This window comes from Paenibacillus sp. FSL R10-2788, from assembly GCF_038003885.1.
GTDB lineage: Bacteria > Bacillota > Bacilli > Paenibacillales > Paenibacillaceae > Paenibacillus_AQ > Paenibacillus_AQ odorifer.
The window spans coordinates 2,363,963-2,594,648 of record NZ_JBBOQA010000001.1 but is presented as its reverse complement, the minus strand read 5'-3'; the positions used below and the strand labels follow the sequence as shown (position 1 = coordinate 2,594,648).

Below are 230,686 nucleotides of genomic sequence, written 5' to 3'. Positions count from 1 at the left end.
CCATCCCACTCTACGCACCAATCCCAGAATGTACGGACTTTAACTCGCCGTTGACTCCCTCAACATTATTGCTGAATTCTTCTGTAGCCTGTTGAATATATTCCGCCGACCAAAAGTTCCTCCTATACCATTTGTAAATATCTCAGCACGATCTCAACACGATCTCCAACCGATAAATCTTCCTCTATTCGTAAAATAGGACATTCCAGTGCGGACATCCATTCCTCATGCAGCACTTTGCTCCTGACTTCAACTCCAGCTACATCATATAATGCCGCCCACTCCATAAAGCTCTGATACGCTTCATATTTACTTCCTCCAGGCAAAATATGATCACCATATCTCTCGTACTCTCTGGCTCTTAATCTATCTAAACGAATTTCCGGTGGAAGTCCTAGAAAAATAACCAAATCGAATAATGGTCGAAGGCCGTCTCCCCAGCCACATACCGCACCGCTCAGAATCCAAGGTTCCTTATGAGTCAAATCTCTTGTAAGTCTTGCTAATCGCTCATTGACCTCACGTTGCTTAGTGAATTTATGCTCCCAAAAATAGTCGTCACTGTCTAACTGGACATGTGGCAACACTTTAGCTAATTCGTAACCTAATGTACTCGTTCCTACGCCTGAGGCTCCCATAATATGAATTTTTCTCATACATTCCCTCACCTTTAAGTGGATTTAAAGTTGCAATTCGGGCAATTTCCCTCCAAATATAAAAACAAATAGACTGCTCTCTAAGTAAGCAAAGCAGTCCATTTATCGTATAGCTCTTATTCCGTTATAGCTGCTACGTCTTTAGGAATCCGGCGTGCTGCATCCGTGGATATAGCCGCTTGGATTACTGCCAGGCGGACCTGTTCAACTACTTTTTCGTTAAAAATACTTGGGATGATATATTGCTCATTGAGTTCATCGGGATGAACGACCGATGCAATGGCTTTTGCCGCAGCCAGCTTCATTTCCAGATTCACAGTTCTAGCCCGGCAATCAAGTGCGCCACGGAAAATACCCGGAAAACATAACACATTGTTGATCTGGTTCGGATAATCACTTCTGCCTGTCGCTAGAACGCGAACAAAAGGTTCTGCCAAATCCGGTTCAATCTCCGGTGTAGGATTAGCCATCGCAAAAACGATGTTATCACTGGCCATGCTTTTAAGATGCTCCACGGTCAGAATCCCCCCACGGGACACCCCAATAAAGACATCTGCCCCTCGTATAACCTCCGTTATTCCACCCTCAATTCCCTCAGGATTGGTTGCGGCAGCAAGCTTCTGCCATTCCGGATTATCATACTGGAGATCTTTTCTGAGAACGCCTTCACGATCAACCGCATAAATATAACGCGCGCCCGCTGCCAGCAGCAGATTACATATGGACACCCCAGCCGCCCCTATACCCACAACAACAATCCGCGCATTTTCAATAGATTTATTAACAACTTTAAGCGCATTCAAAAGTCCTGCAAAAGCCACCACGGATGTTCCATGCTGATCATCATGAAATACCGGAATGTCCAGCTCTTCCGCAAGCCGGCGTTCGATTTCAAAGCAGCGTGGTGAACTTATATCCTCTAAGTTTATCCCTCCAAAGCCAGGAGAAACTGCTTTTACGATATTGATAATTTCATCCGGATCTTTGGTATTTAAGCACAGCGGAAAAGCATCAATGTTCGCCAATTGCTTAAACAGCATCGCCTTACCTTCCATGACAGGCATCGCTGCTTCCGGACCGATATCCCCTAGTCCAAGTACAGCAGTGCCGTCCGAAACGACTGCAACTGTATTTCTTTTCATCGTCAGAGAATAAGCTTTTCTGGGATCTTCGGCAATCGCCGTACACACTCGGGCTACCCCCGGCGTATACACTAAGGATAAATCCTCCCGATTTTTAATCGGCATTTTAGGTGTGATTTCGATTTTTCCGCCAAGATGAGCCAGAAACGTCCGATCCGACACGTTGATTATTTTAATTCCCGGCATCTTCGATAATATTGAGATAATTTCTCCATTAGCTGCGTCTTGCACATTCACTGTTATATCTCGGGTAGTGACATCCTTCCCTGCACGTATCACGTCAATAGCAACAATATCTCCGCCAGCTGCGGCAATTCCTGAAGCAACATCGCCAAAAGATGCAACCGATTTCCGAATTTCGAGCCTGATAATCATTGTAGTCGCAATCGACATGAATTAGCCTCTCTTTCTTCAATCCTATTATTTAAAAAATACTATACTTTCCCATTTAAACATATCTTCCGCCTATTAACTAGATCAACGAAAAATTTTTCTTCATACAGTATTCCCATCCGCACCCGGTCCAAATACATCAGGTATGGCAGCTACGGACACAGAGCCATTTTTCCCGTGAAAATAAATTTCATCATAATCTTAAGTGTATGTAAGCATAAACAAACAGTAAGCTCTTCTACTCTTCATTACCTTCTCTGCATGCTGTAGAGCATCCCGCCGATTCTTTTCTCCGCTGGCACTTTCAGTTGCTCTCCCTCACTAAGGTCTGTACTGCTCTTCTAGCAAAACAGCCTTACCTTCTACAAATGTCAGATGGAATAATCTGTCCACAAGCTCTTCGCTAATAAAATTCGTATAGTCAACTTGCTGAGGTCTCGCCCCATTTAGTTCAGCTATAGTTACATCAGTCTCAAGCTTAAGTCGTTCGATTTCATCGCTTGCATTTCGGATATAGAATCCATTAGGCAATGATTCGGGTTCTTGTATACCATCTTCTTTAGCCGCAATTTCTGCCGCCTCTCCACCGAACCATTCCACCTCATCCAGATCCAGATAAACCGAGTTCCCTTCTGTGATTACTCCCTTTATAAAAGCTAATTTTTTCTCCACTTGAGGTAAGTTATAAATAATTTTTTTCAGTTCCTCCACGCTTTCACCCTGCACTCCACTCTCAGAGTTAGATTGGATTGAAATCTCGCCTATAGTTTGAACAAGCTCCTTGGTAGTTTGGTTAGTCTCTTTTGGTGGCTTGTTATAAAAAGAATATCCATTAAAGCCAAGTGAGACTAATGTGATACCCGCTAAGACTGTACCCATTAAATTTTTCCATTTCATAAGCTTCACCCTCTATCACAAGATTTAACGGAACCTTAATAAACAATTGCGCTATATCATAGACAATCACAAGTTGACCGGGCAGAATAAATATTATATACATGTCTTACCTATAACGTAGTTGAAGGAGCTCACACTTATGACAGAATCATTTCAAGCGTTAGTTGTCGACAAAACAGAATCTTCCTTCTCCGTAGCTGTTAAACCGGTTACCCTAGAGGATCTGCCAGCTGGAGAGGTTGTAATTAAGGTTGCTTACTCCAGTGTAAACTATAAAGACGGTTTAGCCAGTATTCCAAACGGTAAAATTCTAAGAACATATCCCTTTATTCCAGGGATAGATTTATCCGGTGTTGTGGTATCTTCCACAGATGAGCGGTTTCATAAAGGGCAGCAAGTCATTGCGACAGGATATGGTGTTGGCGTATCACACTTTGGCGGCTTTAGCAAATACGCTCGGATTCCAGCAGGTTGGATCACTCCCCTTCCCGAAGGCCTGACGCTTAAAGAAGCTATGATCTACGGTACTGCAGGACTGACAGCTGCCTTGTCCATACTAGCCCTGGAAGATCATGACGTTTCCCCGGACAAAGGCAAAGTACTTGTAACAGGCGCTACCGGCGGTGTAGGTGGATCTGCTATTGCCATGCTTGGCGCAAAAGGGTATAGCGTAGTGGCAAGCACAGGTAACGCCAAAGCTACCGATTACCTTAGAGGTATAGGAGCCGAAGACGTGATCTCACGTGAAGAGGTCATTGGCGGCGCCAGCAAACCCTTGGACAAACAATTATGGCAAGGCGCAGTAGATTCGGTGGGTGGTGACACCCTTGCCGCAGTTTTGAGTAAAATCACCTACAGAGGTTCTGTAGCTGCAAGTGGCTTAACCGGAGGCACTTCAGTTCCAACTACAGTACTTCCGTTTATTCTTCGGGGTGTTAACCTTCTCGGCATAGATTCCGTTGAATGTCCTGCAGACCTTCGCCAGAAGGCTTGGAAACGGATGGCGAGCGATCTGAAGCCAAGTCAGCTGGAGAACCTCGTGGATCGTGAAGTCACGTTAAACGAACTACCGCAAGCATTGGAAGATATTCTACAAGGAAACCTTAGAGGAAGAGTACTTGTCCGTTTATCCTAGGTTTAACAACGAAACCTCCCGGAATCTAGAGTTCCGGGAGGTTTTTTTAGTTTACTCTTGGTTATTTGGATACTGGTAATGCGGCTGCTGCTGTACATAGGGTTGTTGGCGATAATGCTGATCATAACCCTGCGTATAGTACCCTTGCATCGGGTATGGCTGATAATTAAAGGCTTGTGTAGCTGGAGGCATTTGTGAAGATATCGGGATGGGTTGTGCCTGCATATGAGCGTATGGATTCATATTTGGCTGCATATTAGGATGCATATTTGGTTTAACATTGGCTTGCATATTTGGGACCATGTTAGGGGCCATGTTAGGGGCCATATTAGGAGCCATATTGCTGCTGCCCATTACTTTATCTTCTTCGCAGCAGTCAGCAGGAGGGCCGATGAAGGTTCCCGGCTTGATTGGAGCAAGAGCTTCTTTTACCTTAGCTTCATTTAAGCAGTAAGTATGGGCTAATACATTTGCTGGGGTTTTGCTAAGAATATCCGAACCTAAAATGACCTCAGGAATAGGTGCGTCAAAAATCGCGAGCAGATGTGTATTATCCGCAGTAGCTACCTCATAATGCCACCAGCCTTGCGGCACGTTTGCCACTTGACCCGGACAAATCGGAAAATGCAGAAGTTCATTTGTGAACGGATTGATTAAAGACACTACCGCTGAACCGCAGATACAATATACAAGCTCTGCAGCATTTTGATGATAATGAGGTTCCACAACATTTGATTTGCTAAGAAAAATATCCAGCAGCGATATGTTCTCAAGCGTGTTCAATTGTTTAATCGACAGCAAGTTAATGAAGTTGTTGGCATCTTTTTTAAAAAGTGTATTGGTGTTCACATCAAAAGTAAACTCTGTATTGGGGGACGTATAGTCCATGTATGAAGTCACTTTTTTTCCTGCCTTTCTGTTGCTATAAATTTTTGCTTTCCCTAAACACAAGATATGCGTTTGCCTATGCCTAGGTGCGGAGATTCACTACTCCTGATAAAAATTCATCTTTCTTTTCTAAACGGGGCATCCTCTAAGTATTACACTCTCACCCCACATAGGAGGCATAGTATGAAATCCATTCACACAAAAATAGTGTTAGCGTTATGTATCACTCTCTTTACAATTATGGGTTTCCAGCCTATGAATCTCAGCTCCACGGTTGAGGCCGCCAATAACAAAACATCATCGAAACAGGCGCCTCTTACATTTGTTCTAGTTCATGGGTCTTGGGCTACTGCTGGTTTTTGGGATCAAACGGCCGCCGCACTTCGCAGCTTAGGACACACCGTCTATACTCCGGAATATGCCGGTCATGGCGGGGACAAAAACAATAATGTAACGCATGCGCAAATTACACAATCTGTTGTCGACTTTATCAAGCAAAAAGACTTAAAGGATATCATTCTGCTCGGACATAGCTTTGGTGGATCGGTGATCCAAACCGTCTCTCAGCAAGTACCGGATCGGATCAAACGTCTGGTATTCTTCGATGCCTTCGTACCGCTGGATGGGCAAAGTCTGGCGGACCAATTTCCAGCTGATTCGCTTAAGTACTTTGAACAGCTAAGAGATACTTCCGGCAATAACACCATAACGCTCCCCTTTCCTCTCTTCCGGGATACATTCGTCAACACCGCCAGTCTTGCGGAAGCGCAAGCTTTTTATAAAAAAGCTCCTCCTGAGCCAGCAAGTCCACTTTTCGAAAAGCTTGATCTCAAGAAATTCTACAGTCTCCAGATCCCCAAAAGTTATCTTTATCTAACGGAGGACACCGCGATACCGCAAGGTCCATACGGATTCCATCCTACACAATCCAGTCATTTAGGCGTCTTCCGCTTCATCGAGGGCAAAGGAGATCACATGACCACCGTTCGAACCGAACCCAAAATGCTGGCGGAATTGATGGTGAAGGCGGGAAGAGATTAGTCGCTAACAACTGGATAGTCTAGGTAGCTGTTGTGGCTTGAGCTGGGGTTCGCGAGCTGGGCTGGTGACGTGAGCTGGGCTGGTGGCTCGAGCTGAGCTATGCGATGTGAGTTGGGCTGGTGGCTCGAGCTGCGCTTTGTGATGTGAGCTGAGCTATGCGATGTGAGTTGGGCTGTGTAATGCGAGCTGGGCTATGCGATGTGAGTTGCGCTTTGTAATGCGAGCTGGGCTATGCGACGTCAGTTGCGCTGTATGATATGAGCTGGGCTGGTGACGTATGCTACACTCTATAATGCAAGCTGGGCTTTGTGATGCTGAGTTGGCCTTCCACTCTGAGCTGAACAATGCGACTCTAAATACACTAGAGCTTAGCGGGGATCGGACCGAGGAGCTCTTATTTTCACAATTTCGGCGATTTAGCCATGCTATCGGACTCAGATGCAGCTATTCACCCAAAAGTACTCCTATAATGCGTGATTTCAGGGGAATAAGAGCCATACAGTCCGAAACTCTCGCCAGAACGATCATAATGCCAAAATAGCTGCAATACGGTCCGTAACGATGTCTGACGCGAGGTCTCTTAATTAATCACCAACGTAGGCTGATGATTTGTGACGCTGAGCAGGTATTGTCACTCTGAGCTGAACATTGCGACTCCAAATCCACTAGAGCTTGGCGGTGATCGGACCGAGGAGCTCTTATTTTCACAATTTCGGCGATTTAGCCATGCTATCGGACTCAGATGCAGCTATTCACCCAAAAGTACTCCTATAATGCGTGATTTCAGGGGAATAAGAGCCATACAGTCCGAAACTCTCGCCAGAACGATCATAATGCCAAAATAGCTGCAATACGGTCCGTAACGATGTCTGACGCGAGGTCTCTTAATTAATCACCAACGTAGGCTGATGATTTGTGACGCTGAGCAGGTATTGTCACTCTGAGCTGAACATTGCGACTCCAAATCCACTAGAGCTTGGCGGGGATCGGACCGAGGAGCTCTTATTTTCACAATTTCGGCGATTTAGCCATGCTATCGGACTCAGATGCAGCTATTCACCCAAAAGTACTCCTATAATGCGTGATTTCAGGGGAATAAGAGCCATACAGTCCGAAACTCTCGCCAGAACGATCATAATGCCAAAATAGCTGCAATACGGTCCGTATCGATGTGTGAAGCGAGGTTTCTTAATTAATCACCAACGTAGGCTGATGATTTGTGACGCTGAGCAGGTATTGTCACTCTGAGCTGAACATTGCGACTCCAAATCCACTAGAGTTTGGCGGTGATCGGACCGAGGAGCTCTTATTTTCACAATTTCGGCGATTTAGCCATGCTATCGGACTCAGATGCAGCTATTCACCCAAAAGTACTCCTATAATGCGTGATTTCAGGGGAATAAGAGCCATACAGTCCGAAACTCTCGCCAGAACGATCATAATGCCAAAATAGCTGCAATACGGTCCGTAACGATGTCTGACGCGAGGTCTCTTAATTAATCACCAACGTAGGCTGATGATTTGTGGAGAAACAGACCACGTGGACTGATCGATGTGCTTTCGAATCAAAAAAAGAGCAAGCGTATGGGAACCCCCTACTACGCTTGCTCTTTTTCCTATCCATAACCAACCTACTTCCTAGGCAATCCGCCACGCGGCAGCTCGGGGTCCGATGTCACTCCGGTAATCACCCAGCTATTCTTCTCTTGCACAAGTGAGATTGTCAAAAGTATAGAAGGTGCTGGTCCACTTGAAGTCGCAGTATCCAGACGCATTTCAATGACCTCTGAATTCTTGTTAATTATCGTTTCTTTAGTGACCTCGTAGTTCGTGATCCAAGGGCTGGAGACACCCGTCACCCAGTTTAGTTCAACAAACCGCGGATACATAATCTTTTTGAAATCTTTGGAGAAGATCGAATATTGAATCGAGGCATTCCGATGTTGTAATCCGAACCCGTATAGCTCTGATGCTTGAATTGCAGAAGGTAATATAATGCGCCTAGACTCCGGAGCTGGCTTGGGCATAGCCGATAGCAGTTCTCCATTAACGTGAGTCATAGTAACGGGGGCTGATGCACCCATAGCCATTCCCGGCAGAAGCAACAATCCCGCAATTAAGGCAGTCGCCATTTTCATTTTGCTAATTAGAATCACCTCATTCGTAGCCTGTTCACTACATGTGAATTGAATCTAATTATTCCCCCACTTCACTTATAAATATGTACACGGTTTCCAAATCCACCAATAATGTATACCTCAATGAATTAAACTGGTAATATAAAATACAACGATACTACACAATCATTAATTCCATTAGATTTTTATAGGAGTGTTCCCATGAAAAAAATCTTAAACATCTGTCTAGTAGCAGGCCTGCTACTCACTCTATCCGTCGCTACCTTGAATACAGCTAGCGCAGAATCCAAGGCCAAAACCTACAAAAACTGCACGGAGCTAAACAAAGATTACAAAGGTGGAGTAGCCATTTCCAGCTCAACCAAGAACAAAGGCGGCAAAACGAAATACAAACCCTACGTATCGAAAGAACTCTATACTGCCAATAAAAAAAGCGACCGTGACAAAGACGGAATTGCTTGTGAGAAATAGGCTTAGCCTTGCTCCACTATTTGCTTGAGCCTTAGATCCGGCGTGAAAAAGAGTCTGTAGCTCAGTACACTGAGCAGCATACTCGTTACGGCAGCAGAGGCAGTGAACGAGAACACAATTAATATCTGATAACGAACAGCTACTACAGGATCAGCACCCGCGATGATCATTCCGGTCATCATTCCAGGGAGTTGAACAAGCCCAACCGTCTTCATACCGTCGATGGTAGGAATCATGCTGAATTTTACAGATCTTTTTCTAACTTCCTGGATCGCCTGTGGGACCGTTGCGCCAAGAGACAACAACGTTTCAATCTCCCCTTTGCTCTGCTGAATTTCATGCTTGATATGGTTAATGAACAACCCTGAAACCACCATAGCACTGCCAATGGTCATGCCGCTAATCGGAATGATATATTGTGGCGTAGCCTCAATGATATGTAAGCTGAGCAGAATGCCCATCATGAGCAGTTCCATAGTAGCAATCGCCAGTCCAATTCTCCAGACTAATCCGCGCAAGCCTTTGCCTCTTTTGGCTGCATTCCATGCGGCTACACTGATCATAAAGAGTATTATCACAATTACATAAATGACCTGCTCCGATTTAAAAATAAATTGCAGCACATACCCCACCGCAAGCAATTGAATGGCCGACCGCACTGTGCCTACAATGATATCTTTTTCCAGTCCGAGCTTTTGCCACACGGAGACCAACATTGTCCCTAATACAAACAGAAGCGTGAAACTTAGTGCTGTATAACTCATAACAACGACGCTCCTTCCGAAGGCCGAACGAACCTTTTAGCCAATTCTTCCGCAGATTCAGCAAAAAAAGACTCGCTCACATGCTGTTCCAACCTGCCTTTTCCCATAAACCATGTAGTTGTGCTTATTCTGCTCGCCTGCTTAAGATCATGAGTGACCCAAATCATCGAAGTGCCTTCTTCCTTATGCCAATCCTCTAGTAGCTTCTCAACCATTTGAGTGCTGTTGACATCGAGCGAAGCGGTGATTTCATCGAGCAATAATACCGTAGGTCGGAGCAGCAAGGATCGAATTAAAGAAATCCGCTGCTTTTCACCACCCGAACAATCTGCCGCTTTTTTGCTTAAATCCAAATGCTCCAGCCCCAATTGCCCAATTAGTCGCTGCACTAGTTTAAGATCATAAGGTTTGTCATGCAGTCTGCTGACAGTTCTTAGATTATCCTCCACACTGCCAGACAGCATGACCGCTTGTTGTGCTACAAATCCTATTTTCATCCTCCATAATCTCGCATTCATAATTTTATATGAAGTCCCCTTTACCAACATATCTCCCTCATCCGGAGCATCCAAGAGAGCCAGGATTCTAAGGAGTGTACTTTTCCCTTGGCCAGAGGCACCAATCAATGCGATGCGGTCCGATTCAGCTATGTCTGCGGAGATCTCCGAGAAAAGATATTTTGAAGTTTGGTCGTTACTTTTCCAGTTAAGTTTTGCAAGTCTCTGAATCTCAAAAATACTACTCAATCCCCTACCTCCTAATACCATCCGCTAAAATAGCATACCGTCTAGTATTATAGCATTTCAACTATAAAAAAGAGAAAGACATCCAGATCCAGGACGCCTTTCCCTATTCGAACTATTGCTTTTTATTGATTAAACCGGGCCACAACAAACACCGCAGGTGAATTCCAATAGATCGTCACTTCATTCGTAGAATAGCTAAGCTCATGATCGACAAAGCACTGCGCAGCTGGTTTTCCCTGTAAATGCTCAACTACATATTCATCATGCAGCCCACGATCTGGCCCCCCTGACACCAATCCTGGCACCGGATCAGCCACTTGGTCACCTACAGAAGGGCGATGATGCGGATTCATCACGGCATGATCCCCAAATCCGGTAACATAGCTGATATCCAATACGTTACGCCCCATCAGATAATGTAGATGATCTAAGGCACAGTCCGCAAAACCGGAGTCTCCACTAAAATATTCAGCCGCCAGCAGCAGCATTGCATTGTTCATTACAAGCATATTACTGCCCCAGATATAGTCCTCCTCTTTTAAAGAGATCCTATAGCCCTCCTCACGACTCTGTTCCACTAATCGTTGCGCCTCAGCAACAAGCCCTTCTTTTAACGAGACATATAAAGCACGTTCTGCTTGCTCCTCACCATTTAACAGATAAGCAATAGTGCCATAGCCCCCCATATCACCCCAGCCTAAACTGTATTTTGGAAAAGCCAGCTGCACTAGCTGGAGAACAGCTTGATGATACTCCTCTTTCCCTGTCGTACGATACAGCTCCGCCGCTGCCCAATACCGCTCGTCCTTATCGACTCCATCCCCGTATTCTCCAGTGCTAATCTCAGGCGGATTCGTAAAACCGTGTACATCTGGATGCTGAACAAGCCATTCCCATGCTGCCCCTGCAGCATCCAGACATTTCCGCGCATAAGCAGCATCAAAAGACTCGTACACTCTTGCAGCCATAGCCATAACCCCAGCAAAATCTCCAGTAGCAGTAGCAGATATTGGTGAGAAGTACAGATCCGCTGTATCGTCCTCAGGCATAACATCCAGTCCAGGAAAGCTTAGCGTAGTCAGTTTATGGTATACACCACCTGTTGCGGAGTCTTGCATTTTAAACAACCAATCGAGCTCCACCTTGCATTCCAGCAGCACATCTGGCGTAGATCCATCACTTTCAGGCAATGGGATAGCGCTTACAAAAGCCGAGGGATATAATTCATATGCAAGCAGCATATCCGCGATAGCTTTCGCTCCGGGACCGCTATATTTTCCATAATCACCTGCATCATGCCAGCCACCCGAACAGTCTAGTTGAAGATCCGGTTGCCCATATACAATCCCTTTTGCGGTATGACACGCCTTGTGCTTCCAATCTTCAGCATATTCTTCAGTCAATTCAACGCCACAGCGATAATAATAGAAAGCTTTCAGCAAGCCCTGTTGAAGCTCATGATAAGGCTGATCTGAGATTGTAAAGGATGCCGAAGCTACACCCTCGCCCTGCTCAATCCGATATCTTCCCTCAGCCTTGACCTCCGAGAAATCACCTGTGTGCAAAGTTACTCCACTGGCTTTATCAAATCTTCCAGCATCTGAACTACCTTTGAACACAATAGTCCCGCTATCAACATCAACTACCTGAAAATCATGCTCAGCACCTGTAAATACTGCGATTTTTTCTCCATCCAGCGGATATCCGATTTGATTCACAGTAATGGCGCGAAGTGTACGCTCGCTCATCTTCATTCTCCTTTTATGTAAAAATGATGAAGCTGAAGTAACCTTTCTCTTCTAGTTGAGAATACTCTATTCTAGTTATCTATGGCAATGATGTATACAAGAAAAAACCTAGAGTCACCCGAAACGAAACGGATAACTCTAGGCGGACAAAACAGCTTATTTATCGTCAAGCAGTTTAATAAAGTTAGCTGGAAGTGTGAACTGCTTATTATGAACCACTATACGGCGAAGCTCCTCCTCGAAAGAGCTAAGATCATCTTCATCATCGTCTTTAATTTCTTTTATATCTCGGTGCAGACGCTCCATTTGCAGATCAAGAGCATGGGCGGCATCCGCCGCATTTTTCAGCTCACGAGTCATGCTCTCAGGTACTGATTTATTATATTTATAAAAGATTTTATGTTCGAGGCTTGCCCAGAAATCCATAGCAATGGTACGAATTTGAACTTCTACACAGACAAGCTCCTGGCGATCGGACATAAAAACAGGGACTTGAATCAGCAAATGAAGACTCTGATATCCGTTAGGTTTAGGATTCTTAATATAATCCTTCACCTCAAGAACCGTTAGATCATCCTGCTTCTGAAGCATCTCACTAACATGATAGATATCAGAGATAAAAGAACAGGTGATCCGCAGACCAGCGATGTCTTTAATACAATTTTTCACTGAATTCAGCGATAATTCACCATTTTTGCGCAGCATTTTGTTCATGATACTCTCTGGTGACTTAATACGCGATTTGGTATGTTCAATTGGGCTGTAATCATGCAGAGACTGAAACTCCTGTTTTAGGATCTCAATCTTTGTTTCCATCTCATCCAATGCAAATTTATAAATCAACATGAAACGAGTGATATCGTGCTTAAGCTTCTTAAATTGTTCAATTTGATTCTCGGGGGTCATTATCTCATTTCTCCTCTTGTAGCGTTTCTCTATATTTATCATAGCCAATCCACTAGTGAAATTCAAATTCAGCGGTATTCACTTTTCAATTTAGAGAAGACAGCAAGATCCACATACCGACCTTTTTCGAACTCATGTTGCCTTAAGACCCCTTCTTTGTAGAAGCCGAGCTTATTCATCAATATAAGTGACGCCTCATTTTTCGGTTCCACTCTCGCTTCAATTTTATTTAGTCTTATGTTCAAAAAGCCAAACTGCATAACACGGTTCACTACCTCTGTCATAATCCCCTTTCCCCAAAAAGCAGGCATTAAGTCATACCCAATTTCCACACGATGATGATCTTGCTCATAATTCAGAAATCCGCAGGTTCCAATCACTTTTTGAGTCTCACGATCTTCAATCATCCACCGTAAACCGGATTGTTCCTTAAAAATTTTGTCATACCATTTCATTTCATCTATCGCATCCTCGACCGAAATGAAGGGTGTAAATGGCATATATTTTACAACGGCTTCTTGGGAATAAAGTTCAAATATATCATAGCGATCATTTTCTGTTGCTTTACGTAGTGTGCATCGTTCAGTTTGTAACACAGGGAAATCAGTAAATGCAAATTCTGAATTCATGTAAGTTCTCCTTTTTCTAGTTGAGCTGTTTCCACTTTTGCTCTAGCGTTTGCGGAACATACTCCTTCAATAGAGTTAAGAGTTCCAACGGCTCGTTGGATACGTTTAGCAGACTGAGATGCGAAGAATTAGAGAAGCCTTCTTGGATACTGTTATGAATCAGATTCAGCAGAGGATCAAAATAATTCCTGATATTTAGAACCCCTACCGGCTTCTTGTGTATGCCAATTTGTGACCAGCACAAAACCTCAAAAAGCTCCTCATACGTTCCAAACCCTCCAGGTAAAGCAATGAAGCCATCTGCCAATTCTCCCATTTTTGCTTTACGGCCATGCATATCTTCTACTTCTATCAACTCCGTTAATTCTCTATGTACCATTTCCCCATTAAATAATCCTCTAGGCATTACCCCGATTACCTCGCCTCCACCATTCAAAACAGCATTAGCGACTTCACCCATTAATCCGATTTTTGAGCCACCGTAAATTAAACGATAATTATTCATAGCCATGTAGTTACCAAGTTCAACAGCTTTAGCTTTATAATCCTCATGTCCCCCTAAATTCGATCCTGCGAAAACACATATTGATTTCAAAATCCCATCTCCAAACTATATATTGATAATGTCCGCTATCTAATATACTATATGTTGGAGTATAAATCATGTGAAAGATTAAGGAGTGCTACATAATATGGAAATTAATGATGTGCAGAAATGGATTAATCATTTTTATGGAGAACGAGGCTGGACTACTTATGGTCCTTTTATAAGAGTGGGATTCTTAATGGAAGAGACAGGTGAAGTAGCACGAGCTGTACGCTCCTATGAAATCGGCAGAGATCGACCGGATGAATCGACTCGCACTCCAGAGCAACTGAAAAACGACTTGATTGAGGAAATCGGGGATGTTCTCGGAAATATCGCATTGTTAGCCGACTTATATGGCATCACTTTAGAAGAGGCTTTTACTGCACATAAAGACAAATTAGTGAAGCGGTTTAATTCCTAGGGACAAAGTAATCCTGAAAAAAATAGGACTACAATCGGCAACACCGAATTGTAGCCCTTCTTTAATTTACTCTTTAAGCCCTGTTAAGCTTTACCGCCTAATGTATGATTCGAAATCGCTTTGATTATGGTTTCCCAATCATCCGGGTGGACTTCGTGGCCCGTTCCTTCCAGGGTTAGAAGCGACGCATTAGGAATTTCCGCAGCAAGTGCCAAGCCATGCTCTATAGGAAGCACCGTGTCTTCTGTGCCGTGGATAACCAAGGTAGGAACCATGATATTTTTTGCCTTGCCCTCGTAGTCGTCATCCCCTGTAAGGAGAGAATGATTAAACATGCTAAGCAAGTTGTTGGCACGTTTTATTTCCATCCTTACTTGTTTATACACTCTTTTCTCATCGAATTTATGTTTTGAACCACAGAGTATGCCGGAACCTGAAACCAAATAATTGGCTACCGCTTCCTCATTAGACCAATCCAGTGTTGCTCCATCTGCATGGAATGCGAGGATCCGCTCATCCATAGGAGGCAAGTTCCGATCATTATCATCAGATTCGAAAAAACTTGATGCGATCAAGGTTAAGGTTAGAACTTTTTGCGGATGACGTGTAGCAAGGACTTGTGCAATCATTCCGCCTAAGGACATCCCAACGATATTTGCCTGTTCAATATTATAGGCGTCTAGTAACCCAGCGGCATCATTAGCCATATCTATCACGGTATAATTGGAACTCCCAGACTCATAAACAACGGAACGTCCGACATCCCGGTTATCATAACGAATAACGTAACGTCCGGTATCTGCTAATCGCTGACAGAACTCTTCATCCCAATAAACCATAGAACATGTGGCACCCATAATCAGCAATATCGCAGGATTGCTAGGATCTCCAAAACTTTCCGAGCATATATCAATTCCGTTTACTTTTACTATTTTTTCGCTCATTGTTCATTCCTCATTTCATTCGAATTTTATCAATGAATGCACAGTTAAATAAGACTCAATACATTTTCAAAAAAATGGATGATGTCATCATTGAATTGCACCTCAAATTAACGTAAACGAATGAATTTGATAATCACGATAAGCACTCTCCTATTCCATATTAAAGGGTTTTTAACCCAATTCCGATTATAACACAAAAAAGCTATCCCCTGATTTTACGGATCAAGGAGATAGCCTTACTATTTTTCGCCACAAAAATATTCGTTAAATAAATACTTCTTCAACAGTCAAATTACGCTCTTTAGATAAGTCTCTGAACGTAGTCTCATTTATTTTTACCAGAGGTTTGAAAATATCCAACGGATTATTCATAATAATCGTACCTTGCTCACCATTGCTAAGCTGAACGCTCTTACCCACAAAATTCGGCAATAAATGTCCGATCAGAGCTTGTACCGCATTTCCATTCAGCTTGCCAAATCCAAGTTCATGTACCTTGCGAAGAACGTTAATCAGGCCTTGTTTCGGTTGATTCGCTCTTCCTAAGGTCATGCCTACATAAGTATTTGCGACAGCAACAATCTGCGTATACGGGTGCAAGTCCTGTTTACGGAGATTGTTAGGATAACCTGTACCATCCTCGAATTCATGATGCTGAAGCGCCACTAGTGCGGTCTTTTCGTCATTCATCGATTTAAGGATAATGTCGTATCCATACGTAGTATGACGTTTTAGTTCTTCTGATTCTTCAGGAGTTAAGTTATCCGTCTTATTTAAGATATGTGGAGCAATCTGGCTTTTTCCGATATCGTGCAAATAACCGGCTCTACTAATCTCAAATCTTTCGGCTTTTGTATGACCTAACCAAGTCGCTATGTAAAAGGATAACAGTCCGACCTGCAATGAATGATTGTATGTACTGATATCATCACGTTCAAGCAGCAATAATAAAGAAACGACATCCTTTTGTTCATCCAATTTCTCCAGCAATGGCTGCAGCGTATTATCAACATCCGACTGCGTAAAGCTACCCTTGCTGAGTGCTTCCAGAAATATAGATTCATAGTTTTGGATGGCTTGATCAAAATTACCATCTATCCCTTGTGCCACATTCATTTCTTCATTATCCAGCGCCATCATGCGTGGTTCAATATCGACATAATCAATCTGATGCCTCATCAGGATGGTGATTTCTTCTCCGTAGACCACTGTCCCCTTCGGAAGCACGTGTAGGCCAACACTATTGAATGTATCTGCTATTAGACAATCGCCATGTTTGAGATCTGTGACATGAGCTTTCAAAATTCAGCACCCCTTACTATATGTAGGTATATTTTACCTTAAGGATAGCTAAATTCTTCCAAAGTAACAATATGGTTAAAGTCTCATTAAACCACTCGGTTAGTTCAAAAGACCCCCGCGACTTCAGCACCCCTAAATCTATTTTTAGAGATTAAGCCTTACATTTATCCGTCTTACACACTACCTAAAAGGGATTGCTAAATTCAGCGATCACTTTCCCAATCAGCTTATCCTTCGACACAAATGGAGTATCCCACAGATGAGCATCATAGCTTATATTCCGGTTATCTCCAAGAAAAAAATAATGATCGGCGGGTACCGTAACCGGTCCAAAAGTGTAATCCATCTGTTCATTGAGGTAAGGTTCGTTAACCATCGCTCCGTTTCGGTAAAGTTCGCCATCTTTAATTTCCAAGGTATCTCCAGGCAGCCCCATTAGCCTTTTTACATATCTTTTATTCTCATCACCAGCTACAGGTGGCGTAAATACAACAATATCTCCATGCTCCAGTGTGGTCATCCATAACATTTTCTCAACAATTAAGCGATCATTGATTTGAATCGTTGGGATCATAGAGCCCGTTGGAACTCGCATGGCTTCAGCAACATAGGTTCTAACAAACAAAGAAATAACCACTGCGATCATAATACTCGGCAACCATTGCTTCATAAATTTCAACATTATTGCTCACCTCGCATTCATTTTAATGAGTCAAACTTTTTCAGCTGGTTCATATTCAGTTCATATTGTCGTCATGTATAGTTCATCTTCATCGGGTAAGCTTCCTTTAGCGACTCGTTAAGGTAGCTAGAATAAAGCGATTAGAACAGGAGAAGATGCGAGTGAAACCAGAAGAAGAGGTTATAAAAAAAAGGATGAATAAACCGCTGAAAATTATACTTATTTCCTTAGGGGCTTTAGCTACTGCAATAGTACTTTTTCTAGTGACTGTTTTTGTCGCTAATATTTTCCTTAATAAATCGGACCAAGCTAAAATAAAACCCTATGGTCAGTCTGTAAGCGTCGATGGTAAAAATATGAATGTTTTGATTCAAGGAAATGGCGAAGAGACGGTCGTACTCTTACCTGGTTATGGAACGGTGGCACCGGGACTTGATTTTAAACTGCTGATAGATGAACTATCTCCATTTTACAAAGTTGTCGCGATTGAGCCTTTCGGTTATGGATTAAGTGATAGAACTGAAAAAGAACGAACCACGGAAAATATTGTAAGTGAAATTCATGAAGCTGTAAAGCAGCTTAATATTGACCGTTATATTCTAATGGCACACTCTATTTCCGGTATGTACAGTTTGAATTATGTGAACAAATATCCAAACGAAGTGAGTGCATTTGTCGGGATTGATAACAGTATTGCAACAGAAGACAGAACAAATGTTAAAATACCAACAGGAAAATTAAAACTACTTAGAAAATCAGGCTTGGGCAGATTGTTATTTAAAACAAGTGGAAACCCCTATGTTGGATTGCCGTTTGATGATGAAACTAAAGAACAATTGAGATTATTTACACTTAGAAACACTTATAATTACACTCACTTAAATGAAGTGGAACATATGTCTTCTAATTATAAAGGGGCTCTAAATTCAACTTTTCCAAAGGATCTTCCCCTTTTGCTCTTTGTACAAGGGGATGATACTCTCTTAAAAGATTGGATATCATTGCATGAAGAGCAAGTCAAAAATTCTAAACAAGGAAAATTGGTAAAACTTGATGCAGGACATTATCTGCACCATACTAAATCAAAAGAAATCACTGAAAATTTCAAGACATTTATGGAAGAAATAAAATAAAAAGCGTTTCTTCTATTCTCCATGCTGCAGTCATCGTGTGCAAGTTTCCTTGCATTTCATGACGCAGCATTTTTCTTAGTATTCAAATCTCGAACCGCTCAATAATTCGATTCATTTCCCCATCAACATCAATCGAAGTATTCTTAGGAATATGAATGACGAACAAACCGCCAAAGATCAACTCACATTTGCCTTCATTCTCTATAATTCTATGTTTAAAATCTGCAATGGCCGTTGAATCAACAGCCTCTTTACTAAGCAGCCAAGCGTATCTTTTGAAAGGAGATTTCTGGACGGTCTCTTGGTAATAATAGACTCCATTTTCTTCCTTCACCTGTATAATATCTCCCATTGTAACAGCCGGATTAAAAATCGGTGTCTCTTCAATTCGAAATTTATCTTTGCCAAATGGAGTAACATCGAGGATTTCTATTTCACGGCCATCTGCGTTGAAGCAGATATGGATTCCGGACGATTCTAGCATCGGCACACCTCTATCCTTGTTCAATATCTAATCTTGTTCATTCTAAATAACACAAAACAAAGTAAATACATTAGGCTCGTAATCCCGAACAACCTAAAGATTCCGGGCGTTAATAACATATATAAACTGTAGGGAAAACTCCAGATAAATGCAAGCAGCATTAGCCGACTTCTGTTTAAAAAGACACCTATTGCTAATAACCCCGCCGGTAATAACAACATAATTATACTAATTACAAGAGTGGAGCGATTCGTAATCTCAGCATAAGGATTGATGAATATAAAAATTAGCCATAAAAAAACGGTCATCAAACTGGACATATAACCTATTAGTTTAATGATTGTTAAATTTATGGATGACTCCATCCTATCCCCTCAATTCTTTCGCAATAATTCTCTCCAGCCATTTCCATGGAAGCAGCGTTTTGCCTAAGATTAAGATTCGCGTGCCTTTGCCGATAGGATAACGTAGCCGTGGTGCTTTCATTTCGGTAATACGACCGATAAGATTAGCCACTTGACTAGGGTCAGGCGCTGTCTCAGCAGTATGTTTGGAATATCGTAGCACAGCGTCAAGACGTTCTTTATACGGAGAATCCTCCTTACGTCGAATTTGCTCCATGCCTTTTCCCCATATCGGTGTACGGAAGGAGCCCGGTTCAATTAATACCACCCGTATTCCATAAGGGGACATTTCATGACGCAGGCTTTCGCTGAAACCTTCAACAGCAAATTTAGAAGCTGCATAAGGCGCATAACCTGGAAATCCGGATAATCCGCTTACACTTCCCACATTAATAATCGTGCCGCTCTGCTGTTCTCGCATAATGGGCAGCACAGCTGTTGTCACAGCCACTAATCCAAAAAAGTTCGTCTCCATTTGCCGCCGCCATTCCTCCATAGATATTTCTTCTATGAAACCGCCAATGGCAAAACCTGCATTATTGACTAGAACATCAATTCTTCCAAATGTTTCGTGTACTGAAGATATTGCTGTCTCTATAGAATCGCTGTCGGTGACATCCATCGTCATTAAATGAAGCTGCTTTAAAATTCCTGCCTGCTCTGCCTGCTGCACCAGCTCGGCTTTACGGCTTAAATCACGCATGGTTGCTATCACCTTAAACCCCTTTCCAGCCAATTTGAGCGCTGTCAGCAATCCAAATCCACTGGAGGTTCCGGTAATCAGGGCCACTCGATCGTGCCCATACTCTAGATGTGAACTCATATTTACTCCCCTTTGTATTTCACAATTATAAAAACAAGCAAACAAACGTTCTATTGTCCATTGACTATCCATTAATTTCAAGTTATAGTAAGAGCATCTTTTATATTTCTGTGCGGGAGAAGCACCTCGCAAGACAGGCGTCAATGCCTATCTTGGAGGTGCTTTTTTGCGTATATTAACTAATTCATTAAGGAGCTGAGATGAATGTTTAAACCAAAAGGTGCCGTCAGATGTAGAAAGAACATTTTCAGAATTAGGGATTTAAAATGGGTGGCTCAATTAGTGCTGGTAGCAGCTTTCCTAACCTGTAACCTTACACTTGTGTCTGCTGCTACTGGCTGGGATGCCGCGCTGGATGACATTAACAGTCTTCATGGTAATTATACCGCGCTTCAAGCCACCCTCAAGACAGATAACTCAGAAATTCAGAAGTTACGCAAGCAGAATAATGACACTCTGAAATCTATTCGTTCCGTCATACAGTCAACAGATCAAGCACTGTTAAGCCGCTTATCTTCAGAAGCAACCTCAGTTCAGAAGAAACACGCTCCCCTTCTGGAACAATACAGCACACTCGGTAAACAGTTTACCGCAGCCAAGAAAGCTAAAGACTTGAAAAAAGTCACATTGCTGGAACTGAAGCGTAATAAACTAAAGGCTGCTGTAACCCTGGCCCGAGCCGAAATTAAGACAAAGACAACCGCTTTGGCAGCCGCTCGCAAGCAAACCGCTGCTAAGCTTAAACCCGTCAAAGATGCGTTAGCACCCATCACTGCTTTAAAGAAACAAATAACTGCCGAAAGTAAGAATCTCACTGTCACGCAGAAAGTACGCGCGGATGCTGACAAACAATATAAAGCAGCTGTTAAGCAAGGTGATGCAGTTAGAGCCGCTACAGAATTGAAATCATCCTATGAGCAAATGAAACGAATTCATTCCATGCAGCAGAATATTTACAGCTGGGAGCAGAAGATCTCGCTAGCTCTAAGAGCAGCAGAATCTAAACTTCGCTAATGATTAGCCCCACTGGCTCAAATCAGCTTCACTAACATACTAATTAGCTGGGCTGCGGGCACAATCAGGAGCTGAGCAAATATAGTGCCTACAAATCGAGAACCCATCAATACCACATATATTTTTCCTAGCTGATCACGGTATTCTACATTTTCAGTAGCCTTATGGGTAATTAGACCAAGCTGTGGGTCGATAAATATGGTCAGCAGAATAGTCGCCATACCGTTAATCAGTCCGGAAGCTTGAGAAGCAGTCGTGCTATATTGAGGCATTAGATGAGCAGCATACAATGATGATATGACACCTACGGTGTAAAAGGCTGTAACAAAAACATTCATCACAATAAATCGATTAGGAATCCCCAGGTATCTGAAGTTATATAGATTCACTTTTGGTTTTCTTATGTATTTTCTTGTGTTCTTTAGTTGCCCGATCGTTACACTGGTAAGCAGTTTTGGGATAGAACCCTCAATTTCAAGCTTAGAGATGATTCTCCCAAACAAGCCGACAAAGGTAGGAAAAACAGCAATGGCAATTAATGTTCCTAAGGAAGAAGCCAATAATATAATTCTCAAGTAATTTAGAAGCGGAAAATCAGAATGTATTTTGGCATAATCTACGAATTTAGCCGTCAGTGGAGCTTGGATCATATTTGCAGTTCTTGAGACGAGAACAATAATGCCTGTGAGAGATAAAGCAATGGCTATCTTGTTCAGCTTCACTCCGGCATATCGTACCGAATACGATAAGGTTTCTGCCGTGTGAATAATCATCGTAAGCAAGCATACCACAATCAAACTATTTACCATTTAAAGGTTCCTCTCCAATAAACACTATTTATCATTTCGGTGCACCTTTTGGTGAAAGTATTGATCCAATCCATAACAAAGGGTAATGCCAACCAAATATCTAACGAGGTCGATCCATAGGAATCCTTTTCCGAGAATTAGACCACCCAATACTGTAGATCGGATGCTGTTGATCCACTCCGCTTGATACAGCTGGCTAAATTCTATGCCGAAGCTAAACACCAAACTCCATACAAAGGCGAGCCTTAGCTTTTGATTTACCAGTAGGACCCGAAACATAAAATAAACCATACTGCCCCAAAGCGCATCTCCGAAATGTCTAGATACAAACAAAGGCAGCTGATTCGTGAATACTCTAGAGCTTAACCCCAATACAATAACAACGAGGCAGATACAAGTATAAAAAAGTCTTTCTTTCAAATCATTGATCCTCATTTCCAACCTCTATCCAGCGTCTGACTTAAAAGTGATGCTTGCGATAATACTAATCATTGCGATATAAAACGGATAAATAATCATGGCTCCTATTATGATCAGTCCTGTTACCGGTGCAGGTTTATCTGCAGGTTCTGTGATTGGGAACCACCAAGTCTGAAATTCTGCTGATTCGATAAATTTTCAATGGCAGCTCTATTACAACAAATAACATAAAGGCATAAAGTACGCTTAGTGCATTCAGCTTTATAAAATATTTCATCTGTTCAGCACTTCGGAGTCCCACAGCCGCTCCACATGGGTAAGCTCCAATCCTTCAAATTCCAGCTTATAAATGTCTGGTTTGGAAGTTTGTTCAAAGAACTCATATCCATACTCCTTATCGAAGTAATTCAGGATAATGGTCATGATATTCCCGTGCGTACCTAAAGCGATTTTGCCGCCTTTATGCTGTTTAATTAATTGCTTGATAACAGGAATTGCACGCTCTTGTGCTTCCTGAGTACTCTCTCCATCCGGCATTTTATAATATTTGTCGCTGAATGATGTCCGAATGCCCTGCAGAAAGTCATCTTCACTAATTTCAATCTCGACACTTCCGATTGCTCGTTCTCTGAGTTCTTCATACAGTTCAATCTCTTGGTTCGAAGCTTCTGCCAAATACTTGATCGTCTCTACGGCTCGTCTATATGGACTGGAGACAAAATGTGTAATTTTCTCCTCCGCCAAAAGCTCTTTGATTCTATAAGCGTCTGCGTGCCCTTTTTCGGATAATCCCCGTTCCCGCTCATTCCCTAATACAAAAGGTGACACTGCATGTCTAACCATATAAATGTAGGTCTTCATGAGGCACTCCTCTCAGTCACTCAAATATCGTTGCAGTCTTCTCTCGGTCTTTTATAAAAATCTCTCTAGGATATAGAATTGCAATCTCTGGCAGCTCGTTCTCTTTGAAAAATTTAAATTCTTCGATCTCCCCATCTATAGCTCTAAGCGTTCCTCTGATGATAGAGCACTCAAATACAATAACCGTATATTCTACCTGATCGCCATTACTATATTCGTATCTATATTTCGCTCCACCAAAAACACCTAAAATAGACGTAGGATGAACCATCAACCCTGTCTCTTCATATACCTCTCTGCGTAAGGTTCTTCCAGGACGCTCCCCTGGCTCAATCGCTCCCGCAGGCAATCCCCACAAAGATTCTCCTGGCTTGCGGATGAACAGAATCTCATCCTCTTTATTTCTTATTACTGCAGCTACGGAAGGCATCATTAATAATTCTGAGCCCACTTTCCCACGAATTCCTTGATAGTACTCAGACATCGGCATATTGTTCATCCATCCTCTCCGTAAATGGGTTTATAATCTTTCTTTTAAAAAGCTGATCACATTTATTTTCTCACCGTCTGGCTGAACATTACATTGGGATAACTCGACATTAAACCGCTCACCTGTCTCTATTAGTTCAATCGCCTTGCATACATATTCGATCTTCCCAGGACTATTACTCCATGCATCTCTTGTATCATCCTTTACCCAATGAAGCTCTTTACCATTAGAATAGAAATCATGAATTAACCGTCCACTATCCGTGGTTGGCTCAATCAACATCAGGTTATCCCCTTTACCTTCACTAAACCTTTGAACCGTTTCTTTTATCCTGTTTAAATCTTTTTGATCAAAATGTATTAAAATATCATCATGTTTAGACTCATCTGAGCCTGGCTTACCTAGATCGGCCGCCAAAACGCCTACAAGCACAGCAATCATAAACAACTGAACAATGATTATCCATGTTCTAAATTTCATAGTTCCCTCTAATTTCTTTCCTTAGACTTCCCAAAAACCCACTATATGTATATTAGACATCACTATGAAGGAATCCTTTAGATTTCACAATATGCATAGCCAGGGACAAAAAAAGCTTCCGAACTCAAAAAATCCTGAGCTCCGGAAGCAGTTACAATGAGGTGAGACTTAGTGTTTACCTTTTGTGCCAGCAAGCTGTACGATCATAATGACAAGAACGAGCAAAGCAATGAGCTGATCAATACTCATCTGCGTCCGCCTCCTATCCCAAATGAAGGATGGCTCATCGGACGGCATTTCCTCTCCCAAGGACACTGCTTCGTTCCCCTTATACACACTATGTATCCTGCAACCTATTTATTACTTAAAGAATAACCTGCCCGTCCATACGTGCGAGTTCCTGCTCGACTTCGTCCAGCTGATCTTCGCCAAATACTTTAAACCCATTTTTCCTCAACAGCTCCGTAGTGGTGCCCTCTCCCGGTGCTTTCGTATCTTTAAAGGTTCCATCATAAATATACAGGCTTCCGCATGAAGGACTGTCTTGTTTTAAAATAGCTAATGCAACCTGATGCTCCCTAGCCAGCTTTAGTGTGGCTTGAGCCCCCTTCATAAATGGCTCGGTAACATCCGTGCCTGCCCCCGTCACTACCCGATCTCCTTGCCGCTGTGCGTCAGGACGAGGGGTTGGCAAACCGCCCACTACCTCTGGACAAATATGGACAAAACGCCCTTCCTCATACCACTTTAGGAATCGGGCATCGAGACACGGAACATCGCCATTATCATAACGTACTTTATGCCCTAACAGACATGCGCTCACTAGAATCTTCCCTGTCATCGTTATCGCCACCAGTCCGTCTAGTATTTAATATATTGCTATATTATTTATGACTAGAAACGGATATGCAATACCGAAATGCCTGTCCACGAAATGTTTGTGCTTGATACACAAAAGAAGACTCGTAGTATACATATAGGAAACCATTATTTCTGATATTGAGGGGTTTTCTCCATCCGATATCGGCTCCAGCAGGTCCATAATAAATCCGCCATAAAGTAGAACCCCACGATCGGAAGCACGAATTTCCAAATAGGCTGAACACCCGAATATAAAAGCTCCATAAGCGGCTGAATTACATACACACTAGCTACTGAAAGCCCCCACCAATATAGAGAAAAACGCAGGCAAATATGCCCTTGCAGTTGATAAGACATTCCTGAGTAATCCCACCATTGCTTATGGAATACCGTTTTTAACAGCCAACCGCTTATAAATTCAACAGCAGAAGGAATGATTAGCGCAAGAAATAGGAAAAGCGGAAGTGGCAGCGTCAAATCTCTAGCAATCAATAGCAATAGTGGAGCAAAGCCATACATCGGCTTAAATGGACCTTTTAGAAATCCTTCTTTGCGAAAGCTTCCATTACTGTATAGATTATAGGTCCCTTCCAATACCCAGCCTAAAAAGGAATAGACCATAAAATAAAAAAAGTATTGGCCCACCACAGTAACTGCTATATCTCCACTTAACGAAAATATAGGAATAATCATGACCTAATCCCGCCTCTCGTTGTCATTATTTTCTTAGTTGCCCATCCGGCCCTATTATGTCTTGATCGTTCAGGAAATATGCGCACAAAAAAGACATAACCCATAAGGTTATGCCTTCATTCCAGAATTTCAGGAGTAAAAGTCTCCCACTCGTTACTTTCTAATTATTTATGCTCTTCTTCATGAGGTGTCGTCAGCAACTGATCGTCGTTTTGTTTCTTCAGTGCATCCATCTTAAGCTCACTGCGTACGCCAAAGTTTGAACCGTACTTTTTCTCAAAGTTTCCTGCGAGAGCCTCACCACGTTTTTGCCGGTAACGGCTGTTCTCATTTCGACTACGCATTCCATTTCCTCCCCATTGGCAAAGATCTGTGAAATTTGCGAAAAGCTAAGACGAACTTGGAGAAAACACTCTGATGAGGTTGTACTTTTATTTATTATACAATACTTACTACAATCATCAACAAAAACAGACTGTCCCCTAAAGGACAGCCTGTCTTCCGAATCATTTACTCCAAATTATCGGGAAGCGGATCTGGGTGTGAGGATTCAGCAGGTTTGGCTACCCACTCATCTGCCTCTGGCTCGATGTCTACACCGTTCTCCATCTTCTTAATTTCAGCTAATGAATCGCCTTCTTTATTTTCCTTGTTGCGGATTTCCGCTTCATCTTGTGTGTGATCGGACATGTGAAATCCTCCTCAGGTGCTTTGCTTTTTTTGTTCCTTAGTTATAGTTACCCGATGGAGTGTTTTGCAAACATAGTCCAATTAAAAGAATAATTTAAGGGTACATCATCCACGCTACAAGTGGGCCGATACAAGAACCAACTATCGCGCATACAGTCATCGCAACCGAGCTCATCGAAACGGATTGTTCACCATATTCCAAGGCCTTTGCTGTTCCTAGAGCATGAGAAGCGGTTCCTAGACCAATTCCGATTCCAACCTCACTACGAATTCTAAACAGCTTGATGATAAAAGGTCCGCCAATCGCACCAGTAAATCCAGCAATCATAACAAATACGGAGGTTAAAGAAGAGTCCCCACCTAAGCTGTTCGAGATCTGTATCGCTACAGGTGTAGTGATCGATTTAGGTAATAAAGATAAAACATATAATTTAGAGAAGCCTAGACCTGCCGCCAAAAGCAGTCCACTAAACATCCCTATAAGCAGTCCCACAATCGCTCCGCCCAGAATCGCCGGGAGATTCTCAATCAACACATTACGTTGTTTATATAATGGGTAGGCTAACGAGACTACAGCAGGACCGAGCAGCTGATTAATCCATTGGCCGCCTATCATATATGTATCATACGGAATATGAAAATATAGCAGTAAAGTTACAACAATCACTGTTGCTGTAAGCGCGGGAATAAGTACAGGAATACGAAATCGTCTATATACTACTGACATCATCAAATAAATAGCTACGTTAAGCAGTACAATACCTGTTGCGATAAAAAACATTATATTTCCTTCCCCTTTTCGCTTAGTCTCTTGCCGCTCCAACCCGCTTTCAGCTTGTTGTTTACACTAGTAAGCCATTGGCTAGAATGTGCAGCTGCGGCAATCGTGAGAACACTGCTAACGATAAGGATTAGGATTAATAGTAAACCTCTACCACTAAAGATATCCATATGATTCACGATCCCAGCTGTCGCTGGAATAAAAAATAACGGAAGATAAGCTAATATCGTTGTTGCACCCTCTTCAATCCACTTCACAGGCACGACCCTGAATAGCAATAGAACAAAAAGTAACAGTAATCCTACGATACTCCCGGACACGGGGAGATGCAGTTGCTTTTGCAGATAGTCCCCAGCCAAGTAGAACAAATATAGCAGGAACACTTGGATAATAATGCGAATGATTTTCATGATGCAGGATCCCTTCATTATTAAGTTAAAGCGATAGCGCTAATATTGAGTCACCTTCATAAGGGTATCAGAGTTTTCATGAAACTTTCAATTACTTTTTGAATCTTATAAGAAATATCGCAAAAAAACCTGCAAAATCCCCAGAATACAGAGACTTTACAGGCTCAAAGATTAAAATTCAATTTCGTTAAACCCACTGAATTACTTGCTCTGCACCTTGACGCGTCTTACCACGTGGTTCATTCAGGCGATATCCGAAAGCTGCCATACAAGAGATTCCAAAATGCTCAGCGTCCATAATACCTTCTTCTGCCAATATCTGCTCAACCTTTGCTTTATCGAAACCTTCTATTGGGCAGGAGTCGATCCCAATTAACGCAGCTGATGTCAGCATATTCCCAAGTGCCAGATAAGTCTGCCGGCAGCTCCATTCGAACATCGCCCGCTCATTCGCCATCAGTCCGAAATCAACCTTCAAGAACTTATCAAAAACTTTACGTTTTCCTTCCATTACTTGCGGAGGCAACTCCTGCACATTCTCCATGATCCCTTTAATATAATCGGAGTCAGCAGCCATATCTTTAGGAAGACGTGAGAGAATAAGCACAAAATGGCTTGCGGTTGCCAATTGCTTTTGTGCTCCCCAGGCATTAGGACGTAATTTCTCACGTACTTCCGGACTTTGCACTACCACAAAACGCCAAGGCTCGAATCCGAATGAACTTGGTGACAATCGTCCAGTTTCCAATATAAATTGAAAGTCCGATTCACTAATTTTTTTATGGCTATCGAATTCTTTAGTTGCATGTCTGAACTGATATGCAGACAGGATTTCATTCTTGTTTAATGATAAAGTATCCATGAGTAACACTCCCTTTACTTGATTAGAATCGACGGGCATTTGACTGTTTGCCGATCACATGCTTAATATTAGTGTATATATCACTTCTTTAAAAGTACGCACAATAATGTTATGTAGTATACAAAATGATACCATGGGAGTTGAACAGCTATGCGTGACCGAAAAGGTGGCTTCGGAAATTTCCCGGAAAGCAATAAAGAAGCTTGCCCTGTAGAATTCACACTGGACGTTATAGGAGGCAAATGGAAAGGAATTCTCATCTATCACTTGATTGATGGCACGAAACGTTTTAACGAATTCCGCCGGATCTGCCCGGGAATTACCCAACGTATGCTGACCCTGCAACTAAGAGAGTTGGAAGAGGATGGGGTTGTACACCGTGAGGTCTACCATCAGGTTCCCCCAAAAGTCGAATACTCTTTAACTGAATTCGGCAAGACACTGATTCCTATTATTAAACTCATGAAAGATTGGGGCGAGGTGTACAAAACAAAACAGCTTTCCGCAGAAAGCTGTCCTGAAAGTACAGATATAACGGTGTAGCTTAATGCTGCACCTTTTATTTTTCCCCATTAAAAAACGCTTCCGCCTTTTCCTTATGTTCATTGGTTACCTGACCGGATATCGCTTTAATGCCTGCTGCGATAATCGCTGCATCATCTGTAAATCCAAGGCCTAGAATCGCATCGGGTATAGCATCTATAGGAGAAATAAAATAAGCCAATGCACCGAAAGCAATTCCTTTCGCCCATAAAGGTGTCTTAGCGTCGACGGCACAATAATACATCGCGATAGCATCTTTAGTAAATGGAATTTTGCCTGCAAACTTTTTAGTTTTCGTCCAAAAATTTTGCGTTACCATTTCCTCATTTTCTTTGCTATATGGAAATTCCTCTGCAGTGAGCTCCATGCTATTCTTGACCTTATCTTTCTTCATTGCCGGTTCCCTCCGAAAGGTTCATATGACGTACATACCTAAAGTATTCCCTCAATTGAGGTTTATATCTTTAAGATAAACTAAAGTCCGTATCCTGAACCTACTTACGATTAATCGATCGCTTTGATTTTCGTTAAATCGCTGCTGCATAACACTTCAAGATTCTTAAAGATTCGCTCTGCATCCCAATCCCACCACTTCAGCGCTTCAAGATATTCGATCATTTCATCATCAAAACGTTGTCTAATCACTTTGCAGGGATTTCCTCCAGCTACACTATACGCCGGGATATCCTTTACAACTGTAGAATTGGCTGCGATAACTGCTCCGTTTCCAATATGCACACCTGGCATAATCGTAACATTTTGTCCAATCCAAACATCGTTTCCGATGACTGTATCACCTTTTAGCGGCAGATCTTTTAAATCCGGGACCGCCTGTTCCCAGCCATGTGCCATGATATTAAACGGATAGGTCGAAACCGAATTCATCCGGTGGTTGGCACCATTCATAACAAATTCAATGCCTTTGGCAATCGCGCAGAATTTTCCAATAATAAGCTTGTCGCCAATAAAATCATAATGATGAGTCACACGTTCCTCAAACTTCTCTGCACCGTTTATATCATCATAATAGGTATAATCGCCAACAATGATATTGTCTCTTGTAATCGCATTTTTTATATAGCAGATACTTTTAATTTGTTCATTGGGATAGAGCGTATTCGGGTTCGGTCCATATTGTTTCATAGTTTACGCCTCGCTCTCTTTTGGATAAAACATAGCAGAGATCAGAGCTGAATTCAAATAATGTACGATTTATAAACAAAAAAAGCGGCCACCTGCTGGTAACCGCCTATCTATTATCTACTTATATTGTCAAAGCTCGTTCTGCTTCTACTTCTACCTCTATCTTTTCGATAAAACCTCTGCCTCATACTGTTTTACTTCATTTAGCCAGCTTTCCCGGACCGGTACGCCATTCTTCGCACAATAATAATCCCAAATGGCTCCAAACGGATACGATTTAAATTCCTCGACCAAGGCAAGTCTTGAAGTGTAATCTCCATCCAGCTCAATTTGCTTCAATTGCTCGATTGGCTCCAGCATGGCACGAAGCAAAGCTTTTAATGTATTTCGTGTTCCGATCACCCAAGCAGCAAGATGATTGATGCTTCCGTCAAAAAAATCTAACCCAATATGCGTTCTGTCCAGAAACTGGCCACGAACCAGTTCACGGGCAATCTCGAGCAGCTCATCGTCCATAGTTACCACATGATCACTATCCCAGCGTACTGGACGGCTAACATGCAGCAGCAATTGATCCCCAAACAGCAGCCAGGAAGACAGCTTATTCGAAATCGTCTCGGTTGGATGGAAATGCCCAGCATCGAAGCACACCGCCTTGCCCCGGCTTAGCGCATAACCCATATAGAATTCATGTGAGCCAACCACGTAACTTTCCGAACCAATACCAAACAGCTTACTTTCTACAGCATCAATGTTATATTGCTGATCGATTTCCTCGCTGAAGATTTCATCGAGTGACTGCTGAAGCCGTACCCTTGGTGACAAACGGTCGATCGGCGTATCTTTATAACCATCTGGAACCCAAAAATTAGTCACACAAGGCTGACCTAATGCCTGGCCAAAGGACTCGGCGATTCGACGTGAGGCCTTGCAATGAGCGATCCAGAAGTTGCGGATTTCAGGATCTGGGTGGCTCAGTGTGAAGCCATCGTTTGCTTTTTCATGAGAAAAACAGGTAGGATTGAAATCCAATCCGAGTCCCCGCTCTTTGGCCCAGCTCACCCATCGCTCAAAATGCTTAGGCTCTAAAGCATCGAGATCTACAGTCTCTTCTGTATCCGCATAAATAGCATGTAAATTTATTTTATGTTGGCCTGGGATGAGTGCAAGGGCCTGTTCCAAATCACGGCGCAGCTCCTCCGGATTCCCGGCCCTCCCCGGGTAACTTCCAGTGACTGCGATCCCGCCGCTCAGTTCTTTTTCCTTATTCAAAAATCCCTTCACATCATCACCTTGCCAACAATGCAAAGAAATCTTAATTTCCGCTAGCTGCTGCAACACCTTATCTACGTCGATCCCATGCTGTGCGTAAAGCTTTTTCGCTTCATTGTAGCTGTTCTGAATGCTCTGTAAGCTCTCTTTACTCTGCTCCATGATTGAGCCTCCTGATTTTTAGCTTAGTGTGTTTTAGGTGAGGCACTTTTGCCTCTCTTTGGCTCGCGTGCCTCTTAACTTAGCTACTAATTAACGGCCTGCAGCCGGGCGAACTGTGCCAAAGCCGCCTTTTTGGTCGTGGGGTCCATCCCCTTCGGTATATAAGATGTAACTTGGAATGAACGACTTATAATTTCTCTCGCCTCTTGAAGATCATTTACAGCACCCGTGCTGATCATCTGCACCACTAGATTGCCTAAAGCCGTAGATTCCGTTGGTCCGGCGTGAATTTCCATCTCCAGCAGATCTGCCGTAATCTGGCACAACAGACCGTTATTCGCACCTCCGCCAACGATATGCAGCCTCTCTAAGTTGTCACCCGTCAATTGCTGGAGATCCTGAATGTAGAAATAATAAGATAAAGCAAGACTATCAAATACACATCGAGCCATTTCCCCAGGCGTTTGAGGAACCAACTGTCCTGCTTCCACACAATAGCTGCGGATCTCGTCAATCATGCTCTGTGGATTCATGAATCGTTCATCATTGCAATAAATGATTGATCTAAAAGGGATTTCTTGTGCTGCCAGCTCTACCAGCTCGCCGAAGCTGTATTGTCCGCCGTACTCCTCACGAACCTTTTGAATCAACCACATGCCCATAATATTCTTAAGAAACCGGAATGAGCCGTAGGCTCCCCATTCATTCGTATAGTTGCGTAACATTGCCTCTGGACTTGTGATGGCTGAACCCCGTTCCACCCCGATGAGTGACCAAGTACCACTACTGAGAAATCCCCAGTTCTCGCTGTTTGCCGGAACCCCTAATACAGCTGATGCTGTATCATGAGAGGCTACTGCTATGAACTCGCAATCTGGAAGATCACAGCGAGCCGCCAAGTCCTCCGTCAACCTCCCAACGGGTTCCCCAGGTTCTGTTAAGGGAGGGAATTGCTCTTTTGAAAGACCAAGCACCGACAGAAGATCCTCATCGTAATCACGAGTGTGAAGATTCAGCATCCCAGAGGTGGAACCTATCGTCACTTCACTAATCTTGCGACCCGTAAGCCGATAATAAAGATAATCAGGGACCAGCAGGATGGAATGTGCTGCTTCCAGCTCCGCCTGATCATGCACAAACAGCTGATACAACGTATTAATCGGGAGATATTGTATCCCCACTTTTTCGTAAACGCTTTCAGTTGAGATGTTACGATGCAGCCTCTCTATCGCTCCATCCGTTCGGGAGTCACGATAAGAAAAAACCTCATGGATCCGCGCTCCCTCCTGATCGAGAAGTACATAATCGACACCCCAAGTATCGATGCCCACGGTGCAGCGCTCGATCCCTCTAGCCTTGGCCTGCTGTAAGCCCTTGACGATTTCAGCAACTAAATAATCTATATTCCAATATAGATTACCATTTTGTTCAGCGAATCCATTACTGAAGCGATGAATTTCTTCTATAGACAGGGTTCCTCCCGGCTGCTGCAAGGTTCCACAGACCACTCTCCCACTAGAGGCTCCGATATCAACAGCAATATGATTCTGAATTTGATTATGAGCTTGTGTATTCATCCCTATACAACACTCCTTATCTCCTATCAGCCTACTAGCAAAGCGAATACGATTCCTGGACCATGCACGCCTATCGTCAGATCATTCTCAATATCCGCTGAACGGCTAGGTCCGGAGATAAAATGAATGCCCGCCGGCAGCCCCGATGGCCCAGCTTCATCAAAATCAATAAGCACCTCACCGAGACGAGTCTTCAGCCGCTCCAATGGAACGATGGCAATTAATGCGGTAGGCAATAAGCTGACTGAACGGCCTTTATTCTCAGAGGACAGCACAGAAATGGAGCCTGTATAAGCAACTGCATAATCCGCAATCACAATTCCAATATCAGCCTCTGCCGCCCTAGCTTTCCATGTCTCCTGATCATCTGTATTCCAGACAGAGACCCGTGTATCTGTGAGTTCCTCCTCTAGTCGAAGTACTGCTAGCTCGGTGACATTTTGCCGGAGAATATACCGTGCGAGCATCTCATTGACTTTGCTGACGATGAAAGCCTTGGCTTCATCCATATCCTTCATACGAAATACATGACCACCTGCGCTTTGAAAATTCGCCGTAAATTGTTCAATCCTTTCCTCCGGACTCCACTGGAATTGCTGCCAGTACTGCGGTGCGCCGCGAAAAGGATGTGCAGGAGCTTCAGTAATTCTCGGCCGCTTCAGGCGGCGAGCGATATCATTCATGAATGCCTGCTGCTGTTCACGTGAATCCTGCTCCATACGTTCCAACCAGTTACTGTGCGTCTCTTCAGTCATGCCCGGCCCCTCCTTCCAGCTCTTCCCGCTTCCGCTTCGCTAGTAAATCTTCCATTCGCTTCTGTATCACAGGGTCCATTTCGCGACTGTTCTTATCTAGCTCCTGTTGCAGCCCCTTCCAGCTCTCACGGAAGGATTGATCTGCCAGCTTCGGGGCGATCCGATAATTGTTCCAACCTTTCAGCGGGCCCAGTTTCGACGGAATTCCTCCGTCTCGTACGAGCAGCTTTTGCCCGATTCTACCTACCTTCATCACATTACTAAATCGCTGTGACTTCGCCATGATCGCCCCAAAACCCTTCATGCCGAGACCTTCTGCCTTATCCCCATAACCACGTTCTACCTTACGCCGCCGTAAATAGATGAGCATATCATGCAGAGGGATTTTGACCGGACAGGCTTCATAACATGCTCCGCACAGGCTAGAGGCTGAGGCGATGTCATCCCATTGATCTACATTTTTATTCAACGCCGGAGTCAACACCGCTCCTATAGGTCCGCTATACGTTCCTCCATATGCATGACCGCCAATATGACGGTAGACAGGACAAGCATTCAGACAAGCTCCACAGCGGATGCAGTTCAGCAGCTCCTGAAACTCAGGATCGCCTAGCTGCTCAGATCGACCATTATCAAGAATAATAATATGTTGCTCTTCCGGCCCATCACCGTCATTATCCCTGCGGGGACCAGAAATACCCGACATATATACCGTTAACTTCTGCCCTGTTGCCGAACGAGGCAATAATGTAGCCATCACTTCAAGATCACTCCACGAAGGAATAATCCGCTCCATCCCCATCAGGGTAATTTGCGTTTTCGGTAAAGTGGTGACCATACGAGCGTTACCTTCATTCTCGAACAGCACCATCGAACCCGTCTCTGCAATAGCAAAGTTACAGCCAGTCATTCCGATATCCGCATCAAGGAACTTCTCTCTCAGCTTACGCCTTACAAATCCAGCAAGGATAGTAGTTTCGGGCAAAAGCTCCTCTCCTGCCTCTTTGGACAACAGCTCGGCAATCTGGTAGCGGTTCTTATGAATCGCCGGAATAATGATATGTGACGGGGTTTCCCCGGCAAGCTGGATAATATACTCCCCCAGATCCGTCTCTATGGTCTCCACACCAATGGATTCCAGCGCCTTATTTAAATGCAGCTCCTCTGTAACCATTGATTTGGATTTGACCACAGAAGCTGCCTGTTTTCGCTGCGCGATTTCAAGGGCAATCTTCACAGCCTCTTCACCCGTTGCTGCAAAATGAATATGTGTGCCGTTTACTCTTGCCTTGTCTGCAAAAAGGTTCAGATAGTAATCAAGATGGGCGATCGTGTGTAGACGGATTTGCCGCCCACGTTCACGCCACTCTTCCCAGTGGCCATGATCGTTAGCCGCTTTTTGTTTTCCATCACGCAGTCTCTCCGTGGTAAAACGAACAGCCTTGCGTAAAAAGTCATTATTCAGCGCCAAGTCTGCACGTTCTTTTACTGTAGCTGGCTTTCTATTCTCTGAACCCGCCTTGGGATTGGTGGTAGCTTGGCTCATTTATCAGTCACCCCCTCATACAGCAGTTCTGCTAAATGCATAACTCGAACGGGTTCGCGGCGGTAACGCAGATTCCCGGCAATATTCATCAGACAACCCATATCCAGACCCGTTAGGATTTCTGCTTCCGTCTCCAGCACATGATCTGATTTCTCAGTGACCATTGCCCCGGAGATATCAGACATTTTCACGGCAAAGGTTCCACCAAACCCACAGCAGTCCTCAGCAAAAGGCAGTGGCACCAGCTCCATCGCCTTCACATTTTGCATAAGCTGCATAGGTTCGTCGCGAATCCCTAGAATCCTTGTGCCATGACAGGAAGGATGATAGGTAACCTTATGCGGAAAGACTGCTCCTAGATCAGTTACGCCAAGTACCTGCACCATAAACTGGCTAAATTCATAGGATTTGCGTTGCAAATTCTGCGCCTTGACCAGATTAACCGGATCATCCTGAAACAGCTTAGGGTAATGATGAAGCATCCCCGTACAGGATCCGGAAGGTGCAATGACAAAATCACTGTCATCAAAAGCCTGTAGAATCGTAAGTGCAGCTTGCCGCGCTTCATTCCAATATCCACTGTTGTACGCAGGCTGTCCGCAGCAAGTCTGCACCTCCGGGAACTCCAGCTGTACGCCATACCTGGCTAGCAGACGAGCCATGGCTTCCCCGACCTTCGGGAACACGGCATCGCTGACGCAAGTTATAAACATCGATACCTTCATGCCTTCACCTCCTGCACAACTATTTACTACACCGTCGTTATTGCGATGTTCAGATTCTGCAACTGCTTCATTTGTTCTCCAACAGGGTTGTAATCCGTTATTAGGACATCCACATCACTAGGAGCCGCAAAATGTGTGAACGCTTGTATTCCAAATTTACTGGAATCACATAATAAGATCACTTGTTCCGCTATAGAAATCATCTTTCGTTTCACCATAGCTTGCAGCTCATTTGATTCACTAGCGCCACGTTCGAGATGAAATCCTTTGCAGGAAAAAAACATCTTATCCACGTGATACAATTCAAGCGAACGTTCTGCTAAATGACCAACATAGGACATTGATCTGCGGCTCAGCTGTCCGCCTGTAGAAAAGACCTCGATCCGCTCCTTCCCGCTTAACTCTGCTGCCACTCTAGTAGAATTGGTCAACACAGTAAGCGGCATATCCGGCAAATGCGAAGCCATATACCAAGCCGTTGTACTGGCATCCAGCAGAATTCGATCGCCCGGCTTAATCATCATTACCGCCTCACGGGCAATCCGCTGTTTCTCCGCTGCATTCATGATTTCTCGTTCGGCATAAGGGGTCTCCGGTTGCCGGTCACGCAGGCTAACTGCTCCGCCATGCGAACGCAGCAACCGCCCCGCTTTTTCCAATCGATCCAGATCGCGGCGAATGGTTTCTTCCGTCACTTGGCATAATGTACTCAATTCTGAGACACGGATGCTGCCGCGTTCATTCACTAGTTCTACGATTCGTTCATATCTGTCTGCAATCAGCATGATTTCCCTCCGTTATCCCTATCTATATTCAAGCTACCTCTTATCTAGTAAAAGCTGCTGGCACTCCACCGTCGATTGTCAGCATACAACCCGTAGTTTTCTCTGACTTGGAAGAAGCAAAAAAAGCAACGCCTTCGGCAATATCACGCGGATAAATATTAACTAGCAGCGTCGTGCGTTTACGGTAATGCTCCTCTAATTGATCCGGCTCAATCCCGTAAGCAGCCGCCCGTTCATTACGCCAGTTCGAATTCCAGATGGCTGATCCCTGTAAAATTGCATCGGGCAGAATCGTATTGGCACGGATGCCAAACTCTCCGCCTTCAGCTGCTATACAGCGGGCCAGATGGGCTTCGAGCGCCTTGGCAGAACTGTAAGCCGAAACGCTTTTTCCTGCAAAAATAGAATTTTTGGAGCCGATGAACACCATGCTGCCACCGATTTTTTGCTCCTTCATCACTTTAAAAGCTTCGCGTGCAACGAGAAAATATCCTGTGCCCAGTACAGAAATATTCAAATTCCACTCTTTTAATGAAGTCTCATCAAACGGACTGGAGGTTGCAAGCCCAGCATTATTAACGATAATGTCGACCCCGCCATAAAAAAGTGCTGTCTCCGCATATGCTGCGGTTACCTGCTCTTCCTGAGTTACGTCCATTTTAACGGCGAATGCACGATTTTCACCATACTTAGCGTTAATCTCTTCCGCTACTTTTTGTGCACCTTCCAGATTGAGGTCTGCCAATACAACATGCGCCCCTTCTGATACTAAACGACGAGCCGTCTCACTCCCAATTCCCCCGGCACCACCTGTAATAAAGGCAACTTTACGGGAGAACTCCGCTTCAGCCGGAGCCAGTGATAATTTATATAATTCCAAGGGCCAATATTCCACATTGTACGATTCATTCTCACTAAGAGAGACGAAATCTCCCAGTGCAGTAGCTCCGCGCATAACAGCAATCGCCCGGTGATACAAGGCTCCGCTGATCTTAGAATTGCTCCAGCTTTTACCTGTGTTGATCATGCCCACGCCAGGAATCAGGATCACACGTGGCGCAGCCTCGAACATTACATCGCCCTCATGTTTATTACGGTCGAAGTATGCTTTGTACTGCTCCTTATAAGCGCTAATCGCTTCGCTCAACTTCGCCTTCAAGCCATTGATATCATTGGTGTTTGGCTCCCACGCAACAAAAAGCGGCTTCATTTTGGTATGTACCAAATGATCCGGACAAGCTGCGCCTACATCAGATAACTTCTCCGAGTCAGCCCCTCCTACGAAACGCAGCACATCCTCCGCATCGTCGAAGGTCAAAATCATTTTACGCTCATCGCTAACTGCGCCTCTGATCAGTGGCATCACTGCGGCCGCTACAGCCCGTCGCTCTGCTTCTGGAAGTGCTTCTGATTTGCGGCCGCCAAATAGGTTCTGATCTTCAATTCTTTCTTCAATATAACTTTCCGCTTCGTTAATTATGGAGATTGTTTTGGCATAACAAGATTCAGGTGTATCCCCCCAAGTCACAAGACCGTGTTTCTCCATCAGCACTAATTCAGCTTTCGGGTTTGCGAGCACACCTTCGGCAATCATTTTGGATAAAGTAAAGCCTGGACGGATGTAAGGCACCCATACGAAACGATCCCCATAAATCTCACGGGCAATTTCCTTACCGTTATGCGCACAGCATAAGCTGATAATGGCATCTGGATGCGTATGATCCACATGTTTGAAAGGTAAAAACGCATGCAGCAACGTCTCGATGGAAGCACGAGGATGTTTAGGGTCAATCATACAATTTGCGAGATAAGCTACCATCTCTTCATCTGGCATTTCATCACGTTCAAATAACGGGGCAATATCCTGAAGCCTTAGTCCGGTAAAATTGCCTGCTTTCATTGTAGCAAGGTCAGAACCACTGCCTTTCACCCACATTACTTCTACCTCACGCCCGCGAAAATCCAATTCTATCGTTTTGCTGGAGGTATTCCCTCCGCCAAAGTTACAGACTCGGCGATCTTCTCCAAGCAGATTAGAGCGGAACACTAAAGCATCCAATCCCCCGTTTAATTTCGTTTCCCGAGATGAATCCCATAAGTTTTGTACCATTTGTGAATACCTCCGTTTTTGAATGTTTGTTTTTTTGTTTATTTTTGTTTGTTTTGATTTTAAACTATTTGTTTGTGTTTGAATAGAGCGCTTTCAACAAAATTTTAAATTATTTTCACATTTTAGACGAATCTACATTGGATGAACTACAATAACCTCGTGAATAACAAAAAAGAGCTGCCTCTTGGCAACTCCTCCACTATTTTTCAAACCAGCTTAAAGGGTGATCCAGTAGTTACATTTTTCATCCTTAATGCCATGTAGTTTTCCTTTGTTCGCTTCAATAACCTTTCTCGAAGATATATTGTCCGGCTCACAAGTCAGCATGACCTTATCAATCCCCATGTCCGCAGCTTTTTTTAACAGCTCTGCCAAAAAAATCGTACCATAACCTCTTCCTCTCTCACTGGGTCTGATACTATAGCCAATGTGTCCACCTGACTTCCTCAATTGATCATTTAAGGAATGTCTTAATTTTCCGACACCAACGGGATAGGAGTCAATCAGTAGCCAGTAGTTGGTCTGTGCTACATACTGTGGTGGAAGATTATCACCTTGTGAAAGTGCTATCCTCTCCCGGATGAAATCAGGAAATTGACTGAAAGCCAGATCAAATCCATTGTTGACGAATCCATTTTCCCCCGGACCTATCTCCACAATCATCTCAAAAATATCGCGTCCATCTGAAATGCTAGCTTCCTTTAGCTCAACAAGCATAATAATCCCCCCCTAGAACGTTATTAATAACTTCCCTATCAAAAATTTACCGCAAACAAGACCGGCATGCATTATTTAATTGCACAATCTACAACTAAAATGTACTTCAATGCTCACGCCTAATGTATTAAGTGTACTTTGTGCAATTAAATTCGCCCAATTTAGCTAAATCAGCTAATTACGAGAGATATAGTTGTACAAAGTACATCTATATCACCGAAGTGAGAGTAAAGTAGCAATTTAGTTGTACCAAATACACTTATCTGGCTCCTTGTGACTACTAGGTGATCAAGCAACAGGTATCTAAACTAATCTATCTAATCTATCTAATCTAATCTAATCTAATCTAATCACCATCTACTCGCCCTCTAATCACCTTCTGCTCCCCCTCTTTTCACAGGAATGTTTCTATTTCTCGCCCCTCCTTCCGCACTCTCGTAGTATACTTATTGGAATAAGATACAGATGTTGTATTTTTCACTAAGGAGGTTTGTGATGGTAAATAGCTTTAAGAATGCCAAGGCGAAAGAACAAGTGTGGCAGTCCTACCAACAGCTAGTTGATCAGTGGCCTATTCCTCTTGAAGAACTCGATCTCCCAACCACATATGGGCTGACGCATTGTATCCTTACCGGGCAAAAGAGTAATCCCCCCTTATTTCTATTTCATGGCGTTGGTGATAACTCGGCGGTCATGTGGCTCCTTAACATCGAGGAATTATCGCGGCATTTTTACTGCATCGCTATTGATACTCTGGGCGGACCCGGAAAAAGCATTCCTAATGCGTACTTTAATAAACAAAAGTTTGAGCAGGTGGAATGGATTAATGAAATAGCCAAACATCTGAGCATAGACGTCTTTAATATTGCAGGGGTGTCAAATGGCGCCTATATTGCTTTTAATTATGCGACCAAGCAACCGGACAAAGTGAACCGTGTGATTTGTTTGGAAGGCGGAATGGTCACCACACCAATCAAAGCCATGCTGCAAACGCTAATGATGATGTTCCCAGAGATTCTGGTTCCCACGGATCGCAATTTACTGAAAGTGCTGAAGAAGTTAAGTGCGCCTGACTCCCCTTTATTTGACAATCACCCAGAAGTAGCTGCTCATCTAATCCTTTTAATGCGCACTCATAATCAACAAGCTATGTTTGTTCATAAGCTTCAAAAATACGATAGAAACGCCGCAGTTGCCGTCAGAGATAAGCTCTATTTTTTAGTAGGAGAACACGCATTAAAACAATCAAAGGATTTCATAGATATTTTAGAGGACGGAAAGTTTCATTACCAAGTCATCCCCCGTGCGGGACACGGCATTAATCATGAGCAACCGGATAGAGTCAACACTGAAATCATCAATTTCCTGACCGGCGATAATGATAAATCACTTGCATCCTTATGAAAGCGTTACTATTATGAAGGTTATTACTCATACTTACTCTATTAAAGGAGAGGTTACCCATCAGATACGGAACTCTAGCCCACACATTTGGCTGCCTGCCGCTCAAGTCGTTAACTGCAACCCTTCAGAATTATGATATCGATTTTGTTCAGCTTGCATTATCCAAAGCCATTCAGGACATCGACACTTCTACCGGTAAACTAAGTCCAGGTCTTGCCAGCTATATTGGCGAACAATTTGATAAAGCAGGAATACGTATCGGTGTTTTGGGCTGTTACATCAACCCTGTTCATCCGGATCCTGTCATCCGGAGAGCTGAGATCAATCGTTTTAAAGAGCATCTTCGTTATGCCCGCCAATTCGGCGCACCTATGGTGGCAACAGAGACCGGTGCGCTGACTACTTTTCAAGCACAAGATCCGGTCCATTACGAAGCTATCGGCTGGGATACGTTAAGGGCAACTATAGAAGAACTTGCAGAGGAAGCTGAAAAATGGGGCGTTTTTCTAGGACTAGAGGGGGTCTGCACACATACACTTTCTACACCAGACAAGATGCGCCGCATCTTAGATGAAGTCCCATCAAGCTGTATAGGTGTTGTATTGGACCCTTGTAATTTTATTGGCACGGCTGCGCATTTGCAGGATCAAATTGTCGATGATTCCTTCAGATTATTCGGCGACCGTATCATTCTGGCGCATTTAAAAGATATCTATCAAGATGGTGAAAAAGCATACCACGGAAAAGCAGGCAGCGGATTATTCCATACCGAAGCTTTCCTGCGCAAACTCCAAGAATATAAGCCAATGATCGATGTGTCATTAGAAGATATCAAGGATCTGGAGGTTAATGATACCGTTGCTTTACTGAAGAAGCTTGCTCCTATAACACAATAAAAACCCACTTCTGAGGATAGGTGTTAGCAGCAGCTGCGCATCTATCCCAGCTTTATCTATGCTCAAAAATAGTGTTTCCAGTTATTGAGCAGATGATCATCCTCTGCCTGCAGCAATTTGGAGGCATATACGATTTGACCTGTATGATAGGAATAATGTTCTACCGCTCCGATCATAATCTTTTGAATACTCCAAGTATAATTCTCCATTCCAGCCCCCTCAGGGAAACTAATGGTGACCTCCCGTTCTAGATCAGCCTTCGTCAAATTGCCCACCACCGCACGGCTTTCTTCCCTGACCTTCAGCATATACTGCAATAATTCCTGTGATGAATAACCGCCTCTGGTCAAAAATTTGCTCCACATACCCCAAGGATTGATCGAGCCTTCTCATACATTCGATAATGATTTCACTCATACTAATCCCTCTTCCTTCTGCTTTTGTTTGTAAACTTGTTAAATGGTACTTTTCTATAGGAGCTGAATAAAATAAGAAACATAACGATTGAATCATATTGTTTCACTATTACAGCTCTAACTTGGAAGGGACGGGATTATCAATGAGATTCACATTCCCTATTCTGACCTTATCTCATGGCGGAGCACAACGTATGCTGGTAGAGCTCACCAATGGGCTGACAGATTTGGGCCATCAGGTCAACCTCCTCTTGCCTGTGGATGGCGCTATTTCTTATGATGTGCGCGCAAACGTAATCCGCTCCTCACATATGAATATTCACGAGCATGACTTTCCTCCCGGAGACGTCATAGTTTCTAATTATTATACAACTGTCCCCATCGCCCAAGCAGCAAGCAAACAAGGAAAAGGGGTTCATGTACGTTTATCTTTATGTTATGAGCCTCCTTTTTTACCGGATAACGGACGCTCCTTCCCCTCCTATCACATCACTGAGCATCTAATCGTTTTATCACGTTGGCAGCAGGAGCTGATCTTTTTAAATCATGGCATCACCGGCAGTATCGTGCCCATTGGCATTAGCTCCTCTTTTAAAAATATGAATATCCGTCACAGTCTTCAAGAGCCTTTAAACATAACAGCTATATTAAGAAAAACAGAACGCGGTTTCTCCTGGCACCGCGAGCAAGATTACCTTATAGAACAGCTGGATTACGTAAAAAGCCAATATCCCGATGTAAATATTAACTTCATCAGTCCGCCTGACGAGTTCAACACCTCAGAAATTCTCCAAAGAATGAAAGCTACTGGCAAATATCGGTTCTTTACGCCAGCAAATGATGAGGAGCTCTGCTATCACTATAACGGTGCGGATATTTTTGTTAGCTCAAGTATTTTTGATACAGGTTCTTTACCGGGACTTGAGGCCATGCGTTGTGGAGCAGCGTTAGTCTGTGTATATTCGGGTGGGAATATGGAATACGCCCATCACAAGAAAAACTGTTTGCTCTCTTATCGATATGAGAACCGGCTCGGTGAAGATGTCATCCGCTTAATACGTGATCCCAACTTAAGAACTAAATTAGCGGAGCAGGGGGAAAGATATTCGCGCAAATGGACTTGGGAAAATAGTGTCAGATTATTTGAACAAGCGATCACAGATTTATTATAAAAATATAAAAAAGCAAGTCTCCAATGGCTGAGATTTGCTTTTTTATTGATCCAAAAGAATCATTGACTAGAGAAATAATACAAGATATTATGTAAGCGTTATCAATTGCAAAATAATGAAACACTTTAGGGAAATCTAAACTAAAAGGAGAAGGAATATGGCGAAAAAAGGTAGGCAAGGTTATCGGTTGTTATTGTTGTCTTTTTTAATGCTTTTTACAACTGTTTTCTCAGGAGGATCGCAAGCTTATGCAGCAACCTGGAATCTGACTGGAGATACCAACGTACACGACCCTTCATATATCAAAGAGGGGAACACACATTGGGTATTCAGCACGGGATCAGGTCTCCAAGTGATGTTCTCAAACGATGGAACTAACTATATTCGCTCCCTCCCGATTTATACCTCGAAACCCTCCTGGTGGAGCTCTTACGTTCCCAATCAAGAAGGGCTAGATGTATGGGCCCCAGAAATTTTCTACTATAACGGTACCTATTACCTCTATTATTCTATCTCCACATTCGGCTCAAGAGTGTCTGCTATTGGTTTAGTAACTACTAAATCGATCTCCGGGGGAAAATGGACGGACCAAGGTGTCGTTATCTCGTCTAATGACGCCTCCAATTATAACGCCATTGATCCTAACATTACGGCAGATGCTAACGGAAACCTATGGATGACCTTCGGTTCCTGGAGCAACGGGATTTACATTACCTCCATCAACAAAACAACCATGAAGCCAACGGGCAACTCGTATCGCATTGCGACTAAATCCGGGGGGATCGAAGGCTCCAGCATGGTTTACAATCCAAACACCGGATATTATTATCTATTCGTATCCATTGGCCAATGCTGCTCAGGCGTAAACAGCACCTATAAAATTGCAGTGGGACGCTCAACCAGCGTACTGGGGCCTTTCTATGCGAAGGACGGTACCGATATGAAAAATGGCGGGGCTACGGTCATCGATAGCGGCAACAGTTTTTGGGCGGGTCCTGGTGGACAGGATATATACGGAACCAACGTTATCGTCCGCCATGCTTACAGTGTCGCTGAGAATGGCGCACCCAAATTGTTAATCAGTGATCTCGAATGGGATTCTGCTGGCTGGCCTTACTATAATTAACGTCTAATCGAGAGTTGCCCCGAAGTCCTACTCTGTGATTTATGGGGCAGCTTCTTTTTACTGATAAACCTTCTACTCTCTCTTTCGATAGATACCTGGCGAGACACCATAACGCTCCCGAAACACCCTGTGAAAATAGGTGTAACTTCCAAACCCCGTCTCCTCTGCTATACGCTCTAAGGTGTAATTGGTATTGTCCATTAATCTCAGTGCCATCGCAAGCCGGATTTGCCCCGCATATTGCATAATAGAATAACCGAATTGGATCTTGAATAAATGTACGGCCCTTGTCACACTAATTCCAGCATGAGCAGCTACGTCCTTTAGTCTGATCTCTGAAGTAGCATGCTCCTCCACATAACTCTTCATTTTAAGTCCGTGTAGAAGCGAAGCCGAAGATGATGCAGGTGCCTCTTCCATAGCCCGATCTAACAACAAACATAAAGCTTTAAATAGTGCTTCAAGTATTTCAGGGCTACCCCCGTCTAGTCTTCTATTCTCCAGATCAAGCTGTTGCCATATACTTTGCAGCTTACCATCATCCGCAATTCTACCCTTTTTGGGTCGCTCACGCAGGTTCCACCAGTGGTCCACCCATTCCCCTGTACACATTACAAAATAGTCCACACTATGTCCCAAAGGACTTTTCTTTTCACCGATTCTCAGATCATATATATCGTAGGGCTTAAATAACAATAGATCCCCCGGCACTACGGCAGTCATTTCTCCATCGATAAGGACTTCACATTCCCCTTCTGCTTGCAGCCTGATGATATAGGTATCCAACCCACTGCGATATAGTTGCCGAAAAGGCTGAGTATGGCGGATAAATCCACACAGACTAATTTGAACGCTGTTTGTTTCCATCGCATATGCTCCTCATTCTATAGTAGTCGATGACCAGATTGTTGAGGTTCTTAGCCATATAGTTTCTTCAAAGTGCAGTGAATCTCCTTCTATAATAAAGACAGAATTCATATGTAGGAGGTTATCAACCATTATGAGTAAAACTATTCGCGTCATTCAAACCGCTAAAGAAACCACGGATCGTTTAACAGAAAAGGACCCTCTGATTTTCCTTCCCGATACGTCAGGAGTCGAATCAGAGCTAATCAATATCTATGATGATCTGGAGTATCAAGAAATTGAAGGCTTTGGTGGAGCTCTTACGGAGTCCTCTGCCGTTACTATCTCTAAACTTAGTGCAGCTAAACAAAAAGAAATCATCGACGCTTATTTTCATCCTGAGCACGGCATTGGATATACCCTTTGCCGCTCACATATCCAAAGCTGCGACTTCTCACTGGGCAACTATGCTTATGTAGAGGAAGGCGATGCGGAGCTACGTTCGTTCGATATTTCCAGAGATCACGAGTCGGTTATCCCCCTCATAAAAAATGCTGCCGCAGCAGTAGGTGAAGATTTCCGTCTGTTCTCTTCCCCATGGAGTCCTCCAGCGTTCATGAAGACTAACGGGCAAATGAACGGAGGCGGAGCTCTTAAGCCTGAATATCGTGAGGCTTGGGCTAACATGTTCGTTAAATATATTGAGGCGTACGCTGCAGAAGGGATTGATATCTGGGCTGTCAGTGTTCAGAATGAAGCCAAAGCTGTACAAAGATGGGATTCCTGCCTGTATACCGCCGAAGAAGAAAAGGATTTTGTGCGTGACTACTTGGGACCTGCTCTGGAACAAGCGGGCTTGGGCCATGTAAAGGTTATGATCTGGGATCATAATAAAGAACGGGTGTATGACCGTGCTAAGGTTGCTTTTGAAGATCAAGTTGCATCCAAATACATATGGGGAATCTGCTTCCACTGGTATTCCGGTGATCACTTCGAAGCCCTCTCTGCCGTTCATGATCGTTTCCCAGATAAAAAGCTGTTCTTCAGCGAAGGCTGCCAAGAAGGTGGCGTTCATCTCGGCTCATGGAACACCGGTGAACGTTACGGACATGATATCATCGGCAATCTGAACAACTGGATGTCGAGCTGGACAGACTGGAACATTGTCTTGGATGAGCAAGGTGGACCTAACCATGTAGGAAATTACTGCGACGCTCCAATTATCGGAGATACCAAAAACGATGAAATTACTTTTGAGAGCTCTTTCTATTACATCGGGCACTTCAGTAAATATATTCGTCCGGGTGCTAAACGTATTGGTTTCTCTAAATATACAGATAAGCTTGAAACAACAGCTTTCCGCAACCCTGATGGCACTATTGCTGTTATCGTTATGAACCGCACAGAGCAAGAGCTTCCATTCACCTTGCGCTTCCATGACGAACTGGCTGAGAACATGATTCCGGCTCATGCCATTCAAACCCTGCTAATTAAGTAGCAGCTGTTCATTTCTAATAAAAAGAGGTTCTCTTTATGCCAGCGCACAGAGAGAACCTCCTTTTTTATTAAATTAAAAGAAATAGTGCTTAAAGCCTTGCTGATAGTATTTCGCATAACGCTCCATACAGTGTATGTTCAAGATCCAACGAGGCAAGAGAAGCCAGGGCCGCCATCGGCGTTACTGCTGCTTTGACTACATGGTAAATTTGTTCTTTCAATTGGAAAAGAATTTGCGCACGGTTCAGAAGGCTGAACACCTCATCATCTACAGAATTCACCGCAATCCGGGCATCTGTGAACGTTACCTCCAAGGAATGCTCTACCGCTTGATCCGAGATCATGATCGTAAGCGTATGTGTTGCCTCATCATAGTCTATGTTTGCTTCGATTTCTGTGCCGCCAGCGAATACCTGTACCTTCGTATCAGCAAAACCGACAAAGGACAACTTCCATGATCGCCGCTCAGGCACAACCTTTGTATTTCCCTGAGCAGAGAGAATCTTGAAGCTGGCTTTATCCCCCATTTCCAGGATCATTTCTGTATCGCACCATTGATCATCCTGATCCTCCGCAGTATCCCCCTCATCCTCCCAGAGATGAAAATGACCCCTTCCTCCCGCAAACACACGGACCTCCATATGCCTCGGATTATCCACTGAAGACGTATATTGCGTCAGATCTGCCATGGGAACAATAGCACCTGCTTTAGCTAATACAGGGATATTTTCTAGATTGCGATAGAGAGAAAGCTTTCTGCCACCGTCGTACACTCTTCCGTTAAAAAAATCTATCCAAACCCCTTCTGGTAACCAAGCCTTAAATTCGGCAACGCCTACCTTTGGGTTGACCGGCTGTGTAATCGGACAGGCAATAAGTTCCGTTCCGAAATAATATTCATTGGGCACTTCATAGGCTTCATTCGACAACGCATGATGATAATACATCGGTCGGATTAGCGGAAGACTATCGCGGCTGGCGTAGCGATTCATGGTGTACAGATAGGGAAGTAAACTATGCCGCAAGCGCAGGCAATCTTTCATCACATCTTCCGCAATCTTATTGAATCGCCATGGCTCCTTGCTGTTAAAGGCACTAGCAGAACTATGTAACCGCAGAATAGGCGAAAACACACCGAATTGCACCCAGCGCATTGCCAACTCATCGTCTAAATAACCATTCATATGGCCCCCGATATCATGGCTCCACCAACCATATCCCACGTTAGCGGCGTTGGCTGTGAAGTATGGCTGGAAATCCAGCGACTCCCAAGTGACAATGGTATCTCCAGAGAAGCCCACAGGATAACGATGGCTGCCAAGACCTGCATAACGGGAAAAAGTAATCTGCCGGTTGCCTCGCCGGCCGCTATCCAGATAGTGATAATGGTTCAGCATCCAAAGCGGATCTAGTCCCGGTACTTTAGTCACTCCACCCTGCTGCCAATCAATCCACCAGAAGTCCACACCTTCATTTTCTAGCGGATGATGCAGAAACTTAAAGTATGCTCGCAAAAAATTCGGATCCGTGATATCAAATTCCACAGCATCCCCTTTTTCCGGGTCCATACCCATCTCCGCAGCAATGGCAAGATAAGGATCTTCAAACGCCCGTACACCGTCTGCTGGATGTACGTTGAGCGTTACTCGAAGTCCTTTTTCATGCAGCCATGCCAAAAATCTTTGAGGCTCCGGGAACAATTCCCGGTTCCAGGTATAACCCGTCCAACCACTGCCGTACTGCGGATCAATATCGACGAGATGCCAATCCATATCTATAACAGCGACGGAAAACGGAATTCGCTCGAGCTCAAACCGCTCCATTAACGCTTTGTATTCTTCTTCTGAATATCGGTAATAACGGCTCCACCAGTTGCCAAGTGCATAACGTGGCAATAGGGGCGTACGACCGCAAAGGTGATAGAAATCCTTCAAGCAGTGCAAATAATCATGACCGTATCCAAAAAAATAAACATCGAGGCCAGCCAACGCCCGTAGCTCTACCCGTCCATCCTCTTCCAGTACTAGGGAGGTGCTATCATCAACTAACGTATACCCGGCACGTGAGAGTAGTCCGTGCTCCAGCGGAATGGCACCATCTGCATTATCCAGTGTACGTGCTGTCCCTCCCAAATCTTGGACTGTATCTCCATAATTCCAGACACTCATTAAATGACCCGCTTCGTTTCTCACCCGAATACTGAGACCATGCCGGGAGAAAGGCTGTTTGTCATAAGTTAAATGCAGGCGCTTCGTAATCAACTCAAGTTTATTCCCCAGATCAATTACGCGGAACTCTGGAACCGGAAAATTGCGATTCACAACGGTCTGTGACGCCCGATCTTCGAAATAACCTTCCTCACTATATTCCATCCGGATAAGCTCCGGAGTTAAGACAGTGAACCGATAGCACTCCCCCTGAATAATCGCATCAGCATTACTGCCTGGTTCAGAACGCAGCTTTAATTGGGTCGCCAAAGGGGGTGGCTCTTTCATCGTATTTCCCATCAAGTAAAAACCTCATTTCTTTTTATTCAACACCCATATAACGGCTGAAAGCATCTGTCCGAATTTTCACCATCTTTTCGAGGCCCATCCCCCGCAGCTGCTTCACATAATCATCCCACTGCTCGTCAATATCACCTGAGATTATAAATTGAGCACGCATTGTATTGACGTAACTGTCAATATCGGTGGTCAAGGTCGGCAGCTCCTGAAACTCTTCTGCAGTGTACATTACGTTAGGGAAAGGTGGTGTTGTGTAGTCACTTCCCAGCTTATCGAGTTGTAGCTTCAGTCCATCTCCGGTTTTAGGATTTAGAAAGATGGTCTTTTCAAAAGCTGGGCTCACATATTTCGGCCCGAAATCCCGGAGTGACTGTTCCCAATACCAAGCATCCGCACTGGTGCCGGTTGGAGGGTCCATCAATGTATACGTACCGTTGTCATTTTTCTTAATCACCGTTCCAATGGCACCCCAGAAATTCTGAATGCTGGCTTCATTGGTATAGAACTGATCCGCCCAGCGTGCAGCAATTTCTGGATACTTGCAGGATGTGGTGATCAACAGCTCGTTGCGTTCCAGATTCATCCCATACGGGTTCCCAACGGTGTAGCGCTTCCCGTCTGGTCCAGCAATTGGCGGAATGGTCACATATTGATCACTCCATTTGCCAAACATAGCGTCTGGCGTCCACTGATAAGAGAAGCCTACGATTGGGGCATCCGGATTTAGAAACTTTGCCGATCTCATCGTTTCGTCTTGAGTGAATACCTCTTTATCAAGTAATCCGTCTTTAAACAATTTGCTCTCCCATTTGAGCCCTTCTTTGTACTCCTCTGAAATCGGGTAATAAACCGCATTTCCGTCCTTGACCACCATGAAGTTATTATTCAAATCTGCGATTCCGAAGGGACTGATTAGATCATTACTTAATTCGATAAAAGGAATCTCATCCTGTTTTCCGTTTCCATTCGGATCTTGTTCTTTGAATGCTTTTAGCACGTTATAAAGATCGTCTATCGTATCCGGTACCTTCAAACCCAATTTGTTCAGCCAGGTTTTGTTAATCACAGGCTGACGTGAGCTTTTAGGACGTGAGGGTAATCTTGCAGGCAGCGAGTAGATTTTCCCGTCAGGAAAGGTGCTGATTTTTTTCATTTCCGGTGTTTCTTCCATAGCTGCTTTGAGATTAGGCATGTTGTGCTCAATATAGTCATCTAACGGCCGAAATAAGCTTAAATTATTGACGATATCCGCATCTCCGAAGGTCTGACTCCCTAAAATGATATCTGGAAGTGTGCCGCTGGCCAGCATAATAGACTTCCGTTCACTCCAATCATTGGAGGACATCACCTGCCACTCGATTTTGACATTCGTGTTCTTCTCCAAATCCTTGAGCCATTGATTCTCGGTAAAAGAATCTCCCATGCTGACCCACCGGACAGTGAGTACTTTCAGCGTCACAGGCTTATCCACTATCGGCAATCCTTCTTTGTTAAATTCACCCGGTTCAGTTTCAACAGAATTAATCCCACTGTTCCCTTTACAAGCTGTAAGGCTAGCAAGCAACGTTGTCACTAAAAGAATGACGGTGATTGTTCTATATATCCTGTTTTTTTGTTGCTTTTTCATAACGTTCTTGCTCCCTTACGAATGTTAGTAGAATAGCTGAATGTACTATTCCTTCACTGCGCCGATCATTACCCCTTGGTTAAAGTATTTTTGTACAAAAGGGTACACGCACATGATCGGAACCGTTGCCACGATAATAACAGAATACCGCATCATATTGGCGAGTCGTAGTGCGATTTGCGCAGCTTCCCCGGTTCCCATCCCCGACTGCATCTGATTGGTGATCAAAATATTTCGCAGGATCAGCTGCAAAGGATACATATTAGGATTTTTCAGATAGATCAAAGCATTAAAATATGAATTCCAGTAACCAACGGCGATCCATAGACCCAGCACGGCAATAATCGCCTTCGACAGTGGTAAAACGATCTGTAGAAAATAACGAAGATTTCCACAACCATCGATCTGTGCAGCTTCCCATAAATCTCCCGGAATACTCGACTGAAAAAAGGTGCGGGCAACGATTATGTTAAACACCCCAACGGAGAAAGGCAGTACCATCACCAGAAATGTATCGTACAGATGGAAATCACGGATCGTTAGAAAAGTCGGAATTAACCCCCCATTAAAAAACATCGTAAAGATGAAAAACAGGGAAAGATATTTTCGTCCCACAAGATCCTTTCTGGACAACGCATAGGCCGCAGAAATATTTACAATTAAACCGATTGCCGTCCCTACCACCGTATACATGACGGTATTCCAGTAACCGATCCAAATATTTTCATGACGCAGCAGCTCTTTGTAACCATCGAAGGTGAACCCTTTAGGAAATAACCAAACCTGCCCCCCCGCCACCGCGGAAGGATCACTGAACGAAGCAATGACGATAAAATACAGCGGATAGATTAAGATAACTAGAAAAATTGCTGATATAACATACATCACTATTTCCATTATAGTATCCGAAGAACGATTCTTCTTTATTTTCCCCACATTCCCTTTAGTAACTGTCTCTAAACCTCCCATTTCAATTCTCCTCCCTTCTACCACAAGCTATTTTCGCTTAGTTTTTTAGATATCTGATTGACCATGATCAATAAAATAAAATTAATAACGGTGTTGAATAGGTTGATCGCCGAGGAAAAGCTGTATTGACTGCTGAGCAAGCCAATTTTGTAGACATAAGTAGAAAGAATTTCACTTGAAGTGATGTTCAAGTCATTTTGCATTAGGTACACTTTTTCAAAGCCAACCCCAAGCAGTCCTCCGACCCGCAAAATAAGCAGGGTTATCGCTGTTGGCATCAGCATCGGAATATCGATATAACGAATTTTATGCATCCGGCTTGCTCCGTCTACGGTTGCCGCCTCGTACAAGCTAGGATCAACTGCGGAGAGCGCAGCGATAAAGATAATGCTGTCCCAGCCGACATGCTGCCACACATCCGACCAAACATATACACTGCTGAATAATCCAGCGGAGCCAATCAGATCAGGAGCCTCTTTACCAAAAAGACTATATATATTGCCCAGCAGTCCGGTGCTAGGTGAGAACAAAATCATCATTAAACCCACCATTACTACCGTGGAGATAAAGTGCGGCATATAGGACACCGTCTGGAAAAAACGTCTAAACCGGTTAGGTCTCATCTGGTTAACCATCAACGCCAGTATAATTGGAATCGGAAAGGTAATCAGACTGTACACACTGATGATCAATGTGTTTTTAATCGTTGATGAAAATTGATAGGAATGAAAGAATTTCTCGAAGTATTTGAATCCAGCCCATGGGCTGCCCCCAATTCCCAACGCCGGGCTATAATCCTTGAAGGCAATCAGCACCCCGTACATTGGCTTGTACGCGAATAATAACGTCAGAACTACAGCAGGAAAAAGCAATAGATAGAGACCCCAATTTTGTTTGATTTGTCCGAATTTCCGCCCGAAATGAAGTGGACCAGATTTCATGACATCCCCTCCTTATTTAAAATAGAGAATGCTACCCCACAGCTATCCTGTAGGGCAGCACCTTTTTCGAAAGACGAATAGGTTATTTCACGTTCATATAACGGGTGTAAGCATCCGTGCGAATCTTAACTAACTTTTCAAGTCCCATTTTATTAAGCTTGCTCACATAAGCATCCCAGCCCTCGTCAATTCCGCCTTTGCTAATAAATTGCGCCCGCATAGTATTCACATAGCTGTCGATATCCGTAGTCAAGGTTGGCAGCTCCTCGAACTCCTCAGAAGTGTACATTACGTTAGGGAAAGGTGTTGTTACATATTCACTGCCCAGCTTATCCAGTTGCAGCTTCAGTCCATCTCCACTTTCAGGGTTCAGGACGATTTTCGATTCAAAGGATGGGCTCACATATTTCGGTCCAAAATCACGTAGAGATTGATCCCAATACCAAGCATCTGCGCTGGTTCCAGCTGGTGGATCCATCAATGTATAAGTGCTATCATCGTTTTTCTTAATAACCGTTCCAATCGCACCCCAGAAATTCTGAATGCTCGCTTCGTCAGTGTAGAACTGATCTGCCCAACGTGCAGCAACCTCAGGATATTTGCAGGATGTGGTGATCAGCAGCTCATTACGGTTAAGATTCATCCCAATCGGATTCCCGATCGTATAACGTTTACCATCTGGTCCGGCAATCGGTGGAATCGTCACATATTGATCGCTCCATTTTCCAAACACGGCGTCTGGAGTCCACTGGTACGTAAAGCCTACAATTGGAGCATCCGGATTCTGGAACTTAGCCGATCTCATCGTATCGTCCTGAGTGAATACCTCTTTATCTAGCAAGCCTTCCGCATACAATTTATTTTCCCATTTGAGACCTTCTTTGAACTCCTCTGAAACAGGGAAATATATCGCTTTTCCGTCCTTGATGATCATATTATTGTTATTCAAATCGGCAATTCCGAAAGGACTGATCAAGTCATTACCAATTTCAATAAAAGGAATCTCATCTGGTTTTCCATTCCCATTCGGATCTTGTTCTTTAAAAGCTTTGAGCACGTTATAAAGCTCATCAAGCGTTTCAGGCACCTTCAAGCCCAATTTGTCCAGCCAGGTCTTGTTAATCACAGGCTGACGTGAGCTTTTTGGACGTGCAGGAAGTCTTGTTGGCAGGGAGTAGATTTTCCCGTCAGGAAATGTGCTGATTTTTTTCATTTCTGGGGTTTCTTCCATAGCTGCTTTGAGATTAGGCATATTTTGCTCGATATAATCATCAAGCGGCCGGAAAAAGCTCAGATTATTTACGATATCGGCATCCCCAAAGGTTTGATCTCCCAAAACGATATCCGGAAGCGTGCCACTTGCCAGCATAATCGACTTCTGCTCACCCCAGTCATTGGAGGACATTACTTGCCAATCGATTTTGACATTCGTATTTTTCTCCAGATCCTTCAGCCATTGGTTTTGCGTAAAGGTGTCCCCCATACTCCCCCAACGGACAGTCAGCACTTTAAGTGTCACAGGCTCATTCACAATCGGCAGACCTTCTTTGTTATAGCTGCTCGTTTCATTTGTCGCTGCATTATTCCCGTTGTTACCGCCGCAGCCAGCAATTCCAAATACCATCGCAGCCGCCAGCAGACCCACAGTCCATTTCTTTGCAGTTTTTTTCTTACTGTGTTGACTCATCTCTTAATCCCCCATTTCAATTTATCAAAATGCATCTGAATAGCTTTATAATAACTTCTTATTTTTTCGTATTCCGGACACATTAAGACGGTTATCCAGACCTTTGAATTCGCTTACAAAAAATGCAAAAGCTAAATGCTCTACTTGGGGAGATTTAATAACAGTATCCCGACTTCTGTATGTGCTATCCGGACTTTGAGGGAAATCGCTAGCGAGTTCTTATGTTTTTTTCACGCAGAGGTTTTATAATGACTTTATGATCAAAAAAACAGCGAACCACAAAACCTACCCCATTCGCCATTATATAAAAGTCATGATGTTGGTTTCATTCACAGTCCTTATTCTGGATTTAGGAATCAGCATCGCTTCCATTTCCATCGTTAAGCAGCAGTCCACTCGAAATTTGCAGGATACTGCGGCGCTTTACATCAATCGTATTAATCATGATTTTGCCTACATTAATCACTATATGGGCTGGACGCTTGGGAACGATGAGAGCTTACTAACGATGAATACTTACGGGGTCAACAGTATCGAGTTCTTAAAGGCAAATGATAATCTGTTCAAACGCTTTACCGAGCTGCAAAAAAACTACGGGCATGAGTATAACTTCTTCTACTATTTGAAAAATGAGACCTATTTTTTGAATTGCGCACCGATCAGCGTAACCTATACGGATTACAGGGAGCTGAAAAAAAAGATTATTTCTTATATTGATGATAAGGAGATGTACGAGAAGTTTTATTCCAAATGGACGCCTATTCTAGTAAACAACCATTATTATGTGATTAATATCGTGCCCTATTACAATCGCTATTTAATTGGACTGATCTCCGCAGATAATCTGATCCGGCCGCTACGCCAAATTAATCTTGGCGCCAATGGTTATGTTTCTCTAGTAGATGAGAATGAACAGCCTTTAACTAGTCCGATCTCCAATAGCGGAAAGCTAATAACGGAAAATGGGGGATTCTCTAATCTTTTGCAATCGCGTACAACAATCAACAGTGCATTCTCAGACACCACCTTCAGCACCAAAATGGTCATTAAATATGGCATATTCGAAAAAATCATGATTGCCCAGCTGCTTATTATGTTATTGTTCTTCATTGTGACCTCCACGTTATGCATTGTTCTGCTCTTTTTCAAAAAAAGAGTGTTAGGTCCGATTCAAAGCTTCTCCGATAACCTTGCTTTCATTAATGAGTCTGGGCAACCCGCAGATTTCAGAAGCAGTGAGATTATAGAGCTGGAACAGGCAAACACTCAGTTTAAAGGCTTGGTTGAACAAATCAAAACCTTTAAAATCGCTATGTACGAGCAGGAACTGGAGAAACAAAGAATACAGCTGGACTATATGAAGCTACAGATTAAACCACACTTTTTCTTAAACTGTCTGACTAGCATCTATAGCATGGCGCAAATTCATATGTATAAAGAAATTGAAAATATGACGTTGTCTACCTCTAAGTATTTCCGTTACATTTTTCAGAATGGCGAGAATTTTGTCCGGTTGGAGGATGAAATCGAGCATGTCCGAACCTACTTGGAGATTCAAAAGCAACGTTATCAGGACGCATTTATTTATTACATCGAACAAGAGGATCAGGCAGGCAGTGTGGAAATTCCACCGTTAGTGCTGCAAACCTTTATCGAAAATTCAATTAAATATGCGATTTCACGCGAACATGAAGCCGAGATCAGGCTTACAGTACAACGATTACAGATGGATCAGGAAGAAGAAATGCTCGTTATCCAGCTCACCGACACCGGTCCCGGTTTTCCATCTCAGGTGTTAGAGAAACTTAATCTTGGAGAGCCTTTGGATCAAAGTAAAGGTACACAAATCGGCATTATGAATACGCTTAAAAGACTAGAGTACCTATATTTAAAAAGAGCAACCGTTACCTTCTCCAATTTGGAGGGCGGCGGCGCTAGTGTAATCTTATATCTTCCGAAGCTTCCTAATAAATCTAAATGAATGGAGAGCAAACTATGAATGTACTGCTTGTTGATGATGACTTTTATGTTATTGCCGCATTGCAAAAGAAAATTGATTGGGAATCACTACACATTGATACTGTTTATACGGCTAATAATGTCGCTCAAGCACGTGAAATAATAGAAAAGCATTCTGTTCAAATTCTGATTTCAGATATTGAAATGCCACAGGGCAGCGGACTGGAATTACTAGCATGGATTCGCGAGGGAAATTATAGTATTCAGGCTATTCTTCTTACCAATTATGCAGATTTTAACTATGCGCAGAAAGCAATCGAATTGCAGAGCTTTGAATATTTCCTTAAGCCCATTGAATTTGACAAGCTGATGTTGATCATCCATAAGGCGGTTACCCAAGCAAAAGAGCAGCAAAAAAACGAAAAAGCCATTCAGGGCGGTTACTTTTGGCAAAAAAATCAGGCGAAGATTCTTGAGCATTTTTGGCGGAAGCTAGTTAGTGGCAGTACATCATTTCCCATTAAATTGTCAGACATCACACATGCCATTGAAGAACAAAACCTCTCCTATCAAATGAGTGATACCCTACAGCCTTTGATATTTAACTTATTCCCTTACAATGGCAGTATGGGAAAAGAAGAAAAGGATCTGTTTGATTTTGCCCTGCTAAATGTATTGTACGAATTGTTTCAGCACCCTAGTTTTACCATCGAAAGCATTCTGGAATACAAAGATTATAACTGGATCGCCATATTAAAATGGAACCAGGCTCCAGATACGCAACTGCTTGAAGCATTATGTGCTTCTTTTATTCAAAAGGCGAATCCTTATTTAAAATGTGATGTCTGCTGCAATATTGGTTTAAACGATAAACTGAGTAATGTGGGGAATGTTCTAAAACAATCCCTGACTATGGATGAAGAAATTACGAGATGCAGAAATCAGACCTTTTTGGTGGAGGCTTATCTGCATCAAAATAAACCGGGCTATACACCACCGGATCTTGCCTATTTGGAAGAACTGCTGAATCAGAATAAATTCACTGCTTTTCTTGAAGAAGTTACACAATATTTAAAGGTCATGCTTAACAATAGAACACTTGAGACCTCTGTCCTTAGCTTGTTCCGTTTAGATGTAGTACAGCTAGTCTATTCATTTCTCAACCTGAAAGGGATAAGATCACACAAATTATACTCTGGCAAAACTAATGATAAATTATCTATGCACTCTTTGGATTCAATCGAGGATATGGAAGAATATCTTAAATACCTTGTCACTACAGCCATGAAATATCGTGACTTTGCTGCCCAGCCTAAGTCCGTCGCAGAAGAAATCAAACAATACATTCATTCACATTACGGCGATGACCTGACCCGAAATGATTTGGCTGAAATTGTCTATCTCAATCCTGATTACCTGGCAAGGATATTCAAACGAGAAACTGGGGTTTCATTAGGCAGTTATGTCATCCACGTCCGAATCGCGGCTGCGAAACATTTATTGGAAACCACAAATATGTCTGTATATACCGTCGCGAACAAAGTTGGCTATAGCAACTACTCCTATTTCTCCAAGCTTTTCAAACAAGAGGTAGGTCTCCCTCCAAACGATTATAAAAAGGAACAACAATACAATCCAGCTTACTAAAAGAGGGTAACCCAGCATCTAGTTCATGGATGCTGGGTTACCCTCTTTGGGATATCTTCTGCATATTAATTACTGCCTACCTTTACTCCTACGCTGCTGATAATGATCCACCTACGAGCTTACTCTTGCGCCCAGTAATCATACGCCACGCCTATACTCCTACGCTGCCGGGAATCTTACACCCCTGACTTTACTCTTACACCCAGCAATCATCCACCATGTCCCCCTGCTTCCGGACCCAGATGACGCTATTTGCCCATTTATCGCCTTTTGATCACAGTTTCGGACTCCAGTGCAGCTATTCCTGAGATATTGCTCCAAATGGAGTGTGTTTCTGGTCAATAGCGACTATGCGGTCCGTTAGAATTCCAAATGTGGCATAAAGCAGCGTTTAAGGTCAGCTGGGTCCGATAGCTGCTTTGTACGCGGAAATCTGGAGCTAATTAGCGAAACATGCCGGGGGATCAAGGGAACAGCTCAACATCGCCAATAACTATGCGCCTCACTCTTACACACAGTAATCATCCGCCTCGCCTATACTCCTACGCTACCGGGAATCTTACACCTCATACCTTACTTTTACACCCGGTAATCATCCGCCACGCCTTTTCTCCTACACTACCGGAGTCATTTACGCCGAGCTTACTCTTACATCCAGTAACCCCCGACCCACCCTCTCCCCTCTGATGCTTCCGGACTCAGATGACGCTATTTGCCCATTTATCGCCTTTTGAGCACAGTTTCGGACTCCAGTGCAACTATTCCTGAGATATTGCTCCAAATCGAGTGTGTTTCAGGTCAATAGCGACTATGCAGTCCGTTAGAATTCCAGATGTGCCATATAGCAGCGTTTAAGGTCAGCTGGGTCCGATAGCTACTTCCTACGCGGAAATCTGGACCCAATCAGCGAAGCTTGACGGGGATCAAGGGGACAGCGCAACTCCGCCAGTAACTATCCGCTTCACTCTTACACCCGGTAATCATCCGCCACGCCTTTTCTCCTACACTACCGGAGTCATTTCCCCGAGCTTACTCTTACAACCAGTAACCACCCGGCCCACTCTCGCCTCAGGTGCTTTCGGACCCAGATGACGCTATTTGCTCATTTATCGCCTTTTGAGCACAGTTTCGGACTCCAGTGCAACTATTCCTGAGATATTGCTCCAAATCGAGTGTGTTTCAGGTCAATAGCGACTATGCAGTCCGTTAGAATTCCAAATGTGCCATATAGCAGCGTTTAAGGTCAGCTGGGTCCGATAGCTACTTCGTACGCGGAAATCTGGAGCCAATCAGCGAAGATTGCCGGGGATCAAGAGGACAGCGCAACTCCGCCAGTAACTATCCGCTTCACTCTCTCCCCTCTGATGCTTCCGGACCCAGATGACGCTATTTACTCATTTATCGCCTAATGAGCACAGTTTCGGACTCCAGTGCAGCTATTCCTGAGATATTGCTCCAAATCGAGTGTGTTTCAGGTCAATAGCGACTATGCGGTCCGTTAGAATTCCAAATGTGCCATAAAGCAACGTTTAAGGTCAACTGAGTCCGATAGCTACTTCCTACGCGGAAATCTGGAGCTAATTAGCGAAGCTTGCCGGGGATCACGGGAAGGTTCCCCACTGCCAGTAATCTTGCAAGCTCCAAAAAACGCATTAATGCCCCAGCAGTTATAATCAGAACGGCTGGGGCATCTCTTTTACTAAATTAAACCTGGAGCGCTACATATTTATCGCCAAGCAGATTTTTGAAATAGGTGCGATTGTATAACATACTAGGATGGGATGGATAAAAACTCAACGCCGTTTCATTGTGATGATTCGCCTTCTCGTGTTGGCCGAGACGATCATAACAAAGTGCCAATTGAAGATGCGGCAGCCAGGTATAAAAGATTCCATTCTTCATCCCCATCGAATCGTTATCCCGCGGTAGCTGAATCGCTAGCTCATACCAGTATGCGGCTGGATGCAACTGGCCTTTTTCCAGCAGAAGTGCCCCCAGTCGGCAACAGAACTCTGAACGTGGTTTATCATACTGCAAGGTTTTACATAACGCTTCAAATGCACCGTCTTTATCCCCCAACCGTTCCCGGCATTCGGCAAGCTTTAGGCAAGCCTGGAAATTATCTTCAATCCAGCCCTGCCCACCCGCTAAGAAAATCTCATAGTATTTGCAAGCCTCTTCATTTATAGCATGATCCCTTAATTCATTCGCATAATAATACTGGTCTCTCGGCGAAAATACTTCACCCTGTGCAACACGTTTTTGATAAATCCGCAAATTACGATCTGTGTATTCCTTATCTTTCTCATGTGTGATGCAGACATCACTACTAAAAGAAGGACCACTTACCTCTAAATACTCATGAACAGGCCCAATCCATTGAAAGTTGCAGCTGCGTCGAACCAGCCTGTTGCGGCGTAAACTAGCTGTGACATTTCCCGCTTCGTCAAAAGCCAGATTATATTGCATGTTCACACTGTGAATATGTCCCGGCAGGATTTCTTTTAGTTTTTTTAAAAGAATCTGATCCTCTTCCTTTATATAATCATCCGCATCAAGCCACAAAATGTACTCCTGAGTAGCTTTGCTAAAGGCAAAATTACGTGCGGCACTAAAATTATCAATCCATTCAAAATCATAAATTACAGCTCCGAAGGACAACGCAATCTCTTTTGTTTTATCCGTCGAGCCTGTATCCACGATAACAATTTCATCTACGAGACTTGCAATGGTAGATAAACATCGGTGCAAGCTTTTTTCTTCATTTCGTACTATCATACATAAACTAATCGTAACCATACTCGCCCTCCTACACGCTTTGTTTGAAATTCTTTCTATATTGATATGCAGGGTTTAAGAAACGGACTCCCTCTCTATCCCGCCCGATCATGAAGAACTTCAGAAATATAAAGGTTATGTAAGAAACTTTCCACTCCATTCTTAGGTCTATATAAGTAAGATCAAAGGAGGTACAAAATATATGAAATCCAAACGAAGAGGTGTTAGAAACGGCTGGATCTTAACTTCAATATTGTGCGTCGTAATTGTACTAGTGCTGCTGATTGGATATAAAGGGCTCGACTGGGGAACGCCCACCACACCACCCACGTCCACCAACGCACAAACTAATAAGGAAGCAGATAACGAACCCAGCCCCACTCAAAAAATGCTCGAATTTCCTAGCAGTAATCCCGATAATGGGCAGGTCATCATTCCACTGCATACCACGCTCGCGCAGCTAAATATTGATAGTGGCAGCGAATATATAAATACAGAAATCCCCCCCATACCTGAAATGACCTTTGCTTTATCTCAAGACATGAAAAACCAAGTAGAAGCAACGCTGGTCTACCGCCCTGATATCGGTGGAGGTTATCTTCTACTTGCTCCTGCCGGATGGCAGGCTACGGCGGTTGTCGGCGCTAACGGTTCTTATGGAGTTACCTTTCAGGATCCGAACCATCCGGAACAAAACATGAACTATTCAGATACGGCTTGGACTTGCACAGGCTGTGCCATCACTGCAATCGGAGCCTATTTCCCGGAAAAAGCCGAATGGGCTGACGCGCTGGGATTTACGATTAATAATCCGCTTAAGTTTAGCGAACAGCATATTTTAGGTACTGCAGGAGCTGAAGCAAGAACGGTCAGATATACGCTTCAAGCAGACGCGAATGGCTATCAGAATGAGGGTGCTGCCTATTACGATAAGAGAGAATGGGGTTATTTATTCCGCAGTATCGGAATACATCAAGCTCAAACATCCCCACAGCAGGAAGTAGTGGAGACCCTCATGAAGTTCTTTACAGATAATCACGGACCGCTCTTCATTGCTGACCCAAACGCAGAGAAGCTGGACTAAGGGTGGGAATTTTTAGAGGAATGTATTTTCAACCTTGCTCTTGCTTTTAGAAAGACGTAGGTGTTATTTTTTGTTATAATCAATGCAATGCGTTGTTTATGAATTCAGACATATATAAAGGGGACGTAACCATGACTCAAATTATTAAAACTCTAACTATTGCAGGCAGCGACTCCAGTGGTGGCGCAGGCATCCAAGCGGATCTAAAAACATTTGAAGAGTATGGTACCTACGGCTTTAGTGCCTTGACCACTATCGTTACTATGGACCCGGACAACGGCTGGCACCATAATGTTTATCCAATTGATGCCTCCATTGTTGCTGAGCAGTTAAAAACTATTTTCGCTGGTGGCCCGGTTAATGCCATGAAGACAGGTATGCTTGGAAGTGTTGAAATTGTGCGCGTTGCTGAGCAAGCGATCAAAGAAAATCTTCAGACTAATGTAGTTATTGATCCAGTTATGGTGTGCAAGGGTGAAGATGAAGTCTTGAACCCTGACAGCGCTGAGGCTATTCGTGACTTATTGCTACCACTAGCAACTGTGGTCACCCCAAACTTGTTTGAAGCAGGTGTTCTTTCAGGTCTTGGCAAACTTACTACCCTTGAGGAAATGAAAGAAGCTGCCCGTCTGATTCATAAGCTCGGTGCACGTAATGTCGTGGTTAAAGGCGGCAAAGCACTCGGCGGCGATCAAGCGATTGATATCTTCTACGACGGTTCTGAGTACACTGTATTCCAAACAGCCAAAATCGAACCCGCTCACAATCACGGGGCTGGATGTACTTTTGCCGCAGCAATTACAGGCGGTCTAGCTAATGGCTTAACGGTTCATGAGGCTGTTGCAAAAGCTAAAGATTTTGTCTCCGCAGCCATTCGTAATGGATTTGCGTTTAATGAATATGTGGGTCCTGTATTTCACGGTGGTTACCGTTTAGAACGTTAGAACTCGCAATCCAATTACACAAAAAAATAAATGGCAGTCCAGATGCTGAACATCAGCTCTGGACTGCCATTTTTATTTACTATTATTGAAAATCCGTAAATTCAAAACTTTGCTTACCGAACATTGATTTTTTATACGATTATTTTCATGAAAAAAGCACCCGAATCAAGATTCGAATGCTTCTGAGCTACGTCCAGCAATTATTTAATCAAAATAGATAATGCACTTTTTGAAGCCAAACGGAAAGATAATTCATCCGCTCCCGGCAAGTTCAAAGCCACATTCTCAGCCTTTTCACTATCGTTGAACAGAACAACTGCAATAGAGTTATCTGTATTCTTAAAAGCTACGGAACGAATCACTTCTTGATTGGTGGAGGCGTCAATGCGCACAGCCTTCGGACGAATAAATTTACTGAAATGGGCCAGCGCATAATAGTCGAGCGTATACGTAAGCTCCTTGGTCTCTTGGTTGACTGTCACAACACCACGACAAGTACTTTTGCCAAAACCCGGTACGGTTGGGCCGTTCTTTTCATCTAAGGCCATATTCCATAACACAAAGGATTTACTATGATTTCTAAGAATATCAATCCCTGTCCTCATTACATTGGAGAAGGCTTGTTCAAACGGAGGAATCCATTCTCCACCAGAACCTTCTGTAAAATGCACTTCTTTATCAGCAAAAGCTTTCAGAACCTCTGATTGCGCTGACGCATTGCCACCATACCAGTGCCAAGCTACACCATCCACTTCATCTTTTGCATAATCGAGCACGGTTAACGGATAATCTGGACGATCCCAGTTGTGGTCGTAGCAGAGAATTTTTGTAGCGATGTTATGCTTAACAAAGCTCGGCTTCAGGTAGTTTTTAATGAAATCTTTTTGCGCCTCAGGCAACATTAACATACTAGGGTAGTGTTTTGGTTCAAATAAAGGCTCGTTCTGTGGTGTTACAGCATAAGTTGGCAATCCGTGCCCTTCAAAAGCTTGAATATATCGAACAAAATAATCGGCATAAGCCTGATAATATTCTTGTTTAAGTTCTCCAGCAATCATCGATCCGCTAGTCTTCATCCAACCTGGTGCACTCCATGGAGAAGCCATCAGTTTGATCTCAGGGTTAATTTCCAGAGCTTGTTGCAACAAAGGGATAATGTCTGCTTCATCATGTGCGATAGAGAAGTGGGTTAATTCCGTATCCGTTTCCTGTGCAGGTCTATCATCATAGCTATAAATATCTCTAGCATAATCCGATGCCCCCATTGGATTTCTTAATACGGACAAACCAATTCCATCTTGTGCGTCAAAAAGCTTGCTCATGACTTCCTTTTTCTGTTCGTTGTCCAGGACTTGATTAATCAAATAAGCGGATGAATCCGTAAAAGATGCTCCAAAGCCATCCATTTCCTGAAAGGTTTGATTCTCGTCAATAGTTACAGTAGTGGTCGCCTCTGCGTCAGCAATTGGAGTTAATTGTTGCAGACTTTGCTCTACAAACAATGTATTCTCCCCGGTGGATTGATAAATTTTAAGCTCTGGCATGTTGTTTCCCTCCATCTTTCTATGAAGAGGCCCCAGTGAAGGGGCCACATTCTATTTTCTAACTTATTTAAGGCCTAATTTTTCTTTGTTGTTTTTCATTTTTTCAGAACGAACTTCTACAATCTTATCCCAGTTGTTATCATTTAAAAATGTTTTGTAAGCAGCTAAGGTGCTGTCGAATGTAGCATCGTCTTTAGCGCGGATCATACTTACAAGCGTAGTGTTCCAAGTAGTATCAATTGCAGTAAGACTGCGAGCTTCAGGCGTTCCTTGAGCCGGGTTAATGTTTTCAAGAATAAAGTGTGGTTTCAGCTTTCCTTTGCCCCACTCTTGCATTTGTTTAATGGAATCTGCGAATGCGTCATTACTCAGCGCTTTATCACGGTCATGTCCAAAGAACATAAATTCGCCCATCCGGTAATCTTTTTTGAATTTATCGGCATTATTTAATTGCAGGTCTTTGATTTCAGGCAAGAATTCAATTTTACCGCTGTCGTTAACTTTATAGGTTTCTCCTTCAATACCGTAGTTCATGAGCTTTTGTCCTTCGTCGCTGAGCAAATAAGTGTAAATTTGAATCGCTTTTGCAGGATCCTTAGCCTTTTTAGTAACATAGCTAATCATCCAACCTGTAATTCCGGATTGATTCAACGTTGGTTCATGTCCAACAGTACTTTGTGGGCCATCAATAGCGATATATTCCTTGCCTGGATTTTCTGTCATGAAGATTTGCAGGTTACCACTTTGTTGAGGGGTTCCATCCAAAAGTATTGTTGCATATTTACCGGATTTCACTTTTTCTTCAAAGGCAGTACCGTCATCAGCAAAGCTGTCATCACTGATGTCACCATTTCTGTAGACTTCATTTAACGTTTTCAACCAAGTCAAGTAATCCTCATCTAGGTTACGGTTGTAGAACTCGCCATTTTCAGTTTCCATCGGCACTCCGATGAAATCCTCCAATACATCTCCCAAAGAACCAGTGCCTGAACCAATGGAGTTAAAACCAAAAGGAATCATGTCCGGGAATTGTTTTTTGATTTGTTGCATAACGCTCTTGAATTCCTCAGGAGTTCCAAAGCTTGGTTTTCCAATGGCTTCGTAAACATCCTTGCGGATGACAAAGGCTGTTTTAGCAGGGATGTTACCGCTATCATAATCGTTTTGCGTATTGGAATAGTTAGGGTATCCATAGGTCTTGCCATCAGCTAACTGGAACCAGTTCATCGTATCTTTTTCTGCAACTTTATTGAAATAAGGATCATATTTATCTGCCAGATCATTCAAAGGCAATGCCCATGTAGCAGCTTTTTGTACGACTGGAGAGTTGGAATCAAAAATAGTCAACAGGTCTGGCATTTCACCGCCGGCAAAAATCGTATTTAGCTTAGTGTCATCGCCTGTAATGAATTTAATGTTGATGTTTAAATCCTCTTTAATTTTCTTAGTGACAAGGTCTTTTCCGAAATCAGTATTCCACCAGTCTGCATTCACGTACCAAGTCAGATCTGTTGTCTCTTTTTTTGTATCCAGCTTCCATGCCGGTGTTTCCGGATCTATAGTATAACGGCCTTCAATGGAGCTTAACTCTTTACTGGAGCTGTCAGAATTACCTTTCGATCCGCAACCTGTAAATACTAATACAACAGCCATAAGTGCCGTACAAAGTTTGAGTCCTTTTTTCCCAAATGCTTTGTTCATCTTTTGTTTCCCCCTAAAAAGTTTTGTAAGCATTCACTACTTGGAGATTTACTTACTATTCCTTCACCGCCCCCATCATCATGCCTGAGATAAAGTACCTCTGTAATATTGGATACATCACAACAATCGGCAAAGTTGTAATGACAATTGTTGCTAGTTGAACCCCTTTAGTCGTAGTTTCGATAATCGCAGATCCACCCACATTTTGCATGGATTGTGTTTGCGACTGAACAATGATTTCATAGAGCTTCATCTGCAGCGGGTAGAGCGATTGATCGGTAATATATAACTTGGTGGTCATAAAGTCGTTCCACTGCCCAACCCCGTTAAATAACGCAATGGTGGCCATAGCCGGCATGGAAAGAGGGATAAAGATTTTTAGGAAAATGCGCCAGTCACCTGCACCATCAATTTTGGCTGACTCTTCAAGTGAATCCGGTACATTTCTGAAGAAGTTCATTAGAATAACTACATCATAATAACTGAACAAGGCCGGGATAATATAAACCCAGAAGCTGTTTAAGAGGCCTAATGATTTAATCAATAAATACGTAGGGATCATTCCACCTGAGAAAAACATGGTGATTACACCCATGGCAACATACAACTTACGTCCACGTATGTATTTCTTACTCAAGCCATAACCGATCATGGCACAAAAGAATACGTGGGTAATGACACCAATAAATGTTTTGGCAAGCGATACTACGAACGCTAAACCAATGGTCTCATCTTGAAATACAGCACGATAATTTTCCAAGGAGAACTCTGGAGACCAAAATATGAATCCGCCTTCCGCAAGCGCCTTGCCCGAGCTTAAAGAGGATATGACTACATTCCATAAAGGAACGACAATAATGATTGTACAAATACAGAGCAGGATAATATTTAAGGTATTAAAGATTCGACTATCGAGATCTTCTTTAGCCACCGTACGATTCACAGAAATGCCTCCTTCTACAGAACTGATTGATTATCATTTAATTTACTGGATACTTTGTTAGCGCTAATCAGTAGGATGACTGAAACGATGGAGACACCTAAACCAACAGCAGTAGCATAAGAGAAGTCACCTTGCGTCATACCCATACGATACACATAAGAATTAATGACCTCCGCCTTAACGCGGTTCTGAGAATTCATCAATACCAGGGTTTGATCCAGATTTGATCCTAATAAACCGCTTACAGTGAGAATCAGATTTAAACTGATAATCGGCTTCATATTAGGAAGCGTAATATTCCAAATTTGTCTCATACGACTTGCGCCATCTATTTTGGCAGCCTCATAATAAGTAGGATCTATTTTCGACATAATGGCTAAGTAGAGAATCGTTCCCCAACCAGCCTCTTTCCAAATATCGGATAACGTTGCAATCCACCAGTATTTATTCGCATCAAGCAAAATATTTACCGGTTTCGAAATCAGTCCCAAACTGAGCATAATCTCATTAAACATACCCGATGAGGAAAACCAGGCAATCAGCATCCCGCCGAGAACGATCCAGGACAAAAAGTGTGGTAAATAAGAGATGGTTTGCACTATCTTTTTAAAGCGTCCGCCACTTAATTCGTAAATCATAACGGATAAAATAATAGGAATAACAAACCCTATGGCTAATTTCAGAAAGCTGATCCCTAATGTATTGACTACAGCGTCCCAAAAATATTTATCAGATAAAATAATTCTGAAATTATCGAGCCCTACCCAAGGTGCAGAATCGAGCGTATCAATTACGGTGTAGCTTTTAAAAGCAATCGTCAATCCGTAAATCGGAATAAAACAAAAGATAATCATAAAAATAATTCCCGGGATGACCATGGATTGAATTTCCCATTGTCTCTTGTAATCAATTACAAATTCTTTGACCCTCTGCCCCATAGGCTTTTTCCCGCTCATTGGATTCTTTCCGTTTGCTGGCACTACGGCTAATTTATCCACTTTTTCTTCTCCCCTCCAAATCATGATCCCCACACAATAAAAACGTTTTTATTTTTTTGAAAAAAAAACCCTCCCAAAACAACAAAATTATAAAAAATGATCGGGTAAAATCTTGAACCTATTACATATATGTGTTCTTACCGACCAATCTTTACTTGACTAGAACCTCTTACGACTAATTCACCCGCCAATTTCATCATCTCGCCCTGTTCCTTCTTCTGGATCATGCGAACTAGGTGATTAATAGCCAAAATACCTTGTCTAGCAATTTGATTTCTTACCGTAGTTAAAGGTGGTGAGAAATACTGCGCAATATCAATATCATCAAACCCCATAACGCTAACATCTAGCGGAACTTCGTATCCATGCGATTTCAAAGCTTGAATACATCCAATCGCACTCAAGTCGTTCCCTGCCAAGAAGGCATCAGGTATTTTATCAGGACTATAATGAAGAAAAGATTTTATAGCGTTGTAAGTGCTTTCTTCCTCAAAATACCCTTGTATAATATACTCTTCATGCGTGGGTAGCTGATACTGACGCAAAGCAGCTAAGTATCCTTCTCTCCGCTGAACACTGTCGTACATCTCATCCACACCAGATATGTAAGCAATCTTTTTATGCCCTAGACTGATTAAATATTTGGTCGCTTCAAACCCCGCTTCAAAGGAATCAAAAATCACGCTTCCCATCGTGTCGTTCTTAAGCGGTCGATCCAAAAATACAGCCTTGATCTTGTCTTTCACCATTGCAGCAATTTCTTCTTCGTCTATTCTCAGCTCCTCGTAGATAATGACACCATCCACTCGCCGGCCTAGAATATTGCTCATAATCACTTGTTTATCCTTGGTAACAAATACATTCAGCCCGTAACCTAGCCGATCACATTCACGCGACATGGACTCAACCAGCTTATAGAAGTATGGACCCGACACACTTGTTGTGAAAAAACCCAGCATTTTGGTTTTCCCGTTCCTAAGGAGCTTACCGTTCAGGTTAGGAACATAGTTTAATCGCTTCGCAACCTTAAGAACATGTGATTTCGTCTCCGGGTTCAATACATCTACGTCATTTAACGCGTTGGAAACCGTAGAAATGGAGACTCCAGCCTCTCTGGCAACATCTTTGATCGTTACCTTTTCCATAATGATTCAATCTTCCTTTACGAATAAAAACGTTTTTATAGATTTAAATTAACATAAAAACGTTTTCATTACAATATATTTTTTATTTTTATTTTATCAGAGGTAATAATTGGTACACAAGCTTAAATTTTCTACAGAATCTTATAAACACTTTACCTGTAAACTCGAAATCATTCGTAATACACTCTAAACATAATGTCTTGCTCGTAGTTCCCAAATCCACGGCCATATATGGTTAGTCCACCTCTTCTCCGTCCGCTATTCTCTGCCGTTAAACGAAAGGTCCACTGATCCTGCTCTACTCGTACATCCTCTAAGGTAATATCTGAGATTTGCTGCCCATCCACAAAGGTTCCACCTGCATTAATCCGCAGAACCTTCAGCAAACCATATTGGTTAACATCCGAACGCCACCAAATGGGATTTAATCGTCCTCTAGTGAGGCCAAAGTCGCCCGGACTGGTCCATTTTCCTAAATCCTGTCCATTCATCATAAAGCCGATATCCGACGGCCACTTCTCATTTACATGTGGAGCTTCGGAACCTATTTCCAGTGAAATCTCAATCTCTTGCACCACTTGATCTTGAAATAGATAATTTGGAATCTTGTACTCGATAGAACCTTTCGCAAACCATACAATGCCGGCATTCACCCGTTCCGGGTCCAGAAAATAACGTGGATCATCATAATAGCCGATCAGTTTCTCAGTAGTAGCAATCCCGCAGGTAGGTAAAGCCTGAATATCGGTATATTGCCCTACAGGGATAGACACCTCAACCACCTTTCTGGCAACTCCACGGGAGCCCGATAATTTAATCTGCAGGTAATTCGCAGACAAAGAACAATATTTATAGGTCCCTCCATTTACTCGTCTCATTTTAGAACTGATCAGGCCTGCTTTTTGCAGCTTTGCTACATGAGTACTAACAATTGCACTACTAAGATAGAGCTCCGCTGCCAGCTCTTTGATGTGCATCTCTCTGCGGTCCAGAAGTTCAATAATTCGCAGCCTAACTTCACTTGCCAGTGCTTCATACACCTGCAAGGATTCAGAATCTGTGGTTAAGTACATTTCAACGTCTCCTATGCTTATTGAATTAGTATTTTAACGAATCCTAAATTAATTCATTGCTTATTATAAGCTAAAATCAGTATCATGTAATCATAAAACAATTACTTAATTAGTGAAATCATTAATTCAACTAGAGGGAGCTGTACACTCATGCCGATTAAATCGACAATGATTATTGACAAAGATTTCAGACTAGCTGAAGTAGACCCGCGGATCTACGGCTCATTTATCGAACATTTAGGAAGAGCAGTTTACGGTGGGATTTATGACCCGGGTCACCCTACTGCGGATCAGAATGGTTTTCGGAACGATGCCATCGAAGCTATTCGTGCCCTAAACGTTCCTATCATCCGTTATCCTGGAGGAAACTTTGTATCCGGTTACAATTGGGAAGATGGGGTTGGACCCAAGCATGAACGCAAGCAATCTCTTGAATTAGCTTGGTGGACCACAGAAACCAATCAAGTGGGTACCAACGAATTTGCAGATTGGGCTAAGCTCGTAGGCAGCGAAGTCATGATGGCAGTTAACCTTGGAACACGCGGTATCGATGCAGCTAGAAATCTAGTAGAGTACTGCAATCATCCTTCCGGCTCCTACTACAGTGACCTGCGGATCTCTCATGGGTATAAAGAGCCTCACGCTTTTAAGACCTGGTGTCTCGGAAATGAAATGGATGGTCCGTGGCAGATTGGAGCTAAAACCGCGGTCGAATATGGCCGGTTAGCGAACGAAACTGCAAAAGCTATGCGCTGGGTCGATCCAACGCTTGAGCTTGTGGCTTGTGGCAGCTCCGGCAGCGGTATGGACACTTTTGCCGAGTGGGAAGCTACCGTGCTTGATCTTTCTTATGATAATGTGGATTATTTATCACTGCATACGTACTACAATAACAACAATGACGACACGCCTAACTTCCTAGCCCGCTCCATGGATTTGGATCATTTCATCAGCAGTGTGGCTGCCACCTGTGATTATGTTCAAGCGAAGAAAAAGAGCAAAAAGAAAATAAATCTGTCGCTCGATGAATGGAATGTATGGAAATCACAAGGCAGCAGCCGTGCCGAACAACATTGGCAGATCGCACCGCCAGAATTCGAAGATGTGTACACACTTGAAGATGCACTTGTTGTGGGCTGCTGTCTTATTTCATTATTGAAGCATGCTGATCGTGTGAAAATGGCCTGCTTAGCGCAGCTGATCAATGTAATCGCCCCAATTATGACTGAAAATGGCGGACCGCTTTGGCTGCAGACTACTTATTATCCGTACCTGCATGCTTCCCTTTATGGTCGTGGAACCGTACTTCACCCGCTGATTTCCAGCCCTAAATACGATTCCAAAGATTTCACTGATGTGCCTTACTTGGAAGCCATTAGTGTATACAACGAAGAGCTGAATGAAGTAACCGTCTTCGCTGTAAACCGCCATTTATCCGAAGGACTAGAGCTCGACGTGGATCTGCGCAGCTTCAGTTCCGTAAACATTATTGAACATATTGTACTGGAACATGAAGATATAAAAGCTGTAAATACCAAATCCAATCCTCATAACGTGATGCCTAGCCAAGGCAAAGCCGTTGTTGAGAGTGGACATGTAAAAGCCCTACTCGCAAAAGCTTCCTGGAATGTGATTCGTCTGCGGGTGAACGGCTAAGTTAACTTGTAATAGTCATAGAAATGCCCCCATGAATCTTTAATAAGCCATCGATTCATGGGGGCGTCTTCGTTATTTTATTCTGAAAATTGTCACGGATTGCTTCGGAAACTCATAACTAAAGCTGCTTCCATCTGTCTTAAAGCTGGTTTGTTTGGGAGAGACCTGCTGCTTATTCTCGAAGTTATTTTCGTCCTCAAGCTGATATCCCGACATTTCATAGACTTCGATGGTCAGTGCTTCTTTTGCCAAAGATTCCAGTGCAACCTCAGCAGAAACACTATTCTCTTGTACGTTTACTGTCTTGAGGATAATATCCCCCGTTAAATCTTCCACACTTGCCGTGTAATACAGCGGTTCGATGACCGGAAGTTTATCTTCTGTCTCATTCACCAGTTCTCCGTTAATAAAAGTACGGATCTGTCTGCCCACTACTTCTAACTTAAGATCGTATTCTACATCTGTTTCAACCGTAAACATAGCATGCGTCAGAACAGAATTTCTTCCGTTGATAATTGAGGCCACAATCGAATCCTGATTCTGCCAGCCACCCAGCTCCCAGTACAAATGATTCTGATCATCCGCTTTACCAAAATAGAAGATAAACCCTTTATTTCCTGCGGTTCGTCTAGCCTTAAAACGCAAAGTATAGTTTTCCCACTCTGTCTCACCAAGCTCTAGTGTCCGATTAGCCGTTTTGTTCTGAGCAGGGTCAGGCAGATTTGAAACCTCCTCTGATAAGTCAGAATACGTCTTCACTTCTCCCGTAAGATTGTTGACTAATGTGATCTCGGAGAAACGAGCAGCAGAGGCATCCACACCGAAACTGACGGCTCCAGTGATCGCTTCCTTTCTGCTTTCCTTCGGTGCCGTGAAGCCATCTGCTTCCATCTTCAGCAAATGATCTCCCTGATGGTTCATGAATAGCTTTTGCACATAATAGTTTGCCGTTCCGTACACTTCATGATTATTGAACCAGATCAGGTCCGGCTTCCAGTTGATATAATCCACATTGCAGAGCATTGGAGCATAACAAGCTAAGCCAACGGCATGGGCATTATTTTGCAGACCTGTCATAAATGCTGCTTCCACCACTGCGTTGTAATAGGTATTGCCCCATGAAGCATATTCACCGAGGAATACCTTTGGCTCATCCGCTTTGAAGTCATCATAACGATGATGATTAGCCAGGAACCATTCAGGTGTACAGTAATAATGCTCGTCTACGAGGTCAGACTTATTCTCTTTTGCCGACGTCCAGCCCCGTTCATATTCCTGACCGGCAGAGAACGGGCCGCTAGAATTAATGACCTTGATTTCCGGATATTTTGCTTTGATGGCTTGATGAAAGTAAGGATATCTCTCGAAAAAGGGTGCGCCTACCTCTTCATTCCCAATGCCGACATACTCCAGCCCAAAAGGCTCGGGGTGACCCAGTTCTGCACGAATGCCTCCCCACTTCGTGGAAGAATCCCCCTTGGCGAATTCAATTAAATCCAAAGCATCCTCAATCCAAGGCGTTAATTCATCCAGCGGGACCATCCGTTTATGATGCGGGTCATAGCCGCCCGGAAGAACGGGGATCGGCTTAGCTCCAATATCCTCACAGAACTGAAAATATTCATAATAACCTAACCCAAGCGTCTGATTATATGACCAGTTATTGCGTCTTGCAGGTCTTTGTGCAACATCCCCAATCGTATTCTTCCATCTGTACATGGAGTCTCTGTCATCTGGATCCAAGGAACCGTCATGCACCAGACATCCTCCTGGGAACCGCATAAATTTAGGTTTTAAATCAGCGAGCAGCAGCGAAATATCTTCACGCATGCCTCCGGGTCTATTCTTAAAGGTCTTCTCAGGAAACAGGGAAACCATATCCAGATATACCTTCCCGCTACCTTTGGTAACGATTACAAGACGACTGCTTGTGTCAGTGCTATTAGCTGTGATAACGGCTTCATATCGGTTCCATTCCGAGCTGCTAACGGCTATTTCCACTTCACCAAGAATGGTGCCGTCTGTGCTTTCGATGTTTACGGTAAGCGGCACATCAAAGCTTGTCTCCCGGCGGGCATACACCGAGAAGTTATAATTCTCGCCTTCTTTTACCGGAATACCACTGTTAAAGCCTAGATTCATCAGGCCAACGCCGTCACCTTCAGCCACAATATCGATGGCAACATAATGTTGGTTACGATCATTTAAGGGCTTGCTGTCTTCTACAGAGATATTTACCTTTCCATCTCCACGTTCTACAGGCTCCCAAGCCATCAGCGCATGATAATCTGCCCGGTCAATCGGGTCGAATTCAAAAGATCGGTTCTGAACTAGCTCAGCGTAAAGCCCACCATCGGCCGCATGATTCAAATCCTCGAAGAAAATACCGAATAGATCGCCTAACTCCGCCCCCCGCTGCTGCGTATGTATCGTCAATTTTCCTTCTGTCTTCATTCTTTTGTCTTCCTCCTTGTGAATTCCAATTTGATTTATATTTATATTACTTAGTTCATATCAATATAAATCATTATAATAACTCCTCTCTACATTCGTCAATTCGAAAACGAAAAACTGACACCGAATACCCCTCGATGTCAGTTGTGGGTAACACTTAATGTTGTCACTAAAAGGATCGGAAAAACACCTGATTTCTATCATGAAACGGCACTTTGAGTACAATGGTTTAGCACTTTCCCGTAAAGTAAGATGTTAAAATAGCACTTTCTTATATTCTAAGCGAAAACCCTTACTTTAGTGATTTAACCCAATTCATGGCGTCATCCGATGAACTGATAGCCTTAATTACGAAATTACAAACAGAATATTGTCCTAGCTTTAGTAGTGCCACATTATATGAATTGAATATTAATTCTTTAGAATTTTTAGACGGAAGCTTATTTAATCTACAAGCTTCAATAACTTCAAGTTTTTTATTACAGTACTGGTATTCACCAAAATATGGAATTTTAGGAACGCGGACATAATTCCATGAACTAGATGTATAACCTTTTGCTTTCATCACAGAACAGAATGCGTTAGAACTAGTTGTTGCATTAGATTTAATCAGATCTTCAGCAATAATAGCCTCCTCTGCCCACATTGTAATTGGCGGATTGCTCTCAAACGGATGTTCTCCACGCGATATTCCACAATCAAACTTCACTGCAAGAGTAAGTTTTTTATAGCAATATTGTATAACTAATTCTTGAATCATCTTAGGTAATGGAAGATTCTCATTCACTTTTAAAACATCAAATTTATCAAAAAGCTCCTTTAGAATCTCCACTCTGTTTTCTCTCACAAGTCTTAACGTCCGTAAATTATCATTGAATTTAACTCTATCATGTCTTTGAAGTAAAAAGGTTTCTACAAAAGTCGAATGCTCTTCAACAGGCGTTGCTACATTGTAGGTACTTAATGTTGTTTTGATAAACTCAATTATTTCTTCTTGAGAATATTCAGGATTATTTAGTACCTCCGCAATATCTTTTTCAGCTAAAGTATGGGGATTTTCATGTAGCACTTTTTTTAATGTTACTGATAATTGTTCATTAAATTTCTGTTCTGCATAATTGACTCTTCTGTCATGGAAACTGCCCATAGGAATTACAGTTGCAGCTGGATTAAGCACCTCAATTGAGGTACTTATAATTGATCCGCTACTCAATTTTGCCAAATCTTTCGAAAAATCGTGCATGGCTATTTGAGCGTGTTGCGTCATATCATCATAATCTGTTTCATCTTCTACACTAGTTCCCATATTGTAGATAAACATTGTTTTTGAGCCAGCAAGAACAGGAAACATTTTATTTATTGAGTCAGTAAATTCACTCCCATTGTCCGATCTCATTACAAATATGTAAACATCTGCATCACTTACATCTTGTAATCCTTCAACATCTCCTGATACTCCGGGAGTATCTGTTACAATCAGTCCTTCATCGGTACTGCTCATTATGCTGATTGCGAGGTCACTTGCTTCTGTAGTAATTTCAATAAAATCTTCCTTCGGATCTAGTTCCTTCTTTTCTCCAGCTTTTTCATGATTTCTTGAATAATTGTTATGATTCTTAATGTTATCAAGAAATCTAATTACCCCATCTTCATCAAAATTTTCTTGTATTCCGTTAATTGTAGAATTAGGACTAATAAATCTGATGTGATTGCCTTGATCAGAGCAGTTTTTTTTCACAACAAGTCGTACATTAACTTTTGTGAAGTCACGTCCTTGCCCTACAAAATACTTGAAGAACAGTTGCTGATAACGAATGAACCGTGCGGTAATCCTGCTTTTCCCTAGTCTAGCCCTTCCGATAAGCACTATTTTTTTAAACACATTGTTCCCTCCTTTAGTTTCTAATAATTCAGAAGTAATATTTCCCCTTCTATCAAGCCACAAGTCTATCTCCCATGCATTAAATATAGGGCCTGACTTTAACTCCGCTACCGCTTTAGGAAAATCTGAGTACCTTTTTCTCCAATTCGTTACGGCGGCATTCGTTACTTTTGCTATTTTTGCTATTTCGTACATGCCGACAAATTGGCCACTCATGATCCTCCGCCCCCTCTTGTTAACAACGTTAATGGCGTTGTTTATTTTATAAACAACTATTGTTTCGCATACATCATATCCCGTTTCTTTAATTAAAGCAAATACTTTGTTAGTGTAACTTATTTATAGTAAAAATAACCCTTCCCAAACCAATACATTCAAGAAGGGTTTCCTTTCGTCACAGTTTTATGAACAGAACATCATTTATCAACTTATGTGGAATGGTTAGCTCATACTTTTCAATTACCCTCACTTGTAATAAGGTTCAGAGTGATTGATTTTCAACTAATCTGCCCGTTAATTGAATAATTAAAGAATAGACTGAATTTTCCGGCCCAGGATTAGACAGAAACATCAACTGCAACTTCGCTTGTCGACTGGGTCCGTCGGCTAACCAATCGTCCTGAATTAGCGCTTTCGGAAGAACAGCCAGAAGCGCTAGTCGCAGCTTCGCATCAGCAGCTGGCCGCCGACGTAACAGTCTGTAATTTATTTTCTGAGTCTAATACTTTATATTCTTCGGCCAGCTGCTCTGTAAAAATAAAGTATTAGACTCGTGCCGTTGATTTAACAACGTTATAAATTAAAGAACCGTCAACTTTTGAAAGATACGGTTTAAATTGATCCATTAAAAAAACAGCGGCAGAACAAGACTTGATAAATAAGTCTTTGACTACCGCTGCTGTAGTTAACTAAAGTTTCCCTTAACTTAATTCATTAATGCACTTTATAATTTGTGACTCTATCTCATAAAGTTTTTTGTGCTTTTCTTTAATGTAAACCTTTCTTTATCTTAGTGAATGTCAGGAATCAATAACGCTGAATTCGACTTTAGAGATACCCAATGTACCCTGTATCGCCAGCAGCAATTGTAATTTCTACTTTTATATAATTCCAACGTGCTTTTATATTTTTGTAAACTATATGGTTTGAAGGTTTTTAATGCTTACAATATTGTTTTAGGTACGCTTAATTATTTGGTTTGTGTTCCAACCAATAGGATTTTTCAGGATTTCTATCCAATACAAAAATATCGATTGGCCCGCCTACTGTTTCGACTTGATTCATGACCTCAACAAAGCCTTTTTTATAGAAATCAACCGTTTCTTTTAAAGTCCAATTATCCGTATCTTCTTCGTAGTAAGGCATTATTATCGGATATACAGCATCGTCGCCTATGACTGCTTTTCTTCCACCAAATTGAAATTCATTAAAATGCGACTGATAGGTATGAATTTTTGGTTCTAATTCACCAGATTTATTTTCAACAAAACTTCCCAATGCAAAACAGTAACGATTCTCAAGACTAAGTGGATTTCGTTGCAGCTTTTCACTAAGTGTTCTGTTCCAAGTCCTCACGATACCTTCCAAGAGCTGTTCACCGTTTTGTTTCGAGAGCGTACTTTCGTTCATCTTTAAGAAATGATTTGTAACTTCGTCCATTTCTAAATATGCTCCATTGCCTAGATACGCCTTCCTTAAGCCGGCATGGCCAATAGAAAACCAATTTTGGACAGGTATGATTTTTTCATTATCGTCTTCGAACTCAATCATATTCCCATTTTCATCAGTTCTAGATGACCTACTGTCTGCCATCATGACGACTTTATCTTGCCATGCATAGGCAATTACCATTGTCATTTTGTATATCCCCCCGCTGTTAGTTTACACCTTGTATGTTAAAAGCATTATATGTCTTCATTGTTTGGGTACTTGGAATTGTGCTATAAATTCCTCCGAAATCTTACGACTAAAAACCATATTCGGTGAACTGGTTAAACTATCCTCCCTCTATGAGGAATCACTTTTCTCTTGAATGCTCGTTATATCTTAGGTTTCTGATTTTATTCGTTCAGTGCAGACGACTTCATGGTGGAATCAAGTTGAAATCAAAGAAAATGTTGGGACGAGGAAAAGCGCAAAAGAACATCTCCTTAACCACAGTCTGAAGAAAGTGGTTACTTAGGAAAAGTATGGTTGCACTTATGGATCTCCACATTCCTCATGGAGGTCAACCCTCCCAAGTCTCACAGAGTCTACGCTCCCACATTCCTTCATTCAACCTGTCCATGAGGTGGAGGTCAGATATGCTGCCCGACAGGATCTTCGTCCGTATGATAGTTTCGTTCCGACTCATCCGTGCTTCAGTTGTCTGTATCTCACTGCTTTGGTTCGAATGCTAAGAGGTTACTGTTTCATTATGCTGCCGTACTTAAAACATTGAATCGAGGGATATCCTGCAACATCTTTACTTCACTAAACTCATGGCCTTTTTTCATGATTCCGAATAAAACTCGAATTAATTTGTTACACAACGCGATTAACGATTGCATCTTTTTAAGCGGATTGTCTGGTCGTTTGGTGTAGTACTCATGTAAAGCCTTAAAAGCCCTATTCTTCGCCACCAGCGGCATTATGACTCGGAAAAGCAAAGCTCGAAGCTTTTTCCTTCCTCGCTTAGTGATCTTGGTCTGTCCTTTGTGCTTTCCAGATGTATTCTCTTTTAGGTTCAATCCAGCAAGCTTTATAAGCTGTTTGGGATGATGGTAGTTGCCGATTGTTGGAAGAAAATAAAGTGTTAGACTGGATTTGTTGATTTGACGCGATTTTAAAATTGAGAAATCGTCAGCTTTGGAAAAATAAGTTTTAGACTGATCCTTTAAACGAAGCAGCGGCGGATCAAGACTTGATAAATAAAGTCTTAGACTGCGCCGCTGTTATCATTAACCTAACGTGCTTTCGTTAGGTTAATGATTTTCGGTAATGATTTTTAGACCTAAGTACCTAGCATAAGTTATGATAGAAGTAAATACTCGCATCGATGTTTAAAGGAGAAATAATAAAATGAAAAAGAACTTCTTGATCTTACTTTTAATGTTTGTCTTACTGGTTGGTTGTAGCAATGTAGAAAATTCGACTATTGCCAATGGAGATAATGCCCCACAAAAAGTAACTACAGTAGATAAGGTGCAAAAAGAAAATGTTGCTGAGTCCACTGAAGAACCAGAATTAGAAAAGAAGGCTGTTGATGGAACAGTTATCAAGCAAACACCAAACCAGCCCCAAAAAGATCTATTCTCAGGATACAAACGAATTGAAATGGATAGTTGTAGTTTATCTGGGCATCGTGAACCTAAAGTCGTTGTGGATATTGGTTACGGTGATCGTAAATACTGGGCATTTACAAACGAATATGGGCAACTGGTGCGTGTCATTGCTGACAAAATCACTATACAAGATGACAGTAAGGAGTCTGTCTTGTCATCTGGAAGATATTGCAAAGATGAGGCAAAGGTCCCTGGTGTTGAAAGATCTGATTTAGACGAAGGACATATCATTGCTGATAGTCTTGGAGGGGTATCCAATGCTTATAATATCACTCCTCAAGATAGTACGCTTAACCGACATGGTGACCAAGCATATATGGAAGACGCTATACGGAAAGCAGGTGGAGCTACTTATTTTGAAGCAATCATTACCTACCCAAACACGGAAACGCAGATTCCTTCAAGTTATCAGTATACCTATACTTTAAAGGGTAATGTGATCGTCGATAAATTCGACAATAGAAATCCTGATAAAGTAAACGAATCTCTTGGTTTAACAGGGAAAAAGCATTCAGATTCAAAAAGTTCGGAAGATCTTTCAAGTGTTGATACAAATGGTAATGGGAAGGTAACGATTAAAGAAGCGAAAGATGCCGGTTATAGTATGCCAATAACGAGTGATCACTGGTTATACAAATATATGGATGATCGTGATGGTGACGGAATGGTTGGTGAATAACCCGATTTCTTAGTTGTTATTGATACACCCGCTCCTGGCTAATTCAGATATGAGTGGGTTATTTTTTGTTTACAGGATTATACGTTGTCCAAACTATGCGTTATCAGACCTCTCAGAAAGCCCGTAGAGCGATTCAAGAATTAGGATGATTTTGGCCCCAGATAAGGTGGATGAGTACAGAGTGTTGTACTGTTTTTGCATCTGAGGATTCAAGCAATCTAAGATTTAATCGGCTCGTTTCCACTCTTGGACCCATACTTCACCTCCTAAAAATAAGAAATTTAATTGGAAGTATTCTTCATGTAATTAAAACTATCCTGTCCGTTAGCTTAATGATGCTTCGTCAGTCTAATACTTTATTTTCTCAGTCTAGAACTTTATTTGTTCAGTCTAACACTTTATTTCCCAGTCTATAACCTTATTTTCTTCTGACACCGATATCGCCTATCTCTGCGAGGAAACCGGCCACTGTATCTCTACCGACTCCTGTGATTGCTAGCAAATGATTAACGCCAGGAATCTGATGGAGAAGTTGATCTAGCTTCGTTTCAAGCTCTGCGAACTTACATTGAATCAATTGATACTGCGCCAACAACAACTGAAGTTCCATCTTGGCCAATTCTGTTCCTTGCTTAATGCCTACCGAACGGTTAGCCGCTGATTTCAGGCTCGTTATGCGCCCCAGCCCTGCACCTCGCTTTGCCACTTCTCGTAGGTGCCCCAGTAGAAACTCATCCGGTAACTTAACGAGTTCATGCGGCAACAGGTTAAGGCTGAGCATCTGAATTGCCGATTTACATTCCCAATCCTTAAACACCGTGAGGAATTCAGGAAAATACCGATCTAGCCAGTTATGGACTCGCCCTTGCACAACGCGCAAGTCAGTCGACAGGTGTTCGCGAATTTTCATAGCTTCACGCAGCTCTGCATAGATGCCTTGTGGAATATTCGGTACGGCGTATCTCCCGTCTTTGACAAGCTGTGCGATGACCTTGGCGTCCTTAATGTCGTTCTTAGTTGGTGAATTGTCGTCTAATTCTTTACTCTTTTTAACGTGCAACGGATTTACCACGCCAAAGACAATCGTCTGTTCTCTCAGGTAGTGTGCAAGATTCAGCCAATACTGACCGGTGGGTTCCATACCTACCACGACGTCTTCGCATCCGTGTTCCGACATAATTTTCCGGAACCAGTTTACGAACAACTCAAACCCTTCCAAGCTGTTTTCAAACGAAATTGGCTTCCCGAATTCAACCCCACGAAAGTCTTGTGCTCGAGCCACATGTTTGAACTTTGCAATGTCCACACCAACAATGAGTGTGGAGGAAGTGATTTGAGTAATTCGCTGATTTTGATTAAAATGCATAGTGTAGTCTCCTTGGAATGTATTTGGATCTGTCGCTGGCCAGCAACTGAGATCCTTTTATATCTTACCAAGGAGTCTTTTTGTTTCTCAAACCCGATATTTCTTCATAATAGGAATGCTGCCCGTTAGAATTCCTGTAAACTGAATAATTTGGAGTTTGAACAAAAACGAGCGCCTCGGTAACATGGGAGTTGGATACGGGTCTACAGCCCTTTTAATCTCACCATTTAGGAGGTCGCTCTACTATGAAGTTTAAAGCTCAAGACAAGCAAAATCAACTCATTGAAAACATTACCGTTCATCATTTGGTCATTGGCGTAGACATCGCCCAAGAAGTCCATGTGGCCCGCGCGGTCAGCTTTCGTGGGATTGCTTTGGGAACTCCGCTCGAATTCGGTAACCATCGTGAAGGGTTCGATCTGTTCGAACGCTGGATCCAAGATCTACTCAAATCCTACAAACTTAGCAGCGTCATAGTTGGTATGGAACCCACTGGCCACTACTGGTTTAGCCTGGCACGTTGGCTCCTCGATCAAGGCATGGAGCCCGTTCTGGTTAATCCTCATCTCGTCAAAAAGAACAAGGAAAACCGAGATAATACACCGTCTAAAAGTGACCATAAAGATGCGCTTGTCATAGCAGACATGGTCAAAAACGGGTACTACTCCCCTGTTCGTTTTCATCCCGAAGATTACGAGGAACTACGTATTCTAATGGCGAACCGAGAGACGGTTACCAAGCGCCTCAACGCTGCGGTTAATCAGATTCATCGCTGGGTAGACATTGTTTTCCCTGAACTTCGTCAGGTTTTTAAAATCCTCACTTGCACCAGTGCAATCGCAACACTCCGACTCTTCCCCTTGCCAAAAGAGATCCGTCTGTTAAATACGGAACAGGTCCTTGCCGGTTGGAAGCAATATGTAAAGCGTCATGCTGGAGTTAAACGTGCTGAGCTACTCATTTCACTTGCGAAATCCAGTGTGGGTGCCACTCAGGCACTCCACGCATACAAGCTCCATCTTGGGCAATTGCTCGAAGAATATGACCTGGCCCAGCGCCAGCTTGAACAAATTGAGCATGAGCTCCGCCTCATTCTTAAGCGTATTCCTTATGCACAGAAGCTCCTTGAAATACGAGGCATCTATGTTACGAATCTAGCTGGTGTACTCGGTGAGGCTGGTGATCTAAGCGGATATACGCACGGAAATGCTTTACTGCGTCATGCTGGGTTAAATCTAGCTGAAGCTAGCTCCGGGAAATGGCGAGGAAAGATGGTGCTCAGCAAACGAGGCCGGCCACGTTTACGTCATTTTCTTTATCTCATGACAATGAGTATGGTTATGACAAATCCGGAGATACGAGCGGCACATCGTTATAATGTAGAGGAAAAGAAACTGAAGAAGATGAAATCCATTATGAAATTAATCGGTAAAGTAGCGAGAATGCTAGTCGCATTGGCTAAAAGCAGTACCGCTTACGAACCGATCAAGGTATTCCCACAAGCAGCATAAAACCAATTAATCCTCATCGACTCATGCATTCGCAGGATAACAAGAAGCACGGAGTATCGGGAGACGTTACGCAAAAGGGCTCGGACCCGTTCCGTTAGAAAGACCGACCTCCACCCCTTAGTTAGATGTGACGAAGGAATGAAAGGGCTATGACCCGTTGAGACATGGGAGTGAGAATCGCTAGGGCGAAGTGGAGACGTGCATATAATGGAACAATATGGGTGATCCTTATTCACCCTTATTTACGCATGCCCAATTCCCCATCTCCCAGCCACCGGCTCCTTCATCATCCTCTTCATCACTTTAACTACAGGATGAAATCCTGCGAATTCATGAGTCTGAGTGAGGAAACTGAATCATTTCGAGGGAGCTGAATGAAAAGCCTATCAGTCTAATAATTTATTTTCTCTGAACATATATCCCCCTCCCGAGCTCCCCACTGGAGTCTTACCTTAGCGGTATCAGACAGATACTTTAAATTACGCGCCAGGACAACCACAAATCAATCCTTGTCTCTCTAGGAGTTTTTATGTGGCATTCAAATTATTTTTCTTCGAGTTTTAATAATACATCCTGCAAAATTGAAATTAGATTTTTTCTTAGTATTAAATCTTGAATTAAGACTTCCTCTTTTACTTCCTGATATGCCCTACTCATTACTGTCACTAGCATAAGGACTACCAATGATAGAAGAAATATACCAATAAAAATATAACCCTGAGCATTATACTTTATTACATCAGGACTTTTATATAGATAAGGAAGATATTGATTTATGTTTGGAACTGTCAATGTAAGCAGTATGCTTGGAGCGATCAAAGGTGCCAGTTTTCTATTTTTCACTTCTAATTCATATGAATCGATTAACTTTTCAATTTTCCATTTATAATGTAATCCATTGTCTAGCAAAAATGTTTGAATTAATTCTATTTGAAGAAGATTAAATTGTTCTCCTCTCCAACCCTTTAAGGGAACCATAAGCTCAAGCTCATTCTCAAGAAATGTTCTCGCCGCTAAGTCTAATTTCCTTTTCCCCCAAACAAATAGAAATATAGAAAGTGGAAATAATAGAAGGGAGTAGTTAAAAAGCACTTTATTCCAATGATAAGAAAATGATGCGCCAGCAACTAAGAATAAACAAAATACCATGAACCAAAAAAATAAATTAAACATTTTGTATTCTTTCTTAACATAAACAAAAACCAAGGCATACGCACGTACGTTGTCCTTGTAATAATCGAGCAACTTTCCCTTCACAGTTCGCACCTCATAGAAATAAAATAAGTAAAGTATATCATCCATTGAAATATAATCCATTTTCAGCATTATGTATGTGACGATAAATAGAATTTCCCTTAAATAAAAAAAGCCCCAAATTGGGGCGATAACTCATTCTATGCTGCTAGAAGATTCGTGATTTCCTGTAAACATTGGATGTTGTCTGTTTTGATTAATACTTTTACAATCTCATCAATACGGCTGTACACAGTAAATGTACTCTCATTCTCAATCATTTCGATTTTTTGAACGAAGCCTTTGCTGTTGAAGTAATAGTGGGTAATAATCTTCTTACCTTCATCAAAAAAAACCACTTCCGCCTTAGTTCCCTGCATGTAAGCGTCGAAATTAACACTTAGATAATCCGGATCTCTAAGGTTCTCCAATAAATCCTGTGGCCACACTGAATTTTTGTAAATTAATTCATGTAATTCGTTTGTAATTTCGATCATATTGCTCACTCCTTTACAATGTGGATTGTATCATTTCAGCTAAGTGCTTAACAAGCTCATCTAGATAATCTTGTGCTCTGAAATAATTATCCAATGTCCAAACATCTCTCTGACCAAATTCCTCTTTTAATTTATCATTAAGATAGAGTGCAATTAGAGCAGCGTTATCCAGCTCCTCATTATTCTTCAAATAAAAGTACTTTGAAGGTAATGCTTTAGCAAATTCTCGCCCCTCTTTTTCAACCCCAAATTCACTAATTAGTTTGGCAGGAAGGTTCATACGTACGTTTTCATGGAACTCCTTGCGGACAAACATACGGTACTTTTTGGGCGATTTGAGTAACGGATTCTCATCTCTTGGCTTCTCTTGCGTTATGATGAACTTTCTTATTTCTTCTTCTGATGAATTTGGAAGAAGGCTTTTGAATGACTCAATTTTTAATTTTATTTCCGCTTCAAATTTCTCGTTTTCTTCAGTTAATGCTGTAGACAAATAGTATTCTGATTCCGTGTCCAATGTTCCTAATAATTCCACATCAGCAATACCTTTATTATATTTTTGGCCTAAGTCCCTTGTCAGGGATCTTTCAAACTTCTCTTGCTCTTTAACTTTTTCTATTACTTCTTTAATTTTGAGTTCTTTCTGATATTCCCTCCACAAAGGATCAAGACCAAGATCTCTGTGAGCTATAACAGTTCCAATATTATCTGAAGGTTTAACTACATCGGGACCATCAATATATCTTAATATGCGTCCTATAAACTGAGAATACGGTGCAAGTGATTTAAAGGGTCTAAATATAGCAGCAACTGATAGAAAAATATGATCATATCCTTCACCTAGCATTGCCACGTGAATAATTACATCGCATCTATTATTCTCGACATCAGATAATATCCTCTTTCTCGTTTCAGGTTCTAACTCACTATGGATCAATCGAGCCCTGAGCCCCTGTTCTTGATACATTGTTTCAAGTGTTTCTCCGTGATTAATACTACAAGCTACAGCAATGATTTTATGTGGAATTGTTGATCCAATTCTTTTTGAATTTAAAGCACTTATACTTTCATTTATTATTTGTTCATTACATTCTTTTGAAAGAGCTACGCTTCGAGCTATGTAATTTTCATCTTTAATACCAAGTTCCCGTAATTGATTTATTGTATACTTTCGAGTAAAGTCGTTATCTATTGTTAAGTAAACTTCTTCAGGGAGTAATTTGAAGTTTTCTAATGATTTTACGATGTTTTGTTGCATGGCTCTTCCAAGTCCATAATCAGTTATAATTTTACCTTCTATAGGCTTTCTATCGGTTCTGAATGGCGTACCAGTAACTTTCACCACTTTTGATTTGCTAAAATAATTCAGAGCATTTTGCCAAGTTTCTGCTGGAGAATGGTGGGCTTCATCGATAATAATCATATCAAAAAAATTAGGACCGACTTTTTTTAGAAGAGAGTTTCTAAAACGCGAGCTTAATTTATGAATGTTTAAAATAATGATATTGCTATTTTCTAATTCTTCTTGATTAATGTCGTTATCAAATTCATTCACAATTGGTAAGTCTTTAAATTCATTAAACACCTTTCTTTTAAGCCAGAAGTTTCCTGGTTCGGACGGGTCCAGTGATTCAACAACATGATCCTTAATAACAAGTTGTGGAGTAATTATTAGAACACGTCCTTGACACATTCCATACGGAACCAAGCCTATTACTCCAGTTTTCCCGGCACCAGTCGGTAAGATGATAACTGCATCCCTACTCGAACCCTCTTCTTTAAAATGATTAAAGGCATCAATATAAGCTAAAACTTGTGGCTCTCTTAGTTCATCATTTTCCACTATTGCAGGTTTAGCATTCATGAAATAATTGATATCAAATGGCATATTACTTCCTCCATTGTTGTTATTTAATACCACTTTTTTGTAATTATTTCGCCATACAGAAGCATTCACCTTTATATATTTGGAATTTTTTTAAAAATTTCATTTTTAATTATCCTTATCCATAGATCCGGTTGCCACTTTAGGAGTATATTGAATTCCCAATATATCCATATACTAGTATGAAATAGCCAATTCTGAACAAATGAAACGTATCTTCAATGAAAATCCCGTACCTTTAATCGGGTACGGGATTTTCTCAATCTATTGAGAATTCTATTAAAAAATAGTTAATCATCAGACTCCATGTTTACTAATAATCCTATATATGAATGCAACTGAGGTCGAACCTTAAGAACTTTTTCATAAGTAAGGCCTATTTTTTCACAAACCGCTTTTTTGGTTAAAACCATATTCCCCAATACCCTTATTTCTTCAACAGCCATTTTCGCCTTTTCTTTTAATACATTTATCTCGTTTTCGTACATACGTTGTCTTGATGCTATATACTGCTGATCAATGTATTCAAACACTGATAAATGCTTACGCTTCAAATCCTCACCACGTATACTCAGATCATTATAGATATCACTTTTTTTCCAATCTTGTTCTTCTTTTGCACATTGCCTGATAAATTCTTTAGCTCGTTCGATTAATCTTACGTTCTCATTTTCTAGCAAGCCCATTTTCACCTTTTGGTTATGTAAAACTATTGGTTTATTAAAACCATAATATAATAATTGTCCCTTGGTTATATCTAGTGTCGCAGCCACTTCCTCCATGTTAACCACAGTATTTTGAATCAAATAATGTTCAAGTAATTCTTTGTTTACTATAGGCTTACTCTTATTTTTTTTGCGGCTTGTTCTTTTCCTATACTGATGGCTATCAAAAAATAAAAACTGCTTTACCTCTTTCATAGCCAAAGCACTATAATATTCAAAAGCATCCCATCCAAATCGCTTTTTAGCTGTTATACGCAGTTGACCTCCTTCGCTTATCATTTCTTTAAAACATTGCACTGCATTTGCTGGAGCTATTTGCACCATCGGATAAAATTGTGTCCCAATATAGTAATCCGAGTAGCATAAATCTTTCCATAACTTCTCTCCTATTATTCCTATCCTTTTTTGAATTTCTTTATGAGAAGCAAGTTGTTTCTTTAAATCATGAATTCCCTGAATCCTTTTTATTACATTATTAACATTTTCCCATTTCCCCGTTTCTTTGGAATAACCATACTCCATGTAGCAATCAGTACACACTGAACATTCGTCATAGGATTTACGATCTGTAAACCAATAAGGGTGAGTCACTCGAGACATTCTTTTATTCGTTTGGAAAGATGGACACCACGGTGCTAAACACTCGCCTAGCGGTTTTAGCGTAGCTCTTTTTCTTGGGTATAGCATGATATCTTCAATGATCTGATCCGTTAGTTGAATTTCATTTAATCCCCATAACGATTTTTCTGTTAATGTCACCACTTTAAATACTGTTGCTAATGAAACATTTTTCTTACCGGCCTTTATTGCCAATCTAAAGTTGTACAACCCGCCTTCCCTAAACAAGTTTTCTTTTTCAAAAGATTTATTTTGAACGGCATACATGAGTTTAAGCCCTAATAATTGACCTGCTGAGAAGTGATTATGTTTAGGCATTCGTTCGTTAGTAAGTAGCCACTTCCAAGAAAGATTATACGGGCTGTTTTGTTGCATTAGGAAAGATGCTGTGTTTTTACAGCTTTCAGTAGTCATTATCTTTTCACAATGTGGACACCTTCCTTCAAAAAAGCTGGCATTTGAATACTTAAAAGATTCCTTACAATGGGGACATCGATCAATTAATAAGCTTTGATGTTTTTCGCAATAGTCCACTCCTATAACATTCCAAATGAGTTTATGCCCTTCGCCTTGAGCAACACATTCAGCGCAGATTTTTCTTGATATCCCGTTAATATATTCACGGCCATACACAGTCTCAAAGTTAACCTTCGTTATATCCACTTCGCTAGTCGATAACTTTCTTATTAGTATATAATATGTAAGGAGTTCAAGTATTTCTTCAGATTGCCCTGTAACATAAGCTGTTTTTTTTAAGTCCAGATGTGTATACGGGTTTGAATCTAATGATTTCATAATCCTTTTACGACACTTCCCCCCCGTTTTATTTGAACGTATTAATGGCCATATGCTTTCAAATGATATACTATTCACTTGGCAACAACGAAAAAGATAGCTACTTAAAGACTCCCCATCCTGAGGCTTCAACCGTATAGTAAATCTCATTATTTCCCCTCCACTATTCATTAAAAAAGCTTCTTCATTTAGAAGAAGCGGCTTTCTCTACCAGTAATGTCTCCAGTTCATCCTCGATTAAATCGCCATAAATGTTGTTTTTTGCTGCTTCAAGATCTTCAATCTTCAAGATAGGACATTGCTCTACAGTCAAGTCAAACAATCCCGCTAGTCGATATGCCTCAATTAATATTTGAACAACCAGGCCAATAACTCCCTTACTCCAATTATGGAAAAGTTGGGGCAGGTAAGAATCTGGATCGCCTAATCCGATTGGTTCGGGTGGTTGCAGATTACGTTCCATTTCTTGCATAAATTCAATAAACGTTTCATCACACTCTTTGTATCTATTTAAGCGCATCACAGGATAACGGCGTAAATACTGAAAATCAGAAGTTCTTAAGCTATCGATTACTGGAGTTCCTACACATACTAGAGAAACATGAGCTGAATTCGCAACGTGCTTGATGTGCTCCATAGCTTCATCACCTCGCATGGTGCGACCCTTTACAATATAATTCATCTCGTCTAAAATGATCATCTCTACCTTTTGCTGCTCAATTAAGGTAAAAGCTTGGCGCTTAACATCCCCGATTGTCTTTTTGCCCATTAATGTAGGTGCCCCAAGTGCTCTGACCATGCTTTGATAGAATTCCATCACTGTAAAGGGGTTGGGCAATTCCATAACGATTACAGGCTTAATATCTATTTCTGTCCCGTCCTCGTACGTTTGTGTATAGCCGACGTTTGCATCCATATATTTGTTAATCAAATGGGATTTCCCTATACCGGAATGTCCGATTAGAAACAAATGTCTGGGATACCGCTTTTTATCTCCAATTTTCTGATGCGCCCTCATTGAATCGAAAATTTCCCAGGTTTTTTTTACGGATGGAGATTCAACATGCAATTTCTTTAGTCTTTCAGCAAACTCTTCTTTAGTAGTATTCATGAACATTTACCCCTCTCTATTGTTTCTTGCTTGTTTTGCTAATGCTAAAATGTCACTTGCTTTTGGTTTAATTACAATACCAGCCTTAGGCTGAGCATAGTCTACGGACACATCCAATTTCATCTTTTGTGCTTTCTTTCTGGCACTTCTATTTTTCCTGTATTTTTCTGTAAGCTCTCCTCTCAATTTTCCACGTAGGCGTTGAACGTCTTCATTACTTGGTAATCCCTTTGCTTTTTCCTCCGATTCATTCTTCCACCTCACCCTAAGTGCCTTGTACACATGAAGGTTCATCCCATCAAGCAAATCAACTGCAGGTTGCTGTGCGTAGACCTCGATGTATTGTTGTAGTTCGGGATGCAAAAAGTATATTTTGGAGATGTCATCCGGATCATATTTGATTTTGTATTTGGTTTCTCTAGGTCCAATGAACAGGTTGAGACTGTCCGATTTATACGATACATTGTTCAATACCACTCCATCCTTCGTGTAAGGCTTCATATACGTTGGGAGCAGTTCCATTCGATAATCTTCTTCATCCTTGTCAAGAACAAAACGTGGAAGGCCGAACTCTTTACACCCTTCGGTAAACCGAACCATTGGCTTATTTTCATCAAGAGGCAGCCCGCCATGTGTTTCATAGTGGTAGATATCGACAATATGCTGAGTAATAAAATTTTGTAATTCATCTAAGGTAAGTACAGCTTCTTCTTCCGATTTGTATTCACCTTTATCTGCAACATTCGACTTCCTGGTCCCATCCAATTGATGAATAAGATCGTCATTTAGCCTTTTGAAGAAGCGTTCGATAACGCCGGAATAATGAGGTGTTTTTTTGGGTCTAAACATTAAATGTGATTTCATAACTTCATTAACAACGCGCTCAAACTCAATACTGCGGAAGTCCTTACCGTTATCAACCATAATATTGTATGGAATTCCATGGACTACCCATTCACTTTCAGTACCATTGCGTTCTTTCGATTTCTTAAGAAACATCCCCTGCAGGAGAGCCTTTCGTAATACATTTGAAGAAGGATCTTCAAATGAAATATACAAACACCAGATACACCTGGAGTATAAATCGATTCCGACAGTAATGAATGGTCTGCCAATTTCGCATCCCGTCTTACCATCGATGACGTCAACATCAAGCTGTGTATGGTCGATAGCAACAATATGTAAAGGAAACATCGCTTCTTCGTTAGTAAATCCTCGCTGCACCGGTTCATATTCCCTCACGGCCTTTGCCCCTTCACGCATGCGATCTCGTATTTGGGGGTCAATGCGATCTAAGAGTTTGTAAATCGTACTCCTAGCGGGTTTTTCAAGCCCTTCCCGCAAACATCTGTCTTCAATTCTGTGATATGTCTCTTTTTTTGAAATCTTTTTGAGCTTAAGATATTCCTGCTCAATAACATCTTTGAGGACTGGGTGAGTTTCAGGAGGAAGTCTAGTTGTGATAATATCAAGGACCAGATCTTTTTTTGAAGGATGACATATTTGAAGCGTGTAGTTGTCTTTACGCTGCAGATGTCCTTTTCCATACTCCGGTATTAACCCCAACTCTCCTCGGCTCTCCAATTGTTCAGCTCTTCGGTAACCGGCAAGATATCTTTTAATCGTTCTTTTGTTTAGTCGGTGCTGATCTGCAATTCGCGTAATTAACGTTTCTTGATGCACACCTTCAAGTGTTTCACTCTCTTTAATAAGGTTTGAGTATTTTTCCAGAAAGAATAATCTCGCTTTTACATTTTTTCGAACTTTGTAATCTTCCAGTACTATAATAGGGCGAATAATTTCAAAGCGTTTTGAAACCGTACTCTGAAATTGCTCCGTGATTATATCCAGTAAATGCTTTCGTTTAGGGTCTTTATTCTTCTGAATCTCACTTCCTTCTGCAGCAAACATTGGATGGCTAATCAGCTTATAGTAATCCATTTCAAAAGTTTCCCCATCCCCTTCTGTTCGTTTTAAAACCACATTTGGGGGAGTTATAGAAATGACCGTATGCTTTCTACCGAATACACTAATTTCACTATTAACTTTAAGCTCAAAGGAATGCATCTGAACGACTTCCTTTCTCAAGGTATTTAGAAATCCCCGTCGCTCCTGCATTATTAATAGTTACTACACTCATAGAGGTAATGGGCACTGATAAATCTGTCGACAAAATACTTTTTGCAATCATATGGAAAATCACTGGTTTGGCCTGATATGGTTGATAGTCTGGCTGATAGAATTCTGATAATTCAAGAATCGAAGCACTTCGTCGATAATGCAAAAAAGATTGAATGCGATTCACGAGATCTACGGGGATAATGTCTAAGTGAAGAAAGTTAACCAAGAACTTAATATTTTTCTGTAGGTGAATCGGAATGTTCTTAGGATACAGGACACTATACTCCCACCCCTTTGATCGAGCATAATCCTTGCAGATTTCTTGAAGTTTTAAAAAAGAGACATCCTCCAGCAACTTTGGATCTGGTTCTTTAATCTGTATAAGCCAGGGAACATGATTTTCTCTAAAAACTAAAACATCCGGAACATGGACACTCTCTTTAATGACCCCATGCTCACTTAGGAACCGAACCGGTATTTCTACGGGCTGCTCATAAAACCGAATAACCTCTGGGGCCAGGTCTAGCAAAAAGAAAAACAGCTTCTCGTTGTTAGATTCGTAACGCATCCCTCTTTGCATTTTGTAGCCTTGATAGACGCCAAACATATGACGATGATAAAAGCTATTTTTGTTATCTACTTTCCGTTTAGCTTGGTACTCCTGATCTTCCATTTCCCAACTTCCCTTATTAGACCAATCCATAATGCACCTCCGTAACATATTGTTTTACAAAAAAATAAATTTATGTAACATAAAAATTGACAAGTCCTTTGAAGCCATATTAAACCCACTTCGTGTTACAGTCAACATTTTTTAGGTAAAGCAAAACGTGATTTGCAGTTTTTTATATGCTAAAATTATAATAGTCAATGAAATGAGGGATATTATGATACATTTTGGTAATCGGTTAAGAGAATTACGTACTAGCTGTGACTGGAGCCAACAGGACTTAGCAGATCGGTTAGAAATATCAAAACAAGCTATCTCTAACTGGGAACGGGACGCTGCTAAACCCGACATAAATCAGGTTGTTCGACTTGCTGAGGTCTTTAATATTTCAACTGATTCCTTACTTGGCATGGATAAAAACCCCTCCTATTTCCATCCACAGGGCCGAAGCCAGCTTATCCTAGCTCGTTCGAAGCACTGGGATTGGATTTTCCAAGATTCATATGATTTAATCGATGTCCTTCAATCTGGATATCAATTTCATGTTGGCAACCGGCCTTTATCTAAGGATGAGTTGAATGTGTATTGTGAATTAATTAAAGTGACAGAAAGAGCATTAGCAAAAAAAGAAACTGCGCATCAGTGGGAAATTGATGAAATAGTATCTGAGGTAGAAGAAAAAAGTGAACTAAAAGCCGATATAAACGGATCAGGAAAAGTCAGTTTTCAATAAAACTAAATCTATTCATTAATTCAGCCTCTCTCTCATTTTTCACGAAATCCGAAATCCGATATTTCGCAACAAAAAAATATTGAATGTTAAAAAAATCTTTGAGTTGCTCGGATATCGGAACGGATTTCTTGAATTAAAGCTATAAGATTCGGTGCAATCTTTCGAATTACAGCTGGTTTTACTCCGATATATTCGTATATATCATTTGTATGAATATCACCTGCTTCTTCCTCCAAGAATAAGTTGATACGCCTCTCCCATTCTACTTCCATTTCTTTGTGCTCACGCTGCTTAACTGCTTTTTTGCAATCTTCTATAGTATGTAACATCCCCCATTTGCGAAGGGTATTGTCACTGATCCCAATTTGTTTTACTACTTTCAAGTTAGTGATCTTGCCCCCTTTCAGATGGATATCAGTGCAGATATCTTCAATTTGTTTAGAAACAGCATTGTTATATTTCCTTGGAGGTTGAACCACTTTACGCTTAATAAGCGGAGGGCTACTCACCATTTTCAGTTGTAAATGACCTGTTAGCCGGGCAGTAAACGTACCAGGTACTTTCAGCTGTATAAAATCATCAATCGACCATTTGTTTATAAATAATAAATCAAATATCTGTAGTAGATGAACTCGTCTGAGGGAGCTTCCTCTTGCCTGCTGTAATAAGTATTCTGCGCAAGCCCTTCCTCCCATTCGGTTTTTTAGTTGCTCATTATCGATTGGTTGATCCTTATCCACCAGCATATAAATTAATTTCTGTGCTACCTGCTGAGTATTCATGTATGGTATTGATTCATCCTGAAGTCTAGTGAACGAGTCCCGGATAAAGCTTTCATATATATCGTCCTTATTCACTTTTCGCTCCTTCCCCTCTCCCCCCAGGTATCCACTGCAATACGGACAAAGCGAACAATCCCGTAGATGTGTTAATTTAATTGGTTTTCTACAATGAGTACATACTTCATTTAGATGCAGATTATGATCAGGACAATAGGATATAACTTTCAAGTTCCACATAAGCTTCCTGTATTTGTACTCATATATACATTGTGGGCAATATGCATAGTCTATACGTATCATTTCTCTCATTATCTTTGTTGAAGAGATCTCACCATCGTCTACAAAATGACTGATGGTGGACCATAAAGAGTGCTGTTTTAGCTTACTTGAGCTCACTCCTATATACTGCTCCATGCTTTTGAAATTCAATATATTTTTAGCAATGCAGTCAATTCTAGCAATGTCTGCTTGCTTCAACGTCTTTTTTGAAGGATGTAGAAAACAGTATAATAATGAGAGCATTGAATGCCCATTTCGATCGGCTAATCGCTGGAGAAACCCTCCTAATGCCTCCCCATCATAAGGTGTTAATCTCACTCCTAAGTTCATCTTTTTCCTCCCTTATATATCAGATCATATCTATCATTATTTATCCGAAATCCGATATTTATACTATGAGAAAAAAATTTTACATAGCTTCCTAGTCTTGGTCAAGGAATAAAAACGCCTATAACTCGTAAGTACTTACGAGTTATAGGCGTTTTTAACAAATATACATAAACAATTAAATACCCAATGCCTTTCCTTGTCCTCAAATTAATCCCCTTAGGTGGCCAATGAATATCTGATTAGAATCTGTCGGATCATATTTTCTATGGACTGCCTTGTTTAGCTCATGTACTAACATTGCAAACTCTCTTGCATTGAGATAGAAGCCATATATTCTTTTAATAGATCGATAAAATTGAATTAATAATTCTTTTGCTTTACCGGGTTCGTAACCAAGACTTTGCAAGTGCTCTAATATATCTTGAATATATGGCCGATCCAACATATGAATGTTATGCAATTATTGACCTCCTCAAATTTCATCAATAAAATGATATCTAACACGATAATTAGTTTTATCCATTACACTCCCGGTTCAGCATCATTAAATACCCCTCTTGAGAAATATTGATCTGCGCAGCTCTTCACAAGGACTTCTCGATTTTCCTCATAAATTTTTAGCAGCTGATTTATGACGAAAATTCGTTGAACATTATCTTCTGCAAACATGAATAGTTGCCGTTTATAATAATTGATTTGACTTTGATCCGTGCCGGAATACTTGGTGTTTTTTTCATAAATACTGAGTAGTTGTAGATGCAGCTCATAAACATTTTTATAATCCACCTCTTACACCCTTTCTGAAAGTACAGCGATTAATAAACCATTATCCCCTCCTTACTAATTATTACTCTCATCTTTATTGATAAATTTTGATTCATCTTTATTTAAAAGGCCCCTGCTTGATATGATTGGTATGACATTTTCTCGACAGTATTATCCACTAATATGAATCGTTGAAGAGACTTATCAAGTAAAAACAACTACCATATTGACAAGTCGCTATAAAAAAATCTAATGTATATCTCTACTATAATCAAAATAAGCTTAGCCTAAAGCTGCCCTTATTTTGAATGTTCTAGGACTACAACTTATATTCCTTGCTAACAGATGATTTACAGCCACCATCACTTCATGTACAAAGAGTAAATGTCGAGGATGTTATTCAAACCACACAGCAATTCTTTAACTTCTGCACTTTTCTCTGAACCAGAATCTTGATGTGCGTAAGTGTTTGTTGTTGTTGACATTTTAGGACTACCAGAGGATATGAAATAATCTTCTGGTAGATCAAATGTTTTATTGATCTTTATAATTTTTGTATTGTATTGCTTAGAATAAAGTCCTCCACCATTGATGATCTGATCAATGGTATTTCGATCGATATTCGTTAATTTTGACAAAGATAATTTGGAATAACCTTTCAGCCGAAGAAATGTCACTAAGTTTTCAGCAATCGTTTCACGATGATCGGAAAAATTTAAGTTCATGCTCTCCCCCCTTTAAACAGTTTACTTTAGTTTTTTCCTAATACTGATCCATTAAGTATAAATTATTAAACTTTTTTTCAGGTGTAGTATTGAGTTTTCAGCTACTATCACACGGATGCTTCCGTTAGGAGTCCCCCTTTAATTTTAAAAAAACAGCAGCAGTCGTTGACACAAAAATAATGTCTATGACTGCTGCTGTTTAAATAAAACTCTCGTATCCCATAAACACAACTATATATCTACTGGTTGTTAAAATTGCTATTTTTCTTACACAATCTTTCTAGATACCATTTTATGAAGTTTCCCTGTTACTGATAACTCTGCATCTGGATTTTAAACACCAAAAAAACATAATTCTAAATTCTATCTCAAAGCCCTCTGTATTTCTTCAATTTTCACCTGAGTAAACAGATATCTTTTACGCCTATTCTTAAATGTAACCGTTTGGTCAGGCATAATCCCTGCTCTTGAAGTAACAATTTTAGCCTTTTCTCTACAACATGCATTATCTTTATTATTTCCGAAAAATAATATCCTTTTATTTCCTGACAATCATCCGCTATCCCTGTATAGACATAATCTCTTATCTTCATGACAATTCGGGACAAACAGGGCTTAGAACAAGCCTCGCTTAACAGCAAAGACAAATATCAAAAGCCGAATTAAAAAGATGAACGGCTTAGCTACCGGCTACCCCCCACTATCCCCGGTATCCGCAGCTTCCTCTTCCGCCGTAGATACCGGAATATCCTCGCCGTATGCATTGAGAGGGCTAAGCTTCAGCTGTACAAGCCTTTTACCGTTCTGGGTTGATTCTGTCTGCTCGGTGATATACCCTTCGCCTTCGACGGAAATCTTGACCTTCAGCAGATTGAACACCTCCAGCGCATCACGCAGCGACTGTCCCCGGAGGTCAGGAATGGATGCCTGGTCGCCCTGCTGACTTAACAGATAGATCCGCTGTCCCGAAGCAAGTAGGGTGCCCGCCTCCGGATACTGGCTGACCACGTTGCTTCCGCCTCCGACCGTTTCAAAATCAAAGCCCTGATCAATCAGCATTTTTCTGGCCGCCTGCACCATTTTGCCGGTCAGATCGGGTGCGGAGCGCTGCGCGGAAGGTGCATTCTTGGCGGATATGGAAACACTGCCTCCATCGCCCGTTGTAACTTTTGGCACACCCATATATGACAATGCCTCGGATACGATCTCTTTAAACACCGGTCCCGCCGCAGCACCACCGCCAGCAGCATTAGCAGGCTCGTCTATGCCGACATAGACCACAATCTTCGGATTATTAGCCGGTGCGTATCCGAGAAAGACCGATTGCACCTTGTTGCGGTCATACCCGCCCTTACCGTCAGGTTTAATCGCCGTACCGGTCTTGCCTGCTACCCTATAGCCTTCAATGTACGCACGACGGCCGGTTCCATGGACCAGGTCTGCAACGACCTGCTCCAGATAGCTGCCGGTTTCACTGGCGCTTTCCTCGGAAATAACCTGACGTACCACCTGCGGCTGGGTTACGGTAGTCTTGCCGGTATTGGGATTGGTGGTCTCCTTGACCACGTGCGGCACCATCAGCTTGCCGCCGTTGGCAATGGCCGAGATGGCGGTAAGCTGCTGAATCGGAGTAACAAGCACTTTGCCGTGCCCGTATGCGATCGTCGCATTCTCCGAAGCATTGTTTGGTGTCGGATTGACGATTCCGCTGATTTCGCCCGGCAGGTCAATACCGGTAAGATCGTTAAATCCGAAATCATCCACGTATTGCAGCAGCCTTTCCGGACCGAGCATTTCATAGCCAAGCTTGACGAAGGCCACGTTACTTGAACGCTTCACGCCTTCCAGGAAGGTGATTTCGCCATAACCGCTTCTCTTCTGGTCATACAGCGGCTTGCCGTACCCCTTGATGCGGATAGAACCGGACATGAAGGTTGCGTCCGGATTGAACAAATTCTCCTCCACCGCTCCGGCAAGCGGTACAATCTTGAACGTGGAGCCTGGTTCAAATCTCGTTTTGATGGCATGGTTGAAGAATACCCCTGGATCGGAGGCATATTTCCAGAACTCATTCGGGTTAAAGGTCGGCATATTCGCCATCCCCAATATTTCCATGGTGCTGGGATCCGCGGCAATTACCGTAATACTCTTGGGCTTATATTCTTCATAGGCCCTCTGCATTGCCTGTTCGATATAATACTGGATTGTGCTATCGATCGTCAGCTTGAAAGTACTTCCATTGACCACCGGATGGTAAGTATCCTCCGAGTCAGGCAGCTTGATGCCTTTGGCGTCGCTCTGGTAGAATAGCTTGCCATCCGCACCCTTAAGTTGCTTGTCAAAATATTTTTCGAATCCCATCACCGCATTTCCGTCGCGGTCCGTATAACCCAAAATATGTGCAGCCAGTGTTTGTTGCGGATAATAGCGCTTCTGTTCTCTAATCAGGCCGACGCCAGTCTCCAGAATGTCATGTTCATCCTTCAGTTTCTCAATGAACTCGTTGACCTTGTCGCGCAGTTCCTGGTCTATCTTCCAGCCTTCATTACGGATCTCCCGGTTCTTCAGATACTTTCCGTTCTCGTCTTTGGCTTCCACGAGCGCTTTAAGCTCATCCTCAGGCTTGCCGAGCAGTTTATGCAGGCCGGTGATAACCTCTTCCCCGATGCCGAGCGCGGTAATCACTTCCGGATTGACCACTACCGTATATGCCGGCACATCGCTGGCCAACACCTTGCCGTTGCGGTCCTCAATCGTGCCACGTACCGCTTTAGTCACTGAAGTATGGGCCCATTGCACTGCGGCCTTGGCTTGCCAGGAATCACGCTCCAGCACCTGAATCCAGAACACTCTGACGAGCAAAACAAGAAAAAAGAAGGTAATACACCCTCCTATAAACAGCGTGCGAAGCTTTATTCTCTTCACCATAAGCAAACCTCACAAACATATATATTGCGATTTCCGGCAAATCGCTCGTTAAATGTCCCCATCCGCGTTAGCAATCTGTTATTTAGTCTCGGCAATGCTCTGGTCTCGATTGACTGCGCCTTTATATTCAGAACATAGATATGGACGTAACGCCAGGCAAGAGGGCAGCCACGAGAGAAAAAACGATCACCGCCATCATATTTAGCAAATACCCAGTATTCCTTTTCGATGAGCCGTTTCCTAGAGGCCATGCGCTGAGCATCTTCAATCGACTGGAACAGCTTGCAGCTTCGCTGAGAAGGAATATCTGCTGTAAAGGGGGTGAATATGCATACGCTACCAGTGAGAAAAGCGGCTGAATGAGTTATTCCCTCCCAGAATCAGGTAATAGGTGATGCACAAGAATTCTTGTAGGTGTTAGGGAAACAAGTCTTGAGATCGGTTTCAACGCCGGTGGCCTGTCCGATTTGATTCAAAAAGGTAAGATGCGCCGTAGGAACTGCGCTGAAAGCGGGTGATCGGTAGGAGGCCTCGCTTTTAGCAGGGTCGCCAGACTCCGTCACCGACACTCTGCAATACGCATGGAGGGTACGAACTCTCCTGTCTTTAGATTGACTCTCCCGATGAGCGTTCGCTTGGAGCAGGATTGCTGGTTTTCCTTGTCCCAGTAGGGCTCATTGTTGTAGACATAGGTAATGGCTGGTTTTTTATTAGTTTGATAAATAATCGCCCTAATAAGCACCAGCCTCGTTACACATTGTACAATGTACAATAAGGTAAAATCAACCATTTTTGCGAATCTCTTGTCACTACGCTATTTTCAGAACTTAGTGATAGACAAATGAAGCATTTGTGTAAAGTCTCCATTTCTCAGTATGCAAACGCATTCTGTAGTTTGCGGTTTCGGCGCACTCAAAATATGGGCGGCATCTTGGAGAGGTTTCTGCCAATGCTTCCACTTTGTTGTAAAGGGAGCGGCGGAAGCTATTATCCTCTTCTTTAGCGCCTCGTTCAAGCAAGTGTTGAATTGCTAATGCTTCTTCGTATACCCGAATGCCAGGGAGATCGAGCGGCATTCCTTCTGGGAGTCGTTACCTCCGAAAGAAACTGCAAGCATTTGGGAGATTCCCCGTTGTTCAGAAATATAACTTCTTAAGACTTTTTTCGGTTACATAAATTAGATGATTAATTGGCCTGAACGGTGCTTGGCCTATGGCGGTTGTCAAACCTTTTAAATTGAACAATATTTATCATAAGAACAGCCCTTGCTAAAGTTGATTTCGTAATAATTTATCTGCCCATAGCTTGTAAATTAACCGTAGATTACTTGACCCATACGTTGAAAGATAGTAACTTCGCCACTTAGTCTGTAAAAAAAGTACTTTTCTCGGTTAATCTGATTATCAAAATGATATTTTAAGAAATCCACTTACTTGGAATATTTTTATTATTCAATATATTTTACATAAATAGGATATTGGTAGAGTACATTTCCATCCTCATATAAGCGGATATAATGATTCCCTGGCTTCGAAATAATGGATTTAAAAGTAAAATTGCTATCGATACCCTTATTAATTCCACTCTCTCTTTTATTCACAAGTTCTTCTTCGCTAAAGAATCTTGCTGTCTCAGTATCATCAAATATTGCGACTAAAAGATTAACTCGATCTTTGTTATTAAAAAACCAAAGTTTAATGAATATATTAAATTCAAAAACAGTTGGAAACACGTCACACTCAATATAATTTAAAATTTGATAAATAGAATGTTTTTTTTCATGTGGGTCAAACTTAATTGTTTCTGCTATAAGAAGAGAAGCCATAATATCAACTGACATTTCAAATTCCTCCCTTTAATAATTTGTCTTATATAACTGACAGTAAAGAGTTATGCAATTAAGAGCGGTTAATCCTCATCAAATCAGGATGTATCCTGATAAATTTTATTTTCTTTATAGATATATGCACATTTTTTTGTACAAACAGGTGAAAAATAGACTGTCGTAAATAAACACTACGTTAGTCTCAGAGACTACGGCATGAGGGGGACAGGAAAATAGTCATGGTGTCAGCACTGAACGTAAGACGACAAACTATAGCATTCCTCACGCAATGTATTGAATCGTGACATGTCCTTAGATCTTGAAGCGGCACCTGTACAAGCGAATGATATCCGTGACCGCCAGAGTAAGATCTGTACTGACTAGAATAGAGCAACGGCCCTAATGCTTCAACAGTACACAGCGTAATTCCTAATACCAGCCGCCTTAGCATGTCATTGACAAACCAATCGAACGTAGCATGTCTGAGAAAACGAAAAGGAAGTAGAAGGTTATTCAAATATTTGAAAGAGAAATCGCTTTCCATTTACACTAAAATCCAAAAAAACATAAGATTTGTTTTCATGCATAATTTATTGATATGGACAAGTAAGAGAAATTCTTAATCGGTATTGATACCAAATTTGATAGGCAATTACAGAGTTACCGTAACGATTTGAACTTCAATAAAAAATCCTTGGGGTTAGCATAGTTACTGCCGTAGCGCTCATTGATGAAATAGGCATTGATATGGAGTAGTTCACCAGCGATGAATACCTGACATCTGGGCAGGTATCACGCCCGTAAATAACGAAAGTGCAGAAAAAAGGTTGATTATTGGTTCCCACCTTTTGAAGAATCAGAAATCTTATGTTGAGGGGAGGCGAAGTCTTTCTCTTAGAATAGCTAACTTAACAGGATTACCAATACTTCTTATATATGTAGCTTTTCCTTATACAGAGAGATTACGAGCATCCCATTGTTTTTTCGGAAACTTAGCACCATACAAATGTCTTCACTCTTCCTTAAATTTTTTTAAATAAATTTATTTGATCTAACTCGACCAACCATGTATTTAATTGAATCTATCAAATACTCCATATCTTTTAAACGAATTGATTCATGAAAACTGAGTCTAATACTACTAGAAGATATTTCAAAATCTCCATTCATTGACATAAGAACCCGACTAGCCTGCTTGGATGATGAACAAGCAGACTGTGAAGATGCAATAATACCCCTTTTTTCTAATATGCTAAGCAATATTGCAGAAGGGATCCCCTTGTAAGAAAAATTATATATATGAGGTGAACAGTCCCCATTTTTCGGACTATTTACTGTAAGCTCAGGAACACCCCTCACAAATTCATCCAACATATTATGTAAATTAGTGAGATAACCCCATCTGTTTCCCTGTTTTGTAATGGAAATTTTCAAAGCCTCTGTAAGACTCAGAACTCCCGGTACGTTAGTAGTACCTGGTCTAATCCCATTTTCCTGATTCCCTCCAAAAAACATTGGTGATATTGGCACATGTTCTTTCACAACCAAGGCACCAATTCCCTTAGGAGCACCAATTTTATGGCCTGAAATTGTATATAAGTCTATAAATTCTAAATTCAAAGGGAGTTTACCAATCGCCTGTACTCCATCAACATGAAAATATATATTTGATTTATTTTTAACCAAATCCCCAATTTCCTGTATGGGTTGAGTAGAACCCGTTTCATTATTAACGTGCATAATACTAATAAGAACAGTATTGTCTTTTATTGAATTTCTAACATCATTAACACTTACCAATCCGTTCTCATTAACGGGTAAAAAGGTTACTTCAACACCCTCCGCTTCAAGGATTTTACAACAATTGTAAACAGAGGAATGTTCTGTGTCCGATGAAATTATATGCAGCTCTTTTTTAAAAGACTTTTTCATTGAGTGAATAAGGCCAATAATTGCGATATTATTGCTCTCCGTTGCCCCTGAAGTAAAGATCACTTCCGATGGATTGATATACAATAAATCTGAGATATCTTGTCTGGATTTATCAACAAGACTTTTGATATTCTGGCCTAATATATGTGTTGAAGAAGGATTCATATATAACCTTTCAGTACTATCTAAAAAAACTTGAAACACCTCAGGGTAAAGTGGCGTTGAAGCGCAGTAATCAAAATATAGTTTTTCCATTTTATCCTCCGATATTTTTAAAAATTTATATGTTTTTATTCCACTAAACATTCTTGAGATCAAATAAGCTTTTAATATCAGTTATATTATTAATGAATTTCGTCTCAACGATTGTCCCTTCGTTATTCCAAGCCATTAGGTTAGGAGTTTTATTGATTTTTAAATCATTCACAAAAAAATCCAAATCTGTATTAATTGTCGGTATCTTTAAGTTAAAATGTGTAATGATATTTTGCATTTCTTCATTTGATGAATCGAAAATTAGAACACAACCATTTTTAGATAAGCTCTCTTCTTCCTTTTTTAATTCAGGTAATAATTCTATACAACGCAAACAATATACTGAAAGGAAGATAGCTATATTAAAGTTCTCAAAAATCAATTCTTTCGAAACAATTAATTGTTTAATTAATGTAAGTTCTGTTTCATTACTTTTATTCTTTGGATTATTAAACAGGTTAGAAAAATCAACTTTCATCATTATCCCCCCACATTTTCGAGTATTCTCCATTTTTTTGAATTAGTTCGTGGTGAGGGCCCTCTTCAATTATCATTCCATTTTTGAAGACAAATATTTTATCTGCCAGCGAAGCTAATTTCAAATCATGAGTTACATAAATAATTATTTTTTCCCGCTTTATTTTCCCTAAATATTCAAATATTTCTCTTTGCGTAAAGGGATCAATTTCGGCAGTTCCCTCATCTATAATTAATAAGTCACTATTTTTGTAGAAAGCTCTGCTTAATGCAATTCTTTGCCACTGTCCACCAGAAATCTGCTTTGAATACAGATACTGGTTTCCCAGAGTTACATCTAATTTGTCATACAAATCTTCTTGAATTAAAAAGGAGTTTTCACTTAAAAATCTATGAATCGACTCTTTTTCCAACTCATCTATTTCATCTAATTTTATATTTTCATAGATTGTTAGCGGAAATCTTGAAAAATCCTGATTATGAATAGATACTTTCTTTTGGAAAGAAGATCTCTCCAATTCGCACATGTCCGTTGAATTCACAAAAAAAGAATTACGTGGAACTGCATGTAATCCTGCCAACAACTTCGCCAATGTAGATTTACCCGAGCCATTATCTCCTACAAATGAAATTAGGCTGCCCTTTGATGCGAAAAAATTAATATTAGACAGAATTTCATTTTCATAATTAGGATAAGAAAAATCCAGGTTTTTTAACTCGAGAGTTTGTATCGTAGAGACTTGTACCTTCCCATTAATAGAGTCATCATATTTAGAAAAGAACTCTTTAATATTGGCAACAAAAATTGAAAAATTTTTAAATCCACTTACCGGTCTATTAAGTGTTTTGATATTTGTTTCAACTACACCAATAGCTGAGGTTATAGCTACTAAATCTCCCAGAGTTAATTCACCATGAATTAACCTAAATACCACATGGATTTGAATAAAAAAGTATATGAGCGGAAATATAGTGCCTATTAAGGAATTTCTATAAAGGTATTTTCTATAATAATTAAAAGTATTCGTCATTATATCACTATATGCTTTTCTCCATTTTTCAATAAAGAAATTACGGTTTGAAAATATAATCATTTCTTTTTGATTAGAAGGCTCCGTTAATAATGTCGATAAATTACTTGCTTCCATACTTTTTTGTATTAAGTTGCGCATATATTGATCAGTATCATTAGCATATTTTATATAATGATAAATTAATGGTACTGCACATAAAATTAAGGAAGCTGAATAATACCAAGCATACTGGCTTATTAAATACAAATATATCGCAAGTACACTTATATTTTGAATTATAGAAAATAAAGCCTCGACTAATTGCGGTAAACGACTAATGGTTTGACGGAATACGTTTAAATCATTTCTATACGCAGGCGTTTCAACCAAAGTTATAGTGATTGGTCTTAATATTTCCATTAAATATTGTTCTATTTTCGTAGAATATATAAGATTTAATTTTTGCTGAATATAATAAGACAACTCAGAAATAAAAGTTTGAGAAAATTTAATTATCAACATAGCTAAGCAAAGAATTAATATTAAATTAAAACCACTCTCAATCGTGAGGGAATCAAATATTTCTTTAGTTATTTTAAAACTTCCATAAGCAATACACGGTGAAATTAACAGAATTAAAATATTCACAATAAATGGTTTTACATTTCCCTTAATCAAATATAATAACCATTGCCTTATAGTTCTCATATTTCCCATCCAGCCGAGTAAGAGAACGGTTCCATTATTGCAAGAATACTATTTTTTGTACTACATGCATTTGATGTAATAATTTCTCTTTTTCGATTAATACCATACCCCCACGGAAAGCCATTGATATTATATTCGCGTTGCATGGAGGATAAACTAGCATAATACACTTTAGACTCACCAAAAACTCTTTTTAAAGTTTTTATATTTTCCTCAGATGTATTAACAAGTAATATAAAATTGAAATTTTTATAGCAATCCTTAAATTCGGACATTACTTCCAATGTAGTTTCACATGCATCGCAAGTTGTTGTTAAGAGAAAAATAAATAAATGATTATCCAAAAAATCATATAAAAACAAAGAGTTATCTATTTTAACATTTGGAATTTTATCTCCAATATTAAAATATTCAGTCTTTTTTAAAAACAAGTAAATCCCACCTTATTCCCTTAATTATCTCCAAAAAAAATAAAGAGAGGGTCCCCCCCCTCATTATTTTTCTAACAACAAGTGCTTGGGTCCGTATACCCTTCCCCAGTGTTGATTCTAATCTGAGTGGTATACGATGGAGTTGCGCAAATTAAGACTGTTTCTGTCCAACGATTTCGACCTTTCGAGTCAACCGGACAAGGTGAAGTTCCGCATCTCGAAATAAAATCGGTACCAACCTCATTAAACCCGGATGGACAAGTTGCCATATTCAATCACCTCCTTTATTTTCCATTGTAAATGAGGAATCTTGAAAAAAACAGGTTTTTTTTGTCATAAAATGCTATAAATTATATTGTTAATTACATTTTATCGTTAACATAGAAAATTACCCTGAATTTAGAAAATGAGGAATAACGTTCAAATCAGTAAGCTGAGATTGAGGTATCCGAACCAAATATAGGGAATTAATCCATAAGAATGGCCACGTGCAAGGCCTACAGGAGCGACGATTCCAGCCCATATGATTTTGCCACTGTACTGAAAACTAGACCTGAATGAACCCAGAGATCATAAAAAAAGAAGACCGACTCCTTAAAAGATAAAGGATTCGGTCTCATTGGACTTTTTCAGTGTCCAAACATAACGAAACGGGATTTTTTATCAGTGGGTACGATGGGTTTTTGTAACGTCCCAAATGCTATCTCTGATTTTATCGGTACCGAAGTATTCTTCATAACCCCGTTCGATTATGACACAGCGAATTTGAAGTTGTATATCCCGTCAGGCAGCTTCGCATCAAAATTATTTTCGCCACATTGATTCTCCCCAGTGGAGCCCGGACGTATTGGTCAGGTTGGCCAAAACCCTATTTCAAACAGAGTGACCGTGTTGTTGTTCGCCTTATCCCATGACGAACCAGTGCTTGTTACGCTTGAAACGAGAATGAACTGTTCTCCCGCCAATAAGTGTCTCAGTTCGTAGACTCATATAATTGGCAAAGTTATAATTCACACGATTGGTTTCCCATTGCGCAGTGTGCGAGACGGTACCGGCAATGCCCATTACATTCACATTCAATGTGTGTGATATACAAAAGGTGCCGTTTTATGATCGCTCAGGGTCAGTGTCACCGTATAGGTTCCTCCTGCGTCGCCTTTTCTATTGAGGATTTCTGCGCAGGACAAATGATCTATTATGTGCTTCCCCCTTTGGTTTTTGAATCCAAATGATAATAAAAATATGTAACTAGCGTTAGCGTTCGATTCGAAGGACACATGTATGATGATCGGTGATTTATTAAGTCGTGCATGTCAAACCATTAGCATTTATTAGTAAACTCCCTAAAACAAGATCAACTGGTCTGGTGATGGGCGCCCCACCAAACTTACAGAGGAACAACGTCCTTCGAGATTTGAACAGCAACAGTGAACTAAGGTAGTCTTTGAAGCCATCACACTTGGACTATTCTCCTAGTGGCCGAGTGGATTAAATGGGGATTTGTATCACCATAAGCTTATGTGGAACCAATGCTCTACCGCGTTTTTTTTTGCGAAATTTGTAACTTCGGCATGTCTAATGAATTCGCGAAAGAATAGAACTTTCCTTCCAACAATTGCGAGTAAGCAACCACTTAGTTGGTTGGCTGCCACGCTAAACTGCCCGTTAGCCATCCATGTCGCTCACGCGACACCACAGATTATGAAAGTAATTGCGTTCTTCCATGGGAGCTTAATGAAAACTTGACAGTCTATTATATTATTTCCCACGAATACTAATCCAAAAGAAAGATTACCTAAAGAAGATAATCAACCAGTAATATCTTAAAGATTTAATACTAAAAAAGCCCATCCAGTATCGGATGAGCTTTTATGCCCGTTGGTTTATTTTATTGACTACGTCTATTATATCTTCCAATGGTTACAATGGTCATCAACATCCCCATAAATCCGATACCAGTTAATATGCCTTGCGAGAAATCCATTATATTGCTTCCGTTGGATTGAATGATTTGACTAGCCATAATCGATGAAAATGAAGCTAAGAAAAGCATACATTTTGTTGTTGTTTTTTATTCATTATCCCCACTCCTATTTTATGGTTTAAGAAAACTTTATTTAATCATTAATAGATTACCTCGACTCGAGTATCGTTAATTTTTCCTGGAGCTATTTAGTTTAAATTTAGCATAGTCAAGAATCTCTAATTGGGCTTCATGGGAAAGTATCTTCATGACATTAATTAACTCTTCCACATTACTTATTGTGTCTTTAAAAATAATCTTCGCTGATTGATTATCTTCAAATCCTTTTAAAATAAATTCTAAACTGGCTCCATACTTTTCATGTATAGATAGAACCGTTTCAACCGAGGGATTACAATGGCCTTGTTCTATATCGCTCAAAGTCCCTTGTGAGATATCTATTTGCTTGGAAAAGTCAATTTGGGTTAATCCCATTCTTTTTCTTAATAATCGAATGTTTTCTCCAATTTTATTCATAACTCCCCCAAATTTCTGATTCGGAAAGTGCTATTTCATATTCACACGATAGGATTCTCACTCCTATGAAAAGACACTTTCCGAAAATTTGAAATTCTAAGCAATAAATGCCCAAAACCCTTGATGTATAAGCATTTATCCTAATACTTATTATGAACTCTGTGACAATTCTTCAGATTTTTTATGACATTAGTACGTCCTGTGTATGACAACATTACGTATTACCCACATCAGTTCACACTAGGAAGCCCCCTAGTATAGGTTATAAAGAATACGTAAATTGATAGCTGCCCGAACCTATTTCGAGTCTCACTCCGTTATCGACCAAGCTGATGCTGTGCACGCCTCTGGACTGCTTCACAGGGACTCCATTTTCTAATAACCCTAGTTGATTGGCTCTAGGCAGAACGACAATACCGTTGGTATTGGCAGGAATCGTAACGTGGATCACCATTCCATTATCCTCTGATCGCCGCCACGCTGACTCCACTTTTCCGTACATGGTTTCAAGACTAGCTTCTGCATAATCCAGACCGGGGCCTGGCTGTGGCTTGATATGAACGATTTTGAAGCCAGGCTCCAACTCATCTGTTCCAATTCCTGAAACGTAACGATACAACCATTCACCTATTGCGCCATAGGCGTAATGATTGAAAGAATTCATATCTGCACTCCAGAAGCTGCCGTCCTCCTTGATCCCATCCCAATGCTCCCAAATCGTCGTCGCACCTTTCGTCACCTGATACAGCCAGGATGGATAATCCTTTTGAAAAAGAAGCTTATACGCGAGTTCGTTATTTCCAATCTCGCTGAGCACAGGATTCAGATAAGGTGTGCCCACGAATCCAGTAGTCAGATGATCCTTAGCTTCAGCAAGCAGCTCAGTGAGCTTCTGAATTGCACGTTCTTTGGCGACCCCTTCTACAAGATCGAAACGTAAGGCTAATATCTGTGCAGTCTGTGTAGAGACGGATAACCTTCCCGCAGGTGTTATGAACTCATCACTGAATGCTTTTATAATTTTGGCGTGCAGCTCACTATAATAGTCCACGTCCTCCGATTTTTCTAAGGCTATTGCCGCTTTCAAAGTTAGAGAAACAGAATAGGCATAAAAAGCGGTGGCGACATAATCCCGATCTGTAGCCCCTACATAGCTGTCTGGCTTGGAATCAAGCGCCAACCAATCGCCGAAATGAAACCCAGTATTCCATAGATAGGGATTGCTTCCCTGTGCATAAATATAAGAAATCCATTGCTTCATGCTCTCGTATTGCTCTGCAAGCAGCCTTTTGTCGCCATACATTTCATAGATTGTCCATGGACAGATCGTAGCTGCATCTCCCCAGGCCGCAGAAGAATGGTTAGTATCTCCACCGCCAGGAGGAGCTGCTCTCAGCTCTGGAATAAAAAACGGAATGCCGCCCTCAGGGGTTTGGTCTGCCTTCAAATCCCGCAGCCATTTCGTAAAGAATGGTGCCGTATTCATCAAATAAGAGGCTGTGCGGACAAACATCTGAGCATCCCCCGTCCAGCCGAGCCGCTCATCACGCTGTGGACAATCAGTGGGCACATCGAGGAAATTCCCTTTTTGCCCCCACAGGATATTGTGATGCAGTTGATTCACAAGTGGATCTGAGCACTGAAAATCACCCGTACGTTCCATATTGGAGTGCATCACAATTCCTGTGAAATCCTCTAGTTGAAGATCTGCTGAGAACCCACTAAGCTTCACATACCGAAAACCTTGGAAAGTGAAGTGTGGTTCATACGTCTCTTGCTCTCCACCTTTCAGAGTATAGCGGATGCACTGTTTCGCTTTACGCATATTCTCCGTGTAGAAATTTCCGTCCCGGTCTAATATTTCAGCATGCTGAAGTTCTACCGCCTGACCAGATTGACCTTTCACATTAAATTTTAACCACCCTACCATGTTCTGGCCCATGTCCAGCACTCTATCTCCCTGCGGGGTAGTCAGCAGTGCAATCGGCTTCAAGGTTTCAACTTGTGTCACTGGCACATTTTCCTGGGCAACGATAATCGCTTTGGAATAGTTAATAATCTCCACTGGATGCCAACCTTCTGATGAAGGATCGGTGATATCCAGCTCCAGCCGAGCATCATAGGTTTCACCATTATAAATTTCAGACATCATAATTGCGCTTTTTGCAGCCTGCCAATTCTGATCTGAGCTAATAAGCTCATTTGAACCGTCTGCGTACCGGATATGAAGCTCCAGCAGAAGTGAAGTCTTTGATCCATAAATCTCCTTTTGATTATCCCAGCCCAAATACCCTCTGTACCAGCCATTGCCTAACAGTGCGCCTAACGCATTCGCACCTTCATGCAGAAGCTTTGTGACATCATAAGTTTGATATTGCAGCCGTTTACTGTAACTGGTCCAGCCTGGAGTAAAATAATGATCTCCCACCCGACTTCCGTTCAGCTGCAGTTCATACAAGCCCAAAGCAGTAACATAAATCCTTGCACTTTCCACTGGACCTTTTACATCCACGAATGTACGAAGCTGTGGGCAAATCTCAGAATCTTGTGAAAAAGAGGCTGTAGGAGCGCTGATCCACTCCGCCTGCCAATTCCCTGCATCTAATATTCCGGTTTCAAAAAATGCAACCTCAGACCAACCCGAGTCTGTTGCATTCTGATTCCATGCCCGAACCCGATAATAATAACGCGTGCGAGCTTCCAGCAGCAGACCTTCAAGCTCAACATGGATCGATTGAGAAGACTTTACTTCCTCTGTATCCCATAGCTTGCCTTGAAAAAGCATATTCTCAGCCACTTGAATTTGATAAGCAGACTGCATGCAGTCCCTGTCATCTGAAACTAACTGCCAACTGATTCTAGGTCTGATCACATCAATTCCTAGCGGATTTTCTTTGTACTCACAACGAAGCTTAGTAATGCCGAACATATAGATAAAAACCTCCTTCTATAGCGACAAATTAGTCTTTGCCCTATAATTATAGCTGCGTTACCGCTTTCATCACCCGGTAAAAAGGACATCATACCCCTGCAATCATGCCATAAATTTGGAAGGGAAATTATACATGCAACGAACCACCGAGTTGTTCAAAAGTGAAGTCTTTTTTCAAAACGATCTGCATCTGCTGGTTAACCGCTATTCAGAGAACTTCCATGCCCCTTTTCATGCACATGAATTTATTGAGTATTGCTATGTAGCTGAAGGAAGAGGTTTTCATCACCTTGAAAATGAGATCTTTCCCGTTAGAAAAGGAATGCTGTTCGTGATTCCTGTAGGTGCTCCCCATGTGTTCCGTCCAGCAACTTCTGATACTTTAGGGAATCGCCTGATCGTCTATAATTGCCTTTTTGATATGCAAATGGTGGAGCAATTAAATATCGTCCTTCAAGAGCCATCTATCCGGGAGCACCTAGCCACTCTTGGGAGTAGCAGCTCATCTTACTTTTCCGTCTCAGATCGTGATGGCTCTATTGAGCGCTTAATGCTGAATTTATATCATGAAATGTCGGTATCCGGTATGGGCTCCAAAACAATGCTTTACACCCTGCTGAGTCAATTAATCATAGCAGTGTACAGGCAAAAATACGGAGAAGATGACAAATCTACGATGGATATGGCTGACTTCACGCAAGTCATTCAATACCTAGAGCATAATCTGTCGGAGAAGATTACACTTGCCGAATTAGCCCGTATTACACAGTGGAGCAGCAGGCATCTTCAGCGTATGTTCCACAAGCATACTGGCCAGTCCTTTGGGACCTACTTGAAGAATCTGCGAATGCATAAAAGCTGTGAATTGCTGCGTACTTCTGGACATAAAATTAATACGATTGCCGAGCTAGTTGGTTACCGTGACATCGACTCCTTTAACGCTGTATTCAAAAAAATAGTCGGCCAGACACCCATCGCGTACCGCAAGCTCTACAGATCATAAAAAAGCCGATGTCGTATGAACATCCATACAACATCGGCCCTATTAATTTATTGATTAGTGATCTGTTTAAGTAAAAACTCAACAAAATCAGTTGATTTAGTCTTACTGTCATCTTGCCCTAACGTTCCGATGATCATCTGGTTAGAATGGATAGGGAGTTCTGTAGCAAAATCCGTATCTGTGATATCTATGCCAGTAATCAGCTCTTGACCACTCTCCGGGTTAGTCATACGTTTCAAACGGTTATCGTCCAGAGGAAGTCCTGCGGATTTAATAAACGACTCCAGATTTTGCAGTCCCGACTGCTGGCCAATCCATTCAAAAGTAGCATCATCCATAATCAGGATATCCGGATGGTCGGCTGCCAGCATCGCCATAGCCCGCTGCATATAGCTCATATCCAAGACTCCACCGTCCGTCCCACCTGTTGAGGGTAGATAAACGATTTCTGCCTCCACTCTCTTCCAGGTCGGGTAACGTTTGATAATCTCTTGTTTTAGCTCTTCATTCTTACCTGACGAGTCCTGAGATTCATAGTTGCCTAGGAACATGATTCGAACATCTACCGGTGGGAGCGTAGCTTCATATTTTCTTTCCTGCCACTGATCATAGAGCGCTTTCCCCCCAAAGATAACTACCAGCAGCACGATAATAGAAATAATAGTGTGCGTTTTGTAGAGCCGAAAGAAATTCTCCGATTTACGTGCTACGCCGGACATGGCTCCCCACTTCTCCAGGCGCTTGTCCTCCGCTTCCTGAATCTCCTTCTGATCCAAGCCATCTAGGATGGTTTTGTAAGCGCGGAATTCCTCTTCATAAGCTGCGACCTCATCTTCAGTCGAATTCGATCGACGGCGTTTCAAATGAATATCTAACCTTTTGTTCAATTCCTCCCGGGTAACGTCTTCAGGCAAGTTCAAACGCTCATAGGCTTGCTTTAGCTTCTCATTCAAAATGATGTCTCCTTCCTGATGCTTTTCGTCATTTCAGATCGTTAATTTGGTTCTATGTATTGAATTCTTGTGGCAGTAAAAGTATGGGCTAAGCAGTAAAAAAAACATCGCAGGAACTCAAGTAAACTATATCATGTTGTGCTAGACGGTAACAAGTAAGCGTTTATCTAATCCAAACCATGCAGCTGCTTAAATTGCTCAGGACTCATCCCTGTCAATCTTTTAAACACCAAACAAAAGTAACTAGCATTATCAAAGCCCACTAGCTGGGCAATTTCATACATTTTTTTATCGCGTCCATTAAACATAAGCTGTTTACTCAAATTGATACGTTGCTTATTGATATAGGTTACAGGTCGATCATGAATTGTTTTTTGAAAAAGCCTGCATAAATACTGTGGCGATACAGAAATAATCTCCGCCAGCTCCTTTAAAGGAAGCGTCCTATGCAGATTGCTCTCTATATAACGCAGCACCGGTTTGATTCGCTCCAATTCATGTGCCTCATTTAGAGGCGATACTAGCTTTCTTTTTAAATCCAGAAGCAATGCGTAAAGATGTTTTGATCGTGCTAAATTGGTTTCCAGCTCATTGCTATCTGGCAGCATAAGGATTTGCTTTAGAGGATTGAGCCATTGATCTTCTTTTAATCTAGCAGGACCAGACTCGCGGATGCCCGCATAGAGCAGCATTTGACCAACCTCTCTGCCATTGAACGAGACCCATGATACCTTCCACTCCTTCCCACTGATAGGGGCATACGAATGAGGAATATCCGGGAACAAAAAGAACACATCACCTGGACCCACGAGATATCGGCTCTCATGAATGATAAGCTCACCCTTACCTTCGTGAATCTGATGTATTTGATAGTCTGGAAAGCCTGCAGGACGTATAGTTTCTGGCTGGTGCTCCCAAAATCCAAGGGTTGTAGCATAAAGCGGCAGCATGCTTACATCTTCTGTTTGGCAAAAAATAATTTTGCTCTCCATAAAAAAGTCCTCGTTTCATATTTTGTTATCCGGGACTAAAATTCTTTTATTTATCCTAACATTACTTCAACTTATAATATGAATATAATAACATTACAATGATTATAAAGGAGATCAACTCATGCGAGCAAAGTTTGTCTACCAGCCACCTGCTAACGGTTATCCGGAATGGAATAACAACCCAGAGACTTTTGAATTGAATCGATTGGATGCACATGCCTCCATGATCCCTTACCGTAGTTTATCCCAAGCGCTAACTAACGATAAAGAAACCTCACCTTTCTACCAAACCCTCAATGGGCTTTGGAAATTCGCTTTTTCCGAAACACCGGATCAACGAATTGTGGATTTCTATAAAGCCGATTTCGATTGCAGTACTTGGGATACAATTCCTGTACCGTCCCACTGGCAGTTCCAAGGTTACGACTATCCACAATATACAAATCTCCGGTATCCTTGGGCGGAATCCGAGCCAGAGCTTAAAGCCCCCTTTGCCCCAACAAAATATAATCCAGTAGGCTCTTATCTACGAACCTTTACTGTACCTGAGTCTTGGAATGGTCAACCGGTGTACCTAAGCTTTCAGGGTGTTGAATCCGCTTTCTACGTCTGGGTAAACGGTGAACTTGTCGGGTACTGTGAAGATACATTTACTCCATCAGAGTTCGATATCACCCCATATTTAGTTGCAGGGGACAACAAACTAGCTGTCGAGGTTTATCGTTGGTGTGATGCCAGCTGGCTAGAGGATCAGGATTTCTGGCGCCTTAGCGGTATTTTTCGGGAAGTCTATCTTTATTCGGCGCCTTCCGTTCATATTGCTGATTACTTCGTCCACACCGACCTGGATGAAAACTTCGTACATGCGGATTTAAATGTAGATATCAAGGTGGAAAATTACTTTAACGAGCAAAGCCCATATACACTGCAAATGCAGCTTTACAATAAAGATGGCCAGCCTGTTTGGGAGACTCCTATCTCCACTACTGGTTCCTTTGAGCAAGAAGGCGTCCAGCAACTCAAGCTTTCTGCCCCGGTTGAGCAGCCATTTAAATGGAGTGCTGAAACCCCTTATCTTTATACCTTAGTCCTGTCTATAAATGACGACAACGGGCATACACAAGAAACGGTCAGCTGTAAGGTTGGATTCCGCAAGTTTGAGATTAGAGACGGACTTATGAAGATCAACGGCAAAAGAATCGTGCTTAAGGGCGTCAATCGCCACGAGTTCTCTTGTGACACAGGTCGTGCTTTAGCCAAAGAAGATATGCTGCGCGACATCCAATTAATGAAAACACATAATATTAATGCCGTTCGAACCTCCCATTACCCGAATCAGTCTGTCTGGTACGAGTTATGTGATGAATACGGATTATATGTAATTGACGAAACCAATCTGGAAACGCACGGCACTTGGGCATACAGCCAAGAAGGATTGAATGACGGGAATGTTCCTGGAAGCAAACCGGAATGGCGGACCAATGTCATTGACCGCTGCAACTCCATGATGCAAAGGGACAAAAACCACCCTTCTGTCATCATTTGGTCTCTCGGCAATGAATCTTTCGGAGGCGACAATTTTATCGCTATGCACGACTACCTGAGAGAAACCGATCCTTCGCGGCCAGTTCATTATGAGGGGATCTTTCACTGTAGAGAATCGGAAGCAGCAAGTGACATAGAATCTACTATGTACATTAAACCGCAGGATGTTGAAAAATATGCGCTTAATAATCCGAAGAAGCCTTATATCCTCTGCGAATACAGTCATGCCATGGGCAATTCATGCGGTGGGCTGCACTTATACTGTGACTTGTTCGACAAATATGACATTGTTCAAGGTGCATTCATTTGGGATTGGGTAGATCAAGCCATTCGGACCCACACCTCCGAAGGAATTGAATATCTCGCTTATGGCGGGGACTTTGGTGAATCGCCTCATGACGGCAACTTTAGTGGCAACGGATTGCTTTTTGCTGATCGTACGGTTACTCCTAAGCTCTTTGAGGTCAAAAAATGTTATCAGAATATTAAAGTAACGGCTGAAAATATTCTAGAAGGACTCTTCCAGATTCGCAATTCCTTCTTATTTACCAACTTAAAGGAATACGATCTCAAATGGGAAGTTCGTTTAGACGGAGTAACTGCGCAAGAAGGCTTACTGAAGATCTCATGTGCACCAGGTGAGAGCACTTCATGCAAAGTTCCTTACGAGCTGGATTCACTGCGTGGCAATCATGAGGCAGTTCTGAATCTTTCCTTTATTCAGCCTTCAGCAACTATATGGGTAGAAGCCAATCACGAAATCGCTTGGGAACAGTTCATTCTGTCACCTCGTTTCGTAACCAATACCTCAAAGAGGACCACAGAAACACTGCGTGTCAGCGAGCTTGAGAATGTTTTGAACGTACAAGGTGATAATTTCGAACTGAGCTTTAGTACCACTACGGGTGCTCTGAACTCTTATCGTTCCTCAGGCAAAGAACGTCTGCTAGAACCTGTAAGACCTAACTTCTGGAGAGCAGTCACAGATAATGATTGCGGTAATAAATTGCCACAGCGGTGTGCAGTATGGAAGCAGGCATCGCACAAACAACACTTAATCAGCTTTACATTTAGAACCGAAGGCTCTCTCTGTCTCGTCTCTGCCAGCTACCTTCTGGCTACAAGTCCGGATTCCACGCTTCGGGTTCAGTATGTGATTCGCGCTGACGGGACTTTAGAGATCACGCAAGAACTGAGTCCGGGCAGCAGCGTTCTGCCAGAAATCCCTGAGTTCGGAATGATGTTCGTTCTAGATGGAAGTCTTGATACCCTATCATGGTACGGCCGCGGGCCTCATGAGAATTATTGGGATAGACAAACAGGGGCACCACTCGGACGTTATACAGGCAAGGTCAGTGAACAATTCACGCCTTATCTCAAACCTCAGGAGTGCGGCAACAAGACAGATGTCAGATTTGCTTCAATTACAGAGAGCAAGGATGGATCAGGGCTCTATTTTGAAAGTGCAACGCCTATAGAGATTAATGCCCTGCCTTGGAAACCTGAGGAATTGGAAGCCCATGATCACGTCTATAAATTGCCAGTCTCGAACAAAAGCGTACTAAGAGTTAACTACAAGCAAATGGGTGTTGGCGGGGACGACAGCTGGGGCGCACCAACCCACGAAGAGTTCACTCTGCCGGCTAATCGCCCGTACATCTTCCGTTTCACTGTCTCACTGCTCTAATCTCTTCCACTTATAAAAAAGGCCGTCTCTGGTTGGTTTCTACCACACAGGACGGTCTTCTTTTATTTATTTCACTGCTACTGTTCCTTGTCTGAATTCCGAAGGGCTTAAACCCACATTTTTTTTGAACTGTTTGGAGAAATAATAGAGATCGCTAAAACCAAGATCATGGGCAATCTCACCGACAGAACTTTGCGTCCCCCTCAATAGCTCCTTGGCCTTAGTTATCTTTTTTCTGGTGATATACTGAATGGGTGGAACTCCGATTTGCTGTTTAAATAGCCGGATAAAATAGTTGGGATGCATGTACGCAATCTCGGCAAGCTCGTGTATGGTGATATTACGCTCGATATGGGCGTCTATGTACGTTAATATTTTCGTTAATTTTTCGATCGAGCTTAGATTCTTAAAAGTGATTTCGTCTACATCTATGTTCATAATAAAATAAGAAAATAACTCCATTAACTTACTTTTGGCTAATAAATGAGCATACACCGCATCAGATTTCATATGACTCGTTAGGCTGCTGAAAATCTCTTGGATTACATGAGGATCTACTTCTCTGCACACATGACTTAACTCTAACATTTTGAATAGATTAATGTCTCCGACTTTTGCGCTGAAATGGCACCAATACTTCTCAAAGGGTTGATCACTTATGCAAGAATAAGATTGCTTAACTCCCTCAGGCATCAAAAAAAGCTGACCAGGCTTCGGATAATATTCTCGATCCCCGATCTTTAACCAACCCTCCCCATCGCAAATAAAATAAAACTTGCTATAGTCAGGTGTATAGTCGAGATCTCTCCAGTCACGGCCACAAAGATTGTAATCAGCCATAAATAAATCAACCTTTAAATTGGATAAATAATTAGTAAGCAAAACATGGTTATCCATCCCTTACTCCGCCTTATCAGGTTAGTTTTGTACATCTAAAAGTTAATGTCCTACATTTTGATTCCCACATCCATTCACTACAATGAAAAAGAAATAAACGTTTGAAAGGATGATTGCAAAATGGTGGATAAAAGCAAATATTTAAAAGTAATCGAAGATACGATTGCAACTGGAAGATTCAAAGCCGATTGGGATTCACTAAGTCAATTTCAAGTGCCCACGTGGTATGAGAACGCTAAGTTTGGTATTTTCATTCATTGGGGTCTTTATTCTATTCCGGCTTTCGCCAATGAGTGGTATCCCCGAAATATGTATATCCAGGGTTCACGGGAATATGAACATCATCTTGCTACTTATGGCGAGCATAAAACCTTTGGCTATAAGGATTTCATCCCCTTGTTCAAGACTGAGCATTTCAATGCTGAGGAATGGGCCAATCTCTTTAAATTATCTGGAGCCAAATACGTGATGCCTGTTGCAGAGCACCATGACGGCTTTCAAATGTATAAGAGCGCTTACTCCCACTATAACACATATGAGATGGGTCCCAAGCGGGATTTAGTCGGGGAAATGAAAGACGCTTTTGAGCAGCAGGGATTAGAGTTTTGTGTATCTTCCCATAGAGCTGAGCACTGGTTCTTCCTGTCTCATGGCAAGGAATTTGATTCCGATATCCATGAACCGCTTGTATGTGGAGATCTCTATTGGCCATCCATGCCCGAACCCGATCATCAGGATTTATTCGGCTCCCCACCCAATCAAGAATTTCTGGAGGATTGGTTGATTCGCTGCTGCGAGCTGGTAGACAATTATCAGCCGAAAATCTTTTACTTTGACTGGTGGATTCACACAGCCGCCTTCAAACCCTATCTCAAAAAGTTCGCTGCTTACTATTACAACAAGGGAGAGGAATGGGGAACTCCGGTTGCAATCAATTATAAGCATGATGCCTTCATGTTTGGCTCAGCGATCCCAGATATTGAGAGAGGTCATTTCTCTGAGCTTAAACCTTATTTCTGGCAAACGGATACAGCAGTAGCTAAAAATTCATGGTGTTATACACCGGAAAATGATTATAAATCTGCCGTAGAAATTATCAGAGATTTAGTAGATATCGTAAGCAAAAACGGCAACTTGCTGCTGAATATAGGCCCTAAAGCGGATGGCAGCATTCCAGCTCAGGATCAGGAGATTCTGCTTGGCATCGGAGAATGGCTAAAGGTGAATGGTGAAGCAATCTATGATACGACCTACTGGCGCACCTTCGGGGAAGGCCCTACAGAGATCGTTGAAGGTCAGTTTACAGATGGGATCACGAAGATTTTCACCAATGAAGATATCCGCTTTACGGTAAAAGGCAGTTATCTTTACGCTACTGTTCTTGTCTATCCAAACAACGGTATAGTGCAAATCAAATCCCTTAAAGAAAACTCTGCTCACTTCCATGGGATGATTAAACAGATCAAAATCTTAGGTTTTGAGGAACAACCTGCATGGGAAAGAACCGATGAAGCCCTGATTATAAAAACAACCTCGGTTCGCAGTGAGACTCCGGTTGTTCTGCGGATTGAATTGGATTAGGGACACTTACAGAACTTCATAACCTATAAAAAGAGTGTTCTTGCCCATCCAGCAGAGAACACTCTTTTATAGTTTTATAACCATCAATTTATATTAAAAGTAGGGTCCCCTGACGTTTACTGTCTTCATTCTAGTCCTATGAGGATATCTCGCGCGTAATTTGTTGGACTCCAAAATAATGCGACCATGAAGCGGATGCTCCGTAGGGATTTTTAGTTGTGTAGCAATGACTTCACTTAGCCCGTGGTTTCGGATGTCCGCTTGAAGCTGTAAGGCTTCTGGATCTTTTTCATAATCAAAATAAAGTGCAGAAACAATAGCTGAGACTAAATGTGAGGTCTCAAAACCAAGTTCATGAGCAAGCATTGCCGGTTTTACGAGTCGATCATTAGGTGAAAGCTTGCGAAGCGGGGAGCGGGCGACACGTGTAATTTTATCGTTAAAGTTGGGGTTAGTGAATCGTTCCATCATCTTTTCTATATACCGGTCATGTTCTATGGGCTTGAAGCCATATAAATGCACCAATAAGGTCCCTGTTTCCTTAAGCACCCCGTGAACACGAGCTCTGATTTCGGGATCAGACATCGCTTCTTGAATGCTAGTATAACCTTCCAGGTATCCAAAATAGGCTGCACTGCAATGACCTGTATTCACAGTATATAGCTTCCGTTCGAGGTATGGCGCCAGCGAATCTACATAATGGACGCCTTTAATTTCATTGTAGTTACCAATCATTCCACTGCGGGGAATAACCCACTCACTGAAGGGTTCAACGAGGATTTCAAGTGAATCTGTATTTTTCTGCATAGGTACAATCCGGTCCACCATCGCATTGGGAAAAGCGACATTGCGGTCAGCAAGTTCCTTGAAGGATTGCTTCATATGCCGATAAACTGATTTTTTCAACTTCTGACTGCTTCCAATCCCATTCTCACAGGCAATGATATGAAGAGGGTTGAGATTTCTGCTATTTTCAAGCCTTCGTTCGATGCCATGCGCAATGGTCTCAGCAATATCTTTTAAAGCGGATATTCCGACTGCAGTTGTCACAATTTCAGCCTCTGCTATAGCTCTAGTAACGTCCTCAGTATCATTCAGATTGATCGCAGTAACATTATCAACGATAAAGCTGTCCCGGTTCTTGTTAGCTAGGGTGACAGGATATTGCCCACGTTTTTGCAATTGGGCAATTTTACTCTTATTTCTTCCGACGAAACAAACGTTGTAACCGGAGTCCGACAACATAGGCCCAATAAATCCTCTGCCAATATTGCCCGCTCCAAAGTGTACGGCTCTCAATTTGGTATCCCCCTTTAATTTGAACTCAGTTTCTCGGTTTCTCTATACGAAGCAACGTTGAGTAACTACATGATCAAATTCAAGAAGACTTAGATTATCAATTTTATGGTGCTGCTTATCGAATTCAAGAAAATTAGTAATTTCGTTAGGCGTCACAATGCAACGGATGCCAGCTGCTGCCGCTGCCTTAGATCCATTCGGTGAATCCTCGATAGCAACCGCCTCATCAGCTGTGATTCCAAGACAAGCTAACGTTTGGTTATATAGCTCCGGATCTGGTTTCACTTTTGCCACATGGTCGGCAGTCCGAACGCATTCGAAATACTCGCGAATACCCAATTGATTCAGATATTTTTCCACCCATTCCAGGGAAGAACTTGAGGCCAGCCCTATGCGTAGTCCAGCTACTTTGGCGGAATCAAGATAATGCTGAATACCTGGTCGTATTGTTTCAAGCTCCATCAGTTTGCTGTGTCTCTGTTTAACAGCCTTACTGAACTCTTCTTTGTCAATCGCGAGCTTAAGATCAGTCATCAAATATTCATAAGGATTAAAACTGTTCAAGCTCGTGCCGATGCAGGTGGAATATTGTTCAAGCGTCAGGTCCACTCCATATTCTGCATAAGCCTCGTTAAATGCGGTGTACCAAGCAGTCTCCGTGTCGATAATCGTTCCGTCAAAATCAAAAATAATTCCTTTGATCACAATCAACCATCTCCCTCGTATTATGTTTGGTTAGAATATCTTACGCAAAACCTTCTGCATATTCTACAAAAAGCTATTTCGGCTTGCGTTTGACTATAAAAACCATAACAAAGCCCTTCTACTGACGTCAAGCACGGTAGATAACATGCCACGTAATGATAACGATTACAATCAATGCGGACAACCCTGAATTTTTGCATCACCTGAACATCTTAATACATAACAATAATCAGATTCAAAAAAACACCACAATCCTATGTGCTTCAAGGGATTCCTTCTGCCAAGTTTGTTATGAAGGCAAGCTCCCTCTCTTTCTTTCCATTGCTGTTATTTAGAGTATTTTTCCAAGCAGCTAAAAATAATTTAAAATAATTTCAACCACATCCTTTTTACTTGATTGTACAAATCAAATTACGGGGTTATTTTTTGTCCATTGAGTAAAAAGAGGCTTTAATTTATGATAGTTTTTAATCGAGAATGATTATCATTATTGGTGGTCGTTACATATAATAGGGAGGCAATAAGATATGAACAAGGTAAGACAGTCCTTCGCTGTGGTATGTGTACTATTTTTGCTGAGTACATTGCTACTGGCGTGCGGAAACTCAAAGGAACAATCCTCTGCCAATAGTACGGCGAACGCAACCGGGAACTCTTCCGCTGCAACCGCGGCACCTTCAGCAGAACCCTCAGATAGCAGTACAGATGAAGCTGCAGCGACTACCCGCTCCTATACAGATTACATAGGACATACTGTAGAGATTCCAGTGAATCCGCAGCGAATTATCTATTCTGGAGAAACTTATGGCGATTTGCTTGCACTTGGTGTGCAGGCGGTAGGTTATCCTCTTTCTATGGGGGAAGGCCAGGTTTTTGAAGATCAATTGCAAGGTGTGGAGGATGTAGGCTTCCCTATCAATCTGGAAAAAACATTGGAGCTTCAGCCTGACTTGATCATCTATGCGGGCACAGATGAAGCTGATTTCGAGCAGCTCTCCAAAATTGCACCAACGATAATATTTAATACCTTTGCCCCACTCCAGGAACGTATGCTGGACATTGGTGGAATTGTTGGTAAAACGACTGAAGCAGAAGCATGGCTTGCCCAGTATAAAACCGCTGAAGAGAACATGTGGAAGCAATTGAAATCCGCAGGCATGAAAGAGGGCGAAACGGCTGCGGTCTTCACTTATTATCCAGGAGACAGACTATTTATAATGGCAGCAACCGGACTTTCACAGGTACTCTATGGGGAGAATGGCTTCAAGGCAACTCCAGCTATTCAGAAGATCCTTGATGAAGGTAAAGGGTTCCAGGAAGTATCCATGGAAGTCCTGAAAGAATATGCCGGAGACCGGATATTCATCTTGACTCCAGTGGCAGAAGAAGCAAAACAATCCACAGAGAATCTATTAAAGAGCCCTATCTGGAAGAGCCTTCCTGCCGTCAAGAACGGATATGTCTATACACAAGACATCATGAAGACTTCAAGTGATGCGACAACAAGAGAATGGCTGCTTGGCGAAATTCCACAGCTATTGAATATGAAATAACCTTCCGAGATGAAGTGTTTAACACAAGGCTGATAAAAAACTGCAAGAAGCATGTCAACAGCTGTTGATATGCTTCTTTTTTTTATATACAATGAATTCATTGATAATCATTCTCACCAAATGAACGGAGGCTGAACCCATGCTGCATACATCATCGTCCTGCCCCCCACTCCACTCTCTGTTATTTCAGCTAAACGAGGCCGAACTGATGATTCAAGCTGCCGATTCAAGCTCTATAACGCGTACAACCCAGGACTATACCCTTCTCATATTTACTGGAGGGAACGGACAATTGAACCTCGATGATCAAAGCGTGATACTAAGTACGGATAAATGTTATCTACTATCTCCTGGAATCTCCTATAGTACGAACAACCAGGAGCTGACGTTGTATTATTACCTCATCACCTTTACAGCAATTTATACAACCAAGCATCCTAAACGATATTCTGGAGAACTGCTTTCCGGCAGACGGGAGTTAATTGTGCACCCGTTCACCAAGGTAATCCGACTAGTCGAAGAGCTGCTCATGAACAGGAATAATACCGATGATGTACAACAATTCAAGCGACAATTAAGATTTCAAGAATTGCTGCTGCTACTTTTTGAGCATAATTACCCTTCCAAACACCTGCCAAGTCCTACGGAATCCGTAGAAAAGACCATAACATTCATTCAGGAGCATTATACAGAGAGTATCACCGTGAAGCAGTTGGCTGAACGGGCGGGGATATCCATCTGGCAGTATACACCGATCTTTCAACAGCTTACGGGTAAAAAGCCGCTTGAATACCTGACGGATCTGCGTATTAATCATTCCAAACGATTCCTGCAGGAATCGACTGAACCACTGCGGGAAATCGCCAGACTGGTCGGCTTCTCGGATGAATACTATTTCAGCCGCCGCTTTCGGCAAAAAACAGGAGTTACACCCGGACAATATGCACATCAGCAAGGTCGTAAGCTTACCGTCAAGGATTGGACGGGTCATGAGGTGGAAATTCCTGAACGAGCGAAACGTATTGTCTATCATGGCGAGACACTTGGCGACCTTCTCGCGTTAGGTGTAAAGCCTATCGGTGGAGATGAAGCATTCGCCCGGAACAGCGTCTATAAACATCGACTTAAGAAGCTCGCCAACGTCGGGTTTCCACTGGACCCGCAGTTGACCGCTTCCCTAAACCCAGATTTGATCATTTTGGCAAATAGTGATGAAAGAGCCTACAGAGCAGTTTCTGGTATCGCTCCGACACTCACCTTTGATTCATTTGCGCCTCTCGACAACCGAATGCGGACATTAGGCAGTTGGCTAGGTAAACAGCGCGAAGCCGAAGCATGGCTGGAGTCATTCACAATCAAAAACGCTGCCATGTGGCAGCAGCTTTACTCGACAACTCTCCAAGTTGGAGAAACCGCCTCTGCTTTGGTCTATGATCATGGAGAGCATCTATATGCTATGGGGATGTCCGGATTCTCCACTGCGCTTTATGCCCCATGTGGTTTACAACCGACCGAAGAGATCCAAGCCATATTGGACGAAGAGTTAGGGTTCGCCGAAGTTGATCCAACACGACTGCCTGCCTACGCCGGAGATCATATCTTCATGTTCATTCCGGAACGCAAAGACTCGCGAGCTGCGATGGAACGATTACTAGACAGTTCACTTTGGAACACTCTCCCGGCAGTACGTCAGGGACATGTTTATCTGCTCGACGGAAGCAAATGGAACTCTAGTGATGCGTTAACCCGGGAGAAGCTGCTAACGCTGTTGCCTAAACTACTCGGCGGAAGTAGCGCTAGCAATTGAAGGTGAATCTAGGATTCTCTTTTGACTTTTCAAAACTTGATAGGGTATACTTTATCTACGCTTAATTTCCAACTTTTACAGTTGAAAAGCGGGGGAACCAGTTAATTGGGGCGAATCATTGAGCATTAGAATGTAGGGTACCATCTTACCCGAGTCCGTCAGCTAACCTCGTCAGCAGTGGATGGGTCTGCTTTTCATGTTATTTACATAACCAGAGACCCTTGCTAAGGGTCTCTTTTTGTGCTTTTTTTGACCCTGCTGGCAGTAGATTGGCCTTTGACACTAAGGCTCCCTCATTTCTCACACTACGAGACAAAGGAGAGATGTACGTGCAAAAGGTAAAGTACTTCACGGATATTAACAAAATAGCTATGTTGTCTGAGCTGGAAAAAGAGAATCTGAAAGAAATTACAGACAAATTTGTTTTTCGTGTAAATGACTACTATCTGTCTTTGATTAACTGGGATGATCCAGATGATCCCATCCGTAAGCTGGTTATTCCTAACGAAGGTGAACTGCTGGAGTATGGGCGCTGGGACGCCTCCGATGAGGACACGAATTATGTGGTACCTGGTTGTCAGCACAAGTATAGAACCACTGCACTACTGATTGTATCCGAGGTCTGCGGGGCTTATTGCCGCTACTGTTTCCGTAAGCGTCTGTTCCGAAATGACGTGAAAGAGGCGATGGCTGATGTCTCTCCGGGCTTGGAGTATATCGCAAAGAATCCGGAGATTAACAACGTACTTCTTACGGGCGGGGACAGTTTAATTCTCTCCACACCGAAGCTAAGATCCATTATTGAAAATCTAAGAAGCATTGAGCATGTTAAGATCATTAGACTAGGTTCCAAAATTCCCGTATTTAATCCGATGCGGATCTCTGAAGACGAAGAGCTGCTGGAGCTGATTCGTACTTACTCTACCGAAGACAAACGAATCTATGTTATGGCGCACATCAATCATCCTCGTGAAATCACACCTGAAGCCAAAAAAGCATTTAAAGCTCTCCACAACGCAGGGGCAATTGTCGTAAATCAGACTCCCATCCTCAAAGGCATCAACGATGATCCCATTATTTTAGGGGAACTACTGGACCGACTTTCATGGGCTGGCGTTACACCCTACTACTTCTTTGTGAACCGGCCCGTTGCCGGAAACCGGGATTTCGTATTACCGCTCGAGCAAGTCTATCAAATTGTAGAAGAAGCCAAAGCTAGAACCTCAGGACTTGGCAAAAGAGTACGCTTATCCATGAGCCACACCTCAGGAAAAATAGAAATTCTCGCCATTGATAACGGGAAAGCCTATCTCAAATACCATCAATCCAGAGATCAGGAATACGGAAAATTCATGATTCTAGATTGTCCAAAGGACGCCGAATGGTTCGATGACCTGCCTGGGAATGAGCAATATTGGACCCCACCTGTGAAAAAAAACGATGCTATTATTTCTGTTAATCATTTATCAGAGCCTGCGGATTTAATCTGTAAATAAATTAATCGGCTCTGTCAGACTCTGTCATAGGATATTTCTTCATCACCAACAACAAAACTCCTCCCTCCCAAAATTAGCCCGAAAAAATCTATGATATAATCACGCTGTAACACGAAATGAACTAATGGGTGGGAATGCACACATGAAATTGGAACGATTGATTTCTATGATCTACAAGCTATTGAACCACGAAGTTTTATCTGCCTCCAAGCTGGCTGAAGAGTTTCAGGTTTCCCAGCGAACAATCTATAGGGATATCGATGTGATTTGTGCCGCTGGCATCCCGGTCGTAACGTATCAGGGTACTAAAGGTGGATATGGCATTATGGACGGATATAAAATGGATAAAAGCCTGCTCCGTTCGTATGATGTCACTTCTCTGATTACTGTACTTAACAGTCTCTCTTCCGTGTTTGAAGATGAGCATACGCAAGGAACCATTGAACGGCTGCAAACGATAGGAACGGAGCCACAGACTTCTAGTCTCGCGGTGGATCTTGAAACCCGGCGTACGGATCCTGACGCACTTCCTCTTTTACGTGCGGCTATAGCGGAACGAAATGTTGTCCGTTTTGATTACATCAGTGTAAAAAATGAACGTACAACCCGTGAAATGGAACCAGTAAAGCTTCATTTTAAATATAGCAACTGGTACATCTATGGTTATTGCCGGGCTCGGCAGGACTATCGAGAGTTCCGACTTTCCCGGATGCTGAATTTGTTCCTGACGCAGGATACCTTTCATTCGCAACATGAGGTACCCAAAGAGGCTGGCTGTTCAAACAGGGCAGATCAGGTGGAGGAAATAGTGATCCGGGTAGGCCCTGAGGCTTTGGCAGAAGCTTTGGATCAGTTTCATCAAGTCGACAAGGAATTTCATTCCGATAAAAGCATGACGATGCGAATTCCTGTGTATAAGCCATTGGAAGCACGTTGGCTTTGGTCCATTCTGCTGAGTTTTGGCAGCGGCGCCGAAGTCCTCGAACCCCCTGCATTGCGAGGTATTTTAAAAGAGCAGCTTCAAAACACACTCAAACTTTATGAAGAAGTATGACAGTCTGATGTCATACTTCTTCTTTTATATTAACTACAGTAACAAAAAACAAATCCATGACCATTCAAAAGGAGAATGTACGAATGACAAATTATCCAGTAGAAATGTTTAAATACCACACATGGGCAAACCAAACTATCCTGGGGAGAATCAAGGAACTCCCGCCTTCTGTGCTAAGTCAAGAAGTGAACAGCCCATTTCCCACCATCGCTCATGCCCTTAGCCATATCTATGCGGTTGATACGATGTGGTATCTTGTATTAACAGGCACTGCCATGCCAGAGGCTTTTCAACAAAGTATCCCGCTAAATTTGAGCATTCTAGATTCTGTGGATGAATACGTAAATATCTTTGCCCAGCTATCAGAACAATACAAAGCATGGTTACACAACCAATCCGATTTGGAGCAAACCATTCTGCTTGACAATCCATTCGCCGGAATCCGCCAAACACGCCTATCAGAAATTGTGTTGCAAGTCGCCAATCACGGGACTTATCATAGAGGCAATGTATCTACTATGTTACGGCAGTTAGGCCACGCTTCCACCATGAATGACTATTCTCTTTTTTGGTATCAGGTAACAGCGGAAGCTATTTAAACACTAATGGGCAATCTGCCCCACTCCATACCTAGAAAGGAAATTGTATTTTAATTATGGAGATTGAAAATCTAATTACAGTAAAAACGAGAGAAGATTTAAGAGTTTGGCTGCAGGAGAATTGTAAGACTGAACAATCTTGTTGGGTACTCGTTTGTATGACGCCAAACCCAGAAACGTTGCTATATTTGGACGTAGTTGAGGAATGTTTGTGTTTTGGATGGATCGATGGAGTGAAAAAGAAAATTTCGGAAACAGAGCTGGCGCAAAGACTCTCTCCCCGAAGTAAAAAAAGCTCTTGGACTGAATTGAACAAAGAACGGGTCCGCCGCCTCGAAAAGCTGGGGTTAATGAGTGCTGAAGGAAAACGGATACTTCCTGATATGAACCCTGATTCTTTTATAGTAGATAAGATTATAGAGCAAAGGCTAAAAGAGGACAGGCAAGTATATGAGAATTTCCGGGCCTTTCCCCCCCTTTATAAAAGAGTTCGGATCGACACGATCCAAAGCAATAAACATCAGCCAGATTTATTTAAGAGTAAATTAGACAAATTCATAACAAACACTAAAGAAAATAAAATGTACGGGCAATGGCATGATAATGGACGTCTGCTCGATTATTAAGCTGCGCTAGATGCATGATCTCCTGCTGAGGCTTTCGGACTCCAATGACGCTATTTACTAATTTATCGCCTCTTCAGCAATCCATCGGACTCCAGCGCAGCTATTCCTTAGAAACTGGCTCTTATAAGGCGTTTTTTTCGCCAATAGGGGCTATGCGGTCCGATAATACTCCAAATGACGGATTTTCCTGCATTTAAGGTCTGCTGAGTCCGATACGCCGAAGAATGATCATTTGCTGGACTCCTGAGTCCGACACCGCCGAAGTATGATCATTTGCTGGGTCAACTGCTATTGCTATTGCTATTGCTATTGCTATTGCTATTGCTACTGCTACCACTACTGCTACCGCTACTGCTACTGCTACTGATACCATGATCTCCTGCTGAGGCTTTCGGACCCCAATGACGCTATTTACTAATTTATCGCCTTTTCAGCAACTCATCGGACTCCAGCGCAGCTATTCCTTAGAAACTGGCTCTTATAAGGCATTTTTTTCGCCAATAGGGGCTATGCGGTCCGATAATACTCCAAATGGCGGATTTTCCTGCATTTAAGGTCTACTGAGTCCGATACCGCCGAAGCATAGTCATTCGCTGGGTCAACTGCTATTGCTATTGCTACTGCTACTGCTACTGCTGCTGACACCATGATCTCCTGCTGAGGCTTTCGGACTCCAATGATGCTATTTACTAATTTATCGCCTTTTCAGCAATCCATCGGACTCCAGTGCAGCTATTTCTTAGAAACAGGCTCTTATAAGGCGTTTTTTTCGCCAATAGGAGCTATGCGGTCCGATAATACTCCAAATGGCGGATTTTCCTGCATTTAAGGTCTACTGAGTCCGATACCGCCGAAGCATAGTCATTCGCTGGGTCTACTGCTATTGCTATTGCTGCTGACACCATGATCTCCTGCTGAGGCTTTCGGACCCCAATGACGCTATTTACTAATTTATCGCCTTTTCAGCAACTCATCGGACACCAGCGCAGCTATTCCTTAGAAACTGGCTCTTATAAGGCGTTTTTTTCGCCAATAGGGGCTATGCGGTCCGATAATACTCCAAATGACGGATTTTCCCGCATTTAAGGTCTGCTGAGTCCGATACCGCCGAAGCAGGATCATTCGCTGTGTGTTGTTTCCGTATCTTGGTCATTCGCCGTGTGATGCTACCGTGTCTTGGTCATTCGCTGAGTGATGCTACCGTATCCTGCTCTTTTACTGTGTGATGTTACCGTATCTTAGTCTTTCGCTGTCTGATGCTACCGTATCCTAATCATCTGCGGATCAAACACCATCAACTCATGATCATCTGCTAATCCTATAGTGCTACATACGTGTAAATTCATCTGTTAATCCTAATGTGCTACGTACGTGTAAATTCATCTGTTATTCCGAAAGTGTTAAGTACGCGTGAATGGGATCGGTTCAAACGTTCAGACGAAGTTTAGAGTTGAGAGCAGTGGTTGGTTTAAGTTCAAAAAAAGGAGGTGTCCTAGCCATTTTCATGGCTTTTGGACACCTCCTTTTTTTGATTACATCCCCTCAGCCAGAATCCGTTTCAGGAACATCCCTGTGTAGGATTCCCGCACTTCAGCAACCTGCTCCGGTGTACCTTCAGCTACAAGCTTACCGCCCACAACGCCACCTTCAGGGCCAATGTCAATCACCCAGTCGGACTCCCGAATCAACTCTAAGCTGTGCTCCACAACCACGACCGTATTTCCCGTATCAACCAATTTGCTCAATAAGGTATGGAGCTGCCTGATGTCTGACGGATGAAGGCCTGTTGTTGGTTCGTCGAGCAGATAGAGGGTATGGTTTTTGGAAGGTTTGCTCAACTCTTTAGCCAGTCTAATCCGTTGCCCTTCACCACCAGATAAGGTTTTGACAGATTGTCCCCATTTAAGGTAACCGAGACCCACCTCACACAACGTCTCGATTATCCCCGCCATTTTGGCTTCCGACTTAAGAATTGGCAAGCTTTCCTGCACGGACATGTCCAGCAGATCCGAGATGGAATATCCATCATATTTCACCTGGAGAACCTCATCCGTAAATCTTCTCCCCTTGCAAACGTGGCATTTAACCTCCAAATCGGGTAAGAAATTCATGTCTACAGTCAGCACCCCAAGACCCTGACAGGTTTCGCAGCGTCCACCCGGTGTGTTAAAGGAAAAATGCTTGGAGGTCAGTTTTCTTTTTTTCGCCTCCGGCAATGCAGCAAACAGCTGGCGCAGATGTGTGAAAACATCTGTATATGTCGCTACATTAGAACGTAACATCCTACCCATGGGCGATTGGTCAAAAATCACTATATTTCCAACCTGATCTAAGCCTGCAATCTCCGCACGACCTGTTTGCTCATGTTCTTTCGCACTATCTTGCGCAAGAATATCAAAGACTAGCGTCGACTTGCCTGAACCCGAAACCCCAGTTACAGAAACTAGACAACCTAGAGGAAATGAAACCTCCGGGATATCAATATTCCGGTATTGAGCCTGTCGGATGGTGATCTGTTTTCCGTCACCTTTCCGGCGAACATATGCAGCAGTCTTATGACGCTCTTCTCTAAGATAGGCTCCCGTAACGGAAGTCTCGCTTGCCATCAAGTCCTCAATGCTGCCCTCGCTAACAACTTGCCCGCCGTCCAGACCAGCACCCGGACCCATATCAATAATATGATCGGCAGCGCGCATCATCTCAATATCATGCTCGATAACGAGCACCGTATTCCCCAAATCGCGTAACTCCTGAAGCACACGAATGAGGCCAACAGTATCCCGCGGATGAAGCCCGGTCGTCGGTTCATCTAGAATGTATAACACTCCAGTCAGACCTGACCCCAGCAATGAGGCAAGGCGCAGCCGCTGTGCCTCTCCACCAGATAAGGAGACCGTCTAACGGTTCATAGAAAGATAACCTAGACCAACATCGATAATCCTTTTTAGTCGGGTAGGCATATCGTGAAGGATGGGTTCAAGCAGATGAAGTCCCTCGGCGGGCAAAGCCGCCTCTAAGCCTTTCGTCCACTCGTAAACATCGCTTAATGACCAATCCGATACCTCCGTAATCGATACGCCAGCTACCCGTACGAGACGAACTTCGTTTTTTAAACGAGCGCCAAGACATTCCGGGCATTGCTGCTCATGAAAAAATCCGCCGTCTTTTTCCTGTGTACCAGCTTCTCCTTCCTTCTCCTTGTAACGCCGCCACAAACCAGGAATGACGCCTTCAAATTTGGTGCCTTGAATCGGCTTAACATTGGGAAAATGGCGCTTAAACGCCTCACTTTCCACTCCGTAATACAACAAGTCGCGCTGAATTTCACCGTAATCTTTTAAGGGCTGATCCGGGTCAAACTCAAAGCCAAAATGCTTGCCAGCGGCCAATAATATACGCATCTGTATATCACGATGAACACCATTCAGCGAGGCAACCCCACCCTCACGCATACTAAGCTCTGGATTAAACACCGCCGCTTCATTTATAGTTGCCACAGATCCAACACCACCGCAGGCTTCACAAGCTCCCTCCGGTTTATTAAAAGAGAAGTGGGACATGCCCAGCTTCTCAAGCTCTGCTCCGCAATGTGGACAACCCATCGTCTGACCATCCATTTCCTCGTCTTCCTCGATCAGCAATCCCCTCGCTTCAAAAGAAGGTGGGATGCTGCCACTACAGGAAGGGCAAACCCGCTCGCCTAATCTGGAAAAGATAAAACGGACAAACGTATAGATGTCAGTGACAGTCCCGACTGTCGAACGGGGATTACGATTGGTGACATGTTGTCCAACACTAATGGACGGAGATAGTCCAATAATAGACTCCACCTTTGGTTTACTGATCGTATCTGACGTCATGCCCATGGAATCCAAATACTGTCTTTGGCATTCCCGCTGTAGTGTATCCATAGCTAGCGTCGATTTGCCTGATCCCGAAGGTCCTGTCAGGACAACTAGCTTATACTTAGGAATCGTGAGCGAGACATTTTTCAGATTATTCTCTCTTGCACCTTTAATAACAATAGTCTCTTTCACATCTATTCCCCTCTCATTTCAACCCACTGGTTTGTAGTTATATCTTCTATCCATATGGTTGCCCAAAGTTGTTGTATTGCAATTATTTTGCAAAACATTTCTAATTTCGATAGAATGTATTTGATAAATCACAAAATTTTCAAATAACTTTATAATCTAATATCTTGACTATCAAGATATAATTATTTTAAAAGGAGCGTTATCTTTTGTCAAGCCACGAACAACCTACACCAGAGCAGGAACAATTCACCTTGCTTATGCGCAGTTTGGGAAACCGAACGGTATTGTACCAACAAAATGTAGCCGCCTCACTTGGGTTATACAATAATGATTTCTTATCTATAGATATTCTACGGGAGAAAGGTCCGATCACTGCCGGAGAACTGTCTAAATTAACCGGTCTGACCACCGGAAGTGTTACAGCATTAATAGACCGGCTCGAAAAAAATGGCTATGTCCGCAGACAAAATGACCCGAATGACCGCCGTAAAGTGATTATTGTGCCATTATATGAGAATAAAGATGATGTCATTAATACGTACCAACCGCTCCATACCGCCATGGTTAAGCTCGCAGCTTCTTATACGGATGAAGAGCTCGCCCTTGTTTCGCAGTTTTTAGGCAAAGCAAGTGCGGTTCTAGAAGAGCAGATTGATCATCTTGGATCCACTGCGCGCGGCAAATCTTCTTCCTAAGATACGTATTTATACAAAAAAGGACGATATCCAAAAGTCATACGACTCTCTGGATACCGTCCTTTTTCATTTATTTTCTAATACCAATCGTTACAATTTCGCATGGACCGATCTGTAAGTCAAAGCTTCCTTTCTCTTTCTCATCACTAGAGACTGGGTGGCTCTCCTCTTCTAGGATCGTCGTTTTATAGAAATACTGCTGTGGAATACTTGAACGGAAGGACAGGTTGGTGTTCTGCTGACTCATGTTATACCAACGCAGCAGCAAGTCTCCAGTCTGCTTGTTCATTTTTAGTGAAGAAAATGCAAGTTCCTTACTCTCCCAATCGAATGGAGTATACACCGGCGCAACCACGCCTGCATGTACATCTGTCTGACATACAATCCACGGAACCTGGAATTGGTAAGCTTCAGCATAAGCACCAGAAGTTATACCCTCGCCTGTGTGCGGGATTAGCTCCATACGAACAACGTGCTCTCCAAGACACTGCGCTTCTGGAGTAGGGAATAGCCCCCAGTCACCAAGTTCGCCAACAGAACGTAGCAGTGTAATCGCAATAGTGTTACGCCCATCTCGCAGCACTTCATATTCATTTAATCCAAAATTAGCGACGGTTAGACCCGCTTTCCCATCACTAATATCAACAAAGGCTTGCTGATGTTGCGTGTTACTCGGATTCTTCCATTCTGTGGCGGGTTCAATATTCCGCTCAGCAACCTCGAACATCGAATCTACACGATGCGTAGCAGCGTTCAAATCTGTCGGAAACAGTATACGAATCCGGTGATCTTTGGCCTGGTTTTCTATTGTCGTTTCGATATGCAATCCCTTTCCGCCCCGCTCCAAGGTGATTACAGTACGAAGTTTTAGAATGACTGTGTCACTACTGCGCTGAGCTTTGCGCTCCGGATAGTAAACCAGTGCACGCTGCTCCTCATCCAGCTTATCATCTGCCGAAGCTGGAATCTCCCAGTCATGCTTAATTTCTATAGCGGCGCGAAACGATGTATTTTCCAGCACACAAATATTAGCCTTTAGTCCTTTAGTCGTCAGAGCTTGTTCGGCCTCTGGCTGTTTGTACATATATTCATTGCCGATATCCCCGGTGTTTTCATATACGCCAAGATCTTGATAGGTCACTCCACTAGTTTTGTCACTTAGCATAAACGAACCATCATCATTAATAACTACCTTGATAACGTCATTTTCCAGCACCCGATCTCCTTGTAGCAAAGATTCAGCGGCTATTGGCAGTTCTGCATCTGCCCGGCGAACCCAAGCATATGAACGAAGACCCAGCGCAGGAACTTCTACGGCTTCAAAGGTAAGTCTTACCCGGCGGCACATATACGGCTGACGGAACTTGTCATCTGGCAAATCATAACCAAACTGAAGACCTAAGTCCTCCATCTGGCAGGCAATATCATTCCCTTGATCGTCTACTAACACACGATCGTGCAAGTCAATTCCGGTCATACGGCTAGCCGTTTCTTCCAGAGAGAACCCTTCTCGCAAATATAGACGCGCCACATCAAGTTCTACGCTCACAGTACCCGTGCGACTCCAACCCGTCATATTCATCGCAACTAGTGGAAGCACGTCTTCACCATATGCTGTAAACCCGGTCGTATCCACAGCTTCTGCAATCACTCGTTTACTACCCTCAACAATGGTCTCTGCCACATGACGGCTTTTGTCAAAACGGGTGACCATCTCACGGTGTACCTCATCCACGCTGCATCCACAAATACTATCATGCGGATGATTCTGCATTAATGTCTTCCATGCATAGTTGAACAGATGATGGGGGTACTCTTTGCCCAGTAAATGTGCGAACGAAGCAAGTGGCTCGGCCAACTTTTCAAGCAAGATTTGCCCTTCCTGATTCATCTGTTTCAAATAGACACGCGCAGACGCGGTATTCACTAACGTACCCCATCCATCGGTATGCTGGCTCCGCAGTTCTCCCTTTACAGTCGACAAGCTGCTGCGATCCATTACACCCTCTACGGCCTTAAGGTAATCAGGAAAGTTCGAATGAATGAACTCCATATCTGGATACAACCGCTTCGCAGTTTCGATAGCCTCTGGCAAATCCAGTTGAGCCGGCTGATGATCGCAACCATTCATGAACAGCAGCTCACCTGTAGAGGCAAACTTCCGCGCATCTGCCAGCTTTTTCTCCCAGAACACTTTGGCTTCTGCTTCATTTACAGGCACTTCGTTTCCGTTAGAATACCAATTAGCAAATAAGATGCCGAGCACTTTTGATCCATCAGGACCTTCCCAAATCAGCTCCGAGAATGAGGATTCGTAACCTCCATCTGACACCGTATTATTGAATCCAGTGGGCTTCACACCTCTTCCAAAAAAGGCATTATTGATGCCGGATTGCCGCATTAATTGTGGAGTCTGGCCGACTAGACCAAAGGTGTCCGGAAAATAACCGATTTTGGAGGGTTCCCCGTAACGCTTCGAATCCTGATGGCCAATCTGCATATTACGAACATTGGCCTCCCCACTAGTAAGGAACGCATCCTGCAAAATATACCAAGGTCCTATTAGAAGGCGACCTTCCGTAATATATTTCTGTAGCCGCTCTTGATTTTCGGGACGTACCTGAAGATAATCTTCCAGAATAATCGTCTGTCCATCCAGATAGAAACTCTTAAATTCGTTATCCTCATCCAACCGGTTCAGTAATTCATCAACCAGTTTCACTAAGCGTACATGATGTTTCTCATAGGGAAGATACCATTCCCGATCCCAGTGTGTATGGGAAATGATATGGGCAGTCTGAGGTTTAATAGATTGATTTGAACTTTCCAAAGTGAAGACCTCCTTATATGCAATGCGTTCTCTCTACCAAGATGCTTAATGTAGAAGATGTGGTTAATTTACATGGATCTCGACTTCCTGCGGGCGATAAACACCAAGCAAGTCTCCTTTACTATCCGTAGCAAAGAGAACAGAACGTTCCTGTTCTAACACGAACGAATAGGTTCGGCCAGTGGCTGAATCCTTCACCTCGATCTTTGCATCTTGGGCATATTCCGACACGAAGGTAAAAAGCGCACCCGTAGCAAAGCTCAATTTCCGTCCGTAGATACCCGCTAAGTCCCCACCACTAATCCATTCCAAATCACATTCCACAAAAGCAGCATTAACCGCGTAGCGGTAAAGTGCAGCCGTAGTATCCCTACGCTCACTCAATTCAACTGGCAGTGGGCTCCATAGGAGTCGACCCTTGCCAAGCGGAAGGTTCACGACAGTCTCTATAGTTGAACTTCCACCAGTTTCTTGAATGATCGTTTCCTTTGTCACCTCAGCTATCCGGCGGTGGCCGAAAGAGACAGGCAGGACTTGACCTTGAAGCATAAGCACTTCTTCGCGGCGCACATTACGCAATTCACGTTTGCCAAGGATATCACTCAACCGATCCGAAGAACGCCAATAGGCATCAATGCCTAACGGTCCAGTGGCAAGCAATACCGCTCCTGTCTCTTCAACAATGTGTAACAACCGTTCCATTGCTGCATCAGCGAAGTTATGCGCGCTTGGCAGTATAATCAGTTTCGCAGGGTTCTTCTCCAAATCATCTAGATGGTATTCGGAAGCCCCCCGAAAAGACATCTTGAGCTCATAAGACAGAATGCGGGTAAGCTCTGTTGTAGCAGCAAAAGCCAACTTCCGATTAGAGAAATCATTCGAATAAGGGAACACCACCGCAATCTCTTCCAATTTCCGATCACCAAATATATCACGGATACCTTCTATAAACTTCCCGAAATCATAAGATACGCCTGCCTCAGGCTTCTCGGTTCCATCTGCTCTCAGTGCTCCGATATGGGACTCATTCGCATTATCCATATAGAAATTCGTATTCCAGATCCAGTGAATAGCCCCCGCACCTGCCGTTCCAAAAGCGTAAGCATACTTGCGTTCCAGCAAATTCTGCAGCTCTTGTTCTGAACGTTTGGCTCGGCCATCTGGAGTTTCTACATACATGACGCCAGTCTCCTGAATTAGGTTTGGCTTATTAGGCGTCTTGGCAAAGATGCCATCCCACACCAGATAATCATTAAACCACCAGGAATGAACAGTGGTGTAATCCACCGCCTCCTCGTAGAAGAACGGCGAAGGTCGCTGCGCTCCTAGTCCCTCATCCTGACCAACCGTAACCATCTGAGCTGGACATTGCTCCTTAATGGCGTCGTATAATTGTTTCACCCAACGGTTATGCATCTCCATAGAGAACAAACAATAATCCAACCAGCGTGTTCCCCTCTTAGCACTGTGCATGTCTTGTACGTCGAAGTTAATCTCTTTTGCTTCTGGCAGCCCTGCAGATGCAAAGTTCGGAAGCTGTGCAGGTGTCATATTCCAGCGTTCCTGCAGCACGTCGATTACACCATGTCTTTCTTGTAGCCATTCCATAAAGGCTTGTCGCTCAAAACGATCATGGCATGAACTCGGGCCGTCCGAAAAAATACGTGCCGGATCAAACATCGACGGTTCATTAATAAGATCCCAATCTACATTCGAAGAATCTTTATGACGAGATACAATAGACCGAATGAACCGCTTCTGAGCTTCCACACTTTGTGGGTCCAGATAAGGATTTACCCCTCCCCACGTTTCCGGTGTGAAGGAGAAGAACGTGAAAGTCACTTGAAGATCATGCTTCTTCGCCGTCATGATGAAGGCGTCGATCGCCCGCAATACTTCTTCCGAGACATGTCCATCGTCTTGCATCACATTGCGATAAGCTGTCCAGATCCCTGTACGGATCCAGTTAATCCCGGCCTTCCGCATCTGGCCCATATCACGATCCCAAACTCCCACGTTCGGTAGAAATAGAAATTTACGCGCCACATCACTCGCCATATAAGTCATGCCGACCACTGGTAGCGGACGCCCATCTTTTATAAAATAATCTCTGCCGCTCGTTACCGGATGGCCTGCTGCCAGCAGCTCAGGAGCATGACCCCAGAACCCTTGGCGCAGAATGCGAACCTCACCATCACTGGCTTCTGCTTCACAGAGAATCTGGTAGAGGCCCCTACTTATCTCCAAAGGAATAGGCAGACGCACCATGTTTAGTTCAGCATTCGCCTTCATTTCCAAACTCTGAGACCACTTCAAAGAGGTATCTGATTCATGCTCTACATGAATTGTGAAATTCCATGTATCTTCATTTCGCATAGAAGGTCTCACTCGTTCAAGCTGCTGAATCTGAAGGGTTAGGGAAGCTCGTTCTCCTGATTCATAAGACGCGTAATTGGGCTTAACCCACATTTCCGTAACACCCTTGCTGCAGAAACGAGACCAATTGGATATCGCGGAAGGACCTTTTTGCTCCCAAAAAGAAGCTGCTGCAGGTGTATTTACGAACAGCCAGCGTGAACCTGCATATAAACCAATCGTATTCTCCCAAAGAACCACTGGGGCAGAAATTTCCCGACCCTCGAGTGTAATTCCTTTTAATAGCGGGTAAATCCGTGTGCTCATCGGACCTGCCGAGCCCATTTGATGTGGTAAATCACTCGTCTTTGTCGTATGTGGCACGAGGTTCCATGTGTCTGCACTCGTTAGAAAAAGAGTTTCTTGACCCTTAAGCAGAGGAATGACATCCGAGGCAAGCAATGAATGGTTGCGTGAGCATTCAACACGAAGTGCCTCATGAATATACAGCTCCTGATGATAGGAAGTCTGCTCCGCTTCCACATGCCATCGGCCATTTTCCCAACGAACAGGTTGTTTGAAGGGTGCGCCTCCAATGCTAATCAGCCCGCCACCTCTTTGCAGGTATTCAAGAATGGCCATCCAGGCCGCTTTCGGGAAATAAGGGGCATGCAGATTGATGAAACAGCCGCCTTCCGTTTCGCATAGCGTTTGTGCAAGCTGATTCTCACTTACAATAGATCCGAACTCACTCATGGATGTAATCGCATCGCTAGGAATGGGACTGGAAATTGGAAAATCAGAATCATAAAATATGATGACAGGTCTGCTCAGGCTGCTCATAGTAGTCCTTCCTTCATCGTTTTATAGACAAGTTGGGAGAACAGACTATTGGACCAGGCGAACCATTTTCTAGTGAACGTATTCGGATCATCAACATGGAATCCCTCATGCATAAAGCCAGTATCCGCATCTGTAGCTTCTAACATCGCAAGCATCTCCAGCTTTTCTTCCTTAGTGGAAGCCGTCAAACCTTGCATGGATAATGCCATATGCCAGATGTAGTCTTTGGGAGTATGCGGACTGCCGATTCCCTTCGCTGCGGTTCCTTCAAAATAAAAAGGATTCTCCTTGCTCAGAGCAAATCGTCTCGTATTCTGATAAATTCCATCCTCTGCGGTAACATAGCCGAGATAAGGAATCGACAGGAGTCCTGGTGTTCCCGCATCATCCATCAAGCAGTAGTTGCCATAACCATCGGTCTCGTAGGCGTAGATTGGACCGAATTTCGGATGACGATAAATACCGTACAATTGAATTCCGTGATCAATCTCAGCTTCTAATGCTTTAAGCTGTTCCAGAAATTCAAGATCACGGAATACCCATTCAGCGAATTCCTGCATATGACGTAATGCAACAACAGCGAACATATTCCCCGGAATGTTGTAATGGAAGTCGCAAGCATCATCGCTCGAGCGGAACCCGGACCAAACCATGCCCGAGTAATTAACAGGCATACCCAGGCCGTTATTACGCAGTGTATCTTCAGGAATCCCATTGTTACGCGTAAAGCGGTATGGAGATAATTCACTATGGCGCTGTTCAGTTTTGAACAGGTTGTATATTTTGACCATGGCTGCCTTAAATCCGGCGTCGAATATATCAGTCTTTCCGGTTTCTTTCCAATAGGCATAAGCCAGACGCATGGAAAAACAAAGAGAATCGATCTCGAATTTACGCTCCCACACCCAGGGGGACATTTCTGTAATATCGCTAGTACTCCAATGCCAATCATTCGCCGTCTCATTAAACGCATTGGCGTACGGATCGATATGAATATACTCGATATGACGTTTAATTAACCCGCTGATAATCCGCTGAAGATCGGGATCGTTTTTAGCAAAGGGCACGTAGTGCATAACCTGCTCTACAGAGTCTCGCAACCAAGAAGCCGGGATATCTCCTGTAATCACAAACGTTGTTCCATCATCCATAAGCTTAGTCGTTGTCTCAAGCGTATTAGGGAAACAGTTCTTAAAGAGCTGCAACAGCTTCGGCCGATGAGCTAACTTCTCCTCTGCTTCGTTCAATACCTCTTGAACCGCTTGAGGAAGCGGCAGCTTCGGCATAGAGATGGTGGGAAGTCGGAATTTTTCCATATTCTCACTCCTTCATAATAAATGGGGATAGATAGAGAGACGGGCAGCATAGCTGCCCGTCTCCACTAATCCTATTTGTGTTACCTTTAGTGATTAATCTTAGGCGTGTTACGTTCATTAGCTTATTTCTTTGTCTGGTTCCACTCATCAAGTTGCTTTTGAACTTCTGCAATGACTTTATCCAATCCAGCTTCTTTAAATTTCTTCGCTGCTTTTGGCAGATATGTTTTAGGATCAACAGAACCTGTGTACAGCGCTGGCATAAATTCTTTAGTTACGTTGTTGATGGCCGCTACTTCTGTTTTCACAGGTGTAGGATCAAATGCAAAACCGAAGGTAGGGGCTTCTTTTGAAGAATCATTAAACTTCTTAAAAGCATCCCATTTATCAGCAGGGTCATCAGCATGCAGATAAGTCAATAACATATTCCCAAGCGTGAAGCCTGGCATTGCATAGCTATCTTGCATAGCTGGCAGATCTTCAATGACATTGTCGGAGATTTTCTTATAATGAGTGCCTTCAATACCATAGTTGAGCAAATTGCGTAAGTACTTATCTGTATTCAAAAGATTCAAGAACATCATCGCGCGCTCAGGATCACCTGAGGTTACGGAAATCGCGTGCATCGAACCTGCGGCGGACTGTGTATATACATAAGGATCATGCATAGGTGAAGTTACAATTTCATAACCTGCTGAACGAGACCAACCTTTTTCTGCATAAGGTTGTGTGATTTCGCGATCGGCAAACCATTTGCCGGTCTTAATGTTATCGATTCCTTCAAGTGTCGCAACGTCTGGGCGTAAGTAACCTGCTGTGTAAAGTCTACGCATCGTATCTAACGATGTTGCAAGTTCAGGTGTCTCCAGAATATTAACAACCTTGCCATCTGTGGAATCCATATAGACCCCGATAGGTAACTCATCACCTAGTACATAGTCAAATGGCATAAATGGTTTAAAGCCTTTAGGAACAGCTAGCGGTGTAATATCAGCCGGCTCGTTCTCTTTAATCGTTTTAAGCAGTGGCTCTAGATCATCCAATGTACGGATATTGGAAATGTCCATGTTGTATTTATCAACATATTTCTTATTGAAGCGCCATACCCATTGCTGTCCAAGCTCCTTATTTACAGGAACACCATAGATCTCACCTTTAATCTTAGTTCCTTCTAAGAAACGAGGGTCCAAAACCTCTTTCGTTTCCTTACCATACTTATCCAGCAGATCATTCAGACCCAAGAACGTACCATTAGCAGCGTTACGGCGGAAGTCATTTGTCCAAGAAGAGGTAAAGGCAATATCATAAGGCTCACCAGAAGCGGTGATGACTTGCATCTTCTTATCGTAATCGCCCCAATCGAACATCGTAATGTTCAACGTCGCATTAATTTTTTCTTGGGTATATTTATTAACTTCTTTTAAGACAAGATCCAAATCCTTTTGAGGTCCACCAATTAAATACATCTTCAGCTCATATGGCTTTAATTCTGATGTGTTCCCTGCTGAATCACCTGCTGCCGCTGAATTGTTTGTTTCTTTAGCAGCATTTGTATTATTATTCGAACCACATCCAGCTAGAAGGCCAGAAAAAAGCATTGTCCCTGCAAGAGCGAGTGTTAAGCCTTTTTTCATTTTCATTTCTATTTTCCCCCTTTAGATTAATGAACGCTTTATTTATATCGATTCCTGTCCTAGCGATTCGAATAAATACATCTTAGTAGTGTTACTCCTTTAAAGAGCCCACGGTTAAACCTTGTACAAAATACTTTTGGAAGAACGGATACGCTAGTGCTATAGGCAAGGTCGCCAGTACAACCATCGCCATACGAACGGTTTCTGTTGGCAAGGTTGCAGCAATCTCAAAGCTTGATCCCATCTGCATACTGTTCTGAATGACGAACTCCATATTATTCTGAATTCGCATCAGCATCGCTTGGAGTGGAACAAGACTCGCATCATCTATATACAGCAGGGCATTAAACCAATCATTCCAATAGCCCAGCGTACAGAACAATCCAATCGTTGCAATCCCCGGTAAAGAGATGGGAAGTACAATTTGCAGGAAGGTCCGAAACTCACCAGACCCATCAATTTTGGCAGCCTCAACGAGTGCATCAGGTACGCTAGTCTGGAAGAAGGTCCGCATTACTAGAATAAAGAATGCATTCATCGCGATTGGCAATATCAAAGCCCATATCGTGTTGTACAGATGTAAAAACTGCGTAGCCACGATATAGTTAGGAACCATTCCGCCTGAGAATAACATCGTAAAGAAGGCGAAGAAGCTGAAATAATTACGATAGCGAAATGATCTTCGAGAGAGTACATACGCATAAGTTGTTATTAGAAATAAACTAATGAGTGTACCTAGTACAGTAACCATCAAAGTAACTCCAAAGGAACGAAGTAGTTGATCACCTGTGTTAAAAACAAACTGATAAGCTGCTAAACTATATTTTTTGGGTAACAAGCTAAATCCATTTAAAGCAAGTACTTTTTCATCTGTAAAAGAAATCGCTATCACAAACAAGAACGGAAACACACAAGTAAAAGCGAAGATGCCAATTATAATATTGAGTACCACATTCCATAAAGGAGTAATGGCGTTGTTGTCGATTTCTTTTGGCTTACGTTTGAATACTGCCATAACGTCACTAACTCCTTTCTAGAATATCGCATTCTCTTTGCTGATCTTTTTCACAATAGAATTCGTTACAAGCACCATGATAAATCCAACAACCGATTGATATAGACCCGCTGCTGTACTCATTCCTAGATTACCTGTCGTACTCATGCTTCGATAAATATAAGTATCGATAACATTCGTTACGGAGTATAGAACACCTGAATCCCGAGGGATTTGATAGAATAAACCGAAGTCCGATCTAAAAATACCACCAATCGCTAAAATCGTTAGCGTTACCATTAAAGGTTTAAGCAAAGGAAGTGTAATAAACTTAATCTGCTGCCATTTGCTGGCCCCATCAATCATAGCCGCTTCATAATAGGACTTGTCGATACCCGCTATAGCCGCTAAGTAAACAACACTTGAGTAACCAATTGATTTCCAAATCCCCATGAAAATTAGGATATATGGCCAAAAGCGAGTATCCCCATACCAGGAAATAGGATCGCCGCCGAAGTAAACAACCACTTGATTCAATATTCCTTTATCTACACTCAGAAAGCTGAAGGTAAAGAAACTAATAATGACCCAAGAAAGGAAGTACGGCATAAACATCGCCGTTTGATAAACTTTAGCCATCCGTTTGTTCACAAGTTCATTCAAGGTGATCGCAATGCCCACCGCAAGAACTAAACCGAGAGAGATCAACGCCAAGTTATAAAGAATCGTATTTCTTGTAATGATATAGGCGTCCTCCGTCGAGAACAAAAAGTTGAAATTTTCAAGGCCAATCCACTTACTATTTAAAACGCTTGCAAAGAATCCATCCCGATGAATCTTGAAATCCTTGAATGCAATTACTGTTCCAAACATCGGTAAGTAGCAAAAGATCAGGAACCATAATGTCCCTGGTAATACCATAAACCAGAGTACTTTATCCTTAATTAAACTTTTGAAAAATGCAGGCATTATTCCACATCCCCCTTCTCTCTATCCCCAAACAACCCCTATATATCCCTTAGATCTTTTTCCCTCGCCCCTTTAACTACCCTTAATTCTGCGCTATAAAAGCGGTTTCATAAAGTTGAAAAACTCCAGAATCAGATGTAAAAATTAAAGATCCACAGCAGAAAGGACATTTAAAAAGTCTATTTCCTCTTAAATTTGAGCAAAAAAAAAAGGAAACATTCTCGTTATCAACGTCCATGAAACCCGTACTTGAACGCGATACCCAGGAACATTTCCTTTATTTTAGGATTTTGCTTTTTTGTACATATTCCGAAGCTCTGTTGGCGATACACCTACTGATTTTTTGAACTGGCGATAGAAATATGCTGGATCCGGATATCCTACTTCAGCTGCAATTTCGTTGGTTAGTAACGTAGTTTGAAGCAGCAATTGTCTTGCCTTTTCAATTCGAAATTGATTAACATAATCAGAGAAACTACGGCCCATTTCCTTCTGAAATAGCTGCCCCAAATAATTGGGATGCATTTCCATACGCTGACTGAGCGTTTTCAGGGATAGCTCTTCTCTATAGTGTTTGCTTACTTGATCAACCATATATCTCATATTTGGACTGAGCTCATCATTTACTAATGATAATTGGTCCAGCGTTTCTTTCACACTTTCCTGCACATGGTGCACCAATTGCTCAATAGTATGTATGCGCAGCAATGGATTAAACACGGCACTAAAATTAGAGTTTTTCTCCATTTTCTTAGCAATCAACATTAACTCAATCGCTACGTTGTAATTATCAATGCGGGTAATCATGCCACAGCCAAACAGCTTTTCGAACGTTTCTGCGATAAACTGGTTCGTAGCCTCCCGGTCCCCAGATAATAATAATTTGGTGAATTCCTCATAATCAATTTCGAGCTTCTCCTCGTGCAGAACCATCTTTGATAGTTGTTCCACATCTATAATCGGGTAACCCGGTAGCATAAGATGATCAACATATAAACTCTTCGCCTTTTTATAACTTTTGGGGACTTCCTGAAAAGCATGCTCCTTACTCCCTATCGTTATCCAGACAGACTTCTCCAACTCATGCATAATCTCATATTGTACTTGCTCCAGTACACAATAAAGCTCTTCTTTGTTCTCAGCTTCAGCCCGCTCAGCAATAATAAGAACAAGATCACCTTCCATATCTTTAAATACAATAACGGTTCCAAGTTGCTCTAATGACTTCACAGCGATACGATAACATTCATCCATAAGCTGATTCCTATGGAGTTTATCTTGGCCCTCATCGTCATCCTGTTCAGTGATAAGCCGAATCGCAGCCACCGTAAAAAATGAACAATCCAGTGAGATATTTAAGACTTTTGAACGGTGCTGTAGCTCTTGCCGGCCTATATTGCCAGTTACCCAGCGGTTTAGAATATTGTTGCGCAGAACTTGCCAATCCTCTTTAGCATGAAATTGTTCAACATCCTCTTGATTCAGCACTTCAACAATTTGTTCAATGGTTGATTCCAACTCATTTATATTAATGGGTTTGAGAATATAATTTTCAATGCCTAGACTCATTCCAGCTTTTAAATACTCAAATTGCTCATAGCCACTCAAGATAATAAACCTCATTTTTGAATCAAAAACCTTTATTTGTTGAATCAGTTCAAGTCCCGTAAGTTTGGGCATCGTAATGTCAGTAATTAATATGTCGATCCCTTCGTTATGATTGCGCAGAAATTCTAAAGCTTCTTCCCCATTAGTCGCTTGTCCCGCGATTCTCAATCCATATTTCTCCCATTCAATCACTGAACGTAATCCTTCAAGAATAAGAGGTTCATCATCCACGATAAGTATATTGTGCATTATTAGTACTCTCCCTTACGACTGGTATATTCATGATGACTATTGTTCCTTTATTTACTTCACTGGCGATCGTCAATCCATATTCAGTCCCGTAATAAAGTTTAATTCGTTCATTCACATTACATAGGCCTACCGAAGAAGGAGGTTCATCCATTCTCATACTGACTTGAAGCATTTGCTGTAGCTCTGTTAGCTTGCTGGGAGTAATTCCATTTCCGTTATCACTTATAGCAATTTGAATTTCCCCGCCAGATTCAGTAACTTCAATACGGATGAGATTGCCAAAACGGTCAGGTCTAAATCCGTGAACAATATAATTTTCAATAACCGGTTGAATAAGCAATTTAACGATAGAACAATTCATGGAAGCTGGACTTATTTGTGATTCGATTTGGAGCCTATCTTTATGTCTAATCTGGAACAACTCCAGATACAAATTACAATATTCAATCTCATCAGATATTGTAACGACCATACTTTTCTTAATCATCGTTCGAAATAATGTCGATAAAATGTAAATCATCTGACCTACATCCTTCGCTCCTTGCGTAATTGCCCGCATCCTAATCGCCTCAAGTGTGTTATATAAAAAGTGTGGATTAATCTGTGATTGAAGTGCAACTAGCTCAGCATTTTTCTGGGTAAGCTCCGAAATATACACTTTGTTAATATAGAGTTCTAGTCTTTCACACATATAGTTAAAATTGTTGGCAATTAGCTGCAATTCATCTTCTCGATTAAGGTGAATACGTGTGCTCAAATCACCTTCCTGTAAGCGCTTCATAGATTTAACAATGATCTTCACTTTTTTAGAGAAACGTAAAATAATTCCGTATGTAAAAGACATTGCAGTAATAATAAGCGCTGTGGTAATTCCGATAATCCAAGTTCGAACCGTTTTCATTTCGTTGTTGACCTGTGACTTCTGAATGATTCCTGCCATAATAAGACCTGAGCTGTTCGTTGTATTTAAGTTAACCTTGGAGATCTCATCCAGTGTTGTCCAGCCATCCGTATGAAGCGCATCGATATGTGGATATCGCTGTCCCATATACCTTCCCAATGAATCATATATAACGTCACCGCTTGGGGTTAAGACTAACAATTGACCATTATTCTCTGTAACTTTTGTGCCAAGCCATTTTGAAATAAGTTCCGCGTCAAAATCTACTATGAGCATACCGATCGTTTTCAGTGTAATCGGATCTTTAATCTCCCTAGTCATTGTATACAAATTGTTATTGTCTTCTCTTATTTCCTTAAGCACTAATTTGGTTTCATGCGAGACCCAGCCATTCTTCGGTAAGGATAATTTTTGCTTAGGTCCGTCCATGTCGCTCAAATAGAATTGTCGGGTATTATTTTTATATAAATAATAAAATTCTTTCTCTGTGCTGTACAAAATAACGTCATAAATCCCATTTTTCTGATTCAAATAGGTTTTGAAATACGTATCGAACGTATGAGGAACGGAGCTCCCTATATCTGCATATTGATCTAAACGGTATTTAAGATAATCCCCATAATCATTTTGCAAAAAGTAGGACAAATCCTCACTGACAGAGGCATCGCTATATATTTGCTGGATAGCCACTTGGATGCTTTCGTACTGCTGATTCATATACAAACTTACATAATCCAGCACCTCCCGATTGGCATCTACATGTTGGCGAGTGATCGTCTGTTCATAGTATTTATATACGGTAATGGAAGAGGCTATTAACGTAATTATGATGATTGAAGAGTATATAGCTAATATTTTATTGAACAGTTTTTTCTGCAAATGGTTTTGATAAAATTTCTTTACATTCAACAAAGCCACCTTCTTTCTGAATATCACCTTTAGGATTAGAAGCTTAACATCACACTTCTTTTTCTGCAATGGAAGCGCATGCATTTTTTATTTATAAAATCTAGCGCTCCAACTTTTCTCTCCATCGAGAGTTTACAACTCACAAAAAATCGTCTATAGTTGATTTCTACCCCCCAAACAAACCTATAATAACCCAAATAGATCTTAATTTCCTCGTCCCCCATCAACATATTGGAGGGGCTATTACTCATGTTTCTAACCAAACGCAAACTCAACTCCCAACTAAACGAAATTTCCGAATATCGTTACCGGGATCGTATACACATTCCTTTTTTCAACTCAATGATTGACGAACAAGGTGAAATTGCAGCCGAACCGCCCGTGGATGGAGAATGGTCTGAGCTACGAGTTGGCGATACCTGGAAAGGCCGCGATTTGTATTTATGGCTAACGACAAATATAGACGTACCCGCCACTTGGGCAGGCCGTAGAGTACTGGGTCGATTTGATTTTGGCGAGACGGGTGCTGGAAACAACTCCGGATTTGAATCCTTATTCTTTTTCAACGGCAAACCCTATCAAGGTGTAGATTCCAATCATACCGAAGTGTTCTTGCCAAATGAAACGGTAGGCACTCAGCTTCCACTGACCTTCCGGTTATGGTCGGGACTCGAAGGAGGCGGCCCTAAAAAGGATCAGACACATGGCATTCGCATGGCTGAAATTTGTTGGCTGGATGAACCAACGGATGATTTCTATTTTACCGCGCTTGCTGTAGTTGAGACGCTGAACGTACTCGATGCCAAAACTCCAGAATATACACAACTTATGAGTACAGTGGACCGCTCCTTTCTTCTGATCGACTGGTCTCGCCCAGGTTCAGACAACTTCTACGCTTCGATCGGGGAAGCCCGCAATTATTTGCGTGATGAAATTAATAAAATGGAGAAGTCCTCACCCGTCACCGTTACCTGTATTGGCCATACCCATATTGATGTGGCTTGGTTGTGGCAATTGAAACACACCCGTGAGAAATGTGCGCGTTCCTTCTCAACCGTACTACGTCTGATGGAAATGTTCCCGGACTATACCTTTTTACAGACTCAGCCGCAACTCTATGAATATATCAAAAATGACTATCCAGAAATCTACGAAAATATTCGTGAACGTGTGGCTGAAGGACGCTGGGAAGCTGGCGGCGGCATGTGGCTTGAAGCAGATTGCAACTTGACCTCAGGAGAGTCTCTAGTCCGTCAATTACTGTATGGAACTCGCTTCTTACGTAATGAATTTGGGGTTGAATGTGACTATTTATGGCTGCCGGACGTATTTGGCTACAGCTGGTCCTTGCCACAAATCCTAAAAAAATCAGGAATTAATACCTTCATGACCACAAAAATTAGCTGGAATCAATATAACCGGATGCCACATGATACCTTTCAATGGCGTGGGATTGATGGCACAGAGGTGTTAACACATTTTATTACAACGCCAGAGCCTTGGTCCGAAGAAGATTCTTGGTTCTACACTTATAATGGCCGGATTATTCCTAAGACTGTAAAAGGAATTTGGGATACCTACCGGGATAAAGAAGTGAATCGCAATCTGTTACTTTCTTACGGATATGGCGATGGTGGCGGGGGTGTGAACCGTGAAATGCTAGAGATGCGCCGTCGGCTAAACGATCTTCCCGGTCTGCCGAAGATTGAAACAGGAACAGCGGGAGACTACTTCCGTAACTTGCAAGAAACTGTTGCAAATACGGATCGTTATGTCCATGTATGGGATGGCGAGCTTTACTTAGAATATCACCGCGGCACCTACACAAGCCAAGCCTACAATAAGCGGATGAACCGTAAGCTTGAACTGCTATACCGTGAGGCGGAATGGCTAAATACACTGCAAAGTGTGATGACAGGTGACTGGTCGAACTATCGTCAGACCGATTTAGACGAGGGCTGGAGAATTATTTTGCGCAACCAATTCCATGATATTATTCCGGGCTCTTCGATTCGTGAAGTATATGAAGACAGTACGATTGAATATGCACAAGCAGAAGCAATAGGTCAGTCTGTCTGGGAGCAATCCAGTAAGGCACTTGTGAGCGGAAATGAAGCCGGTAAATATACGATCTGGAACAATGCTGCTTGGGAGCTGACAGAACTCGTAGAAATTACTGTTGAAGCCGGGATGGAAACAGGACATTGGATAAGCTCAGAAGGAAAACAACTACAAGCTCAACGTGAAGGTGACCGCTGGATCGTTGAAGTATCTAACATTCCTTCTCTCGGATACACAACCATTTCCTTCGTAGAAGATGTGAATTCCGAGTCTCTAAGCGCTCCATTCAAGCTAAATGAATCAGGAATTTCAACGCCTCACTTCGAAATTGAATGGAACGAACAAGGTCAATTAGTATCCATCTATGATATAAATGAACAAAGACAAGTATTAGCAAACGGAAGTCACGGTAACGTGTTCCAAGTGTTTGAAGATAAACCCCTAGCCCATGAAGCTTGGGACATTGACATCTACTATCAGCAAAAGAAACGTGAAGTCACCGACTGCCGCAGCATTGAAGTCATAGAAAAGGGTTCACTGCGATGTGTTGTACAATTCACATGGAGTTATATGGATTCCACGATTAAGCAGCAAATGATCTTACATGCACACCATCGTCGTATCGATTTCGTGACGAAGGTAGACTGGCATGAGCGACAACAGCTAATGAAAGTAGCTTTCCCTGTTGCGATACGAGCTACCGAAGCCACTTATGATATCCAGTTCGGTAATGTTACGCGTCCAACACATTGGAACACTAGCTGGGATTACGCTAGATTCGAGACTGTGGGGCATCAGTGGGCAGATTTATCAGATCGTGGTTATGGCGTTAGCTTGCTGAACGACTGCAAATACGGTTATGACATCAAGGATAATGTGATGCGTCTATCCTTAATCAAATCGGCAACGCACCCTGACCCTGAAGCGGATCAAGGCGAACATACTTTCACCTACTCTATCCTGCCTCATACTGGGGATTGGCTACAGGGTGACACCGTCCGTCAAGCTTGGTCCGTCAACAACCCTCTACGGAGCACCATGGGGCAAGCAGAAGTAGCAACCAAGTCGCTTATTCGCCTTTCTACACAGACGGTTATGGTTTCTGCGATCAAGAAGTCTGAGGATGGTCAAAAATTAATCGTACGTGTACACGACTATTCCGGAAGCCGCCAGCAAATTGATATGACTAGCGACTTGAATATTATTTCGTGGCAAGAGTGTAATCTAATGGAGCGTCCTGAAGGGGAAGTCCACACTGAACCTGTCATTACTTTTATACTTGAACCTTACGAACTAAAAACATTTGAAATCGAAGCAGAAAAATTAATAAAGTAATACACAAAAATAAAGTAACATACAAAAATCGGGGTGTCCCTGTAGCCATAGATCAAAGGTTACGTAGGACACCTCTTTATATATTTTCTCACGATTGTTTCTTATGCTTTTAAGTATACACCTTGTGCAATGAGTAATCTTGACGTATACTCCGAGTAAGGGAGAGATGGATATGAGAAAAATGAGGAAAATCACAATATTCACAGGTATTGGGTTATTCAGCCTTGTTTTGATTGCCATGTTTGCAATCAGCGCTTTTGTAATCAAAAGACCGGCGACTACCACCCCCGAAATCGCGGAAGTGAAGCCTTACAAGTGGAATAAAGTCACGCTAGACGGAAATGTCATATCAAGTGATGGATCAGAGTATTTTTTGTGGAATAAAAAGGGTGAAAATAATAACTGGATCATCTTCTTTTCCGGGGGCGGGGCCAGCTGGGATGCCCAAAGTGCAGCACACCCCATCAAGCTTATGAACTTTATTAAAGGTGGAGATACAGGCAACTATTTCCCCAACATCCCCTTCTATATGCTGACATTGCTGAGAGGCATGATGGATACGGATAACCCTGCCAATCCTTTTCATGGCTGGAATGTGGTCTATCTTCCCTATTCAACTGGTGACTTCCATATCGGCAACCGCACGGTTGAATATAAAAAAGAGGACGGCAGCCCCTTTACTATGCGTTATAACGGCAGCAATAATGTGCGAAGCAGCCTCGATTGGATATATGCCAACGTGGATAAACCCGGCAAACTACTGATTGCTGGCGAAAGTGCTGGTGGCTTTGGGTCCGCTTTTTGGGCTCCCGAGATCGCCTCTCACTACAAGGACTCCGAGATCTTCCAATATTCGGACAGTTCCTTCTTGAAATCAGACAAGTGGCCAAATGTTGTGAAGCAGGAATGGCAGGCAGACTTCGTGAAGAAATTCGGATATGCCCCTGAAGCGGATATCATCGGGGCAGCTTTTAAAGCGAACGGCCATCTACTTCCTGTGAATGCGATAATATTGCAATCCTACTCGGTATTTGACGAGATTCTGATCCACTTTCAGAACAACATCAACGATTACAAGGGGCCAAGAGATCAAAGCATCATTAATGAGTGGTCACAGGAAATGCGGCAATCTGTTTCTTCTTTGGCAGCCACTTTACCTAATTATTATTACTATCTCACCGACTATGGACTGAACGCAAAGACGGGTACAACTCCGCACACTTTTGCCACCAGAGAGACCTTCTTTCAGGCTGAACAGGATGGTGTGAAGCTTCTGAATTGGTTAGGTGATGCGATCAACCGGCAGAACCCCTATTCAGTGGGCAGCAAATTCCTCATGAATTCGAAGCCAGCTCAGAAATAGTGCTAGAAGCAGCGGAAGAGTTGCAACAAGACAGGAGAGAATATCAATGAATTTGCGGGAAAAGCAAATGCAAATGACAAGGGAGATCATTAAGGATACAGCGCTTAGCTTATTCTGTGCCCAAGGTATTGAGCGCACGGATATGGCACAGATTGCGGAACAAGCCGGCATCTCCCGGCGTACTTTGTATCATCATTATAAGGACAAGGAAGAGTTAGCCGCTCAAATTTATGCCCTAAATCTGGAGCGGATGTTTGGACAGCTGCTGTTTGATTTTGATTTTGAACACCCTGTACAGTCATTGGAGAACATTCTCGATAAATATCTGGCGTTAAGAGATCATCAGGAAGCCCTGATCTACTATGATGCCATTTTTGGAGTTTACTACAGCACGCTTTCCAAAAATCCCGCGGAACTTCCTGACTTTAAGCAGGCTATGGAAGGCTGGTATTCACGGTTAATTCTCCTTGAGACAATTTCAGTCGCTCCGGAGGAAAAAAATAAGTGGCTGGACATTCTGCACAAGTCCACCCACCTGTATTTCATGTATTTACAAAAAGCCGTCATTATTACTCATCAGCGGGGGGGTGTGGTTACGGAGGAAGATCGGGTTATGGACCGGCAATTCAAGGATTTCATTATGTTTGGCGTACGGCAATCCAAGAATGAGACAAACCCTTAATTTCACTTATGGGGCAACCTGACGATAATCGTCGTTCCCGCTCGAACCGCACCGTCCACTTCTATGATTCCCTGATGCAGGGAGACAATTTTTTTAACGATTGCAAGTCCCAAGCCATTGCCATTGTTGTTTCCATTCCGTGACTTGTCTATTTTATAAAATCTTTGGAATACGGTGTTGAACTCTTCCGGGGAAATCCCGATCCCGTTATCACTGACGGTGACCGATACATCTGCTGCACTGTCATCTATACTGATGCGGATGTTCCCGCCTTCCGGTGTGAACTTGATGCTGTTGCTAAGCAAATTCATCCATACTTGCTTCAGCTGATCTTCATCACCCTTAATTTTGACAGCTTCCGGCAGCTCAAGATCGATAACGATGCCTTTGGCTGACCATTGTGGCTCACAGGTCACAACGATGGTTCTAATCTGCTCGTCAAGATTGAAGGAATCTGCGTTAAAAGGATGATGTTCAGAATCCAGGGAAGCGAGCTTCAGCAAATTATCACTTAACCTCGACAGACGCTCACTCTCAGCAATGATGATATCAAGATATTCAGAACGTTCCTCTTCCATGATTAGATCATTGTTCTGCAATGCCTTAGCAAAGCCGGAAATAGACGTAAGCGGTGTCTGAATTTCATGAGACACGTTGGATACGAAATCCTGCCTCATCTGTTCTAACTGCTTCAACTCCCAGGCCATCTCCACATAGCTTTGTGTCAGTTCCCCTATTTCGTCTACTCGGTTTACTTTAAGCGCTACCTCGAAATCACCCTTGGCTAGCCTTCTTGTCGCATTCGTCAAAGCTTTGATCGGCTCCACCAAATATCTGGCGGCAATAAGAATGCATAGACTACCCAGTAAAAGCACGAGTAAAAGCACAAAGAGCAGCATCCGATTGACGATATTTTCGTTCTCGGCAGAATACTGCAAGAACATTGCTTGCCACTCCCCGTTAAACATAAAGGGCATCCCGATAAAGGTATCCTTATCTTTCGCAGAGGAACGATAGAGTTTTCCTTGCAGCACTTGTTTCACAGCATCGCGGGTGATAGTGACGGCCGGACTATCCTTGAGCCCATAAAAGGTATATTCCCCGGAATGATTATATAGGTGGATAGGGTATGCAGATACCTTAACCATACTATTCAAGAACTCGTCTGTATCCTCAGGCTTGGCGTCATCATAACGGTGAATGATCTCCTTCCCCACTGTGATCATTTCATTCTGTCCCTCGTAACTTATTTGTTTCTGAAAGACATACAAACCAATGAAAAAGGAACAGATCAGACTAAAGATAATGATGCCTAGAAACGTGAGAACGACGCGTACATACAATGTCTTGATCATAGCGCAGGGATCAGCCGGTATCCTAGGCCGCGGGCCGTTTCGATTTGAAATTGCTCGTCGTTACCGCAGAATTTCTCCCTCAACCGGCTTATATGCACATCTACAGTCCGGCCGTCTCCTTCATAGTTCAATCCCCAGATTTGAGAAATCAACTGTTCTCTTGTGAAGATTTGCCTGGGGTGACTAGCCAACAGAAACAGTAGCTCAAATTCCTTCAAAGGAATCGTTACCGGTTCTTCATCACGCGTAACCTGGAAAGTGCGGCGGTTAAGCACCACATTGCCCAACTGCACAGACTGGGAAGAAACGACCAGCGAGCGTTTAAGCAAAGCTTTTACTCGCATCACCAGTTCAAGCGGATCAAACGGTTTGGTCAGATAGTCATCCGTGCCGAGTTGAAAACCTTTCACTTTATGTGCAGATTCTCCTTTAGCCGTCACCATGAGGAGGGGAATGTTGGCATCAGAGCGCCTGATTTCTCTGCACAGATCCCAACCATCCAATCCTGGCATCATAATATCTAGGATGACGAGATCGACTCGCGAGTTCTCTATAATGGACAGCGCTTTGGTACCATCCCTGGCTTCTTTGAGGCCAAAACCTTCTTTTCGCAAAAACAAAGACATTAGCTTTCGGATGTTATCATCATCATCAGCGATAAGTATAGTAGCCACGATTTGCCTCCTCTCTTAAGCTTACATTGTATATGATATATTCTTGACAAGAAACGAAGTTATCCGAACTGCCAACCCAACAGGTTCCAATAGTAGAAAAACAGAGTCATCACTACAGCCGAAAGTGCCACTAGTGTATAATGCACACGCTTGAAAGCTGTCCAGTATTTATTTTTCCAAACCAGTATAGCCGAGATTAGCAAAGCTAAAGTCAGTCCAACCAAAAGGATTGGCATAACTAAACTGAGAGAAAGCAAAAGACTGATACCGCTGAACTTCTGCATCGTGTCCATGGACATAACCACCATAAATATCGTGAAGAAAGATAGCAGCGCCCACCCAGCAGTTCCCGCAGATAAGCGGATGGCCCACTTTTCCGGAGGCGTCATCGCCTTGATCTTGCGTCTGGAGAAGATTAGTCCAAGCAATGTAGTGATGAAAATCAACCCAGAGCCGCCAAGTAAAATAAGCCAAAACTTATTCTGATTCAAGAGTGGCGTACGCTCCAGCGGCATTTCCGGTGCCATACCTAAGAGCATATGTGTAACCTTACCGGAATCATTTGTGCGGAAGCCGATTTGTTCGGTACCTCCCTCGAGCTGGAACAGATTCGGACCGATTTCTCTGTACAGCTGTTGTTCACTACCCCTTCCCAAAGATAGCTTATTATCCTCTACCTTAACATTTAGCTGGGCAAAAAAATTGAAAAATTTATCAATATCACTGTGGTTACGGCGTGTGAATTGATAGGTTCCCACATACTTCTGAACAGATTCCGCAGAAGTGGAGAATTCAGGCCGCTTCGCTTCAGGATCGGGATAATAGCGCTCAAAAAAGGCATGGACTAGGCCTGCCGCGGAATCACCGCCCTGACCGCCGTTATAGGAAACAAAGATACCTATATGCTTGGCAGGCACAAGATAAAACTCGGTATTAAACATGGGGTCGGAACCACCATGAGTAATTAGTCTAAGACCATTGATGCGTTTCTCAGAGAACCCCAGATCTACTCCCGGCAGACGTTTATCGAATTGGTACGCCGTTGAATGCATTAGTTCTGCGGTCTCCGTTCTAAGAATCTGCTGGTCACCATATTTCCCGTTCTGCAGATGGGCAATCATAAAGTGCGCCATATCTACTGCTGATACTGTACCCGAGCCGGCAGGACGAAAGCCGCCCTCGAAGGTAGGTGTGCCAGGAATAAAGCTGCCGTTCTCACTCGTGTACCCCACAACTTGGTTGGGTATGAATGACTCCGGCAAAGGCTCTACCACAGTCGAATATTTCATGTCGAGCGGATCGAAAATATACTTTTGTATATAGTCATTGTAAGGAACACCGCTGACTTCCTCCACAATCAGACCCGCGAGTGTAGCCCCGAAGTTCGAATAAGAACTCATCTCTCCGGGAGGTCTTACCCGTGCCAGCATATGCTCATTGAGTGTTTCCGAGATTGACCCCGGCAATTTGGTAGGGTCGGTAGTGATTTGATAACCCACTCCACCCTCTTCAAACCCCGCTGTATGTGTCATCAAATGGCGCATCGTGATCGGCTCAGGATAAGTAGCAGGGATCACCACTGATTTCAGGTAGGTGTTAATATCAGTGTCCAGATCTATCTTGCCTAGTTCGACCAGCTGCATCACCGCTGTCCAGGTGAACAGCTTTGTCGTTGAAGCGATTCGAAACATGCTGGTTGTCGGATCAACCGGTGCCGCTTCTTCCAGATTAGAACTGCCATAACCTTTGGCTAAAATAATCTTGCCGTCTTTTACAATGGAGATAACCGCTCCCGGAATTTGCAGCCGGTTCATATCTTTTCCCATAATTCCATCAACGAAGCTAGTTAGTCCTGCTGTATCATCGAGATTGGCAGATGCTTCAATTTGAGCTACCGGCAGCCCGTTTTGACCCTTTTGGGTCTCAGCCGAGGCCTGTTTCCCGGGAAATACCAAGCTTGCGCCTAAGCCGGCACTAATCACAACCAATAGAGTCAGACCAGCGATCAGCCTTTTTTTCATAGGTGTTAACATTATTATCCTCCGAGTCATCATTTATTGGGGTGGATGATCATCCGCCTAACACTTATAGAGATTATCAGAGTATTATGAATGGAACGTTAACAAGACAATAAAAAAAACTAGACAGCAATCCACCCTTAAAAGTGACGGATCATAGTCTAGTTACATCAGAAAAATCTATAAAAAAACCCCATAGCGAACGTATGCCTACCACCTTACTGTAGCTCAGTCCCGATCCCTTTTTCTCTCGCCTTCTTCACGAAGTATACCGCTGTTGCGATATCAAAAACCGCCATGCCCATCGGACAAAAGAAAATCGGCTCATCTGCTCTGAGTTCATTCAGGCAATGGCGCGAGACGACATCGGTAATCATTCGGGTATCGGCACGAGTTAACCCATGTTTCAGATGGAGCTGCTGTATGTCAGTATTCTCGCGGCACACCTCATCCCAGTCGTCGACGATTATGGCCTTCACCGAAGCTAATGCCTCAGGCTTATAATCACGCAGTGAAATATTCAGTAGAAGACTACCTTCCACCGGAAGCATATCAATATATCTATGATTGGATACGGTACAGGTGATAAAGATATTAGACTTTCGATAAACGCCCGCCCACGTCTCCTCCACTTCTATCCTATCCTTATATATAGATGAGATGTCTGACAAATCTACTTCCCTTATATCAAAGATGCGGATACGTTCAACTCGATCTCCGTACAATGCCATAACCATTTGAAAATGATATTGCCCGATTGGTCCCCAGCCGATAATGCCAAGATGAATCATTTCAAGTGAACGAGCCTGCAAAAAGTGACCAATCATCAGTCCACTGATGGAAGCTGTCCTTACGATGCTGGGGAGCGGAGAGCTTAGGACGGATATAGGCTCGCCCGTAATGGGATCATTCAAGACAATGATGCTATGCGCGCGGGGAAGACCAACCTGGATATTATCCGGGAAGCTGGAAATCCATTTGACCCCTGCTGCGTTCACGTTCCCCCCTACGTATGCGGGCATTGCAATAATACGATTTTGAGGATTCTTATACCTTAGGTAAGGTTTTACGGGCTGCGCGTAATCTCCAGAATCAAGTATGCGCACCGTAGTTTCTATCGATTCCACGAGAGAAGGCCAATCAAGCCCCACCTCCCGGATGTCCCGATCGTTTAAATACAGCATTCCACAACCTCCTTTTGCCGTTCGTTAAGCAAGGACAATTCCACCGTCAGCCGAGAACTCCTGCCCAAATTCATTCTGAATCCATGGGTCAGAGTATAATGTATCGAGGTAACGCTCCCCTTTGTCATGCAAAATCACCACACAGACAGATCCTGGAGCTAATTCTTGCTCCATATGCCTAACAGCGGCAAGGTTAGCACCTGAGGATGCACCGGCCAGAATCGATTCATTCTGGGCGAGTGCTCGGCATCCTTTTACGATATCCAAGTCTGAGACATGCACGATACGGTCGATTAAATCCGTTCTGCAGAAAGGGGGTACGATGCCAGCACCCAGTCCCGGGAACCGCCGTTTCTCTTTGTTCCCACCAAAAATAGTACTTCCCTCCGCATCGACGGCAACAATCTTAGTCTTCAGACCCTGATCCCTTACATATTCCGCGAGACCACGAATCGTGCCGCATGTACTTACGCTGCAAAACAAATAATCTACTTCGCCAAGCTCAGTCACGATTTCTTTCATGGTCGTATGGTAGTGGGACAAATAGTTATTTGCGTTTGCATATTGATTCGGCCAGTAGCTGCCCGGTATTTCCTCCAAGAGTCGCTGCACTCGATTCAGTCTAGCAGGCAGATATTCACCGGTCTCGGGATCGGGTTCGCTAACAAAGTCAATTTTTGCAGTTAATGCTTTCAGAATCTGCAGATTTGTTGTGGTAGTTCTTGGATCAACCACGCTAATAAAACGCAGCCCTAAATATTGGCAAATCATCGCCAAGCTAATCGCCATATTACCCGAACTCGACTCAATAATAGTAGTTCCCGGCCCGATTTTCCCTTCCTTCCATGCCTCATGGATCATCCGCAGAGCTGGACGGTCTTTCGCACTTCCTCCCGGATTTAGCAGTTCCATTTTTGCGTAGACTTCGAACTCACTGTTCTGGAACAGATTATTCAGCTTGATTAATGGTGTTTTTCCGATAGTCGACAAGATACCGCCTTGGATATTTATGTCCACCTTAGCTTTGTCCATCTGATAATATAACTTCTTGTTCTTGACCTGCCCGCTGGCCAGCGACTCCCCTTTAGCTACTATAATGATCTCAATATCATCAAGCAGATGGTTGCGAATCATCATCCCGATTTCCGGAATACACTCCCTGATTTCCTCTTTGATTACCGGAATAATAGAGGGCTTCACAGATTTACTCTTGATATAAATAGAGAGCGCATTGTTTTTTACCTTGACCCGAATGATCGCATCTTCAATATGACGGTATACGACCTGCTCGATATCGTACAGGCTGATCTTCTCACCGTGCTTCAGTTCTTGACCCACTCTTTTTACAATAGACTCAAAGCTTTGTTGTTCAACCCCGTCTATCATCACAGGCCTAAAATCCCTTACAACGTCATAAGTAACAAAACGAAGAGCTGGCAGCATCTTGCGGACAGTTGAGGTAAGCACCAGAATACTTTCATTGTTCCGAAGTGGCCTTACTTCTTCGTCTAACTCATGAACCCCGATTCCTTCCGCAAAAATTCCGTCGGCAAAAATGTACCTGCCATGATCATGGGAGTAATAAGCGATCGTACCGATTTCAATGGAGCCGTAAGTATCGATGATGTCTCTAGGATCAATACCGAACAAGCCAGCCATATTCCGCTGCCACTCGGGTGGAGCAATTTCCCCTACCAAAATAATCTTGCGAATTCCGAATTCACGCGGGTTTCCGGCAGCATATACGATATGGTCAAGGATGGACGGCATCGTATAGAGCAAGTCAGGTTTAAAAGCTTTAAGCTGTTCAATATGCTGTTCGATTGGCAGTTCAAAGGGGATTGAACTTTTTTCCAATCCTAACCTTTCAAAAATGGTCAGCGCAGTATTTGCTGCATGTCCAGTGCCCATATCCGCCAACGCTCTGTTACATCCGCTTCCCGCAATAAGCTCGCCGAATAGCTTCGTTTTAATATCCACATAGTGTTTGTCATCTTCCTCAGAGTAGAGGATTGCTTTTCTACGGCCTGAGCTTGTACCAGACGTCCTATAAACAGTCCAAGAAAGATCGATGGGTTGGTTATAATAGAAGGTTTCAAGTGTTTTCGAAGATATAAGAGGTAAGTTCTGCAGGTTATAATTCGTTTTCTCCCCATCGATCAGCCCCTTGTACCAAGGGTATTCGTCCATTACTTCTTGCACCTTATTCTGCAATTTCCCGAGCAGCATCATAGCCGCCTCCCGTTGACCGCATGCTGCAGCCCAAGTTTAATAAATGCCTCCAATATTCATATGTAGAATTCTTTGCATGTGTTCTATTATTCTGTGGTTGCCCAAGCAAAAACTGCGTATTCCCGTAATATAGCCTATAGATATATAGAACGGAGGAACAAAATGAAGGAGCCAATACGGCGGATATCCAATAAGCTGACGAAAACAAGGGTACTGCTTAGAAAACAAGAGCTAAGGAAGTATATCCCGGTAACGAAAAAAATGAATAAAAACGTACTCTATGAGATGTTGCAAAAACATAAAATGGTGTACATTAAGCCCTGCTGTGGATCTTTGGGACAGGGTGTAATTCGGATTGAAAGATCACAAGATCATTCCGCCAAAAAACGACCAGCCTACAGCTATCAGTCCGGTACGCATAAACATACATTTTCTGATTACGAGATGGCTTATCGGGCAATCTTTAACGAGACCCAAGGAAAGTCCTATTTGGTGCAAAAGGGGATTTGGCTTTTGGTTTATGAAGGAAGGCCATTTGATATCCGGGTAATGGTGCAAAGAAATCTTAAGGGCGGGTGGGAAGCTACAGGCATTGCGGGTCGCGTTGCTCATCCTCGCAAAGTGGTTACGAATGGGAGCCAAGGGGGAACGATTTATCCGGTAGAGGCATTATTAGAATCCTACACAAACGTAGAGAATAGTAGCGCGTTGATCCGGTCCATGCAACAAATTGGAGTGAACTCCGCCAGACAGCTAAGCACAGCCTATCCCGGCCTGCAGGAAATCGGTGTGGATATTGCCTTGGATCGACGCCTTAAACCATGGATCTTGGAAGTAAATACGGCCCCCGATCCGTGCCCGTTTACCAAACTGAATGACACCAGCATGATTGAGCGAATCGTCAAATATGCGAAAGCCTATGGCCGCACATACAATCTTAAATGCATGAAGTCCAAACAGGGTATGGTCTGAACGAATTAGATTGGTGATAATACAAACAGCCCTGATATATAGAAGTCTCTACCAGGGCTGTTTGTGTTGTTTTAGAATTCGGAGTCGCTCACCTTAACAAGCATCTTCCCTAGGTTCGCACCTTGGAACAATTGCAGGAATGCTTCCACCACATTGTCGAATCCTTCAACAACTGTTTCTTCATATTTTAATTTACCTTCTGTTAGCCATTTTCCAAGCTCTTGAAGGCCTTCTGACTGGCGGGCTGCGTAATCACTAAGAACGAATCCTTTGATAAGGGAGCGGGTTTTGATCAATCTGCTCTGAATACGGGGACCCATATCTCCATCTGTACTGTTATAGGAAGAAATAGCGCCACATAGTGGAATACGTGCATAATCATTAAGCAAACTCATCACAGCATCTGAAATCGCTCCACCCACGTTGTCAAAATAAACATCAACACCATTTGGACATGCTTCTTCCAAAGCCTGGCCTAAATTTTCCGTTGTTTTATAATTAATGGTTGCATCAAAGCCAAGTTCATTTTTCAAATAGTCGCATTTATCATCGCTACCTGCGATCCCAACGACACGAGCGCCTTTGATTTTGGCAATCTGTCCAACAAACATCCCCACTGAACCCGCTGCCCCAGACACTACGACAGTCTCTCCTTCTTTCGGCTGACCGATATCAAGTAAACCGAAATATGCAGTGAGCCCTGTTAAACCTAGAACACTTAAGTAAGCCGATACAGGTGCAATCGAATCATCGATTTTGGTTACTGCTTTAGCATCTACAGTATTATATAATTGCCAGCCCAGCATACCGATGACTTTATCTCCAGCTTTGAATAGCTCCGATTTGGAGTCTACGATCTCTCCCACAAGTCCTCCAGCGATGACTTCATTAAGCTGATACGGAGGAACATACGATTTAGCATCATTCATTCTTCCGCGCATATAAGGATCCACTGACAAATACAACGTACGTACAACAACTTGTCCTTCTTTTGCTTCAACTACAGGAATATCTTTGAACTCGAAATTTTGCTGGGTTGGCATGCCTACAGGACGTGAAATTAACAGGACCTGTTTATTTTTCAACTGATTCATAGATCACTACTCCATTAATATTTATTTTTGCTGCTACCTATAACTATTAACCAAACCCTGTACATGATTATCAAATAGTTATAAAACTATCAAACTATCAAGAAAAAATTATAGGTTTCCGGACATATTATAAACTGTCCAAGAAACCCGGTAATAATTCGCTAAACGTATCCTCTCGAAGCTGGCTAATCTTATTCTGCCCCATACGTGTGACACTTACTAAATCAGCTTCATACAAAATCTTCAGATGGTAAGACACATTGGATTTGTCCATTCCCATAGATTCACCAATGGACCCACATGTATTGTTCTCCTTATGGAGATGAAGATAACGAATCATTTCAATTCGTTTCACTTCTGCTAATGCTTTAAAAATCTTCACTCGCTTTTCATCATCTTTTAAGGAATATTGTTCGATAGTCATAAAACTATTGTATTCTTCTGATTGCGCAAAGTCAATTTACAATCCCATTTCTTAATCGGTTTCATTTTTGTATAATATACCAATCGGTATTAGCGCGGCTCTATTTATTAGGAAGGAGGAGTGGTAGAAATGGACATTACCAAATATGAAAATCTTGTTCCCCGTGTTTTTTTGTTCGTTGATCGCAGATCCTTCCCGGATTGGGAGATTACGAGGAGTAAAATTGATTTCCATGATCTTACCTTCATCGTAGAAGGGAAATCTGACTATTTTATTAATGGAGAGAAATTCACCGTTGAAGCCGGAGATATGCTCTATGCCCCTTCTGGCAGCATTCGGGAAGCTCAGACCTTTAAGGAGGCACCAATGCGTTCCTTTGCCTTCAATTTCTTCTGGGAGGGTGAGGACAATCATGTGCAGCTCCCTTTTGAGACTGTAACTAGGAATTGGAGAACTAAAGAGATTCTAGAGGATATTAAAGAATTCTCACATGTCTGGATGGGCAAACAACCTTTCTACAAAATGAAGGCCCGGGCCATCTTTCAACTGATTGTGTACCGCTTATTAAGTATCGCCCACCATCAAGAAACACCTCTGATAGATCTAAGAATCCAAAAAGTGATGACCTATATCATGGATCATTATTCGGAGGAAGTCACGATCAAGGAGCTGGCAGATTTGGTTGCCCTAAATCCCGTATATCTTGGTAAGCTATTTAAGCAGAACACTGGCTCCACCTATAAAGAATTTATAAACAAGGTGCGGGTGAACAATGCTGAGATGATTCTATCGGCAGGTGGTTTTAATGTGTCCGAAGTGGCAGCGCACTGTGGTTATCAAGATGTCGCCTACTTCAGCAACGTTTTCAAAAATATAAAGGGTTATCCTCCGTCATCTGCCCTGAAATAACGGAGGATTCGAAGCAACAACCCTGTTGTTCGCCCTTTTAATTCAACCTAACTAAGAATGGACGCAGTCCCGCTAGTATAAAAGCTCTCCTCCGGCCCTAAATAGGAATAAGGAAGCTGGGCAGCGGACAATACAAGCTTTTGCAGAACCAGACCCGCATCCAATCCGTAAAAGCGGAGGGTATGAAGACCCTTCGTTAAAGCATGGCTGGTGGTCACAGCATGAATATTGTCCATAACCGCGCGGTACCACGGTTCATTATCATGATTACCGCCTTCAAAGTTCGTTGGTAAAGTATCCTTAATCACGGGTGCCTGATCATCGAAACCTATCGCATATTTCAACCCACTAGTTTGTGACAGATTGTTTGTCGGCGCAATATACGCGGTTAAGCTATAATCAGTGTCCTGCTGCACTATAATCCGATATTCCAGATAAGGTGCATCCTCCGGTTGTTCAAAAGATACAGCATCCGGATACATTTTAACCGAGGATAAAGAACGTCCATAGCTGTCAATGGTCTTCCATACCACCCCTGATTTCGAAACACGAGTTATGGTATGCTCCGCTTCAATGGACACAATATTATGGGTCTCGATGAAAGTCATCGGTGGCACATCCGGAATGTCTATCCAATCCACGGCTGCCTTCACCTTAACTATATTCCCGGCACCGGAGATCGTAATTTCGCCCGTCGACGCTTCTTTGACCTTCTCCCAATCTACGGAAACCTGAAGCGTCTCCCCTGCCTCAATCCAGCCGCGTATTTTCTCAAGCTTGATCCAATCCACGCTGCTCCGCACCTGATATTCAAAACCCGCTTCTCCACCGTTACTGATTGTTATGCGATAATTTTCTTTTTGAAGATTTGTAATTACCGGAAGTTCAGCTGTGCCGGAAACATACGCTTGTTCCGTTCCTTCCACATCGACAATCATTAAAGAACCTTTGGCGGGAGTTTGGGTGTTTACATCCGGATAGTTCCACCCTTCTGCATTCCAATGTATATACCCAACATGAGGGGAACTCATCATTCCCTGCCATTTTCCATCCGAAATCCCGCTATTATAAACCAACTCCAGATACTTATCCCGTTCGATGGTTTCGCGGGTCAGAGCAGCGTAAGTATTTGTCAACATACTATTTCGTTTAGCGTATAGATGGTTCAGTCCAGCATAAATTTGCATTTTGACCACATTGGCCGAGGCAACAGCAGGGAAATATACGAGCTGGAAGTAAGCATCCTTTAGTTGTTCCGGGATTAGCTCATCGTATTTGCCGGCAGCCTTCTCGATCATCACCGCTTGCTCCAGAACTCTGTGCGCCTCATTGTAATGGATAGGACTGAAGGTGGACGGATAAATAATTTCAGGCTTGCGCCGACCGTTCATCCGGGTATAATCCCCTAACAATTGTGCGATTCCCAGACATGTCTCTTGTTCCAGCGCATATCCGAATTGCTGCTCTACCCAACGGTTGGTGTATTCCACAGTCCGATTGATTGCACCTGTCCCCCATACCTCAAAATCGTAGGCCAAATCCAGAAAGTAGGAAATAGGCAATTCCATAGGCTTCAAATCCCCGACGTTCACAATCCATACATCACGGATGCCATAGTCGAATGCCATACACATTTGCTCCCAGACTTTTTCAAGCGGGGTCGTATTTAACCATTCATAGGAATGCGGACCACCATGATAGTCAAAATGATAATACATCCCCCATCCTGCGCTGCGGTTACGTTCGTTTTTCGTCGGGATTTTGCGGAGATTGCCAAAGTTATCGTCAGCAAGCAGGATCGTAACGTCATTCAGAACATCCCAGTCCTTCAACCCTTCCACCCCGGCAGTGCCATACCAGTACTTCTCAACTTCCTTATAAACAGCCAAAATTTGCGGCGCATGTTCAAGATTGTATTTCTTCAATAGTTCTTTTTGCGTAAGTATAATGTCCTTCAGCAGATCAATATTCTCCTGGTCGGAGCCCTCCAGCGCAGAGTCACTTTCCCCCCGCATACCTAGAGTAATCAAGTTATCAAAGTCCTGATTGCGCTTGATTCCGTCTTCCCAGAAATCTGTAATCGCCTGTTTATTACGGGCGAAATCCCATAGGTTACTTGTCCCGTATTGACCGTATACCTTCTGCCATTCACTGCCTGCCCGGAATAAGGGTTCATGATGGGAGGTCCCCATAATAATTCCGTATTCTTGTGCATGCTTGGCGTTGGCAATCGGGCTACTTTTACCATTCAGGCTGAATTCGGCGCTCCACATCGCCGGCCATAAATAATTCCCCTTCAAGCGAAGAATGAGTTCAAATACCTTGTCATAGAAATCTTCATTAAAGTCACCAAATCTTTGAGTTACCCAAGAACCTAAAGACGGCCAGTCGTCATTCAAAAAAATACCTCTATATTTAACCGAAGGCTCCTTGGAGATCACATGAAGCTGGTTATCAGGAATGGACAATGCCGGCTTCTTCTCCGGCACAATATCCGCCCAGTACACCCAAGGACTAACTCCAATCTTTTCGGAGATCGAATACAACCCGTAAATCGTCCCCCGTTTATCACTTCCTACAATGACGAGCGCCTTGTCCACTCCCGCTGTGGGTTGTTCAACCACCTGAATTTTATAACATTCTCTTTTACCTTGGATGGCCGATACATCAACGGTTCCCTCCGCGATTAAATCATCGATATAATCATTACTCCCTATCGATCCAGCGATTATGACTGTTCCATCCAATTCGTTCAATTGTGTATATATCTCAGGCTCTACCTCTGTTACCTGTTTAACATCTGCTGCAAAAGACTGTGCCACCCGGCGTAATCCCTCATAATCTTTCCCCATGGGGTCTACGTAAATCTTGGCAGCACTTCCCTGCTTCACAAGGTGCAATTCCTTCGTAGGCATGATAATTCTCCCCTTAAGCATCCTATTTTCGTATGACTAGGCACATTATATAAGTAAGCGATTTCAACATCCATGTGTAAACTAGCAACTTTTTGTAATTATTAAACGAAACTTTGTTTATCGGTTGAACAATCTGGATATTTGGTGTTACTGTTAACAGGTATTCCTTCAAATAAAAATATGTTTTTTGCAAGCGCATCCATAACAAGAAAAGCTTATACAAAAAGCGAGGATGATCAATATGAAAAACAATAACGGGATCATTACAGGAGGCAAGATTGAAGGTCCAAAGGCACCCAAGGATCCGGCTGAACGCAGGAACGGTTTTTTTGTGCTCTACGAAACCGCGATTGAGGCGACAGCCCGGGCCGAAGGTCCACCTTCACAGGAAGTTTATCTGGAAGGTAACTATCTAATCGACAAGGCCAGATATATTGGCGGCGTCACTGATGAGACAATACTGGAGCTGCTAGGAAACTGCGTTGGATTTCGCAAATTGGTTCATAGTATTGGAGTGTCTGTGAGAAGGGATCCTGAGCAGAACGAACCCATCTCTTTTCTATTGCAGAACTGGGGCAAAACCAGCAAATACGAAACAGGCAGCAGCATACGTGTGCCCTGTCCCTCCGACGGTTCTGAGATTCTCTTGAAGTTGGAGGATTTGGAATGGTCTGAAGAGGATGCAGTGCTCGGCAAATTCGCCTTTGAATTTAAACATGAAGGCGAACTGGCCATTGCGAGTATAATTTTTTATTTGCATGACGGTTATTCTGTACCAGAGCTAGTCATTGAACCGCCTGTAGCGTTTGATTCTAACGAATACCGGGAGATCATTACCCAATCCTTGCTTCATCCGGGCAATAATAAAAGATTAAAAACTGCCATCCATAAGGCTATAAAAGGTGAGGATGTCACGATTGCTTATATTGGGGGTTCCATTACTCAGGGAGCAGGCGCTAAACCGATCCATACAGAATGTTATGCCTACCAATCGTATCTGAGATTTAAGGAATTATTCGGTACGAATGGTGGCGGGAACATCCATTTTGTGAAGGCTGGGGTAGGTGGAACACCATCCGAGCTTGGGGTCATCCGTTATGAAAGGGATATTCTCCGGGAAGGTTCTGTAACACCGGATATCGTGGTGGTGGAATTTGCGGTAAACGACGAAGGGGATGAAACGAAAGGCAACTGTTTTGAAAGCTTATGCCTAAAAATACTTTCCGCCGATAATAGACCGGCAGTAGTTCTCCTGTTCAGCGTGTTTATGAATGACTGGAACCTGCAGGAACGGCTCTCCCCCATTGGCCGAGCTTATAATCTTCCTATGGTTAGTGTAAAGGATGCGGTATCCGGGCAGTTCCGCCTAAGCAAAAATGAGGGGAACATCCTCTCGAAACGGCAATTTTTCTATGATATCTATCATCCTACTAATGAGGGTCACCGGGTGATGGCTGATTGTCTGGCTTATTTATTCTCCGAAACCCACAAAACGCTAATGGACGAAGATGATCTCCTATTGGATCAGCATCCGGTCATCGGGAATGATTTTGCGGGAACCCTCCTGCTGGACCGCAAAAGCCATATTGACGCAGGCAGGATTGAGGTAGGCGGATTTTCGGGGATCGATACCGATTTGCAGCGGGTAGAAATGGATGCCAATTCTTTCGGAACTCCGGAATTCCCTCAAAATTGGATGCATTCAGCGTCGTCTGGGGAACACAGCTTCAAGCTGACGATAACAAGCAAAAATCTCATCCTCGTATACAAGGATTCTGGCAGCAGCGAATTCGGCAAGGCGAACATTTACGTCGATGGTTGTCTTGTAGTCACCGCTGATCCACATGAGAATAACTGGACACATTGCAATCCGGTAATTCTTTATCAAAATGAGGCTAGCGGGGAGCATCAGATAGAAATCAGAATGGTGCCGGAAGATCAGGACAAGTCTTTTACTATACTGGGCTTCGGCTATAATGCTTAATTAGTTGACCCTAGTGGCATATAACCTAAAAAGAAACCCATGGTCTTTAAATGACCTGGGTTTCTCAATAATTTGAGGAATCTTTTTCTATTTAGTAGGCAGCTTTTTATCTAGAATGGCCTTCACATCTTTAACAAGCTGTACGGATGCTTCAATCTCCAACTTACTTGTTGAAACACTTTCAATACTGCAACCAATAGGAATTCCCTTCTCCAGCCCGAAATCTAGCAATTCTTCAAAGATTTTTTGTGATAGCTGGATTGATTTATCCAAAATATCGTTCGAGTATTTCAACTCGTTTTCTAACCATCCTGGGATACTGATCCCTAACCACTTCATAAATTGTAATGTTTTCGCAGTGCCGCATGGTGCAAGATTAAATAAAATAGGAACCATCTCAAAACCGTTATTTGTATAGTAATAATATAAATCAGACAATAAATTCTTAGATGCCTCTACATTATAAGTTGCCTGAGTGATAAAAAAGTTGCACCCATTGTTGGTCTTTTCGACAACCCGTATATGCTCATCATTCTTTTTTATATGTCTTTCCGGAATGACAACTCCACCAAAAGTTAAATTACTATTTAACTGTTTACTTAGCTCATAAGCATCTGGTAAATTCAATTTCACCTCTTGTTTACTTGACGAAGCGCCCACATACACTGAAAATCTATCTTCATTTTCGTCAGTTTTAACCCAATCCTCGAACTGGGCTCTTGTATCATTACCGACGCACCGGTAAATTATCTTTGGGACCTCCACCTGTCTTAGATATTTATCACCATAGACAGCCGGATCAATCGTTGGTAAATAGGGATAAGGTCTTTCATGATCCACTCTGTCTACTTCTTCCTGAACGTCGTACAGAATTAACGCATCTAAATCAAGGTTTTTAAGTCTTTCAACCTGTTTCTGGGCGATTTCCGAGACCTTTTCTGGTGCGTGGCTTGCCTTCGGTGGTGTCATCCCATATGTTATAATACCCGGTTTTTTGCTCAATATTTTTTGTTTAAATGTATTCTCTGCCGCTCCCAAATTATAAAACCCCTCTACTCGTCGCTTTTAAGATAAGGTTACCATGGCGGGCTTAATATGTGTAACTTCTATTTACTATATCTAGTTATATTTTAAAACTATGATTCCCTAATGATACTTTTCGAGTAGTACATGTTGACAACCATTTGGTGTGACTATAATATTAGAAGTCCTGCCAACCTTAAAGTTGGCGATAAGGGGACCGAAAGGTTCATTCTTATTTAAAAAAGGGTGAGTATTATGAATAAAGAAGAATTAATGGAAAGCGCACGTAACACAAAGAAAGCTGCTTATGCCCCTTACTCTAAATTTCCAGTTGGAGCAGCCTTATTACTTAAAGATGGAAATGTTATTAATGGAGTAAACGTAGAAAATGTATCTTTTGGCGCTACTAATTGTGCTGAGAGAACAGCAATCTTCACGGCTATTACAAAGGGCTATACTAAAGGTGATTTTCAGGCTATAGCTGTAGCAGGTGACACAATGGATTTTCTGCCGCCATGCAGTATCTGCAGACAAGTATTATCGGAATTCTGTTTGCCTGACATGCCTGTCTATTTAACCAATGAGAAAAAAGAAATCTTAGAGCTGAGTTTAAGGGATTTATTGCCTTACGCATTCAAAAATTTAGATATGTAAAAATAATTCCTCTCGTAGTGGAATAACAAAAAACACGCGTACCTGTGTTAGACAAGTACGCGTGTTTTTTGTGTTAAAAAGCTTAGCTAGACACGAGTTCACAGACCAGACACACCGCGTAAATACGTTGTTACTTACCAAATCGCAATTCCAACCTTATCTTTTTCTTTAAATACTACCTTTATCATCTCCAAAGCATTTCTTACCCTAAATTCAATAAATTCTTTATCATAGTCTGTATGTAGTTCTATAGTATCTAAATTATCAAGCAAAATAAGGAATTCACTTTCCAGTTTTTCTATTTCTTCATCAAATGCAAAAATATTCGTATTCTTTAAAGAATATATTAACTCACATCCGAGTTCACTAATTAAATCATTTCCCCAGAGAGTTTTTCTGCATGATTCGAAACCAAATAAATTATTGTGTGGTGCAGGTACCTGCTCCTCCAAAAAATTAGTATCTACAATTATACTTCCCTTTTGAATTACACTAATTATCAAACTCATATAGTTAAAACCTCTTAATGAACATCATCAATAATAAAAAAACAAGCGATTCATTGAGATAAAAGATTAACACTTCCTCTCGATGATCGCTTGCTTTTAGTAGCTATGCATAGTCATATTTCTAGTTTTCCCATAAAACACTTATTGGCTCTAACGTTTACCCACAACGACTATACCCGCAATTGCCACAAGTCTTACAGCCCTCAATATTAATCAGCGAGGCGCTGCCGCAGGATGGGCAAAGGTCACGGGAAGCCGTAGAGTGATTATGTCCATGATGACCACCATGTCCATCTTCCGTAGCTGACGGAACGCTCGATTTTATCTCCGCATTTAACGCTTCATTGAAATCCTCCAGCTCCAAAGTTGCTGCAATCGGAGCAGGTACATGATCATCATGAGCATTGTTCAGCACATGTGATTCCAGTGCCTTAGCTACAGCGTCAGCAATGGATTCAACACGATTCGCGCCGAAGCCGATAGCTCCTGATCCGCCAATGCCTTTCAGATGTTTGATCAACAGCTCAACTTTCTCACCATGATCTCCGTAACGGAGGAACAAGGAGCAGACACGGCCTAATGCTTCTGCCATAGCAAAGACGTCAGAACCTGCTTTACCTACATTCAGGAAGATTTCAGCCGGTATTCCATCAAGGTCATTGATCGTAATATATGCCATCCCAAATGGTGTATTGATCTTATAGGTAGCGCCGCGCAGAACCTGCGGACGTTTTTTGTATTGTTTATCCGCCTCTTTTGTAGTCACTTGAGGTGCAGGACTTGCTGCTACAACACTTGTGCTTGCTTCTACAGTAGTTGTAGCTTCCTCTGCCGCAACCGGAGCGGCTTCTTTAGCTGCGGTATCTTTTTTGTCTTCCTTCTTCGTGGTTTCCAGGACTTGAACGTCACGGCTTCCATCGCGGTAGATCGTAACACCCTTACATCCTAGATCAAAGGCCATTTCATATAGCTCAGCCGTCTCTTCAACCGTAAAGTCAGACGGGCAGTTCGCTGTTTTGGAAATGGAGCTATCTACCCAGCGTTGGATCGCTGCTTGCGCACGGATATGATCTTTAGCTGACAGATCCATCGAAGTTACAAAGTAGTCCGGCAGCTCTTCACCTGGATGAGCTTCAAGCCACTCTTGAGCGATTGGAACAAACTGTTCATCATAGCCAAGACGACTTTGACGGAAATATTTGAAGGCAAAATAAGGCTCAATTCCCGTAGAAGTCCCCACCATTGTACCTGTACTACCTGTAGGTGCTTGTGTAATCACTGTAACGTTACGCATACCGTGTTCACGAATTGCTTCGCCAACCTCTGGATACGCTTCGACTATATTTTTCATAAATCCGCTCATTAAATATTTTTCGGTATCAAAAGCTAGGAAAGACCCCTTCTCTCCAGCAATTTCTGCCGATGCAAGGTATGCTTCACGAGCCATAAAGCCGTATAGCTTGTCCAGAAACTCCAACGATTCCGGGCTGCCGTAACGGATGTTCAATTTAATCATCAGCTCCGCCAATCCCATGGTTCCGAGACCCACGCGGCGTTCCTTTTTCTGATTCGCTTCATTTTCCGGGAAATGATAAGGTGTTTTATCAATTACATTGTCCAGAAAACGGACCGAATAACGTGTTGTAGTCGCAAGATCTTCCCAATCCACATCATGATTTTTCTCATCGTAGAACTTGGACAGGTTCACCGCAGACAGATTGCAGACTCCCCAGCCTGGCAGTCCTTGCTCTCCACAAGGATTTGTACAAATAATCGGGTTGAAATACCAGCTGTTAGACATCTGGTTATAGTATTCCATGAACACGACGCCTGGCTCAGCGGATTTCCATGCCGATTCAATGATCGTACGCCACACGTCACGCGCTTTTACGGTGCGATAATGGATAACGTTTTTGCCGGCAGCTTTCCACTTGTCGAGATCGCCATCCCACATTTCGTTATATTCAGGATCGGTTGTATCCGGGAATACGAGATCCCAGTCCAGATCTTCTTTTACAGCCTTCATAAAACCATTGCTCACACATACCGAAAGGTTAGCATTAGTGACTTGGCCCATCGTTTGCTTCACGGTAATGAAGTCCTCAACATCGGGATGCCAGTCATTAATCATCAGCATGAGCGCACCACGACGGCTGCCGCCTTGCTCAATAAGCCCCGTAGTATAACTAAACAAACCGCCCCAAGATACGGAACCACTGGATGAACCATTAACCCCTCTAACAATCGCACGACGAGGACGCAATGAAGACAGGTTAATGCCCACACCGCCACCACGGGCCATAATCTCCGTCATTTCAGACAATGTCTGCATGATGCCGCCACGGCTGTCTTTTGGAGAAGGGATTACATAACAGTTGAACAATGTTAATTCTTCACTAGCACCTGCACCAGCCGCAATACGTCCACCCGGCACAAGCTTCCAATCATCCAGAATTGAACGGAATTTGCCCGCCCATTCTGCTTGAAGCTCAGGTGTCTTCTCTACAGAAGCCATCGCTGTGGATAGACGGTCCCACATTTCCTCAGGAGTTTTTTCTATATTAAGGGTCAACTTTTCAACATCCGATTTCACAAGTTCGCCACTGCGCGTCTTTACAGTTACGATTCGACCACTGCGCTCTACAATTTCTCCGACTTCCTTAGTTGGAAACTTCGGATCATCTTTGGTCAGCACCAATACAACGTCGCCTACTTTAGCATTGTTGCTGTCTGCATCCTTCCAAGCATAACGATCCAAAAATATTTTTTCACTTAGCCCTTCAAGGCGTTGCTTACGTTCCACTTTACTCAATAAAAAAACCTCCCGCATGTGTAGTAGATATTAGTTTCCGGTCCAAGGTATGGGCCCACAACAAAAACTCCCTTACCATCCTCCGCTGCTTAACAGGTGTATGTAGGAAGCTCATCTTGTCAATAACAAATACCAGCTAAGCACTCTATAAAAAATACATTTTCAAGCTTTTGTCACAATATATTGTGTGCGTCAGCTTTTAAACTATACCACATATTGTATCGAAGGTCTTATTCGAAAATAGAGTCAAGTTGCCGAATTATCGCAAACGTTGCTGCTTTTTCTCGCTCTTGCTCTCTTTTTTAAAGGCTATCGTGAAAAATAAGAGGTTATGAATTCTCTCGTTTACGAGCATACTACTCTTACGAATGGTGATATAAATCCGAGCTTGAGGAGGCTGCATTATGACGCAATTATTCCGTAATTCTCTACCCCAGCAAGGGGGAACACCCGCGCCGATACTGCCTGTTCCTCTTTCTTTTGACCGTAATTGGTTGCAAGATCTGGAGCTCAAACTGGAAAAGGGCGGCCCATGGGGAGACTACCGTTTATCTAAGCTTGCCGTACAAGGAGAGGAAACAGGTCTAGTAACGAGCTTCGATGAGCTGCAATGTATGAAGCATTTATCCGGCTTGTCCCCTCTTCCCCATCAGCTGGATACAGCGCATAAGGTTCTGTTCGAAATGTCAGGCCGCGCGATTCTTGCAGATGAGGTTGGACTGGGCAAGACCATTGAAGCAGGACTGGTGCTCAAAGAATATCTCGTACGCGGTCTTGTCTCCAAAGTGCTTATTCTCGTACCTGCTTCTCTAGTATTGCAATGGGTTCGTGAGCTGAATGCGAAATTCGGCATCACTGCTGTCGCTCAGAAAAAAGCCTATTCTTGGGGTAACGCCATAGTCGTCGCATCGATGGATACCGCCAAACGCGATCCGCATAAGGAAATCCTGCTGGAAAATGAATACGATATGTTGATCATTGATGAAGCTCACAAGCTGAAGAATAAAAAATCGACCAATTATCTATTTGTACAGCAATTACGCAAAAAATATTGCCTGCTGCTCACCGCGACTCCCGTTCAGAATGATCTGGGCGAACTCTTTAATCTGATCACTATACTGAAGCCGGGGCAACTTGGAAATCAGGGCGATTTTGCCTCGAATTTCGTGGTTGATAAACGCCAGCCCAAGAATGAAGGTCAACTGCGGGACGAGCTTTCGAAGGTCATGATCCGCAATCGCCGTGGTGAAGGTCCAGTTAATTTCACGAAACGAAAAGTCCGTAATATTCCCTTAGTTCTCTCCCAAGAAGAGAAAGATTTGTATAACAGTGTTACTTCCTTTGTCAAAGACCAGTATCAGGAATCCGGTGGCAATCTTAGCAGCATGCTTTCTCTGGTAACCCTTCAACGTGAGGTGTGCAGCAGCCGGGATGCCGTCTTTATCACTTTAGTTAATTTGATCAAAAAGCTGCCTACGGATTCACCAAAAAGAGACCGGATGATGGAGCTACTACAAACCCTCCGTACTGTTAAAACAAACACTAAAGCTGAAACAACCTTAGCCCTCATTCAAGAAATGAATGAAAAGGTCATCGTCTTCACGGAATATCGCGCAACTCAAGAATATTTACTGCAGTATTTCCGTGAACATGGGCTGATGTGTGTCTCTTATTCCGGCGGGATGAACCGTGGTAAAAAAGATTGGATGATGGATCTTTTCCGCGGCCGGGCTCAAGTTATGATTGCTACAGAAGCCGGTGGTGAAGGGATTAACCTGCAATTTTGCCACCATATGATCAACTTTGATCTGCCCTGGAATCCCATGCGGGTGGAGCAGCGTATCGGCCGTGTCCATCGGTTAGGGCAAGAAAATGACGTAGTGATCTACAACTTGTCTACTCAAGGCACGATTGAAGAACATATCCTGCATCTGCTACATGAGAAAATCAATATGTTTGAAATGGTGATTGGCGGGCTGGATGTAATCCTGGAACGTTTTGAAAAGAAGGAATCGCTGGAGAAGAGTTTATACAAAATCATGCTCGAATCCCGCTCCGACGAAGAATTGCGGCATGAGCTGGACCATATTGGTGAATCCCTCAGTGAATTGACACAGGGTATTAAAAAAGAAAGTGGGACTGCGACATGACCCTCACCGCACAGGAAGTACGCAAGCATGTGATGGACTATCTTGAAGCCACTGAATGCTCCATCATTGAGGCTTCGCCCCTTCACGTAACTGTGAAATTATCACCTAGAGCTGACAAAATGCTCACCGACCGGCCGTATTATTGGGGATTCGTGGAGCGCACAGGTGTAGATCCTGAGACCCTTTCTTTCACCTTTGTTTTTGATCCGGAAAAATACGACAGTCAAGCTGCAGTAGAGGTTCCCCCCATTGCAAATCGTAGTGCTGGCATCTTGAATCAAGTTGTCACCGGAAGCCTAGCTACAGGTGTAACAAACGATGCAGAGGCCAGCGCTGACTTACTCGATCCGGCCTCCTTGGGCTCAGAGGCAGTGAATGCTCCATCTACTGACCCGGAGGAAAGTATTCTAGCCCGCTACTTCGGTATTGTGCCGGCACTCCCACGAATTGGACCCGGGATGATCCGCAGAGAGGATATTATTTACGGAAGCAAGCGATTACAACAAATTTGGAACGCCGCTCGGGACGAAGGTAAATGCCTTTACTTATTTGAGGACCCGGGTAGCAGACAGCGGAACACGCTGTTCTCTGCCGCTTACGAACCATGGCTAAGTGTCTGCTATAAAGTGGAGATGAGCTGCGATTTGAAACGGGAAGAGCTCCATTATCTTGGCATCTCTCTAACAAAGGGAACCATCATTGATGATTTTAATGCAAAAGTTTCCACGAAAGAGATGATGCCACGCTTGCCGGAAAATGTGCATATCCAGCCTTACGAAATGACAGTAGCAGCCGCTACCGACTTATTGGAAACTCATCTTACCGCTCAGCTAGCCGAACTGGACTATACTTGGGCAGAACAGGCGCGTGAGCGGCTAAGGGTTGAGCTGGACATCATTGATGTCTATTATGGAGAGCTGTTGAAGGAGCCTGATGAAGAAAAACGCCTAGCGACACAAGAACAGTATAACCGTCGTCGCCAAGAGACCATTTGGCAATATGAGCCGCAAATCGCAGTTTCTGCGGTAACCTATGGACTGTTTCATCTGCGGAGCCTATAGAATGCGACCCTACTCGCTAAAAGCAGGCAAAAAAACAAGAGAACTTCCGCCTTCCGGCGCGACAGCAAGCAACAGCCTTTTTATAGCTTGTCCTCTACAATAAAAAGGAAGCTTATACTTTCTGATATTTCATAACAAAGAAAGGTGAACGACGCCATGAAAATAAGTGTACGGCGGAGGCTGCTTCTTGCAGGTCAAAGCTGCTTCCTCCTGCTTCTATGCATCGGACTCATCGCAACGAGCTCCGGTTCCTCTTCTGCGCTTGCAGCTTCCAGAGTAAGTGTAGTTGATTCAGTCACACAGGATTTGATACCTGTACTGCAGATGGATATCTTACCTTCACCCGGTACGGTCCAAGAATTTGCCAAGAGTACACTGAACAAGCTCGCAGCAGAAGCTCCATTTACAGCCTGGAAGGACGCAGGAATAGAATATTATCCTCTGGGTCCAGGTACTCATAGCTGGCTTGTCAACGTTATGAAAGGTGAACAGCGGATCGGTTACATGATCATTTCGGCTACGGATCAAGGTGGTTATATGCTTAGCGAATATGGAGCTGGCACTTACGGTCTCCCCTATAGTTTATTAGAACTGCGCCAATTTTTGGTGCAGGAAGGACTTATACCTTCATCTTTTACAGGCAAAATAAAACTTACAGCCTTATATGCACCACTTCTACCCGTATGGAAAATCGTCATTGACGATAAGACGATATTTATCAATGCTTCCGTGCCGCAAGTTTTGCCGTGGACGCTAAGTAAAGCGGAAGAAGTACTTAAAGGACAGCAGACAGAAACGGATGTAATCACTAACCTAACTACTGATTTGTCGCCGCTTTCTGCTTATCAAAGCGGAGGAACAGATGATCCTTATAAAAATATCATGTGGTTGACCTCCCCAAAACTGCTTGCTGTAGGTGGAGACAATATCGCCGCACTAATTCGTCCCAAGGAAAGTATTGCTTATCAATCCGCTGGCCGAAATGATATCGTAGGGGCACCTTTTATGATTACAGGTTATCAGAACTGGTCGATTGCTTCGAATAATACAAAAGCAATAAACAACATGCCCACCGTTTATGCAGCATCAGGACCAGAAGGTAGAAGATATTTACCCCTCACTGCCTTGCAGGCTATCGGAACACTGCACAAGCTGCCCGACAAAAATATCTATAACTAAACATAACAAATAACCTTCCGCTGCCACCCTCAACAAGGCACTGGAAGGTTATTTGTTATTTGTGAAATTCAATCCTTGTCACTGTGGCTCCATTTGCTTCGCCAGATCGACCAACCCAGCGGAAGCATACCGAACCATTTCTGTGACCACGGCTGCTTAGTAGCCGCTCTTCGAGCATGAATGGCACGCGGATCCTCGATATAAACAACTACCTTCTCAGTGATATACTTTACAAGCTCATCGCCGCCGGAAGCCATTTGTAACACCTCCTACATTATAAGTGAATTAAGATAACCAGCGTCGTTCCATGCTCTTAGTGTGCACCAGCGAGCATATATCTAAACTCTTGTCCCGGATTGTTCGAATAGGTTTACCTATTAAAGCACAATCTAACAAAGAATCTAGGGCACGAGGTTATTCACATGCAAGGAGGAGTTCATTTGAACAATGGGAGAAATAAAGCTTATTCCAAGACAGCAGCTGCAATATGCGGCTTACGTATTACTTTAACTACAGTTGGACTTCTAATGCTGTTTGTGGGGAGTGCATATGCTTCTGCAACTCCATCCAAACCCGTAGTGAATGATGAACGTCAGCATCTCTTAAGCCACGGCCACCGTATGATCTTAATTGATGCAGGACATGGGGGGATCGACGGAGGAACTTCCTACGGAAATATTCTTGAGAAGGATATTACATTAGATATCTCACGCCGATTATTTCTGCTGCTGCGCAGCGATGGATTTGATGTTGCCTTAAATCGTAATGGAGATTATGCCCCAAGTGATGAGAACCGCTGGCTGCGCAGTAAATCCCGACATCTGCGCGATCTTGCCCAGCGTAAAGAACTGGCTGAGACATTACCAGCTACCGTAGTGGTCAGCATCCATGTTAACTGGGCACCTTCTCCTTCCAAACATGGTCCGCTTGTATTATATCGCCAAGAAGGCCGCAGCTTTATCCTTGCCCAGACCATTCAGCAACAATTAAACAGTCTCTATAATATCCGTGCTGAGACAAGACCGGGTAAGCCCTTTTATTTACTCAACAAAATAACCGCCACAACTGTAATTGTTGAGGCGGGTTTTGTAAGCAGTCCGACAGATCGCGAAAAGCTATGCACCCCTAAAGGGCAACAAGAAATTGCAGAAGCGATTGCTGGCGGCATAGTAGCTTATCTTATGGAAGTGTAGGATTCGAGTTCCAGTTCATTTCGTTTTTGACTAGATCAGAAATGCCTATAAATTCAACATCATCTTTTATTTGCTCAACACCGCTGCGGATGCCTGCGGCGGTTTCTTTTCCATATACACCAACATGACCAATGGTTACGCAGAATCGTTGATCCTTCGCCAGGTTATTTACGAGGCCCATTTGTTTCAGGACATGATTGGCTGTGTGTGTATCATCCAAAAAGATATGATTCTCTACACGCGGCAGCCCCATTCGATAAGCCATATTGCCAGCAACAGAACGGTAGTTGGTTTTACTGTCCACAAAAAACAATCCCCGCTCTTTGCACACGGATAAGATCACACCCATAATCCGTTCGTCCCCGGTAATCTTAGAGCCCATGTGGTTGTTTATGCCGATAGCATAAGGCACATTATCGAGTGCTGCCTCTACTTTTTGACGGACTTCCTCATCAGACATCTTGGCCAGTACAGCTCCTGGTCCAAGCCATTTAGGATTACCTTGGCGCGGCTCCATCGGTAAGTGGAGAAGAACATCATCTCCGCGTTCATGCGCGCGTGTGGCATCCTTCACAGATGTAGGCAAAAAGGGCATGACCGCCACCGTGAGCTTAATCGGCAGTGAAAACATTTCATCCGTCCCCTTCATGTCATTGCCGAAATCGTCAATAATAATTACGACCTTATTACGTCGAGATGCCTTCTCTTCACTTGGTGTGTTTGTAGGGTTGTCTCTGGACTCGGCAGCTGAAACAGACGGTACCACGGAACCGATTAAAGTAACCATTAGAGCAGCAACAGCAATCCAAATCAGTAAATAACGTTTGAAACTTCGACTGTCCTTCATCAAGAGGAACGCCTCCTTCGTCTTAAACAATTGTTCTCATTGTTTGGTTCACGAAGGTTAAATATGTACGAGGAAGGTTCGCAATAATTTACAGTCGAGTTTTTTCTATTGTCCCCGTGCGTCTGCGGCAAGAATAGCTTCCAGCACATCCAGTGCTTGAATTTCAATTGGCATATTCCAGATGGGGCTATCCTTAGAACAGCTAGCTTCAGCTACAGTCATCAACTGATCGATATCCTTATTTGTAATCCCAAGATCTTTGAGAGTAACGGGAAGGCCGATTTTTTTGCAGAAATCAATCACCTGATCAATCTCTTCATATGGTGCTTTCTCCAGTACAAGCTGAACGATCGTAGCAAAAGCAACCTTTTCACCATGAAGAGTATTCCTGCATTCCTCATGCAGCGTCAATCCATTATGAATCGCATGCGCTGCAGCAAGTCCGCCGCTTTCAAACCCAATGCCACTTAAGTAAATATTGGCTTCAATAATGTGTTCCACCGCAGGAGAGGTAATGCCTTGCTTAACATCTTTTAATGCCGTTTCACCCTCTGCTAGAAGGGTATCCAGACAGGCACGAGCTAATGAAAGGGCTGCAATTGTGCTAGTCCCACCTGCATGGGTAATAGCCCCAGATTCTGAGCAAGCTCTTGCTTCATAAAAAGTAGACAACGCGTCACCCATTCCAGCAACAAGCAATTTTGCAGGAGCTTTGGCAATGATATCGACGTCTACGATAACCAGATCGGGATTTCTTTTTAATGGAAGATAACAGTCAAAGTCTCCTTCATCCGTATACAACACTGATAAAGCGCTGCAAGGTGCATCCGTTGAAGCTACTGTGGGTACAATAACTACCGGGAGGTTACTCATCTGGCTTACTGCTTTTGCCGTATCTAAGGTCTTGCCACCGCCAATCCCTATAATGACCTCGGCATCCTTCAAGCCAAGTGCGGTTACTATCTCATTAACTTGATTACGGCTGCACTCGCCCTTAAATTCACACATTACTAGCGGCATTTCGTTCATTTCAAAACTGTATGTGATCTCTTTTTTGTACACAGAGAAAATATAAGGATCAATAATGGCATAAGCTCTTGTCGCTCCAAGCTGCGAACAATAATCTCCCAACTTACGAATTTCACCATGTCCTTGTATATATTTAGTTGGTGAGCAGATGATCTGCGTCATGGTTCACTCCTCCTTTTATTTACATTCATATTAGAAGGATTGACCACATTCAGCTATTAAAAAGATCCCTTTAGCCACCAGCTTAAATAAATCCACCATTCACACGGATCGTTTGCCCTGTAACCCACTGTGATTCCTTGCTGGCTAAGAACAACACAATGTTTGAGATATCCTCAGGCTCGCCTAAACGTCCAAAGGAATTCATATTTCCCACGGTCGCAATCTCTTCCGCTGATTTCCCTACGGTAAATAACTCCGTATTCACAGGTCCCGGTGAAACAGCATTGATAGTGATTCCTTTTCGTCCAAATTCTTTGGCCAGCTGACGAGTGATTTGTTCCACTGCTCCCTTAGTTCCTGCATAGACGCTGTAGGTCGGGAACATTTGACCCGTAACGGAAGTTGAAAAATTGATAATCCGTCCGTTATCATTCATATATTTAGCTGCTTGCTGGCAAGCAAAAAAGGTGCCTTTCACATTAATCGCAAACTGCTTGTCGAAATCCTCTTCTGTCATATTTAGAATCGGCTTCGTGATCATAATACCAGCGTTATTGACGAGAATGTCGAGTTGTCCATAGGCTTCTAGTGTAGTTTGGAATAACTGTTCAAGTTCTGCCACCTGGCTGATGTCTGCCTGAATAGCGACGGCCTCTCCACCCTTTTGCTTAATACCGGTTACGACTTCCTCGGCTTTGCCGGGGTTACTCGAATAGTTAACGACCACCTTCGCACCTTGTTGTGCCAAGTTCTCCGCAATCTCCCGGCCCATGCCTCTCGATGCACCTGTTACTAATGCTACTTTTCCAGCTAAATTGTGGTTCATATTTATTCCTCCTATTACTTTGTCCTTCTTGTTGGTCTGATTATAAATCGACCGATTACAAATTACAAGTGACATTTTTTTATATTTGTCATTCTAATTCGCTTTTCACATATTTTGCAACAGTCGCTCGATTCAGACTAATCTACGGGATTTATACCGTTCATTCGCTGCAAGTCGCTCGATTCAGACTAATCTACGGGATTTATACCGTTTATCTGCTGCAAGTCGCTAAATTCAGCCTAATCTAGGGGATTTATACCGTTCATCTGCTGCAAGTCGCTCGATTCAGACTAATCTACGGGATTTATACCGTTCATCTGCTGCAAGTCGCTCAATTCAAACTAATCTACGGGATTTATACCGTTCATTCGCTGCAAGTCGCTCGATTCAGACTAATCTACGGGATTTATACCGTTCATCTGCTGCAAGTCGCTCGATTCAGACTAATCTACGGGATTTATACCGTTCATCTGCTGCTAGTCGCTCGATTCAGCCTAATCTACGGGATTTATACCGTTCATTCGCTGCAAGTCGCTCGATTCAGCCTAATCTACGGGATTTATACCGTTCATCTGCTGCTAGTCGCTCGATTCAGCCTAATCTACGGGATTTATACCGCTCATTCGCTGCTAGTCGCTCGATTCAGCCTAATCTACGGGATTTATACCGCTCATTCGCTGCAAGTCGCTCAATTCAAACTAAACTGCGGGATTTATACCGCTATAAGACACAAAAAAACCTCCTGAACATCAGAAGGTTTTAATTAGATACTACAAAGAAATCCCGGAAAGGAGCAAATCCCAAACAGAGGCGAAATCCTGATCAATCGTAGCCGACTGCCACTCTATAGCATGTGCTGGATGATGGTACCGCGAAGTAGCATTAAAAATTGCTCTAGCCGTTACCACTGGTTCCACCACTCTATACTCTTTGGATTGTATGCCTTTTTCAATAATGCCTGCAATTTGCCCAATTAATTGATCTACGTGTAGGGTAATCATATCCACCGCTTCTAAAGTTACAGCTGCGTACATAGCAAACATTTCGGCATCATCCACAGCATAGGTGCGTTTACTACGAATCAGCGTGTCCATCCATAATCGGAGCTGCTCTTTGGCATTCCCATCAAAATGCTCTGAAATATTCTTTAAAGGCTCTGAAATATTATACTGCAACCATCTTTCGGTTACTGCTTCTCGCAAAGCAGATTTACTGGAAAAATGTCTATACAACGTACCATGACTTACTTTAAGCACCTTCGCTACATCAACAACAGAAGTCTTGTCCGGGCCAAAACGCCGGAGCACTTGTTCAGCCGCGTCCAAAATTTTTTCTTTTGATAATGGAAGATCATTCGACATATGTATTCCCCTCGCTCTATCTCTGGTGGTAATTATCATAGCATATCATGTTCAAAAACGAACTGACAATATTGCCACTTTGTCATTCGTTAAATCATTATCAGTATATACTCACACCCATTTATTAAACTTAGATACACGTCTGGTGTCTAATTCTCCGTAGCCCCCTTCCTACATGAATTCGGACTGAGGAGCCCTTATTTCCGAAAATCACCGTAATTCACCATGCTATCGGACTCAAATGCAGCTATCCACCCAAATCCCCACCTCTTCGGCGTTCTTATGTGCCAATAAGAGCTATGCAGTCCGAAAAGTTAGCCAAACACGCTAAATTGAGCAAATAGCTGCAATACGGTCCGTTACGATGAAGAAGCCCAGTATCTAGCAATCCACCTTCTGCGAACCTAACGATTTCGCCAAAAAAACCTCCTTGATCTCTCAAGAAGGCGCGCAATATCAGCTGCTTTTTTGCTCAATCCGATCTAGCCTCGTTCTAACAAACTTACCGACATTCGCGATCGCTTGCTGCGCCTCTGGCAGCATATAAGCTAAAAAGTGAAAGACGCTCCACATGTTCTCCCATATTTCCAGTTCTACATGAACATCCGCGGCTTGTGCTCGTTCAGCCAACCTCGTTGCATCGCTTAACAATACCTCGTGGTCGCCTACTTGAACAAGTAAATCAGGTAATCCCTGCAAATCCAACCTTAAAGGAGATAATATAGGAGCTAGTTCTGTCCGAGCACCTAAATAAACATCAATTATTCGTTTATTTCCGTCTATGCTGCCTGTTGGATCAAACTCCGCCCGACTCAGATACGATTCACCATCCAAATGGACGAGATCTGTATGCGGCGAGATTAAAAAAGCACCCGCCGGCAGTTCCACACCCGCATCCCGTAAAGTAATCAACGTCATCAGCGCAAGGCTGGCTCCAACAGAATCCCCTCCAAGCAAGACATTCCCGGCAGAATATCCATTCGCGAGCAGCCACAGATAAGCGTCTATACAATCTTCGTTAGCAGCCGGATAAGTAAATTCTGGTGCCAAGCGATACTCAATGATTAGGATTTTCTTACCACTAGCTTTTGCAATTCGTGTAACCAAATCTCGATAAAATTCACAAGTCCCAGAAATAAAACCCCCACCGTGGAAATAAAGGATCACTTCATCAGCGGGTGGAGCAGATTTCACAGGAATAATCCACTCTCCACTTAAGGGTCCAATCATGACCCGCTCGACGATAACATCCGTAGGAATGGGCATGTTCGCAGCCGTCGCGGCCATCTCCTGCCGTATTTGCCCGATAGACTTGCTATCCAATCGGTTGCTTTGTCGCAAATAATCTTTGATCGCTGCAAGCTGCTCTGTACTTGACTTTTCCATATCGTTAATCCCTCCTACAATTCTTTTCAACTCAGATTGTAAAGTCTGTAGGAGACTACAAGGTCAAGTTAAGAATCCATTTTTAGGATTTCGAGCGTGGACTGTACGCCTGGATGTTTATCTGTGGCTAACAAATTTTTTCTCAAATCTGCGAGGGCTGTTAGTTTTATTTCCTGTTTTGCAATTTCGCCACGAACTCGATCCATTTTCTTATCCACAACAGTTACAAAATCATCTATGCTAATGCCGCTGCTTTCAGATTTAGTGAGCGCCTTCTTGATTTCCTTTAAAGTGAAACCACACAGTTTAGCATTATGTATAAAAACAAGTCGGCTAAGCACCTCATCCGAATAAAGACGATAACCAGCTTCTGAACGTAAGGGAGTGCTAATTAATCCGAGCTCTTCATAATACCTTAACGTCTCCATATTCACATTCGCCATTTTAGCAATTTGGCCTCGCAAGTATTCTGTCATAATCAGCGCCCCCTTATAATCCCCTACATTATACCAAATTCAGAGGCAGCAGAGGACATCAAAAGGCCATAAAGGGACATCAAAAGAACGTCAACAAGTAACCAAGCTCCCTTTTAAAAACTCCTTATTTACGCACGAAAAAAACGACATTTCTGCCGTTTTCTCATCAATCATTTCCCAATTTACTCACTTCACTTCGGACTGCATTTTTCTGTATAAGCGAAATCTGTCCGGCATGAATGCCTGTATGATACATAAGCCTGCCTATCGCTTCAAGCGGTGTAGATGTGCCAAAAGCCGAATCCACACTCACATGCCACGCTTCTTCCGGAAATTCCTGCATCGCAGCAGTTAGATTCTCATTGGAAACAGTCAGCAGATCAACGAGTTCATTCAATGTAGAATATGCTGCCTTGTCGCCTAGAGGATTAGGTCTTGCAAAAAACCACTCTGCGAACATAAACTCAACTTCCGCATTATGCTGAATTAATCCCCCAATCATAGAGTTCCCTAGCTTAAGGTTAAGATCCTCTTCCGGCAATGCCTTCACCATTTTATGAAATCGCGTTTGTACCGCTTGCCAGATTGGCAACACTAAAGTGAAAGTCATAGATTATTTGCTCCCTTGTACAGTGGCTTCTTCGTCTTTTTTCTTGTCGATCACCACATGATTGAACAGGTTCGCATCTACGTCGATGTCAAAGGCCAAGCCAAAACCAACAACATAACGCCCTTGGACAGGTGTCAATTCAAACAGTGAAAAATCCAATCCACGCAGCAAATTCACCATTGCCGCCCCATGATCAGCATTAAACAATTCAAAGATCTCCTCATGCCCGTCATTCCCGATATTGCTTGCTGTGCAATTCCATCGCACACGTTCCGTTGCAAATTTATTATTCGTCGCAGACTCATCTGCAATTAGAAGCGCATCTACAAACTCGTTATTTTCCATATATCTGTAATGTTCGGCGATCTTACTAATGTAAATATAAAGTTTGCCTTCATGCTTAACAAAAGGAGCATAGCTGATAAAAGGTTTTCCTTCGTCATCTATTAAGCTCAAAATCAGATTTTTACGATTCGCAATAAATTGCAAATAGTTTTCTTTATTTTTCTTTACATCTACAGGCTTCTTCATTATAAAATCCCTCCATTAATAGGTTATGTAATCTAGCCACGAATCTAGCGAACGGTACTTAACAAATGAATACGAGGTTTCGTCTCTGCAGGAACATATTGAACTTCGGCATCCATTCGGTATATATTCCGGATCATATCGGTTGTCATAACTTCATTTGGTGCCCCATACATCGCTTTTTCACCCGCCTGCACCACAACAATACTGTCACTATAGGTAGAGGCTTGATTGAGGTCATGCAACACCATCACGACGGTCATCCCCATGTCTTGATTTAGCTCACGTACTAGCTCAAGAACTTCATGCTGATGCGAAATATCCAAGTAAGTGGTCGGTTCGTCAAGCAACATAACCAAAGGGCGCTGCGCCAAGGCCATAGCAATCCAAGCACGCTGTGATTCACCACCGGATAACGAGGAAACTGCTCGATCCTTATAATCCTTTAAATGTGTCTTTTCCAGTGCCCAGTGGACAATCTCCATATCCTCATGATTTAATTTTTCGAACCATTTTTTATGAGGATACCTTCCATAGGAGACGAGATCGATCACGGTCATATCATTAGGCGCTTGGTTCTTCTGGCTCAGCATGCACATTTTTCGAGCCACTTGTTTGGCAGTCATGGACTTTAGATCCGTACCCTCGAGTGTGACCGCACCCGTATGATATGGAATTAGTCGTGATACCGCCTTAAGTAATGTAGATTTACCTGAACCGTTTGGTCCTATAATCGAGACGATTTCACCCTTTTTTACGGAAAAAGAGAAGTTGTTAATAATGTTTTTCTGCTCATACCGAATCGAAATAGAGTCGACAGTAAACATGTTAGAACGCCTTCTTTCTCATCAGGTATAGAAAATATGGTCCACCGATCACCGCCATAAGGATACCCGCAGGAATATCTAAAGGTGCAAATAAGGTACGTCCACCTGTATCTGCTATCAACAATACCAATGCTCCAAGTCCCATACTCATCGGCAAAAGAAATTTATAGTCTGAACCCACCAACAATCGAGCCATATGTGGCACAACAAGTCCAACAAAGCCAATCATCCCTATAGCCGCTACAGAGATAGCCGCTAGAAATACTGCCAGCAAGGAAAGTAGAATACGAATTTGATCCACATTTTCACCTAAATTCGAAGCCACCTGATCGCCTAAACGTATAATATTCGCCTTGCGGATCGCGAAAAAGGATAAGATCCAGCCTGCAATGGCATACGGGAAAACCATCATCAAGGCATTGTTCCCTTTTGCAGCCAAACTGCCGTTCAACCATTGGACTGCTGCCGGAAGTCTGTCGCTGTACATGATGGTCAGAAGTCCTATTAATCCCCCGCAAAGAGCATTCACAGCAACTCCTGATAAAATAATAGTGATCGGCGAAATGCCGGTTCTTCTCCACGCTAATGCATATACAATCCCTGCAGCGATTAGTCCACCAACAAAAGCCGCAATTGGAATAAACTCCGTATATTGTGGTGCTGCAAGCATAATGACAAGCACACATGCAGCCGCCCCACTCGTTACACCGGTCAATCCTGGATCAGCAAGTGGGTTGCCCATCACAGCTTGCAGCAGAGCGCCTGAAACCGCGATATTTGCCCCAATGATCATCGCCAGTAATACACGCGGCAAACGAATATCCCATATGATGGTGGCATTCACCGCTTTTGCCGCTGACCCAAAGATTGTGCTTAGGATGTCTGGTATGGGGATGTATACTGAGCCTAGTCCAATCGCAATTATGGCGGCAACGAGCGCAAGTGCTAACGTTACAATAACAATAATTCTGCTACGAGATGTATTTATCACTTGCTGTCTCCTTTAATTATTCATAGAAGTATTTTGCAATTTCGGTTAAGGCTGTCTCGGCGTTAAGGATCGAAGTAACACCGAATACGCTGTAATCTAGAATGTTGATTTTGTTATTTGCATAAGCTGAGAGCTTTGTCCAAGTTTCATTTTTCTCTATTTCTTTTTTGAACTTATCCTCTGTCGCTCCGTGGTCGCCTGAAGCGAGTACGAGAATGATGTCTGGATCAGCGGCTACAATGTTCTCCATATTAATAGGTGAGTAAGTGTCAGTAACTTGCAATACAGAAGTTGCGATGTTATCAGCACCAAGCTTTTTCACCAAGCTACCTAAATAAGATTTCTCACTCATGACCATAAAAGAATCCGCGGTTCCGATTACGAGCAGCACGCTTGGCAGCTCTTTGCCTTCGGCTAATTGACTCAGCTCATTTTCTTTGTCCAAAATCTTAGTTAAAGCAGCATTCATTTCATCTTTTTTATTAAAATAAGTGCCTAAAACTTTGAGGCTAAGCTTTAAATCCTCGAATGATTCTGTTCTCAAATATGCTTTTTGTAGGTCGATTCCTTCTAGCGATTTGTCTAATGTGCTGCGAAGTGATTCCGCTCCCAGCAGCAAGTCTGGTTCAAGTTTTGTCACTACTTCCAGATCCGGTGCCATAGGAGATCCAATACGATCAATTGTTTCGAAATCAGCAGGGATTGGATTCGTTGAAGTAGGTACACCTACCGGTGTTATGCCGAGCAAATAAAGCATTTCTGTTAACGGTACAGAAGTTGTTACAATACGCTCCGGTACTGTAGAAGGGAATTGGCTTAAGGCTTCGTTGAACAACGTTTCATCCACACCATCATTCTCCAGACTGTACACCTTGCCGGCAGCTTCCGCTGTATTCGCTACTTCTGTTGTATTTGCTGCATTCGCTTCTTTCGATTCATTAGCAGTTGTATTCGTTACTGCTTCATTTTTTCGATTGTCCGTTGTATTAGTAGACGAACAAGCAGTCATTGCAGTAACCGCTGCAACAACCAGGAGTACTAATAATTTTTTCAAAATCTATCCCTCCGAATATGTATATTTATACGTTTCATGTAGTGATAATGATTTTCATTTTCACTAATCGCTTCCTATGATAATCGTTATCAATGAGAAGTGTCAAGAATTTTATTTTAATTTTAAATAAGAAGGAATTTCATTATTGTCCGTTGAAGCGGACTAGCATTTCTAATAAAAAAAGCCACGCCCAATGGGCGTGACTTCAAATAGTGGTGTATGAAATCCAAGCGTTAGTCAGTAGCTCTCGTATTTAAAATCCCATAATGAATAAGGTCTACAAACTCATTTTCTTTATAAATATGCTGTAACAAAACGCCTTCTTTCAGCATGCCAGATTTTTGCATAACCCGTCCCGAACCAGGATTTGTAGCAAAGAATCTGGCATACACTTTGTGATAATGTTTTTCTGTAAAAGCAAAATTAATGACCGCTTTTGTTGCTTCTGTAGCATATCCATTACCCCAGTGTTCCTCACCTATCCAATATCCAAGCTCGCCGTTTCTGTGTGTCCGGTTATTTCTCAGTCCTATAGCACCATACAGCTCGTTTGTATTTTTATCAGTAATAGCGAATTCATATGAATTATCATTATTGAACTCATCTTCATGTGTTTCAATCCATGATAACGCACATTCAATGGGGTATGGATAAGGTAGAGTTAATGTACTTTTGTAAACATTATAATTATTGCAGAGCTCACTGACACGCTGTGCTTCAGACAATGCAAAAGGTCTTAAAATCAATCTTTCAGTAGTAATTGTTCTCTTCTCTGGATTGTACAATGGTATCCCCCCGTTAAACTAAATATTATAAAACAAATACAAGCCAGATAAACAGAAAACTTGGCCACCACTGCTTACCCGCTTTCACAAACAGCCAGCCAAACACCAAAGAAAAAGCAGTAATATACAAGCCGCTTTGCAGACCATGTGTCAAATGACCTAATCCCCAAGTCAGCATTAAACCTATTCCGCCATAAGGAAGAGAAGGATTCTTAAACCATACTTCTCCTGCAGACTGCATTAGCGCAACCAATAGTACAACTAGTACAGCTTCCACAATGTAATATATGTTTTGAACCAAGGCAACCCATATGCCCATAAAACCATGTTCTAACTTGAAGTTTTCATATTCTCTATAAATCTGTGGAATGCTCTCCCCATTAATCCAAAATTCCAACACAGCGAACAAAAAGCTTGACATAAAAGCTACAATTAACAAAGGAATGACCTTAGAGCGCCAACGCAAAGATATAACCTTTTCAATCAACTTCCTCTTCCTGAACCAAAGTAGAAATATCATAGCTCCAACTGTCCACAATATGGTGACTATGCTCCAATGAACAACTAGTACGTACCAAGGGCTGACAAAAAAGTCGTCTATATTAAACAAATCCCCCCATAACCATTGATCTAATCCCATGATGAACATATCCATTCCTAACATTAAAAATACAAGCAGTCCTAATAAAAAATATTGAATACCTGATATATTCCCTTTTTCTTTCACGAAACCTCTCACCCGCCCTATATCCATTTTTGTACTATATTCCCAAAAATACGATGCTGAAAGTATGGCATCTCCCCATTCTGTTTGTCTGTAACAAATCACTCACTTGAATCAAAGTTAGAAAAATACATAAAAAAAAGCACGCATCGATATAAAATCGACACATGCTGTTTACTTGACCTGGCTTGTCCAAACTAGAATCTAGCCACAAAAAATTCGCGGTCTGCGGGAACGTTAAAACTTCTTATAGTAGCTCCACTCTCATCTCTTAAAGTGAGAAGATAAGGTACTGATGTTAAGGTACTAATTGTTGGGAATCTAACTACACCAAATTCGTCAAAATCAGCAGTTACCGTTGTAGTTCCAGCTCTCAATGAAGCTGACCACCCCGTAGTATCTTTAGGTGTACCCGTTGCATTTGTACCAATAGCAACAACAATAAATCTATCCAGAGTCTGTCTAATTCTACGTTTCTTTCTCGTAGGAGCTGCTTTCGCTTTTTTAGCCGCGAGAACTTTGCTAGCCATAACTGCTTTCTTGTTAACTGGTTTTTTAATAATTGTCATTTAATTCACCACTTTCTTTTTAGGATACGTTAGTAAATGCAAGAATCGTAATGTTTGACCTCTCTTTCACCTACAAATCTGAAAATGTGTTAAATCCTAGTTTCATAGTTTCGTGTCCACTAGCTCTGCAGTGCATATAATACCTTCAAGAGGTGATTCATTACTAATGAACGGTCAAAAATGGCTAGAGCAATATCATTCGAAAATGCACCATTCTTTGAGAAAAAGAGTTCAACGTTCCTATCTTCCAGCACATAAGGCAAATTCCATTCCAGTTATCATTAAATTCAAACAAAAAATAACTACAGCCCAGCTACAGTCTTTACAAAACCATTTAAAATCCCACGACCTTCCGATCAGACATCATCTTCACCTGCTCAATTCGATATCATCCAAAGTTTCAAAGAACTGCCTGAACCGGATGTGCCGCTGGGATGGTATCGAAAAAATTTATTTGGATCAAGTCAAAAAAACATCCCTTAATATAGCGACACCATCCATTGGTTCCACAGCTGCCCAAAAGAAAAAGCGGCTTACCGGAAAAGGGATTAATATTGCTATTCTTGATACAGGGGTGTATCGGCACCCTGACCTGTTTCGCCCTGTTAACCGCATAGTTGCTTTTAAAGATTTTATCAATCATAGAACACAGCCCTATGACGATAACGGCCATGGAACTCATATCGCAGGGGATGCAGCAGGCAACGGTTGGATGAGTAAAGGAAAATACAAAAGCCCTGCTCCAGAGGCAGGGATAGTAGGTGTCAAAGTACTCGATAAAAATGGCGATGGATATGATTCCACAATCATTAAAGGAATTGAATGGTGTATTGCGAATCGGAGAAGACTTAATCTTCGTATTCTTTCGATGTCATTCGGGGGTAAGGTGAATCTTCCTTGTTCAGATGATCCGCTCTGCCAAGCTGTAGAAAAAGCAATTAAAGCCGGACTGAACGTTGTAATAGCAGCTGGAAACAGCGGACCGGGACGCAGTACGATCGAATCTCCAGGGATTAGTCCTTCAGCAATTACTGTCGGTGCAGTGGATGACCGTCGCACGCTCACGCAAGCGGACGACCGAATCACTTGGTTCTCCAGTCGTGGACCCGCACCGGGAGGAAGGAAGAAACCGGATCTCGTTGCTCCAGGCGAAACGATCATCTCCCTTCGTGCCCCACGATCCAAGCTGGATCGCGAGCTTCCTTATTTGCGGATAGCTAAAGATTACTTTGTGCTGTCCGGTACCAGTGTCTCAACACCTATCGTCTCGGGTGTGATCGCGCAACTACTCCAGATGAACCCTTCTCTTACGCCTAAGCAAGTAAAATCCATACTAAAAAAGAACACATTTCGCCTTAAACTAAGTCCTAACACAGCAGGATGCGGTGAGATCAATGCGCGGTTCTTATCGTAAATCCGCTTCTTTTTTAAAGGCAGTAATGATTGAAACCGACAATTCCTCTGTAAATATACCTGTTGGCTCTATTTCTAATAAAGCTGATTTCATATCATCTTCAAAACGTTCTAAGTTATCTCTAAATAATCGCTTAGAGGCATAAGACGTAGAATACAAATTTCCTAGAATAGAATCAACAGTCCAAGTGATGGAATAACTCGATAACACCTGTCTTTCAACATCTGTAAAACTGGATCGCTTTACAACATCCTCATGTCTTTCTTGTGGATGTCTATATGTACTGTTCCCGGCTATTCTTTCGTCACCCAACCAGCGTTTCACTACTTCATCTACCTTTTGTTGCCAAGGTAACGGTTCTTGTTGTTCATTAAAAGTATCAATTACAGCAATACCGCCGTTATCATCTAAACTGTGATAGAGAATTTCAAGAATGGATTCTCGGTCCATCCAGTGAAACGCCTTAGCCATCATGATGAGACGAAAGAAACCCCAGTCATTGGATAGTTCTTCCGCTCTACCCTGTTGCCAGCTAACATTCTCAACCCTGTTGTACTTTGATAACAGCTTTGCTTCTTCTAGCATCTCTAGTTCAGTATCTACGCCAACAATTTTTTCGAACCAATCCGTAAACCTTTGCGCTAACTGCCCAGTACCACAACCTAAGTCTAGCAACCGGCCCTCTCCGTTAAGTGAGAATTTGTTCACTAGATATCGAATCAGTGAGGACGGATATAGCGGGCGATATCTGGTGTAATAGCTTGCAGTATCTTTGAACAGATCCGGACCATAATCATTCATAGCTGAACTCCCCCTTCTTTTTTACCAAGGACAAAATCATAGCATTTATGTAATGCAAATAAAAGGCTATCCAGAGCATTCTGGGCAGCCTTTATTTATGTGGATACAGCCCAAAACAATTAAAAAATATTGACAATTAACTTCGTTGCATATATGGTTAATTACATAACTAACTAACCAATGGAGTTGGCGGTGAATACATGGGAAACTTAATGGATGATACACGACCGATATTTATGCAGATCGCCGAACGAATAGAAAATGACATCATCGAAGAAACACTGCTGGAGGAGTCACAAGTTCCTTCGACAAATCAGTTTGCTGTTTTCTACCAGATCAATCCGGCTACGGCTGCGAAAGGTGTGAATTTGCTTGTGGATCAAGGGATATTGTACAAAAAACGAGGAATCGGTATGTTTGTAGCTTCTGGAGCGCGTGCAGTATTGATGGAGAAGAGAAAAGAACAATTCTATGAACAGTATGTAGTAACCATGATCCGTGAAGCTGAAAAATTAGGAATTACGTTGGATCAATTAACAATTATGATTCAGAGGGGAGACAACAAGTCATGAATGAAGTCGTTGAAATCAAAGGATTGACTAAGTCATACGGAAATGTCACTGCCATCCATGAACTCAGTTTTTCTTTGGAGAAAAATAAGATATACGGGCTACTCGGCAGAAACGGTGCAGGAAAAACCACAATAATGCATATGATCACAGCTCAGCTTTTCCCTACAAGTGGTGTCCTGAACGTATTTGGTGAACATCCGTACGAGAATAACCGGGTTCTCAGGCAGATTTGCTTCATTAAGGAAAGCCAAAGGTATCCGGACACGTACCGAATCATCGATGTACTGGAGGTATCCGAATTATTTTTCCCAAACTTTGATCGGGAATATGCTCACTCTTTAATCAAGGATTTCAATCTGCCATTAAAAAGAAGAATAAAAAAGCTGTCCCGAGGTATGCTCTCGGCTGTAGGAATTGTAGTAGGTCTAGCCAGCCGTGCTCCACTTACCATTTTTGACGAACCCTATTTAGGTCTTGATGCAGTAGCTAGAAGCCTATTTTACGATCGCCTAATTGAAGATTATGCTGAAAATCCACGTACGGTTGTTTTGTCCACCCATTTGATCGATGAAGTAAGTCAGCTTTTAGAGCATGTTATCGTCATCGACAACGGCAAGCTAATTATTAACGAAGATGCTGAAGCCCTTCGCGGGCAAGCTGTTACGGTAATCGGCGCGACAGCAAAGATCGAAGATTTTATCGCTGGCAAACAAGTCATTTCCCGCGAGTCTTTTGGCGGATTGCTTACAGCCACCATTATCGGCTTCAACGTGAAGGATCAAGCACATGCTGAAAAGTTAGGCTTAGAAATCTCACCTGTATCTTTACAGCAATTAATTGTTCATCTCACAAATAAAAAATCTCTAGGAAAGGAAGTGACCGTGTAATGAATCCTACGGCAGGTATGTTAAAAATGCATTTCAGAGATAAGTGGTTATGGTTGTATACGCCTTGGGTAATCTTGTTATCCAGCTTCTTGGTAAATGTCATCGTCGCTTCTTTCCTCCAAGAACCGATTTATACCGGCGGTCTGGTTTCTATCTTCATTTATATGTTAATCACCGGTATACTCATTTTGGTGCAGACCTTCCCCTTTGCTCTGGGCTTAAGCCAACGAAGAACGGATTATTTCATAGGCACTTCCTTAATGGCTATTATAACTAGCGCCGTCTACTCAATTCTCCTCTACCTGCTCTCCATCATTGAAAGCAAACTGACAGGTGGCTGGGGTTTGGAACTACATTATTTTCATTTGCCCTATTTAAATGATGGTAATGCCCTCGAACAGCTATGGATGTATTTTGCGCTCTTTCTGCATATGTTTTTTCTGGGGCTAATGATATCCAGCATCTTCCGGAGATTTGGCCGAAGCGGTTTGTTCATTTTCTCAGGGGTTACGTTTATCCTGTGCAGTCTCGGCGTATTGTTAATGACCTATAATCAGTGGTGGGTAGACCTCTTTAACTGGTTTGCTGGATATACCGCATTTGAACTTGCCTTGTGGTCCATGCCTCTGACAGTCGTGTACGCTCTTTTATCGTTTTTGATGCTGCGTAGAGCAACCGTGTAATTCATTATCCTATAAAAAAACAGGTGTGTCCCAATTGCAATGCAATGGTTGCTGGATGCACCTGTTTTATTTCGGGTCTTAGACTTTGATCTAGACAACAAACTTCATTGGATTCAAGCATAGTTGCGCGCGCGAAGTTGCTATGGGACTCAGCGGGTTAAGTAGCGTAGAAGCAAAATTCAGTGTCACTATTGCAGATAGCGAAGGACCAAAACACAGATTAGTATTTCGCCAATCTGCGCGTACGAAGGCGCTATCGGACTCAGCGGGGCGAGTAGCTTAAAGCAGAACGTAGTGCCTCTATTGCAGATAGCGAAGGACCAAAACACAGATTAGTATTTCCCAATCTGCGCGTACGAAAGTGCTATCGGACCCCGCTGACCTTATTCGCAGCTTTAGAGCACATTTGGATTCCTATCGGACCCCACAGTCGCTATTGGCATAAAAAATGCCAAATTCGATCCTTTTTCCATGCAATAGCTGCACTGGGGTCCGATACTTTGCTCAATAGGTGATAAATGAGCAAATAACGTCAGCTGGGTCCGTAAGCCTTAGGTGATGATGATTCCGCGGGGCGATTAGCTTAGAAGCAAAACACAAATTAGTATTTCTCCAATCTGCGCGTACGAAAGTGCTATCGGACTCAGCTGACCTTATTCGCAGCTTTAGAGCACATTTAGATTCCTATCGGACCCCACAGTCGCTATTGGTATAAAAAACGCCAAGTTCGATCCTTTTCCTATGCGATAGCTGCACTGGGGTCCGATACTATGCTCAAAAAGCGATAAATGAGCAAATAGCTTCATCTGGGTCCGTAAGCCTCAGGAGATGTTTCTTAAAGATTTCTTTCGCTTAAGCACTACCGTCTGCTGAAAAGCATAAAAAAAGGATTATAGAACTGCTGCTAGAGCAGTTCTATAATCCTTCTTAGCTATGCGGTCAAGAGGACTCGAACCTCCACGATATTGCTACCACTGGCACCTGAAGCCAGCGCGTCTGCCAATTCCGCCATGACCGCGTATTATAATGACTCGCTTATTGCGGTCACAAGATAGATCATACCACGCTGAGAATCCAACGTCAATATATTTCCGTCATTTTCTTATCATTCATTAATTTATGGATAATTATTGCTTTTGTTGCCGAATATAAGGTATAATGAGAACAAAAGTTCGCATAATATAAATGAGGTGATTTATAATGGCGACTACGAAGCTAAACACATCCATTATTGATGAAGAAGTAACTAAAGAAGAACTGTCCCTGGTCAGAAGCTATTTGCTGCTAACGTTTATTCATAAAGTTTTCGAACGCGACTGCCGTGTAATCAGTAGAAGCGGCCTGTTTAAGACCCCTCAGCTATATATGGAGCTCGTATCTGGTGCCACTAAGAAGACGTCACTAATGCTTCAAGAGGTTACGCGCGAGCTGAGCTCCCATGATTTGAAGATTACTACCGTTCGCCAAGATCAGCGAGGAGTCGAAGCATTATATTCCTGCAGAGGATTTCAAGGAGAGATGAATATATTATGGCCAGGCTTCCGTAGAGAAATGATGCTGCGCATGCGCGCGTATCTTGGACTGTCCACAGAACTCTCCATACTCTCCAGAGAAGAGAATGCGTCTGAACTTGCTCTAACTATATAGTCCCAAATGACATTACAGAAATAGCTCCCGCCCAGTAGGGCGAGGAGCTGTTTTGTATTATGAAGATTATTACTGCGGATATTATTACTGTAAAAATTATATATTATCCGGATCTTGTCTTGGTTCACTAAATGGCTGGAATAAATAATTGCGATCCAGCTTCACTACTCGTCTATTCTGACGACGTATCATCACCTGAGAATCATCCCATGCAAGAACTATCCCTTTTACGTCGTTACTTTCCAAGCCATCGCGCACTACACGAATTTTCTCACCGGAAATCCGGTAAGCATCCAATTGCTCATCGCTAATCATCATTAATCCCTCCTGTCATAGCTTGTCCTATTTAGTCTCAGAAAAAAGACCCAAATGATAAATCATCTGGGTCTCATGTAGGCAATTAACGACTTGCATGTCTACTAAAGCATTCTTATATCAGCGCTTCATTCTTCTCAAACCAGAAGTCAAGAACTTTAGCGGACATCACACGTTGCTCCAGATACTCCACTTGGTTAGTAGTGAATTTTTCCCTCCAAGGAAAGGATAACTCTTCACACAAACCTTTGATTGTCAGAAGCTCTGACCAGGCTACATAGCGTTTGTACCAAAAAAACTGAGGATGTTCAATCATATAGGGATACAGATCGTCGAATTCCGTGTGTTTGCAGTCCAGCGCACGCTCGAAATGATCCTTGGCCTCGGTTAATTTATCAATAAAAAATTGTTCAGTCACCGGTTCTTTCCCCATTGTGACGCCTCCTCCCTATGTCTAATTTTTATTATAAAGGAAAATCCATAGGGTGAAAAGCAGTTGTTTAAAAAATAGGCCTGTTCTTATTGCCAATTAGGTTATTCCCCAAATTCGATGGTGCCTCCATTTAGAGAGGTAATTCTTACGAGTGACTCCAGACGAATGCCTTGCTCTCTGATCGTCCGAGCCCCTGCCTGAAAGCTTTTTTCTACTACAACACCAAGACCAACTAGCTCAGCGCCAGAACGTTGAATGATCTTAATCAATCCACGCGCTGCATCACCATTGGCAATAATATCATCAATAAAGAGGATTTTATCCTCTGGAGAGATGAACTGGCGAGACAACATAATATCGGTAACGATACCTTTTGTAAAAGACGGAACTCTTTCGCAAAGCGCATCCGGATCAGCTAACAGTGTTTTTTTGCGGCGTGCAAAAACTAGCGGCACCTTTAATTCATACGCGGTGGCAAATGCCACGGCAATGCCCGAGGATTCAACGGTCACAATACGTGTAATTCCTGAGTCCGCAAACCTCCCGGCAAACTCCCGTCCCATTTCCATCGTAAGCTGTGGATCAACCTGATGATTTAGCAGTGCATCCAGCTTCAGCACCTCATCCGAAACGACGACACCTTCTTCCAAAATCCGCTGTTTCAACACTTCCATGACTTTGAACCTCCAATACCCTTTATAATCGCAGACATTCCGTACAAATTAATCACTGATCATAAAGCAATTACGACGGAAGTCATGTCCTACTGATCCCCATCATAACCTGTACTATACAGAGTACACAAGGTTATCCTGCATAGCACTCGTTATGATTTTTCTTTAGCTTCGTAAAACTATTAGGAGGGGAGCCATGAAATCACATGTCCGAACATTACAGATCGCTTTCACTTATATTGGCACCATTGTAGGAGCCGGATTCGCCACCGGACAGGAAATATTAAAATTTTTCACACGTTACGGGCACTGGGCAGTCCTGACCATCCTGCTCTCAACTATATTGTTCATATGGCTGGGTACAAAAATGATGGTCATTGCTCGGCGAATAGAAGCGGAATCCTATGAAGACTTTAACCGCCACCTCTTCGGGGAACAGGTCGGAAGCACCATCAGTTTGTTCACGATGGTCGTCCTGATCGGAGTAAACAGTATTATGCTTGCAGGGGCCGGCGCTATTTTTCAGGAGCATCTCGGACTTCATTATCAGACTGGACTACTTATCACATTGCTTGGTTCATACTTTCTGCTAAAACGAGGGATTTCCGGTATTCTGCAAATGAACAGTATTGTTGTTCCTTTAATGCTTACTCTGTCACTTATCATTATTTTTAATACTTTTCAAATTCCGGGAGCTGGACGGTTCCTGTTCCTTGATAACGATCGCTCTCTCTTTGGGGCATGGATGTCACCGCTGCTCTACACCGCCTTTAATTTAGGGATGGCACAAGCTGTTTTAGTCCCTATGGCTCGTCACACAGAGGAAGAAAAATCCCTTGTATGGGGCGGTATTATTGGGGGTACCGGGATTGGTTTTATGTTGATTGCCGCACATTTCGCAATGAGCTCACAGATGCCAGGGATTCTCAAGTTTGAAATTCCGATGGGCAGCATCGCCGTCCGGTTGGGTACTGTAGTGCAAACTATATATCTGCTGCTGATCTTTTTGGAGATCTTCAGCACTTTTGTCGCCGATATTTATGGAGTAGCTGTACAGCTTAAGCAACGGCTTCCCCTATCAACTGCACTAATCACACCTCTTCTGATGTTGGTCTGCTATTTACTGAGCCAGTTCGGCTTTAGTTCACTGCTCTCCGTGTTCTACCCAATCTTCGGAGGTTTATCACTGGTCTGGGCTGTCAAACTGCTACGAACACCATGGTCCTCTCCACCAGGTATTAATACTTCATCGAACTCAAAGGAGAAGGGGAACAGTCTCGTATCTGTAAAACCAATCACCCGAACTACACGGAAATAACCGCTGCTGTAGGAATCATACATGCTGCCGCTTCCGCCACATGCTTGTGACAGGTCATCATCACAATCTGGCGGGAGATCGACAGTTCTCCAAGAAGTCCAAGCGCAGCATGAAGACGAGACTCATCAAAGTTAACGAAGAGATCATCGAATAACAGCGGCAGCGATACTTGCCGTGACATGGTCTCTGCCAATGCCAGCCGGATGGCAAGATACAGCTGTTCTGCCGTCCCTCGGCTGAGCAGTCCACTGTCCAGCAGTCCCCCGTCCTTGTGTTCAGCTTTCAGCTCTTTATGCCCTAGTGTCATAACAACCCTTTTGTATTCCCCTTCCGTCAGCTTGGAGAAATAATCTGAGGCAAGCAGTAATACCTGTGGCTGCTTCTCCTGCTCATACACACGGCGAGTTCGCCCGATTAGTTCGGCAGTTATCGCTGCCACTGCATATTTATCAGCCACGATCCGCAAGGCTGCTCTCTGCTCTTCCAGTTGCTGAATAACGGAATCCTCCACGCAGCGCTCCTTCAAATACTCCCTTTCCTGAAGCAGCTTGCCTCGTTGCTCCAGCAGGGTGTTCCAACCCTCTTCCTGCCGTTCCATCAATTCTTCAGCCGATGACCGCTCCAGCTGCAATGCTTCCGCATCATGATGATTTAATAATTCCAGCAGAGCAGCAACCCGCTCCTCCTCCCAACCACCGAACATAGCAAGCTCCCACTGGCGAATCGATTTATTCAGATCACTGCGCCGCTGCACAGCTGCTGACCTGCGTAAGAAATCCTCTCCACCAGTCGCCCCGCCTTCCTGTATCAGAAGCTCACGATGTTCTCTCAGCTCACCTAATATCCTGTGGCTCTCCTTGAGTTCTTCATCCACATCCTGCAATCTTGACTGCATAGTTTCCCGGCGAATCAAGTCCTTTTTCAGATCATCCCATGCTCTTTTTCGCAGTTCCAGCCAGCTTAGTAAGGTTAATGCAGATACTCGTTTCCCCTCTTGCGGATCTATTTCAAAACCAGCTGCCGCTACACCAGACTCGTCGCCAAGATCAGCACCCGACTCATAAATAAGAGCGAGCAGCTCCTCCTCAAACACGTTACATTCTGCTTCCAGCTCCTTCAATCGTAAGGAGAGTTTATTCTCTTGGCGCAGCAGCTCATTCCCTTGTTCAACCATAGCAAAAATATCCGGCAGCCCTTCAGGAGATAATCCTTCAGGCAACCTGCGTTGGCAAAGCCATTCTTCATATTGCTCAGCCGTTTCCGTGAATGCCGCCTCCGCCCGGTGCATTTCTTCAGCGAGCAGCTTCTCTTGGCCTGCCAGCGTCTCCAGCTCCGTGCGGCAGGCATCACGCTCGGCGGCATAGCGTTCGATGCGCTGCCGCCAAGCTGACCAAGCCTCCATGAGCCTGCGAAGCTCCCTCATGGAGGCCTCCAGCCCGCCTGCGTCAGGGCTGGACCCCGGGGCGGCCGTCCGCCGCCCCGGCACAACGCTCTCCGGCTCCGCCCCGGAGAGCAGCTGCCCCGCAGCCGCAGCATCTCGGCTGCGGCTGCGCTGACGTCCCCGCCATGCTCTGGCGGGGACGATTCCTGCCGGCGCGCTCCGCGCAAGCCGGCCCAAAGGGCCAGATCGGCCGCGCCCAGCAGGCCGATCGCAAGCACGGCGCTGGCCGGCGGAGCACCGGTCAGCCACAGCGCTGCGGGCAGCAGCACGGTTAGTGCTGCCCCAGCCCACAGCAGGCGCCGGTAGAGCGCGGCCATGCGCTTCGCGCCAAGGCCGTTACTTCCGGCGCCGCGCGCTGGCTCTTCGCTGAGCTGCGCTTCGCGCCAGCGTTCGGCCGCCTGCTGCAGCTCGTCCCACAGCTGCAGCACTTCACGGGCGCTGCGCGGAGCCAGCTGCGCAAAAGATTCCGCGCCGGTAGCATGCTCACGCGCCAGCGCCCGTTCTGCCGCTTGGAGCGACGCTGAGGCAGCGGCCAAACGGGATCGCAACGACTGCCGCGTTGCACCTTCCGCCTCCATGCGGCGGTCATAACTAGCGAACGCCGCCGCAAACTTCCGTGCAGCTTCACGATCTGCCGCTGCACCGGAGAATGAAGTCAGCTCTGCAGGGCCCCAGCTCACATCAATGCCGCGCAGAATTCGCCGCAAATGCTCATTCAGCGCCGTTAATTCTCCCTCAAGCCGCTGTCTTTCCGTTCTACGGTTCTCATAACTGCTCCGATGCCGGTCCAGCCGCTCCAAAGCAGGCCCCTGCGCTGCTAATACTTCATCTGGAGGGTTCTTTGCCAGTTCAATAGTAAGCTCGCTTAGAAGACGTTCATAACGTACTACTGATCCCTGTGCATTACGAATTTCTCCTTCAAATGCCTGAAAGCGAGTTGCCCCTTCTTCAGGAAAGGCTAAAATCAATGGCAATCCTTGCAGCTCTAGCTGAGCCTCGCTCCACTTTAACCACAGCTCACGGACTTCCTGTGCTTTTCGAAACATCACTAGCTGCTCTCCAGTGAGCTTACGCTGTTGCTCCAATTCATCTAGCTCCGACTCCGTTGCCCTCAATGCCACTATATTATCGTTATATCGCGGGAGATAAGAACGGCTCTCAACCATTTGGCGCTCAAGCTTTTCAATGGCTTGCACAACTTTTGCTGCTTCTTGCAGCTTGCCACGAGGTTTGTACAGCTTCTCAGCTTCCTGCACCAAACGGCGTTCCGCACGCATGATTGCACCTCCACCGCCCATACCTGCATGAAAAAGAAAGCTGCTCATCTCCTCAGATTGAAGGGCAGCAAGCTCCTGCAGCTCGTCCAGTGAAACTGCGAACAATTGCTGGAACATACTCCTAGAGATCCCCCCAAGTAAATGTCTTTCCATTTCAGCTTGTCCTAGCTCTTGAGTCGTTTCATTTGGATGATTTACTGTAATGTTCAGCTTTTCATTTCTTCCTGATCCCTCAGCACCTGAAGCAAAACGGCGAATGGTCCACAAACCATCATCACAGTCACGTATCTTCAGGGTCCCCCCATGCAATCCACCTTGCATAGGTTCATACCTTTCCAAGGGATTTCCACGGCTTGGAATTCCAAACAGCATAGAGCGTATGAATTGCAGTGTCGTACTTTTTCCTGCTTCATTACGCCCATAAAGTACGGTCACTCCCTGCGTTAAATGAATCTCTCGATTGTGAAGACGCCCGAAGCCATTGATATGCAAATGCTCAATTTTCATCGTTTTGCCCTCCGGCTTGTAGATACGAAAGACTTTCCGCCGCTTCAACAGTATCATCCATCCCACCAAGCATCGTGATTCCCTGCTCTGCTGCACCACGTAGCCAGCTCAACTTCTCTTCTTGACTAGTCATAGACAACAGCTTACGCAGCTCCTGATTCTCCAATAGCGGTTTAAGCGCACTATTTAATAGTTCTTCGAGCGCTTCCGGAGAATGTTCCGTATGCTCTGCAATGCGCAGCATTTCTCCAAGAAAACTATCTTCTTCCAATAAGCGTTGGCGATCAATAGCTAAGCCGGACTCGATGGCGAACCCTTCGGTCCAGGCAAGCCCTTTGTAATCTTTACGCTCAGCCCTAATCGCCTCACGGCGCTGGAGTTCTGACAGCAGATCCTCTGCCGCCCCTTTTTCAGCCAATACTTTATGTACGTCCCCTCGTCCAATCAGACGGAATCTGACCACCGACATGAGCTCCGGGAACTCCGCGCGGATGTCTTCAATAACCTGCTCCACTTTCTGTATCCATTCTGCTTCATTGCTTAATCCTTCTATAGATAGGTCTCTAACCTGCCAGCGAACGAAATCCAGTTCATGAAATTGCAGAGCGGATCTTCCAGCCTCATCTACATCCACAATATAACAGCCTTTAGCACCGGTTTCCTTAATGCTGCGCCCTTGTATATTGCCTGGATACACAATCACAGGCTTCTCATGCAGTACACTCCGTTTATGAATATGTCCAAGCGCCCAATAATCAAAACCCCGTTCGATAAGGTCCCTGCGACTGCAAGGAGAATAGGTCTCATGCAGCAAATCACCGTCTACATTGCCATGCAGCATCGCAATATGAAACAGGCGGCTGCCAGGTATACGAGAAAAGGTTTCAGCTGTGTTGTTCGTCACTTTCGCCGTTGGATAAGAGATTCCACTAACGATGGCAACTTCTTGGCCATCTATACGGCGGTAAGCTGTAGCGTGTTCTGGCTTCTCTCCGCCAAATACGGTAACATGCTTTGGCATTTCCGTTGTCAGACGCAGTCCGTCAAGCGGATCGTGGTTGCCATGAATCAGGAACACGTTAATCCCGTGCTCACCGAGTTCTTTGAGCGCTTCCTGAAATCGCAGCTGTCCCTGTAATGAAGCATCTGAAACATCGTACACATCTCCACTAATGACAATAAAATCAACATTTTCTTGGATCGCAACGCGGACAAGCCGCCCGAGGGCGGCAAAGGTAGACTCACGTAAATAAGCACGAATGGCTGGCGAAATATGCGCCAGCCCGGCAAAACGGCTATCCAGATGTAAATCAGCAGTATGCAGAAAGCGAAATGGAATCATAGCTGCTCACCCTTTCGTTCCTGAGGGATACTGTAAATAGGTTTTTTTAAGTTCATTAGCAACTCGTGTCAACGAATATAGGCTTTTTGCTTTATCCCAAGCGGAACGTGAAAGCTCATAACGATAAGCCGGATCAGATATCACCTTCTCTAATGCATCAGCAAGAGCAATCTCATCGTCCGGACTGACCAATAGACCATTCACACCATCTTCAATCTGCTCCGGTATTCCGCCCACATTTGTCCCCACTAAAGCCAGGCAGCTAAGTGCCGCTTCCGCAAACACTGAACCGAACGCCTCCGCCCGAGAGGGCAATACGAAAATATCAAAGAAAGGCATGAATTCTTCAGGGTGCAGCGTATATCCGTAAAAAATTGTTTCATTATAGATCCCTAAATGTTGGGCCATCTTTTCCAGATCCGCACGTGAAGGACCATCGCCAATAATATGCAGTACATACTCATGACCGCGATTTTTAAGCTCCGCGCAAGCTTTGAGTAATATATCTATTCCTTTAGCCGGAACCAGACGTGTCACGGTCACTAGCTGCGGAATAGCATTATCATGCGGAACAGGCTTAAATCTTTTTTCATCAAAACCATTCGGAATAACACCTATATTAGAAGGATCAATAATATAAGGGGCCACATAATCTGCAAAAGATCGCGACACCGTCATTAATCGATCACTAACATGCTCAAGCTCACGATAAAGTGAGACTAGAAAACGATGCTCCAAGCCATCCTCGGAAATCGCTCCATTTAGAATCAATTCCCGCTCGTAACTGGAATGCAGGGTATGAATTAACGGAGTATCAGGGAACACTTTTTTCATTGCTAAGCCCGCAATCGGATGATGAGAATGAATAAGATCATAGGGCTTACTCATCCGCAGTTTAGTCCACCATAAATAATCACGATAGGTCTGAATATATTTCTGAACGATCGGACTTTCTCCATACTGCGTCCAATCAAACGTCTCGAATATTACTTCCTCATGCCCCTTATTGCGAATCCGCTTAGGCAGCCAAAACAAATCCATCTCCCAACGGCTTGAACGGAATCTTTCCTGAAGATAAGGGATCATAGATGATACACCACCGGGTTGCTCCGGCGGGAAGAAGAGCGCTTGCAGCAAATTCATATGGTACATCCCCTTTACAATTGCCCTGTGTACTGTAAGACTTGGCAATTATGATATAGTTGAATATATGTAGAATTTCAGGTACGATTACGTTCCCCATACCTTGATTTTATCGGTATAAACATGAAACAGCAACTAAGAAAAAGGAGAATGAGCTATGAAGGAAGAACAGCTGCCTGCCTCTTACACCGCATCTATTAAAGAAATGCTGGGGCAAGAGGCAGATGCTTTTCTAGAAAGTTATTCAGCACCACGAACTCAAGGACTGCGCTTTAATCCGCTAAAAAGCACCTCAGCCATAGGCCAAGTTGCGGTGGACCGTACAGTCTCACAATTTAATTTGAAACCTATCCCATGGTGCCAGGGCGGGTTTTATTATGATGAGCCCACTCGACCAGGCAGACATCCTTACCATGCCGCTGGACTATATTATATTCAGGAGCCTTCCGCAATGTCCGCAGCTGAACTGCTGGCACCTGAACCCGGTGAAACCGTCCTCGATCTTGCAGCAGCCCCTGGAGGTAAAACTACGCATATCGCTGGTTTAATGCAGGGACAAGGCCTCTTAATCTCTAATGAGATTCATCCGGAACGTGCAAAAATTCTAGCAGAGAACGTTGAACGTCTGGGCATTAAGAATACCCTCGTAACCTGTGCAACACCAGAACAGCTATCTGCGCGTTTCCCGCAAGCTTTTGACCGAATTATGCTGGATGCTCCTTGTTCTGGAGAAGGCATGTTCCGAAAAGATCCAAAAGCCATTCAAGAGTGGTCTCCTGCTCATGTAGTTATGTGCGCAGCGAGACAATGGGATATCCTGCAAGACGCCTACATTATGCTTAAACCAGGGGGTACTTTAGCCTACTCTACCTGCACCTTTAACCGTCAAGAGAATGAAGAAACCATTGCTCGATTGACGGCTAGTTACCCCGATATGGAACTACTCACCTGCAAACGCCTTTGGCCGCATTTAGAAAAGGGCGAAGGTCACTTTGTAGCACTCCTGCGTAAGCAAATTGACACTGCATCCGTGAATGATGATGCCAACCGCAACGCCAAAAAACGCCGAAGTAAAAACAACCCAAAAACTAATTCTTCTGTACGCGATGCCTACCAGCTTTTTCAAGACTGGGCTGCGGTAGAACTGCCTGGTCTTTCATGCCAAGGTGTGCCACTGCTCTTCGGCGAATCCCTTTATTTGCTGCCAGAATCCTTTAATGGCAATCTCCATACCGGGCTGCTGGACGGACTGCGTATTCCACGAGCTGGACTACATATCGCCCATTTGAAGAAAAATCGGATTGAACCTGCTCATGCATTAGCTATGGCACTACAGCCCATACAAGCTTCACGAAGCTTTGCTCTCAGCAGTGATGGCCCGGAAATACATGCTTGGCTACGTGGTGAAAGCCTGCCTGTCCCCAGCGAATTACATGGATGGACACTTGTAACTTTAGATGGTTTGCCGATTAGTTGGGGCAAAGCGAGTTTAGGGCAGCTTAAAAATCATCTTCCTAAAGGATTACGTATCCTAAAAGCCCATATTGACGAGCAATAGGCCATAGACCAGTACAACAGGCCCTCTTCGGCATATGATGTCATTATCTCAGAAAGCTGCGACATCAGTCACAGCAATTGAGAAGAAGACATAAGTTGAGGAGGAATAAATCATGGGTGAATTTCATGGAGGAGCCTTCACTTCGACCGGAGCGATTTTGGTACTTTTCATCTTGCTGGTCATCATTTCCCGTTCGTTGTTTGTTTAATACCTTCCCGGCTTAAATAGCTGGTGAAACGAAGCGGCTGTGTCGTCCTTTTTGGGGCGGTGCGGCCGCTTTATTTCTTTCCAACATAACATCTCCATTTGTTATTCTCGTGAATATTTACCGTCTGAAAGCCCGATTTCCGAAATAACTGCTCCATCTCTTCGTTCTTAGTGAATTGCTTCATATGATAATTGATTTTATAGATCTCAGAAATAATAACAAATGTACCGCCTGCCATCAGCACCCTAAATGCTTCACTTATATCGTGTTCGAGGTCCGGCCAGAAATAATGTGTCTGAATCGCTGTGATCGTCCAAAAAAATCCATCGTTGAACGGTAACGCTGACACATCTCCCTGACTAATTTTCACCTTACCAGCGATTACAGCCTTATTGTTTTTTTGAATAGATGTCTCTACAGCTTGTTCTGAGTAATCTATGCCGTAAATTTCATGTTGTTTATTTTGTTTTGCTAACGTATGTATAGTTTGACCGCCACCACAGCCTATGTCCAGGATAGGATCGCCGCTCTTAATTTCTATTTTTCTAAGTCCCCATGTTGTGATGTTGGTATGTGCCTGATTCATGATTTTGATCATGATATTTCCTACGAACCCTCTAGGATTCTTGGCTTGCTCAATCAGCGCATTCAATAAACCCATATTTGTACCTCCCAATCAATTGGCCATACCAGCAGCCTGATCACTTGATATATGTTCCGTAAGATTTTCTGCTGTAACTGCCCACTTATCTACTTGATACTCTATTTTATGAATACTAGTATATGAAGTCGGGAAATGAGCATTCTTATTCGTCCACGTTAGCCCTTTTAAAATATGGTATATAACATTAATTACGCCACCATGAGTGACCACAATTACATTTTCATTTGGATCAGTACTCTCCAGTTCATTACATAGTTTTGAGAAACTTGAACTTATTCGCGTAAAAAATTCCTGAGGACTTTCTCCTCCTGGAAATCTCTCATCCATTCTTAAAGCCGAGAAATAAAGACCCGGGTATCGTTCATTTACGATTTCATGAGGCATTCCAGCGATTACACCATTGTTCGTTTCTCTCCAATACTGGCTGCTTTCAACAGGCAAATCAAGCTCTCTGGCGATCTCATTTGCTGTATCTAACGCACGTTGCAAATCACTACAAAGAATACGGGTTATGTTAAAGCTAGATTGATTTTCCTTAAGATAATATCCAAGACGTTCGGCTTGTCTATATCCCTCTACTACAAGTCCACGTTGACTCCAACCCCCACGAAAGCCTTCATCATCTATTCCATGCCTTATAAAATATATAGCCATCGATTGTATACCTCCTGAACAAGATTGTTATACATTTGCATTAAACTTCGAAAACGCTTGTTTTTTAAGTTGATCCCAATTGGGCGTTGCAATGTTTGCTTGTTGCTTCAAAATATCAAATGAATTAAACAAAGCCGCTATTTCGCTGAAAGAACCGTCCACTAATTTCATAAACGGTAATTTATGAATTATTGCCAGACCATAATATACAGCCTGCTTGTGCTTTCGAACAAAGTTAACTTGACCTGCTGGAGTAACAGTATAGCTTAATTGCTCCATGATTTGAAACCCCTCGTCCATTACTGAAATGGCTTGTTTTAATAGCTTCTTATCTTTAGATACCTTTTTCAAATCCCCGTCATGCAGATAACTAAGGGAGTTCAAAGCCACTATTGGCACGATATGACTTTTGAGCCAAGCATCCATATCCTCATGATAAGTTAGCTTATACTTAGCGTTCTCAAACGCTTTTTCCAGTAAGTGTTTTATTGGAATCTCACCGTCTAAACTGCCAAGTACCATTTGCCCTCCTGCGTGTATTTTAATAACGCGACCGCTCGTTTCCCGAATTCCTGCACTAAGTTGAAATCCGAAGAGTATATTTTTCCTCACATTGCTCATTTCCTGGAGATCCTTTTGCATGCCAAGAGCATCGCCATTGTTCCCCACAAGAATTATATTCAGACTCTGATTCTCAGCTAGAATAGGTAACACAGATGGAAAATCATTATATTTCATAACAACAAAAATAAGATCATAGAGATCATCGAATCGAAGCGTAGAGATGACCTTTACTGTATCCACAGTGTTTTTAATTTGAAAATAATGGCGAAGCACAAGTCCGTCTTTCGTCAATTGCTCTGCTCGCTTCCCTCTGGCAAGCATGGTGACATCATTTCCCCCACGCACTAGAACATGCGCAAGATAGCTGCCCAATACTCCCGCTCCAAAAACTAAAACTCTCATATTTAGCTCCTCTATCCCTTTTTAGACATTTGTTGAATTTTGATCAACTGTTCGATAAAATCAGATTATCACATCTCCGGTAGGGTTCAATCGTTAGTTTGACCGGTTTTGTTGATTTTTCAACAAAATACAATACATTGTTTAATAAAAAGGGAGTCTTATCATGGATAGAAGAATTAAAAAAAACCAAACAGCCATCATGAATGCATTAATTCAACTGATGGCTGAAAAAGATTTTGAAAAAATAACGATCAACGAAATCGCAGAGCGTGCTGATGTAAACCGCGGAACGATTTATTCCCATTATGCGGACAAATACGATCTGATGGATAAATGCCTGGAGGCTCAGCTCCAGCAACTAATCGAAAGCTGCTCCGCAGTGGAGGATGAAACCGAACCCAATCCCTCGAAGGCGTCATTGCTCCGCACGCTGGAACAATTGGAGGAGAATGCTCTTTTTTATAAGACTTTATTAAGAAACAAAGCTCTGCTCTCCTTTAGAAACCAATTACAAGAAATGATAAATGAGCAGATTAAGGTACAATTTTTAGAAAACAATTTTAATCTCGATGAGCTGAGTAAAGATATATCTGTGCAATTTTTAAGTTCGGCGACTGTCGGAGTGATTGAATGGTGGTTTACCCATAGTAATCCTTGCTCTGCAAAAGAGATCACTGAAAAGTTATGGTCCATGCTCGATCTAAATCTGCAGATGATCCGTTCTCAAGCTTGAATATGTTCTCCCATATCCATCTCATAAATGGAGCTGATAATTTTTTCAATGGGAATCTCCTTAATGGATATATCAAGGATCTCTACCTTTTCGCTAAGAATATGCAGAAACTCGCCCATTTTACATTGCTCGGTATCGATCAGCAGCTCCACTTCGTAATCCGATATTCTTTCCGATATCTGAGTGCCAGGCAGATCAATATTTCCAATAGTTGTGGCGGCTGAAAGCCTAACTACTTTTTGGGCACCCAGATGCAGTCGAAGTTCAGAGAACTTGTCGTCATATACTTTTTTCCCTTGATGAATTATAAGTACTCTTTGAACCAAACGCTCTACATCTTCCAAGTCATGTGTTGTCAGAATAAATGTGGTGCCTTCCTGATTCATTTGCTTAATGAATTCTCTGATTCTTTGTTTAGCTATTACATCCAGCCCGATCGTTGGCTCATCTAAAAAAACCACAGGTGGTGAATGAAGCATCGCCATAATAAACTCGCATTTCATTCGTTCTCCCAGGGAAAGGGTGCGCGTGGGCTTAGTAATAATATCGCCAATCTCAAACATGTTTACAAATCGGTCTAGTCTTGTACGAAAGTCGTTCGTAGGAATATCATAGATTTCCTTGTTCATATAAAAGCTATCCAAAGGGGGAATGTCCCATATTAACTGCGATTTCTGTCCGAACAATACCCCGATTTGTTTTACATATTGATTTTTCTGCTTATGAGGGTTGTACCCTAGAACATTTATTTCGCCCGAGGTAGGATAGAGAACGCCTGTCAGCATTTTAATAGTCGTAGATTTCCCTGCACCGTTTGGACCCAGAATGCCAATGATTTCTCCTTTTCCAACACTAAACGAAAGATCTTCTACAGAGGTAATGATCGATTTTTCACGGTGAAACAGACTTTTAAATACACTTTTTGCATCTTGTCCACGGTGATAGGTTTCATATTGCTTGGTTAAGTTCTTGACGGTAATAATGTCCAAGTGAAATTCTCCTTCTTAGATCTGAACTAATCTTTTAACCTCCGGCGCTTTTGTAACTGCGAAGCATATATGTATAGAGCCAAATTCCGAAGGCAGCAAATAATACACAAGGAATAATCGCTATAAAAAAATAGGGTTCCCATCGGCCAATCAGTGTAGATGCTGGAAAGTAGGCAATCATGGAGACCGGAAACAGAAAAGAACTCACAGCTACGACTGCCTTAGGAAAAATCGTCCCTGGATAACGTCCAAAAGACTTAATGCTCTCAAACATCTCCGGCAAGCGGGAATTCGCCACCCATTTGAAGGAAATCGCTGCCACAATAAGCGCCACACCGAACATAACAAGCAGCCCTGCACCAAACAACAACAGGAACAATAACCAAGAGCCTATGGTCATCCCATCGATTCCGCTAAGTGCGTATACGAACATGATTACTCCTCCACCTAAAAGCCCGATACTTTCGAACTCAAAAGATCTGGCCAACAGCAGAAAAAGGCTCGAGGTCGGTTTAATTAATACCACTTCCAAAGTCCCTTCTACAACATGAGACATCGTATTCCACATAATTCCGTTAAAAAAAATCCCGGCACAAGCCGTAGACAGAATAAAAACAGATTGAATTAACAGCGCCTCTTTAAAGGTCCATCCTGCAAATGAAGCATTCGAATTATAAATAAATACCGTTACTAGAGGAAACAGCACATTCCCTATGAGCATGATAAGACTATTAAGAATAAAGTTAACACGATAAGTGATAGCAGAAGAAATATTCGCCTTCATGCAGGTTTTATATATTTGATACATACGTTTCATGCGCCCACCCCCGTAAAATGCTTAAGCGACACCGCATACAGCACCCGGCAGACAACTCCGGCAATAATTACGGCTATGAGCTGCAGCAATAACACTTGAGGAATAGGTAAGCTTATATCAGCTAAAGTATAGCTACCTGTATAGACCATTGCTGGAAGAAAGGCCGTATATTGAAACGGTAAGAAAAAGGACGCCATTTGTAAGGATTTTGGGAAAAATACTAATGGAATCAGCGATCCTGAAAATATCCCTTCGCAGAGATTAAAAAAATTACGAATACTAGAGGATTGCACCATCCAAAAGGCGACCATTCCAATACTATAATGAATGAAAAAATTCATCATAAACGCCATAGCTATTGAAAGAATCGCGTATAGTAAATTTGCGGGTAAGACATCAATATGAAAAATAAAGAAAAAGATCATAAAGCAGGGTAAAAATTCAAACAAAAGCCCAAGTACCCTATGCCCTGCCTTCTGAGATAAAGCAAAGAACATATGATTTAGCGGTCTTAACGAAAACGTAATGAATTTACCGGTACGAATAAGCATTTGTAAATTCCAATCGGCAAAATCCATAGTCAGATAGTTGATCAACATCGTAGCACAAAAATAGGAAAGCATTTGGGAGAGTGACATCCCGTTGATGTAAGATTCCCCGCTATAAACAGCGCTCCATATATAATACTGCACTAAAAAGTACACTGGGCCTACAAAAATAGAAACCATCGAATGCGTCCTGTACGCACTCCATTCCTTATAAGTAACAAAAGCAACCGCCCTCATAATGCGAAAGCGGTGCTTTATCATCTCAAACATAAGTCACATCCTGCCTATCTATAGATATCACATAAAAAAAGTCTTTTTCTTATTCGAGTCCGGACCAGATCACATTGTTTGTACCGAAAATCCCTCTACCGTCCCATATATTTTTATGAAAAGGGATATACCAAACGGCAATCAGCTTTTCTACCGGATCAACGACCAAAGAACAAGACCCCCATCCTTCGTGAAAAAAAGTGCCTTCAGAATAAGATGTACTTTCATTATATCGAAGGTCTGGCCCAAGACCGTATGGTCTATCCGCTCCTCCATCTCCCCATGCGTAGTTTGGAATTTTTTCAGAATTGAACCGCTTGGTCATTCTCTGAACAGCCATCCGACTTAAGACATGACCCCCTTCGTATTCCCCATGGTTAAGCAGCATGATTCCGAACTTTTGTAGATCATTAACGGTTGAATACAGTCCCCCACCAGTTCCGGGAGTCTTGATTTCTTCCTCAGACCTTTGTTCTTCATCCGTAATTTCCCCGTTTTGCAGCTTCTGAAGATATTCCTTGGCTTCTTCCGAACGAATAGCGATCCTACCAGCTTTCTCAGGCGGTATATCAAAGAAAGTATCTGTCATGCCTAACGGTTTTACAATGTGGTCCATTATGTAATCTTCTGCAAAAACACCTGTTATTTTCTCAATAATTGCACCAAGAACCACGTATCCAAACGAGGAATACATCCATTGAGTCCCTACCGGAAAACGAATGCCATAGGAAAGTCCAGCTTTAATCCAGTTTTCTTTTCCAAGCTCTGATTCATAAATATACCACCATGCACTTTTATAGTAAGTATCACTTATAGTTCCATGATCAGGTGCGATGCCGGAGGTATGAGTCAGTAAATGAGCAATTGTAATCGGCTTAAAAGGGTCGGCATCAAACTCTGGAAGAATAGAACTAACTGGTTGTCCCATAAAAATTTTTCCATCATCTGCAAGCTGCCAGATCGCTGTTGCCGTAAACAGCTTGGTAATAGAAGTGATTCGAAAAATTGTATCCGTTTTCAATTCTTGGTCGCTATCTTCTTCGTAACTGAAGCGTCCCCCCGCTCCATTAGCAAATATTTTTCCATAACGACTAAGAGAATAAATATAGCCATCGGCTACTTTCTTATTACAGAGATCCTCATAAAAATGATTAAGTGCCTCTAATCGGTCCTCCCTGTAATTCACTTCGTTCAGCTTGCTAAGCTCTGTGGATGATAACATTATTCGCACTCCCCCTTATTATTCAATAAAATACATGATGCATAAATATCTTGCAATAAAACCCAAATAATTGAAAGGGTGATTTTGCATATAACTATTTTATACTGCTCCAATAATTCTGTAACAGCAATGCTGTAATCTCGTTAACGGTTTGTCGTTAGAGATTTAACTAGTGCCATTCCACTAACCAGACCAAATACTACCCCATCATGTATGCTTGCAAATTTGTAAATCTCTATGTTCGAAATGTTAAAATACATTACTAAAATCGGATACATAAGCAGAAGAAAACTTGGAAGAAACACAATAAACAACAGCGGCCAATTAACAATAAAAGCTTTAGGTAATCCTTCTAACAACGCCAGATAGATCCCATAGACAAACGGGACAATAGCCGTGATCCACACAGTATTTTCTAATTGATAGTTCTTTTGTGCCTCTTCAGTGTAATGGCTAATTAGCCAGTTGCCATAATGTAATAAGAGCGCCCCCACTATGATCCAGACAAGATAATATAAAAATTTTGAATTCCGCATCTTTATGAAATCACTCCATTTTTTTATATGATTCATTAGAATGTCTCTATTTAACTTACCATATAATCCATACTTTGGATATTGAATTAAAGTAAACTGGCCCTAACTAAAAAGGCTACCTCCCGGCAGCCCTTAATAAATCCTTTGCTTTTTATGCTGAAAAGATAGTGAATTCTCTACAACTTTAATTGAATTCCAGCTCCTCTGGAGGGTAAGTTTATCTGCGAGGCATGGTGACGCCAACTTTCTTATTATATTTTTCCGTAGCTTCCTTGATAACATCGTTGCCGCCCTTGGAAAGCCACTCTTCCACAACCTTCGGCCAGTCGCTGATAGGTTCCTTGCCATATACCATCTTTACCATGTGCGTCAGCAGTACCGGAGGAGCCGTGTCCGAGTTAGGTGCAATGTCTGGATTCTTCACCAAGGCATCTAGCCGCGGGTCGAACTGAATTCCGTCACGGCCTTCATTAGCCAGAATAGTATCATATACATTGATCAAGCTTCTGCCTTCTTCTGTCATGTTAAGGACACCCTTATTATAAGTAGTATCCTGCACCATCCAGAGGAAAGACTGGCGGTAGCGCTCCTCATCTATAGCAGCGGAATCCGCAGGAGAAGTGTATACGATTTTGCCGTTCTCTTCCTTATAGGTTTCGTCCTTGATCCCAAAGGTAAAGAAGGTCTCAGCCTCTTCGCTCAACATCCAGTCAAAAAATTTCACGATATCCGCAGCATTTTTCGTACCTTCCTTGATAAAGTAGGTGCGCGTAGCGGAGCCGTACAAGTAGGAGCCTCCTTTTCCATCAGTTCCCACTGGCGAAGGAATAATCTCCAGCTTGGCGGATGGCGTCGTAGCCTTCAATTGTTGCTCCCACTGCAGAAGCTCGTTGGCATTCATCGTCCACATGCCCGCTTTGCCTGAGAGAATCGCATTTTTGTAGTTGGTCGGGTTAATGGTGGCAAATTCCTTGTTGATTAAACCCTCTGTATACATGGTGTTGTAGGTTTGTAACGCCTTCATCATATTTTCGCTATCCATAAACTTCGGCTGAACCTGGCCGTTTACTTCCTCGAACATAGTCAGGTACGGAAAAACATCATAAGCGCCAAAGAAAGCGTCGGCATATTTGAAGTCTTGACGGCCCATGTACGGGTTCTCTATCCCCAGCTTTTTGAAGGCACGCAACACAGTCAAGTACTCATCGACCGTTTTTGGAACCTGCAAGCCGGTTTGATCCAGCAGGTCCTTGCGAATCCAAGTCGCCCGGCGGGAGGGATTGGACAGAAACTCCGGTATTGCGTAAATTTTCCCTTGATAGGTGACGTTCTCCCAAGCTTCCTTCGGGATTACTTTCAAAAGGTTCTGGCCGTTTTGCTGCAGCAGATCATCCAAGGGCATGAACACACCAGCTTCAACGGAACCAGCCATTTCCTTGCCATTTACGCCGCCCGAGCCTTGAACGACATCCGGAATATCATTAGTGGCGAACATCTGCACCATTTTCTGTTCGAACTCTTTATGAGGAACCAACACAATATCCAAGTCTGTGTTTGTCATCTCCTCCAGCTTTTTCACCCATTTGTCCTTATTCAAGTCGGGTGATTTCTCAACATAGTTAAAAGCCAGCGTCCGCATCGAGATCGAGAATTCAGTTTTCTGCGGCGTATTTGACGAACTTCCGGCAGTCTCTTCTTTGTCCTTGTCCGAGCAACCTGCAATAACGGTAGCACCCATTACGGTAGCCAGACAGATGCCAATCCATTTTTTCATAATATAACCCTCTCCTTGTACAATGGGGTGTATACGTAAATGAAGATATTTTAAGGCTAATAAGCTTTTGGGATCTCAACCCGCTGGGTAATTCCCTGATTCGTAAAGTAGACATGAACCCCATGGTCCTGATCGTCCATAAAGTACGATACGTAATCCCGGCTTCCTGATTTTTGGGGAATCAGAAGAGTGACGATCCGATGACTTACGGCCTCTTGGGTAGAGGCAGTCAAATGCCAATGCTTGGGCAGCCCTTCCCATTCTTTCGGATCTACATCTGTAAATTGATTGCTTTGGCTAAGTGTCATTTCTCCCGAGGAACTATAGACAAATCTGCCCTCCATCTGAGCTTTTTTACCATTTACTTTAAAAGATTGTTCCTTCAACTTCATGGGATACAGTGTATGAAACAGCCAATCCAATTTTCCCGGACGTTCCAGCTCGACACTGTCTGCGATAACAAAGTAAGCGCTATCAAAGAAAAATATTTCCCGCACATACCGCTTGATATAGGGTACATTCTCGCGGTAGGCTTCGGTGGCATCCATTTGCGTGTAGTTGATTCCGGGCGTACTATACGCCTTCAACACCTTGCCGTAGGCTGCCATGTTCTTCGACTTGTCCGTGCCAGCATATTGGCCTTTGCCGTCAATAAGAATTGCGTTCTTGGAGCGGGTCTGCCTGCGCCACTGCATATGCATCGTACTGTTGAATGCAACGTAATAGCCGCTTTCAATAGCCAAAGGCTCGCCGAAGGCATGCAGCAGGAAGGCGTTTTGATCCCCATGGCTATGGCTCACAGAGCCGTAACGGCTGCTCTTGGTCAACAGCATGATATGTTCCTGCGGATCCTCCATCCGATGATGCATGGCGACCCATCCCACATCCTGAAACCACTTCAGAGGTTCTGCAGCCACCGGTGGCTCTGAAGAAATCTGCGGATAATCCGTGCGATAAACCATCTCATCGAACCGGAAATCCCACCAGCCGTAGTTATAGAAGATCATCTGGGTGTCAGGGTTCAGTTCCTTAGTTTGCTCAAAATACCATTGGTACTGGCCATTCCCGGTTAAACCGGCGAATTGGCGGATATTGAAGCCCGTCTTGAGATTGACCGGATCTCCCAGTGACGATTGATCGCCGAAGCTGGCCCTCACGGTATCCGGACTGAAGCAATAGAGCGGAAAGTCACCGGTTTTGCGAAAGAAAGGACGGTCATAGAAATTGATTGCCATGTATTTGCGAATTAGATTGAGCGCCTCCGTAACGAATGCCATCTGAGTGGTCCAATACATCGGACCTTCGGCCCACCCGCCATCTTTGCCACCCCATGGAGTATACATGGCGGAGAAGTACTCCAGCGTATAATCAAGCCATTCCTGCGCCTTCTCCTCCTCACCCAACATGGAAATACAACACGGTACGAGTACAGAGGATAAAGAGCGGATCGCATGGCTGTCATAAGGAACTTGATGGATGCGGGAACGTTCGATGACATGGAATGCGATCTGCCCGGTTCTTCGCAGTAGCGCCTGCCTTACCTTAAGGCGTTCTTCTTCCACCAGAGAGCCGTGAAGCCAATCATAGCCCCATGCCAACGCTCCGGCTATGCGAAAGGAGCATTCATCATTGTAATCCCGGCTGGTGGTACCATCCGTGTTCCAGCTTGCCGCATGAAGCAGCCACTCTTTAGCTTTGGCGATAAGCGCCTCGTCCTCCAACACAACTCCAGCTATAGCAAGATGCCGGACAGCATAGAAAACTTCCTGGCAGTCCATATACATCTGCCGCCATAGTGTGGCGACACGCTTATTATCTGGATACGGTGCAGGCTCGGGAATAAGCTCGCGCTTTGTCCAGGGTAAAACGGAATGCTTCAGGAAGTCATCCCAGCCAGTGGAAATGGGGTCTTGGCGGACAACTTCCCGGTAAGACGGAAGTTGCTCCGCTTGAAGCCATAGCCGCGGATGGTGGGCGGAAGCAGTTGAATATCGTTCTGTACGGGAAGGCAGTGGCGTTAGCGGCAATTCATCCTCCACCACAAAAGCTCTTACTTTACTCCACTCGGAACGGATATCATTCTCCCCGATAAGACTGTATCGCCAATAATACGAGCCGGGCGCCAACGGCTTATCCGGGGTAAACAAATTATAGGGAATTCTGCTGTAGGTCAACGTACCTTCCGGCTCAAATCCAGTGTTTGAGGAGATCTGCAGCTCGTACATACTCTCTTCTAGACATGCAGGCATCCAAGTAAACCGCGGAGGATTCTCTCCAACATCTGTATGTTCATCTGGCCCATATGACAGGTCGAGTACGCCGCTGGTAGGTTGAAATAAAGGTTCTAACATCTCTACTCCTCCGTATTCCGGGACTTTTCCTGAATCAGTCCCGCTTTAGGGTCAAGGCAATAGACCACTACTTGCCCAGTTGTTGCTATTTGGATTCGGGGCGGTTCGCCCACCTGACTCACTAGCTTCAGTACAGCAGGTTCGTGACCGTCCCGATAAACCGTAATAAAATTAACCGACGGTCCTTTGTGCCGAAGCATAATACCTCGTAGCAATCTACTCGGGTCTTCGGCATTACCCGGTGTGCGGATTTCATACATAGTGGAGCCGGGCGCCAGTAGAGTACTCGTGGATACTTCATACTCCCGGCCGGTGCTCACTCCATCATAACGGATATTCCACTCCGTATTTAACGGACAATCCGTCTCATTTTTCATTGCGGACAGTACTTCTACTGAGCCATAACCTGCTTCCAGACCAAGGACTGCCGGAGAGTCCGTCTGGACACGGTGAAGGTCGAACGGTAACAGCAAATGTCCCGTCGGATGAAACCATAAGTCCACTTCCTGATCCCGCTCCGTCACCTGCTCAACATGAAACCAATCCAGCAGCCAACCGCCGGCCAATACAAGATGCCGGTCTAGAACAACTCCTTCATAGGCGCCGTCTGAGCGAATCCATAAGTACGTAGCAATGCCTTCCTGACGGAATTGACAGCACCTTCCGGTATGTGGAGCTTGGGAGCGCCCTCCGATGGTAACCGTGTTATGGCTCGCGGTTTCGGAATACCATTCCTTCCGCAAAACAGATCCATAAGGAACCATGCCCAGCTCGGGAGCAACCTCCCCCCATCGGTGCATAATCGTGATATGAAGCTTATCAAAATGCCCATGTGATCCGCCATGCTCTCCGAAATCCGCCAGAACGGACAACGGATTGCCCGGGTGGCGGAGCACGGCGAATCCGGAATCCGGCAGTAGAACAGAGTCTCTCACCCTGTAACTGGTCTGAAGTTCCTTACTCTCACCTGCTCCATACAGCACTGCCTCCAGACCAGTCCTTAATTCCTGTCCATATAGATACCTATAAGCATTCGCCAGTATTGGCTGGAGACTCGGGTCTTTGTAAACCGCAATACCTATTTCAAATACTTCAGCAATTTCTCGGGCGAAAGGAACGCGCGCATAAGGACCATCATGCACGGCTGGAAGCTCCCCGTTATCGCCGCTAAGCTCTACCAGCAACTGAAACATGCCACGGATGGATTGTCCCTGATCTCCTTTGGCAGCATAGAGGTCAACCCCAAAGCGCCCGGACATCTCGGCTGCTATGAGATAAGCCCGCAATACAAAAATGTGGTAGTACGTGCTGCCTTCAAATTCAAAGCCATCTGGCTTCACGCCAATGGACAGATGATGATAGAATCCGCCTTCTCCCTCCAGCAAAGAAGCAAGCTTTTCTCTGGTGCCTTTGGCGGCATATACACAAGCCAGGCTAGCGTTCAGCCATGCGGTATAATTGTTCTCTGCATTCTTCTTCTCGTAAATGAGGATGTGGCGGTATTGCTCCATGCTCTCCTCCAGCATCGTGAAGAATGTTTGAAGCCTCAACTCTTCTTCCTCAGTGAACGTTACTCCATAGTCCACAAGAAGCAGGTAGGCCCGAATAAGCGTGGTGGACCAGATAGCCTCTGTCAGCGCCTGATGAAAGGCACGGCCACTAAGCATCCAGGGTTGGGCATCGGGATGAACCGGATACAAGGGGAACTGCTCTGCATAACCGACAAGAATCTTCCGGGCTAAGCTGCTATAGAATTCTTCTCCGTCTGCGGCGAATACCGCGGCAGCTTGCAGGGCGTATCGCGCCATCGCCTGATGCCGGTATACCAGCCATGCTCCCCGGTAGGGTTCACCTTCCAGCTTGCAGCCCTTCGGGCAAGAAAAAACAAACGCATCTTGCTCCATAACATCGAAGATTAGCTCAGTATGATGCTGGGGACATACATATTGGTGCCACCAGCCACCAGGCTCTGACGGGAGCAGAATCTCTTCTCTCCGGAAGGGATCCAGCTCCATTTTCAATTTATCCACCTCAAGACCAACCCAGGAAAAAGTATCTGCTTTCTCCTTAAGGTTCATCATCGCATGAACAAGCCTCCGTTAATTTCAATAATTTCGCCTGTCAGATAATCCGACAGCTCTGAAGCGAGGAAGAGTGCCACATTGCTCACATCCTGTGGAGCACCTTCCCGGCCCAGCGGAATCTTTGCAATCGTTGCCTGTCTTGCCGCATCCGCAGTAAAGGTAGCATGGAAAGCGGTCTGACCGATAAATCCGGGAGAGATAGCGTTTACATTAATTCCATGAGGACTCAGCTCTTTGGCAAGTCCCTTGGTATAAGACCATACCGCAGCTTTGCCCGCTGCATAAATGGAAGCCCCCGGTCCGCCGCCGTCATGGGCCGCAAGGGAAGATACATTGATGATTTTACCGCTTTTCTTGGCAATCATTCCTGCTGCTACGGCTTTGCAGGCAAACACGCATGATTTAAAATTGACGTCCATCACCTTGTTGTAATGCTCTTCGTTCATTTCAGTATTTGGAACCCTATTGATCATACCGCCTGCATTGTTGACGAGAATATCGATGGTTCCGCCGAAATGCTCCTCTATTTCCTTTACCATATTGTCCAATTGGGCAGGACTTGTTGCGTCTGCCTGAAAAGCATGAGCTTCTCCTCCGGCCTGACGGATCGCGTCAACCGTCTCCTCCGCAGAACCAAACAAATAGTTTACCGCCACTTTGGCGCCGGAAGCAGCCAAAGTCTCCAAGATTTGTCGGCCTATCCCTGCATTGGACCCTGTAACAAGCGCAATTTTACCAGTCAAATCAATTTTCATTGCATATTTCCTCCTAGTAGTAGTTTTTTCTGAAAACATCTATCTTCTCACTCCGCAGGCATAGATAAGATCAGCCGGGTTCCCTCATTCTCCACGCTTTCGACACTTAACCCGTATTGTTCACCGAACACCATTTGAATTCTCCGGTGCACGTTCATGAGCCCGATTCCACCTCTATGATAGAGGGAATCTCCTTCCGTATCCGCCAGCTGATTCAGATTCAGCTTCTCACGAAGCTTATCAAGCCGTTCGCGGGACATCCCTGCGCCGTTATCCTCTACAAGAACTAGAAAACGGTCTCCCTCTATTCTGGCGTCGATTCGAATATAGTGCTTGTCTTCAATTCCCTCGGGAAACGCATGCTGAAAAATATTTTCGATCAAGGGCTGAAGTGTCAGCCTGACCATCTTAGCCAGTAGCAGCGTCGGCGGAATCACTACGTCAATTTCGAACTCTCTGCCGATCCGGTGCTTGAGAATCGTCATGTAGCTCAGTACATGATTAAGCTCATTGGCAATCGTAATTTCCTCCAGATTAGTTTGGATGGAGTAGCGAAGCATGAATGCCATGGCCTCCACTATTTCTGTGATTTCATCCGAATCCTGAACGACCGCGTAACATTTGATAGTCTCTAATGTGTTATATAGATAGTGCGGATTAATCTGCAGCTGGAGTGCCTGGAATTCAGCTTGATGACGCTCCAGAGCCTCCTTCTGGGTGGTAAGCTCCGCTTCGTATACCCGCTCAATCATTTCGGAAAGCCGGGTCACCATGAGATTGTAGCTGCGCATCAATCCCCCCAGCTCATCCTGACGGCCGTTCATCTCAAGCCTGCGCCACTTGCCTTTTTCCGTCTCCCTCATGCCCTCCTTAAGAATCAGGATGGGCTTCGTGATGGATCGTCCGAACCAGGTTGCAAGGAGCAGTGTGCCTACAAGCGTGAGAACTCCCACCACCAGCGTGGTCGTACGAATGGTAGAAATAGGCTTGCGCAGCTCACCAACGGGTATGGATACTACAAGCTGCCATTTGGAATATTCGGATTTTCTCGACACGAACAAATACTCTTTCCCGTCTACTTTTTCCACCACAGAGTCATTTGGGTGTTGAAATACGTTCTGAATGTGCTCAGCAGATAACCCAGGGTGGTTATTATTCCCTTCCGCCCGATAGAGGAGTTTGCCGAATTCGTCCATGATAAAGTAGGACCCGCCCTGTCCCAGATCAAGAGGTTCCCATATGCGGGCCAGATCCTCTGCCTTAAATTCAATAGCCACTATACCTTTAGGACGATAGGAAGAGACCCCTCTGATTCGTCGGACCATCGTAATAATGTTCTTATCCCCTTCATTCATCACATTTGTGTTGAGAATGGTGATGCGGCCGCTCTCCGGCGTATGTTCGCTTAAGAAACGGTAGCGTTCCTGAGGATGAAACTGCAGGCTATGCGCCTGATAGGAGTTATCATCGCTAATGGCCTTGCCGTGTTCACCGATGATGTACATCAGATTAATCTGAGGATACAGAATAAACAAAGAACGAAACAAATACTTCTGAATGTCATTCGTATATTGATAGTAAGAGAAGCTATCCTCCGGGTCCATATCCAGGAACTCCTTGACTTGATTGTAGGACAGGATGGAATCGCTAGCCTTTTCATAATTTTGCAAATACAGATCCGTTTGATAAGAGGCACTTCTGATAACTTGGGCAATGGACTTCTCTGAAGACTTATCCAGCTCAGCCGAAGCCTGAAAATAGGAGATAAATCCAACCATGGACAAGGATAGAAGAATGACGGTCAGAAAAGAGGCGAACAGCTTGTTCGACAGACTCTTTCTCATCAATCGATCCCCAGCTGGTTGCGATACTCGGAAGGAGCCAGCCCGGTGAACTTTTTGAACGTTTTCGTAAAATGAGGATGGTCTGCATACCCGACCTCATAGGAAATATCGGTGATCCGATAGCTTGCATCGGCAAGCAATCTTTTGGCCTTCTCCATCCTGCGTTTTATGCGGTAATGTACAAAGGTCTCTCCCGTTGAGTGCTTAAACATCTGGCTGAAATAAGAGGCATTTAGCCCAAGCACTTCCGCCACTTCTTCCAGCGATACTTCCTGAGCGAGATGCTTTTCTATAAATGCTTTAGCTTCCTCTATCGGATCCTTCGCTTTACCCTTGCGCTTTCTACGAAGCTCTTCCAATATTGCTGCTGACGCTTCTGCGAAACAGCGGAATAACTGCTCAGGTCCAGCTGCTGCGGACAAGTCTAACACGCTTTTACCGGGTGTAACTGAATTGACAAGCAGCTTCTTCACGAGCAAAGCGTAGCCCTCTTCCAGAAGCTCTTTTTGCTGACTTCGGCTCATCTTACGCTGGAGGAAGTCAGTTTCCCATTCCTTCAGTACAAGGTACAGCCTTTCTTTATCCAAGGTCCAGATGGCATCATCCATACGCACGACCCATTCATCGAGCTTAGCGACAGAGACAAAACTCTCTAACTTCTCTCTATGCGCTTCCAGTTTGCCGATCACATTTTGAAGGTTCCCTTTGCTCACGGGTTTCAGGAGATATTCTTTCACTCCATAGGACAAACATTGGCGGGCGTATTCAAAATCCCCATAACCCGAGATGACAACAGTCTGAATATCCGTCTCCATCTCCGACAGCCGCCGGCACAGCTCCAGTCCGTCTACCTTGGGCATACGGATATCTGTAAAAAGAAAATCCGGCTGCTCCTCCATAATGAGCTGGATGGCCTCTTCGCCATTCTGGGCCAGCTTAATGTTATACGGATGCTCGCCGCATTGCTGGATCATGATAGAAAGTCCCTTTCGAATCATGGGCTCGTCGTCTACGATTAATACACATCTCATCCATGGATACCACCTTCCGATTCGTCTCGCTTAACGCGTTCCTATTCTACCACACTATGATAGATCAGGATTTGACGGATCCGACCATCATTCCTTTAACGAAATGGCGTTGAAGAAACGGGTAAATCATGATAATCGGAATAGTAGCGACAATGATAACAGCCATTTTAATGCCCTCAGGTGAGGTGTGGGCCAAAGAGCTATACACTGAGGAAGCCGGATCAATGCTGATATCGTCCGTCTCGAAGAGCTTCTTCAACATCACCTGCAGAGGCCATAAAGACGGCTTGTTGATATAATACAGAGCGCTCATGTACGTATTCCAGTGCCCGACGGCGTAGAAAATCCCCAATGAGGCCATTACCGGTTTGGACAACGGCAGTACCATGTTGACAATGATCCGCAGCTCGCCACACCCATCGATTCTAGAGGAATCTATCAGCTCCTGAGGCAGCTGCATGAAGAAGCTTCTCATCACGAAAAAGTTAAAAGCGCTGATGGCGCCCGGAATCATAAGTGCCCATAAGGAGTTCATAAGCCCCAAATTTTTTATCAGGATAAAATTTGGAATAAGAGGGGCGCTGAATACCATAGTGAACAATACCATCATGACGATGTATTTACGTCCTAGGAATTCCGGCCGCGACACCGGATAAGCGAGAGACGCTGTCGCAATCAGATTAATTGCGGTGCCCAGTACCGTAATATAGACGGAGACACCGAACGCCCGCCAAATGGAATGATCGCTGAAAACGTACTGATAATTGATCGCGGTAAATTCCTTTGGCAGCAAACCTACCCTACCATTAATAATTGCTTCAGAGCTGCTAAAGGACTGGGCAATCACATTCAGAAACGGCAGAAACATAGCCAAAGCGAGAGCGGTCAGAAACAAAAGATTGAACACATTAAATAGATTCTGGCCGCGAGTATAGCGTACTCTCATCATCCCTACCTCCATAAAGAGCGATTAATACAGCGATTCACCGGTTGTTTTTTTGCTCAAAATGTTGCCGATGAGCACCAGAATGAGTCCAACTACCGACTTGAATAGCCCCACTGCTGTTGTATAGCTGTATTGCTGAGACAGCAGCCCCGCCTTATAGATATAAGTGTCCAGAATCTCCCCGTTCCCGGTATTAAGCGCGTTCAGGAATACCCATACCCGCTCGAAGCCAAGATCAAGAAATCTCCCGATATGGAGAAGGAACAAAATCATAATCGTCGGTATCAGAGACGGCAGTGTAATGGCTAAGGTTTGTTTCCAGCGCCCGGCTCCGTCTACTTCAGCAGCCTCATAAAGATCTGGGTTTATTCCTGCCAACGCGGCCAGATAAATGATCGTACCGTACCCGGAATCCCTCCAGATACCGGAACTGATCAAAATCGTGCGAATGTATGAATTTTCACCAAGAAAATAAATTGGTTCAAAGCCGAAGGCTTGTAAAACCTGATTCACAATCCCTGTTCCTGGGGAGAGGATACCCAAGGCGATACCGCTGACAATTACCCAAGACAGGAAATGGGGCATATAAACCACCGTTTGCAAAAACCGTTTGTAAAACACAAGCCGAATTTCATTCAGCAGAAGTGCAAGCAATATTGGAGCCGGAAAGGCGAATATAAGATCATACAAGCCTAGAAGAATTGTATTGCTCAAGATTCTTCCGAAATCCTGGTATTGAAACATCGTCCTAAAGTGCTCAAGTCCCACCCATTCACTGCCTGTAAAGCCTTTAAAAATGTTGTAGTTTTGAAATGCAATAACTGAACCAGCCAACGGCAAGTACTTGAAAATGATGAAATACAAGATCCCGGGAATCGCAATCACATAGAGTGCTCTGAATTTCCACATGTTTAAAAGCAAGGATCTTTTCGTGTCGGCTTTGTAGTTAATAAGGTCAACCCCAGTTAACTTAGCTTTCATAACCGTTTCCTATAGATCCTGTTTTCAGCAGGTTCGCCGGAGCATTCTCATCCAGGGGAATTTCTTGAAATTCGACGGTAATAAATCGTTCATCCCGTTCAATAATTCGGGATAACTCCCGCGTGAATACGGTGACTATCTCCTCCTTCTGCTCACTTGTTCGGCCTTCGTACATCCTAATCTCAATATGTGGCATCGGCCTTCCTCCATTTCCTTGAATAGTGAATGAATCTAACCTCATTCTACCTACAATAAAGCGCTTGCAATATGGAGTTTCTATGAGTGAGCTTGTGTTTTCTTTAGGGTATATTCGGTAACGGCCAACCCTCTACTACCACATGATCATTTTTGAAATAATTGCGACTTATACTGTCAATAAGATTCCCCTGCAGGATGATCCCTTTTCCAGCAAGAAGTCGAATGCCGTTCGTATTACTAATCAGCGAATTTCCGATCAATTGAACGTCCTGCGGGTCGCCCGCTCCGATATCATTTGCTTTGCTGTCGCCGGGATCATGCTCAAGGGATACAGCCCAATAATTCGACGCAGTATTGTTGCGAATGATATTCTCCTTAATGATTGTACCTGGCCCGTTCAAAATCTGAATGCCTTTGGCGTCCTCTATATGAGTTGTATTTTCAATCACATTTCGCTCGATGACTGTATCCGGAGTGCCCATAGTTACATTGATTCCTTCTCTTGTATTACGAATCGTATTGTCATGGATATAGTTGCGCGGTCCTGACTTACTGTGATTGCTGGGTGCTGTACCCCCGGTGTTTCCCAGCCCGATCGCCGCGCCGTAGGGAATGTCACTAATCAAATTGCCGTATATCTCGTTCAAATATTCGAGTTCTCCATGCAGATCGATGGCATCCAGCTTTGTATTCATAAACTGATTGTTTCGCAGGACATTGTTATGGGCAACAAATTGGATCAGCGCCCCATGCCGCAAATAAGGGCCTTCGAAATGGGAGTCCTCCACAACATTCCAAACCGTGTCGTTCTCATACCCGTTGCGGTCCTGTTTGGCCATGCCCTGAATCGACACACCATAGCCAGCACCGCCCGGCCCTACATCTGTCGCATTTCGGAACGTGCTGCGGCGTACGACAATATCACGGCTGTTGTCGATACGCACACCCATACGTGAATACTTCTCTACAGTAACCCCATCAACCGTGATGTTGTATGACGGAACCTCACCAAAATTTGCGATGGTAATCATGCTGTCGGGACCACCTGCGTCCGGGTTGTTCACTTTATGATCCGTCGTGTAGACACCGTTCCAGGTAGAAGTCAATGTGAGGTTGGATATGGACAGATCATGCTGTCCGGATACTTTCATCAAGGTGCTGTTTTTCACCTTATTGAGAGATGTCTTGAGGATGGTTCTTGATTGATCCTCACCGCGAAGGTTTACACCTGACTTGAGCTTCAAATTGACAAGGGTATCCAATGTTGAGTTCAAATTATAAACCCCAGACGGCAAATAGATCTCATCGCCGGGCTCAGCACTGTTTATGGCAGCTTGAATAGCAATACCGTCATCTGTGTCGTTATCGGCGAGATCAGCATTATAGTCCAGCACATTCAAGAGGCGCCCAGTGGTTGTAGGTGAGGAATGAACCGGATGCACCGTACCATCAGGTTCAGTTAATCCGGGAGCTGTGAATGGGATCGGTTCCCGGGGTGGATTAGGCGTGTAATTCGGAATGCTGGCTACAGGTGTATCTCCATTTGCGAACGGCGCATAGATGTTTACCTCCGATAAACTTGTAAACGCGCTGCCATCAGAATTTCCAAGACCTACGATGCGCACATATCTTGCTTCTGTGTCAGGAAGATCGAAAGGTTGCATCTCTATCGTCCTGAACATACTTGCACCAGTCCATATCGTAGTCCAAGCCAAACCGTCATTTGAAGTTTCGATACTCAATTGAGCCGTGCGCGTATCACCTTTATAAACGGCAATACCTAAATAACTGATCTGCTTCTCTTCGCCTAAATCGTATTGGATCCACGGGCTTTTACCTGCAGCGGACCAACGGGTGAAAAAGTTATTATCGATGGTATTCGTTGCGATATTGCCATCGCTGTCGCTAGCTGTCACGT

The 230,686-nt window shown here is 43.1% G+C and carries 193 protein-coding genes, 1 tRNA gene, 5 pseudogenes and 1 riboswitch (1 of these 200 only partly in view); of the genes and pseudogenes, 50 read left to right on the top strand and 149 right to left on the bottom strand.

Annotation, left to right across the window (positions count from 1 at the left end; translation table 11 throughout):
- Window positions 1-122: 122 nt before the first annotated feature.
- The 3 genes from NSQ50_RS11240 to NSQ50_RS11230 all read right to left on the bottom strand — a co-directional run bounded on the left by NSQ50_RS11240 (window position 123) and on the right by NSQ50_RS11230 (window position 3,088).
- Entirely contained in the window at window positions 123-656 is a 534-nt protein-coding gene (locus tag NSQ50_RS11240; protein ID WP_036683456.1) for an AAA family ATPase, read from the bottom strand.
- 116 nt (window positions 657-772) lie between these two features.
- The gene (locus tag NSQ50_RS11235; RefSeq protein WP_076224941.1) at window positions 773-2,191 is read right to left on the bottom strand and encodes an NAD-dependent malic enzyme; all 1,419 of its coding nucleotides are present in this window, start codon (window positions 2,189-2,191) and stop codon (window positions 773-775) included.
- A gap of 321 nt (window positions 2,192-2,512) precedes the next feature.
- On the bottom strand, window positions 2,513-3,088 hold the full coding sequence (locus NSQ50_RS11230) for a hypothetical protein (RefSeq protein WP_036683450.1): 576 nt from the start codon (window positions 3,086-3,088) through the stop codon (window positions 2,513-2,515).
- A 139-nt stretch (window positions 3,089-3,227) separates the two neighbouring features.
- Between NSQ50_RS11230 and NSQ50_RS11225 the strand changes: the two genes are divergently transcribed.
- Window positions 3,228-4,223 carry an acrylyl-CoA reductase family protein gene (locus tag NSQ50_RS11225; protein WP_076142368.1) on the top strand — a complete coding sequence of 332 codons (996 nt, stop codon included), beginning with the start codon at window positions 3,228-3,230 and terminating at the stop codon, window positions 4,221-4,223.
- Between the two features lie 312 nt (window positions 4,224-4,535).
- Here NSQ50_RS11225 and NSQ50_RS11220 read toward each other — a convergent pair.
- Window positions 4,536-5,123 (bottom strand): annotated as a pseudogene (locus NSQ50_RS11220) (cupin domain-containing protein); the annotation flags it as partial.
- Between the two features lie 171 nt (window positions 5,124-5,294).
- Here NSQ50_RS11220 and NSQ50_RS11215 point away from each other — a divergent pair.
- Window positions 5,295-6,152, top strand: a complete 858-nt coding sequence (locus NSQ50_RS11215; protein WP_038570045.1) for an alpha/beta hydrolase — start codon at window positions 5,295-5,297, stop codon at window positions 6,150-6,152.
- Between the two features lie 1,631 nt (window positions 6,153-7,783).
- Here NSQ50_RS11215 and NSQ50_RS11210 read toward each other — a convergent pair.
- Complete coding sequence (locus tag NSQ50_RS11210) at window positions 7,784-8,284, bottom strand: hypothetical protein (protein ID WP_139331043.1); 501 nt, start codon at window positions 8,282-8,284, stop codon at window positions 7,784-7,786.
- Between the two features lie 207 nt (window positions 8,285-8,491).
- On the opposite strand from NSQ50_RS11210, the gene NSQ50_RS11205 reads away from it, so the two are divergent.
- Window positions 8,492-8,761: an excalibur calcium-binding domain-containing protein gene (locus NSQ50_RS11205; RefSeq protein WP_036689812.1), complete on the top strand. Its 270-nt coding sequence runs from the start codon at window positions 8,492-8,494 to the stop codon at window positions 8,759-8,761.
- Window positions 8,762-8,763: 2 nt separating this feature from the next.
- Here NSQ50_RS11205 and NSQ50_RS11200 read toward each other — a convergent pair whose 3' ends face one another.
- The 6 genes from NSQ50_RS11200 to NSQ50_RS11175 all read right to left on the bottom strand — a co-directional run bounded on the left by NSQ50_RS11200 (window position 8,764) and on the right by NSQ50_RS11175 (window position 14,149).
- The gene (locus NSQ50_RS11200) at window positions 8,764-9,525 is read right to left on the bottom strand and encodes an ABC transporter permease (RefSeq protein WP_036689811.1); all 762 of its coding nucleotides are present in this window, start codon (window positions 9,523-9,525) and stop codon (window positions 8,764-8,766) included.
- Entirely contained in the window at window positions 9,522-10,271 is a 750-nt protein-coding gene (locus NSQ50_RS11195) for an ABC transporter ATP-binding protein (protein WP_179087092.1), read from the bottom strand. The genes NSQ50_RS11200 and NSQ50_RS11195 overlap by 4 nt, the downstream gene beginning before the upstream one ends.
- Before the next feature lie 122 nt (window positions 10,272-10,393).
- Window positions 10,394-12,019 carry a glycoside hydrolase family 9 protein gene (locus NSQ50_RS11190; protein ID WP_076100746.1) on the bottom strand — a complete coding sequence of 542 codons (1,626 nt, stop codon included), beginning with the start codon at window positions 12,017-12,019 and terminating at the stop codon, window positions 10,394-10,396.
- A gap of 156 nt (window positions 12,020-12,175) precedes the next feature.
- The gene (locus tag NSQ50_RS11185; RefSeq protein ID WP_036689808.1) at window positions 12,176-12,925 is read right to left on the bottom strand and encodes a GTP pyrophosphokinase; all 750 of its coding nucleotides are present in this window, start codon (window positions 12,923-12,925) and stop codon (window positions 12,176-12,178) included.
- A gap of 68 nt (window positions 12,926-12,993) precedes the next feature.
- Window positions 12,994-13,554 carry a GNAT family N-acetyltransferase gene (locus NSQ50_RS11180; RefSeq protein ID WP_076100748.1) on the bottom strand — a complete coding sequence of 187 codons (561 nt, stop codon included), beginning with the start codon at window positions 13,552-13,554 and terminating at the stop codon, window positions 12,994-12,996.
- Between the two features lie 16 nt (window positions 13,555-13,570).
- Window positions 13,571-14,149, bottom strand: a complete 579-nt coding sequence (locus NSQ50_RS11175) for an LOG family protein (RefSeq protein WP_036689805.1) — start codon at window positions 14,147-14,149, stop codon at window positions 13,571-13,573.
- 97 nt (window positions 14,150-14,246) lie between these two features.
- Between NSQ50_RS11175 and NSQ50_RS11170 the strand changes: the two genes are divergently transcribed.
- Window positions 14,247-14,564: a MazG nucleotide pyrophosphohydrolase domain-containing protein gene (locus tag NSQ50_RS11170; RefSeq protein WP_036689803.1), complete on the top strand. Its 318-nt coding sequence runs from the start codon at window positions 14,247-14,249 to the stop codon at window positions 14,562-14,564.
- Between the two features lie 83 nt (window positions 14,565-14,647).
- Here NSQ50_RS11170 and NSQ50_RS11165 read toward each other — a convergent pair whose 3' ends face one another.
- The 3 genes from NSQ50_RS11165 to lepB form a co-directional block, all read right to left on the bottom strand.
- Window positions 14,648-15,508, bottom strand: coding sequence for an alpha/beta fold hydrolase (locus NSQ50_RS11165; RefSeq protein WP_076100749.1), 861 nt, complete (start codon window positions 15,506-15,508; stop codon window positions 14,648-14,650).
- Window positions 15,509-15,772: 264 nt separating this feature from the next.
- Window positions 15,773-16,810 carry an HD-GYP domain-containing protein gene (locus NSQ50_RS11160; protein ID WP_036689800.1) on the bottom strand — a complete coding sequence of 346 codons (1,038 nt, stop codon included), beginning with the start codon at window positions 16,808-16,810 and terminating at the stop codon, window positions 15,773-15,775.
- A 184-nt stretch (window positions 16,811-16,994) separates the two neighbouring features.
- Window positions 16,995-17,492: a signal peptidase I gene (gene lepB / locus NSQ50_RS11155; RefSeq protein WP_076142005.1), complete on the bottom strand. Its 498-nt coding sequence runs from the start codon at window positions 17,490-17,492 to the stop codon at window positions 16,995-16,997.
- Between the two features lie 155 nt (window positions 17,493-17,647).
- Here lepB and NSQ50_RS11150 point away from each other — a divergent pair, with 155 nt between their 5' ends.
- Window positions 17,648-18,625, top strand: coding sequence for an alpha/beta hydrolase (locus NSQ50_RS11150; RefSeq protein WP_076143191.1), 978 nt, complete (start codon window positions 17,648-17,650; stop codon window positions 18,623-18,625).
- 82 nt (window positions 18,626-18,707) lie between these two features.
- Here the strand turns inward: NSQ50_RS11150 and NSQ50_RS11145 are convergent, their stop codons facing one another.
- Both NSQ50_RS11145 and NSQ50_RS11140 read right to left on the bottom strand, forming a co-directional pair.
- The gene (locus tag NSQ50_RS11145) at window positions 18,708-19,133 is read right to left on the bottom strand and encodes a DUF4265 domain-containing protein (RefSeq protein ID WP_141118582.1); all 426 of its coding nucleotides are present in this window, start codon (window positions 19,131-19,133) and stop codon (window positions 18,708-18,710) included.
- A gap of 342 nt (window positions 19,134-19,475) precedes the next feature.
- Window positions 19,476-20,336, bottom strand: a complete 861-nt coding sequence (locus NSQ50_RS11140; protein ID WP_094901998.1) for an SDR family oxidoreductase — start codon at window positions 20,334-20,336, stop codon at window positions 19,476-19,478.
- Between the two features lie 204 nt (window positions 20,337-20,540).
- Here NSQ50_RS11140 and NSQ50_RS11135 point away from each other — a divergent pair, with 204 nt between their 5' ends.
- Window positions 20,541-21,350, top strand: a complete 810-nt coding sequence (locus NSQ50_RS11135; RefSeq protein ID WP_143760549.1) for a hypothetical protein — start codon at window positions 20,541-20,543, stop codon at window positions 21,348-21,350.
- A 17-nt stretch (window positions 21,351-21,367) separates the two neighbouring features.
- On the opposite strand, the gene NSQ50_RS11130 is transcribed toward NSQ50_RS11135, so the two are convergent.
- The 13 genes from NSQ50_RS11130 to NSQ50_RS11070 all read right to left on the bottom strand — a co-directional run bounded on the left by NSQ50_RS11130 (window position 21,368) and on the right by NSQ50_RS11070 (window position 28,707).
- Window positions 21,368-22,159 (bottom strand): lipid II flippase Amj family protein, encoded by a 792-nt coding sequence (locus NSQ50_RS11130; RefSeq protein WP_076224944.1) that lies wholly within the window; start codon window positions 22,157-22,159, stop codon window positions 21,368-21,370.
- Between the two features lie 24 nt (window positions 22,160-22,183).
- Window positions 22,184-22,594: a ribosomal maturation YjgA family protein gene (locus NSQ50_RS11125; RefSeq protein WP_051491644.1), complete on the bottom strand. Its 411-nt coding sequence runs from the start codon at window positions 22,592-22,594 to the stop codon at window positions 22,184-22,186.
- A gap of 258 nt (window positions 22,595-22,852) precedes the next feature.
- Window positions 22,853-23,440, bottom strand: a complete 588-nt coding sequence (locus NSQ50_RS11120) for a histidine phosphatase family protein (protein WP_076224945.1) — start codon at window positions 23,438-23,440, stop codon at window positions 22,853-22,855.
- A gap of 16 nt (window positions 23,441-23,456) precedes the next feature.
- The gene (locus NSQ50_RS11115; protein WP_036689829.1) at window positions 23,457-23,930 is read right to left on the bottom strand and encodes an NUDIX domain-containing protein; all 474 of its coding nucleotides are present in this window, start codon (window positions 23,928-23,930) and stop codon (window positions 23,457-23,459) included.
- A gap of 30 nt (window positions 23,931-23,960) precedes the next feature.
- Window positions 23,961-24,410 (bottom strand): DUF4362 domain-containing protein, encoded by a 450-nt coding sequence (locus tag NSQ50_RS11110; RefSeq protein ID WP_036689788.1) that lies wholly within the window; start codon window positions 24,408-24,410, stop codon window positions 23,961-23,963.
- Window positions 24,411-24,578: 168 nt separating this feature from the next.
- Window positions 24,579-24,725: a hypothetical protein gene (locus NSQ50_RS11105; RefSeq protein ID WP_155288116.1), complete on the bottom strand. Its 147-nt coding sequence runs from the start codon at window positions 24,723-24,725 to the stop codon at window positions 24,579-24,581.
- 49 nt (window positions 24,726-24,774) lie between these two features.
- Window positions 24,775-25,251 (bottom strand): DUF523 domain-containing protein, encoded by a 477-nt coding sequence (locus NSQ50_RS11100; RefSeq protein WP_036689786.1) that lies wholly within the window; start codon window positions 25,249-25,251, stop codon window positions 24,775-24,777.
- Between the two features lie 146 nt (window positions 25,252-25,397).
- Window positions 25,398-25,964: a putative ABC transporter permease gene (locus tag NSQ50_RS11095; protein ID WP_036689784.1), complete on the bottom strand. Its 567-nt coding sequence runs from the start codon at window positions 25,962-25,964 to the stop codon at window positions 25,398-25,400.
- A gap of 164 nt (window positions 25,965-26,128) precedes the next feature.
- Complete coding sequence (locus NSQ50_RS11090) at window positions 26,129-26,308, bottom strand: hypothetical protein (protein WP_038570027.1); 180 nt, start codon at window positions 26,306-26,308, stop codon at window positions 26,129-26,131.
- A 166-nt stretch (window positions 26,309-26,474) separates the two neighbouring features.
- Window positions 26,475-26,654 (bottom strand): hypothetical protein, encoded by a 180-nt coding sequence (locus NSQ50_RS11085; RefSeq protein WP_036689781.1) that lies wholly within the window; start codon window positions 26,652-26,654, stop codon window positions 26,475-26,477.
- 94 nt (window positions 26,655-26,748) lie between these two features.
- On the bottom strand, window positions 26,749-27,435 hold the full coding sequence (locus NSQ50_RS11080) for an LrgB family protein (protein WP_036689780.1): 687 nt from the start codon (window positions 27,433-27,435) through the stop codon (window positions 26,749-26,751).
- The gene (locus tag NSQ50_RS11075; RefSeq protein ID WP_036689778.1) at window positions 27,435-27,845 is read right to left on the bottom strand and encodes a CidA/LrgA family holin-like protein; all 411 of its coding nucleotides are present in this window, start codon (window positions 27,843-27,845) and stop codon (window positions 27,435-27,437) included. The genes NSQ50_RS11080 and NSQ50_RS11075 overlap by 1 nt, the downstream gene beginning before the upstream one ends.
- Window positions 27,846-28,032: 187 nt before the next feature.
- The gene (locus NSQ50_RS11070) at window positions 28,033-28,707 is read right to left on the bottom strand and encodes an NAD(P)H-dependent oxidoreductase (protein WP_036689777.1); all 675 of its coding nucleotides are present in this window, start codon (window positions 28,705-28,707) and stop codon (window positions 28,033-28,035) included.
- 150 nt (window positions 28,708-28,857) lie between these two features.
- Between NSQ50_RS11070 and NSQ50_RS11065 the strand changes: the two genes are divergently transcribed.
- Window positions 28,858-29,250, top strand: coding sequence for a winged helix-turn-helix transcriptional regulator (locus tag NSQ50_RS11065; protein ID WP_036689775.1), 393 nt, complete (start codon window positions 28,858-28,860; stop codon window positions 29,248-29,250).
- A gap of 16 nt (window positions 29,251-29,266) precedes the next feature.
- On the opposite strand, the gene NSQ50_RS11060 is transcribed toward NSQ50_RS11065, so the two are convergent.
- From NSQ50_RS11060 to NSQ50_RS11015, 10 genes are all read right to left on the bottom strand, one after another.
- Window positions 29,267-29,644: a YkvA family protein gene (locus tag NSQ50_RS11060; RefSeq protein WP_080742463.1), complete on the bottom strand. Its 378-nt coding sequence runs from the start codon at window positions 29,642-29,644 to the stop codon at window positions 29,267-29,269.
- Between the two features lie 110 nt (window positions 29,645-29,754).
- Entirely contained in the window at window positions 29,755-30,393 is a 639-nt protein-coding gene (locus NSQ50_RS11055; RefSeq protein ID WP_076100754.1) for a Vat family streptogramin A O-acetyltransferase, read from the bottom strand.
- Window positions 30,394-30,552: 159 nt separating this feature from the next.
- Window positions 30,553-31,827: an L-rhamnose isomerase gene (gene rhaA / locus NSQ50_RS11050; RefSeq protein ID WP_036689772.1), complete on the bottom strand. Its 1,275-nt coding sequence runs from the start codon at window positions 31,825-31,827 to the stop codon at window positions 30,553-30,555.
- Window positions 31,828-31,913: 86 nt separating this feature from the next.
- A complete protein-coding gene (rhaB, locus tag NSQ50_RS11045; protein WP_256717105.1) occupies window positions 31,914-33,404 on the bottom strand; it encodes a rhamnulokinase in 1,491 nt (496 codons plus the stop codon).
- A 26-nt stretch (window positions 33,405-33,430) separates the two neighbouring features.
- Window positions 33,431-34,159: a LutC/YkgG family protein gene (locus tag NSQ50_RS11040; RefSeq protein WP_076224946.1), complete on the bottom strand. Its 729-nt coding sequence runs from the start codon at window positions 34,157-34,159 to the stop codon at window positions 33,431-33,433.
- Complete coding sequence (locus NSQ50_RS11035; RefSeq protein ID WP_076224947.1) at window positions 34,152-35,705, bottom strand: LutB/LldF family L-lactate oxidation iron-sulfur protein; 1,554 nt, start codon at window positions 35,703-35,705, stop codon at window positions 34,152-34,154. Before NSQ50_RS11035 ends, NSQ50_RS11040 begins: the two co-directional genes overlap by 8 nt.
- Window positions 35,702-36,430 carry a (Fe-S)-binding protein gene (locus tag NSQ50_RS11030; RefSeq protein ID WP_036689769.1) on the bottom strand — a complete coding sequence of 243 codons (729 nt, stop codon included), beginning with the start codon at window positions 36,428-36,430 and terminating at the stop codon, window positions 35,702-35,704. Before NSQ50_RS11030 ends, NSQ50_RS11035 begins: the two co-directional genes overlap by 4 nt.
- A 26-nt stretch (window positions 36,431-36,456) precedes the next feature.
- Window positions 36,457-37,215, bottom strand: coding sequence for a DeoR/GlpR family DNA-binding transcription regulator (locus NSQ50_RS11025; protein ID WP_076143198.1), 759 nt, complete (start codon window positions 37,213-37,215; stop codon window positions 36,457-36,459).
- 40 nt (window positions 37,216-37,255) lie between these two features.
- Complete coding sequence (locus tag NSQ50_RS11020) at window positions 37,256-39,325, bottom strand: bifunctional aldolase/short-chain dehydrogenase (protein ID WP_076143199.1); 2,070 nt, start codon at window positions 39,323-39,325, stop codon at window positions 37,256-37,258.
- A 216-nt stretch (window positions 39,326-39,541) separates the two neighbouring features.
- Window positions 39,542-40,042, bottom strand: coding sequence for a GNAT family N-acetyltransferase (locus NSQ50_RS11015; RefSeq protein ID WP_076100758.1), 501 nt, complete (start codon window positions 40,040-40,042; stop codon window positions 39,542-39,544).
- 495 nt (window positions 40,043-40,537) lie between these two features.
- Here NSQ50_RS11015 and NSQ50_RS11010 point away from each other — a divergent pair, with 495 nt between their 5' ends.
- The gene (locus tag NSQ50_RS11010; RefSeq protein WP_076100760.1) at window positions 40,538-41,446 is read left to right on the top strand and encodes an alpha/beta fold hydrolase; all 909 of its coding nucleotides are present in this window, start codon (window positions 40,538-40,540) and stop codon (window positions 41,444-41,446) included.
- A 29-nt stretch (window positions 41,447-41,475) separates the two neighbouring features.
- On the top strand, window positions 41,476-42,342 hold the full coding sequence (locus NSQ50_RS11005; RefSeq protein WP_305953653.1) for a sugar phosphate isomerase/epimerase family protein: 867 nt from the start codon (window positions 41,476-41,478) through the stop codon (window positions 42,340-42,342).
- A 62-nt stretch (window positions 42,343-42,404) separates the two neighbouring features.
- On the opposite strand, the gene NSQ50_RS11000 is transcribed toward NSQ50_RS11005, so the two are convergent.
- A complete protein-coding gene (locus NSQ50_RS11000) occupies window positions 42,405-42,608 on the bottom strand; it encodes a DUF1572 family protein (protein WP_162164297.1) in 204 nt (67 codons plus the stop codon).
- The gene (locus tag NSQ50_RS10995; protein WP_162164296.1) at window positions 42,595-42,759 is read right to left on the bottom strand and encodes a hypothetical protein; all 165 of its coding nucleotides are present in this window, start codon (window positions 42,757-42,759) and stop codon (window positions 42,595-42,597) included. The genes NSQ50_RS11000 and NSQ50_RS10995 overlap by 14 nt, the downstream gene beginning before the upstream one ends.
- 142 nt (window positions 42,760-42,901) lie before the next feature.
- Here NSQ50_RS10995 and NSQ50_RS10990 point away from each other — a divergent pair, with 142 nt between their 5' ends.
- Window positions 42,902-43,930 (top strand): glycosyltransferase family 4 protein, encoded by a 1,029-nt coding sequence (locus NSQ50_RS10990; RefSeq protein WP_036689759.1) that lies wholly within the window; start codon window positions 42,902-42,904, stop codon window positions 43,928-43,930.
- A gap of 157 nt (window positions 43,931-44,087) precedes the next feature.
- Window positions 44,088-45,056 carry a glycoside hydrolase family 43 protein gene (locus NSQ50_RS10985; RefSeq protein WP_036689758.1) on the top strand — a complete coding sequence of 323 codons (969 nt, stop codon included), beginning with the start codon at window positions 44,088-44,090 and terminating at the stop codon, window positions 45,054-45,056.
- 72 nt (window positions 45,057-45,128) lie between these two features.
- On the opposite strand, the gene NSQ50_RS10980 is transcribed toward NSQ50_RS10985, so the two are convergent.
- Entirely contained in the window at window positions 45,129-45,923 is a 795-nt protein-coding gene (locus tag NSQ50_RS10980; protein ID WP_076224948.1) for an AraC family transcriptional regulator, read from the bottom strand.
- Between the two features lie 133 nt (window positions 45,924-46,056).
- Between NSQ50_RS10980 and NSQ50_RS10975 the strand changes: the two genes are divergently transcribed.
- The gene (locus NSQ50_RS10975) at window positions 46,057-47,400 is read left to right on the top strand and encodes a glycoside hydrolase family 30 protein (RefSeq protein WP_076224949.1); all 1,344 of its coding nucleotides are present in this window, start codon (window positions 46,057-46,059) and stop codon (window positions 47,398-47,400) included.
- An 88-nt stretch (window positions 47,401-47,488) separates the two neighbouring features.
- Here the strand turns inward: NSQ50_RS10975 and NSQ50_RS10970 are convergent, their stop codons facing one another.
- The 5 genes from NSQ50_RS10970 to NSQ50_RS10950 form a co-directional block, all read right to left on the bottom strand.
- Window positions 47,489-49,906, bottom strand: a complete 2,418-nt coding sequence (locus NSQ50_RS10970; RefSeq protein ID WP_256717106.1) for a glycoside hydrolase family 31 protein — start codon at window positions 49,904-49,906, stop codon at window positions 47,489-47,491.
- Window positions 49,907-49,928: 22 nt separating this feature from the next.
- Window positions 49,929-51,533, bottom strand: a complete 1,605-nt coding sequence (locus NSQ50_RS10965) for an extracellular solute-binding protein (RefSeq protein ID WP_076224950.1) — start codon at window positions 51,531-51,533, stop codon at window positions 49,929-49,931.
- Between the two features lie 45 nt (window positions 51,534-51,578).
- Complete coding sequence (locus NSQ50_RS10960) at window positions 51,579-52,502, bottom strand: carbohydrate ABC transporter permease (RefSeq protein WP_076105383.1); 924 nt, start codon at window positions 52,500-52,502, stop codon at window positions 51,579-51,581.
- Between the two features lie 17 nt (window positions 52,503-52,519).
- Window positions 52,520-53,443, bottom strand: a complete 924-nt coding sequence (locus NSQ50_RS10955; RefSeq protein WP_036689753.1) for an ABC transporter permease — start codon at window positions 53,441-53,443, stop codon at window positions 52,520-52,522.
- A gap of 82 nt (window positions 53,444-53,525) precedes the next feature.
- Entirely contained in the window at window positions 53,526-55,130 is a 1,605-nt protein-coding gene (locus NSQ50_RS10950; RefSeq protein WP_076224951.1) for an extracellular solute-binding protein, read from the bottom strand.
- 256 nt (window positions 55,131-55,386) lie between these two features.
- On the opposite strand from NSQ50_RS10950, the gene NSQ50_RS10945 reads away from it, so the two are divergent.
- The gene (locus NSQ50_RS10945) at window positions 55,387-57,111 is read left to right on the top strand and encodes a cache domain-containing sensor histidine kinase (RefSeq protein WP_256717107.1); all 1,725 of its coding nucleotides are present in this window, start codon (window positions 55,387-55,389) and stop codon (window positions 57,109-57,111) included.
- A 14-nt stretch (window positions 57,112-57,125) separates the two neighbouring features.
- Window positions 57,126-58,736, top strand: a complete 1,611-nt coding sequence (locus tag NSQ50_RS10940) for a response regulator transcription factor (protein WP_076224952.1) — start codon at window positions 57,126-57,128, stop codon at window positions 58,734-58,736.
- A 1,704-nt stretch (window positions 58,737-60,440) separates the two neighbouring features.
- Here the strand turns inward: NSQ50_RS10940 and NSQ50_RS10935 are convergent.
- Window positions 60,441-61,535: a glycosyltransferase gene (locus NSQ50_RS10935; protein WP_076225269.1), complete on the bottom strand. Its 1,095-nt coding sequence runs from the start codon at window positions 61,533-61,535 to the stop codon at window positions 60,441-60,443.
- 181 nt (window positions 61,536-61,716) lie between these two features.
- Between NSQ50_RS10935 and NSQ50_RS10930 the strand changes: the two genes are divergently transcribed.
- Together NSQ50_RS10930 and thiD are read left to right on the top strand one after the other, a co-directional pair.
- On the top strand, window positions 61,717-62,598 hold the full coding sequence (locus NSQ50_RS10930; RefSeq protein WP_076143205.1) for a DUF4850 domain-containing protein: 882 nt from the start codon (window positions 61,717-61,719) through the stop codon (window positions 62,596-62,598).
- Window positions 62,599-62,729: 131 nt separating this feature from the next.
- A complete protein-coding gene (gene thiD / locus NSQ50_RS10925; protein WP_036689743.1) occupies window positions 62,730-63,542 on the top strand; it encodes a bifunctional hydroxymethylpyrimidine kinase/phosphomethylpyrimidine kinase in 813 nt (270 codons plus the stop codon).
- A 200-nt stretch (window positions 63,543-63,742) separates the two neighbouring features.
- Here the strand turns inward: thiD and NSQ50_RS10920 are convergent, their stop codons facing one another.
- The 6 genes from NSQ50_RS10920 to NSQ50_RS10895 form a co-directional block, all read right to left on the bottom strand.
- Window positions 63,743-65,086, bottom strand: coding sequence for a glycoside hydrolase family 30 protein (locus NSQ50_RS10920; RefSeq protein ID WP_036689741.1), 1,344 nt, complete (start codon window positions 65,084-65,086; stop codon window positions 63,743-63,745).
- A gap of 63 nt (window positions 65,087-65,149) precedes the next feature.
- On the bottom strand, window positions 65,150-66,787 hold the full coding sequence (locus tag NSQ50_RS10915) for a sugar ABC transporter substrate-binding protein (protein ID WP_038569996.1): 1,638 nt from the start codon (window positions 66,785-66,787) through the stop codon (window positions 65,150-65,152).
- 55 nt (window positions 66,788-66,842) lie between these two features.
- Window positions 66,843-67,730, bottom strand: coding sequence for a carbohydrate ABC transporter permease (locus NSQ50_RS10910; RefSeq protein ID WP_036689738.1), 888 nt, complete (start codon window positions 67,728-67,730; stop codon window positions 66,843-66,845).
- Window positions 67,731-67,744: 14 nt separating this feature from the next.
- A complete protein-coding gene (locus tag NSQ50_RS10905; protein WP_036689816.1) occupies window positions 67,745-68,686 on the bottom strand; it encodes an ABC transporter permease in 942 nt (313 codons plus the stop codon).
- A 179-nt stretch (window positions 68,687-68,865) separates the two neighbouring features.
- Window positions 68,866-69,873, bottom strand: coding sequence for a LacI family DNA-binding transcriptional regulator (locus NSQ50_RS10900; protein ID WP_036689737.1), 1,008 nt, complete (start codon window positions 69,871-69,873; stop codon window positions 68,866-68,868).
- Between the two features lie 170 nt (window positions 69,874-70,043).
- Window positions 70,044-70,946 carry an ArsR/SmtB family transcription factor gene (locus NSQ50_RS10895; RefSeq protein WP_076100771.1) on the bottom strand — a complete coding sequence of 301 codons (903 nt, stop codon included), beginning with the start codon at window positions 70,944-70,946 and terminating at the stop codon, window positions 70,044-70,046.
- Window positions 70,947-71,096: 150 nt separating this feature from the next.
- On the opposite strand from NSQ50_RS10895, the gene arfA reads away from it, so the two are divergent.
- Window positions 71,097-72,602, top strand: coding sequence for an arabinosylfuranosidase ArfA (arfA, locus tag NSQ50_RS10890; RefSeq protein WP_076187265.1), 1,506 nt, complete (start codon window positions 71,097-71,099; stop codon window positions 72,600-72,602).
- 72 nt (window positions 72,603-72,674) lie between these two features.
- Here the strand turns inward: arfA and NSQ50_RS10885 are convergent, their stop codons facing one another.
- The 4 genes and pseudogenes from NSQ50_RS10885 to NSQ50_RS10870 all read right to left on the bottom strand — a co-directional run.
- Entirely contained in the window at window positions 72,675-75,056 is a 2,382-nt protein-coding gene (locus NSQ50_RS10885; protein ID WP_076225268.1) for an alpha-L-arabinofuranosidase C-terminal domain-containing protein, read from the bottom strand.
- A 292-nt stretch (window positions 75,057-75,348) separates the two neighbouring features.
- A complete protein-coding gene (locus NSQ50_RS10880) occupies window positions 75,349-77,154 on the bottom strand; it encodes a hypothetical protein (RefSeq protein WP_076179514.1) in 1,806 nt (601 codons plus the stop codon).
- A 969-nt stretch (window positions 77,155-78,123) separates the two neighbouring features.
- A complete protein-coding gene (locus NSQ50_RS10875; protein ID WP_076179513.1) occupies window positions 78,124-78,795 on the bottom strand; it encodes a hypothetical protein in 672 nt (223 codons plus the stop codon).
- A gap of 557 nt (window positions 78,796-79,352) precedes the next feature.
- Window positions 79,353-79,709: pseudogene (locus NSQ50_RS10870) on the bottom strand (transposase); the annotation flags it as partial.
- Window positions 79,710-79,998: 289 nt separating this feature from the next.
- Between NSQ50_RS10870 and NSQ50_RS10865 the strand changes: the two are divergent.
- Window positions 79,999-80,940 carry a DNA/RNA non-specific endonuclease gene (locus tag NSQ50_RS10865; RefSeq protein WP_076179511.1) on the top strand — a complete coding sequence of 314 codons (942 nt, stop codon included), beginning with the start codon at window positions 79,999-80,001 and terminating at the stop codon, window positions 80,938-80,940.
- A gap of 436 nt (window positions 80,941-81,376) precedes the next feature.
- Here NSQ50_RS10865 and NSQ50_RS10860 read toward each other — a convergent pair.
- Window positions 81,377-82,306, bottom strand: a pseudogene (locus NSQ50_RS10860) (IS110 family transposase); the annotation flags it as partial.
- 245 nt (window positions 82,307-82,551) lie between these two features.
- Here NSQ50_RS10860 and NSQ50_RS10855 point away from each other — a divergent pair.
- Window positions 82,552-83,817 carry an IS110 family transposase gene (locus tag NSQ50_RS10855; RefSeq protein WP_036684113.1) on the top strand — a complete coding sequence of 422 codons (1,266 nt, stop codon included), beginning with the start codon at window positions 82,552-82,554 and terminating at the stop codon, window positions 83,815-83,817.
- A gap of 543 nt (window positions 83,818-84,360) precedes the next feature.
- On the opposite strand, the gene NSQ50_RS10850 is transcribed toward NSQ50_RS10855, so the two are convergent.
- The 7 genes from NSQ50_RS10850 to NSQ50_RS10820 form a co-directional block, all read right to left on the bottom strand.
- A complete protein-coding gene (locus NSQ50_RS10850) occupies window positions 84,361-85,143 on the bottom strand; it encodes a hypothetical protein (RefSeq protein ID WP_076225170.1) in 783 nt (260 codons plus the stop codon).
- Window positions 85,144-85,211: 68 nt separating this feature from the next.
- The gene (locus NSQ50_RS10845; protein ID WP_076179509.1) at window positions 85,212-85,547 is read right to left on the bottom strand and encodes a hypothetical protein; all 336 of its coding nucleotides are present in this window, start codon (window positions 85,545-85,547) and stop codon (window positions 85,212-85,214) included.
- A gap of 13 nt (window positions 85,548-85,560) precedes the next feature.
- Window positions 85,561-87,435: a DEAD/DEAH box helicase gene (locus NSQ50_RS10840; RefSeq protein WP_076179508.1), complete on the bottom strand. Its 1,875-nt coding sequence runs from the start codon at window positions 87,433-87,435 to the stop codon at window positions 85,561-85,563.
- Window positions 87,436-87,722: 287 nt separating this feature from the next.
- Window positions 87,723-89,720, bottom strand: coding sequence for a TniQ family protein (locus tag NSQ50_RS10835; RefSeq protein WP_076179507.1), 1,998 nt, complete (start codon window positions 89,718-89,720; stop codon window positions 87,723-87,725).
- A 34-nt stretch (window positions 89,721-89,754) separates the two neighbouring features.
- The gene (locus NSQ50_RS10830; RefSeq protein ID WP_076179506.1) at window positions 89,755-90,681 is read right to left on the bottom strand and encodes a TniB family NTP-binding protein; all 927 of its coding nucleotides are present in this window, start codon (window positions 90,679-90,681) and stop codon (window positions 89,755-89,757) included.
- Between the two features lie 6 nt (window positions 90,682-90,687).
- On the bottom strand, window positions 90,688-92,748 hold the full coding sequence (locus tag NSQ50_RS10825) for a Mu transposase C-terminal domain-containing protein (protein WP_076225168.1): 2,061 nt from the start codon (window positions 92,746-92,748) through the stop codon (window positions 90,688-90,690).
- Window positions 92,735-93,475, bottom strand: a complete 741-nt coding sequence (locus NSQ50_RS10820) for a TnsA endonuclease N-terminal domain-containing protein (protein WP_179086903.1) — start codon at window positions 93,473-93,475, stop codon at window positions 92,735-92,737. The genes NSQ50_RS10825 and NSQ50_RS10820 overlap by 14 nt, the downstream gene beginning before the upstream one ends.
- 214 nt (window positions 93,476-93,689) lie before the next feature.
- On the opposite strand from NSQ50_RS10820, the gene NSQ50_RS10815 reads away from it, so the two are divergent.
- Window positions 93,690-94,205 carry a helix-turn-helix domain-containing protein gene (locus NSQ50_RS10815; RefSeq protein WP_076179501.1) on the top strand — a complete coding sequence of 172 codons (516 nt, stop codon included), beginning with the start codon at window positions 93,690-93,692 and terminating at the stop codon, window positions 94,203-94,205.
- 86 nt (window positions 94,206-94,291) lie between these two features.
- On the opposite strand, the gene NSQ50_RS10810 is transcribed toward NSQ50_RS10815, so the two are convergent.
- The 16 genes and pseudogenes from NSQ50_RS10810 to NSQ50_RS10735 all read right to left on the bottom strand — a co-directional run bounded on the left by NSQ50_RS10810 (window position 94,292) and on the right by NSQ50_RS10735 (window position 112,084).
- Window positions 94,292-95,596, bottom strand: a complete 1,305-nt coding sequence (locus NSQ50_RS10810) for a TniQ family protein (RefSeq protein WP_076179500.1) — start codon at window positions 95,594-95,596, stop codon at window positions 94,292-94,294.
- 202 nt (window positions 95,597-95,798) lie between these two features.
- Window positions 95,799-96,056: a hypothetical protein gene (locus NSQ50_RS10805; protein WP_076225166.1), complete on the bottom strand. Its 258-nt coding sequence runs from the start codon at window positions 96,054-96,056 to the stop codon at window positions 95,799-95,801.
- Between the two features lie 62 nt (window positions 96,057-96,118).
- On the bottom strand, window positions 96,119-96,382 hold the full coding sequence (locus tag NSQ50_RS10800; RefSeq protein WP_081383690.1) for a hypothetical protein: 264 nt from the start codon (window positions 96,380-96,382) through the stop codon (window positions 96,119-96,121).
- A gap of 341 nt (window positions 96,383-96,723) precedes the next feature.
- The gene (locus NSQ50_RS10795; RefSeq protein WP_076179499.1) at window positions 96,724-97,086 is read right to left on the bottom strand and encodes a helix-turn-helix transcriptional regulator; all 363 of its coding nucleotides are present in this window, start codon (window positions 97,084-97,086) and stop codon (window positions 96,724-96,726) included.
- Between the two features lie 363 nt (window positions 97,087-97,449).
- The gene (locus tag NSQ50_RS10790; protein WP_340949434.1) at window positions 97,450-97,638 is read right to left on the bottom strand and encodes a hypothetical protein; all 189 of its coding nucleotides are present in this window, start codon (window positions 97,636-97,638) and stop codon (window positions 97,450-97,452) included.
- A 138-nt stretch (window positions 97,639-97,776) separates the two neighbouring features.
- Window positions 97,777-100,014, bottom strand: a complete 2,238-nt coding sequence (locus tag NSQ50_RS10785) for a penicillin-binding transpeptidase domain-containing protein (RefSeq protein WP_076179498.1) — start codon at window positions 100,012-100,014, stop codon at window positions 97,777-97,779.
- A 206-nt stretch (window positions 100,015-100,220) separates the two neighbouring features.
- Window positions 100,221-100,804: pseudogene (locus NSQ50_RS31575) on the bottom strand (hypothetical protein); the annotation flags it as partial.
- 657 nt (window positions 100,805-101,461) lie between these two features.
- Complete coding sequence (locus NSQ50_RS10775) at window positions 101,462-101,854, bottom strand: hypothetical protein (RefSeq protein ID WP_076179494.1); 393 nt, start codon at window positions 101,852-101,854, stop codon at window positions 101,462-101,464.
- Window positions 101,855-102,871: 1,017 nt separating this feature from the next.
- Window positions 102,872-104,026: a cysteine desulfurase family protein gene (locus NSQ50_RS10770; protein WP_076179493.1), complete on the bottom strand. Its 1,155-nt coding sequence runs from the start codon at window positions 104,024-104,026 to the stop codon at window positions 102,872-102,874.
- Between the two features lie 43 nt (window positions 104,027-104,069).
- Entirely contained in the window at window positions 104,070-104,507 is a 438-nt protein-coding gene (locus tag NSQ50_RS10765) for a hypothetical protein (RefSeq protein WP_143766580.1), read from the bottom strand.
- The gene (locus tag NSQ50_RS10760) at window positions 104,494-106,233 is read right to left on the bottom strand and encodes an ATP-binding cassette domain-containing protein (RefSeq protein WP_081383688.1); all 1,740 of its coding nucleotides are present in this window, start codon (window positions 106,231-106,233) and stop codon (window positions 104,494-104,496) included. Before NSQ50_RS10760 ends, NSQ50_RS10765 begins: the two co-directional genes overlap by 14 nt.
- Window positions 106,221-106,655, bottom strand: a complete 435-nt coding sequence (locus NSQ50_RS10755; protein ID WP_076179490.1) for a TlpA family protein disulfide reductase — start codon at window positions 106,653-106,655, stop codon at window positions 106,221-106,223. Before NSQ50_RS10755 ends, NSQ50_RS10760 begins: the two co-directional genes overlap by 13 nt.
- Window positions 106,656-107,558: 903 nt before the next feature.
- The gene (locus NSQ50_RS10750) at window positions 107,559-107,735 is read right to left on the bottom strand and encodes a hypothetical protein (RefSeq protein WP_340901315.1); all 177 of its coding nucleotides are present in this window, start codon (window positions 107,733-107,735) and stop codon (window positions 107,559-107,561) included.
- Between the two features lie 808 nt (window positions 107,736-108,543).
- Entirely contained in the window at window positions 108,544-108,678 is a 135-nt protein-coding gene (locus NSQ50_RS10745; RefSeq protein ID WP_340901314.1) for a hypothetical protein, read from the bottom strand.
- A gap of 129 nt (window positions 108,679-108,807) precedes the next feature.
- Window positions 108,808-109,155 (bottom strand): helix-turn-helix domain-containing protein, encoded by a 348-nt coding sequence (locus NSQ50_RS10740; RefSeq protein WP_076179489.1) that lies wholly within the window; start codon window positions 109,153-109,155, stop codon window positions 108,808-108,810.
- A 262-nt stretch (window positions 109,156-109,417) separates the two neighbouring features.
- Complete coding sequence (locus NSQ50_RS10735; RefSeq protein WP_076225165.1) at window positions 109,418-112,084, bottom strand: family 78 glycoside hydrolase catalytic domain; 2,667 nt, start codon at window positions 112,082-112,084, stop codon at window positions 109,418-109,420.
- A gap of 136 nt (window positions 112,085-112,220) precedes the next feature.
- Here NSQ50_RS10735 and NSQ50_RS10730 point away from each other — a divergent pair, with 136 nt between their 5' ends.
- The gene (locus tag NSQ50_RS10730) at window positions 112,221-113,090 is read left to right on the top strand and encodes an AraC family transcriptional regulator (protein WP_036689729.1); all 870 of its coding nucleotides are present in this window, start codon (window positions 112,221-112,223) and stop codon (window positions 113,088-113,090) included.
- A 47-nt stretch (window positions 113,091-113,137) separates the two neighbouring features.
- On the opposite strand, the gene NSQ50_RS10725 is transcribed toward NSQ50_RS10730, so the two are convergent.
- Together NSQ50_RS10725 and NSQ50_RS10720 are read right to left on the bottom strand one after the other, a co-directional pair.
- The gene (locus NSQ50_RS10725; RefSeq protein ID WP_036689727.1) at window positions 113,138-114,043 is read right to left on the bottom strand and encodes a hypothetical protein; all 906 of its coding nucleotides are present in this window, start codon (window positions 114,041-114,043) and stop codon (window positions 113,138-113,140) included.
- A 167-nt stretch (window positions 114,044-114,210) separates the two neighbouring features.
- Window positions 114,211-115,035 (bottom strand): AraC family transcriptional regulator, encoded by an 825-nt coding sequence (locus NSQ50_RS10720; RefSeq protein ID WP_036689725.1) that lies wholly within the window; start codon window positions 115,033-115,035, stop codon window positions 114,211-114,213.
- Window positions 115,036-115,156: 121 nt separating this feature from the next.
- Between NSQ50_RS10720 and NSQ50_RS10715 the strand changes: the two genes are divergently transcribed.
- A complete protein-coding gene (locus tag NSQ50_RS10715; RefSeq protein WP_076225164.1) occupies window positions 115,157-118,267 on the top strand; it encodes a glycoside hydrolase family 2 TIM barrel-domain containing protein in 3,111 nt (1,036 codons plus the stop codon).
- A gap of 66 nt (window positions 118,268-118,333) precedes the next feature.
- Here NSQ50_RS10715 and NSQ50_RS10710 read toward each other — a convergent pair whose 3' ends face one another.
- Window positions 118,334-119,164 (bottom strand): AraC family transcriptional regulator, encoded by an 831-nt coding sequence (locus NSQ50_RS10710; protein ID WP_076100780.1) that lies wholly within the window; start codon window positions 119,162-119,164, stop codon window positions 118,334-118,336.
- A 120-nt stretch (window positions 119,165-119,284) separates the two neighbouring features.
- Between NSQ50_RS10710 and NSQ50_RS10705 the strand changes: the two genes are divergently transcribed.
- Window positions 119,285-120,745 (top strand): alpha-L-fucosidase, encoded by a 1,461-nt coding sequence (locus NSQ50_RS10705; protein WP_076225163.1) that lies wholly within the window; start codon window positions 119,285-119,287, stop codon window positions 120,743-120,745.
- Window positions 120,746-120,838: 93 nt separating this feature from the next.
- Here the strand turns inward: NSQ50_RS10705 and NSQ50_RS10700 are convergent, their stop codons facing one another.
- Window positions 120,839-122,044 carry a mannitol-1-phosphate 5-dehydrogenase gene (locus NSQ50_RS10700; RefSeq protein WP_076225162.1) on the bottom strand — a complete coding sequence of 402 codons (1,206 nt, stop codon included), beginning with the start codon at window positions 122,042-122,044 and terminating at the stop codon, window positions 120,839-120,841.
- Window positions 122,045-122,086: 42 nt separating this feature from the next.
- Window positions 122,087-122,749 carry an HAD family hydrolase gene (locus tag NSQ50_RS10695; RefSeq protein ID WP_076225161.1) on the bottom strand — a complete coding sequence of 221 codons (663 nt, stop codon included), beginning with the start codon at window positions 122,747-122,749 and terminating at the stop codon, window positions 122,087-122,089.
- Between the two features lie 527 nt (window positions 122,750-123,276).
- On the opposite strand from NSQ50_RS10695, the gene NSQ50_RS10690 reads away from it, so the two are divergent.
- From NSQ50_RS10690 to NSQ50_RS10665, 6 genes are all read left to right on the top strand, one after another.
- The gene (locus tag NSQ50_RS10690; RefSeq protein WP_036689718.1) at window positions 123,277-124,302 is read left to right on the top strand and encodes an ABC transporter substrate-binding protein; all 1,026 of its coding nucleotides are present in this window, start codon (window positions 123,277-123,279) and stop codon (window positions 124,300-124,302) included.
- 139 nt (window positions 124,303-124,441) lie between these two features.
- The gene (locus NSQ50_RS10685) at window positions 124,442-126,109 is read left to right on the top strand and encodes a helix-turn-helix domain-containing protein (protein ID WP_076225160.1); all 1,668 of its coding nucleotides are present in this window, start codon (window positions 124,442-124,444) and stop codon (window positions 126,107-126,109) included.
- Between the two features lie 48 nt (window positions 126,110-126,157).
- A riboswitch (cyclic di-AMP (ydaO/yuaA leader) is annotated at window positions 126,158-126,301 on the top strand.
- A 131-nt stretch (window positions 126,302-126,432) separates the two neighbouring features.
- The gene (locus tag NSQ50_RS10680) at window positions 126,433-127,605 is read left to right on the top strand and encodes a KamA family radical SAM protein (protein WP_370511399.1); all 1,173 of its coding nucleotides are present in this window, start codon (window positions 126,433-126,435) and stop codon (window positions 127,603-127,605) included.
- A 142-nt stretch (window positions 127,606-127,747) separates the two neighbouring features.
- On the top strand, window positions 127,748-128,659 hold the full coding sequence (locus tag NSQ50_RS10675; RefSeq protein WP_076225158.1) for a helix-turn-helix transcriptional regulator: 912 nt from the start codon (window positions 127,748-127,750) through the stop codon (window positions 128,657-128,659).
- 83 nt (window positions 128,660-128,742) lie between these two features.
- A complete protein-coding gene (locus tag NSQ50_RS10670) occupies window positions 128,743-129,258 on the top strand; it encodes a DinB family protein (protein ID WP_076225157.1) in 516 nt (171 codons plus the stop codon).
- Between the two features lie 56 nt (window positions 129,259-129,314).
- Window positions 129,315-129,884: a YdeI/OmpD-associated family protein gene (locus tag NSQ50_RS10665; protein WP_076225156.1), complete on the top strand. Its 570-nt coding sequence runs from the start codon at window positions 129,315-129,317 to the stop codon at window positions 129,882-129,884.
- 1,532 nt (window positions 129,885-131,416) lie between these two features.
- Here NSQ50_RS10665 and uvrA read toward each other — a convergent pair.
- A pseudogene (gene uvrA / locus NSQ50_RS10660) lies at window positions 131,417-133,921 on the bottom strand (excinuclease ABC subunit UvrA).
- A 257-nt stretch (window positions 133,922-134,178) separates the two neighbouring features.
- Here uvrA and NSQ50_RS10655 point away from each other — a divergent pair.
- Complete coding sequence (locus tag NSQ50_RS10655; RefSeq protein WP_051491639.1) at window positions 134,179-134,616, top strand: MarR family transcriptional regulator; 438 nt, start codon at window positions 134,179-134,181, stop codon at window positions 134,614-134,616.
- A gap of 70 nt (window positions 134,617-134,686) precedes the next feature.
- On the opposite strand, the gene NSQ50_RS10650 is transcribed toward NSQ50_RS10655, so the two are convergent.
- From NSQ50_RS10650 to NSQ50_RS10615, 8 genes are all read right to left on the bottom strand, one after another.
- Window positions 134,687-137,446: an alpha-mannosidase gene (locus tag NSQ50_RS10650; protein ID WP_036689629.1), complete on the bottom strand. Its 2,760-nt coding sequence runs from the start codon at window positions 137,444-137,446 to the stop codon at window positions 134,687-134,689.
- A gap of 63 nt (window positions 137,447-137,509) precedes the next feature.
- Entirely contained in the window at window positions 137,510-140,644 is a 3,135-nt protein-coding gene (locus NSQ50_RS10645; protein WP_076225128.1) for a beta-galactosidase, read from the bottom strand.
- Complete coding sequence (locus NSQ50_RS10640) at window positions 140,641-141,960, bottom strand: glycoside hydrolase family 125 protein (RefSeq protein WP_036689626.1); 1,320 nt, start codon at window positions 141,958-141,960, stop codon at window positions 140,641-140,643. The genes NSQ50_RS10645 and NSQ50_RS10640 overlap by 4 nt, the downstream gene beginning before the upstream one ends.
- Window positions 141,961-142,082: 122 nt before the next feature.
- Window positions 142,083-143,600, bottom strand: a complete 1,518-nt coding sequence (locus NSQ50_RS10635; RefSeq protein ID WP_036689624.1) for an ABC transporter substrate-binding protein — start codon at window positions 143,598-143,600, stop codon at window positions 142,083-142,085.
- Window positions 143,601-143,685: 85 nt separating this feature from the next.
- On the bottom strand, window positions 143,686-144,609 hold the full coding sequence (locus NSQ50_RS10630) for a carbohydrate ABC transporter permease (protein ID WP_076225127.1): 924 nt from the start codon (window positions 144,607-144,609) through the stop codon (window positions 143,686-143,688).
- A gap of 18 nt (window positions 144,610-144,627) precedes the next feature.
- The gene (locus tag NSQ50_RS10625; protein WP_036689622.1) at window positions 144,628-145,557 is read right to left on the bottom strand and encodes an ABC transporter permease; all 930 of its coding nucleotides are present in this window, start codon (window positions 145,555-145,557) and stop codon (window positions 144,628-144,630) included.
- Window positions 145,558-145,839: 282 nt separating this feature from the next.
- A complete protein-coding gene (locus NSQ50_RS10620) occupies window positions 145,840-147,414 on the bottom strand; it encodes a response regulator transcription factor (protein WP_036689621.1) in 1,575 nt (524 codons plus the stop codon).
- Window positions 147,389-149,227: a cache domain-containing sensor histidine kinase gene (locus NSQ50_RS10615; protein WP_162164294.1), complete on the bottom strand. Its 1,839-nt coding sequence runs from the start codon at window positions 149,225-149,227 to the stop codon at window positions 147,389-147,391. The genes NSQ50_RS10620 and NSQ50_RS10615 overlap by 26 nt, the downstream gene beginning before the upstream one ends.
- 249 nt (window positions 149,228-149,476) lie before the next feature.
- On the opposite strand from NSQ50_RS10615, the gene NSQ50_RS10610 reads away from it, so the two are divergent.
- The 3 genes from NSQ50_RS10610 (at window position 149,477) to NSQ50_RS10600 (ending at window position 154,668) form a co-directional block, all read left to right on the top strand.
- Window positions 149,477-152,623, top strand: a complete 3,147-nt coding sequence (locus NSQ50_RS10610; protein WP_038569952.1) for an alpha-mannosidase — start codon at window positions 149,477-149,479, stop codon at window positions 152,621-152,623.
- 172 nt (window positions 152,624-152,795) lie between these two features.
- Complete coding sequence (locus tag NSQ50_RS10605) at window positions 152,796-153,986, top strand: pectin acetylesterase-family hydrolase (protein ID WP_256717120.1); 1,191 nt, start codon at window positions 152,796-152,798, stop codon at window positions 153,984-153,986.
- Window positions 153,987-154,032: 46 nt separating this feature from the next.
- Window positions 154,033-154,668, top strand: coding sequence for a TetR/AcrR family transcriptional regulator (locus NSQ50_RS10600; protein ID WP_051491631.1), 636 nt, complete (start codon window positions 154,033-154,035; stop codon window positions 154,666-154,668).
- Between the two features lie 2 nt (window positions 154,669-154,670).
- On the opposite strand, the gene NSQ50_RS10595 is transcribed toward NSQ50_RS10600, so the two are convergent.
- The 5 genes from NSQ50_RS10595 to sbnA form a co-directional block, all read right to left on the bottom strand.
- Window positions 154,671-156,023, bottom strand: a complete 1,353-nt coding sequence (locus NSQ50_RS10595; RefSeq protein ID WP_076225125.1) for a HAMP domain-containing sensor histidine kinase — start codon at window positions 156,021-156,023, stop codon at window positions 154,671-154,673.
- Window positions 156,020-156,697, bottom strand: a complete 678-nt coding sequence (locus NSQ50_RS10590) for a response regulator transcription factor (protein ID WP_076140963.1) — start codon at window positions 156,695-156,697, stop codon at window positions 156,020-156,022. The genes NSQ50_RS10595 and NSQ50_RS10590 overlap by 4 nt, the downstream gene beginning before the upstream one ends.
- 59 nt (window positions 156,698-156,756) lie before the next feature.
- A complete protein-coding gene (locus NSQ50_RS10585; protein WP_076225124.1) occupies window positions 156,757-158,730 on the bottom strand; it encodes a serine hydrolase domain-containing protein in 1,974 nt (657 codons plus the stop codon).
- A gap of 203 nt (window positions 158,731-158,933) precedes the next feature.
- Window positions 158,934-159,899, bottom strand: a complete 966-nt coding sequence (locus NSQ50_RS10580; RefSeq protein ID WP_076225123.1) for a 2,3-diaminopropionate biosynthesis protein SbnB — start codon at window positions 159,897-159,899, stop codon at window positions 158,934-158,936.
- Window positions 159,900-159,923: 24 nt separating this feature from the next.
- Window positions 159,924-162,131, bottom strand: a complete 2,208-nt coding sequence (gene sbnA, locus NSQ50_RS10575; RefSeq protein ID WP_306068413.1) for a 2,3-diaminopropionate biosynthesis protein SbnA — start codon at window positions 162,129-162,131, stop codon at window positions 159,924-159,926.
- 162 nt (window positions 162,132-162,293) lie between these two features.
- Here sbnA and NSQ50_RS10570 point away from each other — a divergent pair, with 162 nt between their 5' ends.
- On the top strand, window positions 162,294-163,103 hold the full coding sequence (locus tag NSQ50_RS10570) for a YheC/YheD family protein (protein WP_038569944.1): 810 nt from the start codon (window positions 162,294-162,296) through the stop codon (window positions 163,101-163,103).
- Between the two features lie 71 nt (window positions 163,104-163,174).
- Here NSQ50_RS10570 and NSQ50_RS10565 read toward each other — a convergent pair whose 3' ends face one another.
- Both NSQ50_RS10565 and NSQ50_RS10560 read right to left on the bottom strand, forming a co-directional pair.
- Window positions 163,175-164,197 carry an NADP-dependent oxidoreductase gene (locus NSQ50_RS10565; protein ID WP_038569942.1) on the bottom strand — a complete coding sequence of 341 codons (1,023 nt, stop codon included), beginning with the start codon at window positions 164,195-164,197 and terminating at the stop codon, window positions 163,175-163,177.
- Window positions 164,198-164,324: 127 nt separating this feature from the next.
- Window positions 164,325-164,621, bottom strand: a complete 297-nt coding sequence (locus tag NSQ50_RS10560) for an ArsR/SmtB family transcription factor (RefSeq protein ID WP_038569940.1) — start codon at window positions 164,619-164,621, stop codon at window positions 164,325-164,327.
- A 129-nt stretch (window positions 164,622-164,750) separates the two neighbouring features.
- On the opposite strand from NSQ50_RS10560, the gene NSQ50_RS10555 reads away from it, so the two are divergent.
- Window positions 164,751-165,530 carry a helix-turn-helix domain-containing protein gene (locus NSQ50_RS10555; protein WP_051491630.1) on the top strand — a complete coding sequence of 260 codons (780 nt, stop codon included), beginning with the start codon at window positions 164,751-164,753 and terminating at the stop codon, window positions 165,528-165,530.
- A gap of 47 nt (window positions 165,531-165,577) precedes the next feature.
- On the opposite strand, the gene NSQ50_RS10550 is transcribed toward NSQ50_RS10555, so the two are convergent.
- The gene (locus NSQ50_RS10550; protein WP_076143246.1) at window positions 165,578-168,445 is read right to left on the bottom strand and encodes a glycosyl hydrolase 115 family protein; all 2,868 of its coding nucleotides are present in this window, start codon (window positions 168,443-168,445) and stop codon (window positions 165,578-165,580) included.
- A 241-nt stretch (window positions 168,446-168,686) separates the two neighbouring features.
- On the opposite strand from NSQ50_RS10550, the gene NSQ50_RS10545 reads away from it, so the two are divergent.
- Entirely contained in the window at window positions 168,687-170,429 is a 1,743-nt protein-coding gene (locus tag NSQ50_RS10545) for an SGNH/GDSL hydrolase family protein (protein WP_076143247.1), read from the top strand.
- Between the two features lie 87 nt (window positions 170,430-170,516).
- Here NSQ50_RS10545 and NSQ50_RS10540 read toward each other — a convergent pair whose 3' ends face one another.
- Window positions 170,517-171,467 (bottom strand): methylenetetrahydrofolate reductase, encoded by a 951-nt coding sequence (locus NSQ50_RS10540; RefSeq protein WP_249267666.1) that lies wholly within the window; start codon window positions 171,465-171,467, stop codon window positions 170,517-170,519.
- A gap of 240 nt (window positions 171,468-171,707) precedes the next feature.
- Between NSQ50_RS10540 and NSQ50_RS10535 the strand changes: the two genes are divergently transcribed.
- On the top strand, window positions 171,708-172,106 hold the full coding sequence (locus NSQ50_RS10535; RefSeq protein WP_036689594.1) for a cytidine deaminase: 399 nt from the start codon (window positions 171,708-171,710) through the stop codon (window positions 172,104-172,106).
- A 134-nt stretch (window positions 172,107-172,240) separates the two neighbouring features.
- Here the strand turns inward: NSQ50_RS10535 and NSQ50_RS10530 are convergent, their stop codons facing one another.
- Window positions 172,241-172,615, bottom strand: coding sequence for a hypothetical protein (locus NSQ50_RS10530; RefSeq protein ID WP_076143249.1), 375 nt, complete (start codon window positions 172,613-172,615; stop codon window positions 172,241-172,243).
- 157 nt (window positions 172,616-172,772) lie between these two features.
- A complete protein-coding gene (locus NSQ50_RS10525; RefSeq protein WP_076100819.1) occupies window positions 172,773-175,445 on the bottom strand; it encodes an adenosylcobalamin-dependent ribonucleoside-diphosphate reductase in 2,673 nt (890 codons plus the stop codon).
- A 386-nt stretch (window positions 175,446-175,831) separates the two neighbouring features.
- On the opposite strand from NSQ50_RS10525, the gene NSQ50_RS10520 reads away from it, so the two are divergent.
- The 3 genes from NSQ50_RS10520 (at window position 175,832) to NSQ50_RS10510 (ending at window position 179,817) form a co-directional block, all read left to right on the top strand.
- A complete protein-coding gene (locus NSQ50_RS10520; protein WP_076100821.1) occupies window positions 175,832-177,577 on the top strand; it encodes a DEAD/DEAH box helicase in 1,746 nt (581 codons plus the stop codon).
- Window positions 177,574-178,638, top strand: a complete 1,065-nt coding sequence (locus NSQ50_RS10515; RefSeq protein ID WP_076100822.1) for a YqhG family protein — start codon at window positions 177,574-177,576, stop codon at window positions 178,636-178,638. Before NSQ50_RS10520 ends, NSQ50_RS10515 begins: the two co-directional genes overlap by 4 nt.
- 156 nt (window positions 178,639-178,794) lie before the next feature.
- Complete coding sequence (locus NSQ50_RS10510) at window positions 178,795-179,817, top strand: hypothetical protein (protein ID WP_076100824.1); 1,023 nt, start codon at window positions 178,795-178,797, stop codon at window positions 179,815-179,817.
- A 68-nt stretch (window positions 179,818-179,885) separates the two neighbouring features.
- Here NSQ50_RS10510 and NSQ50_RS10505 read toward each other — a convergent pair whose 3' ends face one another.
- Complete coding sequence (locus NSQ50_RS10505; protein WP_036689445.1) at window positions 179,886-180,074, bottom strand: YqzE family protein; 189 nt, start codon at window positions 180,072-180,074, stop codon at window positions 179,886-179,888.
- Between the two features lie 183 nt (window positions 180,075-180,257).
- On the opposite strand from NSQ50_RS10505, the gene NSQ50_RS10500 reads away from it, so the two are divergent.
- A complete protein-coding gene (locus NSQ50_RS10500; RefSeq protein ID WP_235219580.1) occupies window positions 180,258-181,010 on the top strand; it encodes an N-acetylmuramoyl-L-alanine amidase in 753 nt (250 codons plus the stop codon).
- Here NSQ50_RS10500 and NSQ50_RS10495 read toward each other — a convergent pair.
- From NSQ50_RS10495 to NSQ50_RS10430, 14 genes are all read right to left on the bottom strand, one after another.
- Window positions 180,997-181,857, bottom strand: coding sequence for a divergent polysaccharide deacetylase family protein (locus tag NSQ50_RS10495; protein ID WP_076100825.1), 861 nt, complete (start codon window positions 181,855-181,857; stop codon window positions 180,997-180,999). The genes NSQ50_RS10500 and NSQ50_RS10495 overlap by 14 nt on opposite strands.
- A gap of 105 nt (window positions 181,858-181,962) precedes the next feature.
- The gene (locus tag NSQ50_RS10490) at window positions 181,963-183,048 is read right to left on the bottom strand and encodes a glycerol dehydrogenase (RefSeq protein ID WP_076143251.1); all 1,086 of its coding nucleotides are present in this window, start codon (window positions 183,046-183,048) and stop codon (window positions 181,963-181,965) included.
- 82 nt (window positions 183,049-183,130) lie between these two features.
- A complete protein-coding gene (locus NSQ50_RS10485; protein ID WP_076143253.1) occupies window positions 183,131-183,874 on the bottom strand; it encodes an SDR family oxidoreductase in 744 nt (247 codons plus the stop codon).
- 770 nt (window positions 183,875-184,644) lie between these two features.
- Window positions 184,645-185,235, bottom strand: coding sequence for a TetR family transcriptional regulator (locus NSQ50_RS10480; RefSeq protein ID WP_076100830.1), 591 nt, complete (start codon window positions 185,233-185,235; stop codon window positions 184,645-184,647).
- Window positions 185,236-185,691: 456 nt separating this feature from the next.
- The gene (locus tag NSQ50_RS10475) at window positions 185,692-186,621 is read right to left on the bottom strand and encodes an alpha/beta hydrolase (protein WP_081386872.1); all 930 of its coding nucleotides are present in this window, start codon (window positions 186,619-186,621) and stop codon (window positions 185,692-185,694) included.
- Window positions 186,622-186,689: 68 nt separating this feature from the next.
- Complete coding sequence (locus NSQ50_RS10470) at window positions 186,690-187,097, bottom strand: MerR family transcriptional regulator (protein ID WP_051491619.1); 408 nt, start codon at window positions 187,095-187,097, stop codon at window positions 186,690-186,692.
- A gap of 166 nt (window positions 187,098-187,263) precedes the next feature.
- On the bottom strand, window positions 187,264-187,707 hold the full coding sequence (locus NSQ50_RS10465) for a DinB family protein (protein ID WP_076100832.1): 444 nt from the start codon (window positions 187,705-187,707) through the stop codon (window positions 187,264-187,266).
- Window positions 187,708-187,710: 3 nt separating this feature from the next.
- Window positions 187,711-188,238, bottom strand: a complete 528-nt coding sequence (locus NSQ50_RS10460) for a HugZ family pyridoxamine 5'-phosphate oxidase (RefSeq protein WP_076104631.1) — start codon at window positions 188,236-188,238, stop codon at window positions 187,711-187,713.
- Between the two features lie 44 nt (window positions 188,239-188,282).
- On the bottom strand, window positions 188,283-189,062 hold the full coding sequence (locus tag NSQ50_RS10455; protein WP_076223211.1) for an ABC transporter ATP-binding protein: 780 nt from the start codon (window positions 189,060-189,062) through the stop codon (window positions 188,283-188,285).
- Between the two features lies 1 nt (window position 189,063).
- Window positions 189,064-190,053 carry a FecCD family ABC transporter permease gene (locus NSQ50_RS10450; RefSeq protein ID WP_076100836.1) on the bottom strand — a complete coding sequence of 330 codons (990 nt, stop codon included), beginning with the start codon at window positions 190,051-190,053 and terminating at the stop codon, window positions 189,064-189,066.
- 16 nt (window positions 190,054-190,069) lie between these two features.
- Window positions 190,070-191,107 (bottom strand): ABC transporter substrate-binding protein, encoded by a 1,038-nt coding sequence (locus NSQ50_RS10445; protein WP_051491617.1) that lies wholly within the window; start codon window positions 191,105-191,107, stop codon window positions 190,070-190,072.
- 233 nt (window positions 191,108-191,340) lie between these two features.
- Window positions 191,341-191,892 carry a GNAT family N-acetyltransferase gene (locus NSQ50_RS10440; protein ID WP_038569910.1) on the bottom strand — a complete coding sequence of 184 codons (552 nt, stop codon included), beginning with the start codon at window positions 191,890-191,892 and terminating at the stop codon, window positions 191,341-191,343.
- Window positions 191,893-191,917: 25 nt separating this feature from the next.
- Window positions 191,918-192,619, bottom strand: coding sequence for a hypothetical protein (locus NSQ50_RS10435; RefSeq protein ID WP_038569908.1), 702 nt, complete (start codon window positions 192,617-192,619; stop codon window positions 191,918-191,920).
- Window positions 192,620-192,813: 194 nt separating this feature from the next.
- Window positions 192,814-193,185 carry a hypothetical protein gene (locus NSQ50_RS10430; RefSeq protein ID WP_052096946.1) on the bottom strand — a complete coding sequence of 124 codons (372 nt, stop codon included), beginning with the start codon at window positions 193,183-193,185 and terminating at the stop codon, window positions 192,814-192,816.
- Window positions 193,186-193,351: 166 nt separating this feature from the next.
- Here NSQ50_RS10430 and NSQ50_RS10425 point away from each other — a divergent pair, with 166 nt between their 5' ends.
- Window positions 193,352-194,599, top strand: a complete 1,248-nt coding sequence (locus NSQ50_RS10425) for a S8 family peptidase (RefSeq protein ID WP_038569907.1) — start codon at window positions 193,352-193,354, stop codon at window positions 194,597-194,599.
- Here NSQ50_RS10425 and NSQ50_RS10420 read toward each other — a convergent pair.
- Complete coding sequence (locus NSQ50_RS10420) at window positions 194,591-195,400, bottom strand: class I SAM-dependent methyltransferase (protein ID WP_076100842.1); 810 nt, start codon at window positions 195,398-195,400, stop codon at window positions 194,591-194,593. The two genes, NSQ50_RS10425 and NSQ50_RS10420, sit on opposite strands and share 9 nt — an antisense overlap.
- A gap of 200 nt (window positions 195,401-195,600) precedes the next feature.
- On the opposite strand from NSQ50_RS10420, the gene NSQ50_RS10415 reads away from it, so the two are divergent.
- The 3 genes from NSQ50_RS10415 to NSQ50_RS10405 are packed head-to-tail and all read left to right on the top strand — an operon-like array spanning window position 195,601 to window position 197,542.
- Entirely contained in the window at window positions 195,601-195,972 is a 372-nt protein-coding gene (locus NSQ50_RS10415) for a GntR family transcriptional regulator (RefSeq protein ID WP_036689422.1), read from the top strand.
- Entirely contained in the window at window positions 195,969-196,859 is an 891-nt protein-coding gene (locus tag NSQ50_RS10410; RefSeq protein WP_038569899.1) for an ABC transporter ATP-binding protein, read from the top strand. Before NSQ50_RS10415 ends, NSQ50_RS10410 begins: the two co-directional genes overlap by 4 nt.
- Entirely contained in the window at window positions 196,859-197,542 is a 684-nt protein-coding gene (locus NSQ50_RS10405) for a hypothetical protein (protein WP_038569897.1), read from the top strand. The genes NSQ50_RS10410 and NSQ50_RS10405 overlap by 1 nt, the downstream gene beginning before the upstream one ends.
- A 934-nt stretch (window positions 197,543-198,476) precedes the next feature.
- Here NSQ50_RS10405 and NSQ50_RS10400 read toward each other — a convergent pair.
- Window positions 198,477-198,560, bottom strand: a tRNA-Leu gene (locus NSQ50_RS10400).
- Window positions 198,561-198,742: 182 nt separating this feature from the next.
- Here NSQ50_RS10400 and NSQ50_RS10395 point away from each other — a divergent pair.
- The gene (locus NSQ50_RS10395; protein WP_051491615.1) at window positions 198,743-199,189 is read left to right on the top strand and encodes a hypothetical protein; all 447 of its coding nucleotides are present in this window, start codon (window positions 198,743-198,745) and stop codon (window positions 199,187-199,189) included.
- 96 nt (window positions 199,190-199,285) lie between these two features.
- Here NSQ50_RS10395 and NSQ50_RS10390 read toward each other — a convergent pair whose 3' ends face one another.
- From NSQ50_RS10390 to NSQ50_RS10380, 3 genes are all read right to left on the bottom strand, one after another.
- A complete protein-coding gene (locus NSQ50_RS10390) occupies window positions 199,286-199,504 on the bottom strand; it encodes a hypothetical protein (protein WP_036689413.1) in 219 nt (72 codons plus the stop codon).
- Between the two features lie 115 nt (window positions 199,505-199,619).
- A complete protein-coding gene (locus NSQ50_RS10385; RefSeq protein WP_036689410.1) occupies window positions 199,620-199,937 on the bottom strand; it encodes a hypothetical protein in 318 nt (105 codons plus the stop codon).
- Between the two features lie 101 nt (window positions 199,938-200,038).
- Complete coding sequence (locus NSQ50_RS10380; protein WP_038569895.1) at window positions 200,039-200,611, bottom strand: xanthine phosphoribosyltransferase; 573 nt, start codon at window positions 200,609-200,611, stop codon at window positions 200,039-200,041.
- Between the two features lie 196 nt (window positions 200,612-200,807).
- Here NSQ50_RS10380 and NSQ50_RS10375 point away from each other — a divergent pair, with 196 nt between their 5' ends.
- Window positions 200,808-201,929: a YkvI family membrane protein gene (locus NSQ50_RS10375; protein ID WP_076143264.1), complete on the top strand. Its 1,122-nt coding sequence runs from the start codon at window positions 200,808-200,810 to the stop codon at window positions 201,927-201,929.
- Here NSQ50_RS10375 and NSQ50_RS10370 read toward each other — a convergent pair.
- Genes NSQ50_RS10370 through NSQ50_RS10355 form a run of 4 tightly spaced genes read right to left on the bottom strand, consistent with a single transcriptional unit; the run spans window position 201,916 to window position 207,639 of the window.
- Window positions 201,916-203,352, bottom strand: coding sequence for an ATP-binding protein (locus tag NSQ50_RS10370; RefSeq protein WP_340949407.1), 1,437 nt, complete (start codon window positions 203,350-203,352; stop codon window positions 201,916-201,918). The genes NSQ50_RS10375 and NSQ50_RS10370 overlap by 14 nt on opposite strands.
- The gene (locus tag NSQ50_RS10365) at window positions 203,349-205,154 is read right to left on the bottom strand and encodes an AAA family ATPase (protein WP_340949405.1); all 1,806 of its coding nucleotides are present in this window, start codon (window positions 205,152-205,154) and stop codon (window positions 203,349-203,351) included. Before NSQ50_RS10365 ends, NSQ50_RS10370 begins: the two co-directional genes overlap by 4 nt.
- On the bottom strand, window positions 205,144-206,496 hold the full coding sequence (locus NSQ50_RS10360; RefSeq protein WP_076223217.1) for a metallophosphoesterase family protein: 1,353 nt from the start codon (window positions 206,494-206,496) through the stop codon (window positions 205,144-205,146). The genes NSQ50_RS10365 and NSQ50_RS10360 overlap by 11 nt, the downstream gene beginning before the upstream one ends.
- Before the next feature lie 6 nt (window positions 206,497-206,502).
- Window positions 206,503-207,639, bottom strand: a complete 1,137-nt coding sequence (locus NSQ50_RS10355) for a glycosyltransferase family 4 protein (protein WP_036689393.1) — start codon at window positions 207,637-207,639, stop codon at window positions 206,503-206,505.
- 157 nt (window positions 207,640-207,796) lie between these two features.
- Between NSQ50_RS10355 and NSQ50_RS10350 the strand changes: the two genes are divergently transcribed.
- Complete coding sequence (locus NSQ50_RS10350) at window positions 207,797-209,197, top strand: RsmB/NOP family class I SAM-dependent RNA methyltransferase (protein WP_076223220.1); 1,401 nt, start codon at window positions 207,797-207,799, stop codon at window positions 209,195-209,197.
- Window positions 209,198-209,309: 112 nt separating this feature from the next.
- A complete protein-coding gene (locus tag NSQ50_RS10345; protein WP_197069771.1) occupies window positions 209,310-209,405 on the top strand; it encodes a sporulation protein YjcZ in 96 nt (31 codons plus the stop codon).
- Between the two features lie 70 nt (window positions 209,406-209,475).
- On the opposite strand, the gene NSQ50_RS10340 is transcribed toward NSQ50_RS10345, so the two are convergent.
- The 3 genes from NSQ50_RS10340 to NSQ50_RS10330 are packed head-to-tail and all read right to left on the bottom strand — an operon-like array spanning window position 209,476 to window position 211,689.
- Entirely contained in the window at window positions 209,476-210,066 is a 591-nt protein-coding gene (locus tag NSQ50_RS10340; protein WP_076223222.1) for a class I SAM-dependent methyltransferase, read from the bottom strand.
- A 15-nt stretch (window positions 210,067-210,081) separates the two neighbouring features.
- The gene (locus tag NSQ50_RS10335; RefSeq protein WP_036689381.1) at window positions 210,082-210,723 is read right to left on the bottom strand and encodes a histidine phosphatase family protein; all 642 of its coding nucleotides are present in this window, start codon (window positions 210,721-210,723) and stop codon (window positions 210,082-210,084) included.
- 27 nt (window positions 210,724-210,750) lie between these two features.
- Window positions 210,751-211,689 (bottom strand): ketopantoate reductase family protein, encoded by a 939-nt coding sequence (locus NSQ50_RS10330; protein ID WP_038569884.1) that lies wholly within the window; start codon window positions 211,687-211,689, stop codon window positions 210,751-210,753.
- Between the two features lie 163 nt (window positions 211,690-211,852).
- Here NSQ50_RS10330 and NSQ50_RS10325 point away from each other — a divergent pair, with 163 nt between their 5' ends.
- Window positions 211,853-212,422 carry a TetR/AcrR family transcriptional regulator gene (locus tag NSQ50_RS10325; RefSeq protein ID WP_036689376.1) on the top strand — a complete coding sequence of 190 codons (570 nt, stop codon included), beginning with the start codon at window positions 211,853-211,855 and terminating at the stop codon, window positions 212,420-212,422.
- On the opposite strand, the gene NSQ50_RS10320 is transcribed toward NSQ50_RS10325, so the two are convergent.
- The 15 genes from NSQ50_RS10320 to NSQ50_RS10250 form a co-directional block, all read right to left on the bottom strand.
- A complete protein-coding gene (locus NSQ50_RS10320; RefSeq protein ID WP_249267665.1) occupies window positions 212,413-213,411 on the bottom strand; it encodes an ABC transporter ATP-binding protein in 999 nt (332 codons plus the stop codon). The two genes, NSQ50_RS10325 and NSQ50_RS10320, sit on opposite strands and share 10 nt — an antisense overlap.
- A 34-nt stretch (window positions 213,412-213,445) precedes the next feature.
- Window positions 213,446-214,228 carry an ABC transporter permease gene (locus NSQ50_RS10315; protein WP_076223224.1) on the bottom strand — a complete coding sequence of 261 codons (783 nt, stop codon included), beginning with the start codon at window positions 214,226-214,228 and terminating at the stop codon, window positions 213,446-213,448.
- A complete protein-coding gene (locus NSQ50_RS10310) occupies window positions 214,225-214,956 on the bottom strand; it encodes an ABC transporter permease (RefSeq protein ID WP_256717035.1) in 732 nt (243 codons plus the stop codon). The genes NSQ50_RS10315 and NSQ50_RS10310 overlap by 4 nt, the downstream gene beginning before the upstream one ends.
- A gap of 139 nt (window positions 214,957-215,095) precedes the next feature.
- A complete protein-coding gene (locus tag NSQ50_RS10305; RefSeq protein ID WP_076223226.1) occupies window positions 215,096-216,268 on the bottom strand; it encodes a serine hydrolase domain-containing protein in 1,173 nt (390 codons plus the stop codon).
- A 143-nt stretch (window positions 216,269-216,411) separates the two neighbouring features.
- Window positions 216,412-216,804, bottom strand: a complete 393-nt coding sequence (locus NSQ50_RS10300) for a hypothetical protein (protein ID WP_143760475.1) — start codon at window positions 216,802-216,804, stop codon at window positions 216,412-216,414.
- 217 nt (window positions 216,805-217,021) lie between these two features.
- Window positions 217,022-218,578 carry an extracellular solute-binding protein gene (locus NSQ50_RS10295; protein WP_076223230.1) on the bottom strand — a complete coding sequence of 519 codons (1,557 nt, stop codon included), beginning with the start codon at window positions 218,576-218,578 and terminating at the stop codon, window positions 217,022-217,024.
- A 56-nt stretch (window positions 218,579-218,634) separates the two neighbouring features.
- Complete coding sequence (locus tag NSQ50_RS10290; RefSeq protein WP_076223233.1) at window positions 218,635-220,929, bottom strand: DUF4962 domain-containing protein; 2,295 nt, start codon at window positions 220,927-220,929, stop codon at window positions 218,635-218,637.
- A 2-nt stretch (window positions 220,930-220,931) separates the two neighbouring features.
- Window positions 220,932-223,010, bottom strand: coding sequence for a heparinase II/III domain-containing protein (locus NSQ50_RS10285; protein ID WP_076100860.1), 2,079 nt, complete (start codon window positions 223,008-223,010; stop codon window positions 220,932-220,934).
- A complete protein-coding gene (locus NSQ50_RS10280) occupies window positions 223,007-223,768 on the bottom strand; it encodes an SDR family NAD(P)-dependent oxidoreductase (protein WP_076143279.1) in 762 nt (253 codons plus the stop codon). The genes NSQ50_RS10285 and NSQ50_RS10280 overlap by 4 nt, the downstream gene beginning before the upstream one ends.
- Window positions 223,769-223,815: 47 nt before the next feature.
- A complete protein-coding gene (locus NSQ50_RS10275) occupies window positions 223,816-225,612 on the bottom strand; it encodes a sensor histidine kinase (protein WP_076104619.1) in 1,797 nt (598 codons plus the stop codon).
- On the bottom strand, window positions 225,612-226,643 hold the full coding sequence (locus NSQ50_RS10270; RefSeq protein WP_076223235.1) for a response regulator transcription factor: 1,032 nt from the start codon (window positions 226,641-226,643) through the stop codon (window positions 225,612-225,614). The genes NSQ50_RS10275 and NSQ50_RS10270 overlap by 1 nt, the downstream gene beginning before the upstream one ends.
- Window positions 226,644-226,707: 64 nt before the next feature.
- Window positions 226,708-227,592: a carbohydrate ABC transporter permease gene (locus NSQ50_RS10265; protein ID WP_094902792.1), complete on the bottom strand. Its 885-nt coding sequence runs from the start codon at window positions 227,590-227,592 to the stop codon at window positions 226,708-226,710.
- Window positions 227,593-227,613: 21 nt separating this feature from the next.
- A complete protein-coding gene (locus tag NSQ50_RS10260) occupies window positions 227,614-228,570 on the bottom strand; it encodes an ABC transporter permease (RefSeq protein ID WP_036689353.1) in 957 nt (318 codons plus the stop codon).
- On the bottom strand, window positions 228,560-228,766 hold the full coding sequence (locus tag NSQ50_RS10255; protein ID WP_051491612.1) for a tautomerase family protein: 207 nt from the start codon (window positions 228,764-228,766) through the stop codon (window positions 228,560-228,562). The genes NSQ50_RS10260 and NSQ50_RS10255 overlap by 11 nt, the downstream gene beginning before the upstream one ends.
- 103 nt (window positions 228,767-228,869) lie before the next feature.
- Window positions 228,870-230,686, bottom strand: the final stretch of a protein-coding gene (locus NSQ50_RS10250; RefSeq protein ID WP_076223238.1) for an alpha/beta hydrolase fold domain-containing protein. The gene runs 2,437 nt beyond the window's last position; the window shows 1,817 of its 4,254 coding nt (coding positions 2,438-4,254); its start codon lies beyond the right edge, outside the window; its stop codon occupies window positions 228,870-228,872.

Excerpts from the sequence above, each read along its gene's own strand:
- NSQ50_RS11230 (WP_036683450.1), bottom strand. The coding sequence starts at position 3,088 with ATGAAATGGAAAAATTTAATGGGTACAGTCTTAGCGGGTATCACATTA.
- NSQ50_RS10430 (WP_052096946.1), bottom strand. The coding sequence starts at position 193,185 with ATGACAATTATTAAAAAACCAGTTAACAAGAAAGCAGTTATGGCTAGC.
- NSQ50_RS10295 (WP_076223230.1), bottom strand. The coding sequence starts at position 218,578 with ATGAAAAAATGGATTGGCATCTGTCTGGCTACCGTAATGGGTGCTACC.
- NSQ50_RS10620 (WP_036689621.1), bottom strand. The coding sequence starts at position 147,414 with ATGCACAATATACTTATCGTGGATGATGAACCTCTTATTCTTGAAGGA.
- NSQ50_RS10735 (WP_076225165.1), bottom strand. The coding sequence starts at position 112,084 with ATGTTCGGCATTACTAAGCTTCGTTGTGAGTACAAAGAAAATCCGCTA.
- NSQ50_RS10740 (WP_076179489.1), bottom strand. The coding sequence starts at position 109,155 with ATGAATAAAATTGGAGAAAACATTCGATTATTAAGAAAAAGAATGGGA.
- NSQ50_RS11075 (WP_036689778.1), bottom strand. The coding sequence starts at position 27,845 with ATGAAAATCATTCGCATTATTATCCAAGTGTTCCTGCTATATTTGTTC.
- NSQ50_RS10315 (WP_076223224.1), bottom strand. The coding sequence starts at position 214,228 with ATGAAACGTATGTATCAAATATATAAAACCTGCATGAAGGCGAATATT.
- NSQ50_RS10580 (WP_076225123.1), bottom strand. The coding sequence starts at position 159,899 with ATGCTGTATTTAAACGATCGGGACATCCGGGAGGTGGGGCTTGATTGG.
- NSQ50_RS10990 (WP_036689759.1), top strand. The coding sequence starts at position 42,902 with ATGAGATTCACATTCCCTATTCTGACCTTATCTCATGGCGGAGCACAA.
- sbnA (WP_306068413.1), bottom strand. The coding sequence starts at position 162,131 with ATGATGCTGCTCGGGAAATTGCAGAATAAGGTGCAAGAAGTAATGGAC.
- NSQ50_RS10745 (WP_340901314.1), bottom strand. The coding sequence starts at position 108,678 with ATGGCTAGTCAAATCATTCAATCCAACGGAAGCAATATAATGGATTTC.
- NSQ50_RS10490 (WP_076143251.1), bottom strand. The coding sequence starts at position 183,048 with ATGACGCAGATCATCTGCTCACCAACTAAATATATACAAGGACATGGT.
- NSQ50_RS10785 (WP_076179498.1), bottom strand. The coding sequence starts at position 100,014 with ATGGTGAAGAGAATAAAGCTTCGCACGCTGTTTATAGGAGGGTGTATT.
- NSQ50_RS11090 (WP_038570027.1), bottom strand. The coding sequence starts at position 26,308 with ATGCGTAGTCGAAATGAGAACAGCCGTTACCGGCAAAAACGTGGTGAG.
- NSQ50_RS10705 (WP_076225163.1), top strand. The coding sequence starts at position 119,285 with ATGGTGGATAAAAGCAAATATTTAAAAGTAATCGAAGATACGATTGCA.
- NSQ50_RS10680 (WP_370511399.1), top strand. The coding sequence starts at position 126,433 with ATGTACGTGCAAAAGGTAAAGTACTTCACGGATATTAACAAAATAGCT.
- NSQ50_RS11095 (WP_036689784.1), bottom strand. The coding sequence starts at position 25,964 with ATGATTATTCCTATATTTTCGTTAAGTGGAGATATAGCAGTTACTGTG.
- NSQ50_RS10865 (WP_076179511.1), top strand. The coding sequence starts at position 79,999 with ATGAAAAAGAACTTCTTGATCTTACTTTTAATGTTTGTCTTACTGGTT.
- NSQ50_RS10260 (WP_036689353.1), bottom strand. The coding sequence starts at position 228,570 with ATGAAAGCTAAGTTAACTGGGGTTGACCTTATTAACTACAAAGCCGAC.
- NSQ50_RS10710 (WP_076100780.1), bottom strand. The coding sequence starts at position 119,164 with ATGGATAACCATGTTTTGCTTACTAATTATTTATCCAATTTAAAGGTT.
- NSQ50_RS10935 (WP_076225269.1), bottom strand. The coding sequence starts at position 61,535 with ATGGTTACGATTAGTTTATGTATGATAGTACGAAATGAAGAAAAAAGC.
- NSQ50_RS10840 (WP_076179508.1), bottom strand. The coding sequence starts at position 87,435 with ATGCCATTTGATATCAATTATTTCATGAATGCTAAACCTGCAATAGTG.
- NSQ50_RS11100 (WP_036689786.1), bottom strand. The coding sequence starts at position 25,251 with ATGACAGGGAAGATTCTAGTGAGCGCATGTCTGTTAGGGCATAAAGTA.
- NSQ50_RS10480 (WP_076100830.1), bottom strand. The coding sequence starts at position 185,235 with ATGTCGAATGATCTTCCATTATCAAAAGAAAAAATTTTGGACGCGGCT.
- NSQ50_RS11110 (WP_036689788.1), bottom strand. The coding sequence starts at position 24,410 with ATGAAATTTAGAACATGGATAATCATTGTTCAGTTGTTTATGATTGCT.
- NSQ50_RS11060 (WP_080742463.1), bottom strand. The coding sequence starts at position 29,644 with ATGAAGAAAGATAAGGTCAAGAATAGCATGGAGCTCACTGCAGAGGAA.
- NSQ50_RS11020 (WP_076143199.1), bottom strand. The coding sequence starts at position 39,325 with ATGGTACAAAACTTATGGGATTCATCTCGGGAAACGAAATTAAACGGG.
- NSQ50_RS10375 (WP_076143264.1), top strand. The coding sequence starts at position 200,808 with ATGAAATCACATGTCCGAACATTACAGATCGCTTTCACTTATATTGGC.
- NSQ50_RS10285 (WP_076100860.1), bottom strand. The coding sequence starts at position 223,010 with ATGATGAACCTTAAGGAGAAAGCAGATACTTTTTCCTGGGTTGGTCTT.
- NSQ50_RS10645 (WP_076225128.1), bottom strand. The coding sequence starts at position 140,644 with ATGAGCAGCCTGAGCAGACCTGTCATCATATTTTATGATTCTGATTTT.
- NSQ50_RS10760 (WP_081383688.1), bottom strand. The coding sequence starts at position 106,233 with ATGGGAAATATGAGAACTATAAGGCAATGGTTATTATATTTGATTAAG.
- NSQ50_RS10665 (WP_076225156.1), top strand. The coding sequence starts at position 129,315 with ATGGAGATTGAAAATCTAATTACAGTAAAAACGAGAGAAGATTTAAGA.
- NSQ50_RS11115 (WP_036689829.1), bottom strand. The coding sequence starts at position 23,930 with ATGCCGATGTCTGAGTACTATCAAGGAATTCGTGGGAAAGTGGGCTCA.
- NSQ50_RS10305 (WP_076223226.1), bottom strand. The coding sequence starts at position 216,268 with ATGTTATCATCCACAGAGCTTAGCAAGCTGAACGAAGTGAATTACAGG.
- NSQ50_RS10460 (WP_076104631.1), bottom strand. The coding sequence starts at position 188,238 with ATGAAGAAGCCTGTAGATGTAAAGAAAAATAAAGAAAACTATTTGCAA.
- NSQ50_RS11180 (WP_076100748.1), bottom strand. The coding sequence starts at position 13,554 with ATGAATTCAGAATTTGCATTTACTGATTTCCCTGTGTTACAAACTGAA.
- NSQ50_RS10555 (WP_051491630.1), top strand. The coding sequence starts at position 164,751 with ATGGACATTACCAAATATGAAAATCTTGTTCCCCGTGTTTTTTTGTTC.
- NSQ50_RS10380 (WP_038569895.1), bottom strand. The coding sequence starts at position 200,611 with ATGGAAGTGTTGAAACAGCGGATTTTGGAAGAAGGTGTCGTCGTTTCG.
- NSQ50_RS10945 (WP_256717107.1), top strand. The coding sequence starts at position 55,387 with ATGATCAAAAAAACAGCGAACCACAAAACCTACCCCATTCGCCATTAT.
- NSQ50_RS10610 (WP_038569952.1), top strand. The coding sequence starts at position 149,477 with ATGTTTCTAACCAAACGCAAACTCAACTCCCAACTAAACGAAATTTCC.
- NSQ50_RS10350 (WP_076223220.1), top strand. The coding sequence starts at position 207,797 with ATGAAGGAAGAACAGCTGCCTGCCTCTTACACCGCATCTATTAAAGAA.
- NSQ50_RS10600 (WP_051491631.1), top strand. The coding sequence starts at position 154,033 with ATGAATTTGCGGGAAAAGCAAATGCAAATGACAAGGGAGATCATTAAG.
- NSQ50_RS10265 (WP_094902792.1), bottom strand. The coding sequence starts at position 227,592 with ATGATGAGAGTACGCTATACTCGCGGCCAGAATCTATTTAATGTGTTC.
- NSQ50_RS10850 (WP_076225170.1), bottom strand. The coding sequence starts at position 85,143 with ATGCTGAAAATGGATTATATTTCAATGGATGATATACTTTACTTATTT.
- NSQ50_RS10885 (WP_076225268.1), bottom strand. The coding sequence starts at position 75,056 with ATGAAGACAGAAGGAAAATTGACGATACATACGCAGCAGCGGGGGGCG.
- NSQ50_RS11190 (WP_076100746.1), bottom strand. The coding sequence starts at position 12,019 with ATGAGCGAGCGTACACTTCGCGCCATTACTGTGAATCAAATCGGATAT.
- NSQ50_RS10545 (WP_076143247.1), top strand. The coding sequence starts at position 168,687 with ATGAAAAACAATAACGGGATCATTACAGGAGGCAAGATTGAAGGTCCA.
- NSQ50_RS11025 (WP_076143198.1), bottom strand. The coding sequence starts at position 37,215 with ATGCTGATTGCAGACAGATATGAACGAATCGTAGAACTAGTGAATGAA.
- NSQ50_RS10975 (WP_076224949.1), top strand. The coding sequence starts at position 46,057 with ATGAGTAAAACTATTCGCGTCATTCAAACCGCTAAAGAAACCACGGAT.
- NSQ50_RS10605 (WP_256717120.1), top strand. The coding sequence starts at position 152,796 with ATGAGAAAAATGAGGAAAATCACAATATTCACAGGTATTGGGTTATTC.
- NSQ50_RS10290 (WP_076223233.1), bottom strand. The coding sequence starts at position 220,929 with ATGTTAGAACCTTTATTTCAACCTACCAGCGGCGTACTCGACCTGTCA.
- NSQ50_RS10300 (WP_143760475.1), bottom strand. The coding sequence starts at position 216,804 with ATGCGGAATTCAAAATTTTTATATTATCTTGTCTGGATCATAGTGGGG.
- NSQ50_RS10960 (WP_076105383.1), bottom strand. The coding sequence starts at position 52,502 with ATGGGAGGTTTAGAGACAGTTACTAAAGGGAATGTGGGGAAAATAAAG.
- NSQ50_RS10390 (WP_036689413.1), bottom strand. The coding sequence starts at position 199,504 with ATGATTAGCGATGAGCAATTGGATGCTTACCGGATTTCCGGTGAGAAA.
- NSQ50_RS11040 (WP_076224946.1), bottom strand. The coding sequence starts at position 34,159 with ATGACTGAAGAGACGCACAGTAACTGGTTGGAACGTATGGAGCAGGAT.
- NSQ50_RS11215 (WP_038570045.1), top strand. The coding sequence starts at position 5,295 with ATGAAATCCATTCACACAAAAATAGTGTTAGCGTTATGTATCACTCTC.
- NSQ50_RS10835 (WP_076179507.1), bottom strand. The coding sequence starts at position 89,720 with ATGAGATTTACTATACGGTTGAAGCCTCAGGATGGGGAGTCTTTAAGT.
- NSQ50_RS10465 (WP_076100832.1), bottom strand. The coding sequence starts at position 187,707 with ATGACTTTCACTTTAGTGTTGCCAATCTGGCAAGCGGTACAAACGCGA.
- NSQ50_RS11235 (WP_076224941.1), bottom strand. The coding sequence starts at position 2,191 with ATGTCGATTGCGACTACAATGATTATCAGGCTCGAAATTCGGAAATCG.
- NSQ50_RS10690 (WP_036689718.1), top strand. The coding sequence starts at position 123,277 with ATGAACAAGGTAAGACAGTCCTTCGCTGTGGTATGTGTACTATTTTTG.
- NSQ50_RS10965 (WP_076224950.1), bottom strand. The coding sequence starts at position 51,533 with ATGAAAAAGCAACAAAAAAACAGGATATATAGAACAATCACCGTCATT.
- NSQ50_RS10630 (WP_076225127.1), bottom strand. The coding sequence starts at position 144,609 with ATGGCAGTATTCAAACGTAAGCCAAAAGAAATCGACAACAACGCCATT.
- NSQ50_RS10410 (WP_038569899.1), top strand. The coding sequence starts at position 195,969 with ATGAATGAAGTCGTTGAAATCAAAGGATTGACTAAGTCATACGGAAAT.
- NSQ50_RS11065 (WP_036689775.1), top strand. The coding sequence starts at position 28,858 with ATGCGTGACCGAAAAGGTGGCTTCGGAAATTTCCCGGAAAGCAATAAA.
- NSQ50_RS10940 (WP_076224952.1), top strand. The coding sequence starts at position 57,126 with ATGAATGTACTGCTTGTTGATGATGACTTTTATGTTATTGCCGCATTG.
- NSQ50_RS10875 (WP_076179513.1), bottom strand. The coding sequence starts at position 78,795 with ATGACAATGGTAATTGCCTATGCATGGCAAGATAAAGTCGTCATGATG.
- NSQ50_RS10815 (WP_076179501.1), top strand. The coding sequence starts at position 93,690 with ATGATACATTTTGGTAATCGGTTAAGAGAATTACGTACTAGCTGTGAC.
- NSQ50_RS11150 (WP_076143191.1), top strand. The coding sequence starts at position 17,648 with ATGCGAGTGAAACCAGAAGAAGAGGTTATAAAAAAAAGGATGAATAAA.
- NSQ50_RS11070 (WP_036689777.1), bottom strand. The coding sequence starts at position 28,707 with ATGGATACTTTATCATTAAACAAGAATGAAATCCTGTCTGCATATCAG.
- NSQ50_RS10345 (WP_197069771.1), top strand. The coding sequence starts at position 209,310 with ATGGGTGAATTTCATGGAGGAGCCTTCACTTCGACCGGAGCGATTTTG.
- NSQ50_RS10535 (WP_036689594.1), top strand. The coding sequence starts at position 171,708 with ATGAATAAAGAAGAATTAATGGAAAGCGCACGTAACACAAAGAAAGCT.
- NSQ50_RS10515 (WP_076100822.1), top strand. The coding sequence starts at position 177,574 with ATGACCCTCACCGCACAGGAAGTACGCAAGCATGTGATGGACTATCTT.
- NSQ50_RS10980 (WP_076224948.1), bottom strand. The coding sequence starts at position 45,923 with ATGGAAACAAACAGCGTTCAAATTAGTCTGTGTGGATTTATCCGCCAT.
- NSQ50_RS11205 (WP_036689812.1), top strand. The coding sequence starts at position 8,492 with ATGAAAAAAATCTTAAACATCTGTCTAGTAGCAGGCCTGCTACTCACT.
- NSQ50_RS10505 (WP_036689445.1), bottom strand. The coding sequence starts at position 180,074 with ATGGCTTCCGGCGGCGATGAGCTTGTAAAGTATATCACTGAGAAGGTA.
- NSQ50_RS10765 (WP_143766580.1), bottom strand. The coding sequence starts at position 104,507 with ATGATGAAAGTTGATTTTTCTAACCTGTTTAATAATCCAAAGAATAAA.
- NSQ50_RS10830 (WP_076179506.1), bottom strand. The coding sequence starts at position 90,681 with ATGAATACTACTAAAGAAGAGTTTGCTGAAAGACTAAAGAAATTGCAT.
- NSQ50_RS10675 (WP_076225158.1), top strand. The coding sequence starts at position 127,748 with ATGAAATTGGAACGATTGATTTCTATGATCTACAAGCTATTGAACCAC.
- NSQ50_RS10405 (WP_038569897.1), top strand. The coding sequence starts at position 196,859 with ATGAATCCTACGGCAGGTATGTTAAAAATGCATTTCAGAGATAAGTGG.
- NSQ50_RS10325 (WP_036689376.1), top strand. The coding sequence starts at position 211,853 with ATGGATAGAAGAATTAAAAAAAACCAAACAGCCATCATGAATGCATTA.
- NSQ50_RS10340 (WP_076223222.1), bottom strand. The coding sequence starts at position 210,066 with ATGGGTTTATTGAATGCGCTGATTGAGCAAGCCAAGAATCCTAGAGGG.
- NSQ50_RS10670 (WP_076225157.1), top strand. The coding sequence starts at position 128,743 with ATGACAAATTATCCAGTAGAAATGTTTAAATACCACACATGGGCAAAC.
- NSQ50_RS10625 (WP_036689622.1), bottom strand. The coding sequence starts at position 145,557 with ATGCCTGCATTTTTCAAAAGTTTAATTAAGGATAAAGTACTCTGGTTT.
- NSQ50_RS10525 (WP_076100819.1), bottom strand. The coding sequence starts at position 175,445 with ATGCGGGAGGTTTTTTTATTGAGTAAAGTGGAACGTAAGCAACGCCTT.
- NSQ50_RS10985 (WP_036689758.1), top strand. The coding sequence starts at position 44,088 with ATGGCGAAAAAAGGTAGGCAAGGTTATCGGTTGTTATTGTTGTCTTTT.
- NSQ50_RS10510 (WP_076100824.1), top strand. The coding sequence starts at position 178,795 with ATGAAAATAAGTGTACGGCGGAGGCTGCTTCTTGCAGGTCAAAGCTGC.
- NSQ50_RS11010 (WP_076100760.1), top strand. The coding sequence starts at position 40,538 with ATGGTAAATAGCTTTAAGAATGCCAAGGCGAAAGAACAAGTGTGGCAG.
- NSQ50_RS10355 (WP_036689393.1), bottom strand. The coding sequence starts at position 207,639 with ATGAATTTGCTGCAAGCGCTCTTCTTCCCGCCGGAGCAACCCGGTGGT.
- NSQ50_RS10820 (WP_179086903.1), bottom strand. The coding sequence starts at position 93,475 with ATGGAAGATCAGGAGTACCAAGCTAAACGGAAAGTAGATAACAAAAAT.
- NSQ50_RS10905 (WP_036689816.1), bottom strand. The coding sequence starts at position 68,686 with ATGAGCGGGAAAAAGCCTATGGGGCAGAGGGTCAAAGAATTTGTAATT.
- NSQ50_RS10385 (WP_036689410.1), bottom strand. The coding sequence starts at position 199,937 with ATGGGGAAAGAACCGGTGACTGAACAATTTTTTATTGATAAATTAACC.
- NSQ50_RS11185 (WP_036689808.1), bottom strand. The coding sequence starts at position 12,925 with ATGACCCCCGAGAATCAAATTGAACAATTTAAGAAGCTTAAGCACGAT.
- NSQ50_RS10640 (WP_036689626.1), bottom strand. The coding sequence starts at position 141,960 with ATGGAAAAATTCCGACTTCCCACCATCTCTATGCCGAAGCTGCCGCTT.
- NSQ50_RS10825 (WP_076225168.1), bottom strand. The coding sequence starts at position 92,748 with ATGCATTCCTTTGAGCTTAAAGTTAATAGTGAAATTAGTGTATTCGGT.
- NSQ50_RS10635 (WP_036689624.1), bottom strand. The coding sequence starts at position 143,600 with ATGAAAATGAAAAAAGGCTTAACACTCGCTCTTGCAGGGACAATGCTT.
- NSQ50_RS10275 (WP_076104619.1), bottom strand. The coding sequence starts at position 225,612 with ATGAGAAAGAGTCTGTCGAACAAGCTGTTCGCCTCTTTTCTGACCGTC.
- NSQ50_RS11170 (WP_036689803.1), top strand. The coding sequence starts at position 14,247 with ATGGAAATTAATGATGTGCAGAAATGGATTAATCATTTTTATGGAGAA.
- NSQ50_RS10475 (WP_081386872.1), bottom strand. The coding sequence starts at position 186,621 with ATGGAAAAGTCAAGTACAGAGCAGCTTGCAGCGATCAAAGATTATTTG.
- NSQ50_RS11030 (WP_036689769.1), bottom strand. The coding sequence starts at position 36,430 with ATGAAGGTATCGATGTTTATAACTTGCGTCAGCGATGCCGTGTTCCCG.
- NSQ50_RS10425 (WP_038569907.1), top strand. The coding sequence starts at position 193,352 with ATGAACGGTCAAAAATGGCTAGAGCAATATCATTCGAAAATGCACCAT.
- NSQ50_RS10370 (WP_340949407.1), bottom strand. The coding sequence starts at position 203,352 with ATGAGGGAGCTTCGCAGGCTCATGGAGGCTTGGTCAGCTTGGCGGCAG.
- NSQ50_RS10520 (WP_076100821.1), top strand. The coding sequence starts at position 175,832 with ATGACGCAATTATTCCGTAATTCTCTACCCCAGCAAGGGGGAACACCC.
- NSQ50_RS10565 (WP_038569942.1), bottom strand. The coding sequence starts at position 164,197 with ATGAATCAGTTGAAAAATAAACAGGTCCTGTTAATTTCACGTCCTGTA.
- NSQ50_RS11035 (WP_076224947.1), bottom strand. The coding sequence starts at position 35,705 with ATGAGCCAAGCTACCACCAATCCCAAGGCGGGTTCAGAGAATAGAAAG.
- NSQ50_RS10270 (WP_076223235.1), bottom strand. The coding sequence starts at position 226,643 with ATGAGATGTGTATTAATCGTAGACGACGAGCCCATGATTCGAAAGGGA.
- NSQ50_RS10420 (WP_076100842.1), bottom strand. The coding sequence starts at position 195,400 with ATGAATGATTATGGTCCGGATCTGTTCAAAGATACTGCAAGCTATTAC.
- NSQ50_RS10415 (WP_036689422.1), top strand. The coding sequence starts at position 195,601 with ATGGGAAACTTAATGGATGATACACGACCGATATTTATGCAGATCGCC.
- NSQ50_RS10455 (WP_076223211.1), bottom strand. The coding sequence starts at position 189,062 with ATGTTTACTGTCGACTCTATTTCGATTCGGTATGAGCAGAAAAACATT.
- NSQ50_RS10655 (WP_051491639.1), top strand. The coding sequence starts at position 134,179 with ATGCGCAGTTTGGGAAACCGAACGGTATTGTACCAACAAAATGTAGCC.
- NSQ50_RS10930 (WP_076143205.1), top strand. The coding sequence starts at position 61,717 with ATGAAATCCAAACGAAGAGGTGTTAGAAACGGCTGGATCTTAACTTCA.
- NSQ50_RS10955 (WP_036689753.1), bottom strand. The coding sequence starts at position 53,443 with ATGAAATCTGGTCCACTTCATTTCGGGCGGAAATTCGGACAAATCAAA.
- NSQ50_RS10915 (WP_038569996.1), bottom strand. The coding sequence starts at position 66,787 with ATGAACAAAGCATTTGGGAAAAAAGGACTCAAACTTTGTACGGCACTT.
- NSQ50_RS10470 (WP_051491619.1), bottom strand. The coding sequence starts at position 187,097 with ATGACAGAATACTTGCGAGGCCAAATTGCTAAAATGGCGAATGTGAAT.
- NSQ50_RS10495 (WP_076100825.1), bottom strand. The coding sequence starts at position 181,857 with ATGAAGGACAGTCGAAGTTTCAAACGTTATTTACTGATTTGGATTGCT.
- NSQ50_RS11125 (WP_051491644.1), bottom strand. The coding sequence starts at position 22,594 with ATGAGGATCAATGATTTGAAAGAAAGACTTTTTTATACTTGTATCTGC.
- NSQ50_RS11130 (WP_076224944.1), bottom strand. The coding sequence starts at position 22,159 with ATGGTAAATAGTTTGATTGTGGTATGCTTGCTTACGATGATTATTCAC.
- NSQ50_RS11200 (WP_036689811.1), bottom strand. The coding sequence starts at position 9,525 with ATGAGTTATACAGCACTAAGTTTCACGCTTCTGTTTGTATTAGGGACA.
- NSQ50_RS10335 (WP_036689381.1), bottom strand. The coding sequence starts at position 210,723 with ATGGCTATATATTTTATAAGGCATGGAATAGATGATGAAGGCTTTCGT.
- NSQ50_RS10310 (WP_256717035.1), bottom strand. The coding sequence starts at position 214,956 with ATGGTTTCTATTTTTGTAGGCCCAGTGTACTTTTTAGTGCAGTATTAT.
- NSQ50_RS10570 (WP_038569944.1), top strand. The coding sequence starts at position 162,294 with ATGAAGGAGCCAATACGGCGGATATCCAATAAGCTGACGAAAACAAGG.
- arfA (WP_076187265.1), top strand. The coding sequence starts at position 71,097 with ATGCCGATTAAATCGACAATGATTATTGACAAAGATTTCAGACTAGCT.
- rhaB (WP_256717105.1), bottom strand. The coding sequence starts at position 33,404 with ATGAATACACAAGCTCATAATCAAATTCAGAATCATATTGCTGTTGAT.
- NSQ50_RS10810 (WP_076179500.1), bottom strand. The coding sequence starts at position 95,596 with ATGAACTTAGGAGTGAGATTAACACCTTATGATGGGGAGGCATTAGGA.
- NSQ50_RS10730 (WP_036689729.1), top strand. The coding sequence starts at position 112,221 with ATGCAACGAACCACCGAGTTGTTCAAAAGTGAAGTCTTTTTTCAAAAC.
- NSQ50_RS10720 (WP_036689725.1), bottom strand. The coding sequence starts at position 115,035 with ATGGAGAGCAAAATTATTTTTTGCCAAACAGAAGATGTAAGCATGCTG.
- NSQ50_RS10970 (WP_256717106.1), bottom strand. The coding sequence starts at position 49,906 with ATGGGAAATACGATGAAAGAGCCACCCCCTTTGGCGACCCAATTAAAG.
- NSQ50_RS11240 (WP_036683456.1), bottom strand. The coding sequence starts at position 656 with ATGAGAAAAATTCATATTATGGGAGCCTCAGGCGTAGGAACGAGTACA.
- NSQ50_RS11210 (WP_139331043.1), bottom strand. The coding sequence starts at position 8,284 with ATGGCGACTGCCTTAATTGCGGGATTGTTGCTTCTGCCGGGAATGGCT.
- NSQ50_RS10255 (WP_051491612.1), bottom strand. The coding sequence starts at position 228,766 with ATGCCACATATTGAGATTAGGATGTACGAAGGCCGAACAAGTGAGCAG.
- NSQ50_RS10330 (WP_038569884.1), bottom strand. The coding sequence starts at position 211,689 with ATGAGAGTTTTAGTTTTTGGAGCGGGAGTATTGGGCAGCTATCTTGCG.
- NSQ50_RS11165 (WP_076100749.1), bottom strand. The coding sequence starts at position 15,508 with ATGAGCGAAAAAATAGTAAAAGTAAACGGAATTGATATATGCTCGGAA.
- NSQ50_RS11015 (WP_076100758.1), bottom strand. The coding sequence starts at position 40,042 with ATGCTTGTTGAGCTAAAGGAAGCTAGCATTTCAGATGGACGCGATATT.
- NSQ50_RS10365 (WP_340949405.1), bottom strand. The coding sequence starts at position 205,154 with ATGAAAATTGAGCATTTGCATATCAATGGCTTCGGGCGTCTTCACAAT.
- NSQ50_RS10595 (WP_076225125.1), bottom strand. The coding sequence starts at position 156,023 with ATGATCAAGACATTGTATGTACGCGTCGTTCTCACGTTTCTAGGCATC.
- NSQ50_RS10560 (WP_038569940.1), bottom strand. The coding sequence starts at position 164,621 with ATGACTATCGAACAATATTCCTTAAAAGATGATGAAAAGCGAGTGAAG.
- NSQ50_RS11080 (WP_036689780.1), bottom strand. The coding sequence starts at position 27,435 with ATGTTTTTTATCGCAACAGGTATTGTACTGCTTAACGTAGCTATTTAT.
- NSQ50_RS10360 (WP_076223217.1), bottom strand. The coding sequence starts at position 206,496 with ATGATTCCATTTCGCTTTCTGCATACTGCTGATTTACATCTGGATAGC.
- NSQ50_RS10585 (WP_076225124.1), bottom strand. The coding sequence starts at position 158,730 with ATGTTAACACCTATGAAAAAAAGGCTGATCGCTGGTCTGACTCTATTG.
- NSQ50_RS11120 (WP_076224945.1), bottom strand. The coding sequence starts at position 23,440 with ATGAAGACCTACATTTATATGGTTAGACATGCAGTGTCACCTTTTGTA.
- thiD (WP_036689743.1), top strand. The coding sequence starts at position 62,730 with ATGACTCAAATTATTAAAACTCTAACTATTGCAGGCAGCGACTCCAGT.
- lepB (WP_076142005.1), bottom strand. The coding sequence starts at position 17,492 with ATGTTGAAATTTATGAAGCAATGGTTGCCGAGTATTATGATCGCAGTG.
- NSQ50_RS10895 (WP_076100771.1), bottom strand. The coding sequence starts at position 70,946 with ATGTACTTAACCACAGATTCTGAATCCTTGCAGGTGTATGAAGCACTG.
- NSQ50_RS11055 (WP_076100754.1), bottom strand. The coding sequence starts at position 30,393 with ATGAAACAATATGGACCGAACCCGAATACGCTCTATCCCAATGAACAA.
- rhaA (WP_036689772.1), bottom strand. The coding sequence starts at position 31,827 with ATGGAGCAGAGTAAAGAGAGCTTACAGAGCATTCAGAACAGCTACAAT.
- NSQ50_RS10775 (WP_076179494.1), bottom strand. The coding sequence starts at position 101,854 with ATGTCAGTTGATATTATGGCTTCTCTTCTTATAGCAGAAACAATTAAG.
- NSQ50_RS10845 (WP_076179509.1), bottom strand. The coding sequence starts at position 85,547 with ATGATCGAAATTACAAACGAATTACATGAATTAATTTACAAAAATTCA.
- NSQ50_RS10395 (WP_051491615.1), top strand. The coding sequence starts at position 198,743 with ATGGCGACTACGAAGCTAAACACATCCATTATTGATGAAGAAGTAACT.
- NSQ50_RS10550 (WP_076143246.1), bottom strand. The coding sequence starts at position 168,445 with ATGCCTACGAAGGAATTGCACCTTGTGAAGCAGGGAAGTGCTGCCAAG.
- NSQ50_RS10995 (WP_162164296.1), bottom strand. The coding sequence starts at position 42,759 with ATGAGTGAAATCATTATCGAATGTATGAGAAGGCTCGATCAATCCTTG.
- NSQ50_RS10900 (WP_036689737.1), bottom strand. The coding sequence starts at position 69,873 with ATGGAAAAGGTAACGATCAAAGATGTTGCCAGAGAGGCTGGAGTCTCC.
- NSQ50_RS10950 (WP_076224951.1), bottom strand. The coding sequence starts at position 55,130 with ATGAGTCAACACAGTAAGAAAAAAACTGCAAAGAAATGGACTGTGGGT.
- NSQ50_RS10530 (WP_076143249.1), bottom strand. The coding sequence starts at position 172,615 with ATGAGTTTGATAATTAGTGTAATTCAAAAGGGAAGTATAATTGTAGAT.
- NSQ50_RS10855 (WP_036684113.1), top strand. The coding sequence starts at position 82,552 with ATGAAGTTTAAAGCTCAAGACAAGCAAAATCAACTCATTGAAAACATT.
- NSQ50_RS10715 (WP_076225164.1), top strand. The coding sequence starts at position 115,157 with ATGCGAGCAAAGTTTGTCTACCAGCCACCTGCTAACGGTTATCCGGAA.
- NSQ50_RS10920 (WP_036689741.1), bottom strand. The coding sequence starts at position 65,086 with ATGCCAGAGCTTAAAATTTATCAATCCACCGGGGAGAATACATTGTTT.
- NSQ50_RS10280 (WP_076143279.1), bottom strand. The coding sequence starts at position 223,768 with ATGAAAATTGATTTGACTGGTAAAATTGCGCTTGTTACAGGGTCCAAT.
- NSQ50_RS10685 (WP_076225160.1), top strand. The coding sequence starts at position 124,442 with ATGCTGCATACATCATCGTCCTGCCCCCCACTCCACTCTCTGTTATTT.
- NSQ50_RS10485 (WP_076143253.1), bottom strand. The coding sequence starts at position 183,874 with ATGAACCACAATTTAGCTGGAAAAGTAGCATTAGTAACAGGTGCATCG.
- NSQ50_RS11140 (WP_094901998.1), bottom strand. The coding sequence starts at position 20,336 with ATGAGTTCACATCTAGAGTATGGGCACGATCGAGTGGCCCTGATTACC.
- NSQ50_RS11085 (WP_036689781.1), bottom strand. The coding sequence starts at position 26,654 with ATGTCCGATCACACACAAGATGAAGCGGAAATCCGCAACAAGGAAAAT.
- NSQ50_RS10795 (WP_076179499.1), bottom strand. The coding sequence starts at position 97,086 with ATGAACTTAAATTTTTCCGATCATCGTGAAACGATTGCTGAAAACTTA.
- NSQ50_RS11135 (WP_143760549.1), top strand. The coding sequence starts at position 20,541 with ATGTTTAAACCAAAAGGTGCCGTCAGATGTAGAAAGAACATTTTCAGA.
- NSQ50_RS10880 (WP_076179514.1), bottom strand. The coding sequence starts at position 77,154 with ATGAGTGGCCAATTTGTCGGCATGTACGAAATAGCAAAAATAGCAAAA.
- NSQ50_RS10770 (WP_076179493.1), bottom strand. The coding sequence starts at position 104,026 with ATGGAAAAACTATATTTTGATTACTGCGCTTCAACGCCACTTTACCCT.
- NSQ50_RS11225 (WP_076142368.1), top strand. The coding sequence starts at position 3,228 with ATGACAGAATCATTTCAAGCGTTAGTTGTCGACAAAACAGAATCTTCC.